This window comes from [Mycobacterium] fortunisiensis (assembly GCF_019050325.1).
GTDB classification, from domain to species: Bacteria; Actinomycetota; Actinomycetes; order Mycobacteriales; family Mycobacteriaceae; genus Mycobacterium; species Mycobacterium fortunisiensis.
This window is the reverse complement of record NZ_VOMB01000020.1, coordinates 173,015-402,842: the sequence shown is the minus strand read 5'-3', so window position 1 is coordinate 402,842 and position 229,828 is coordinate 173,015. Positions and strand designations below refer to the sequence as shown.

215 protein-coding genes, 3 tRNA genes, 1 other RNA gene and 3 pseudogenes (2 of these 222 cut by a window edge) are annotated in these 229,828 nt (G+C 68.3%); 120 read left to right on the top strand and 102 right to left on the bottom strand.

The genetic code is table 11. The features are described from left to right. The 4 genes in view from FR943_RS17925 to FR943_RS17910 are tightly spaced (each overlapping or abutting the next) and all read left to right on the top strand, a layout consistent with a single transcriptional unit that may run on beyond the window. On the top strand, positions 1-2,040 hold the end of the coding sequence (locus FR943_RS17925) for a non-ribosomal peptide synthetase (RefSeq protein ID WP_218045908.1). It extends 3,432 nt beyond the left edge of the window; only the last 2,040 of its 5,472 coding nucleotides appear in the window; its start codon lies off the left edge, out of view; it ends in the stop codon at positions 2,038-2,040. Further along, positions 2,037-6,485: a non-ribosomal peptide synthetase gene (locus FR943_RS17920; RefSeq protein ID WP_217159573.1), complete on the top strand. Its 4,449-nt coding sequence runs from the start codon at positions 2,037-2,039 to the stop codon at positions 6,483-6,485. Before FR943_RS17925 ends, FR943_RS17920 begins: the two co-directional genes overlap by 4 nt. Next, the gene (gene mbtG / locus FR943_RS17915) at positions 6,482-7,783 is read left to right on the top strand and encodes a SidA/IucD/PvdA family monooxygenase (protein WP_217159572.1); all 1,302 of its coding nucleotides are present in this window, start codon (positions 6,482-6,484) and stop codon (positions 7,781-7,783) included. The genes FR943_RS17920 and mbtG overlap by 4 nt, the downstream gene beginning before the upstream one ends. Beyond that, on the top strand, positions 7,761-7,973 hold the full coding sequence (locus FR943_RS17910) for an MbtH family protein (protein WP_217159571.1): 213 nt from the start codon (positions 7,761-7,763) through the stop codon (positions 7,971-7,973). The genes mbtG and FR943_RS17910 overlap by 23 nt, the downstream gene beginning before the upstream one ends. A gap of 31 nt (positions 7,974-8,004) precedes the next feature. Here the strand turns inward: FR943_RS17910 and FR943_RS17905 are convergent, their stop codons facing one another. Next, positions 8,005-8,319 carry a type II toxin-antitoxin system VapB family antitoxin gene (locus FR943_RS17905; RefSeq protein WP_217159570.1) on the bottom strand — a complete coding sequence of 105 codons (315 nt, stop codon included), beginning with the start codon at positions 8,317-8,319 and terminating at the stop codon, positions 8,005-8,007. 206 nt (positions 8,320-8,525) lie between these two features. Here FR943_RS17905 and hrcA point away from each other — a divergent pair, with 206 nt between their 5' ends. The 3 genes from hrcA (at position 8,526) to FR943_RS17890 (ending at position 11,535) form a co-directional block, all read left to right on the top strand. Then, a complete protein-coding gene (gene hrcA, locus FR943_RS17900; protein WP_217159569.1) occupies positions 8,526-9,557 on the top strand; it encodes a heat-inducible transcriptional repressor HrcA in 1,032 nt (343 codons plus the stop codon). A 65-nt stretch (positions 9,558-9,622) separates the two neighbouring features. Then, entirely contained in the window at positions 9,623-10,768 is a 1,146-nt protein-coding gene (gene dnaJ, locus FR943_RS17895) for a molecular chaperone DnaJ (RefSeq protein WP_217159568.1), read from the top strand. Between the two features lie 17 nt (positions 10,769-10,785). Continuing rightward, positions 10,786-11,535: a 16S rRNA (uracil(1498)-N(3))-methyltransferase gene (locus FR943_RS17890; RefSeq protein ID WP_217159567.1), complete on the top strand. Its 750-nt coding sequence runs from the start codon at positions 10,786-10,788 to the stop codon at positions 11,533-11,535. Positions 11,536-11,553: 18 nt separating this feature from the next. Here FR943_RS17890 and FR943_RS17885 read toward each other — a convergent pair whose 3' ends face one another. The 3 genes from FR943_RS17885 to FR943_RS17875 are packed head-to-tail and all read right to left on the bottom strand — an operon-like array spanning position 11,554 to position 14,002. After that, positions 11,554-12,150: a hypothetical protein gene (locus tag FR943_RS17885; RefSeq protein ID WP_217159566.1), complete on the bottom strand. Its 597-nt coding sequence runs from the start codon at positions 12,148-12,150 to the stop codon at positions 11,554-11,556. Beyond that, complete coding sequence (locus FR943_RS17880) at positions 12,150-12,473, bottom strand: ESX-1 secretion-associated protein (protein WP_217159565.1); 324 nt, start codon at positions 12,471-12,473, stop codon at positions 12,150-12,152. The genes FR943_RS17885 and FR943_RS17880 overlap by 1 nt, the downstream gene beginning before the upstream one ends. Before the next feature lie 20 nt (positions 12,474-12,493). Continuing rightward, entirely contained in the window at positions 12,494-14,002 is a 1,509-nt protein-coding gene (locus FR943_RS17875) for an EspA/EspE family type VII secretion system effector (RefSeq protein WP_217159564.1), read from the bottom strand. 286 nt (positions 14,003-14,288) lie between these two features. Between FR943_RS17875 and FR943_RS17870 the strand changes: the two genes are divergently transcribed. Genes FR943_RS17870 through era form a run of 5 tightly spaced genes read left to right on the top strand, consistent with a single transcriptional unit; the run spans position 14,289 to position 19,461 of the window. Beyond that, the gene (locus FR943_RS17870) at positions 14,289-16,415 is read left to right on the top strand and encodes a PhoH family protein (RefSeq protein ID WP_217159563.1); all 2,127 of its coding nucleotides are present in this window, start codon (positions 14,289-14,291) and stop codon (positions 16,413-16,415) included. After that, complete coding sequence (gene ybeY / locus FR943_RS17865; RefSeq protein WP_217159562.1) at positions 16,412-16,948, top strand: rRNA maturation RNase YbeY; 537 nt, start codon at positions 16,412-16,414, stop codon at positions 16,946-16,948. Before FR943_RS17870 ends, ybeY begins: the two co-directional genes overlap by 4 nt. Continuing rightward, positions 16,945-18,246 (top strand): hemolysin family protein, encoded by a 1,302-nt coding sequence (locus tag FR943_RS17860; RefSeq protein ID WP_217159561.1) that lies wholly within the window; start codon positions 16,945-16,947, stop codon positions 18,244-18,246. Before ybeY ends, FR943_RS17860 begins: the two co-directional genes overlap by 4 nt. Beyond that, the gene (locus FR943_RS17855; RefSeq protein ID WP_217159560.1) at positions 18,239-18,556 is read left to right on the top strand and encodes a cytidine deaminase-like protein; all 318 of its coding nucleotides are present in this window, start codon (positions 18,239-18,241) and stop codon (positions 18,554-18,556) included. The genes FR943_RS17860 and FR943_RS17855 overlap by 8 nt, the downstream gene beginning before the upstream one ends. Next, positions 18,553-19,461 (top strand): GTPase Era, encoded by a 909-nt coding sequence (gene era / locus FR943_RS17850; RefSeq protein WP_217159559.1) that lies wholly within the window; start codon positions 18,553-18,555, stop codon positions 19,459-19,461. The genes FR943_RS17855 and era overlap by 4 nt, the downstream gene beginning before the upstream one ends. An 18-nt stretch (positions 19,462-19,479) precedes the next feature. Here era and FR943_RS17845 read toward each other — a convergent pair whose 3' ends face one another. Further along, positions 19,480-19,872, bottom strand: a complete 393-nt coding sequence (locus tag FR943_RS17845) for a hypothetical protein (protein ID WP_217159558.1) — start codon at positions 19,870-19,872, stop codon at positions 19,480-19,482. Between the two features lie 86 nt (positions 19,873-19,958). Next, on the bottom strand, positions 19,959-21,467 hold the full coding sequence (locus FR943_RS17840; protein ID WP_217159557.1) for an amidase: 1,509 nt from the start codon (positions 21,465-21,467) through the stop codon (positions 19,959-19,961). A 63-nt stretch (positions 21,468-21,530) separates the two neighbouring features. Here FR943_RS17840 and recO point away from each other — a divergent pair, with 63 nt between their 5' ends. The 4 genes from recO to FR943_RS17820 are packed head-to-tail and all read left to right on the top strand — an operon-like array spanning position 21,531 to position 24,072. Next, positions 21,531-22,385, top strand: coding sequence for a DNA repair protein RecO (gene recO, locus FR943_RS17835; RefSeq protein WP_217159556.1), 855 nt, complete (start codon positions 21,531-21,533; stop codon positions 22,383-22,385). Beyond that, on the top strand, positions 22,321-23,214 hold the full coding sequence (locus FR943_RS17830; RefSeq protein WP_217159555.1) for a decaprenyl diphosphate synthase: 894 nt from the start codon (positions 22,321-22,323) through the stop codon (positions 23,212-23,214). The genes recO and FR943_RS17830 overlap by 65 nt, the downstream gene beginning before the upstream one ends. Position 23,215: 1 nt before the next feature. Further along, a complete protein-coding gene (locus tag FR943_RS17825) occupies positions 23,216-23,665 on the top strand; it encodes a hypothetical protein (RefSeq protein ID WP_217159554.1) in 450 nt (149 codons plus the stop codon). After that, on the top strand, positions 23,662-24,072 hold the full coding sequence (locus FR943_RS17820) for an NUDIX hydrolase (RefSeq protein WP_217159552.1): 411 nt from the start codon (positions 23,662-23,664) through the stop codon (positions 24,070-24,072). Before FR943_RS17825 ends, FR943_RS17820 begins: the two co-directional genes overlap by 4 nt. A 60-nt stretch (positions 24,073-24,132) precedes the next feature. Here the strand turns inward: FR943_RS17820 and FR943_RS17815 are convergent, their stop codons facing one another. Then, positions 24,133-24,531, bottom strand: a complete 399-nt coding sequence (locus FR943_RS17815; RefSeq protein WP_217159550.1) for a Fur family transcriptional regulator — start codon at positions 24,529-24,531, stop codon at positions 24,133-24,135. Next, positions 24,528-24,896, bottom strand: coding sequence for an ArsR/SmtB family transcription factor (locus tag FR943_RS17810; protein ID WP_217159548.1), 369 nt, complete (start codon positions 24,894-24,896; stop codon positions 24,528-24,530). The genes FR943_RS17815 and FR943_RS17810 overlap by 4 nt, the downstream gene beginning before the upstream one ends. A gap of 96 nt (positions 24,897-24,992) precedes the next feature. Here FR943_RS17810 and FR943_RS17805 point away from each other — a divergent pair, with 96 nt between their 5' ends. Continuing rightward, entirely contained in the window at positions 24,993-26,384 is a 1,392-nt protein-coding gene (locus FR943_RS17805) for a glycine--tRNA ligase (RefSeq protein WP_217159546.1), read from the top strand. Between the two features lie 82 nt (positions 26,385-26,466). On the opposite strand, the gene FR943_RS17800 is transcribed toward FR943_RS17805, so the two are convergent. Continuing rightward, a complete protein-coding gene (locus FR943_RS17800) occupies positions 26,467-28,497 on the bottom strand; it encodes a TPM domain-containing protein (RefSeq protein WP_217159545.1) in 2,031 nt (676 codons plus the stop codon). Positions 28,498-28,556: 59 nt separating this feature from the next. Here FR943_RS17800 and FR943_RS17795 point away from each other — a divergent pair, with 59 nt between their 5' ends. Genes FR943_RS17795 through FR943_RS17785 form a run of 3 tightly spaced genes read left to right on the top strand, consistent with a single transcriptional unit; the run spans position 28,557 to position 32,058 of the window. Then, complete coding sequence (locus FR943_RS17795) at positions 28,557-29,837, top strand: deoxyguanosinetriphosphate triphosphohydrolase (RefSeq protein ID WP_217159543.1); 1,281 nt, start codon at positions 28,557-28,559, stop codon at positions 29,835-29,837. 4 nt (positions 29,838-29,841) lie between these two features. Continuing rightward, the gene (dnaG, locus tag FR943_RS17790; RefSeq protein ID WP_217159541.1) at positions 29,842-31,734 is read left to right on the top strand and encodes a DNA primase; all 1,893 of its coding nucleotides are present in this window, start codon (positions 29,842-29,844) and stop codon (positions 31,732-31,734) included. Positions 31,735-31,761: 27 nt separating this feature from the next. Further along, positions 31,762-32,058 (top strand): DUF7155 family protein, encoded by a 297-nt coding sequence (locus tag FR943_RS17785; protein WP_217159539.1) that lies wholly within the window; start codon positions 31,762-31,764, stop codon positions 32,056-32,058. A 19-nt stretch (positions 32,059-32,077) separates the two neighbouring features. On the opposite strand, the gene FR943_RS17780 is transcribed toward FR943_RS17785, so the two are convergent. Next, a complete protein-coding gene (locus tag FR943_RS17780) occupies positions 32,078-32,341 on the bottom strand; it encodes a hypothetical protein (RefSeq protein ID WP_217159537.1) in 264 nt (87 codons plus the stop codon). 154 nt (positions 32,342-32,495) lie between these two features. Here FR943_RS17780 and FR943_RS17775 point away from each other — a divergent pair. Further along, a tRNA-Asn gene (locus FR943_RS17775) sits at positions 32,496-32,568 on the top strand. A gap of 21 nt (positions 32,569-32,589) precedes the next feature. On the opposite strand, the gene FR943_RS17770 is transcribed toward FR943_RS17775, so the two are convergent. Next, the gene (locus FR943_RS17770) at positions 32,590-32,904 is read right to left on the bottom strand and encodes a hypothetical protein (RefSeq protein WP_217159535.1); all 315 of its coding nucleotides are present in this window, start codon (positions 32,902-32,904) and stop codon (positions 32,590-32,592) included. 119 nt (positions 32,905-33,023) lie between these two features. Here FR943_RS17770 and FR943_RS17765 point away from each other — a divergent pair, with 119 nt between their 5' ends. Next, entirely contained in the window at positions 33,024-33,515 is a 492-nt protein-coding gene (locus FR943_RS17765) for an LppP/LprE family lipoprotein (protein WP_217159533.1), read from the top strand. Positions 33,516-33,519: 4 nt separating this feature from the next. Here FR943_RS17765 and FR943_RS17760 read toward each other — a convergent pair whose 3' ends face one another. Beyond that, positions 33,520-35,442, bottom strand: a complete 1,923-nt coding sequence (locus FR943_RS17760; protein WP_217159531.1) for an acyl-CoA dehydrogenase family protein — start codon at positions 35,440-35,442, stop codon at positions 33,520-33,522. 96 nt (positions 35,443-35,538) lie between these two features. Between FR943_RS17760 and FR943_RS17755 the strand changes: the two genes are divergently transcribed. Both FR943_RS17755 and FR943_RS17750 read left to right on the top strand, forming a co-directional pair. Continuing rightward, complete coding sequence (locus tag FR943_RS17755) at positions 35,539-36,273, top strand: VIT1/CCC1 transporter family protein (protein ID WP_217159529.1); 735 nt, start codon at positions 35,539-35,541, stop codon at positions 36,271-36,273. Further along, positions 36,273-37,331, top strand: coding sequence for an esterase-like activity of phytase family protein (locus tag FR943_RS17750; RefSeq protein WP_217159527.1), 1,059 nt, complete (start codon positions 36,273-36,275; stop codon positions 37,329-37,331). Before FR943_RS17755 ends, FR943_RS17750 begins: the two co-directional genes overlap by 1 nt. Before the next feature lie 19 nt (positions 37,332-37,350). Here FR943_RS17750 and FR943_RS17745 read toward each other — a convergent pair whose 3' ends face one another. The 3 genes from FR943_RS17745 to FR943_RS17735 are packed head-to-tail and all read right to left on the bottom strand — an operon-like array spanning position 37,351 to position 39,798. After that, a complete protein-coding gene (locus FR943_RS17745; RefSeq protein ID WP_217159525.1) occupies positions 37,351-38,028 on the bottom strand; it encodes a YoaK family protein in 678 nt (225 codons plus the stop codon). A 56-nt stretch (positions 38,029-38,084) separates the two neighbouring features. Then, positions 38,085-39,305 carry an MFS transporter gene (locus FR943_RS17740; RefSeq protein ID WP_217159523.1) on the bottom strand — a complete coding sequence of 407 codons (1,221 nt, stop codon included), beginning with the start codon at positions 39,303-39,305 and terminating at the stop codon, positions 38,085-38,087. A gap of 13 nt (positions 39,306-39,318) precedes the next feature. Further along, positions 39,319-39,798: a MarR family winged helix-turn-helix transcriptional regulator gene (locus tag FR943_RS17735; protein WP_217159521.1), complete on the bottom strand. Its 480-nt coding sequence runs from the start codon at positions 39,796-39,798 to the stop codon at positions 39,319-39,321. A 105-nt stretch (positions 39,799-39,903) separates the two neighbouring features. On the opposite strand from FR943_RS17735, the gene FR943_RS17730 reads away from it, so the two are divergent. Beyond that, positions 39,904-41,943, top strand: a complete 2,040-nt coding sequence (locus FR943_RS17730) for an ABC transporter ATP-binding protein (protein WP_217159520.1) — start codon at positions 39,904-39,906, stop codon at positions 41,941-41,943. Next, positions 41,940-42,782 (top strand): CbiQ family ECF transporter T component, encoded by an 843-nt coding sequence (locus FR943_RS17725; protein WP_217159518.1) that lies wholly within the window; start codon positions 41,940-41,942, stop codon positions 42,780-42,782. Before FR943_RS17730 ends, FR943_RS17725 begins: the two co-directional genes overlap by 4 nt. On the opposite strand, the gene FR943_RS17720 is transcribed toward FR943_RS17725, so the two are convergent. From FR943_RS17720 to FR943_RS17705, 4 genes are all read right to left on the bottom strand, one after another. Then, entirely contained in the window at positions 42,672-43,670 is a 999-nt protein-coding gene (locus FR943_RS17720; RefSeq protein ID WP_217159516.1) for a DUF4349 domain-containing protein, read from the bottom strand. The two genes, FR943_RS17725 and FR943_RS17720, sit on opposite strands and share 111 nt — an antisense overlap. 22 nt (positions 43,671-43,692) lie before the next feature. Next, positions 43,693-45,018: an ABC transporter substrate-binding protein gene (locus FR943_RS17715; protein WP_217159514.1), complete on the bottom strand. Its 1,326-nt coding sequence runs from the start codon at positions 45,016-45,018 to the stop codon at positions 43,693-43,695. A 76-nt stretch (positions 45,019-45,094) separates the two neighbouring features. Continuing rightward, positions 45,095-45,907, bottom strand: coding sequence for a carbohydrate ABC transporter permease (locus FR943_RS17710; RefSeq protein ID WP_217159512.1), 813 nt, complete (start codon positions 45,905-45,907; stop codon positions 45,095-45,097). Then, positions 45,894-46,766 carry a carbohydrate ABC transporter permease gene (locus FR943_RS17705; protein ID WP_217159510.1) on the bottom strand — a complete coding sequence of 291 codons (873 nt, stop codon included), beginning with the start codon at positions 46,764-46,766 and terminating at the stop codon, positions 45,894-45,896. The genes FR943_RS17710 and FR943_RS17705 overlap by 14 nt, the downstream gene beginning before the upstream one ends. 235 nt (positions 46,767-47,001) lie before the next feature. Between FR943_RS17705 and FR943_RS17700 the strand changes: the two genes are divergently transcribed. Further along, entirely contained in the window at positions 47,002-47,736 is a 735-nt protein-coding gene (locus tag FR943_RS17700) for a cutinase family protein (protein WP_246585079.1), read from the top strand. A gap of 81 nt (positions 47,737-47,817) precedes the next feature. Here the strand turns inward: FR943_RS17700 and FR943_RS17695 are convergent, their stop codons facing one another. Then, the gene (locus FR943_RS17695) at positions 47,818-49,485 is read right to left on the bottom strand and encodes a sulfatase-like hydrolase/transferase (protein WP_217159506.1); all 1,668 of its coding nucleotides are present in this window, start codon (positions 49,483-49,485) and stop codon (positions 47,818-47,820) included. Between the two features lie 71 nt (positions 49,486-49,556). Here FR943_RS17695 and FR943_RS17690 point away from each other — a divergent pair, with 71 nt between their 5' ends. The 5 genes from FR943_RS17690 to FR943_RS17670 are packed head-to-tail and all read left to right on the top strand — an operon-like array spanning position 49,557 to position 54,245. Next, complete coding sequence (locus tag FR943_RS17690; RefSeq protein ID WP_217159504.1) at positions 49,557-51,074, top strand: TldD/PmbA family protein; 1,518 nt, start codon at positions 49,557-49,559, stop codon at positions 51,072-51,074. Beyond that, entirely contained in the window at positions 51,071-52,432 is a 1,362-nt protein-coding gene (locus tag FR943_RS17685) for a metallopeptidase TldD-related protein (protein WP_217159503.1), read from the top strand. Before FR943_RS17690 ends, FR943_RS17685 begins: the two co-directional genes overlap by 4 nt. A 16-nt stretch (positions 52,433-52,448) precedes the next feature. Further along, positions 52,449-53,153: a YwaF family protein gene (locus tag FR943_RS17680; RefSeq protein ID WP_217159502.1), complete on the top strand. Its 705-nt coding sequence runs from the start codon at positions 52,449-52,451 to the stop codon at positions 53,151-53,153. A gap of 24 nt (positions 53,154-53,177) precedes the next feature. Continuing rightward, entirely contained in the window at positions 53,178-54,005 is an 828-nt protein-coding gene (locus FR943_RS17675) for a carboxymuconolactone decarboxylase family protein (protein ID WP_372448171.1), read from the top strand. Between the two features lie 30 nt (positions 54,006-54,035). Beyond that, on the top strand, positions 54,036-54,245 hold the full coding sequence (locus FR943_RS17670) for a hypothetical protein (RefSeq protein ID WP_217159500.1): 210 nt from the start codon (positions 54,036-54,038) through the stop codon (positions 54,243-54,245). 2 nt (positions 54,246-54,247) lie between these two features. On the opposite strand, the gene FR943_RS17665 is transcribed toward FR943_RS17670, so the two are convergent. Continuing rightward, positions 54,248-55,276 carry a threonine aldolase family protein gene (locus FR943_RS17665; RefSeq protein ID WP_217159499.1) on the bottom strand — a complete coding sequence of 343 codons (1,029 nt, stop codon included), beginning with the start codon at positions 55,274-55,276 and terminating at the stop codon, positions 54,248-54,250. A gap of 26 nt (positions 55,277-55,302) precedes the next feature. Then, entirely contained in the window at positions 55,303-55,683 is a 381-nt protein-coding gene (locus FR943_RS17660) for a phage holin family protein (RefSeq protein ID WP_217159498.1), read from the bottom strand. Positions 55,684-55,775: 92 nt separating this feature from the next. Here FR943_RS17660 and FR943_RS17655 point away from each other — a divergent pair. Next, positions 55,776-55,849: transfer RNA gene (locus tag FR943_RS17655), tRNA-Ile, on the top strand. A 136-nt stretch (positions 55,850-55,985) separates the two neighbouring features. Then, positions 55,986-56,690, top strand: a complete 705-nt coding sequence (locus FR943_RS17650; protein WP_217159497.1) for a sensor domain-containing protein — start codon at positions 55,986-55,988, stop codon at positions 56,688-56,690. 61 nt (positions 56,691-56,751) lie between these two features. On the opposite strand, the gene FR943_RS17645 is transcribed toward FR943_RS17650, so the two are convergent. From FR943_RS17645 to FR943_RS17635, 3 genes are all read right to left on the bottom strand, one after another. After that, positions 56,752-56,955: a DUF6131 family protein gene (locus FR943_RS17645; RefSeq protein ID WP_217159735.1), complete on the bottom strand. Its 204-nt coding sequence runs from the start codon at positions 56,953-56,955 to the stop codon at positions 56,752-56,754. Positions 56,956-56,993: 38 nt separating this feature from the next. Beyond that, positions 56,994-59,474 carry a penicillin-binding protein gene (gene ponA2 / locus FR943_RS17640; RefSeq protein WP_217159495.1) on the bottom strand — a complete coding sequence of 827 codons (2,481 nt, stop codon included), beginning with the start codon at positions 59,472-59,474 and terminating at the stop codon, positions 56,994-56,996. Positions 59,475-59,683: 209 nt separating this feature from the next. After that, positions 59,684-60,160, bottom strand: a complete 477-nt coding sequence (locus tag FR943_RS17635) for a hypothetical protein (RefSeq protein WP_217159493.1) — start codon at positions 60,158-60,160, stop codon at positions 59,684-59,686. A gap of 217 nt (positions 60,161-60,377) precedes the next feature. On the opposite strand from FR943_RS17635, the gene phoA reads away from it, so the two are divergent. After that, a complete protein-coding gene (phoA, locus tag FR943_RS17630; protein ID WP_217159491.1) occupies positions 60,378-61,883 on the top strand; it encodes an alkaline phosphatase in 1,506 nt (501 codons plus the stop codon). A gap of 47 nt (positions 61,884-61,930) precedes the next feature. Here phoA and FR943_RS17625 read toward each other — a convergent pair whose 3' ends face one another. Beyond that, positions 61,931-62,521 carry a hypothetical protein gene (locus FR943_RS17625; RefSeq protein ID WP_217159489.1) on the bottom strand — a complete coding sequence of 197 codons (591 nt, stop codon included), beginning with the start codon at positions 62,519-62,521 and terminating at the stop codon, positions 61,931-61,933. 23 nt (positions 62,522-62,544) lie between these two features. Continuing rightward, complete coding sequence (locus FR943_RS17620; RefSeq protein ID WP_217159486.1) at positions 62,545-63,756, bottom strand: FAD-dependent monooxygenase; 1,212 nt, start codon at positions 63,754-63,756, stop codon at positions 62,545-62,547. A gap of 79 nt (positions 63,757-63,835) precedes the next feature. Between FR943_RS17620 and FR943_RS17615 the strand changes: the two genes are divergently transcribed. Further along, positions 63,836-64,396, top strand: a complete 561-nt coding sequence (locus tag FR943_RS17615) for a TetR/AcrR family transcriptional regulator (protein WP_217159484.1) — start codon at positions 63,836-63,838, stop codon at positions 64,394-64,396. A gap of 25 nt (positions 64,397-64,421) precedes the next feature. Here the strand turns inward: FR943_RS17615 and FR943_RS17610 are convergent, their stop codons facing one another. Together FR943_RS17610 and FR943_RS17605 are read right to left on the bottom strand one after the other, a co-directional pair. Continuing rightward, on the bottom strand, positions 64,422-67,268 hold the full coding sequence (locus FR943_RS17610) for an MMPL/RND family transporter (RefSeq protein WP_217159483.1): 2,847 nt from the start codon (positions 67,266-67,268) through the stop codon (positions 64,422-64,424). A 164-nt stretch (positions 67,269-67,432) separates the two neighbouring features. Next, positions 67,433-69,382, bottom strand: a complete 1,950-nt coding sequence (locus FR943_RS17605) for an ABC transporter ATP-binding protein/permease (RefSeq protein ID WP_217159480.1) — start codon at positions 69,380-69,382, stop codon at positions 67,433-67,435. A gap of 181 nt (positions 69,383-69,563) precedes the next feature. Here FR943_RS17605 and FR943_RS17600 point away from each other — a divergent pair, with 181 nt between their 5' ends. After that, positions 69,564-71,099, top strand: a complete 1,536-nt coding sequence (locus FR943_RS17600) for a serine/threonine-protein kinase (RefSeq protein WP_217159478.1) — start codon at positions 69,564-69,566, stop codon at positions 71,097-71,099. Positions 71,100-71,106: 7 nt separating this feature from the next. Here the strand turns inward: FR943_RS17600 and FR943_RS17595 are convergent, their stop codons facing one another. Then, positions 71,107-72,684: an adenylate/guanylate cyclase domain-containing protein gene (locus tag FR943_RS17595; protein WP_217159476.1), complete on the bottom strand. Its 1,578-nt coding sequence runs from the start codon at positions 72,682-72,684 to the stop codon at positions 71,107-71,109. 146 nt (positions 72,685-72,830) lie between these two features. On the opposite strand from FR943_RS17595, the gene FR943_RS17590 reads away from it, so the two are divergent. Beyond that, a complete protein-coding gene (locus FR943_RS17590; protein WP_217159474.1) occupies positions 72,831-73,649 on the top strand; it encodes a universal stress protein in 819 nt (272 codons plus the stop codon). Between the two features lie 28 nt (positions 73,650-73,677). On the opposite strand, the gene FR943_RS17585 is transcribed toward FR943_RS17590, so the two are convergent. The 6 genes from FR943_RS17585 to FR943_RS17560 are packed head-to-tail and all read right to left on the bottom strand — an operon-like array spanning position 73,678 to position 79,700. Then, on the bottom strand, positions 73,678-74,022 hold the full coding sequence (locus FR943_RS17585) for a hypothetical protein (protein WP_217159472.1): 345 nt from the start codon (positions 74,020-74,022) through the stop codon (positions 73,678-73,680). After that, the gene (locus tag FR943_RS17580; protein WP_217159471.1) at positions 74,019-74,759 is read right to left on the bottom strand and encodes an SDR family NAD(P)-dependent oxidoreductase; all 741 of its coding nucleotides are present in this window, start codon (positions 74,757-74,759) and stop codon (positions 74,019-74,021) included. Before FR943_RS17580 ends, FR943_RS17585 begins: the two co-directional genes overlap by 4 nt. Before the next feature lie 3 nt (positions 74,760-74,762). Continuing rightward, the gene (locus tag FR943_RS17575) at positions 74,763-76,328 is read right to left on the bottom strand and encodes a dipeptide ABC transporter ATP-binding protein (RefSeq protein WP_217159469.1); all 1,566 of its coding nucleotides are present in this window, start codon (positions 76,326-76,328) and stop codon (positions 74,763-74,765) included. Next, positions 76,325-77,206, bottom strand: coding sequence for an ABC transporter permease (locus FR943_RS17570; RefSeq protein ID WP_217159467.1), 882 nt, complete (start codon positions 77,204-77,206; stop codon positions 76,325-76,327). The genes FR943_RS17575 and FR943_RS17570 overlap by 4 nt, the downstream gene beginning before the upstream one ends. After that, on the bottom strand, positions 77,203-78,180 hold the full coding sequence (locus tag FR943_RS17565; RefSeq protein ID WP_217159466.1) for an ABC transporter permease: 978 nt from the start codon (positions 78,178-78,180) through the stop codon (positions 77,203-77,205). The genes FR943_RS17570 and FR943_RS17565 overlap by 4 nt, the downstream gene beginning before the upstream one ends. Next, the gene (locus FR943_RS17560; protein ID WP_217159715.1) at positions 78,177-79,700 is read right to left on the bottom strand and encodes an ABC transporter substrate-binding protein; all 1,524 of its coding nucleotides are present in this window, start codon (positions 79,698-79,700) and stop codon (positions 78,177-78,179) included. Before FR943_RS17560 ends, FR943_RS17565 begins: the two co-directional genes overlap by 4 nt. A 159-nt stretch (positions 79,701-79,859) precedes the next feature. Here FR943_RS17560 and FR943_RS17555 point away from each other — a divergent pair, with 159 nt between their 5' ends. Both FR943_RS17555 and FR943_RS17550 read left to right on the top strand, forming a co-directional pair. Beyond that, entirely contained in the window at positions 79,860-80,378 is a 519-nt protein-coding gene (locus FR943_RS17555; protein ID WP_217159465.1) for a hypothetical protein, read from the top strand. Between the two features lie 20 nt (positions 80,379-80,398). After that, the gene (locus FR943_RS17550) at positions 80,399-81,469 is read left to right on the top strand and encodes a glycoside hydrolase family 183 protein (RefSeq protein WP_217159464.1); all 1,071 of its coding nucleotides are present in this window, start codon (positions 80,399-80,401) and stop codon (positions 81,467-81,469) included. A gap of 3 nt (positions 81,470-81,472) precedes the next feature. Here FR943_RS17550 and FR943_RS17545 read toward each other — a convergent pair whose 3' ends face one another. Next, a complete protein-coding gene (locus FR943_RS17545; RefSeq protein WP_217159463.1) occupies positions 81,473-82,219 on the bottom strand; it encodes a 3-oxoacyl-ACP reductase family protein in 747 nt (248 codons plus the stop codon). Positions 82,220-82,341: 122 nt separating this feature from the next. On the opposite strand from FR943_RS17545, the gene FR943_RS17540 reads away from it, so the two are divergent. Both FR943_RS17540 and FR943_RS17535 read left to right on the top strand, forming a co-directional pair. Then, positions 82,342-83,415 carry an NAD(P)H-dependent amine dehydrogenase family protein gene (locus tag FR943_RS17540; protein WP_217159462.1) on the top strand — a complete coding sequence of 358 codons (1,074 nt, stop codon included), beginning with the start codon at positions 82,342-82,344 and terminating at the stop codon, positions 83,413-83,415. Positions 83,416-83,479: 64 nt separating this feature from the next. Beyond that, positions 83,480-85,300 carry an Hsp70 family protein gene (locus tag FR943_RS17535; RefSeq protein ID WP_217159461.1) on the top strand — a complete coding sequence of 607 codons (1,821 nt, stop codon included), beginning with the start codon at positions 83,480-83,482 and terminating at the stop codon, positions 85,298-85,300. Here FR943_RS17535 and FR943_RS17530 read toward each other — a convergent pair. After that, the gene (locus tag FR943_RS17530) at positions 85,285-85,608 is read right to left on the bottom strand and encodes a hypothetical protein (protein WP_217159460.1); all 324 of its coding nucleotides are present in this window, start codon (positions 85,606-85,608) and stop codon (positions 85,285-85,287) included. The two genes, FR943_RS17535 and FR943_RS17530, sit on opposite strands and share 16 nt — an antisense overlap. Beyond that, positions 85,608-86,261 (bottom strand): DJ-1/PfpI family protein, encoded by a 654-nt coding sequence (locus FR943_RS17525; protein WP_217159458.1) that lies wholly within the window; start codon positions 86,259-86,261, stop codon positions 85,608-85,610. The genes FR943_RS17530 and FR943_RS17525 overlap by 1 nt, the downstream gene beginning before the upstream one ends. Positions 86,262-86,364: 103 nt before the next feature. Between FR943_RS17525 and FR943_RS17520 the strand changes: the two genes are divergently transcribed. Together FR943_RS17520 and FR943_RS17515 are read left to right on the top strand one after the other, a co-directional pair. Beyond that, on the top strand, positions 86,365-87,945 hold the full coding sequence (locus tag FR943_RS17520; RefSeq protein WP_443732535.1) for an acetolactate synthase large subunit: 1,581 nt from the start codon (positions 86,365-86,367) through the stop codon (positions 87,943-87,945). Then, positions 87,942-88,919 carry a GlxA family transcriptional regulator gene (locus FR943_RS17515; protein WP_217159454.1) on the top strand — a complete coding sequence of 326 codons (978 nt, stop codon included), beginning with the start codon at positions 87,942-87,944 and terminating at the stop codon, positions 88,917-88,919. The genes FR943_RS17520 and FR943_RS17515 overlap by 4 nt, the downstream gene beginning before the upstream one ends. Positions 88,920-88,947: 28 nt before the next feature. Here the strand turns inward: FR943_RS17515 and FR943_RS17510 are convergent, their stop codons facing one another. From FR943_RS17510 to FR943_RS17490, 5 genes are all read right to left on the bottom strand, one after another. Further along, on the bottom strand, positions 88,948-89,943 hold the full coding sequence (locus FR943_RS17510; protein WP_217159452.1) for a class I SAM-dependent methyltransferase: 996 nt from the start codon (positions 89,941-89,943) through the stop codon (positions 88,948-88,950). A 47-nt stretch (positions 89,944-89,990) separates the two neighbouring features. Further along, entirely contained in the window at positions 89,991-90,236 is a 246-nt protein-coding gene (locus FR943_RS17505; protein WP_217159450.1) for a lipopolysaccharide assembly protein LapA domain-containing protein, read from the bottom strand. 58 nt (positions 90,237-90,294) lie between these two features. Continuing rightward, positions 90,295-91,428: a beta-mannosidase gene (locus tag FR943_RS17500; protein WP_217159448.1), complete on the bottom strand. Its 1,134-nt coding sequence runs from the start codon at positions 91,426-91,428 to the stop codon at positions 90,295-90,297. Between the two features lie 128 nt (positions 91,429-91,556). Continuing rightward, positions 91,557-92,189: an MBL fold metallo-hydrolase gene (locus FR943_RS17495; RefSeq protein ID WP_217159446.1), complete on the bottom strand. Its 633-nt coding sequence runs from the start codon at positions 92,187-92,189 to the stop codon at positions 91,557-91,559. Further along, positions 92,186-93,274, bottom strand: coding sequence for an S-(hydroxymethyl)mycothiol dehydrogenase (locus tag FR943_RS17490; protein WP_217159444.1), 1,089 nt, complete (start codon positions 93,272-93,274; stop codon positions 92,186-92,188). The genes FR943_RS17495 and FR943_RS17490 overlap by 4 nt, the downstream gene beginning before the upstream one ends. Before the next feature lie 102 nt (positions 93,275-93,376). Between FR943_RS17490 and FR943_RS17485 the strand changes: the two genes are divergently transcribed. The 3 genes from FR943_RS17485 to FR943_RS17475 all read left to right on the top strand — a co-directional run bounded on the left by FR943_RS17485 (position 93,377) and on the right by FR943_RS17475 (position 95,722). Further along, positions 93,377-94,261: a chemotaxis protein CheY gene (locus FR943_RS17485; RefSeq protein ID WP_217159443.1), complete on the top strand. Its 885-nt coding sequence runs from the start codon at positions 93,377-93,379 to the stop codon at positions 94,259-94,261. A gap of 10 nt (positions 94,262-94,271) precedes the next feature. Next, positions 94,272-95,096: a serine hydrolase domain-containing protein gene (locus tag FR943_RS17480; protein ID WP_217159442.1), complete on the top strand. Its 825-nt coding sequence runs from the start codon at positions 94,272-94,274 to the stop codon at positions 95,094-95,096. A gap of 113 nt (positions 95,097-95,209) precedes the next feature. Beyond that, positions 95,210-95,722: a DUF3145 domain-containing protein gene (locus FR943_RS17475; RefSeq protein WP_217159441.1), complete on the top strand. Its 513-nt coding sequence runs from the start codon at positions 95,210-95,212 to the stop codon at positions 95,720-95,722. 4 nt (positions 95,723-95,726) lie between these two features. Here the strand turns inward: FR943_RS17475 and FR943_RS17470 are convergent, their stop codons facing one another. The 4 genes from FR943_RS17470 to FR943_RS17455 form a co-directional block, all read right to left on the bottom strand. Beyond that, positions 95,727-96,254 (bottom strand): hypothetical protein, encoded by a 528-nt coding sequence (locus FR943_RS17470; RefSeq protein WP_217159440.1) that lies wholly within the window; start codon positions 96,252-96,254, stop codon positions 95,727-95,729. A 3-nt stretch (positions 96,255-96,257) separates the two neighbouring features. Then, entirely contained in the window at positions 96,258-98,510 is a 2,253-nt protein-coding gene (locus tag FR943_RS17465; RefSeq protein WP_246585078.1) for a glycoside hydrolase family 183 protein, read from the bottom strand. Between the two features lie 134 nt (positions 98,511-98,644). Further along, a complete protein-coding gene (locus tag FR943_RS17460; protein ID WP_217159712.1) occupies positions 98,645-99,541 on the bottom strand; it encodes a diacylglycerol kinase in 897 nt (298 codons plus the stop codon). Positions 99,542-99,543: 2 nt separating this feature from the next. Then, complete coding sequence (locus FR943_RS17455) at positions 99,544-101,124, bottom strand: FAD-binding oxidoreductase (protein WP_217159713.1); 1,581 nt, start codon at positions 101,122-101,124, stop codon at positions 99,544-99,546. Between the two features lie 50 nt (positions 101,125-101,174). Here FR943_RS17455 and FR943_RS17450 point away from each other — a divergent pair, with 50 nt between their 5' ends. The 3 genes from FR943_RS17450 to FR943_RS17440 are packed head-to-tail and all read left to right on the top strand — an operon-like array spanning position 101,175 to position 104,504. Next, positions 101,175-101,771: a TetR/AcrR family transcriptional regulator gene (locus FR943_RS17450; RefSeq protein WP_217159439.1), complete on the top strand. Its 597-nt coding sequence runs from the start codon at positions 101,175-101,177 to the stop codon at positions 101,769-101,771. After that, entirely contained in the window at positions 101,768-103,333 is a 1,566-nt protein-coding gene (locus FR943_RS17445) for a glycerol-3-phosphate dehydrogenase/oxidase (protein ID WP_217159438.1), read from the top strand. Before FR943_RS17450 ends, FR943_RS17445 begins: the two co-directional genes overlap by 4 nt. A gap of 46 nt (positions 103,334-103,379) precedes the next feature. Continuing rightward, positions 103,380-104,504 (top strand): T6SS phospholipase effector Tle1-like catalytic domain-containing protein, encoded by a 1,125-nt coding sequence (locus FR943_RS17440; protein WP_217159436.1) that lies wholly within the window; start codon positions 103,380-103,382, stop codon positions 104,502-104,504. Positions 104,505-104,529: 25 nt separating this feature from the next. Here the strand turns inward: FR943_RS17440 and FR943_RS17435 are convergent, their stop codons facing one another. From FR943_RS17435 to aceE, 7 genes are all read right to left on the bottom strand, one after another. After that, positions 104,530-105,954 carry an acyl-CoA carboxylase subunit beta gene (locus tag FR943_RS17435; protein ID WP_217159434.1) on the bottom strand — a complete coding sequence of 475 codons (1,425 nt, stop codon included), beginning with the start codon at positions 105,952-105,954 and terminating at the stop codon, positions 104,530-104,532. Positions 105,955-105,986: 32 nt separating this feature from the next. Next, entirely contained in the window at positions 105,987-107,240 is a 1,254-nt protein-coding gene (gene kasB / locus FR943_RS17430) for a 3-oxoacyl-ACP synthase KasB (protein ID WP_217159432.1), read from the bottom strand. A 63-nt stretch (positions 107,241-107,303) separates the two neighbouring features. Further along, the gene (gene kasA, locus FR943_RS17425; RefSeq protein WP_217159430.1) at positions 107,304-108,554 is read right to left on the bottom strand and encodes a 3-oxoacyl-ACP synthase KasA; all 1,251 of its coding nucleotides are present in this window, start codon (positions 108,552-108,554) and stop codon (positions 107,304-107,306) included. Next, a complete protein-coding gene (gene acpM, locus FR943_RS17420) occupies positions 108,551-108,847 on the bottom strand; it encodes a meromycolate extension acyl carrier protein AcpM (RefSeq protein ID WP_003884427.1) in 297 nt (98 codons plus the stop codon). The genes kasA and acpM overlap by 4 nt, the downstream gene beginning before the upstream one ends. 105 nt (positions 108,848-108,952) lie before the next feature. Then, positions 108,953-109,873, bottom strand: a complete 921-nt coding sequence (locus FR943_RS17415; protein WP_217159711.1) for an ACP S-malonyltransferase — start codon at positions 109,871-109,873, stop codon at positions 108,953-108,955. 140 nt (positions 109,874-110,013) lie between these two features. Next, positions 110,014-111,324 (bottom strand): PucR family transcriptional regulator, encoded by a 1,311-nt coding sequence (locus FR943_RS17410; RefSeq protein WP_217159428.1) that lies wholly within the window; start codon positions 111,322-111,324, stop codon positions 110,014-110,016. 83 nt (positions 111,325-111,407) lie between these two features. Beyond that, positions 111,408-114,197, bottom strand: coding sequence for a pyruvate dehydrogenase (acetyl-transferring), homodimeric type (gene aceE, locus FR943_RS17405; RefSeq protein WP_217159427.1), 2,790 nt, complete (start codon positions 114,195-114,197; stop codon positions 111,408-111,410). A 219-nt stretch (positions 114,198-114,416) separates the two neighbouring features. On the opposite strand from aceE, the gene FR943_RS17400 reads away from it, so the two are divergent. From FR943_RS17400 to FR943_RS17385, 4 genes are all read left to right on the top strand, one after another. Continuing rightward, positions 114,417-114,914, top strand: a complete 498-nt coding sequence (locus FR943_RS17400; RefSeq protein WP_217159710.1) for an Rv2240c family protein — start codon at positions 114,417-114,419, stop codon at positions 114,912-114,914. A 128-nt stretch (positions 114,915-115,042) separates the two neighbouring features. Then, positions 115,043-115,480 carry a DUF3052 domain-containing protein gene (locus tag FR943_RS17395; RefSeq protein ID WP_217159425.1) on the top strand — a complete coding sequence of 146 codons (438 nt, stop codon included), beginning with the start codon at positions 115,043-115,045 and terminating at the stop codon, positions 115,478-115,480. After that, positions 115,480-115,941 carry a peroxiredoxin gene (locus FR943_RS17390; RefSeq protein ID WP_217159423.1) on the top strand — a complete coding sequence of 154 codons (462 nt, stop codon included), beginning with the start codon at positions 115,480-115,482 and terminating at the stop codon, positions 115,939-115,941. The genes FR943_RS17395 and FR943_RS17390 overlap by 1 nt, the downstream gene beginning before the upstream one ends. Before the next feature lie 52 nt (positions 115,942-115,993). Next, a tRNA-Val gene (locus FR943_RS17385) sits at positions 115,994-116,068 on the top strand. Between the two features lie 24 nt (positions 116,069-116,092). On the opposite strand, the gene FR943_RS17380 is transcribed toward FR943_RS17385, so the two are convergent. Beyond that, positions 116,093-116,392, bottom strand: coding sequence for a hypothetical protein (locus FR943_RS17380; RefSeq protein WP_246585077.1), 300 nt, complete (start codon positions 116,390-116,392; stop codon positions 116,093-116,095). 259 nt (positions 116,393-116,651) lie between these two features. Beyond that, complete coding sequence (locus tag FR943_RS17375; RefSeq protein ID WP_217159421.1) at positions 116,652-117,383, bottom strand: response regulator transcription factor; 732 nt, start codon at positions 117,381-117,383, stop codon at positions 116,652-116,654. A 323-nt stretch (positions 117,384-117,706) separates the two neighbouring features. Here FR943_RS17375 and FR943_RS17370 point away from each other — a divergent pair, with 323 nt between their 5' ends. Beyond that, on the top strand, positions 117,707-119,872 hold the full coding sequence (locus tag FR943_RS17370; RefSeq protein ID WP_308170587.1) for a SulP family inorganic anion transporter: 2,166 nt from the start codon (positions 117,707-117,709) through the stop codon (positions 119,870-119,872). Positions 119,873-119,898: 26 nt separating this feature from the next. On the opposite strand, the gene FR943_RS17365 is transcribed toward FR943_RS17370, so the two are convergent. Next, a complete protein-coding gene (locus FR943_RS17365) occupies positions 119,899-120,399 on the bottom strand; it encodes a hypothetical protein (protein ID WP_217159419.1) in 501 nt (166 codons plus the stop codon). A 66-nt stretch (positions 120,400-120,465) separates the two neighbouring features. Beyond that, positions 120,466-121,293, bottom strand: a complete 828-nt coding sequence (locus FR943_RS17360; RefSeq protein WP_217159417.1) for an oxygenase MpaB family protein — start codon at positions 121,291-121,293, stop codon at positions 120,466-120,468. Between the two features lie 36 nt (positions 121,294-121,329). On the opposite strand from FR943_RS17360, the gene FR943_RS17355 reads away from it, so the two are divergent. Beyond that, positions 121,330-122,289, top strand: coding sequence for a cobalamin biosynthesis protein (locus FR943_RS17355; RefSeq protein WP_308170586.1), 960 nt, complete (start codon positions 121,330-121,332; stop codon positions 122,287-122,289). Here FR943_RS17355 and FR943_RS17350 read toward each other — a convergent pair. The 3 genes from FR943_RS17350 to FR943_RS17340 are packed head-to-tail and all read right to left on the bottom strand — an operon-like array spanning position 122,243 to position 124,255. Then, the gene (locus FR943_RS17350) at positions 122,243-123,073 is read right to left on the bottom strand and encodes an SURF1 family cytochrome oxidase biogenesis protein (RefSeq protein ID WP_217159414.1); all 831 of its coding nucleotides are present in this window, start codon (positions 123,071-123,073) and stop codon (positions 122,243-122,245) included. The two genes, FR943_RS17355 and FR943_RS17350, sit on opposite strands and share 47 nt — an antisense overlap. After that, positions 123,073-123,585 carry a low molecular weight protein-tyrosine-phosphatase gene (locus tag FR943_RS17345; protein ID WP_308170585.1) on the bottom strand — a complete coding sequence of 171 codons (513 nt, stop codon included), beginning with the start codon at positions 123,583-123,585 and terminating at the stop codon, positions 123,073-123,075. Before FR943_RS17345 ends, FR943_RS17350 begins: the two co-directional genes overlap by 1 nt. Continuing rightward, positions 123,578-124,255: an HAD-IA family hydrolase gene (locus tag FR943_RS17340; protein ID WP_217159411.1), complete on the bottom strand. Its 678-nt coding sequence runs from the start codon at positions 124,253-124,255 to the stop codon at positions 123,578-123,580. The genes FR943_RS17345 and FR943_RS17340 overlap by 8 nt, the downstream gene beginning before the upstream one ends. A gap of 74 nt (positions 124,256-124,329) precedes the next feature. Here FR943_RS17340 and cobC point away from each other — a divergent pair, with 74 nt between their 5' ends. The 4 genes from cobC to FR943_RS17320 are packed head-to-tail and all read left to right on the top strand — an operon-like array spanning position 124,330 to position 128,360. Next, on the top strand, positions 124,330-125,388 hold the full coding sequence (cobC, locus tag FR943_RS17335; RefSeq protein ID WP_217159409.1) for an Rv2231c family histidinol phosphate aminotransferase CobC: 1,059 nt from the start codon (positions 124,330-124,332) through the stop codon (positions 125,386-125,388). Continuing rightward, a complete protein-coding gene (locus FR943_RS17330; RefSeq protein WP_217159407.1) occupies positions 125,385-126,518 on the top strand; it encodes a Nif3-like dinuclear metal center hexameric protein in 1,134 nt (377 codons plus the stop codon). Before cobC ends, FR943_RS17330 begins: the two co-directional genes overlap by 4 nt. A gap of 13 nt (positions 126,519-126,531) precedes the next feature. Further along, on the top strand, positions 126,532-127,260 hold the full coding sequence (locus FR943_RS17325; RefSeq protein ID WP_217159405.1) for a zinc ribbon domain-containing protein: 729 nt from the start codon (positions 126,532-126,534) through the stop codon (positions 127,258-127,260). Then, a complete protein-coding gene (locus FR943_RS17320; protein ID WP_217159403.1) occupies positions 127,257-128,360 on the top strand; it encodes a bifunctional RNase H/acid phosphatase in 1,104 nt (367 codons plus the stop codon). Before FR943_RS17325 ends, FR943_RS17320 begins: the two co-directional genes overlap by 4 nt. Here FR943_RS17320 and FR943_RS17315 read toward each other — a convergent pair whose 3' ends face one another. Then, the gene (locus tag FR943_RS17315) at positions 128,361-128,951 is read right to left on the bottom strand and encodes a type II toxin-antitoxin system RelB family anti-toxin (protein WP_217159706.1); all 591 of its coding nucleotides are present in this window, start codon (positions 128,949-128,951) and stop codon (positions 128,361-128,363) included. Between the two features lie 46 nt (positions 128,952-128,997). Here FR943_RS17315 and FR943_RS26780 point away from each other — a divergent pair, with 46 nt between their 5' ends. Together FR943_RS26780 and FR943_RS17305 are read left to right on the top strand one after the other, a co-directional pair. Then, a complete protein-coding gene (locus tag FR943_RS26780; RefSeq protein ID WP_217159401.1) occupies positions 128,998-130,551 on the top strand; it encodes a bifunctional NAD(P)/FAD-dependent oxidoreductase/class I SAM-dependent methyltransferase in 1,554 nt (517 codons plus the stop codon). A 37-nt stretch (positions 130,552-130,588) separates the two neighbouring features. After that, positions 130,589-131,878: a DUF222 domain-containing protein gene (locus FR943_RS17305; RefSeq protein WP_217159399.1), complete on the top strand. Its 1,290-nt coding sequence runs from the start codon at positions 130,589-130,591 to the stop codon at positions 131,876-131,878. A 98-nt stretch (positions 131,879-131,976) separates the two neighbouring features. Here the strand turns inward: FR943_RS17305 and FR943_RS17300 are convergent, their stop codons facing one another. Both FR943_RS17300 and FR943_RS26450 read right to left on the bottom strand, forming a co-directional pair. Then, entirely contained in the window at positions 131,977-132,300 is a 324-nt protein-coding gene (locus FR943_RS17300) for an SDR family NAD(P)-dependent oxidoreductase (protein ID WP_217159397.1), read from the bottom strand. Positions 132,301-132,392: 92 nt separating this feature from the next. Continuing rightward, positions 132,393-132,470 (bottom strand): annotated as a pseudogene (locus FR943_RS26450) (AraC family transcriptional regulator); the annotation flags it as partial. A gap of 29 nt (positions 132,471-132,499) precedes the next feature. Here FR943_RS26450 and rnpB point away from each other — a divergent pair. Next, an RNA gene (gene rnpB, locus FR943_RS17295) (RNase P RNA component class A) lies at positions 132,500-132,896 on the top strand. A gap of 9 nt (positions 132,897-132,905) precedes the next feature. On the opposite strand, the gene FR943_RS17290 is transcribed toward rnpB, so the two are convergent. Further along, entirely contained in the window at positions 132,906-134,402 is a 1,497-nt protein-coding gene (locus tag FR943_RS17290; RefSeq protein ID WP_217159395.1) for a CYTH and CHAD domain-containing protein, read from the bottom strand. A gap of 111 nt (positions 134,403-134,513) precedes the next feature. Here FR943_RS17290 and FR943_RS17285 point away from each other — a divergent pair, with 111 nt between their 5' ends. Both FR943_RS17285 and FR943_RS17280 read left to right on the top strand, forming a co-directional pair. Further along, positions 134,514-135,218, top strand: coding sequence for a TetR/AcrR family transcriptional regulator (locus FR943_RS17285; RefSeq protein ID WP_217159393.1), 705 nt, complete (start codon positions 134,514-134,516; stop codon positions 135,216-135,218). Further along, positions 135,215-136,000 carry an enoyl-CoA hydratase/isomerase family protein gene (locus FR943_RS17280; protein ID WP_217159391.1) on the top strand — a complete coding sequence of 262 codons (786 nt, stop codon included), beginning with the start codon at positions 135,215-135,217 and terminating at the stop codon, positions 135,998-136,000. The genes FR943_RS17285 and FR943_RS17280 overlap by 4 nt, the downstream gene beginning before the upstream one ends. Position 136,001: 1 nt before the next feature. Here FR943_RS17280 and FR943_RS17275 read toward each other — a convergent pair whose 3' ends face one another. From FR943_RS17275 to panB, 4 genes and pseudogenes are all read right to left on the bottom strand, one after another. Next, positions 136,002-136,415, bottom strand: coding sequence for a hypothetical protein (locus tag FR943_RS17275; RefSeq protein WP_246585076.1), 414 nt, complete (start codon positions 136,413-136,415; stop codon positions 136,002-136,004). A gap of 122 nt (positions 136,416-136,537) precedes the next feature. After that, the gene (locus tag FR943_RS17270; protein WP_443732536.1) at positions 136,538-137,311 is read right to left on the bottom strand and encodes an alpha/beta hydrolase; all 774 of its coding nucleotides are present in this window, start codon (positions 137,309-137,311) and stop codon (positions 136,538-136,540) included. After that, a pseudogene (locus FR943_RS26915) lies at positions 137,288-137,437 on the bottom strand (IS1380 family transposase); the annotation flags it as partial. The gene FR943_RS17270 and the pseudogene FR943_RS26915, both read right to left, overlap by 24 nt. 170 nt (positions 137,438-137,607) lie before the next feature. Further along, positions 137,608-138,456, bottom strand: coding sequence for a 3-methyl-2-oxobutanoate hydroxymethyltransferase (gene panB, locus FR943_RS17265; RefSeq protein WP_217159385.1), 849 nt, complete (start codon positions 138,454-138,456; stop codon positions 137,608-137,610). 158 nt (positions 138,457-138,614) lie between these two features. Here panB and FR943_RS17260 point away from each other — a divergent pair, with 158 nt between their 5' ends. The 7 genes from FR943_RS17260 to FR943_RS17230 all read left to right on the top strand — a co-directional run bounded on the left by FR943_RS17260 (position 138,615) and on the right by FR943_RS17230 (position 149,221). Beyond that, positions 138,615-140,006, top strand: a complete 1,392-nt coding sequence (locus tag FR943_RS17260; protein WP_217159383.1) for a WS/DGAT/MGAT family O-acyltransferase — start codon at positions 138,615-138,617, stop codon at positions 140,004-140,006. Between the two features lie 65 nt (positions 140,007-140,071). Beyond that, entirely contained in the window at positions 140,072-141,586 is a 1,515-nt protein-coding gene (locus tag FR943_RS17255; protein WP_246585075.1) for an alpha/beta hydrolase, read from the top strand. Positions 141,587-141,675: 89 nt separating this feature from the next. Further along, a complete protein-coding gene (locus FR943_RS17250; protein ID WP_217159378.1) occupies positions 141,676-143,241 on the top strand; it encodes an alpha/beta hydrolase in 1,566 nt (521 codons plus the stop codon). 52 nt (positions 143,242-143,293) lie between these two features. Then, positions 143,294-144,634 carry a glutamine synthetase family protein gene (locus tag FR943_RS17245; RefSeq protein ID WP_217159377.1) on the top strand — a complete coding sequence of 447 codons (1,341 nt, stop codon included), beginning with the start codon at positions 143,294-143,296 and terminating at the stop codon, positions 144,632-144,634. Between the two features lie 49 nt (positions 144,635-144,683). Next, positions 144,684-147,701: a bifunctional [glutamine synthetase] adenylyltransferase/[glutamine synthetase]-adenylyl-L-tyrosine phosphorylase gene (locus tag FR943_RS17240; protein WP_217159375.1), complete on the top strand. Its 3,018-nt coding sequence runs from the start codon at positions 144,684-144,686 to the stop codon at positions 147,699-147,701. A gap of 36 nt (positions 147,702-147,737) precedes the next feature. Continuing rightward, on the top strand, positions 147,738-148,367 hold the full coding sequence (locus FR943_RS17235; protein ID WP_217159373.1) for a PaaI family thioesterase: 630 nt from the start codon (positions 147,738-147,740) through the stop codon (positions 148,365-148,367). After that, positions 148,364-149,221 carry a TIGR03619 family F420-dependent LLM class oxidoreductase gene (locus FR943_RS17230; protein WP_217159371.1) on the top strand — a complete coding sequence of 286 codons (858 nt, stop codon included), beginning with the start codon at positions 148,364-148,366 and terminating at the stop codon, positions 149,219-149,221. The genes FR943_RS17235 and FR943_RS17230 overlap by 4 nt, the downstream gene beginning before the upstream one ends. Here FR943_RS17230 and FR943_RS17225 read toward each other — a convergent pair. From FR943_RS17225 to glnA, 4 genes are all read right to left on the bottom strand, one after another. Further along, complete coding sequence (locus FR943_RS17225; RefSeq protein ID WP_217159370.1) at positions 149,218-149,700, bottom strand: DoxX family protein; 483 nt, start codon at positions 149,698-149,700, stop codon at positions 149,218-149,220. The two genes, FR943_RS17230 and FR943_RS17225, sit on opposite strands and share 4 nt — an antisense overlap. A gap of 32 nt (positions 149,701-149,732) precedes the next feature. Next, positions 149,733-150,164 carry a D-aminoacyl-tRNA deacylase gene (gene dtd, locus FR943_RS17220; RefSeq protein WP_217159368.1) on the bottom strand — a complete coding sequence of 144 codons (432 nt, stop codon included), beginning with the start codon at positions 150,162-150,164 and terminating at the stop codon, positions 149,733-149,735. 45 nt (positions 150,165-150,209) lie between these two features. Further along, positions 150,210-150,536, bottom strand: coding sequence for a darcynin family protein (locus FR943_RS17215; RefSeq protein WP_217159366.1), 327 nt, complete (start codon positions 150,534-150,536; stop codon positions 150,210-150,212). A gap of 198 nt (positions 150,537-150,734) precedes the next feature. Then, positions 150,735-152,171 carry a type I glutamate--ammonia ligase gene (gene glnA, locus FR943_RS17210; protein ID WP_217159364.1) on the bottom strand — a complete coding sequence of 479 codons (1,437 nt, stop codon included), beginning with the start codon at positions 152,169-152,171 and terminating at the stop codon, positions 150,735-150,737. Between the two features lie 156 nt (positions 152,172-152,327). Here glnA and FR943_RS17205 point away from each other — a divergent pair, with 156 nt between their 5' ends. After that, positions 152,328-152,813, top strand: coding sequence for an RDD family protein (locus tag FR943_RS17205; protein WP_217159362.1), 486 nt, complete (start codon positions 152,328-152,330; stop codon positions 152,811-152,813). On the opposite strand, the gene FR943_RS17200 is transcribed toward FR943_RS17205, so the two are convergent. Genes FR943_RS17200 through sucB form a run of 5 tightly spaced genes read right to left on the bottom strand, consistent with a single transcriptional unit; the run spans position 152,810 to position 157,883 of the window. Further along, positions 152,810-153,562: a DUF4191 domain-containing protein gene (locus FR943_RS17200; RefSeq protein WP_217159361.1), complete on the bottom strand. Its 753-nt coding sequence runs from the start codon at positions 153,560-153,562 to the stop codon at positions 152,810-152,812. The genes FR943_RS17205 and FR943_RS17200 overlap by 4 nt on opposite strands. Before the next feature lie 4 nt (positions 153,563-153,566). Beyond that, entirely contained in the window at positions 153,567-154,511 is a 945-nt protein-coding gene (gene lipA, locus FR943_RS17195) for a lipoyl synthase (protein ID WP_217159360.1), read from the bottom strand. A gap of 4 nt (positions 154,512-154,515) precedes the next feature. Beyond that, positions 154,516-155,190 carry a lipoyl(octanoyl) transferase LipB gene (lipB, locus tag FR943_RS17190; RefSeq protein WP_217159358.1) on the bottom strand — a complete coding sequence of 225 codons (675 nt, stop codon included), beginning with the start codon at positions 155,188-155,190 and terminating at the stop codon, positions 154,516-154,518. 16 nt (positions 155,191-155,206) lie between these two features. Beyond that, positions 155,207-156,115 (bottom strand): TIGR01777 family oxidoreductase, encoded by a 909-nt coding sequence (locus tag FR943_RS17185; protein ID WP_217159356.1) that lies wholly within the window; start codon positions 156,113-156,115, stop codon positions 155,207-155,209. A gap of 25 nt (positions 156,116-156,140) precedes the next feature. Next, a complete protein-coding gene (gene sucB / locus FR943_RS17180) occupies positions 156,141-157,883 on the bottom strand; it encodes a 2-oxoglutarate dehydrogenase, E2 component, dihydrolipoamide succinyltransferase (RefSeq protein ID WP_217159354.1) in 1,743 nt (580 codons plus the stop codon). A 216-nt stretch (positions 157,884-158,099) separates the two neighbouring features. On the opposite strand from sucB, the gene FR943_RS17175 reads away from it, so the two are divergent. Together FR943_RS17175 and FR943_RS17170 are read left to right on the top strand one after the other, a co-directional pair. After that, positions 158,100-158,453: an oxidoreductase gene (locus FR943_RS17175; RefSeq protein WP_217159352.1), complete on the top strand. Its 354-nt coding sequence runs from the start codon at positions 158,100-158,102 to the stop codon at positions 158,451-158,453. Positions 158,454-158,522: 69 nt separating this feature from the next. Next, positions 158,523-160,259, top strand: a complete 1,737-nt coding sequence (locus FR943_RS17170) for an SDR family oxidoreductase (RefSeq protein WP_217159350.1) — start codon at positions 158,523-158,525, stop codon at positions 160,257-160,259. 21 nt (positions 160,260-160,280) lie between these two features. Here FR943_RS17170 and FR943_RS17165 read toward each other — a convergent pair whose 3' ends face one another. From FR943_RS17165 to FR943_RS17155, 3 genes are read right to left on the bottom strand one after another with little or no spacing between them, the layout of a single operon-like run. Further along, positions 160,281-161,210 (bottom strand): lytic transglycosylase domain-containing protein, encoded by a 930-nt coding sequence (locus tag FR943_RS17165; RefSeq protein WP_217159348.1) that lies wholly within the window; start codon positions 161,208-161,210, stop codon positions 160,281-160,283. 18 nt (positions 161,211-161,228) lie between these two features. Next, positions 161,229-162,743, bottom strand: a complete 1,515-nt coding sequence (locus FR943_RS17160; protein ID WP_217159346.1) for a leucyl aminopeptidase — start codon at positions 162,741-162,743, stop codon at positions 161,229-161,231. Positions 162,744-162,753: 10 nt separating this feature from the next. Further along, positions 162,754-163,836: an adenylate/guanylate cyclase domain-containing protein gene (locus FR943_RS17155; protein WP_217159344.1), complete on the bottom strand. Its 1,083-nt coding sequence runs from the start codon at positions 163,834-163,836 to the stop codon at positions 162,754-162,756. 66 nt (positions 163,837-163,902) lie between these two features. Here FR943_RS17155 and gcvT point away from each other — a divergent pair, with 66 nt between their 5' ends. Both gcvT and FR943_RS17145 read left to right on the top strand, forming a co-directional pair. Beyond that, on the top strand, positions 163,903-165,000 hold the full coding sequence (gene gcvT / locus FR943_RS17150; protein ID WP_217159342.1) for a glycine cleavage system aminomethyltransferase GcvT: 1,098 nt from the start codon (positions 163,903-163,905) through the stop codon (positions 164,998-165,000). Between the two features lie 54 nt (positions 165,001-165,054). After that, on the top strand, positions 165,055-166,161 hold the full coding sequence (locus FR943_RS17145) for a branched-chain amino acid aminotransferase (protein WP_217159341.1): 1,107 nt from the start codon (positions 165,055-165,057) through the stop codon (positions 166,159-166,161). Positions 166,162-166,482: 321 nt separating this feature from the next. Here FR943_RS17145 and FR943_RS17140 read toward each other — a convergent pair whose 3' ends face one another. The 4 genes from FR943_RS17140 to FR943_RS17125 are packed head-to-tail and all read right to left on the bottom strand — an operon-like array spanning position 166,483 to position 169,530. Beyond that, complete coding sequence (locus tag FR943_RS17140; protein WP_217159339.1) at positions 166,483-167,205, bottom strand: adenosylcobinamide-GDP ribazoletransferase; 723 nt, start codon at positions 167,203-167,205, stop codon at positions 166,483-166,485. Between the two features lie 17 nt (positions 167,206-167,222). Next, positions 167,223-168,293, bottom strand: coding sequence for a nicotinate-nucleotide--dimethylbenzimidazole phosphoribosyltransferase (gene cobT, locus FR943_RS17135; RefSeq protein WP_217159336.1), 1,071 nt, complete (start codon positions 168,291-168,293; stop codon positions 167,223-167,225). Continuing rightward, a complete protein-coding gene (locus FR943_RS17130; RefSeq protein WP_217159334.1) occupies positions 168,290-168,823 on the bottom strand; it encodes a bifunctional adenosylcobinamide kinase/adenosylcobinamide-phosphate guanylyltransferase in 534 nt (177 codons plus the stop codon). The genes cobT and FR943_RS17130 overlap by 4 nt, the downstream gene beginning before the upstream one ends. Before the next feature lie 23 nt (positions 168,824-168,846). Beyond that, the gene (locus FR943_RS17125; RefSeq protein WP_217159332.1) at positions 168,847-169,530 is read right to left on the bottom strand and encodes a DUF3043 domain-containing protein; all 684 of its coding nucleotides are present in this window, start codon (positions 169,528-169,530) and stop codon (positions 168,847-168,849) included. A 179-nt stretch (positions 169,531-169,709) separates the two neighbouring features. Between FR943_RS17125 and FR943_RS17120 the strand changes: the two genes are divergently transcribed. Then, positions 169,710-170,066, top strand: coding sequence for a HesB/IscA family protein (locus FR943_RS17120; RefSeq protein WP_217159329.1), 357 nt, complete (start codon positions 169,710-169,712; stop codon positions 170,064-170,066). A gap of 23 nt (positions 170,067-170,089) precedes the next feature. On the opposite strand, the gene FR943_RS17115 is transcribed toward FR943_RS17120, so the two are convergent. Further along, positions 170,090-170,707, bottom strand: coding sequence for an Rv0361 family membrane protein (locus FR943_RS17115; protein WP_217159326.1), 618 nt, complete (start codon positions 170,705-170,707; stop codon positions 170,090-170,092). Positions 170,708-170,882: 175 nt separating this feature from the next. On the opposite strand from FR943_RS17115, the gene FR943_RS17110 reads away from it, so the two are divergent. Further along, positions 170,883-171,860, top strand: a complete 978-nt coding sequence (locus FR943_RS17110; RefSeq protein ID WP_217159324.1) for a carbohydrate kinase family protein — start codon at positions 170,883-170,885, stop codon at positions 171,858-171,860. 11 nt (positions 171,861-171,871) lie between these two features. Here the strand turns inward: FR943_RS17110 and asnB are convergent, their stop codons facing one another. Then, positions 171,872-173,851 carry an asparagine synthase (glutamine-hydrolyzing) gene (asnB, locus tag FR943_RS17105; RefSeq protein ID WP_217159321.1) on the bottom strand — a complete coding sequence of 660 codons (1,980 nt, stop codon included), beginning with the start codon at positions 173,849-173,851 and terminating at the stop codon, positions 171,872-171,874. A gap of 157 nt (positions 173,852-174,008) precedes the next feature. Here asnB and ctaC point away from each other — a divergent pair, with 157 nt between their 5' ends. The 6 genes from ctaC to FR943_RS17075 all read left to right on the top strand — a co-directional run bounded on the left by ctaC (position 174,009) and on the right by FR943_RS17075 (position 178,299). Next, positions 174,009-175,046, top strand: a complete 1,038-nt coding sequence (ctaC, locus tag FR943_RS17100) for an aa3-type cytochrome oxidase subunit II (protein ID WP_217159319.1) — start codon at positions 174,009-174,011, stop codon at positions 175,044-175,046. Between the two features lie 12 nt (positions 175,047-175,058). After that, a complete protein-coding gene (locus tag FR943_RS17095; RefSeq protein WP_217159316.1) occupies positions 175,059-175,478 on the top strand; it encodes a cytochrome c oxidase subunit 4 in 420 nt (139 codons plus the stop codon). Between the two features lie 184 nt (positions 175,479-175,662). After that, positions 175,663-176,562, top strand: a complete 900-nt coding sequence (locus FR943_RS17090) for an MmpS family transport accessory protein (protein WP_217159313.1) — start codon at positions 175,663-175,665, stop codon at positions 176,560-176,562. Further along, positions 176,562-177,137 carry a DUF2561 family protein gene (locus FR943_RS17085; protein ID WP_217159311.1) on the top strand — a complete coding sequence of 192 codons (576 nt, stop codon included), beginning with the start codon at positions 176,562-176,564 and terminating at the stop codon, positions 177,135-177,137. The genes FR943_RS17090 and FR943_RS17085 overlap by 1 nt, the downstream gene beginning before the upstream one ends. Positions 177,138-177,265: 128 nt before the next feature. Next, on the top strand, positions 177,266-177,949 hold the full coding sequence (gene lpqN / locus FR943_RS17080) for an envelope biogenesis lipoprotein LpqN (protein ID WP_217159308.1): 684 nt from the start codon (positions 177,266-177,268) through the stop codon (positions 177,947-177,949). 23 nt (positions 177,950-177,972) lie between these two features. Then, positions 177,973-178,299 (top strand): hypothetical protein, encoded by a 327-nt coding sequence (locus FR943_RS17075; protein WP_217159305.1) that lies wholly within the window; start codon positions 177,973-177,975, stop codon positions 178,297-178,299. Positions 178,300-178,385: 86 nt separating this feature from the next. On the opposite strand, the gene qcrB is transcribed toward FR943_RS17075, so the two are convergent. From qcrB to ctaE, 4 genes are read right to left on the bottom strand one after another with little or no spacing between them, the layout of a single operon-like run. Next, positions 178,386-180,023 (bottom strand): cytochrome bc1 complex cytochrome b subunit, encoded by a 1,638-nt coding sequence (gene qcrB, locus FR943_RS17070; protein ID WP_217159303.1) that lies wholly within the window; start codon positions 180,021-180,023, stop codon positions 178,386-178,388. Beyond that, complete coding sequence (gene qcrA, locus FR943_RS17065) at positions 180,020-181,186, bottom strand: cytochrome bc1 complex Rieske iron-sulfur subunit (protein WP_217159301.1); 1,167 nt, start codon at positions 181,184-181,186, stop codon at positions 180,020-180,022. The genes qcrB and qcrA overlap by 4 nt, the downstream gene beginning before the upstream one ends. Next, positions 181,183-181,989 (bottom strand): cytochrome bc1 complex diheme cytochrome c subunit, encoded by an 807-nt coding sequence (gene qcrC, locus FR943_RS17060; protein WP_218045818.1) that lies wholly within the window; start codon positions 181,987-181,989, stop codon positions 181,183-181,185. Before qcrC ends, qcrA begins: the two co-directional genes overlap by 4 nt. A gap of 38 nt (positions 181,990-182,027) precedes the next feature. After that, the gene (ctaE, locus tag FR943_RS17055; protein WP_003885537.1) at positions 182,028-182,639 is read right to left on the bottom strand and encodes an aa3-type cytochrome oxidase subunit III; all 612 of its coding nucleotides are present in this window, start codon (positions 182,637-182,639) and stop codon (positions 182,028-182,030) included. Positions 182,640-182,842: 203 nt separating this feature from the next. On the opposite strand from ctaE, the gene trpD reads away from it, so the two are divergent. After that, positions 182,843-183,868: an anthranilate phosphoribosyltransferase gene (gene trpD / locus FR943_RS17050; protein ID WP_308170597.1), complete on the top strand. Its 1,026-nt coding sequence runs from the start codon at positions 182,843-182,845 to the stop codon at positions 183,866-183,868. On the opposite strand, the pseudogene FR943_RS17045 reads toward trpD, so the two are convergent. Beyond that, positions 183,806-185,623: pseudogene (locus FR943_RS17045) on the bottom strand (DEDD exonuclease domain-containing protein); the annotation flags it as partial. The gene trpD and the pseudogene FR943_RS17045 sit on opposite strands and share 63 nt — an antisense overlap. A gap of 123 nt (positions 185,624-185,746) precedes the next feature. Between FR943_RS17045 and FR943_RS17040 the strand changes: the two are divergent. The 4 genes from FR943_RS17040 (at position 185,747) to pimB (ending at position 189,325) form a co-directional block, all read left to right on the top strand. Continuing rightward, a complete protein-coding gene (locus FR943_RS17040; protein ID WP_372448179.1) occupies positions 185,747-186,004 on the top strand; it encodes a hypothetical protein in 258 nt (85 codons plus the stop codon). Positions 186,005-186,156: 152 nt separating this feature from the next. Next, a complete protein-coding gene (ripC, locus tag FR943_RS17035; protein WP_217159294.1) occupies positions 186,157-187,293 on the top strand; it encodes a peptidoglycan hydrolase RipC in 1,137 nt (378 codons plus the stop codon). Continuing rightward, complete coding sequence (locus tag FR943_RS17030; protein ID WP_217159293.1) at positions 187,262-188,173, top strand: peptidase; 912 nt, start codon at positions 187,262-187,264, stop codon at positions 188,171-188,173. The genes ripC and FR943_RS17030 overlap by 32 nt, the downstream gene beginning before the upstream one ends. 9 nt (positions 188,174-188,182) lie before the next feature. Further along, complete coding sequence (gene pimB / locus FR943_RS17025) at positions 188,183-189,325, top strand: glycosyltransferase family 4 protein (RefSeq protein WP_217159291.1); 1,143 nt, start codon at positions 188,183-188,185, stop codon at positions 189,323-189,325. 7 nt (positions 189,326-189,332) lie between these two features. On the opposite strand, the gene FR943_RS17020 is transcribed toward pimB, so the two are convergent. Beyond that, positions 189,333-191,132 (bottom strand): AMP-dependent synthetase/ligase, encoded by a 1,800-nt coding sequence (locus FR943_RS17020; RefSeq protein WP_217159290.1) that lies wholly within the window; start codon positions 191,130-191,132, stop codon positions 189,333-189,335. Between the two features lie 95 nt (positions 191,133-191,227). On the opposite strand from FR943_RS17020, the gene FR943_RS17015 reads away from it, so the two are divergent. The 5 genes from FR943_RS17015 to FR943_RS16995 all read left to right on the top strand — a co-directional run bounded on the left by FR943_RS17015 (position 191,228) and on the right by FR943_RS16995 (position 194,665). Beyond that, a complete protein-coding gene (locus tag FR943_RS17015; RefSeq protein ID WP_217159288.1) occupies positions 191,228-191,617 on the top strand; it encodes a polyketide cyclase / dehydrase and lipid transport in 390 nt (129 codons plus the stop codon). Between the two features lie 89 nt (positions 191,618-191,706). Continuing rightward, the gene (locus FR943_RS17010; protein ID WP_217159286.1) at positions 191,707-192,144 is read left to right on the top strand and encodes an SRPBCC family protein; all 438 of its coding nucleotides are present in this window, start codon (positions 191,707-191,709) and stop codon (positions 192,142-192,144) included. After that, entirely contained in the window at positions 192,141-193,415 is a 1,275-nt protein-coding gene (locus FR943_RS17005) for an ArsA family ATPase (RefSeq protein ID WP_217159285.1), read from the top strand. The genes FR943_RS17010 and FR943_RS17005 overlap by 4 nt, the downstream gene beginning before the upstream one ends. After that, positions 193,412-193,804 (top strand): hypothetical protein, encoded by a 393-nt coding sequence (locus FR943_RS17000; RefSeq protein ID WP_217159283.1) that lies wholly within the window; start codon positions 193,412-193,414, stop codon positions 193,802-193,804. The genes FR943_RS17005 and FR943_RS17000 overlap by 4 nt, the downstream gene beginning before the upstream one ends. Positions 193,805-193,921: 117 nt before the next feature. Beyond that, positions 193,922-194,665 (top strand): lysophospholipid acyltransferase family protein, encoded by a 744-nt coding sequence (locus tag FR943_RS16995; protein WP_217159281.1) that lies wholly within the window; start codon positions 193,922-193,924, stop codon positions 194,663-194,665. On the opposite strand, the gene FR943_RS16990 is transcribed toward FR943_RS16995, so the two are convergent. Then, a complete protein-coding gene (locus FR943_RS16990; RefSeq protein ID WP_217159279.1) occupies positions 194,662-195,969 on the bottom strand; it encodes a glycosyltransferase 87 family protein in 1,308 nt (435 codons plus the stop codon). The genes FR943_RS16995 and FR943_RS16990 overlap by 4 nt on opposite strands. 81 nt (positions 195,970-196,050) lie before the next feature. Here FR943_RS16990 and FR943_RS16985 point away from each other — a divergent pair, with 81 nt between their 5' ends. The 3 genes from FR943_RS16985 to FR943_RS16975 are packed head-to-tail and all read left to right on the top strand — an operon-like array spanning position 196,051 to position 198,867. After that, the gene (locus FR943_RS16985; protein WP_217159276.1) at positions 196,051-196,917 is read left to right on the top strand and encodes a hypothetical protein; all 867 of its coding nucleotides are present in this window, start codon (positions 196,051-196,053) and stop codon (positions 196,915-196,917) included. Continuing rightward, entirely contained in the window at positions 196,917-197,435 is a 519-nt protein-coding gene (locus FR943_RS16980; protein WP_217159273.1) for a polyadenylate-specific 3'-exoribonuclease AS, read from the top strand. Before FR943_RS16985 ends, FR943_RS16980 begins: the two co-directional genes overlap by 1 nt. 34 nt (positions 197,436-197,469) lie before the next feature. Then, a complete protein-coding gene (locus FR943_RS16975; RefSeq protein ID WP_217159271.1) occupies positions 197,470-198,867 on the top strand; it encodes a class II 3-deoxy-7-phosphoheptulonate synthase in 1,398 nt (465 codons plus the stop codon). A 10-nt stretch (positions 198,868-198,877) separates the two neighbouring features. Here FR943_RS16975 and FR943_RS16970 read toward each other — a convergent pair whose 3' ends face one another. Next, positions 198,878-200,143: a protein kinase domain-containing protein gene (locus tag FR943_RS16970; RefSeq protein ID WP_217159268.1), complete on the bottom strand. Its 1,266-nt coding sequence runs from the start codon at positions 200,141-200,143 to the stop codon at positions 198,878-198,880. Between the two features lie 36 nt (positions 200,144-200,179). Between FR943_RS16970 and FR943_RS16965 the strand changes: the two genes are divergently transcribed. Then, entirely contained in the window at positions 200,180-200,584 is a 405-nt protein-coding gene (locus FR943_RS16965; RefSeq protein WP_217159266.1) for an Rv2175c family DNA-binding protein, read from the top strand. On the opposite strand, the gene FR943_RS16960 is transcribed toward FR943_RS16965, so the two are convergent. The 4 genes from FR943_RS16960 to FR943_RS16945 all read right to left on the bottom strand — a co-directional run bounded on the left by FR943_RS16960 (position 200,573) and on the right by FR943_RS16945 (position 204,604). Then, a complete protein-coding gene (locus tag FR943_RS16960; protein WP_217159264.1) occupies positions 200,573-202,087 on the bottom strand; it encodes an alpha-(1->6)-mannopyranosyltransferase A in 1,515 nt (504 codons plus the stop codon). The two genes, FR943_RS16965 and FR943_RS16960, sit on opposite strands and share 12 nt — an antisense overlap. Positions 202,088-202,092: 5 nt before the next feature. After that, positions 202,093-203,181, bottom strand: a complete 1,089-nt coding sequence (gene idsA2 / locus FR943_RS16955; protein ID WP_217159262.1) for a bifunctional (2E,6E)-farnesyl/geranyl diphosphate synthase — start codon at positions 203,179-203,181, stop codon at positions 202,093-202,095. A gap of 86 nt (positions 203,182-203,267) precedes the next feature. Next, on the bottom strand, positions 203,268-203,984 hold the full coding sequence (locus FR943_RS16950) for an LppM family (lipo)protein (protein WP_217159261.1): 717 nt from the start codon (positions 203,982-203,984) through the stop codon (positions 203,268-203,270). A gap of 11 nt (positions 203,985-203,995) precedes the next feature. After that, positions 203,996-204,604 (bottom strand): GNAT family N-acetyltransferase, encoded by a 609-nt coding sequence (locus FR943_RS16945; RefSeq protein WP_217159259.1) that lies wholly within the window; start codon positions 204,602-204,604, stop codon positions 203,996-203,998. Between the two features lie 244 nt (positions 204,605-204,848). Here FR943_RS16945 and FR943_RS16940 point away from each other — a divergent pair, with 244 nt between their 5' ends. The 20 genes from FR943_RS16940 (at position 204,849) to FR943_RS16845 (ending at position 226,700) form a co-directional block, all read left to right on the top strand. After that, on the top strand, positions 204,849-205,256 hold the full coding sequence (locus tag FR943_RS16940; protein ID WP_217159256.1) for an SCO2097 family morphological protein: 408 nt from the start codon (positions 204,849-204,851) through the stop codon (positions 205,254-205,256). A gap of 424 nt (positions 205,257-205,680) precedes the next feature. Further along, on the top strand, positions 205,681-206,112 hold the full coding sequence (gene mraZ / locus FR943_RS16935; protein ID WP_217159254.1) for a division/cell wall cluster transcriptional repressor MraZ: 432 nt from the start codon (positions 205,681-205,683) through the stop codon (positions 206,110-206,112). Continuing rightward, the gene (rsmH, locus tag FR943_RS16930; protein ID WP_246585074.1) at positions 206,087-207,277 is read left to right on the top strand and encodes a 16S rRNA (cytosine(1402)-N(4))-methyltransferase RsmH; all 1,191 of its coding nucleotides are present in this window, start codon (positions 206,087-206,089) and stop codon (positions 207,275-207,277) included. Before mraZ ends, rsmH begins: the two co-directional genes overlap by 26 nt. Continuing rightward, positions 207,274-208,428, top strand: a complete 1,155-nt coding sequence (ftsL, locus tag FR943_RS16925; RefSeq protein ID WP_217159250.1) for a cell division protein FtsL — start codon at positions 207,274-207,276, stop codon at positions 208,426-208,428. The genes rsmH and ftsL overlap by 4 nt, the downstream gene beginning before the upstream one ends. A gap of 92 nt (positions 208,429-208,520) precedes the next feature. Continuing rightward, positions 208,521-210,356 carry a peptidoglycan D,D-transpeptidase FtsI family protein gene (locus FR943_RS16920; RefSeq protein ID WP_372448178.1) on the top strand — a complete coding sequence of 612 codons (1,836 nt, stop codon included), beginning with the start codon at positions 208,521-208,523 and terminating at the stop codon, positions 210,354-210,356. 20 nt (positions 210,357-210,376) lie between these two features. Continuing rightward, positions 210,377-211,918 (top strand): UDP-N-acetylmuramoyl-L-alanyl-D-glutamate--2,6-diaminopimelate ligase, encoded by a 1,542-nt coding sequence (locus tag FR943_RS16915; RefSeq protein ID WP_217159245.1) that lies wholly within the window; start codon positions 210,377-210,379, stop codon positions 211,916-211,918. After that, a complete protein-coding gene (locus tag FR943_RS16910; protein ID WP_217159242.1) occupies positions 211,915-213,459 on the top strand; it encodes a UDP-N-acetylmuramoyl-tripeptide--D-alanyl-D-alanine ligase in 1,545 nt (514 codons plus the stop codon). The genes FR943_RS16915 and FR943_RS16910 overlap by 4 nt, the downstream gene beginning before the upstream one ends. Then, the gene (gene mraY, locus FR943_RS16905; protein ID WP_217159240.1) at positions 213,456-214,535 is read left to right on the top strand and encodes a phospho-N-acetylmuramoyl-pentapeptide-transferase; all 1,080 of its coding nucleotides are present in this window, start codon (positions 213,456-213,458) and stop codon (positions 214,533-214,535) included. Before FR943_RS16910 ends, mraY begins: the two co-directional genes overlap by 4 nt. 1 nt (position 214,536) lies before the next feature. Further along, positions 214,537-216,018: a UDP-N-acetylmuramoyl-L-alanine--D-glutamate ligase gene (gene murD, locus FR943_RS16900; RefSeq protein ID WP_217159238.1), complete on the top strand. Its 1,482-nt coding sequence runs from the start codon at positions 214,537-214,539 to the stop codon at positions 216,016-216,018. 5 nt (positions 216,019-216,023) lie between these two features. Continuing rightward, positions 216,024-217,640: a putative lipid II flippase FtsW gene (gene ftsW / locus FR943_RS16895; protein WP_217159235.1), complete on the top strand. Its 1,617-nt coding sequence runs from the start codon at positions 216,024-216,026 to the stop codon at positions 217,638-217,640. Next, positions 217,637-218,818, top strand: a complete 1,182-nt coding sequence (murG, locus tag FR943_RS16890; RefSeq protein WP_217159232.1) for an undecaprenyldiphospho-muramoylpentapeptide beta-N-acetylglucosaminyltransferase — start codon at positions 217,637-217,639, stop codon at positions 218,816-218,818. The genes ftsW and murG overlap by 4 nt, the downstream gene beginning before the upstream one ends. Then, the gene (gene murC, locus FR943_RS16885; RefSeq protein ID WP_217159230.1) at positions 218,815-220,275 is read left to right on the top strand and encodes a UDP-N-acetylmuramate--L-alanine ligase; all 1,461 of its coding nucleotides are present in this window, start codon (positions 218,815-218,817) and stop codon (positions 220,273-220,275) included. Before murG ends, murC begins: the two co-directional genes overlap by 4 nt. Next, positions 220,272-221,189, top strand: a complete 918-nt coding sequence (locus FR943_RS16880) for a cell division protein FtsQ/DivIB (protein WP_372448168.1) — start codon at positions 220,272-220,274, stop codon at positions 221,187-221,189. The genes murC and FR943_RS16880 overlap by 4 nt, the downstream gene beginning before the upstream one ends. Before the next feature lie 210 nt (positions 221,190-221,399). Beyond that, positions 221,400-222,557 carry a cell division protein FtsZ gene (ftsZ, locus tag FR943_RS16875; RefSeq protein ID WP_217159227.1) on the top strand — a complete coding sequence of 386 codons (1,158 nt, stop codon included), beginning with the start codon at positions 221,400-221,402 and terminating at the stop codon, positions 222,555-222,557. 34 nt (positions 222,558-222,591) lie between these two features. Further along, entirely contained in the window at positions 222,592-223,299 is a 708-nt protein-coding gene (pgeF, locus tag FR943_RS16870; protein ID WP_217159224.1) for a peptidoglycan editing factor PgeF, read from the top strand. A gap of 7 nt (positions 223,300-223,306) precedes the next feature. After that, complete coding sequence (locus FR943_RS16865; protein ID WP_217159221.1) at positions 223,307-224,140, top strand: YggS family pyridoxal phosphate-dependent enzyme; 834 nt, start codon at positions 223,307-223,309, stop codon at positions 224,138-224,140. Further along, on the top strand, positions 224,137-224,787 hold the full coding sequence (locus FR943_RS16860; RefSeq protein ID WP_217159219.1) for a cell division protein SepF: 651 nt from the start codon (positions 224,137-224,139) through the stop codon (positions 224,785-224,787). The genes FR943_RS16865 and FR943_RS16860 overlap by 4 nt, the downstream gene beginning before the upstream one ends. A 160-nt stretch (positions 224,788-224,947) precedes the next feature. Further along, positions 224,948-225,238, top strand: coding sequence for a YggT family protein (locus FR943_RS16855; protein WP_217159703.1), 291 nt, complete (start codon positions 224,948-224,950; stop codon positions 225,236-225,238). Positions 225,239-225,445: 207 nt separating this feature from the next. After that, entirely contained in the window at positions 225,446-226,264 is an 819-nt protein-coding gene (wag31, locus tag FR943_RS16850; RefSeq protein WP_217159217.1) for a DivIVA-like cell division protein Wag31, read from the top strand. Positions 226,265-226,334: 70 nt separating this feature from the next. Continuing rightward, positions 226,335-226,700, top strand: coding sequence for a hypothetical protein (locus tag FR943_RS16845; protein WP_217159214.1), 366 nt, complete (start codon positions 226,335-226,337; stop codon positions 226,698-226,700). Here FR943_RS16845 and FR943_RS16840 read toward each other — a convergent pair. Next, entirely contained in the window at positions 226,697-227,371 is a 675-nt protein-coding gene (locus FR943_RS16840) for a phosphoribosyltransferase (RefSeq protein ID WP_217159702.1), read from the bottom strand. The genes FR943_RS16845 and FR943_RS16840 overlap by 4 nt on opposite strands. An 85-nt stretch (positions 227,372-227,456) precedes the next feature. Next, positions 227,457-228,665, bottom strand: coding sequence for a cytochrome P450 (locus tag FR943_RS16835; RefSeq protein ID WP_217159212.1), 1,209 nt, complete (start codon positions 228,663-228,665; stop codon positions 227,457-227,459). A 166-nt stretch (positions 228,666-228,831) separates the two neighbouring features. Here FR943_RS16835 and FR943_RS16830 point away from each other — a divergent pair, with 166 nt between their 5' ends. Then, a protein-coding gene (locus FR943_RS16830) for a bifunctional nitrate reductase/sulfite reductase flavoprotein subunit alpha (RefSeq protein WP_217159210.1) crosses the window boundary here: on the top strand, positions 228,832-229,828 show its 5' portion. 3,104 nt of this gene lie beyond the right edge of the window; the window shows 997 of its 4,101 coding nt (coding positions 1-997); its start codon is at positions 228,832-228,834; the stop codon falls past the right edge of the window.

Below are 229,828 nucleotides of genomic sequence, written 5' to 3'. Positions count from 1 at the left end.
GTGATCCATCCCGCCGCACCGGTGCCGGTGCGGCATCTGGCCGGCGACGGTGAAAAGTGGCTCCAGGGCGAACTCGACGCCGAGCGGCGTTATTGCTTTGACCTGGAGAATGATTGGCCGATCCGGGCTGCGGTGCTGTCCACCCCGGAGGCACACGTGCTCTCGCTGTTGGTGCATCACATCGCCGCTGACCACTGGTCGGGTGCGGTGTTGTTCACCGACCTGATGACCGCGTATCACGCCCGTCGGCGCAACCAGGCGCCCGAGTGGACGCCGCTACCGGTGCAGTACGCCGATTTCGCCGATTGGCAGGCTGAGCTGTTCGCCGGCGACGACGAGACCGTGGCGGCGCAACGGGCTTACTGGACAGACCAATTGGCCGGTCTGTCCGCCGATCAGGACACCGAGAACGGGCTGCAGCCGGACTTCCCCCGGCCGCCGGTGCCCACCGGCGAGGGCAGGGCACTGGACTTCACCATCGATCCGGCCATCCGCGGCAAGCTGGTCGAGCTCACCCGCGAACTCGGGGTCACCGAGTTCATGGTGCTGCAGGCCGCCGTGGCGATCGCGCTGCACAAGGCCGGCCAGGGTACCGACATCGCGCTGGGCACGCCGGTGGCCGGTCGGACCGCGCCCGAACTCGACGCGCTCATCGGCTTTTTCATCAACATCGTGGTGCTGCGCAACGATCTGTCGCAGAACCCGAGCCTGCGCGAGGTGCTGCGCCGTTCACGCGACATGGCGCTGGCCGCCTACAAGCACCAGGACCTGCCGTTCGACCGGGTGGTGGACGCGGTGAGCCCGGTCCGTTCGTTGTCGCGCAACCCGCTGTTCGGCGTGGTGGTGCACGTGCGTGAGGATCTGCCTACCGATCAGGTCATCGATACCGGTGCCGAGGGCGAAACCCGCTTCACCGCATTGGAACCCACCTTCGACGTGGCGCACGCCGATTTGTCGGTGAACTTCTTCGCCGAATCCGGCGACAGCTCCAGCGCCGGATACCGGGGCGCGGTCATCTACCGCACCGAACTGTACGAAGCCGACACCGCGCGGCGCCTGATCGGCTGGCTGCAACGCATCCTCGAAGCCTTCGCCACCGATGCCGACCAGACGCTGCGCGACGTCGCGGTGGTCGATGCGGCCGAGCGTGACCGTCTGGTCGAGGACTGGAGCCGCAAGGCGGTACCGCCGGCCGGGCTGCCGCAGACCGAGGGTGCCACCCGGGTCTACCTGCTCGACGAGTGGCACCGTCCGGTGGGTGTCGGCGTCAGCGCCGAGGTCTTCTACGCCGGTGGCGCAGTGGACGCGACGGCCGGGACCGCCACCGGCGTTGCGGCACAGCGCTTCGTCCCGAATCCGTTCGGCGGCGGGCAGCTGTACCGCACCGGGGACCGGGCCCGGTGGACCCCTGACGGCCGGCTCGAGCCGGTGACGACCGGTGAGCCGCGGCTGCAGGCCGCGCTGGAAGCGCTCGACGGGGTGGCCGCCGCGGCCACCCGGTACTGGGAAACCCGCGGCGGCGCGACGCTGGCCGGCTACCTGGTGCTCGAGCCGCAGGTCGCCGACGCCGAAGCAGTACTGGAGGCTGCGCGGTCCGCGCTGCCCGAGGAGTTCGTCCGCGCCGTGCTCACCGTGGCCACCGACATCGATCCGGCGGCGCTGACCCGCCCGCGGGTCACGGTGACCGCCCCGGTCGAGCCGCCGGCCACACCGACCGAGCAGGCATTGGCGGCCATGCTGGTGGATCTGCTCGGAGCGACCGACGTGGGCCGCTACGACGACTTCTTCACCCTGGGTGGCGACAGCATCCTGGCTGTCCAACTTGCCGCCCGGGCCAGGGATGCCGGCGTGGCCATGACCGCGCGCATGGTGTTCGAGTACCCGGGGCTGGCCGATTTGGCCGGCGCCATCGATGCCGCGGGGGAGAAGGCGCAAGCCGCCGATGTGCACCACGCACCGATGTCGGCCTCGGGGCTCTCACCCGACGAACTGTCCGCGTTGACCGCGGGATGGGGTCAGGACCAAGGGGTTTCACCATGACCACCACTGGCGCACCGCCCGGAGTCGAGGACGTCCTGGCACTGAGCCCGCTGCAGCAGGGGCTGTATTCACTGGCCGGGCTGACCGAGGGTGACGACGGGGCCGACCCGTACGTCATCGCGATGGCCGCCGACATCGACGGGACCGTGGACGTCGAGCTGCTGCGGGCCTGTGCCGAGGCCATGCTGGTGCGTCACCCGAACCTGCGGGCCGGCTTCTTCCAGGGCAACCTGAGCCGACCGGTGGCGGTCGTCCCGTCGACAGTCGAACTGCCCTGGCGGCACGTGCACGCCGACGGACCGCAGGCCGAAACTCTGGAAGCCGAAGAACGCGCGCGGCGGTTCACCCTCGGCCGCGGTCCGCTGATCCGGTTCCTGCTCATCGAAAAGCCGGAATCCCGCTGGCGTCTGGTGATCGTGGCCCACCACATCGCCATCGACGGCTGGTCGCTGCCGGTTTTCGTGGGCGAACTCCTCGCGCTCTACGGGGCCAAGGGCGATGTGGCGGCGCTGCCGCCGGCAGTGCGGCCGTATCGCGATTACATCGGCTGGCTGGCCGGACGCGATCAGGACGCCAGCCGCGCGCGGTGGCAGGCACACCTGTACGGCATCGATGCACCCACACTGTTGTCCCCGGTGCTGGCCGGACGGGAAATCGAGCCGGGACTGCCCGCGCGCACCGAGGTCACGCTCGACGAGCAGCAATCCGCCGAGATCTTCGAGGCGGCCCGGCAGCGCGGCGTCACCGTCAACACCTTGTTCCAGATGGCCTGGGCGACAATCCTTTCGGTCTTCACCGACCGCACCGACGTGGTGTACGGCGTCACGGTGTCGGGTCGCCCCGACGAGCTGGCCGGGGTGGAGTCGATGGTCGGCCTGTTCATCAACACGGTGCCGCTGCGGGTGCGGGTCGATCCCACGTTGTCGGTGGGAAGTCAGTGCCTGGCGTTGCAGCGTGAGGCCGCCGACCTGCGCGAGCACAGCTACCTCAGCCACACCGAGCTGCGGTCACTCGGCGGGATCGGCGAGCTGTACGACACCCTGCTGGTCTACGAGAACTTCCCGCCCGGCGGGCTGGTGGGCAGCGACGAGTTCCAGTTGGGCGAGGCGGTGCTGCGACCGGCCGCCCTGGAAAGCCTGTCGCACTTTCCGGTCACCATCGCCGCGCATCCCACCCACGGTCGGCTCACGGTCCTGGTCGAGATCCTCGACGGGGCACTGGGAATGCTCGACCCCCGCGATCTGGGGCTGCGGGTGCTGAGCGTGGTGCAGCGTCTGCTGCAGCACTGGGAGCGCCCGCTGCGAGATGTCGCGGTCACCCTCGATGAGGAGCCCGGCCCCGAGGGTGCGCCCGTACCGGTGGCGTCAGATGAGCGATTCCACACCGGCTTTCACGACGCGTTCAGCGCGGCCGCCGCGGCGCGGCTGGGCTCGGTGGCGCTGAGTTGGGACGGCGGGCAGCTGAGCTACCGCGAGCTCGACGACGCCGCCGACCGGGTGGCCGCCGAGCTGATCCGCCGCGGTGTGGCCGACGAGGGCCCGGTGCCGATCCGGTTGCACCGCGGCCCCGACTACGTGGTGGCGATGCTCGCAGTGCTCAAGGCCGGCGGACTGATCGTGCCGCTGGATCCGGCCATGCCCGAGGAACGCGTCAACGAGATCCTCCGGCAGACACAGGCGACGCTCGTGCTCGACGCGGCACTCCTGGCTTCCGTCGAATCCGATCCGGACACCGACTACCGTCCCGCGCCGGTGCGGCCCGGCCAGGGTGCCTACGTCGTGTTCACCTCGGGGACCACCGGAAAACCCAAGGGCGTCATCGGGACTCAGCAGGCACTGCTGGCCTACTGCGCCGACCATGCCCGTCAGGTGTTGCAGCCCGCGGCCAAACGGCTCGGCCGTCCGTTGCGGGTCGCACATGCCTGGTCGTTCACGTTCGACGCGGCCTGGCAGCCGTTGGCGGCGCTGCTCGACGGGCACACGGTGCACATCGTCGGCGACGCGGTGCAGCGTGATGCCGAGGCCCTGGTGGAGACCATCGGCCGCTACGGGATCGACATGATCGACACCACACCGTCGATGTTTGCCTCGCTCCGGGCCGCCGGCCTGCTCACCCAGGTGCCGCTGGCCGTACTCGCGCTCGGTGGCGAGGCCATCGACACCGCCACCTGGCAGGGCATCCAGACCGAGTGTGAGCGCACCTGGATGTCGGCGCACAACTGCTACGGCCCAACTGAGACCACGGTGGAGGCCGTGGTCGCGACGATCGCCGACCACCCGCAGCCCTGCATCGGTCACCCCACCGAGTCCACCGCGGCCTATCTGCTCGACGGTTGGCTGCGCCCGGTTCCCGACGGTGTGTACGGCGAACTGTATTTGGCCGGTGGGCAATTGACCCGTGGCTACCTCGGCAGACCGGGGGAGACGGCCGCACGTTTCGTCGCCGATCCGTTCACGCCCGGGGCCCGGATGTACCGCACCGGTGACGTGGCGCGACGGAATCCGAAATCCGGTGCCATCGAATTTTTGGGCCGAACCGACAATCAGGTCAAGATCCGCGGCTTCCGGGTGGAGCCGGGCGAGGTGGCCGCGACGCTGCACACCCATCCTGGGGTGCGGCATGCCCATGTGGCGGTACGGCAGCATCGCAGCGGGCCGCGGCTGATCGCCTACGTGGTCACCGACGCCGCGGTCGGTGAACTGCGGACGATGCTGAGCGCCACCCTGCCCAGGCATCTGGTGCCGCACCACATCGTCGCCGTCGACGAGATCCCGCTGACCACCAACGGCAAGGTCGACGACGCCGCCCTGGCGGCACTGGGCACCGGTGGGCGGGCCGAGGATGCCCAACGCCCGGCCACCGAGACCGAGCGGCTACTGGCCGCAGTGCTGGCCGACGTACTGGGCACGGCCGACAGCGCCGAACTCGACGTCACCGCCGACTTCCTCGACCTCGGGCTGGACAGCATCGTGGCGTTGTCGGTGGTGCAGGCGGTGCGGCGGCGCGGTGTGGCACTGCGGGCCCGGTTGATGCTGGATTGCGCCACCGTTCGTGAACTGGCCGCCGCGATCGATTCCGATGCCGACGCCGTCGAGCGGGCCGAAGCGGCCGCCGACCAGGCGGCACCCGACACCACCCCGATTCCGTTGCTGCCCAACGGGCGTTGGCTCTACCAGTACGGCGATCCCCGCCGGCTGGCCCAGACCGAGGTGTTCCGGTTGCCCGCCGGGATCACCCGGTCACAGCTGGAAGCGCTGCTGCACAACGTGATCGAGGGACATGAGGTGCTACGCACCAAGCTGGATCCCGAGACCATGACCCTGGTCGCGCATCATGGTCGCGAGGTTCTCTCGGAAGCGACCGTGTCCGAGCCGGACGTCGACCTGCTCGACGCGGTGGCCGAACAGGCCGACCTCTCCGTCGAGCGCATGGACCCGCATACCGGATCCATGCTCGACGCGGTCTGGTTGCACCACCCGGATGTCGACGGCGGCCTGTTGATCCTGACCGCGCATGTGCTGGCGCTGGACCCGGCATCGTGGCGGATCATGGTCGGCGAGTTGGAGAACGCCTGGCATGCACTGGCCGCCGGGCGCACGCCGATGCCGGTGCGCGAACACACCCCGCTGCGGCAGTGGGCGCAGCTGCTGTCCGAGCGGGCGGCGGCACTGCAGACCGGCGACTTCTGGGAACGGCAGTTCGACGGCGGCGATCCGGACATCGGCTCCAGGCGAATCGATCCCACGGCGGACCGGATGGCCGGTGTGTCTATCAAGATGGCCTTCGCCGAGCCGGACGTGACGGCACGGTTGTTGAGCGGTCCGGTCCCGGTCACCGAGGTGCTGGCCGCGGCAACCGCTCGGGCCCTGGGGGATTGGCGTCGTCACCGCGGGCAGCCGACCCCGGCGCCGTTGCTGGCGCTGGAGACCCATGGTCGTGCCGATGCGGTGGTGTCCCAGCACGCCGAGGTGGACACCGGTGACACGGCCGGGCTGCTCAGCATGATCTACCCGTTGCGGTTGACCGCCGACGACGCCCGCGGTGTCGCCGCACAGGTGGCCGCCATTCCGGGCGACGCCATCGACTACGGCCTGCTGCGCTACCTGCGGGCGGATACCGCCGAGCGGCTCGGCGCCCATCGCGATCCCCAGGTGTTGCTCAACTACCTGGGCCGCATCGAGCTCGACGCGGCCGATCATGCCCTGCTGCAGGACCGCTCGTTGCAGAGCAAGGTGTCTCCGATCCCGGAGCCGAATGTCGCTGTGCGCCACGAGTTGACGATCATGGCCGCGGTGATCGACCGCGACGGGTCCGCGGTGCTCGGCACCCAGTGGCGGACCCTGCCCGACATTCTGTCCGTCGAGGACATCGCCACGTTGCAGACGATGTGGTTGGACGCACTGCGAGAGGTGTTGCACGAGGTGCTGCAGGAGGAGACCGCATGACCGCCCCATCCACCCCGGCGCTGGCCGTCATCGGTGCCGGGCCCAAGGCCATTGCGGTGGCCGCCAAAGCCGCCGAGTTGCGGGCCATGGGCCTGCCCGCGCCCGAGGTCGTCGCCGTCGAACGCGCCGGGGTCGCCGCCAACTGGCAGGCCGTCGGCGGCTGGACCGACGGTAACCATCGGCTGGGCACCGGGCCCGAGAAGGACGTCGGCTTCCCCTACCGGTCGTCGCTGGTGCCACGGCGTAACGCCGAACTCGACGAGCGGATGACCCGGCACAGCTGGCAGTCCTACCTCATCGCCACCGGTGGATTCGCCGAATGGGTGGACCGGGGCCGGCCCGCGCCCACCCACAAGCGCTGGAGCCAGTACCTGGCCTGGGTCGCCGACGACATCGGCATGAACGTGGTTTCCGGTGAGGTGGAACGCATCTCGGTCGACGGCGACACACACCGGTGGCAGCTGCACATCGCGGAGGACACGGTCGGCGCCGACGGCCTGATGATCACCGGGCCCGGGCAGGCCGAACGCTCGGTGCTGCCGGGTAATCCGCGGGTGATGTCGATCGCGCAGTTCTGGCATCAGGCCGGCAAGCACGAGGTCATCACCGCCGAGCGGGTGGCGGTGATCGGGGGCGGCGAGACGGCCGCGTCGATGCTCAACGAGTTGTTCCGGCACCGGGTTTCGACGATCACGGTGATCTCGCCGACGGTCACCCTGTTCACCCGCGGTGAGGGATTCTTCGAGAACACCCTGTTCTCGGATCCGACCGGCTGGACCGGCCTGACGCTGGCCGAGCGGCGAGACGCGCTGGCCCGCACCGATCGTGGCGTGTTCTCGGCCCGGGTGCAGGAAGCGCTGTTGGCCGATGACCGGATCCGGCACCTGCGCGGCCGGGTGGCACACGCGGTGGCCCGGGACGGCCGGATCCGGTTGACCCTGTCGACGAACACCGGCGGTGAAGCCGTCGAGACCGTGCACGGCTTCGACCTGGTGATCGACGGATCCGGCGCCGACGCGTTGTGGTTCGCCCCGCTGTTCAGCCAGGACGCCCTTGACCTGCTGGAGCTGGGCCTGGGCGGGCCGCTGAGCAGTGATTCGTTGCAGGAGAACATCGGTCACGATCTGGCCCTGACCGATGTGTTTCCCAAATTGTTCCTGCCGGGACTGGCCGGGCTCACCCAGGGCCCGGGCTTCCCGAACCTGAGTTGTCTCGGCCTGTTGTCCGACCGGGTGCTCGGTGCGGACCTGGCCCACCCTTCGATGAGGAGACTTGATGAGTTCCAATCCGTTCGATGACGAGAACGGCACGTTCTATGTCCTGGTCAACGAGGAGGACCAGCACAGCCTGTGGCCGGCGTTCGCCGATGTGCCGGCCGGCTGGCGGGTGGCCTTCGGCGCGGCGGCCCGGGCCGAGTGCCTGGACTACGTCGAGCAGAACTGGACCGACCTGCGGCCCCGCAGCCTGCGCGCGGCGATGAGCAACTGAGCCCGGCCCGGCTAGACCCGGGCGGCGAGCGTCAGGCCGGGCTGGGCGCCAGCGCGTCCATGTCGAACAGCCGGGCGTGCAGGATGGTGCGGTTGCGCAGCGCCGCGCGCACCGCCCGGTGCAGGCCGTCTTCCAGGTAGATGTCGCCGCGCCACTTCACGGCGTGCGGGAACAGGTCGCCGTAGAAGGTGGAGTCCTCGGACAACAGCCGGTCCAGCGCCAGCACCGTGGTGGTGGTGACCAGCTCGTCGAGGCGCAGCTGACGTGGCGGGATGCGGGACCAGTCCCGGTAGGACAGCCCGTGCTCGGGATACGGCTTGCCCTCCTGGACACCCTTGAAGATCATCGCCGACCCGCGTCCGTCGCAGCTCTCCGCGGTGTGGCCATCGGCATGGTTGCCTAGGCTAGTACTCTCGCGCGCGATTACCAGAGCGGGTACGCCGCCGGTGCGTTGATGCCCGACATCCCGGCGGCGTCGGTGAACCTGCTGCTGGTCAGTAAAATGGACCGGGCGAAACAGACGCGTTGCTGCTGCGAAGGGTAGGTGAACAGGTGGGGAGTGCCGACGAACGTCGTTTGGATGTGCTGCGCGCCATCGTCGCCGACTTCGTGGCCACCAAGGAGCCGATCGGCTCCAAGACCCTGGTCGAGCGGCACAACCTGGGTGTGTCGAGTGCCACGGTGCGAAATGACATGGCGGTGCTGGAGGCGGAGGGCTACATCACCCAGCCGCACACCAGCTCCGGACGGGTGCCCACGGAGAAGGGGTACCGCGAGTTCGTCGACCGGATCGACAACGTCAAGCCGCTGTCGTCGTCGGAGCGCCGGGCCATCCTGTCCTTCCTGGAATCCGGCGTGGACCTGGACGACGTGCTGCGCCGTGCGGTCCGGCTGCTGGCGCAGCTGACCCGGCAGGTCGCGATCGTGCAGTACCCGACCCTGTCCACCTCGGCGGTGCGTCACCTCGAAGTGGTGGCGCTGACCCCGGCCCGGCTGCTGTTGGTGGTCATCACCGATTCGGGCCGGGTGGACCAGCGCATCGTCGAACTCGGCGATGCGATCGACGAGCAGGAGCTGTCCAAACTGCGCGAGATGCTGGGGCAGGCGCTGGAAGGTAAACCCATCAGCGCCGCGTCGATCGCCGTGAGCGATCTGGCCAGCCATCTCAACGGGCAGGGGGCACTGGCCGATGCGGTCGGCCGGTCGGCGACGGTCCTGGTCGAAACGCTCGTCGAGCACACCGAGGAACGATTGTTGCTCGGCGGCACCGCCAACCTGACCCGCAACACCGCCGACTTCGGTGGGTCGCTGCGATCGGTGCTGGAGGCGCTGGAGGAGCAGGTCGTGGTGCTGCGGTTGTTGGCCGCCCAGCAGGAGGCGGGCAAGGTCACCGTGCGGATCGGTCACGAAACCGAGGCCGAACAGATGCTGGGAACATCGGTGGTGAGCACCGCCTACGGCAGCTCGGGCAAGGTGTACGGCGGCATGGGTGTGGTGGGTCCGACCCGAATGGACTACCCGGGGACGATCGCCAATGTGGCGGCGGTCGCGCTCTACATCGGCGAAGTCCTCGGTACTCGGTAAGGCACCCGGTAAGCATTCGTTGAGACAGCCGGGAAACCCGGCATGGAAAGGTCAGGCAGATCAGCGTGGCACGCGATTATTACGGCTTGCTCGGAGTGAGCAAAGGCGCGAGTGATTCGGAGATCAAGCGCGCCTACCGGCGGTTGGCACGTGAGCTGCACCCCGACGTCAACCCGGATGAGGAAGCACAGAGCCGGTTCACCGAGATCCAGGTCGCCTACGAGGTGCTCTCGGATCCGGAGAAGCGGCGCATCGTCGACATGGGCGGCGACCCGATGGAGTCGGTGGGCGGTGGTGGCGCCAACGGATTCAGCGGGTTCGGTGGCCTGGGGGACGTCTTCGAAGCGTTCTTCGGCGGCGGGAGTGCCTCGCGTGGGCCGATCGGCCGGGTGCGCCCCGGTTCGGATTCGCTCCTGCGGATGCGCCTGGACCTGGCCGAGTGCGCCACCGGCGTGACCAAGCAGGTGACCGTGGACACCGCCGTGCTGTGCGATCTGTGCCAGGGCAAGGGCACCAACGGCAATTCCACCCCGGTCACCTGTGACACCTGTGACGGCCGCGGCGAGATCCAGACCGTGCAGCGCTCGCTGCTGGGCCAGGTCATGACCACCCGTCCGTGCCCGGTGTGTGGCGGCATCGGCGAGGTCATCCCGGACCCGTGCAACCGGTGCGGTGGGGACGGCCGGGTGCGCGCCCGCCGTGAGATCAGCGTCAAGATCCCGGCCGGCGTCGGCGACGGGATGCGGGTGCGTCTGGCCGCTCAGGGTGAGGTCGGCCCCGGCGGCGGGCCCGCGGGCGACCTGTACGTCGAGGTGCACGAGAAACAACACGAGACGTTCGTCCGGGACGGCGACGATTTGCACTGCACCATCTCGGTGCCCATGGTCGACGCGGCACTGGGCACCACCGTCACCGTCGACGCGATCCTCGACGGGCCGACCGAGCTCACGATCCCGGCGGGCACCCAGCCCGGGGCGGTGACCACACTGCGTGGCCACGGTATGCCGCACCTGCGTTCCGGGGTGCGCGGTGACCTGCACGCCCACGTCGACGTGGTGGTGCCGTCTCGACTGGACAACACCGACGCCGATCTGCTGCGCAAGTTGAAGGAGAACCGCAGCCGCGACGTCGCCGAGGTGCGCTCGACGCAGGCCTCGGCGGGCTCCGGCGGCCTGTTCAGCCGGCTGCGCGAGACCTTCACCGGCCGTTGAGACGGTGAGCTGACACCGTGAGCGCGGCGCTTTTCTACGTCGACGCGCTGCCGGGCGAGGGAGAACTCGCTGTCGTCGACGGCGACGAGGGATTCCACGCGGCCAACGTGCGCCGGATCCGGGTCGGGGAATCTCTCGACTTGAGCGACGGTGCCGGGGCGCTGGCCCACTGTGTCGTCGAGGAGACCGCCAAGGGCCGGTTGTCGGCGCGGGTGCGGCAACGGCTCGACGTCGCACCGCCTTCACCGACGGTCACCGTGGTGCAGGCGCTACCGAAATCCGACCGCTCCGAGTTGGCCGTCGAGCTGGCCACCGAAGCCGGTGCCGACGCGTTCCTCGCGTGGCAGGCCGCGCGCTGCGTGGCCCGGTGGGACGGCCCCAAGGTGGACAAGGGGCTGCGGCGCTGGGAAGCGGTGGCACGGTCGGCGGCCCGCCAGTCGCGGCGCGCTCACGTCCCGGCGGTGCAGGGGCTGATCACCACGCCCGCGCTGAGCCGACGGGTCGCCGACGCGGTGGCGGGTGGGGCAGTGGTGCTGGTTCTGCACGAGTCGGCCACCGAACCGTTTGCCGAACTGCCGCTGGCCCAAGCTGATTCGCTGATGCTCATCGTGGGGCCCGAAGGTGGGATCGCCGACGAGGAGATCGCTGCGCTCACCGCCGCCGGCGCCGAGGCCGTCCGGCTGGGCCCGACAGTGCTGCGCACCTCGACGGCAGCGGCTGTGGCGCTGGGCGCCATCGGTGCGTTGACCGCACGCTGGGAGATTTAGCGCGCCGGTCGCCGGTGCTCAGCCGTGCGTCTCGCGCAGGTACTGCGAGACGGCCTCGGCCTCGGCGTCGGCGGCCTGCTGCGGAGTGGGCAACCCGATGTCGTGGTCGAGATACTGGGTGACGGCCGCACCGTCGATACCCTGGCTGCTCATCAACTCATAGATCAGGGCGTACTGGACTGAACGTCCTTTCAAGCTGGCCAGTTCGGCAGTCGCCTTGATGGTCTGGGCCAGTTGGCTTTCGCCCAGCGTGGCCACCTCGGGCGACAAATCGACCGTATAGATCCCGCCGCTGATGGACGCGGTCACGCTGAGCAGGTTCGACGGATGCGCGACCGTGAACAGCGCCTGCGGACCCGGCTCCTCGGCAGCCTCGGGCTGCTCCCCGAAGACGTCGAAATCGACTGGCCCCGGGTCGGTTTGGGCGGCCGGATAATCGGGGGCGGCATCCCAACCGGAGAGTTCGGAGTCGGCCTCGGCGCGGGTCTGCGGCTCGTCGAGCGCGTCCAGACCAGACCAGTCGTCATCCGACTGGGCTGGACCGTCGAAGTCCAGCCCATCCATGCCATCGTCGAAAAAGTCGTCGTCGCCGTCGTCGTCCCATCCGCCCGGCATCAGCTGCCGCCCGGATGCATCTGGGCATCGATGCTGCACTGCCCTTGGGCGTCGACCCGGTCGTACTGCGACGCCGCGGTCTCCAGGTTTTCGGCAAGATCGCTGGACACCGACTGCATCGCGGTGACCGCGGCAACTCGAGCGGAATTGACTGTCGAGAGCGCCATCGCGGTGCCCGAACACACCACCCCATGGGTGACCAGAACGGACATGCTGGCGCTGCTGGTGGCCCCGATGGTCGATGCGTATCCCTCGGCGGCCGACAGCTGCTTGCTGGACAGATCGCGAACCTCGGACGTTTGCACCTGTAATGGAGTGGACATGGGTGAGTTCCTTCTTCGGGTCAGGCTTCGCGCGTGGTGAGCGGGGTGGCAGTCGAGGTGGTGGCGCCGAGGCTAACGTGCCCGGCCCGGCTCTCGGCGTCGAAGCCGACGGCGATGTGGCTGGGTGCTCGCTCACCGCCGGCGTCACTCCCGGCTCCGCCGGCGCCCTGCTCGGCAGTGCCGCCGACCCACTCCTCGGCGGGCTCACCCTGGGTGTCGGCGTTCGGGGCCGCGTTGGGATCGAGTTGCTGGGCCTGGTCGGCCTGTTCGGCTTGCTGGGCCTGTTCAGCCTGCTGGGCTTGTTCGGCCTGGCTGACGGCTTGCGTGACGGCCTGGGTGACTTGGCCGGCCAACGTTCCCAGCGTCCCCAGCAGGCCGCCGGATCCGCCGCCCGATCCAGATCCGCCGGACAGGCCGCTGAGCAGACCGCTGGGCAAGCCGCCCGATGCGCCGCCCGACGATGCGCCGCCGCCCGACGATGCGGCTCCCGAACCGGACGTGCCGGCCATGCCGGAGCCGCCGGTCGTGGGCGAACCGCCGCCGGCGCTTCCGCCGCCTCCGCTCGAGGCGCCGCCGCCGCCGGACGTACCGCCGCCACCGCTTGAGGTGCCACCGCCGCCGCTCGGCGTGCCACCACCGGGCGAGCCGCCGGTGGGTGAACTTCCATTGGGTGACCCACCGGTGGGCGCGCCGCCGGTGGGCGGGCTCGGCGTTCCCGACATCGATCCGCCGCCGAGTTTCGCCTGGCTGCTGACCTGTTGGTACTGGGCGATCGCCTGCTGCAGCTGGCTGGAATTGCTCTGGGCGTTGGAGATCATCTGGCCCATGGTGACTCCCGCGGTGCCGCCCGCGGCGGCGACGGCGGCCGCCTGGAAGGCCAGCGACGCCGGCTCACCGCCGATGGGGATCGCCATCAGGGCCATGGCCGGGACAATCGCCGCGCCCAGGTACGCCGAGATGTTGTCCATGTTCTCGCGGGTGTTGGCGACCTGCTCTGCCTCGGTGGTCAGGATCGAGATGACCTTGTTGTCGGCGCTGATCAGCGTCGAGGTGCGGTCGATCTGCTTGGAGTTCTGCGCGCTGTAGGCGCTGGAGCTGCTGCCCTCCCACGAATTCGGGTAGGCCTGCTCCAAGCCGCGGCCGGTGGACTGCAGCGCGGTCGCGCCCTCGTTGAAGTCGTCGCCGGCGTTGGGATTGCCGAAGCCCAGCGTCTTGGAGATGACGTTCAGCGTCGTCAATCCGCCTGCGATGATCGGGGTGGCGTACGAGGCGGGCAAGAACTCCTGGGCCAACTGGGCGCCGTCGGACACGAGATTGACGGCGCCCATCGGGTCGCCCTCCAGAATCGACTTGACGTCGCCGGCGATGTCGGAGATGCCCTCGGCTTTGTCTTTGAAGTCTTTGAGCTTGCTGAACAATCCGCCGCCGGAACCGTCGTCATCGTGCCGGTTGTGCGAGTTGCCGCCGTCATGGCTGTTTCGGGAGTCGCCGCCGCGAGGGGAACTACTCTGACCGTGATGCCTCGCCATGACTGTTTGATCCCCCCGAAATGTGGTGTGAGCACTGGCCCCAAGATGTGACTTTCGGAGCTTAACAGCGGTTCGAGGGGCCTCCGTTCACCTGTTTGGTGCCGCGACACCATCACCCTGACCTGTGGCTTCACTGAAATCCGGTCGGTGCCGAAGCCCGTCGTGAACGTGACAACGCCCGCGGTCCGCACAACCAGTGGGACGTGTCGTTGACCAGCGGTAAACTGGCCACAGTACGACGGCAGCCGGCCGTTTTGAGAACACGGAAAGCAGGCACAAACTCCACGTGACGCCCCGCGACACGACCGCTGACTCGTCGGCCGCATCATCGCAATCGGTCCGCAGCAGCATCACCGTTCCGCCCGACTTCATCGTGGGCCTGCTCGGCTCGGCTGACGAGAACCTACGGGCCCTCGAAAGACTTCTGACCGCCGACATCCACGCCCGTGGCAACGAGATCACCTTCACCGGTGAGCCCGCTGACGTGGCGCTGGCCGAACGCGTGGTCGCCGAACTGATCGCCGTCGCCTCCAGCGGGCAGGCGGTGACACCGGAGGCGGTCCGGCACAGCGTCGCCATCCTCACCGGTACCGAGGACGAGTCGCCGGCCGAGGTACTGACGCTGGACATCCTCAGCCGCCGAGGTAAGACCATCCGGCCCAAGACGCTGAACCAGAAGCGTTACGTCGACGCCATCGATGCGCACACCATCGTGTTCGGCATCGGTCCGGCCGGAACCGGCAAGACGTACCTGGCGATGGCCAAGGCGGTCAGTGCTCTGCAGACCAAGCAGGTCAACCGGATCATCCTGACCCGTCCCGCGGTGGAAGCCGGTGAGCGGCTCGGCTTTCTGCCCGGCACGCTGAGCGAGAAGATCGACCCGTACCTGCGGCCGCTGTATGACGCCCTGCACGACATGATGGATCCCGAACTCATCCCAAAGCTGATGAGCGCCGGGGTAATTGAGGTCGCACCGCTGGCATATATGCGGGGTCGGGCCCAACCCTTGTTCACCAACGTGCTGACACCTACCGGCTTCCGACCGATTGGTGAACTCAAAGTCGGCGATTTCGTGATCGGTTCCGATGGGACACCGACCGAGGTGACGGGTGTCTACCCACAGGGTTTCAAGGAGATCTACCGCGTCTTCACACAAGAGGGTGCATCGACGCTCGCATCCGGCGACCACCTCTGGGCGGTGTACACGGCTTCCGATCGGCGGCGGAACAAGCCGGCTCGGATACTCGAGACCAAAGAGATGATCGGGAATCTGCGTGCCGCTCATGCTCACCGCTACGAGCTACCGGTACTGAGTGCGCCGGTGGATTTCGAGTCTCGGCCAGTGCCGATGGACCCGTACGCGCTCGGGTTGCTGTTGGGTGACGGGAGCTTCTCCTCGCGTGCGACGCCGAGTTTCACGACGAAGGATCCGGAGCTGGCGGAGGCGTTGGAACGTCTCATCCCGGGTATCGAGGTTCGACGCAAGACCGAGATCGGATATGTGCTGAACCGGATCACCACACCCGGTGAGGTCATCACGATCGAGAATCCCGTGACGGGCGTGATGCGTCGGCTGGGTCTGTCCGGCAAGAAATCGGAAGCCAAGTTCGTTCCCGAGGACTATCTGTTCAATTCGGCGGATGTGCGCTTGGCGGTGCTGCAGGGCCTCCTCGATACCGATGGCGGTCCGGTAACCCAGAAGGGCCGCACCTGCCGAATCCAGTACACGACGGTGTCTGATCGGTTGTGCGACAACGTGATCTTCCTCGTCGAGTCGTTGGGCGGTGTGGTTTATCTGCAGATGCGGGACGCTGCCGGCCGCAAACCTGGCCTGGCCCGTGGCCGAGCGGACTACCACCGGTCCGACGCGAACACTCTCGACATCCGCTTGCCCGAGGGCATGATCCCGTTCCGGCTCGCACGCAAAGCTGAGAAGTACGCCGCGACAGGCGGGAGTCGTCCGATGCGGTACGTGGACCGCATCGAACCCGTGGGCACCACAGAGGCGGTGTGCATCAGTGTCGCCGCAGCGGACTCCCTTTATGTGACCGAGGACTTCCTCCTGACGCACAACACCCTCAATGACGCATTCATCATCCTCGACGAGGCGCAGAACACCACCGCCGAGCAGATGAAGATGTTCCTGACCCGGCTCGGGTTCGGCTCGAAGGTCGTTGTGACCGGTGACATCACGCAGGTTGATCTGCCCGGTGGCGCCACCTCCGGGCTGCGGGCGGCGATGAACATCCTCGACGGCATCGAGGACATCCATTTCGCGGAGCTCACCAGCGCCGACGTGGTCCGCCACCGTCTGGTGTCCGAGATCGTCGACGCCTACGCCCGACATGAGGAGCCGGCATTGCTCAACCGTGCCCAGCGTCGTTCGTCGAACGGGCGGCCCCGCCGATCATGAGCATCGAGGTTTCCAACGAGTCGGGCGTCGACGTCTCCGAGGATGAGCTGATCAGCGTCGCGCGTTTCGTCATCGCCAAGATGGACGTCCACCCGGCCGCCGAGCTGTCGATGGTGCTGCTGGACAGCGCGGCGATGGCCGACCTGCACATGCGGTGGATGGACCTGCCCGGCCCCACCGACGTGATGAGCTTTCCGATGGACGAGTTGGAGCCCGGCGGGCGGCCCGACGCACCCGAGCCCGGTCCGGCCATGCTCGGCGACATCGTGCTGTGCCCCGAGTTCGCCGAACAACAGGCTGCGAAGGCCGGGCACTCGCTGGGTCAGGAGCTGGCGTTGCTGACCGTGCACGGCGTGCTGCACCTGCTGGGCTATGACCACGCCGAGCCGGACGAGGAAAAAGAAATGTTCGCGCTGCAGCGCCAACTGCTGGAGGAATGGGTGGCCGCTCAGGTTGAGTCGTATCACGCCGACCGGCAGAGCCAGAAAGACCAGCGGTTGCTGGACAAGTCCCGATATTTCGACGAACCGTGACCGGCCTCCTTCCACTGCTCGGCGCCGTGGTGCTGGTCGGGTTCGGTGGCCTGTTCGCGGCAATCGACGCCGCCCTGTCCACCGTCTCGATTGCCCGGATCGAAGAGCTGGTCCGCGAGGAACGTCCCGGTGCCGCCCGGCTGGCCCGGGTGGTGGCCGAGCGGCCCCGCTACACCAACCTCGTTGTGCTGCTGCGGATCACGTGCGAGATCAGCGCCACCGTGCTGCTGGTTTCCTTCCTCGACGGACATCTCGGTGTCAGCTGGGGCCTGGCGGCCTCGGCCGCCATCATGGTGGTCACCAGCTTCGTGGTCATCGGTGTCGGCCCGCGGACCGTCGGCCGGCAGAACGCCTACTCGATCGCACTTCTCTCGGCCTTGCCGCTGCAGGCGATCTCGGTGTTGCTCACCCCGATCAGCCGGCTGCTGGTCTTGATCGGCAACGCGCTCACCCCTGGCCGTGGCTTCCGCAACGGGCCGTTCGCCTCCGAGATCGAGCTGCGTGAGGTCGTCGACCTGGCCCAACAGCGCGGCGTGGTGGCCGATGAGGAACGCCGGATGATCCAGTCGGTGTTCGAGCTGGGTGACACCCCGGCCCGTGAGGTCATGGTGCCGCGTACCGAGATGGTGTGGATCGAAAGCGACAAGTCGGCGGGCCAGGCCACCTCACTGGCCGTGCGCAGCGGGCATTCCCGCATCCCGGTGATCGGTGAGAACGTCGACGACATCGTCGGCGTGGTGTATCTGAAAGACCTTGTCCAGCAAACGTATTACTCCACCAACGGTGGCCGTGACACCAACGTGGCACAGGTGATGCGCCCCGCGGTGTTCGTGCCGGATTCCAAACCGCTGGACGAACTGCTCAACGAGATGCAGCGCGACCGCAACCACATGGCGCTGCTGGTGGACGAGTACGGCGCCACAGCGGGCCTGGTCACCATCGAAGACGTGCTGGAAGAGATCGTCGGCGAGATCGTCGACGAGTACGACGCCGGCGAGGTGGTTCCGGTGGAAGACCTGGGGGAGCGGCAGTTCCGGGTGTCGGCACGGTTGCCGATCGAAGACCTCTGCGAGCGCTACGACCTGGAACCGGACGAGGATCTCGAGCCCGACACGGTCGGCGGGCTGGTGGCCTTCGAACTGGGCCGGGTCCCGCTGCCCGGCGCCGAAGTGACCTGGAACGGCCTGCGGCTGCGGGCCGAGGGCGGGTCCGACCACCGGGGGCGGGTGCGGATCGGCACCGTCCTGGTCAGTCCGGCTGAATCTGAGAATGAGGAGACCCGAGGTACCGATGACTGAGCTCGACGCCGAAGACAACAAGCTCGTGGTCCTGGCCCGGGGCGCGATGGCCCGTGCCGAGGCGCCGGCCGGTGCGGCGGTACGGGATCAGGACGGACGCACCTATGCCGGTGCCCCGGTGACACTGGCGGCGCTGCAACTGACCGCACTGCAATCCGCGGTCGCGGCCGCGGTGTCCAGTGGGGCCACCGGGATCGAAGCCGCGGTGCTGGTCGGTGGCGGCGCCGACGACGCCGGGGTGGCTGCGGTGCGGGAACTGTCCGCTGACGCCGCGGTGATCGTCACCGACCGGGCCGGAAACCCGACATGACTGAATTCCGTTCTGGTTTCGTCTGTTTCGTCGGCCGGCCCAACACCGGCAAGTCGACGCTGACCAACGCACTGGTGGGCCAGAAGGTGGCGATCACCTCGAACCGCCCGCAGACCACGCGGCACACCATCCGCGGCATCGTGCACCGCGACGACTTCCAGATCATCCTGGTCGACACGCCGGGTCTGCACCGGCCGCGCACCCTACTCGGCCAACGGCTCAACGACCTGGTCAAGGACACCTACTCCGAGGTCGACGTGATCGGGCTGTGCATCCCGGCCGACGAGCGGATTGGCCCCGGCGACCGCTGGATCTATCAGCAGATCCGCGCGGTGGCGCCTAGGACCACCCTGATCGCCGTGGTCACCAAGATCGACAAGGTGCCCAAAGACCGGGTTGCCGAACAGCTGATGGCCGTCAGTGAACTCGTCGGCCCGGACGCCGAGATCGTGCCGGTGTCGGCCACCGCGGGCGAACAACTCGACGTCCTCACCGACGTCCTCGTCTCCAAACTGCCGCCGGGGCCGGCCTATTACCCCGACGGCGAGCTCACCGATGAGCCCGAGGAAGTACTGATGGCCGAGCTCATCCGCGAGGCCGCGCTGGAAGGGGTGCGCGATGAGCTGCCGCACTCGCTGGCCGTGGTGATCGAGGAAGTTTCGGAAAGGCCAGGACGAGAAGACGACAATCCCTTGATCGACGTGCACGCGATCCTCTACGTCGAGCGTGACAGCCAGAAGGGCATCGTGATCGGCAAAGGTGGCGCCCGGCTGCGCGAGGTCGGTACCGCCGCCCGCACCCAGATCGAAAAGCTGCTCGGCACAAAGGTGTATCTCGACTTGCGGGTCAAGATCGCCAAGAACTGGCAGCGGGATCCCAAACAGCTTGGCCGGCTGGGGTTTTAACTCGCCTGGGAGAAGCCGCTACCGGCTGCTCAGCACCACGACCAGAATCACGATCGCGATCCCGAGAATCGTGACGCCGATGATTGTCAGGCCGACGATGGCGCGGTCGCGCTCGCTGTTGCCGATGCCCTTTCCCCGGTAATCGAAAACGGAGCGCATCAGCATGTTCAACAGCAGCCAGCCCCAGGAATTGCCATCGTTCTTGGCGGCCGGCGGTGAGCTGAAGGCCGGAGCCGGCGGGTACGGCGGCTGAGTCGGGGCGCCGTATTGCGGAGCGGGCGGGTAACCACCGTTGGGCGGGTAACCACCGTTGGGCGGGTAACCGTATCCATACGGCTCGGGTGGGTACGGCCCCGGCGGAGGTTGCTGCTGGGGCGGTTGCTGGGAATAGCGCGGATCCGGATAGTTCATTGCGGCCCCCCTGCCCGTAGTCGATCGCGCGCAAAACGCTACACGACTGTCGTTTTCGGCTGGCCGTGGATGTGGCGCCGATCGGGTCAACTCGCCCGTCGCTCGAGCGCGTTGATCGCCGCGGCGGCCTGGGATGCGTCGGTCTGTGACGGCACCTGCCACCACACTTCGGGCTGTTTGGCGGCCCAGCCGGTGATTGCCTCCAACTCGGCGGCCAGCGAGATCAGCAGGGGCTCACTGTTGGCCGGCCCCATCAACTGCACCCCGATCGGCAGCCCGTCGGAGGTGAACCCGGCGGGCACGTTGATCGACGGCCAGCCCAGCAGGTTCCACGGCCAGGTCAGCGGGCAGGCCGCGATCGAGGCGCGTTCGGTGGCCGACCAGCCGCGGCGGTCGAATTCGTGTGTGAGCGGCGGGGGTTGGGCCGTCGTCGGCGCCACGATGACGTCGACGAGATTGAACACCCACGACATCCGGCGTTGTGCCGCGGCTTCGTGGACACGGGCCTTGCGCAGCACGTTCTGGGACAGCACCCGGCCGATCCGCATGTTTGCCACGGTGCGTTCGTCGTAATGCAGATCGCCCAGCCGCTCGGCCCAGTCCAACAGCCCGGCGGTGGAGCGGGCCAGGAAGTCCCAGGACATCTGCAGGCGATAGTTGGGATCCTGGGCCACCACGGTGTGCCCGAGCTGCTCGAGCTGGCCTCCGACGGCCTGCAGCGCGTCGCGGATCTCGGGGTGCAGCTTGGCCCGGAAGCCGGTGAACGGCAACTTGGTGGACAGGCCCACCCGCAGTGGTCCGGGCGCGCGCCCGACATGGTCGGCGGCCTGGATGGGTGGCGGCTTGTGCAGATCACCGTCGGCGTTGCCGGATGCGGCGTCGAGTACCAGGGCGGCGTCGGTGACGGTGCGGGCGAGCACACCGTTGACGGTGATCCCGTTGAACGCCTCGGGCAGCGGCCAGGTGGAGATCCGCCCGCGCTGCGGCTTGATGCCGACCAGATGTGTCCACGCCGCCGGGATGCGGACACTGCCCGCGCCGTCGGAGCCGATCGCCGCGGTCACCAGGCCGGCGGCGACGGCCGCGGCGCTGCCACCCGAGGACCCGCCCGGGCTGTGCTTGCGTGACCACGGGTTGCGGGTGTGTCCGAAGCCGGGGCCGCCGGTGAAGGGCCACTGCCCGAGCTCACAGGTGTTGGTCTTGCCGACGATCACCGCCCCGGCCGCGCGCAGGCGGCGCACCACCTCGGCGTCGGCGTCGGCCACCCGCCCCTCGCCGGCGGTGCCGAATCGGGTGGGCACCCCCGCGACGTCGACGTCGTCTTTGACCGCGATCGGGATGCCCAGCAGGGGGAGTTGTTTGCCGGCTGCGCGCGCGGCGTCGGCCCGGGCGGCGTCGGCCAGTGCTTGCTCGGTGAGCACCACGCGGAAGGCGTTGAGGGTGGACTGGCTCGCGGCGATGGCATGCAGCGCCTGCTGTACGAGTTCGTCAGAAGTGACTGCGCCGCTGGCGAGTTGGTACAGCTGATGGGTCAGGGTGGGCAACGGTGCCGGTGGAGCAGGAAAACCAGTGCCGGAAGTCGTAGATTTGGCCATCACTTTCGAGAATATCGGCGGTGCATAACGGAACCTGTCCCGCCTTGGTGCGACACTGTCACGATGCGGCTGTACCGGGACCGGGCGGTGGTGCTGCGCCAGCACAAGCTCGGCGAAGCCGACCGGATCGTCACCTTGCTCACCCGCGACCATGGTTTGGTGCGCGCGGTGGCCAAGGGGGTCCGGCGTACCCGCAGCAAGTTCGGCGCCCGGCTGGAGCCGTTTGCCCACATCGACGTTCAGCTGCATCCGGGTCGCAATCTCGACATCGTCACCCAGGTGCAGGCCATCGACGCGTTCGCCGCCGACATCGTCAGTGACTACGGCCGCTACACCAGTGCCTGCGCCATGTTGGAGACGGCCGAGCGGCTGGCCGGGGAGGAACGGGCGCCGATGCCCGAGCTGCACCGGCTCACCGTGGCCGCGCTGCGCGCGGTGGCCGACGGGCGCCGGGCCCGTGAGCTGATCCTGGATTCCTATCTTCTGCGGGCGATGACGATCGCGGGGTGGGCGCCGGCGCTGACCGAGTGCGCCCGGTGCGCCGCCCCGGGCCCGCACCGGGCATTTCACGTGGCTGCCGGCGGCAGCGTGTGCGTGCACTGCCGTCCCAGCGGGTCCAGCACCCCACCGCAGCCGGTGCTGGAGTTGATGTCGGCGCTGCACGACGGGGACTGGGAGTACGCCGAGGCCTCCGCCTCCGGGCATCGCAGCCAGGCCAGCGGGCTGATCGCGGCACATCTGCAGTGGCACCTCGAACGCCAGCTGCGGACATTGCCTCTGGTCGAGCGGGTGTACCGGATCGATCGGACAGTCGCCGAACAGCGCGCGACGCTGGTCAGGCAGGATATGGCCCATGGCTTTGACGAAGGACGGGAAGCGGGGCAAGACGACCTACCCACAGCTGCCTCCGGCGCCTGAGGACTATCCGGTCTTTCCCGACACCTCGACCTGGCCCGTCGTCTTCCCGGACATCCCGGCCGGCACCAACGGCCGCTTCGCCCGCCCGCCCCAACACACCTCCAAGGCCGTCGCGCCCCGAATCCCGGCCGATCAGGTGCCGAATCACGTGGCCGTGGTGATGGACGGCAACGGTCGGTGGGCCACCCAGCGCGGCCTGGGCCGCACGGAGGGCCACAAGATGGGCGAGGCGGTGTTGATCGACATCACCTGCGGTGCGATCGAGCTCGGTATCAAGCATCTGAGTGTGTACGCGTTCTCCACCGAGAACTGGAAGCGCAGCACCGAAGAGGTTCGGTTCCTGATGGGCTTCAACCGCGAGGTGGTGCGCCGCCGCCGGGAGAACCTCAACGCCATGGGCGTGAACATGCGCTGGGTGGGGTCGAGGCCCAAGATGTGGCGCAGCGTCATCAAAGAGTTCGACATCGCCGAGCAGATGACGGTCGGCAATGACGTCATCACCGTCAACTACTGCGTCAACTACGGTGGGCGCACCGAGATCGTCGAGGCAGCGCAGGCGCTGGCCGCCGAAGCCGCCGAGGGCAAGATCAACCCGAACCGGATCAGCGAGGCGTCCTTCGCCAAGCACCTGCACCGGCCGGACATCCCCGATGTCGACCTGTTCATCCGGACCTCGGGTGAGCAGCGGGCCAGCAACTTCCTGTTGTGGCAGGCGGCGTACGCCGAGTTCGTGTTCCAGGACAAACTCTGGCCCGACTACGACCGGCGCGATCTGTGGGCGGCCTGCGAGGAGTACGTGAACCGCAACCGTCGATTCGGCAGGGCCTGACATGCCCGGCCTCCTGCAGCGGTTGTCCGCGGTGCTCGGCGAGGTGTCCACCGTTGTCGAGGAAGAAGACAACGCGCTGACGGTCACGGTCGACGGGTCGGTGGCCTCGGTGCGGGTGGTGGCCATCGCCGAGGACCTGGAGATGGTCTCGCTGACGCAGCCGCTGGCGTGGGATCTGCCGCTGAACAACAAGATTCGCGACCGGGTGTCCGACCATGCCGGCAAGACGATGCTGGGCACGGTGGTGTTGGTGGAGAAGGTTGTTGACGGGCCGGCGACGCCCACGAACGGCACGAAGTCGGGGGCGCGCAAGCGGCCGGCCAAGAAGGTCGCCGACGTGATGTTGCGCTACAACTTCCCGGCGGCCGGGCTGACCGACGACGCGCTCCGGACCCTGATTTTGATGGTGCTGGCCACCGGTGCCGATGTGCGCCGAGACCTGATGTCGTGACTGCCATCATCCGCATCGTCGCGGCCGTGGTGCTCGACGAGCGGGGCCGGCTGCTGGTGGTGCGTAAACGCGGGACGACGGCGTTCATGCAGCCGGGCGGAAAGATCGAGCCGGGGGAGCAGCCGATCGAGGCGTTGGCCCGCGAGGTCCGGGAGGAGCTGGGGGTCGGCGTGTCCGGGGTGCGTGCACTCGGGCACCACGACGCGGTGGCCGCCAACGAACCAGGTCATCGGGTGGCGGCGGATCTGTTTCTGGTCAACCTGGACGGCGAGCCGCATCCGGCGGCCGAGATCGCCGAGATGACTTGGATCGACCCGCACGTGCCGGGCGACATCGAGCTCGCCCCGCTGACCCGCGATACCGTGCTCCCGCTGGCCGACGATCGGACCCGGCGCCCCCACGTGTGAAGCGCCATGGCGGAAAATCGGGCTCGGCACCGCCACCACGCTTCATACGCGGAAAGTCGGTCAGTTGACCCCGTCGACGCACTCCTCGCACACCCCGAAGATCTCGATGGTGTGGCTGACGTCGGAGAAGCCGTGCTCACGGGCCACGTCGGCGGCCCACGTCTCGACCTGGCCACCGGAAATCTCCACGGTCGCACCGCAGGCCCGGCACACCAGGTGGTGATGGTGGTCTTCTGAGCAGCGCCGGTAGACCGATTCACCGGTGTCGGTGCGCAGGGTGTCGACGCTGCCGCTGGTGGCCATGGCCTGCAGGGTCCGGTAGACGGTTGTCAGACCGATGCCCTGGCCGCGGCGGCGCAGCTCGTCGTGCAGTTCCTGGGCCGAGCGGAACCCGTCGGTCTCGTTGAGCAGGTCGGCGATCGCCGCGCGCTGCCGGGTGGACCGGACGGCGCCGGTCACGGGTGCTCCTCGCCGGCGTGGGCCACGGCGTCGGCGACGATGTGGGCCAGATGGTGGTCGACGAGGCTGTAGAGCACCTCGCGGCCGGCGCGTTCATTGGTCACCACCCCGGCCTGCTTGAGAATCCGCAGGTGCTGGCTGACCAACGGCTGCGGGACGTCGAGCGCGTCGACCAATTCATGGACGCACCGCGCGGACTGCTGCAGCTGCAGCACGATCGCGATGCGCAGCGGGGCGGCCAGCGCGCGGAGCAGCTCGCCGGCGGTGTCGAGGACCTCGCGCGACGGCATTTCGGGGGCGGGCGCGGCGCTGTTCTCGCGCGCGTCGTCGTGCGAATTCTCCGCCAAATTGGAAATCGTTTTCATTACGGATCAGAATACATGCGCGGTATCGCATGTCAATCGGTCCGCGGTCGCGGCGGATTATCGCCCCGCGTGGGCCGGTCGCTACGCTGATGCACCGTGGCTCCATCTTCGATCATCGACACCGTCGCGAACCTGGCGAAACGCCGTGGCTTGGTATTCCAGTCCGGAGAGATCTACGGCGGCACCAAGTCCGCGTGGGATTACGGGCCGCTCGGGGTGGAGCTCAAGGAAAACATCAAGCGGCAGTGGTGGAAGTCGATGGTCACCGGCCGCGACGACGTCGTCGGTCTGGACTCCGCGATCATCCTGCCGCGGCAGGTCTGGGTCGCCTCCGGTCACGTCGACGTCTTCAACGACCCGCTGGTGGAGTGCCTGAACTGCCACAAGCGGCACCGGCAGGACCACATGCAGGAGGCGTACGCGGCGAAGAAGGGTCTGGACGATCCCGACGCCGTCTCGATGGACGAGATCGTCTGCCCCGATTGCGGCACCAAAGGGCAGTGGACCGAGCCGCGTGACTTCAACATGATGCTCAAGACCTACCTCGGCCCGATCGAGTCGGAGGAAGGTCTGCACTACCTGCGTCCCGAGACCGCCCAGGGCATCTTCGTCAACTTCGCCAACGTGGTGACCACCGCGCGCAAGAAGCCACCGTTCGGCATCGGCCAGATCGGCAAGAGCTTCCGCAACGAGATCACGCCGGGCAACTTCATCTTCCGTACCCGCGAGTTCGAGCAGATGGAGATGGAGTTCTTCGTCGAGCCGTCGACCGCGCCGGAATGGCACAAGTACTGGATCGAGACGCGGTTGCAGTGGTATGTGGACCTCGGTATCGACCGGGACAACCTGCGCCTCTACGACCACCCCAAGGAGAAGCTGTCGCACTACTCCGACGGCACCGTCGACATCGAGTACAAGTTCGGTTTCGCCGGCAACCCGTGGGGTGAGCTGGAAGGCATCGCCAACCGCACCAACTTCGACTTGTCCACGCACGCAAAGCATTCCGGTGTCGACCTGTCCTTCTACGATCAGGGCACCGATACCCGCTACGTGCCGTACGTGATCGAGCCGGCGGCCGGTCTGACCCGCTCGCTGATGGCGTTTTTGGTCGACTCCTACACCGAGGACGAGGCGCCCAATGCCAAGGGCGGGGTGGACAAGCGCACCGTGCTCAAGCTCGATCCGCGACTGGCGCCGGTCAAGGCCGCGGTGTTGCCGTTGAGCCGCAACGCCGACCTGTCGCCCAAGGCCCGTGACCTGGCCGCCGAGCTCCGCAAGAACTGGAACGTCGAGTTCGACGACGCCGGTGCGATCGGTCGCCGCTACCGCCGCCAGGACGAGATCGGCACGCCATACTGCGTGACCGTCGATTTCGACACCCTGGAGGACAACGCGGTCACCATCCGCGAGCGTGACGCCATGACCCAGGAGCGCATCGCCCTGGACAAGGTGTCGGACTACCTCGCGGTGCGGCTCAAGGGCTGCTGAGTCTCCCGGCGAACAGACGCAAACTCGTACTTTTTCGGCCGACAAGGCACGAGTTTGTGTCTGCTCACGCAATGAAAAGCGATCAGAACCGGCCGCCGCCACCGCTGTAGCTGCGGCCCGACGAATGTGACGACCCGCCGTAGGACGTCGGGCGGCCCATGCTGCGGCCCCCGCCCCAGCCGCCGCCGTACCCACCGCCGAAACCACCACCGAAGCCGCCGCCGCCGCGCAGGATGTTGCCGATCAGGATGCCGCCGAGCACCGCACCCATATCGGAGCCACCGCCGCCGTACTGCGAGGTGTAGGAGCGCTGCGCGGCCCGCACATCGTCGTTGGCCAGGCCTTGCGCCTGTGCTGCCAGCGTCGAGGCCCCGTTGGCGTGTGCGACGGCCTCATTCGGGTCCGATGCCCGCTTGGCCAGCGCGGCTTCGAGTTGCCGTTGCGCCTCGGCCAAGCGGGTACGTGCTTCCGGTCCGATGCTGCCGCGCCGGGTTTCGACGAAGTCCGACACCGCCTTGATCCGCGACTGGGCGGTGAACAGCGCCTGCTCCAGCGCCCGGGCCAACCGTTCGGCGGCCTCCTGTTGTTCGTGCACCCCGGCCAGTAGTTGATCGAGTTCGGCGTCGGCCTTGGTGAGTCGGGTGAACGTGCCCAGCGGGTCGGCCTTGCCGTGCGACTGCGCGTCGGCGGCGGCCCGGGCTGCCGCGTCGCGGACCGTGCTGAGCTTGTCGGCCTGCGGTGTATCTGGTTGCGTCAGCAGTGAATTCGCCTGGTCGATGCCGGCCTGGATGTCAGTCAGCGCGGCGGGCAATTCAGCCAGGGCGCGGTTGATGTCCGACGCCGCACTGTCCACCGCGTCGAGCAGGGTCCGGACCTGGTCGAGGGCGGATTCGGCCGAACGTACCGCGTCCACCAGAGCGGTTTGATCGGTCGCCGGCTTCGACACCAGGCCGCGGGCTGCGGTGATGTTGCGGTCGGCGAACGCCAGCCGCTCCTGGGCGGTGTCGACGTTGCCTTCCACCGAACTCAGTGCGGTGGCGTCGAACTGGGTGTGCAGGTTCTGCAGGGTCTGCTGCGACGGCTCGATGCGGGCGGTCAGGCCGACCATCTGCTGGGTCATCGTGTCCAGCCGGGCCGGGGCGTTGATCACCAGATCGCGCAGCTGCTCGAAAGCCTGGCTCTGGGCTTCCAGTTCACGGTCGGCACGGGCCGCCGAGATCACCACCTTGGTCAGCAGTTCACGCTGCTGCAGCGGTGTCTCAGGGGCTTCGTCATCGAGGGTCTGACGCACGTTGAACGCTTGGGCCAGAGCCTTTTTCGCATTCTCCAGAGCCGCGGCGAACGGCTCGGTGCGCTGCGCGCCGAACTCCTCGACGGCCAGTTGTAGCTCGGCGGCACTGGTGCGCACGGCATTGTCAACGTCGACCACGATCGAGCGGGACAGCTCATCGAGCGCCTCCAGGGGGACCGTGGCCAGTGCGGCGGCGTCGGTGGGGTCAACCCGCTTGGCGGCCTCGAACTCGGCGCGGCGGCGCTTGGCGCGCCGGCGCCGCGACCACCACCACAGCAGGCCGAACAGCACCACCACCACGCCCAGGGCGATGAGCATGCCCGGCCATGACACGCCGGCACCCGCAGGCGCGGCGGGCGGATCGGCTTTCAAGCCGTTCGCGGCGGCGATCGCCGCGCCGGCCCAGTCCCCGCGGCGCAGGGCCGGTTCGACGCTGTCGCGGCGGATGTCCTCGGCGCGGGCATTGCCGCCGCGAATCGTGCTGGGCACCTGGAACGAATACGCCCGCGCTTCGGTGGCCACCGCCAGCAGTGCGTCGTCGTCACCCAGGTCGCTGAGCCGAATGGTGTTCTGCGCCCAGCCGAGTTGGTTCTGGCCGGAGAAGTCCTCGACGAAAACCACCCACAGCTGAATGCGTTTGGTGTCGTAGAGCTGATCGAGCGCGCGCTGCACGCCGGCGCGCTGCGCATCCGACAGCACGCCGGCGTTGTCGGTGAGTTGACTCGCCAAACGCAGCGGCGGTTCAGCGGCGGCGCCAGGTGCCGCAAGCAGGCCGGTGATCAGGATCGCGAGCAGCATGGACAGCACACGGGCGATACGCATGACCGTCAATCTAGTGCGCTGCGGGGTCGGCGCGCCGGTTCCTGGCAGACTGTGCGTCGGTGAACGGGGATACGCAGGCCTGCTACGACGACTTCGACCGGCAACGCTTGGTGGTCGAAGCGCCCAAAGGTGCTGCCCTGCCCGGGACCGACACCGAGCACCGCACCGACTTCGCCCGCGACCGGGCCCGGGTGCTGCACAGCGCGGCGCTGCGCCGGCTGGCCGACAAGACCCAGGTGGTCGGGCCGCGGCACGGCGACACGCCCCGCACCCGGCTCACCCACTCGTTGGAGGTGGCCCAGATCGGGCGGGGGATGGCGATCGGGCTGGGTTGTGATCCCGACCTGGTCGACCTGGCCGGGCTGGCCCACGACATCGGACATCCGCCGTACGGACACAACGGGGAGCGGGCCCTCGACGAGATCGCCAAACCGTTCGGCGGGTTCGAGGGCAATGCCCAGAACTTCCGGATCCTCACCCGGCTGGAGCCCAAAGTCCTTGACGCCGATGGTCGTTCGGCCGGTCTCAACCTGACCCGGGCGGCGCTGGACGCGGTGGCGAAGTACCCGTGGCCGAGCTTCGGCACTCGACGCAAGTACGGCTTCTACGACGACGACGCCGAGGCCGCCGCCTGGGTCCGCGACGGTGCGCCGGCCGAGCGGCCGTGCCTGGAGGCCCAGGTGATGGACTGGGCCGACGACGTCGCCTATTCGGTGCACGACGTCGAGGACGGGGTGATCTCCGGGCGCATCGACCTGCGGGTGCTCGGCGACCGGGACGCCGCCGCCTCGTTGGCGGACCTGGGGGCCAGGTCGTTTCCGGCGGTCACCCGTGACGAGTTGCTGGCCGCCGCCGAGCGGCTGTCACAGGTGCCGGTGGTCGCCGCGGTGGGCCGCTACGACGGGACCCTGGCGGCCTCGGTCGCGCTCAAGACGATGACCAGTGAGTTGGTCGGACGCTTTGCCAACGCCGCGATCACCCAGACCCGGGCCGTCGCCGGGGATCGCGGAGCGGGGCTACGTCGTTTTGATGCCGACCTGACCGTGCCGCCCCTGGTGCGCGCCGAGGTGGTGCTGCTCAAGATGCTGGCCCTGCAGTTCATCATGTCCGACCACCGCCATCTGCAGATCCAGGCCGATCAGCGCACGCTCATCCACGAGGTGGCCCTGGCGCTGTGGGCGCAGGCGCCGGGCAGCCTGGACCCGCAGTTCGCGCCCGAGTTCGAGCTGGCCGCAGACGACGGTGCCCGGTTGCGCGTCGTCGTCGATCAGATTGCGTCCTATACCGAGAGCCGGTTGGAAAGAGTGCACGAAGCGCGATCGCCCCGGCCTCTAGACTAGGTCGGTGGCCGGCCGCATTCCTGATCGCGATATCGCGGCCATTCGTGACAAAATCCGCATCGAGGATGTCGTCGGCGACTACGTCCAATTGCGGCGGGCCGGCGCCGACTCGATGAAGGGCCTCTGCCCGTTCCACGACGAGAAGTCGCCGTCGTTCCATGTGCGGCCCAACCACGGGCACTTCCACTGCTTCGGTTGCGGTGAGGGTGGCGATGTCTACGCGTTCATCCAGAAGATCGAGCACGTCACGTTCGTCGAGGCGGTCGAGCTGCTGGCCGACAAGGTCGGTTACACCGTCACCTACACCGGCGGGTCGACCACCAACGTGCAGCGCGACCGTGGCAGCCGGAGCCGGTTGCTGGCCGCCAACGCCGCCGCGAGCGAGTTCTACGTCCAGGCGCTGGCCTCCGACGAGGCCGCCGAGGCGCGCAAGTACCTGACCGAACGCAACTTCGACGCCGCCGCGGCCGCCCAGTTCGGCTGCGGCTTCGCCCCGTCGGGCTGGGACACACTGACAAAGCATCTGCTGCGTAAGGGTTTTGAGTTCAAGGAGCTGGAGGCGGCCGGGCTGAGCCGGGAGGGCAAGCGCGGGCCGATGGACCGGTTCCACCGCCGGCTGCTGTGGCCGATCCGGGTGTCCTCGGGCGAGACCATCGGTTTCGGTGCCCGCCGCTTGTTCGACGATGACCAGAACCAGGCCAAATACGTCAACACCCCCGAAACCGTGCTGTACAAGAAGTCACAGGTGCTGTTCGGGCTGGACCGCGCCAAACGTGACATCGCCAAGGGCCATCAGGCCGTGGTCGTCGAGGGCTACACCGACGTGATGGCCATGCACCTGGCCGGGGTGACCACGGCGGTGGCGTCGTGCGGTACCGCGTTCGGCGAGCAGCACCTGGCGATGCTGCGCCGGCTGATGATGGACGACAACTTCTTCCGCGGCGAGCTGATCTACGTTTTCGACGGTGACGCCGCCGGGCAGGCTGCCGCGGTCAAGGCGTTCGAGGGGGAGCAGAACCTGTCCGGGCAGTCGTTCGTGGCGGTGGCCCCCGACGGTATGGATCCGTGTGATCTGCGGCTGCGCTCGGGGGACGGCGCGGTGCGGGACCTGGTGGCCCGGCGAACCCCGTTGTTCGAGTTCGTGATTCGCAGCGCGCTGGCCGAACACGACCTGGACAGCGCCGAGGGTCGGGTGACCGCGCTGCGGCGCTGCGTACCGATGGCCGCGCGGATCAAGGACCCCACCCTGCGCGACGAGTATGCCCGGCAGCTGGCCGGCTGGGTCGGCTGGGACAACGTGGCGCAGGTGATCGGCCGGGTGCGCGAGGAGGCCGGCAGTGGCCGCAAGGATTCCCGGCGCGGGCCTACAGCGCAGGCCCGTGCGGCGGCGCCCGTTCAGCGACCCAACCCGACCGACCCGACACTGTGGCCGCAGCGTGAGGCGCTCAAGGCCGGTTTGCAGTATCCCGCGATCGCCGGGCCGGTGTTCGACTCACTGACCGTCGAGAGCTTCACCCACCCCGGATACGCCGCGGTGCGCTCGGCGATCGAGAGCGCCGGGGGCACCGCGGCGGGTCTGTCCGGCGCCCAGTGGATCGAGGCGGTCCGCGAGCAGGCGTCGTCCCCGGCGGCGGCCGGCCTGGTCAACGAGTTGGGCGTGGAGGCCATCAACGTCGAGGACGACGAGCAGCTGCCGCGCTACATCAGCAGCGTGCTGGCCCGGCTGCAGGAAGTCTGGGTGGGCCGCCAGATCGCCGAGGTGAAGTCCAAGCTGCAACGCATGTCACCGGTGGAACAGGGAGACGAATATCACGCCCTGTTCGGTGACCTGGTGGCCATGGAGTCCTACCGGCGCAGCCTGCTCGAGCAGGCCAGCGGCGACGACCTCACTGCGTGAGAGCTCACATCGCGATAGGCTGAGTCCGTGACACTGTTCAGCACGCGGACGCGGCGTTTCGTCGCCGTCGGCGCATTCGCACTGGCCACCGGCGCTGCGGCGGCGGCCCCGGCGTTCTTGGCGACCCCGGCGGCCGACCCCCAGATGACGGCCGGACCGGCCTGCCTGGCCTGGTTCGGCAACAAGGAGGACGGCAAGTGCCTGTCCTACTCCAACGGCACGCCCGCCCAGGTCGGGACACCGTGGGTGGGAGCCGGCGGTAACGGCGGATTCGTCACCGGCCCGTTGCTGCCGGGGACCACGATCAACCAGGGGATCGGTTAGTCAGCCTGCACGGCTGGGCTTACCAGCGCGGTTTTGCCGAAGCGTCGGTGCTCTCCTTCGTGGAGAACACCGACGTTTCTGCGTCTATGGGCGTCAATGTGAGGAATTGCGGATCCGGTGACACCCGCTTGGCGATCTTGCGTCGTCCGGCGTCCAGAACCGCCCTGGTGGCCGGATTGGCGGTCACCGCGCGGTAGGTGCCGGCGATTTGCTCATAGCGGCGTCGGCCGGCCTTGGCGCCCAGTACGTAGCCGACGGCGATCACGGCGGCGTAGCGGATCACAGGCGTTCCTCCCAAGCGTCCCAGACAGGCGATGTGTGTAGCTCCCATCCTGCCTCACCGGCGCCCCGACGCGCCCGTCTGGGAGCGCATTGGCGGCGGCGGCGGTCCGTGCGCTAGAGTCAACGCTCGGCCGCGGAGCTTCCGCGGAAGGTAGTCCCCTGTAGCTCAATTGGCAGAGCTCCCGACTGTTAATCGGGCGGTTGATGGTTCGAGTCCATCCGGGGGAGCAAGTTCTCAAGACCCCAGCGCTACCCCTGGGGCCGGGCCTGAGCCTGACGGGCCGCCTGGGTCAGTGCCTCCACCAGTGGATTCGACGCCGATGCGAGCGTTTTCCGCTCCTCCTCGGTGAGCTGGTAGAACGTCCACACCCCCCAGGCCGCGGGCCGCACGTACACCGTCACCTGTTGCCGGTTGTTCTGCAGCACGGCCGGTACCGGAACCGGGCGGTCCAGGGTGGCCGCACTGGCCATCTCCTCGGCGAGCTGCTGAACGTTGACTGATTCCTGCAATTGGTAGAGCACGGCCTTGTTGGCGGGGCCTTCCATGGCGAGGAACCAAGCCATCATGTCTCCTTGGGGTCGGGGTGAAAGCGATCCTCGATCGGATCGCCAACAGTGTCGCCCAATTGACGCGCCGCCGTCAGTGCTCTCGTCGAGCCGGTGCGATTCGCTACCCTCGAGGTGTGTATGCACGGCTGAGCGCCATCATCGCCTTTGTCGGTCTGCTCGTGGTGGGTTGCGGCTGGAGTCCGTCGTCACCACCGCCTCCGAAGCCGGACACCTGCGCGCCGGCGGACGGTCCGAGTGCGGACACCATCGCCGATCAGATCGCCGCACTGCCCGCCCCCGAGGCCGGCCGGCAGTGGACGCAGATCGGTTCCGGGCACACCAGCAACTGCCGGCTGTACTGGGTTCAGGTGGGCCAGACCAATCCCGAGCCCAACAGCGCCGGGCAGCTGCTGTTCTTCGACCGGCAGACCCCACTGGGGCCGGCCACCCCGGAGCCGCGGCCCTATATCAACGTGGTCACCAATGCCGACGACACCGTGGTGGTGAACTACCAGTGGCAGCAGGGCCACGATTCGCCCACCTCGCCGACCGGCATCGCCACGGTGCGGTTCCGGATCGGGGAGGACGGCAAACTTGTTGCCGTCGACCCGATTCCGAAGCCGTAGAGCCTCAGCCGTTGAGCAGTTCGGCCGGGTCGAGCATGGCCGCGTAGCGCAGCTGCTCGGGGATGCCGAACCCGTCGACGAGGGTTTCGATGTGCGGGCGCAGTGAGCGGCAGCGCTCGTTGATGCCGCGCGTGACGGCCTTGGCGCGTTCGGTGGACAGGTAGCGGTGCTCGATGAACCAGGCCTTGTCGTTCTCGATCACCGAAAGTGCGTACAGATCGCAGACATCGGCTAGCAGGTCGCGGGCGGCCTCGTCCTCGCATGCGTCGATGCCGGCGACGAACGCCTCCAGGATGACCCGGTCGATGTGGGCCTGGGCGGCGTGCAGCACGTGATCCTGCACGGCGTTGAAGGCGTCGAAGGCCGACATCTCCTTGGCCTTGCCCTGCAGTCGGCGTGCCACCGAGGCCAGCATGTACTCCTCGCGGTCCTCGAACATCTTGACCTGGGTGCCGCGGTTGAACAGGCTGCCCTCCTCCTCGTTGTCCTGGCGGGTGTCGAGGATGGTCTGGATGATCGTCTCGGCCGCGGTGCGTTTGAGCACTCGTTCGCCGGCGTAGTTGGCTGCGAAGCGCACCCATTCCACCGGGCTCATCCCCTTGATGTCGTCGGCGTACGCGGTGAGCAGTTGTTTGGCCACCAGTTGCGTCAGCACATGGTTGTCGCCCTCGAAGGTGGTGAACACGTCGGTGTCCGCGCGCAGGGCGATCAGCCGGTTCTCGGCGAGATAGCCTGCGCCGCCGCAGGCTTCGCGGGCCTCCTGGATGGCGTGGCTGGCGTGCCAGGTGCCCGCGGCCTTGAGGCCGGCGGCGCGGGCTTCCAGTTCGCGCTGCTCCTCGGCGTCGGGGTTGTCCGAGGTCTGCAGATCGTGGCATTTGGCCACCAATTCGTTCTGGGCGAACTGCAGCGCATAGGATTTCGCGATCATGGGCAGCAGACGGCGTTGGTGCATCAGGTAATCCATGATCAGCACCTCGTCTTCACCGTCGGGTGCGCTGAACTGCCTGCGTTCCAACGCATATCGGGTGGCGATGTCAAGCGCCACCCGCGCCGCGGCGGTGGCACTGCCGGCCACGGTGACCCGGCCGCGGATCAGGGTGCCCAGCATGGTGAAGAACCGTCGGCTGGAGCTCTCGATGGGTGAGCTGTAGGTGCCGTCCGGCGCCACGTCGGCGTAGCGGTTCAGCAGGTTCACCCGTGGTACGCGCACCTGGTCGAAGACGATGCGGCCGTTGTCGACGCCGGGCAGACCACCCTTGTAGTGACAGTCCGACGTCGTCACGCCGGGCATGTCGTTGCCCATGTCGTCGCGGATCGGCACCACCAGGCAGTGCACCCCGTGGACCTCACCGTCGGGGGTGATCAGCTGCGCGAAAACGGCTGCCACCCTGGCTGTTTCGGCCGCCCCGCCGATGTAGTCCTTGCGTGAGTTGGGCGTCGGGGAGTGGATGACGAACTCTTCGGTTTCCGGGTCGTAGGTGGCGGTGGTCTCCAGCGATTGCACGTCACTGCCGTGGCCGGTCTCGGTCATCGCGAAACAGCCCAGCAGGTCCAGGTCGATGAGGCGGCGCACGTAGGCCTTGTGGTGGCGCTCGGTGCCCAGATTCTCGATGGCGCCACCGAACAGGCCCCACTGCACCCCGGCCTTCACCATGAGCGACAGATCGCTCATCGCCAGCATCTCGATCTGGGTGATGGCCCCGCCGACGTCGCCGTTGCCACCGTGCTCTTTGCGGAAGCCGTCCTCGGCGGCCCCGGCCGCGGCCATGATCTTGAGTTGCTCGGCGACCTTGGCGCGGGCGATGGCGGTGTTGGGGGTGTAGTGCGGCCGGAAGATCTCGTCGGACAACGTGGCCCGCATGGCGTTCTTGACGTCGCGCCAACGGCCGTCGAGTGCGTTTCGCAGATGCTCGGCTGTGGAAGTCATATCCGACGGTAACGCGTGCGGCGCTGCCGGCGGGACGGTTGACACCAAGGTTTACCTTGCTGGACACCCGTGGTCCTGCGGCGCAAGATTGGCCCCATGCCGGAGTCCGTCGGTAAGTCGCTGTCTCCCACCGGGTTGCCGCATGTGAGCTATCACCGGCACGCCGACGTCACCGGTGGCTGGCTGCGTGCGGCGACGTTCGGGGCGATGGACGGCCTGGTCAGCAATACCGCGTTGATCGCAGGCGTCGGGGCCAGTGCCTCGGCCCAGACGGTCGTGCTCAGCGGCGTGGCGGGGCTGTTGGCCGGCGCGTTCTCGATGGCGCTCGGTGAGTACACCTCGGTGACGACTGCGAACGAACAGGTCGATTCCGAGGTCAGTGTCGAACGTCGGTCATTCCGCAAGAATCCCGAGGCCGAGCGGGCCGAACTCATGGCCATGCTGCAGGAGATGGGGATGACGCCCGAGACCGCGAAGAAAGCCACCGAGGAGATCCACCGCGACGAGAAGCGGGCGCTGAACTTTCATCTCGTGCAGGAGTTGGGGGTGGACCCACAGGAGAAGCCGTCACCGCTGGTCGCCGGCGGCTCGTCGTTCGTGCTGTTCGCGATCGGTGCGATCATCCCGCTCATCCCGTATCTGCTCGGCTTCGAATCGTTGTGGGCCGGGCTGGCCTGTGGCGGGGTCGGCCTGTTGATCGCCGGTGGGGCGGCGGCGAAGTTCACCAGTAAGCCGGTGGCCATCGCGGGGGTGCGGCAGCTGGTGTTCGGCGCCATCGCGATCGCGTGCACCTATGCCGTCGGCATCCTGGTCGGCGCCGTCATCACCTGATGCGGGCTCGCATTCTGGCGGTCGGTCTGCTGGTCCTGGCCGGGTGCGCGCCGGCGCGTGCTTCGGCGGGTTTGGAGTTTCTCGGCCAGCGCCAGGTTGCCTTCGGTGCGGAGTTCGGCGGCACGGTGGTCGGCGGGCTGTCGGGCATCAGTTACGACCCGGCCGCCGACCTGTACTACCTGATCAGCGACGACCGCTCCGTGCGCAACCCGGCCCGCTTCTACACTGCCCGGATCATCTTGTCGGACAACGGGATCGATGATGTCCAGGTCGTCGGTACCCGGACCTGGCAGGACCGCGACGGGCAGCCCTTCGGCCCGTTGGATGTCGGCGCCGTCCCACCGGTGGTGCCTCCGGACCCCGAGGGCATCGCCTTCGACGCCCGCCGGCAGCGGCTGTACTGGAGCAGCGAGGGGGAGCGGTTGGTCACCGGGGCGGCGCCGGTCCTGCTGGACCCGTGGGTGCGGGCCGCCGGGCTCGACGGCGGTTTCCTCGGCGAGTTCGCCCTGCCCGACGCGCTGCGCATGTCGGCCGACGGCCAGGGCGCCCGCCGCAACAGCGCGTTGGAGGGGCTGACGTTGTCCGCCGACGGGCGGAAGCTGTGGGCGGCCATGGAAGGGCCGGGCCATGACGACGGTCCACCGCCCGAGGAACACCACGGCGCCCGCACCCGCATCATTCGGTTCGACGTGGACACCGGAGCGGTTGACGGCCAGTACAGCTATCCGCTGGACGCGGTCAGTGCCGGGCCGGGCGGCGACAACGGATTGTCGGATCTGGTGGCGCTGGACGACGGCAGCTTTCTGGTGGTCGAACGCGGCTACGGCACCCACGTGGCGGTGCGGATCTACCGCGCAAGCCTGGTCGACGGCTCCGCCGAGATGACGAAGACACTGGTGGCCGATCTCGGAGCCGTCGTGGGCCTGGCGCCGTTGGACAACATCGAGGGGATCACGTTGGGCCCCAGGCTGGCTGACGGACGGCAGTCGGTGATCGCGGTGAGCGACGACAATTTCTCACCCACCCAGGTCACGCAGTTCCTGCTGTTCGCGTTGTGAGGCCCCCGGCGCGCACCCGCTATTTCAACAACGCGTGGCCATCGAAGTAGAAGTAGGTGTATCCCGCGGTCAGTGCGCAGACGACGGTGGCGCCCAGCAGCATCTGCGACCCGCTCACCACCACGCTGATGAACCCGCCGATGACGGCGCCGGCGGCGAATCCGGCCCACAGCAGGAAATAGCCCAGCCAATCGTTCAACTGGCCGCCGCTGAGGTGGCGTTCGATGCCCTGGCCCATCTTGACCAGTGTCCCGGTCACGTAACTCAGCGGGATCGACACCTCACCGTCCTTGACGAAGGAGGTGTTCAGCGCGCCGATACCGAAGGCCACGAACACGATTGGGACGAACGGCACGTCGTGGGCCGTCCAACCCCGCATGACGAGGTCCACCACGGTCGATGCCACGAGCGCGAATGTGGTCAACACGGTGGCGCCGTGCGGATGGTTCACCCAGAGGTGGCGACGGCACAACGAGGCGATCACCACTCCGCCGACAAAGGATGCCAGCAGTATTGCCGCGCCGACCGCCAGCCAGGCCTTGTCCTGGAACAGTCCGAGGAAGGCCCGTTCGGTGTTGCCGGTCATGAACGTGACGAAGTATCCCGCCGAATGGGTGAACGCGGCGGCGCCCAGTACTCCGGCCAGACCGGCCAGCACCCACGACAATCGGGCCTCGCTGTCAATCGGTTGCGGCATGTCACCGATTGTGCGGACCGCGACGAGTCGGCAGGAGCGGATTCGTCGGCGTGGCGTCAGCTGTCGGAGCCGACGGTGACGGCGGTGGCCTCGTCGGTGAGTTCGTCGAGTTCGTCTTCGGCCGGGCCTTCCTCGTCGATCCCGGCGAGGTGCGGTCGCGTCACGAACAGCACGCCGGCACCGGCCAGCACTGCGGCCGCACCCACCCAGTACGGCAGGTGCACGTTGATCTGCTCGCCGAGTACTCCCGCCAGCCACGGCGCGACGGCCGCTCCGCCGAAGCGCAGGAAGCTGTAGGCCGCCGAGGCCACACCGCGCTCGACCGGCGCGGCTTTCATCACGGTTTCGGTGATCAGGGTGTTGTTGATACCGATGAACAGGCCGGCCACCACCACCCCGGCGGCCAACACGGCCTTGGAGTCCGTCCACACCGCCATCACGGTGAGCACCGCGGTGAAGGCCAGCAGGTTGAGGATGAGTACCCGCACCGTCCCGAAGCGGTGTTGCAGGCGCGGGGCGACCACCACCGAGGTGAACGCCAGTGCCAGACCCCAGCCGAAGAAGATCAGGCCGATCTGGTGTGCGGTCATGTCCAGCGGGAACGGGGTGAACGCGAGCAGGGTGAAGAAGCCGAAGTTGTAGAGCAGCGCGGTGATCGCGACACCGAGCAGCCCGCGGTGGCGCAGCGCGCGGAACGGGTCGGCCAGCGTGGTGGCGCGCTCGGCGCGCGGGGTGGCCGGCAGCAGGAAGGCGGTGATCACCAGGGCGACGGCCATCAGCGCCGAGACGCCGAAGAACGGGCCGCGCCAGGAGATCGAGCCGAGGACGCCGCCGACCAGCGGGCCGATCGCGATACCCAGGCCCAGCGCCGCCTCATACAGGATGATCGCCTGTGCCACAGAGCCTTTCGCGGAGTTGACGATGGTGGCCAGGGCCGTCGCGATGAACAGCGCATTGCCCAGGCCCCACAGCGCGCGCCAGCCCACGATCTGCATGACGGTCTCGCTCAGCCCGGCCAGGCCGGCGCCCGCGATGATGATGACCAGGCCGAGCAGCAGCGTGCGTTTGGGGCCGATCCGGCTGGACACCACACCGGTGATCAGCATCGCCACGCCCATCACCGCCATGTAGCTGGTGAACAGCAACGACACCTGCGAGGGGGAGGCGTCGAGACTGTCGGCGATCGGCTTGAGGATGGGATCGACCAGGCCGATGCCCATGAAGGCGACGACGGAGGCGAAAGCGACGGCCCAGACGGCCTTGGGTTGACGCCACATCAGGGCGTGACTCCTAACTGTTTTGGGGGGAGAGCGGCTGCTCGTCGACATCGGTGAGCAACCGGCGAATGAGGCCGACCGCCGCGGTGAGGGTCTGGCGTTCCTCGGCGCTGAGTCGCTCAAGTCGTGGATTGATCGCCGCGGCGCGGTTGGCCCTGGCTTGTTCGAGGGTCTGCCGGCCCTGCTCGGTGATGCGGATCAGGACTGCGCGGGCGTCGCCGGGGTCGGGGGTGCGGGTCACCAGACCGGCGTCCTCCAGGCGGCGCACCTGGGTGGTCATGGTCGGTTGCGAGCAGTGGTCGAGGCAGGCCAGATCCGAGATGCGGGCTTCGCCCTGATCCTCGATGGTGGACAACAGCCGGGCCTGGGCCCAGGGCAGCGGAAGCCGGGTGCGCTGGGTGGCCAGCCGGTTCAATCGCGCGACGACAGCCAGCAGGTCAGCGCCAAGTTCGGTGTCGTCGGCTACCGTGACATCCTCGGTCGGGGTGGACATTCCCTCATATTTACATAGATTTGCTATGCAGTCTACTCGGGCAGCGTGCTCTCGGTCACACCACGGGCCCCCGACGGTGTCGGCTTCGGCTGGCAGAATCGAGCAATGACCGCGAAATCCCCGGCGACAACGCCCCGGCGCGGCCTCACCCCCGGCGAACTCGCGCAGGCTGCGGTGATGGCGGCGTTGTGTGCGGCCACGGCGATCATTGCCGTGGTCGTGCCGTTCGCGGCCGGGTTGTCGGTGCTGGGCACGGTTCCGATGGGGCTGCTGGCCTACCGCTATCGGCTCCGCGTGCTGTTGGCGGCGACGGTGGCCGCCGGCACCATCGCCTTCCTGATCGCGGGCATGGGCGGATTGATGACCGTCCTCGACTGCGCCTACATCGGCGGGTTGACGGGCGTGGTCAAGCGCCGGGGTCGTGGTACCGCCACGGCGTTCGGTGCCGCTGTCGTGGCGGGCGCGGCGTTCGGCGCAGCGAGCATCGTGGCGCTGTCGGTGCTGTCCCGGCTCCGCAACTTGATCTTCGACTCACTGTCGGCGGCCATGGAGGGGATCGCCAAGGTCCTGGAACAGCTCCCGGTGCTGGACGGGGCCGCCGAACCGCTGCGCAGCACCTTCGCCGTGATGCTGGACTACTGGCCGGTGCTGATGCTGCTGCTCGGGATATTCAGCATCACCTCGGTCAGCATGGTCGGCTGGTGGGCGCTGTCCCGGATCCTGGCGCGCCTGCTCGGGGTCCCCGATGTGCACAAACTCGACGCCGAGGCCGAAACCGACGACGCGAACACCGTGATCGCGCCGGTGCCGGCCCGCCTGACCGATGTGCGGTTCCGCTACCCGGGTGTCGAGCACGACGCTCTGGGCCCGTTGTCGATGGAACTGAAGCCGGGTGAGCACGTCGCGGTGACCGGATCCAACGGCTCGGGCAAGACCACGCTCATGCTGATGCTGGCCGGGCGTCGCCCCACCTCGGGCACCATCGAGCGGGCCGGCGCGGTGGGGCTGGGCCACATCGGTGGCACCGCCGTGGTGATGCAGCACCCGGAAAGCCAGGTGCTCGGCACCCGGGTGGCCGACGACGTGGTGTGGGGTCTGCCCGCCGACGCGACGGCCGACGTGGCGAAGTTGCTTGCCGAGGTCGGGCTTGACGGCCTCGGCGAACGCGACACCGGCGGACTGTCCGGCGGCGAGCTGCAGCGGCTGGCCGTCGCCGGGGCCCTGGCCCGCGAGCCCTCCCTGTTGATCGCCGACGAGGTCACCAGCATGGTCGACCAGCAGGGGCGCGACGCCTTGATGAACGTGCTGTCCGGGCTGACCGACCACCACCAGATGTCCTTGGTGCACATCACGCATTACAACGACGAGGCCGATTCCGCCGACCGCACGGTGATGCTCAGCGGCAACACCGACAACACCGACATGGTCCAGACCTCTGCGGTGCCCACCCCCACCGCCCACGCCCATGGCGGGGCCCCCGTGCTGGAACTGACCGGCGTCGGGCACGAATACGCCAACGGCACCCCCTGGGCGAAAACCGCGTTGCGTGACATCACGTTCACCGTCAACGAGGGTGACGGGGTCCTGGTGCACGGCCTGAACGGGTCCGGAAAATCCACACTGGCCTGGATCATGGCCGGTCTGACAGTGCCCACCTACGGTGCCTGCCTGCTCGACGGCGCCCCGGTCTCCGGGCAGGTGGGGTCGGTGGCGATCTCGTTCCAGGCCGCCCGCCTCCAGCTCATGCGCAGCAGCGTCGGGCAGGAAATCGCTTCGGCGGCAGGCTTTTCCGCCCGCGAGTCGGACAAGGTCGCGGCTGCCCTGGAGATGGTGGGCCTGGACCCGGGTTTGGCCAAGCGCCGCATCGACCAGCTCTCGGGCGGCCAGATGCGCCGGGTGGTGTTGGCCGGCCTGCTGGCCCGGTCGCCTCGTGCCCTGATCCTCGACGAGCCGCTCGCCGGCCTCGACGCATCCAGCCAACGCGGGCTGCTGCGGCTGCTGGAAGACCTGCGGCGCAACAACGGGCTCACCGTCATCGTCATCTCGCATGACTTCACCGGCCTCGAGGGGCTGTGCCCACGCACGCTGCACCTGCATCACGGCGAACTCGCGCTCACCCCGACGGCAGCCGGAGGTGCCCGATGACCGCTCCGACCCGAGGACAACGCAAACCGGTGGTGTTGCTGCGGCCGGTGCCCGGCGACACCGTCGTCCACCGGTTGTGGGCCGGCACCAAACTCCTCGCCGTCGCGGGCATCGGCGTGCTGCTCACCTTCTATCCGGGGTGGGTGCCGATCGGCTCGGTCGCGGTGCTGGTCCTGATCACCGCGCGGCTGGCGCACATTCCGCGCGGTGCGCTGCCCTCGATCCCGTTTTTCTTGTGGATCCTGGTGGTGATCGGCGGGGTGCTGGCCGCGCTGGCCGGCGGCACCCCGGTGCTCGACATCGGCTCCGTGCAGATCGGGTTGGGCGGGCTGCTCAACTACCTGCGGGTGACGGCGTTGGCCGTGGTGCTGTTGGGGCTCGGTGCGCTGGTGTCCTGGACGACGAACGTCGCCGACATCGCCCCGGCGGTGGCCACCTTGGGCCGGCCGCTGCGGGTGCTGCGCATCCCGGTGCACGACTGGGCGGTGACGATCGCGCTGGCGCTGCGCGCATTTCCGATGTTGATCGAGGAGTTCCGGACGTTGTACGCCGCACATCGGTTGCGTCCCGTCGAACCGGCAGAGACATTCCGGGCCCGGCGCAGGCAACGCGTGGCCAACCTCATCGATCTGCTGGCCGCCGCGGTCACCGTGGCCCTGCGCCGAGGCGACGAGATGGGCGACGCCATCACCGCGCGCGGTGGTGCGGGCCAGTTCTCGGCGGCGCCGTCACGGCCCCAGACGCGGGACTGGATCACCTTCGCCGTCCTCGTTCTGGTCTGCGGCACCGCCCTGGCCTTGGAGCTGACCGTTCTGGGGACCAGCCTGCCGCGGCGCTGACGGCCGCGGCGAGCGTGACCGCGTCACCCGAACGACGAGGTAGATGATCCCGGCCACGACGGCGACGGCGACCAGCCACGGCAGGAACAGGCCGAACAACATCACCGACCCGGAGGCCACCTCCACCATGGCCTGCCATCCGCGCTCGACCTGACCCCAGAAGCCCCGATACTGCGGCGCGGGGCCGCCGATCTGCTCGGCGGTGACATCGAGATTGACCGTGCTGTAGGCGATTTGCTCGCCGAGCTGGGTGCGCTGCGCGCGCAGGCTGTCGAGGTCGGCCTGACGCTGTGACAACGCCTCCTCGGCCTTGATCAAGGCGTCGGGATCCTTGGCGTCGCGCATGATCCCCAGCAGCCGGTCCACCGAGGTCTGCAGCGCCGTGATGCGAGCGTCGAGATCGACCCGCTGGGCGGTCACGTCCTCGGCGCGAACCTCGACGGTCTGCACCGTGCCGAGCGCTTTGAACTCGTCGAGGGTGCCGTCCAGTTTGTCGGCCGGCACCCGCAGCACCAGCGCGATATGGGCCCGGCCCGAACTGGAGCCGGCGTCCTCGGAGCGGCTGTCCACCCGGCCGCCGGCGTCGGCGGCCAGCGTCACGGCTTTGTCGGCGACTGCGGCGGGGTTGCCGGCCGTGATCGACATCGAGGCGGTCTTGACAATGTCGCGGTTGATCTCGGCCGGTGCCGGCGCTTCCTTGAGCCCGGGACCGGTTGCGGGACCGGCTGCCGGCGCCGGGGCGAAACCGGCGTCGCTTTCCGGGGCCGCCGGGCCCGATGTGGTCGGGGAGTGCCCAGGCGCGCAGGCCGGTGCGGCAGTCAACAAGGTGGCGACGAACAACGCCACGGTCAGGTGACGGCGGCGGGGTGCATGGCGGTGCTGGGCCATCAGCCCAATGTAAGTGATGGTTTCAGCGGGTTGCCGCGGAATTGGCCGCCCGCTGCGCCTCGGCCAGTGCCGGCTGGACATCGCGACGGCCGAGGAACATCTCGTCGAAATACGGTTTGAGGGCCTGATATCCGGCCGGGAAGCCGGCCGCACCGGGCGCGGGGATGCGTGGTCCGTGCAGTACTCGGAAGAACGGACCGACATCGATACCTCGCCGCGTCCAATAGTCGTGGTAGACGGACTGCGCGGCCGGCACGGCCGGGATGGCCGCCCCCGCGGCACCGAGGTACTCGTTGCCCCGTGCGCTGCCCATCCAGGCCAGCACCGCACGCACCGCGGCCGGATGCCGGGTCGCTGAGTTCGCCGCTGCCGCAATCCCGTTGGTGACGCTGACCCGGCCTTTGGGTCCGTTCGGCAGCATCGCCACGCCCCACCGGAAGCGGGCCTGGTTCGCGATCGCGGCCAGGTTGTAGGTGCCGGACTGGAACAGCGCCATGCGGCCCTGCAGAAACGCGTTGCGGGAGAAGTCGCCGTTGTCGTTGGTGGCCGACGCCGGTGGCGCGACGCGGTCGTCGTTGATCAACCGCACCAGGTAGCTGAACGCCTCGACGGCCTGCGGGTTGTCGAACGCGAACCGGTCGCCGATCGTGAAGATGCCGCCGGCCGAGCCGATGTAGTTGAGGTAGATGCCCTGCAGATCATTGGCTGCGTTGTAGCCCCAGTGCCGGATGCGGCCGGCGTCGAAGCCGTCGGTACCCGCCGTGCGGCCCTGTTCATCGACGGTGAGGCGGGCCAGCAGCGGCCGCAGGGTGTCGTCGGCGCCGTTCGACCAACGCACGGTGTCGAGTTCGGCGGGGTCGACTCCGGCGGCGTTGAGAAGATCGGCGTTGTAGTAGACCGCGATCCCCGCGTCCGTCAGCTGCGGTACCGCCCAGAGGGCGTCATTGCGAGTGAACTGGTCGACCACCGAGGGCTCCCAGGCCCCGGCGGCATCGGGGCCGAGCAGTCCGCCGATGTCCAGCAACCGACCGCTGTCCGCGTAACCGGCGAGGTAGGCGTTGGACAGCCAGAAGATGTCGTCGGCGCTGCCACCGGCCACATCGGTGCGCAGGCTGTCGAAATAGGCCGAGTAGGCGACCGTGGTGACCCGTACTTCGATGTCGGGATGTTCCCTGGTGAACTCGGCGAACGATTCCCGGTACGCCGCCGCCACCTGCGGGTCCCACAGCCGCATGGTCACCACGGTGTGGCCCCCGGGTTCGTCGGGGCGTCCCAGCAGCGTGGCGGCGACGAGCAGCACGGCCATCGTCAACGCCAAGCCTGTTGCCAACATGGTCGATCGCCTCATGGCAGCTTCCTGTCGCGAGATCGACGTGAGGGTCGTTGCGGCCGCGAATGCACAGCCCTGGAGTAGATCTCGGCGGTCATTTGATGCCCGTCACCACGATCGAGCGGACGATATGGCGGGAGAACGCGACGAACAATGCGATCAGCGGGACGATCGCCACGGTGGTGGCGGCCATCACCAGGGTCCACTGCGCGTTGTACTGCGTCTGCAACCCGGCGGTGGCCACCGTGAGCACCTGCCACGTGCCGCCGCTGGTGATCACCAAGGGCCACAGGAAGTTGTTCCACTGGCTCACCACGGTGATCAGGGCCAGGGTCACCAGAATAGGGCGGCTGGCCGGTACCACCACGTGGGTGAGCACATCCAGGGTGTGGGCGCCGTCGAGGCGGGCCGCGTTGATCAAGTCGCCGGGAATAGACCGAAAGTACTCACGCAGCAGGAAGATCGCGTACGGCGAGCCGAACACGAACGGCAGCACCAGCGCCCAGAATGTGTTGCGCAGCCCTGCCTCGGCCATCATCAGGTACAGCGGCACCACGGTCACCGTGGCGGGCACCATCAGCGTGGCGAGGTACAGCCAGAACAGTGCGTCACGCCCCGGGAACTGCAGCCGGGCAAAGGCGTACGCGGCCAACACCGAGCACACCAGTTGGCCCAGCAGAATGACGGCGGTCATCAACGCGGTCACCAGGATGGCCCGGCCGAAGCCGGCATCGGCGAGCCCGAAATAGTTCTGCAGCGTCGGAGGGGCGGGCAGCGACAGCGGGGAGGTGGTGGCGAACTGCTCGGCCGAGGTGAACGACGTCAACAACCCGAGCCCGAACGGCACCAGGGTGATCAGCGCACCGAGGAGCAACCCCACGTAGGTCAGGGCGTTACGTGAGGTCATAGCTGATCCTGCGGCGGAAGTAGACGTGCTGGAGCAGCGAGATGCCGACCAGGATGACGAACAGCACGATCGCCATCACCGAGGCCCGGCCCACGGCGGCCGCACCGAACGCCTCGGCGTAGATACGGTGGGCCACCAGATCCGTACGGCCCTGCGGTCCGCCTGTGGTGAGAGCGTAGACCGTATCGAATACCTGTGCAGCGCTGACGATTCCGGTGACCAGGACGAAGAACATGGTGGGGCGCAGCATGGGCAGGGTGATGTGGCGGAACCGCTGCCAGTCCGTGGCGCCGTCGATGCGGGCGGCGTTGTGCACATCGGCGGGAATGTTGAGGATGCCGGCCAGGAAGAACAGCGTCACGTAGCCGACGTTGGTCCACACCACCACCGCCGAAACCACCGGCAGGGCCAGCCCCGGATCGGTGAGCCACTCCACCGGCCGGCCCAGCACGGTGCTCAGCGCCCCGTCGGTCGGGGCCAGGATCCACTTCCACAGCACCGCGATGGCCAGCGGAGCGCAGATCCACGGCAACACGTAGGCGGTGCGGAAGAACCCGGTGCCGGGCAGGCCGCGGGCCAACAGCGACGCCGCGACCAGCCCCAGCACGGTCTGGGTCGGCACCACCAGCGCGACGAACAGCAGCGTCACGCCCAGCGACATCGCGAAGGACGAATCGGCGAGTACCGAGGCCCAATTGTCCAGCCCCACAAAGGTGATCGGGCCGAGCAGATCCCAGCGGTGCAGGCTCAGCCAGAGCACCACCAGCATGGGCAGCAACAGGAACGTGACCACGCCGAACAAGCTGGGTGCGACAAGCGCGTACCCCAGTGCGGCGGTGCGGACACGCGAGGTGGCCATCGGTTCATTAAAGCGGTTCGCCGTATCCGATTGCGACAGTGGGCGGTGGTGCGGCGTCGAACGTGACCGGATGCAACGCCGAACTCCGCACCGGCAATCCCGTTGCGCACAGATTGCCGAGATGGCGTATATCACTCGACCGCTTCGGAATCGACGCGGGTGCGTGCCACTTGTAGCAGGTAGCAGCCAACACCACATCGAGGCGATGGCGAACGGACGAGGGTGGGACCAGACCATGAGCGCATCGCAACGAACTCGCTCCGTGTTCTTCACCGTGGCGGCCACAACGGCGCTGATCGTCGGCGCTGTGGCCGGCCCGATCGCCGCGGCGTATGCCGACGACGGGTGCGCCGATGTGGAGGTCGTCTTCGCCCGTGGCACCAACGAGGCGCCCGGTGTGGGTGCGACCGGGCAGGCGTTCGTCGACGCGCTGACCGCCGAGCTGCCGGGCAAGACCGTGGACGTGTACGGCGTGAACTATCCGGCCTCGCTGAACTTCAGCCAGGCGGTTGACGGCGTCGCCGATGCCAGCAACCGGATCCAGGCGATCGCGGCGCAGTGCCCGGCCACGAAGATCGTGCTCGGCGGCTATTCGCAGGGCGCCGCGGTGGCCGGCTACACCACCGCCGGCGCGGTGCCGGCCGGTTTCAGCCTGCCCGCCGGGATCAGTGGCCCGATGCCGGCATCGATCGCCTCCCACGTCGCAGCGGTGGCCTTGTTCGGCACGCCCGACGATTGGTTCCTGAGCCTCGTGGATCGTGACGCGCCTCCGATCACCATCGGCCAGCTGTACAGCGCCAAGGCCATCCAGCTGTGCGCAACCGGCGACCCGGTGTGCTTCCCCGGTGGGCTCACCCGCTCTGCCCACAGTTCCTACAAGGACAACGGGATGGTGGTCCAGGCAGCTGTTTTCGCGGCCCGGCAACTGGGCGGCGAGTCGGCGGCAGCGGCGATGGAGACGGCCAGCTGAGGCTCAGCCTCGATACTGAATTTGTCGGCTCAGCCTCCGTACTGAATTTGTCGGCTCAGCCTCCGTACTGAATTTGTCGGCTCAGCCTCCGCGCAGCTCCGCGAGCTCCCGCATATTCGCCAACCCCTGCTCCTGCGCCTCGTTGAGAAACTCCGGCAGGGGGGCCCGCAGCTCGGGCAGCACCTCGTGGTCGAGCAGGCCCTGCAGCTCGGCCTGCATGGCACTGCGGCCGGCCAGGTTGTCCAGTTCGTGTATGCCCGACGGGGACTCGTAGTCGTACAACTCGTGCTGGATGGGCCGCGAGGTGTCGATCTCCATGCCGCCGGGCTTCCAGTACGTGTACATGCCGAGTTTGGCGCCGGGTGTACGCACCGCGACGATGTGGCTGGGTGCCGAGGTCGGGATGTCCGTCGGCGGTCCGGCGGCGCCGAAGATCTTCTGCGCAAGCGGGGATTTCAGCAACGCCGCCATCTCTTCCACGGACATGTCGTCGGTGGCATGCGCTATCCACGGCCGCCCCGGTGCCGCAGCGTCGGCGGCGATGCGGGCGATGTCCCCGCGGCCGGCGAGGTAGGAGTAGCGAGAGTCCGACCGCCAACTTGACCCGCCGTGGGCAATGGTCAGCAGCAACGGTGCCAGGTCGGCACTGGAGGTGAGTTGCGAACGGGTCTCGCCGGCAGCCGGGGTGAGACGGCCGGAGGGATCGCGGATGTAGAGCGGTACCCGGATGCTCTCCTCGTACACCGCGGCGCCCTTGCCGCGCAGGCCGTGCGAGCCGGCGTATTCACCGTGATCGGAGGTGAACACCACGACGGTGTTGTCATCGACGTCCGGCCGCGCCGCCAAGGTGTCGAGCACCCGGCCGATCTGGGTGTCCACCTGCTGCTGCAACCACAGGTACATATCGAGACACCGTGCCCACTGCGCGGCCGCCTCGGGTCCGGTGTAGTCCATCGCGCCCGTCATCAACGGTGACATGAAGTTCAGGTAGTCGATCTGCAATTGGGGCTTGCCGCGGCGGTGCAGATCCTCGGCGGTCTCGAAGTTCACCGGTTTCGCGCTGAAGACGTGCGGAACATCCTCTGGCAGCGGGTTTTTCGGCCACCAACAGATATCGTGCGGATTGACCAGCGACACCGTGGTACACCATGGGCCGTCGGTGGCGTGGGCGTCGAACCACCCGGCGAACTGGTCGACGATCGAGGGGTCCTGCTGCAGGCCCTGATTGGGCGCGCCATTGGGGGACGGGTACGTGCCGCCGGAGAAGCCGTGCACGTCCAGGCCGTCGGGCGTGTTGTCGGCCGCACTGCCCAGGTGCCACTTGCCCCACCACCAGGTGCGGTATCCGGCGTCGCGCAGCATCGTGCCCCAGGTCGGGAAGCGGACCGCCAGCGTCGACTCGGTGGGCCCCTCGCCGGTGTACAGGCATCCGGTCTGGTGCGAGTACAGCCCGGTGGTCAGCACACCGCGTGACGGTGTGCACATGTTCGACGCGCTGTAGTGCGAGTCGAAGACGGTGCTGCGGGTCCGCAGCCGGTCGAGATTGGGCAGCATCGCCCCGAGCTGTGCAGCGTCGGGGAACCACTGCGGCGCCCGCATCTGGTCGACGATGACCACCAGGATGTTGGGCCGGCCGGCCGACTCGGTGCCGCGTCGCCCCAGCAGTTCGTAGCCGCCGAATCCCACTGCCGCCGCACCGGCGGCCACCGCGGCACCACCCAGGACCGTCCGTCTGCTGATCTCTGCCATTTAGTCAGGCTAAGGGGTCATCCTGTGCGCGGCATGAGTTTGGCGTCGAGCACCGTTTACTGTGGAAAATCGTGACGGCCCAAAGACATGTCGATGCCGATTTTCTGGAGCTGCCCCGCTCCGAGCTGGCGGACGCGGCGCTGACCGCGGCAGCCGCAGCCGGAGCCGGCTACGCCGATCTGCGGATTCACCGGATCACCACCGAGATCATCCAGTTGCGCGACGGCGAGTTGGAGACCTCCGTGGTCAACCGGGAGGTCGGCCTGGCGGTGCGGGTGATCGTGGATGGCGCCTGGGGCTTTGCCTCCCACGCCGAGCTGGCTCCCGGGGTGGCCGCGGAGACCGCGCGCCGGGCCGTGCAGGTGGCCACCGCGCTGGCGCCGCTGAACGCCGAGCGCATCGAGCTGGCGCCCGAGCCGGTCTACGCCGACGTGACCTGGGTGTCCGACTACCGCGTCGACCCATTCACGGTGCCCGCCGCCGACAAGATCGCCCTGCTCGGCGAGTATTCCGGTCGATTGCTGGCCGCCGATGGCGTCGATCATGTGTCGGCGGGCGTGCACGCGGTCAAAGAACAGACGTTCTACGCCGACACGTTCGGCTCGTCGATCACCCAGCAGCGGGTCCGGCTGATGCCGACGATGGAGGCGGTGGCCGTCGACTCCGCGGCCGGATCGTTCGAAACCATGCGCACCCTGGCGCCGCCGACGGCGCGCGGCTGGGAGGCGCTGGCCGGTGATGACGTGTGGGACTGGACCTCCGAGCTGGCCGAGTTGCCGACGCTGCTGGCCGAGAAAACGAAGGCCCCGTCGGTGCTCGCCGGTCCCACCGACCTGGTGATCGACCCGTCCAACCTGTGGCTGACCATCCACGAATCCATCGGGCACGCCACCGAATACGATCGGGCCATCGGCTATGAGGCGGCCTATGCCGGCACCTCGTTCGCCACCCCGGACAAGCTCGGCACCATGCGTTACGGCTCACCGATGCTGAACGTGACCGCCGATCGTACCGTCGAATTCGGTCTGGCCACAGTGGGTTTCGACGACGAAGGGGTGCGTGCGCAGAGCTGGGACCTGGTGCGCGACGGCATCTTCGTCGGCTATCAGCTGGACCGGGTGTTCGCGCCCCGGCTGGGTCAGGCGCGCTCCAACGGCTGCTCCTACGCCGACTCGCCGCACCACGTGCCGATCCAGCGGATGGCCAACGTGTCGCTGCAGCCCGGTCCGGAGGATCTCAGCACCGCCGATCTGATCTCGCGGGTATCCGACGGCATCTACATCGTGGGCGACAAATCCTGGTCAATTGACATGCAGCGCTACAACTTCCAGTTCACCGGCCAGCGGTTCTACCGGATCCGCGACGGCAGGCTGGACGGGCAGCTGCGGGACGTGGCCTACCAGGCCACCACCACCGACTTCTGGGGCGCTCTGGAAGCCGTTGGCGGGCCGTCGACCTGGCGCCTCGGTGGGGCGTTCAACTGCGGCAAGGCGCAGCCCGGTCAGGTGGCCCCGGTCAGCCACGGCTGCCCGAGCGCGCTGTTCCGTGGCATCAACGTACTGAACACCCGGACGGAGGGCGGCCGATGATCGGCGCACAGCAGGTCATCGACATCGCGCTCGACGCCGCCGGCCGAGACGGCGAGACAATCGTTGTGGTCACCGACCGGGCCGATGCGTCACTGCGCTGGGCCGGCAACTCGATGACCACCAACGGGGAGACCGTCAGCCGAACCACCACGGTGATCTCGATCGTGCGCCGCGGTGAGCAGGCACATGTCGGTTCGGTGCGCTCCACCGAAGTGGATCCGGCGGTGATCCCGGAGTTGGTGGCCGCTGCGCAGCGGGCCGCGGCGAGTTCGCCCGAGGCCCGCGACGCTGCGCCTCCGTTGCCGGGTGCCGACCTGCCCGCCGATTGGGACGCGCCGGTCCCGGGCACCGGGGCACAGGTCTTCAGCGGTATCGCCGGGGACCTGGCCAAGGGCTTCGCCGGGTCCGACCAGCTCTACGGGTATGCCCGGCACGTCATGGAGACCACGTTCGTGGCCACCTCGACGGGCGTGCGCCGGCGCTACACCCAGCCGACCGGGTCGGTGGAGATCAACGCCAAACGTGACGGGGCCAGCGTGTGGGCCGGGGTCAGCACCCCCGATTTCCTTGACGTTCAGGTGGATTCGCTGCTCGACGAATTGTCGATGAAGCTGGGTTGGGCACAGCGCACCGTCGAGTTGCCGGCCGGCCGCTACGAGACGCTGATGCCGCCCTCGACGGTGGCCGACATGATGATCTACCTGACCTGGACCATGGATGGCCGCGGCGCGCAGGAGGGCCGAACCGCGCTGTCAGCACCCGGCGGCACCCGGGTGGGGGAGCGGCTCACCGATCTGGGGCTGACCCTGTATTCGGACCCGGTCGCCGACGCGCTGGCCTGTCAACCGTTCGTCGCAGTAGCGAGTTCTTCGGAGCGGGTGTCGATCTTCGACAACGGCATGGACATCGACCGGGTGGACTGGGTCCGCGACGGGGTGGTCAATGCGCTGGCCTATCCGCGGGCCGTGGCCGCCGAATACGGCACACCCGTGGCGGTGCCTGCCGACAACCTGCTGATGACCGGTGGCACAACGGAGTTGGCCGACATGATCGCCGGCACCGAACGCGGTCTGCTGCTGACCACGCTGTGGTACATCCGCGAGGTCGACCCGACCGTGCTGCTGCTGACCGGGCTGACCCGGGACGGGGTCTACCTGATCGAGGACGGCGAGGTGAGTGCCGCGGTGAACAACTTCCGGTTCAACGAGAGCCCGCTGGACCTGCTGCGCCGGACCACCGAGGCCGGCGTCAGCGAGGTCACCCTGCCCCGCGAGTGGGGCGACTGGGCAACCCGCGCGTGCATGCCGACGCTGCGCATCCCGGACTTCCACATGTCCTCGGTGAGCCAGGCGCAATGAGCGCACGGGGCCGGGGATGATCACGGCGCAGCGGCAATTCACGGTCTACGGCCCGTCGCACTGGGCCGCGATCGCCGTCTTCGTCGCCGGCGCGGTGCTGCTGGTCTGGCTGGGCCGCCGGCAGAGCGCGCACCAGTCGCGGGCGTTCGGCCGCATCCTGGGCGGGCTGACCGCAGTGGTCTACGCCGCGATGCTCGTCTACATCCTCGTCCCACCGTCGCTCGAACGATCGGTGCCGTTGAGATTGACCGACCTGGCGACCGTCGTCGGCGCCTACGCGCTGTGGTCGCAGCGACAGTGGGCCTATGTGCTCACCTATTACTGGGGTCTGGTGCTCAGCACCCAGGCGCTGATCTCGCCGGTGCTGAAGAGTCCCGACTTCCCGCACTACGAGTTCCTCGCCTTCTGGTCGATCCATCTGCTGGTGGTCTGGGCGGCGATCTATCTGACCTGGGGCCGGGGGATGCGGCCCAGTTGGCGCGGCTACCGGCTCGTGGTGCTGGTGACCGCGGTGTGGGCGGTGACCACGATGGTGTTCAACCGGTGGGCGGGCACCAACTACGGCTTCCTCAACGCCAAACCGGCCACCGCCTCGCTGCTCGATCTGATGGGTCCGTGGCCGGTGTACGTGCTGGTGGCCAGTGCCGCGGTGGCGGTGGTGTGGGCGCTCATGACCTGGCCGTGGGCCCGTCGGGCCGGGCGAAACGCTGCGCCGCGGTAAACCTCCCCATCGCTGTCGATGGTGATGGATACTGCCGGTGTGCCTGCCGTTCTACTCGGGGAACTGACCCACCTGGTCGCAGTGTCACCGCCACCGCTGGCCGACATCAACGCCGCGGTGCGTGAGGTGTGTGCGTCGGCGCTTGGGTTGCCGCCGCTGCCGGCGGAGACCCGCGGCGGCGCCGTCGATCCGATGGTGACCGAGTTTGCCGAACAGTTCACCGTCGACGTCACGGCCATCAACGCCGCGCAGCGGGCCGCCTTCTCCGACCTGCTCGGGGCCGACGTGTTCACGGTGTCGACACTCATCTACATCGCCGATTTCCTGCCGCGGGTGCGTGCCGGGTTGTCGGCGCTCGGGGTGGTTTGGCCTGCCGGGCCCGTCGAGTGGGATCACCACACCAACCCGGCCGACTATGTGCTGGACTCTTTCGTCCCCGCGGTGGGACGGATGCGTGCGCTGGATCCGGTGACCTCCGAAATCGTGCGGCTGCGTGGCGCCCGGCAGCACAATTGCCGGCTGTGCAAGTCGCTGCGCGAGGCCGCGGCGTTGGAGGCCGGCGCCACCGAGTCGGTCTACGACAGCATCGACGACTTCGACAGCTCCGAGCTGTCCGAGCGGCACAAAGCCGCGCTGCGGTACGTGGATGCGCTGATCTGGACGCCGTCGCAGGTTTCCGGTGACGAACTGCGGCAACACTTCTCGCAGGACGAAGCGGTCGAATTGACCCTCGACGTGATGCGCAACGCGTGCAACAAGGTGGCCGTCGCCCTGGGTGTCGACGAGGCTCGGGTGGACGAGGGCACCGAACAGTACCGGCTCGGCGACGACGGTCAGCCGATCTACAGCTGAGGTTCTCGGGTTTCAAGCCCGGCGTGCCGCGTGCGTAACGTGGTGGCGGCGAAACTCGAGGCGGTTTCTCGCCATCACGTCACGAGCGTGAAACTGCGTTGGTTAGCGGCACTGGATATCGCGCTGACACTCACACCGCGCACGCTGGATTGCCGCGAGCACGCCCATGATGCCGGTGAAATGCGGCGTGGCGGGGCACAGACACGCACGCTCGCGCGGCTGAGTGAGGGCCAGCGCTAGGGCTAGGTCGAGGGCGCCAGCAGCGCGAGAACGGCGTCGACGTCGTCCTCGGTGGTGGCCCACGAACAGACGAACCGCACCGTGGGCAGTCGCGGGTCGGGACGGTGCAGCGCGTAGACCGCCGAGAGGGCCTGGTGGGCAGCAGGTTCGAGGTCGACGAAAACCTCGTTGGCTTCGGTGGGTGTGGCCAGCCTGAGCCCGAGGGCGGCGAATCCCGCGCTGAGCCGGGCGGCCATCCGATTGGCCTGGGCGGCGGTCTGCAACCAGAGTCCGTCGTGCAGCAGCGCCTCGAACTGGGCCGCGACGAAGCGCTGCTTGCTGGCCAGTTGCCCGAGCTGTTTCTGCACGAAGCGGATACCGTCGAACAGCTCGGGACGGCGCACCAGGATCGCGTCCCCCATCAGCATGCCGTTCTTGGTGCCGCCCACCGTGACGATGTCGGCGTCGCCGATCGCCTCGGGCGGACGGATGTCCAGGGCGGCAATCGCATTGGCGAGGCGGGAGCCGTCGACATGGACCAGCAGCTGGAGATCGTGGGCATGGTCGACGAAGTCTTTGATCGCCTGCGGAGTCCAGACGCGCCCGTTCTCGGTGGACTGCGTGACGGTGACGATCCGGGGCTGCGAATGATGCACCGGGCCGCGCCGTGCCACCGCGGTGTCGAGCACGGCCGGATCGATCAACCCGTCATTGCTGGGCAACGCGGTCAGCGGGGCGCCGGACAGCCGGACCGGCCCGCCCGCCTCGTCGATCAGTGAGTGCGCCACATCGCTGCACAGGATTTCCTGCCACGGCCGGACCGCCGAGGCCAGCGCGACGATGTTGGCGGCGGTGCCGGTGAGGGCGAACAGCACGTCGGCGCCGGGGGAGTCGAAGGCGGCCCGGATGGCCGCGGCGGCCCGCTCGGTGGCGGGGTCGTTGCCGTAGGACGCGACCGCGCCGTCGTTGGCCGCAGCGATCGCATCGATCACCCTCGGGTGTGCGGGGGCGGCGTTGTCGGAGGCGAACGCGTGAGAAGGCACGTCCGCCATGATTCCACCGGCGCGGGTCGCCCTGGCTAGGCCGCGGCGGCCTTCTTCTTGAGCAGCAGTGCCGGCAACAGCACCGTGGCGAGGGCGGTGACCAGCCAGACCACCACGGTGGCCGCGATCCAGGAACCGATCCCGTGGATGCTCAGCCCGTGGGTGAGCGTCGCGGACAGGACCAGGGCGACCAGGGTCGAGGCCAGTCCGATACCGCCCAGGAACGCCGAGGCGTAACGGCTGGCCATCTTGAGGAAGAACGGCGACAGGATCGCCTGTGCGACGGCGAAGATCACCACCGCGGTGACGAACCCCCATGCCGACACCGAGACGCCGGGGACCAGCCACGCGGCGACCAACAATCCGATGGCAGCCGAGCCCAGGAAGATCGCGATACGCAGCAGAAAGCGGACCATGCGGTGAGCGTAGCCCGGGCCGCACCGCCGGCGGCCCCTCATTGGCGTCGCAGCCAGCGGCGTGTGGGACCATATTGCCGCGCAGCTGCGCCGGGGCGGTAGCTCAGTCGGTTAGAGCCGTGGACTCATAATCCATTGGTCGCGGGTTCGAGCCCCGCCCGCCCCACTTCGGCTCGATCCGGACAGATCGTAACGATCGGGCAAAAACTTGAAGTTTTCTGCCGGATGTTCTGCGGAATGGTTGAATTCACTGTTTCTCTAGGATTAGCGACACGTGCTTCACTGCTGGACTGGGGGACCGAATGCGTCGTCTGACCACCGTAATTGCCGCTTCCGTGCTGTGCGCTGCCGCTGCCGGGTGTGGCGGCGCCGAGGAAAAGCCGGCCGCGCAGACCCCCGACAGACCGATGATCACGTCGTTCGCACCCGCCCCGCTGCTGGATCGTGCCCTGCCGAAATTGCTGCTCGCCCCGGAACAGATCGATGCCGTGATGGGCATCGCGGGCATGACCGTCACCAGCACCCGATCCGACCTGCCGGACGACAGCGCGACGATGCAGCCGCGCGAGTGCCTGGCGCTCGACGGTGCCGCCCAGGCCCTGGTGTATGCCGACAGCGGATTCACCGCGGTGCGTGACGTGTCGCTCAAGAACGGCGACGACTTCACCCACTACGCACATCAAGCGGTCGTGCTCTACCCCGATGCCGAGAAGGCCAAGGCGTTCTTCGACGCCTCGGCGCAGCAGTGGACACAGTGCCACAGCTACTCCCATACCCAATCCGGCACGCAGTGGGAAGTCGGGCCCATCGCCAACAAGGGCGGCATGCTGAGCGTGGTCAACACCCAGTTGGAGGCCCGGGCCGGTGGCTGGGCCTGCGGGCGGGCCCTGGCCGTCCGCAACAACGTGATCGTCGACGTCAACACCTGCAGTGCGAAGCCGGCGGATTCGGCGACCGCGATCGCCGATCAGATCGCCACGCGGGTGGAGTCCCCGTCAGCGAGATGACGACCGCGATGGGGCAATAACCCCATCGCGGCCGGCGGTTGACGGTATGGCGGTACCGGTCCTAAAACCAGACCTTGCGTCCCCCCACCGGGCGGCCCACCGCCCCGAGAATCCACAGGATGATGCCGATCGCCACCAGAATGCCCCCGATCGTGTAAAGGATCGAGATACCGGCGAAATAGCCGATCAACAGAAGAATGATGCCGAGCACGATCATGGTCAGTCCGATCGACGTAGGAACCCTGTCGCAGACAAGAATTGCCACGTCCGTCGAATTTCAAACCTGCCGTACCGGCGCGGGTCTCACGCCGGAGGCGGCGGTGGTGGTGGCGGCGGTTCTGGAGGCGGCGGCGGAGGCGGTGCGCCCGGGAGCGTGATCGGCGGCAGGCCCGGGATCAGGATCACATTGTCCGGGGGTGGCGGCGGCATTCCGGGTGGGGGCGGGGCCTCCGGACGGGGGGTGTAGACCGGGGGCGGAGGCACGTAGCCCGTGCTGGTGTTGATCGTGATGACCGAGCCGGGGATCGTCCTGCCGCTGGGAGTCGTGCCCACCACCGAACCCCGCGGAGCGGTGTTGTTGACCTGCGTGGGCCTGTCGGCCACCTGGAAACCCGCATCCAGCAACCGTTTACGCGCCTCATCGACCTTCATGCCCGAGACGCTGGGCACCTCCCCGCCGGGACCACCCTCGACATAGCGCGGATCGGTGGGAGGCAGTGCCACCGGATCGAACTGGCCGGCGATCGGGTCCATGGCCGCATACCAGGTCAACGCGGGTTCGGTGCCGCCGTAGAGGTCGCCCTCGCCGCATTTGCGCAACGGGTACGAGCACAGGCCGCTGGGTGTGGAGGAATCGTCGAAGATGTAGTTCGCCGCGGCGTAGCGGTTGGTGAAACCGAGGAACCCCGATGACCGGTGCGCCTCGGTGGTACCGGTTTTCCCGGACATCGGACGCTTCCAGTTGACCGAGCTCGCCGCCCCGGCAGCGGTGCCGTTCGTGTCGTCCTTGCTCAGGGCGTTGGCCAACGTGTTCGCCAGCCCCTCGGGCACCGCCTGATCGCAGGGCATCGTCTCCACCCCGACTTCGTGACCGTTGCGGTCGAAGATCTTGTCGATCGGACTCGGCGGGCACCAGGTGCCGCCCGAGGCCAGCGTCGCGCCCACGTTCGCCAGCTCCAGCGCATTGAGCTCGATCGGTCCGAGCGTGAAGGACCCCATGTTGTGGCGCTTGACGTAATCGGCGAGGCTCTCGTTGGAGTCCGGATTGTCCAGGTTGTAGTCGCGGGCACTGCCGGGTTCGGCGTAGGACCGCAGACCGAGCCGAACCGCCATGTCCACCGCCCGCGGCACCCCGATCTGCGAGATGAGTTTGGCGAACGCGGTGTTGGGCGATTGGGCCAGCGCATCGGTGACGCTCAGCGGGTTGCCGTAGTTGCCCACGTTGCGCACACACCAGGTTTCCCGTGGACACCCGGGCGTATCACTGCTGCCCAGCCCCTTGGCCTGGAAAAACCCGGGGACGGTGAGTCGGGTGTTGATGCCCATCCCCATTTCGAGGGCGGCGGCGGTGGTGAAGATCTTGAATATCGACCCGGCGCCGTCACCGACCAACGAGAACGGCTGCGGCCGCACCGTCTGGTTGGCGTCGAGGTCGAGCCCATACGTGCGACTGTCGGCCATCGCGAGCACCCGGTGGGCGTCCTTGCCGGGGGTGATCACACTCATCACGCTCGCCACGCCCTCGGTGGACGGATTGGCGAACTTGTCGACCGCCGACTTGACGCTGTCCTGCACCTTGGGATCCAGCGTGGTGCGGATCAGGTATCCGTTGCGCGCGACGTCCTTCATGGTCAGCCCCGCCCGCGCCAGGTAATGCAGCACGTATTCGCAGAAGAACGCGCGGTCGCCGGCGGCGATACAGCCCTGTGGCAGCGGTTCGGCCTGGGGCAGCACCCCCAACGGCGCGGCCTTGGCCGCGCGCAGTTCGTTCGCCCGGTCCGGCAGGTAGTCGATCAGGGTGTCCAGCACGACGTTGCGCCTGGCCAGGGCGGCATCCGGGTGGGCGTAGGGATCCAGGGCGCTGGTGGAACGCACCACGCCGGCCAGCAGCGCGGCCTGCGACCAGTTGAGGTCGGCGGCGTCGACACCGAAGTAGGTGCGGGCCGCGTCCTGGACACCGAACGAGCCGTTGCCGAACGACACGAGATTCAGGTACCGGGTCAGGATCTCCTCTTTGGAGAACGTCTTGTCCAGTGCCAGCGCAATCCGGATCTCGCGGAGCTTGCGCGCCGGGGTGATCGCGACGGCGGCCCGCCGCTCGGCGCCGGACTTCGCGTTGACCAGAAGGTTGAAGTTCTTGACGTACTGCTGTTCCAGCGTCGAGCCGCCACGCACCTCGTCGACCCCACGCAGATACCCGACAAGCCCGTTGAGGGTGCCCTGGATGTCGACGCCGTTGTGTTCGACAAAGCGTTTGTCCTCGACCGACACGATCGCCAGCTTCATGGTGTCGGCGATCCGGTCACTCGGCACCAGCCAGCGCCGTTGGTCGTACAGCCAGGCGATCGGTTGACCCGTGATGTCGACCATGGTGGTGATGATCGGCGCGTCGCCCTGCAGTACCTCGGCGGAATCCTGGGCCACCGTGTCCGAGAGCCGGGCCGTCATGATCCCCACCCCGCCGACAACCGGGAACAGCAGTGTGGCAACGAGCAATCCGGCCAGCACACAGTGGGTGGCCAGCTTGGCTACCGTAGACCTCGACCAAACGGGCGGGCCGGACATGCCCTCAAGCCTAAGGCGGCTGACCGCCACCGGTGTGCATATCGCCGGCAGCGTGTTAGCTGCGTGGCCGCCGCAGCGCCGTCGAGCACAGTTCTCCCGGGCGCCCGGTGCCGCCCGGCCCAGCTGATTTCGGCCTAATTGTCAGGTCCGGCAACCGGATTGGGGTGCCGGCGGGCAACCAACCGGCAGGGCGTGTCGCCCACCGCCGTTCAGCGCTCTCCGCGGCTGCAATTGGGGTTTGCCGGCTTGGCCGGCCAAGCGCAGACGTCGATGTAGGTGCTGTCGGCATACCCGCCGCCGTCGAACACACCGTAGGCGTCGTCGTGCGTACCGGTGTAGGTGGCGCCGCCACCACCGCCGCCGCTGGAGCTGATGATCGTGGTGAGCGCCCAGCCCTTGGCCTCGAGCGCCGACGTGTAGGCGGCCATCACGTCGTTGGGTGCGCCGTGGACCTGGTAATGCAGGTGGATCCCGCCGTCGGCGATGTCGTCGGGCCCCGTCGTCTGCCGGACGTCGCCCGGCGTCGGCAACAGCGACGTCAGCTGCTCGGCGCCGGATGCGGCCGAGGTGGCGTGCGCGGTGTCGGTGGCCGCCTGGGTGGTCGTCTCGGTCGCCGAGCTGCAGGCCGTGACGGCCAGACCGATCGTCATCGCCGCGATGAAACAGGTGGTGGTGCGCTGCGTCATGAGGCCCCCGTCCGCCTCGCCGCACGGTACCAACGCCGCCCGCGGCATCCGGACGTAATCGAGCAACGAATGTGCAGGTAGTTCCTGTCGCAACGACATCACCGGCGACCTGTTCGGTTGCCGTTACCCGGGTGTCGGTTGTCGGGCAAGCGTCGGTTCACCTGTGGCTTCAACCATGTGTGGGCTCGCTGGAGACGACGACGATACGGAGACATGGATGAGGCGCAGGCGCTACCAGGTGGCCGCAATGTTGATGTGCACGGCAGTCGCGGCTGCGGCATGTGGTGGCGACACCGACACCGGCGGCGCGACCCTCCCGCTGCTCGACCCGGCCGCCAGGGGGACGCTGTCCGAACACGGTGGCGCGACCCGCGCCGGCGACGACCGCAGCGCGCTGATCGCCGACTCCATCAAGAACAGCGGAGCCCGCAATGTCATCCTGCTGATCGGTGACGGCATGGGTGACTCCGAGATCACGGTGGCCCGCAACTACGCGCACGGCGCCGGCGGCGCCTTCGCCGGCCTGGATGCCTTCCCGCTGACCGGCCAGTACACCCACTACTCGCTGGACAAGAACGGCAAGCCGACCTACGTCACCGACTCGGCGGCCAGCGGATCGGCCTGGGCGACCGGCACCAAGACCTACAACGGCGCGATCGCCGTCGACATCCACGGCACAGATCAGAAGACCCTGCTGGAGCTTGCGAAGGAGGCCGGCAAGGCCACCGGTGACATCACCACCGCCGAAATCCAGGACGCGACGCCTGCGGTACAACTCGCTCACGTCACCGAACGTGACTGCTACGGGCCCGACGAAACCAGCGCAGACTGCCCGGCCAATGCCCTGGAGCGCGGCGGCCGCGGGTCGATCACCGAGCAGTTGCTCACGACCCGTGCCGATGTCGTGATGGGCGGCGGCGCCGAGACCTTCCAGCAGGTCGCCAAAGCCGGTGAGTACCAGGGCAAGACGCTGGAGGTCCAGGCCAAGGAGCGCGGCTTCACCATCGTGCGCACTGCCGACGAGCTCGACAAGGCTGACGCGGCCGACCAGGATGCCCCGTTGCTCGGGTTGTTCGCCGAGGGCAACATGCCGACGCGGTGGAACGGGCCGGTGGCCGGCAAGGGCGGGTACCTCGAACCGGCCGTCGAGTGCCGCGACAACCCGGACCGCAACGCCTCGGTGCCCACCCTGGCGGCCATGACGAAGAAGTCCATCGACCTGCTCAAGGGCGACGGCGACGGTTTCTTCCTGCAGGTCGAAGGCGCATCGATCGACAAGCAGGATCACGCCGCCAACCCGTGCGGACAGATCGGCGAGACCGTCGACCTCGACGAGGCCGCCACAGTGGCCCTCGACTTCGCCAAGGAGAACAAGGACACCCTGGTCATCGTCACCGCGGACCACGCCCACAGCAGCCAGATCGTGGAGACCACCACCGTCGACGACGTCCGTGCCGCGGCCGCCGAGGCCAAGCTGCCCTTCGAGGTCACCCGCGACGCCATCTACCCGGGGCTGACGCGGGTATTGCGCAGCCGGGACGGACAGGATCTGACGATCTCCTACGGCACCTCCGACAACCTCGACGCGATGGACCAGGGCCACACCGGATCCCAGCTGCGCGTCGCCGCCTACGGACCCGGTGCGGCGAACATCGTCGGCCTGACTGATCAGAGCGATCTGTTCTTCACGGTGACCCGTGCGCTGGGCCTCAAGGAGGACTGACCGGCCGGCGGTGTCACGCTCGGCCGGTGGGGATCACGGTGCCTGAGTCACTGCGCGGAGGTGAAGTGGTACAGGCGGAAATGATCCCAGGAGCCGTCCGGAGAGCCGTTGTGCGACTCTGACGAACCTGCGACGTCTGCCTCCGTGCTGCCCTTCTCCAGGCGTTCTTGCACCACCTTGTGCCCGCGCAGGACGAGCGGCCGCAGCAATCGGGGCGCCGTCCGCTCAGCGGTGTAGCGGGCCCAATCCATGTTCTTCTCGATACCGCGGGCGACCTCGGCATTGATCACCCGATGCGAAACCATCTGCAGGGGAGCGTTCGCCAAATCGTGCTCCCAGGCCGAGATCCGGTGAGATTGCCGATGGTCGGCGTAGAGAAAATCTCCGCCGGGGCGCAGTACACGGTTCACCTCCGACAGAAACCGCGGGAATCGGTAGGAGGCGCCGCCGCCGTGGCCGCAACCCACTTCCAAGACTCGTTTGCCACGGATGTCGGTCTGGGCGGCGGTGACGTGGTACAGGTTGATGAAGTACCGGTTGGCCTCGTCTTCTGCCGAGAGCGGCAGATTCAGCGGCGGTTCTTCTTCGTAGCCATAGTTGATGAAAATCAGATCATCGTCTTTGAGCTTGCGGGTCATGTACGGGAACACCCCGCCGCGCGCTACCGGTTCGACGTCACCGCCGAGGCCGGCTGACCGCAGGCGGCCAGGCCTGCCTGCTCGGCCACCCGCTCGGCGTCGTAGGTGTCGATGGCGACGCTGTCGAGGATCGCCCGCAGCTGCTCGGCCTGGGCCCGCGGGCCGAGCTCGGTCGAGCGGTAGATGCGTCCGGCGGCGCGCGCCTGCCGGCGGACCAGTCCGGTGCGCTCCATGCGCAGGTCTTCGTAGCGGCGCAGTCGCGGTCCCAGATCGCCGGCGTCGGCTTCGCGCAGGGCGACGGCCAGGGTCATCGCATCCTCGATGGCCTGGTTGGCGCCCTGCCCGAGATGCGGCGTGACGGCGTGGGCACTGTCGCCCAGCAGCGTGATGCGATCGGTCGACCAGTGGTTCAGCGGTTCCCGGTCGTAGATTCCCCAGCGGAAGGTGGAATCCATCTCGCCGATGATCGCTGAAACCTTGGGGTCCCAATCCCGATAGGCGGCGGCGAGCTCGGCGACATCACCAGGGGCGGTCCAGGATTCGGCCACCGAGAGATTCGTGGGCACGAATGCCACGATGTTGAGGAAACGGCCGGCTGACACCGGGTAGGCCAGGAAGCTCTGTGCCGGGCCCAGCCACATCGAGCTGGCATTCATGTCGGCGATACCGTGCAGCCGTTCGGCCGGAATGAGGCCGCGGTAGGCCATGATCCCTTCGCTGACGGGTTCGGCCGCGCGGGTCACCTTGCCCTGCAGGCGCGAGTGGATACCGTCGGCGCCGACCAGCAGGTCCGCGTCAACGGTTGTGCCGTCGGCGAATTCGACATGCACCCCGTCGCTGTCCTCACTCGCGCCGACGCAGGAGCGGCCGAGCTGCAGCGCTCCGGCGGGCAGGGCGTCGGCGAGTGCCTTCTGAAATTCACCGCGGTGCAGGCACCAGGTGCGCGCCGGATCGTCGAAGCCCAGGGTCGAGGGTTCGCCGGCGATCGGCGTGGCCTGCCAGGTTCGGAACTGGTAGTGGGTGACCGGTCCGGCGATCGCGGCCACCGCGTCGCCCACCCCGAGCCGGGACAGGATGCGGGAACCGTTGGTGGCGATGGCGACCCCCGCGCCGAGCGCTTTGAGTTCGTGCGCCTGTTCGTACACGGTCGCGTCGATTCCGTTGGCGCGCATGGCGATCGCCGCGGTCAATCCGCCGATACCGGCACCCACCACGGCAACTCGTAGCCCGGTCATGAGTTCCTCCTCGATCCCCGATAATTGTACCGATCGGTACGTCATTGACTATAGATGTACCGATCGGTACGGTCAAGGGGTGGCTCGCACCGCCGATCCCGGGAAACGCGAAGCGTTGCTCAACGACGTCGTGGACTACCTCGAGCAGCACGGCATCGGCGAAATGTCGCTGGCCCCGATGGCCCAGGCCCTGGGCACCAGTAAGCGCATGCTGCTGTACTACTTCGGGGACCGGGCCGAACTGTTGGCGCAAGCGCTGGAGGCCAGCCGCCCACAACTGGGGGAGATGTTCGCCGGTGTCACCAGCACAGACGAATTCGTCGCGGCCGCCCGCACGTTGTGGCGGGAGCTGACCCGCGGCGGCGAACGCCGCAATGTGCGACTGTTGCTCCAGGTCCTGAGCCTGGCGATCACCGACCCGCAGACCTATGGCGCGGCCGCCCAAACCTCTGTCGAGGTGATGATCGACCCGATCGCGGCGACCCTGACCCAGCTCGGCTACGGCGTCGACGACGCGCGTGCCCGCGCCACCCTGGTGGTCTCGGGCCTGCGGGGGCTGTTCCAGGACAGCCTCGTCACCGAGGACCGCTCACGCGTCGACGCCGCCGCCGCGTTGCTGATCGCCGCGGCCGTCGGATAGCCGAGCCCGCCGGACAGCGCGGCGGCTAGGAGTTGGCCCGCGCCATCGCCTGGGCCACCACGCCGCGCGCCGGGCGCTGGCGCACCCGCTGCGGCCACCAGAACCACGGGCCCATCAACGCCGCGATCGAGGGCGTCATGAACGACCGGATCACCAGTGTGTCGAACAACAGGCCCAGCCCGATCGTCGAGCCGACCTGGGCGACCACCGTCATCTCGCTGACCACCATCGACATCATGGTGAACGCGAACACCAACCCGGCTGCGGTCACCACCGATCCGCTGCCACCCATGGCGCGGATGATGCCGGTGTTGATGCCTGCGGGCAGCTCTTCTTTCAGCCGTGCCACCAGCAGCAGGTTGTAGTCCGCGCCGACGGCCAACAGCACGATCACCGCCATCGCCATCACCATGAAGTGCAGCTCGATCCCGATCAGGTGCTGCCACACCAGAATCGACAAACCGAACGACGTTCCCAGCGAGACCAGCACGGTACCGACGATCACCGCGGCGGCCACCAGGCTGCGGGTGATGATCAGCATGATGATGAAGATCAGGCACAGGGCCGAAATGCCGGCGATGATCAGGTCGTAGTTGTTGCCTTCCTGCATGTCCTTGAAGGCCGAGGCGGTGCCGCCCATGTAGATCTTCGAACCCTGCCACGGCGTGCCCTTGATGGCCTCCTTGGCGGCCAGCTTGATCCCGTCGATCAGCTTGATGCCCTCCGGGGTCAGCGGGTCTCCCTCGTGAGAGATGATGAACCGCACGGCTTTACCGTCAGGCGAGATGAAGCTCTTCATGCCGCGCTTGAAGTCTTTGTTGTTGAAGGTCTCCGGCGGCAGGTAGAACGTGTCGTCGTTGAGCGAGTCGTTGAAGGCCTTGCCCATGGCGGTCTGGTTGTCCTGCATCGCCGCCATCTGATCCTGCAGACCCTTCTGGGTCTGGTACATGGTCAGCATGTTGGTCTTCATCTGCTGCATGATCTCGATCTGGGGCTGCATCATCGCCGCCATCTGCGGCATCAGCTCGTCGAGTCGGTGCATGTCGGGCATCAGCTGCTGGATGCTCTCGGTCATGGTGTCGACACCGTCGAGACCGTCGAACACCGAGCGCATCGTCCAGCACACCGGGATGTCGTAGCAATGCGGTTCCCAGTACAGGTAATTGCGCAACGGGCGCAGGAAGTCGTCGAAATCGGAGATGTGGTCCCGCAATTCGGCCACGTCGAGGACCATCTGGTCCATCTTGCCGACCATGCCGTGGGTGATGCCGGACATCTCGTTCATCAGCACGATCATCCGGTCCATCGTGTCGATCGTCGTCTGCATGTCGGCGGCCTGCAGCAGCATGTCGTCGGCACGGTCGGTGAGGTACTTGCGGTTCATGGTCTGCATGACCCCGCCCATGCTCATCTGGGCCGGAATCGTGCTGAATTCCATGGGTTCGCCCTGGGGACGGGTGATGGCCTGCACACTGCCCACGCCCGACACTTCGAAGACCCGCTTGGCGATCCGGTCGATCACCAGGAAGTCCGCCGAGTTGCGCACGTCGTGATCGGTTTCGATGAGCAGCAGCTCGGGGTTCATCTTGGCCGCCGAGAAGTGCCGGTCGGCCGCGGCGTAGCCCTCCTGCGCCGGCAGATCCTGCGGCAGGTAGTTGCGGTCGTTGTAGTTGGTCCGGTAGCCGGGCAGGGTGAGCAGGCCGACCAACGACAACAGGATGGTGCCCAGCAGCACCGGTCCGGGCCAGCGCACGACGAATGCCCCGAGCCGTCGCCAGCCCCGGATACGCATGGCGCGCTTGGGTTCCAGTACCTTGCCGAACCGGCTGGCCACGGTGATGATCGCCGGCCCCAGGGTCAGCGCCGCCAGCACCGTGACCGTCATACCGACGGCCATCGGGATACCGAGGGTCTGGAAATACGGCAGCCGGGTGAAATGCAGACACAAGGTCGCGCCGGCGATCGTCATACCCGAGCCCAGCACCACGTGCGCGGTGCCGTGGAACATCGTGTAGTACGCCTGTTCTCGGTCCTCGCCGATACTGCGGGCTTCCTGATATCGCCCGATCAAGAAGATCGCGTAGTCGGTGGAGGCGGCGATGGCGAGCGTGACCAACAGCTGTGTCGCGAAGGTCGACAGCCCGATCAGTTCGTGATAACCGAGGAAGGCCACCACGGCCCGGGCCGCCGAGAGCTCGATCACCACCATCAGCAGCACCAGGATCACCGTGATGATCGATCGGTAGACGAGCATCAGCATCGTGATGATGACGACGAAGGTGGCCGCCTCGATGATCTTGACGCTGCGGTCACCGGAGATCTGCTGGTCGGCGGCCAGCGCGGTGGGCCCGGTGACATACACCTTGAGCCCGGGCGGTGGCGACAGATCGGCGATGAGGTTCTGAACGGCCTCCACCGATTCGTTGGCCAGCGCCTCACCCATGTTGCCGGCCAAATACACCTGTACGTAGGTGGCTTTACCGTCGTTGCTCTGCGCGCCGGCCTCGGTCAGCGGGTCGCCCCAGAAGTCCTGGACGTGCTCGACGTGCTTCTTGTCGGCCTCGAGCCGGTCGATCATGTCGTTGTAGAACCGGTGAGCATCAGCGTCGAGCTTGTCCTCGGCCTCCAACACGATCATCGCCGAACTGTCCGACTTGAACTCGTCGAACACCTGGCCGACGCGCTTCATCGCGATCACCGACGGTGCGTCGTCGGGACTCATCGACACCGAACGCATCTGGCCGACCACATCCAGCGGCGGGACGGTGGCGCTCAGGTACGCGAGCAGCGCGATCCAGCCGACAATCACCGGAATGGCGAATCGACGGATCCATCGAGCAACCCCCGTGTGGGGGGCTCTGGAATCGGCCATCAGGAACCCTTGGTGGTCGGTCGGGAGAGCGCGACGCAGCCGTGGGGCAGTGTGCGCAGCCTTCCCTTACTACGTCGTGTCGTGCCACCGTCTTACCAGACGGGGGATACCTGTGGGCCGTCAGCCTCGCTCAACAGGTGTTTCGGTGCGGCCCGTCACATCCGCTACACGCCGGCCGGTTCGGTGTCGTCGACTTCGGTGTCATCGACGCGGCCCAGCCGCCACTTGCCCCCGCCGAGGAGTTCCAGATGTGTGTTGTGGTGACGATAGACCGTGCTGCGGTGCGTGACGCTGACCAACACGGTGTCGGGCAGCTCTCGACGGACCAGGCTGTAGATCATGAACTCCAGCGGCTCGTCGAGGGCCGAGGTGGCCTCGTCGAGGAACACCACCTTGGGTTTGGTCAGCAGCACCCGGGCGAATCCGACCCGCTGTTGTTCGCCGGGGGAGAGCACCTTGGCCCAGTCGCCCTCCTCGTCGAGCCGGTCGACATACCGCGGCAGTGCCACCGCCAGCAACGCGTCCTTGAGTTCTTGGTCGGACAGCCGGCCGGGCTGGTGGGGGTAGGAGACCACGGTCCGCAGATCGCCCAGTGGCACGTAGGGAACCTGGGACAGATACAGCGTCTCGTTGGCGCCCTGCGGGCACTGCACCGTGCCCGAGGCGTAGGGCCACAACTGGGCGATGCTGCGCAACAGCGTGGTCTTGCCGGCCCCTGACTTGCCGGTGATGATCATCGCGTCGCCGACACCGAGCCGCAGGGACAGGTCATCGATCAGCTGCTCGCCCTCGGGGTTGCGGACCTCGACGTCGCCGAGTTCGACCAGGCTGTCGGAGCCCGCGGTCAGCCCGGTGACGTCGAGCTTGGGCAATTCGCGGCTCTGCTCATCGGCGGTGACCAAACCGTGCAATCGGATGATCGACGCGCGATACCCGGCGAACGTGTCGTAGGAATTGCGGAAGAACGACAGCGCGTCCTGGATGGCGCCGAACGCGGCCACCGACTGGTTGACCGCGCCGAGCTGGATCTGCCCGGCGAACAGCCGCGGGGCCTGCAGCATCCACGGCAGCGGAATGATGATGTGGTTCATCGACAGGTTCCAGCCGGTGAACACCATGGTGCGGTTGATGAAGTGCTTGTAGTTGGTGACGACGGCGGCGAACCGGCCCCGTAGCGCCGAGCGTTCGACCTTCTCGCCGCGGTAGAGCGCGACCGACTCAGCCGCATCGCGCAGCCGCACCAACGCATACCGGAACGCGGCGTTGAACTTCTCGTTGTTGAACGACAACCGGATCAGCGGACGGCCCAGGGCGAAGGCGATCACGGTGGCGAACGCGACGTAGACGAAGACCGACCAGAACATCGCCCGGGGGATCTGCACGCCGAAGAGACTGAGGTCGCCCGAGAGGTTCCACAGGATCGAGGTGAACGAGACCACCGAGACGATCGACGAGATGGCGCCGAACGGCAACGTGCCGTTGCTGGTCTGATGCGGGGTGTTGGGCTGCGGCCCCGACAGCGCGGTGAACACGTCGATGTCGGACTGGATGCGCTGGTCCGGGTTGTCGATGGTGTTGTCGATGAACCGGGTCCGGTAGTAGGCGCGGCCCTCGAGCCAGTCGCCGGTGAGCCGGTCGGTCAGCCAGGCGCGCCAGGCCAGCATGAAGCGCTGGGTCATGAACAGGTCGACCAGAACTCGGGTGACCAGGATGGCGGCCAGGACCGCGAACGTCAGCAGCGCCACCCAGAACCCCCGGATCCCGGAGTCGCGCACCGCGTCGTTGCCGGTGGCCAGGCCCTCGACGGCCACCTGCGCCGAGGTGAACAGGTCATTGCCCTGGTAGCTGAACAACACCGACAGCCGCACGCCGATGATCACCGACAGCAGCATCGCCGACAGGATCAGCCACGGCTTCACACTGTGGCGTCCGGTGAAGTAGGCGCCGGTGACGGCCCAGAACTGCCGGCCCCAGGTGGTGAACCGGGCGAGCAGGACCAGCACGGCCAGCGTGCAGGCGGCGGTGATCGTCCAGGCCTGGGCCAGCCACCACAGGGAATGCAGGAGCTCGGTGCCCCAGTCGATCGAGGGTGAGAACGGTTTCAGGTCGCTCACCGATGCCTCTCCAGGGGTGGAAAACCGCTGACGCGGCGGGTTGCTGCTCAATAGTGACAGCAATCCGCCGCGTTGCCGCTCATGCCGCGCGGTCGAGCCGACCGGCGGTTTCACGGGACCGGGGCGAAACATCTCTATCCTCGTCACCGATACACCGCTGGAACCCTGGAAGGATCGTTGAATGCCCACGCCCCCCGGCGCATCGCGCATCGGTACCCGGTTCGGGCCTTACGAGCTGCGATCCCTCATCGGTGTCGGTGGGATGGGCGAGGTCTACCGCGCCTACGACACGGTCAAGGAACGCATGGTGGCGGTCAAGCTGCTGCGCACCGAGATCGCCGCCGACACGAGCTTTCAGGAGCGGTTCCGCCGCGAGTCCCGGGTGGCGGCGCGACTGCAGGAACCACACGTGATCCCAGTGCACGATTTCGGTGAGATCGACGGTGTCCTGTACATCGACATGCGACTGGTCGAGGGCGCCAGCGTCAAGGAGCTGTTGCGCAGCAACGGTCCGCTGGACCCGGCGCGGGCCACTTCGATCGTCGCCCAGGTGGCCGCGGCACTGGATGCCGCCCACGCCGACGGGCTCGTCCACCGCGACATCAAGCCGGAGAACGTCCTGCTCACCCCCGACGACTTCGCCTACCTGGTGGATTTCGGCATCGCCCACGTCGGCGGTGAGGCCAGCGTCACGATGACCGGCGTGCTGATCGGATCGAGCGCCTACATGGCGCCCGAGCGGTTCTCCGGTGGGACGGTCGGACCGGCCGCCGATGTGTACGCGCTGACCTGCCTGCTCTACGAAATGCTGATCGGCAGGCCGCCGTTCGAGACCGGGGATTTGCGCCAGTTGATGAGTGCGCACATGTTCTCCCCGGCGCCGCGGCCGAGCATCATGCGCCGCGGGATCCCGCGCGGCTTCGACGACGTGGTGGCCAAGGGAATGGCCAAGGACCCCACCCAGCGCTACCGCAGTGCGGGGGAGCTGTCCCGGGCGGCCCGGGTGGCCGCCACCGGGCCGACGACGCCCGCCCCCACACCGGTGCCGCCGCCACCCCAGTCCCCGCCGGTGGGCACCCGCGAGTTCTCGACGGTCTACCCCAACCCGGAGCACACCGGTTACACCCCGTACCCACCGACACCGCCCGCCGCCGGCCCGGCTGCACCGCAACCACCCCGGGCCACGCCGCGCCGACGGCGTCTCAGCCGGGGCCAGCTCACCCTGATCCTGGTGTCGGTGGTGCTGTTCGGCGTCGCCGCGGTCCTGGCGGCCCTGCTCGCCGGCGGAGGTGATGGCGCCTCCACCCGGGAGCCGCTCACCGCACCGACCACACCGGGCTCGGACGCTGAGACGACGACCACCACCACGACCACGGCCGGGTCGGCGACCGCGGACGTCAGCGGCACCGACGAGCAGGGATTCGTCGGGCACACCGCCCGCTGTCCCGAAGGCAGCACACCGGCTGCGGTGATCCGCACCGAGTCTTCCCTGGCGGTGATCTGCCAGACCGGCCCGGACAACTTCGCCTACCGCGGCGAGCGGTTGAGCGACGGCGCCAACCTTCAGATCCCCACCGCCGAACGTTCCGGCAACGGTTTTGTCGCGGTCAATCCGGACGATGGGGCCCGCTACGAGGTCGGGCCCGACGGGCTGACGATCAGCAGCTACGGCCACGTCGACTCGTCCGAACCGCCGCTGGAGTACGGCGAACGCTGATCGGCTGTCAGGAGGCGGCTTTCACCGCGCGGTCTGTCGACACCGGGGCATAGACGGCCACCGGTGTGGTCTTGCCCCTGAGCGTCAGGCCGGGCCGGGCCTCGAAACTGATTCGTCCTCTGGTGAATTGGCCACGGCTGAGTTGGTCCAATGTGGCCGCGGTCAGCAGCACGGTGTCGCCGGTCTGGCGGGTGGCGGTCTCCACCCGGGCCGCGACGTTCACCGCATCGCCGATCACCGAGAATTCCAAACGCCCTGCGCCGCCCACGTTTCCGGCCACCACCGACCCGGAGTTCAGCCCGACTCCCACCGACAGGGTGCCGCCGAACTCCTCGCCCACAGCTTCGGCGATCCGCAGCGCGGCGCCCAGGGCCTCGTCGGCGTGCCGGTCCTGGCGCCGGGGCGCGCCGAACACCGCCATCAAGCCGTCCCCGGCGTACTTGTCGACGTGGCCGCCGTGCTCGTGCACGATCGGCACGATGAGCTCGAACAGCCGGTTGAGGGTGGTGACCACTTCGGTGGGGCGCAGGTGTTCGGCGAAACTGGTGAATCCGCGGACGTCGACGAACATCAGGGTGACATCCACCTCCTGCGCCTGCACCGAGCCGGCCGCGCACAGAATGTGTTCGGCCACATCGCGATCCACGTAGGTGCCGAAGGTATGCCGGATGCGTTCACGTTCGGCCAGGCCGGCCGTCATGGTGTTGAAACCGGCCTGCAGACGCCCGATTTCGCTGGCGTCGTCCACCTCGACCCGGGCGGTGAAGTCACCCGCCTGCACCAGGGCCAGGGCCCGGCGCAGCGCGGTCACCCGTTCGGTCACCGACCGGATGGCGATCAGGATGGCGAACAGGCCGACCACGATCGCGACCGCCACCAGGATCAGGATGGCGGCGAAAGTCCGTTGGGCCCGGAAGCCGACGTCGGCCAGATACCCCAGGGCCAGCACCGCGACACCCAACAACGGCACCCCGGTGGCCAGCAGCCAGGCCATGGTCAGCCGGCGCCCGATCGTCGGACCGAACCGCCGGTCCGGCGCGGAGCCGTCGAGGGCTCGGGCCGACACCGGACGCATGACCCGTTCGACGATCAGGTACCACACCGCGCTCGTCGAGGTGCCGCCCAGCGCCACCACACTGAAGATGTACACCGCGGTGGAGACCTGCTGGGTGAGCGCCAGGGATCCGAAGATCACCGCCCCGACACCCCACACCGCACCCGACAGCCGGACCGCTTCGCCGGCCGCGCCGAGCGTCAGCCGTTGTTCGCGTGAGGTGGGCGGGCGCCCGTGGCTGAGCCAGAGTGTGCTGGCCGCAAAACGGCGGCGCCGGACCCGCAACATCACCGGAACCGCGACGGCGAGGAACACGACGAGGGCGCTGCCGCCGCGCACCAGCAGGCTGCGGGTGTCGGCCGGGCTCAACACGATGGGAGCGGCGAACGCCAGGAAGGCGCCGACGATTCCGCCGCCCACGACACTGACGGCGGCCGCGCCCCACACCCATCGCTTGAACGTCTGATCCCGAAGTGCGTCCCCGGCGGTGGGGGCGAGGGCGCGGGAGGAGCCGGTGAGGGTGGCGTCCATGGACAAAGCCTGCGCCTGTGGCCGGGCCGCCGATAGGGTAGTGCGCTACTTGTTTCTCGTGCCGGAGTGCGCTGCGGCGCCGCTTCCACCGGCGGCCTTTAGGCTGGAATCGGACGCGTCGAAGCGAACGTGACAAGGGGACCCAGATGAAGGTAGTGCTCGGTTATGACGGATCGCTGGCGGCCAACACGGCGATCACCAGCGGCGCCGCCCTGTTCCCGGGGTCCGAGGCGGTGGTCGTCTACCTGTGCACCCCGCCGTTCGGCAGCAAGGGATTGCGGGCCCGGTTGCGGCATTCGGCGCGCAACGTCGACGAGCTGATCGACCTCGTGGACAGCGAAAGCGAGCAGGAAGCCGCCCGGCTGGTCGACATCGGAGTGGTCCTGGCCCGCGCCGCCGGGTGGCAACCCGAGGCGCTGGTCAAGCGCACCTGGGCCGGTGAGGGTCTCGGATTGGCCCAGGTGGCCGAACAGCTCGCACCCGAGGTACTGATCGTCGGCGCGCGCGGTATCGGCGCCACCGACTCGAAGCTCGGCAGCGTGTCGGATCTGGTGGTGCACCATGCGTCCCGCGCCGTGCTGGTGGTGTCCCAGCACATGGTCTCGGCCGAATACCAGGCGGTGTCCGACGGTCCGGTGGTGGTGGGGGTCGACGGCTCCGCTGGTTCCGATCGGGCGCTGACCGCCGCCCGGGCCCTGTTCGGCGACCGTGAGGTGATCTCGGTGGCGGTCGACGACGGCGACGAGGGTGGCGGCGAGGCGGATCACCGCATACCCAGGTTCCGCGGCTCCGGCGCGGGTGCCACCGCCGACGCCCTGGTGGCCTTCGCCGACGAGCAGCGGGCCGGGGTCGTGGTGGTGGGGTCCCGCGGGCGCTCCGGGCTGAAGAAGATGTTGCTGGGCAGCGTGGCGAGCGCGACGCTGCAGCGAACCTATCGACCGGTCCTGGTGGTGCCGGCCGGCTGATCGGCCGGCCGGTGGTGGCCGCCGCCGATCACCGGTGCACGTTGCGCAGGCCGACGCCTCCGCGCACGCCCGAGCAGTTGTAACAGCCCACGCATCCGACACAGTTGCGGCACCGCGCGCAACCCACACACCCCGCGCACCGCAGACACGCGAAACAGCCGATGCAGGCCAGGCAGGACAGCATTGCGAATGACATTGCGGTGAGCGCACTTCCGGCCACCGCTGCGCTGCTGGCCGTGGCGGCCGAGCCGGCCACCCCGGCGCTGGATACGGTGGCGGCCGAGCCGGCCACCGCGACGCTGGCCGCGGTGGCCGCCGATCCGGCGACCGCCACGCTGCGATGTGTGGCCGCCGATCCGGCGACGGCGCTCATCCGGCGGTCTTTCCGGCGTCGACGATGTAGACGGCGCCGTGCACGGCGGCGGCGTCGTCACTGGCCAGAAAGGCGATGGTCTTGGCGACGTCGGCCACGTCCATCATTCCGCGGGGGGCGGCGATGCGCATGATCAGATTCCAATCGGCGTTCTCCGGTGCGGCGAACTCGGTGGTCTGCGGGGTGAGCATACCGCCGGGACACACCGCATTGACCCGAACCCGTTCCGCGGTGAATTCGATCGCCAGGGCGCGGGTGAGGCCCACGAGTCCATGTTTGGCCGCACAGTAACCCGCCGAGTACACCTCGCCTTCGACGCCGGCGATAGACGCGACATTGACGATGTTGCCGCCGTTCTCCAACAGTTGTGGCAGGGCCGCCCGACACAGGAAGAAGGGCCCGTTGAGGTTGACCGCCAGATCCTTCTCCCACTCCTCGTCGGTCACCGACACGGTGTGGCGCATCTGGTGAAATCCGGCGACGTTGACCAGGATGTCGAGCTTGCCGAACTTGTCGACGCACTGCGTCACCGCCTCGCGGCAGGCCTGCGACGACGAGATGTCCACGGAGGCATATGCACCGCCGGGTACCTCCTCGAACACCGTCGCCATCCGTTCGGCGTCGCGGGCCACGCCGAACACCGCGGCACCGCGGGCGGCGAACAACTGGGCCACCGCCGCGCCGAGACCCGATGAGGCGCCGGTGACCAGCGCGACCTTTCCCTCCAGAGCAGTCATGCCCTAGACCTTCTCACGCGGGCCGGCCGGCGGAACGGCGGCCAGCAGGCTACGGGTGTAGGGGTGTTCCGGTGCGGCGAACAAGTCGGCCGCCGGCCGGTGTTCGACGACCTCACCGGCCCGCATCACCAGGACGTCATGGCACATCCGGTGCACCACCGCGAGATCGTGCGCGATGAACAGATAGGCCAACTCCAACTCGCGCTGCAGCCGCGCCAGTAGGTCCAGGACCGTCGATTGCACCGATACATCCAGCGACGCCGTCGACTCGTCCAGGATGAGCACGTCGGGTTCGGTGGCCAGGGCGCGGGCGATACTGACCCGCTGGCGTTGGCCACCGGACAGTTCGTGCGGATAGCGTGAGGCGAATTCGGTTGGCAACCCCACCATCTCGAGCAGTTGGGCCACCCGAGCGGCCCGCTGCCGGCGACCGCGGGCCAACCGGTGCACCCGCAGCGGTTCGCCGATCGAGACGTCGACCCGGGCCCGCGGATTCAGTGCCGAGAACGGGTCCTGGAACACCAGGCTGATCCGCCGGCGCAGATCCCGGCCACCGGCGAAGACATCGGCGCCATCGAGGGTTGCGGTGCCGGCTGCGGGGGAGGCCAGGCCGGCCAGGGCGGCTGCCACCGTGGACTTGCCCGAGCCCGACTCGCCGACGATGCCCAGCGTGCTCGCCCGCCGCAGCGTGAACGAGATGTCCTCGACCGCGCGCACCGCGCCGTAGTGCACCTGAAGTCCGTTTACCTGCAACATCACTGACGCATCCGCGGGTGCGGGGGCGGGGCCGGGGCCGTCGACCCGCGGCCGGGCGTCCAGCAACTCGCGGGTGTAGGCATGCCGTGAGTGGTCGAACACGTCGAGGATCGGCGCCTGCTCGACGGCTTCACCCTCGCGCAGCACGGTGACCTCGTCGGCCACCTGGCCGATCACGCCGAGGTCGTGGCTGATCCACACCACCGCGGTGCCGAATTCACGTTGCAGCTCGCCGACCAGGTCGATGATCTGTGCCTGGGTGGTGACGTCGAGGGCGGTGGTCGGTTCGTCGGCGATGAGCAGTTCCGGGTCACACGCCAGAGCGATCGCGATCATCACCCGTTGACGCTGCCCGCCGGACAGCTGATGCGGGTAGGCGTCGAGACGTTCCGCGGACAACCCGACCTCATCGAGCAGTTCGCCGGCCCGGGACCGGGCCTGGCGCCGGGTCATGTTCCGGTGTATCTCAAGGGTTTCGGTGATCTGACGCGCCAGGGTCAGCAGGGGGTTCAGCGACGTCCCCGGGTCCTGGAAGACGAAGCCGATCCGGCTGCCGTGCACGGCCCGCAGCGCGCGCGCCGACGCGCCGACCAACTCGACGTCACCGGCCAGCGTGCTGGTGCCGCTGACCACCGCACCCGGTGCGTCCAGCAGGCCGGTGGCGGCCAGCACCGTCATCGACTTACCCGAACCGGACTCGCCGACGATGCCCACGGTCTGCTCGCGCTGTGCCTCGAACGACACACCGCGCACGATCTGGCGGCGGCCGATCGCTACCCGCAGGTCGTCGACCCTCAGCACCGGTTGACTCATGGCCGTCCCGCCCTCCTGGCCTCGATCGAGGTCCGTTGCTTGGGATCGAGCACGTCGCGCAGCCCGTCGCCGAACAGGTTGAACGCCAACACCATCACGAAGATCGCCGCGCCCGGGAACACCGCCATCCACCAGGCCAGCGTGACAAACCCCTGGGCGTCGAAGATCATCCGGCCCAGCGAGGGCTGCGGCGGCTGGATGCCCAGCCCCAGAAACGACAGCGCGGCCTCGGCCAGGATCGCGAACGCCAGCGACAGCGACAGTTGAACGATCAACGGCCCGGCGATGTTCGGCAGGATGTGCCGGGCCAGAATGTAGCCGTCGCCGGTACCCATACTGCGCGACACCGCGACGAACGGTTCCACGCGTACCCCCAGCGCCGACGCCCGGGCCACCCGGGCGAAGATCGGGATGTAGACGATGCCGATGGCCAGCATCGTGGTGGTGACACCCGGCCCGAGCACTGCCACGATCGCGAGAGCGAGAAGCAGTACCGGGAAGGCGAACATCACGTCGACGACGCGCATCACGACGGTGTCGATCCAACCACCCCGGTAACCGGCGAGCACGCCGATCAGCACACCGATCACCGCGGCCAGCGCGACGGAGACCACCGCGACCCGCAGCGAGGCCGCGATCGCCACCAGCACCCGCGAAAACACGTCGCGGCCAAGCTCATCGGTGCCGAACCAGTGCGTGGTGCCGGGACCCTGCAGCGCACTCGGCACGTCGATGTCGTTGATCCCGTACGGGGCGATCCAGGAGGCGGCAAGTGTGACGATCAGTGCGGCCAGCAGCACCGCGGCGCTGACGGCGGTCACCGGATTGGACAGCAGCAGCCGCCAGGAGGAGACCCGGGAATCGTGCGGTGTGCTCATGACAGCCGGATCCGCGGGTCGACGATCGCGTACAGCACATCCACCAACAGGTTGATCAGCAGGAACAGCACCGCGATCAACAACACCGCACCTTGGATCACCGGATAGTCCCGGGCGGCAACCGAATTGAACACCAGCCGGCCCAGGCCGGGCCAGGCGAACACCACCTCCACCACGATCACCCCGCCCAGGATCGTGGCCAGCTGGATCCCGGTGATGGTCAGCACCGGCAGCAGGGCGTTGCGCACGATGTGGCGGAACGTGACCACCGGCGGCGCCAGGCCCTTCGACCGTGCGGTGCGGACATAACCCATCGCGGCGACCTCCAGCACGGCCGAGCGCACATAGCGCGTCACGATGGCGCCGGCCACCAGACCCACCGTCAGCCCGGGCAGGATGATGTGGCGCAGCCAGCCACCCGGATCACCCAGCAGCGGACGGTATCCCGATGTCGGCAACCAGCCCAGCGTCGAGGCGAACAGCCCGATCAGCAGGATGCCCAGCCAGAAGTCCGGCACCGACACCCCGAACTGGCTGGCGACCCGCACGATTCCGTCGCTGAGCCGACCCTCCCGCAGCGCCGAGAAAATACCGGCGGGCAGCGCGATCAGCAGCGCGATGAGGATGCCGACCACGCCGAGGGACAGGGTGGCGGGCAACCGGTCGAGCAGGGTGACGGTCACCGGGTCGCCGTTGCGGAAGCTGACCCCGAGGTCACCCGTCAACGCCGAACCCAGATAGGAGAAGAACTGCTCGACGACGGGGCGGTCCATGCCGCTGGCCGTGCGCAGCGCGTCGTAGGCCTGCGGGGTGTAGCGGGTGCCCAGCGCGATGCGGACCGGGTCGCCCGGCACCAGGTGCACCAGGGCGAACACCACGACGAGCACACCGATCAACACCACCGCCGAGTACAGCAGGCGCCGGACCAGGAAATCGAGCGCCGGATGGTCGGCACGAAACTCGGTCAACGTCACGAATTCTCACCTCGATCCAGGTCGGCGGTGCGGAACCGGACGGCACCGTCGCGGCGGGCCTGGTATCCCGACAGGTTGTTGGCCCAGGCCTGGATCACCGACGGGTTGTACAGGTAGAGGTAGCTCACCTGATCCGCGATGCGGGTTGCGGCCTTGGCGTAGGCCTCTTTTCGCTTGGCCTCGTCGGTCTCGGTGCGGCCGGCGTCCAGCAGACGGTCGACCTCGGCGTCGGAGAACTTCTGGGCGTTGCTCGTGCCGTTGGTGTGGTGCTGCGCGTAGTAGAAGTCATCCGGGTCGATGTTGCCCAGCCAACCCATCATCAGCATGTCGAAGTGGCCGGTGTTCTGTTCGTCGAGCCAGGTGGCGAAGTCCACAGTGCGAATGTTCACCGTGATACCAAGGGGCGCAAGGTTGTCGGCGATGATCTGGGCCGCTGTGACGGTCTCGGGATACTCACTGGTGACCAGCATGTCGAGGTTTCGTGGCGCGGCGTCGGCTTCCTTCAGGAGGCCGCGCGCGGTGTCCAGGTCGTACCGATAGCGATCGTAGGGGGTGAACCACGGGCTGCCGCGCGGGATCGCCAGTTGGTTGGTGGTGGCGGTGCGGTAGCTGGTGGCCGCGGTGATCGCGTCCCGGTCGATGCCGTAGGCGATGGCCTGGCGCACCCGCACGTCGTTCCAGGGCGGCCGGGCTTCGTTGAGTGCCAGGTACCAGTAGTCGTTGCCCGGGGTGACCGCCAGGGTCAGCGAGTCGTCGTCACGCAACTGGGCCACCCGTTGCGGCGGCACCGAATCGGTCCAGTCGACCTCGCCGGCCTGCAGCGCCGACAGTGCCGTGGACGGCTCGGAGATGAACCGGAACGTCACCCCCGACACCTTCGGTGCGCCGCCCCAGTAGTGCGGGTTGGCTTTCAGCGTGATGGTGTCGCCGCTGCGTCGGCCGGCGAAGGAGAACGGTCCGGTGCCGATCGGGTGGGTGGCGATCTGGCCGCTTTCGACGTTGGCCCGCTGCACGATCGCCATGCCCTTGAACCCGCCGAGGTTGGTCAGCAGGTTGGGGCTGGGATGTTTGACCGTGACCACCACGGTGCCCGGACCCGCCGCGCGGACGTCGCTGACGGCGGCGAACCTGTCGACGTTGGTCAACTGCGCGTCGATGATGCGGCGGTAGGAATACACCACGTCATCGGCGGTCAGCGGGCTGCCGTCATGCCAGCGCACACCGTCGCGCAGCTGGAAGGTCCAGGTGAGCTGATCGGGGCTGACCTGCCAGGACCGCGCCAGCGCCGGGCGCATCTGCAGGTCGTCGTCTGGTTCGACGAGGGTGTCGAACACGTTCTCCAGCACTTCGAAGGAGAAGTAGGCGCTGGTCCGGTGCGGGTCGAGCTGATCGGGCTCCCCGGCGATGGCGGCGATGAGATTGCCCGCCGACGCATCGCCCAGATCCACCCGGTTGCCGGTGGAACACGCCGCCGAACATGCGGCCAGCACGAACGCCAGGACTGTCGCCAACGCCGTCACGGTTGGTCGCGTGGTCACGATCTCTCCAGGGTCACCGCGGGTGAGGAGTTCGTGTGCTCACCCGCTGGGGTCGCCCCGCGGGCCCCAGGTGTCCGAACCCATACCGGTGACGACTGTAGATGAAGACTGCGATACTCACCCATTGTGACGTTCAAGCGCATGACCACCGGAGCCGCCCTGTTGTCCTCGCTCGTGATGGGCGTTGGCCTGGGACTGGCCGGCGCGGCACAGGCCGAGCCAGTGCCACAGGGCGTATACCACTACAACCAGGAGGGGCTGTCGGGAGCGACCTGGATCATCTACCCGTCGTGCGTGCCCACCGTCGGAGATCTGCGTGAGCCGCTGGAACTGGCGGTGGCATGCCGTCTGCACATCCAGGGAACCGGCGGGGTCAAGGGCGGCGATGCCGTGCTGACCGGAGGTGAATGGACCTTCACCACGTCCACAAAGGAAGGCATCCAGTGTGCCGACGGCAGCTGGGCGCCGATCACCGAGACCTACAAATTCGACGACATCGCGAAGACCGGCACCCGCAGCGTGGCCAACAACGCGGTGTGCGGCCTGGCTCCCGCGATCCACACCTTCCCGTTCACCATCGCCTACAAGGAGCCACTCAAAATTCCGGTGGACGTCTATCCGCTCGACTGTGAGCCCGGCGGCTTGCGGTGGTGCACCTAGCCAGGGCTGAGGGAGCGCGGGTGCTGCCGCTGATCGACGGCAAGGTCGTCGACATCACCGGGCCGGGACGTACCGATCGGTTCGGGGTCACCTGCACCGATCTCGGTGCCTCGGTGCTGGCCCCCAACGGCAAACTGGTATCGGTCTTCGGGGACACCTTTTCGGGGCGCCGGGTCGGGCAGGGGGACTGGCGTTCACCGGTGGTGCTGATCGGCACCGGCGACGCCAACCACGAGATCGTCTACGAATCCGCGGGTGGACCGGACCCGGACTATGCGCGCCAACTGTGGCACTACATTCACGACGACTCGGCCTCGGGCTGGCGCCGCGGCGGGATCAGCACCGTGATTCCGTCCGATCTGCTGCGGGTCGGGGACTCGCTGTATCTGCACGCGATCGTCAATCATGGCTTCGGCACCGTCATCTGGACCGAAATCTGGCGTTCGGACGACAACGGGGAGTCCTGGGCGCACCTAGGGGAGCAGGCCAAATTCCCGGCGGGCCTGCACGACGGCTATGCCCAATGCTGGTCGTGGGACTTCGATCCCGACGACGGCTGGGTCTACGTGGTGGCCACCGGTTTTCAGCGTGACAAGGGCATCATCCTGATGCGGGTGCGGCCCGAGGACATCGGCCGACGTTCGCAGTACTTCAGTTGGGGGTTCGCCGGCGGACGCTGGCGCTGGGGCCGGCAGGCCACCCCGATCACCCCGCCCGGCGAGCACTGGGGGGAGTTGACGTTCCGCCGCACCGCGCCGGGCACCTGGGTGCTGGGCGGATTTCTGGCGTCCTCCTACGCATTGGGCTACCGGGTGGTTCCCGCGCCGGTGGCCAACATGCACACCACGCCCGTGCAGACGCCGATCCGGGGATCGTCCTGGCCGGGCGAGGACCACGCGGCCAGCCAGGTCGCCCAACTCTATGGCGGCTATCTGCTGCCGGGCTCCCGCTTCGACATCACCGGCGGTGTCGGGCTGGTGGTCTCACAATGGCATACCGACCGCGGATGGCCTTATCGGGCAATGCAATTCAAGGCCAAGTTGAAGGACACCAGCCGAAAGCCGCGGCAACCGGACGAGATCAACCTGTGACGGTCACGCGGTGAAGCCGCCGTCGACGTTCCAGTTCGCGCCGGTGACGTAGCCGGATTCCGGGCCGGCCAGAAAGCTCACCACCGCCGCAATGTCAGCGGTGTGACCGTAACGGCCCAGCGCGGTGGTTTGCCTTACCGCGTCGGCGAATTCACCTTCGTCCGGGTTCAGGTCCGTGGCGATGGGTCCCGGCTGCACGTTGTTCACCGTGATCCCGCGCGGGCCGAGGTCGCGAGCCAGCCCACGGGTCAGCGCTGCGACCGCGCCCTTGGTCATGGCGTACACGGCGGTGCCGGCCGTGGGCACCCGGTCGGCGTTGATGCTGCCGATGTTGATGATCCGTGCCCCCTCACCGAGATGGCCGACCGCGCTGCGGATCGCCGAGTAGACGCCGCCGATGTTGACCGCCACCAGGTGGTCGAACTGCTCCTGGGTGAACTCGTCGATCGGCGAAATCACCGCCACCCCAGCATTGTTGACCAGGACATCGAGTCCGCCCAGGACGGTGACCGTCTCCTCGACGGCAGCGGCCACCTGAGCCGGGTCGGCACTGTCGGCCTGAATCGCCACGACTGTGCCGCCGTCGGCAGTCAGCTGGGCCACCAGCTTGTCGGCCTCTTCCGCCGAGGCCCCGTACGTGAATGCCACCGCGGCGCCGTCGGCGGCCAACCGCCGGACGATACCGGCGCCGATTCCACGCGATCCGCCGGTCACCAGTGCGCGCCGCCCGGCCAGAGTTGCAGAGGTCATTTCGGTTGCCTTCCCAAGTGTTCAAGGCTTCCGGCCGGTCGGCCGAGGGCCATGCTGGGTAAAGGACGACAATTGAGCGGAGATTCCCGGTGTGATCGGCTTCACTGTGCCAGGGTGTTCGGATGGTCAAGCGTGTGGTGGTCTGGGGTACCGGGTTTGTCGGCAGCATGGTGATCGCCGAGATCGTCAAGCATCCACTGTTCGAACTCGTCGGCGTCGGGGTGAGCAACCCGGAGAAGGTGGGTCGCGACGTCGGGGAGATCTGCGATCTGGGGGCGACGACTGGAATCACCGCGACCGATGACGTCGCGGCGCTCATCGCGCTGAAGCCCGACGCGGTGGTGCACTACGGGCCCACCGCCGCACACGCCGACGCCAACATCGAGGTGATCACCCGGTTCCTGCGGGCCGGTATCGACGTGTGCTCCACCGCCATGACGCCCTGGGTGTGGCCCACGATGCGGCTCAACCCGCCGGCCTGGATCGAGCCCATCACCGAGGCCTGTGAGGCCGGCGGGGCATCCTGCTTCACCACCGGGATCGACCCCGGTTTTGCCAACGACCTGTTTCCCATGACCCTGATGGGACTGTGCTCGGAGGTGCGCCGGGTGCGGGCCTCGGAACTGCTGGACTACTCGAACTACACCGGCGACTACGAATTCGAGATGGGCATCGGCAAACCGCCCGAGCACCGGGCCCTGCTGGAGACCCCGGATATTCTCATCTTCGCCTGGGGCGCAACGGTTCCGATGATCGCGCACGCGGCGGGCATCGAACTCGACGAGATCACCACCACGTGGGACAAGTGGGTCACCCCGGATGAACGCAAGTCGGCCAAGGGCATCATTCCGGCCGGCAACGTGGCTGCGGTGCGCTTCACCATCAACGGCGTCTACCGGGGCGAGACCCGCATCCAGCTCGAACACGTCAACCGGATCGGCCTGGATGCCGCGCCGGACTGGCCGGCCGGAAACGACAACGACGTGTACCGCGTCGACATCGAGGGCACCCCGAGTATCTCGCAGGAGACGGCCTTCCGATTCACCGACGGATCCGGCCGCGATGCTGCCGCCGCCGGATGCCTGGCCACCGGGCTGCGGGCGCTCAACGCCGTACCCGCCGTCAACGAACATTTGCCCGGATGGGTGACGGCTCTGGATCTACCACTGATTCCGGGGTTCGGCACCATTCGCTGAGTAACGCCGGCCGCGTCGCGCGAGATGGACTACCGGATAGGGTTCGTCTCGAAACGGAGGTGGCATGGCCGGCGGGATCGGGTTGTCGATTGGTTCGACCAACCTCACGGCAGTGGTGGTGGGCCGCGCCGCGGTGACGCGTTCACCAGTGTTGACGCTCTTCGGTCATCGGCCCGCCGAGGTCGGTGTGCCCAGCGAGAACCCCCACCTCACCGAACGTGGCCTGATCCTCACCGACTTCGTGGAGCGGGTCGGGGATCCGGTCGGCATGCTGGCTTCCGACGGTTCGACGCACCGAGGCGAGGACCTGCTGGCCGAGGCGCTCGGCGCACTGCTGCGCACCCTGACCCGCGGTCACCCGCCGGCCGACCCGGTCAGCGTCACCCATCCCGCCCACTGGCGGCCCAACCACGTCGAGGCGCTGCGCGGTGCGCTGTCGGCGCGGGCGGACGTCGGTGACCCCGTGCTGGTCTCCGACGCGGTGGCAGCGCTGGTGGCGCTGCAGGACGATCCGGGCGTGCCCACCCGCGGGGTGATCGCGGTGTGCGATTTCGGCGGCAGCGGCACCAGCATCACCCTTGCCGACGCGGCCAACCGGTACCAGCCGATCGCCCCGACGATCCGGCACCCCGATCTGTCCGGTGACCTGATCGATCAGGGGTTGCTCACCCATGTGGTGCGCGACCTGTCGGCCGCCGGGACGATCGACCTGGCCGGAACCTCGGCCATCGGCTCCCTGGGCCGGCTGCGTGGGGAGTGCCGTCGCGCCAAGGAACGTTTGTCCGCCGACTCCGTGACGAGCCTGGTCGCCGAACTGCCTGGGCATCGCAGCGAGGTGCGGTTGAACCGCCACGAACTCGACGAGGTGCTCGCCGAACCGACGGCCGAATTCATGTCGGTGCTGCAGGATGCCTTGGGCCGCAGCGGAGTACGCCCGGGCGAGCTGGCCGCCGCCGCCACCATCGGTGGTGGCGCACGGATTCCGGCGTTCACCACGACGCTGTCCGACCTGCTGCGGGTACCGGTGATCACAGCGGCCCAGCCGGAGCTGACCGCGGCCATCGGCGGTGGCCTGATCGCGCTGCGCAGTACCGCAGAAGACGGGGCGACGGCGCTGGCCCCGGCCGCCGCGGCCCCGCCGACACAGGCCGCTGCCTTGGCGGCGCCGGAGCCACCGGCCGCGCCGCAGGCGCTGGCCTGGTCGGATGCCGACGATGTGCCCGACATCGCGCCGGTCGACGACTACGGTGCCGACTTCGACGGCGGGTTCGACACCGGCTTCGGTACCGGATTGGAACCGGCGGCCGGGGGCACCACGGCCCGGCCGCACCTTGAGTTCGGCGAGCGTGAACTCACCGAACACGACGAGATCGCCGCCCGGCCCTGGTATCGCCGGCCGCCGGTGCTGGTGGGTGCCGGCGCCGCAGCGGTGCTGGTGGCAGTCGTGACCGCACTGGTGACGTTGACCGGGGGCGACGAGGCCACCGTCCCGGCGTCCACCTCCAAGGCGGTCACGTCGACTTCGGTGGCACCGGAGGAAGCCGCACCTGTTGCGCCGGTTGACGTTCCGGCCCCAGAGCCGGCGCCCCAGACGGTCATCGAGCAGGCCCCCGCTCCGCAGACGGTGACCCAGACCGTGGAGCCCCCCGCGCCGGAGGCCCCGCCCGTCACCGAAACCCCGCCGCCGGCGCAGACAGCCACGCCGACTGAGACACCCACGCCGACTGAGACAACCGAGGCGCCGGTGACGACGACGGAACCGCCGGTCACCACCACCCAAGCGCCGACCACCACCCGCGCGCCGTGGAGCCCCACCGCGCCGTACCCGACGATCCCCGGCCTGCCGTGGGTTCCGGCGCCGGGCGGTGGTCACACCGGAGGCTGAGGCCGCCGGACACCGGTCACGGCCGAGCGGGGCAGGCGGCCGGCTTTCGAATAGCCCACCATCCGGTCACCGTCGATCATGACGTCGAAATCGAGATTCAGCCGCATGGGTTTGGTCACCGACTGCCGCCAGGTAACCCGCTGTGCACCAGTGCCATTGGCAACCGTGATGTCGCGCAGCGGCACCGTCTCACCCTTACCCTGCGCGGTACCGGTGACCGCTCCGTCGGGCTCGTCGAAGCGGTAGACGACGTCGAGCGACCCGATCGGTGTCTTGATCCGGACGTCCCATTGCCCGGACAGCCCCATCAGAATGCCTCCGGCTGCCGGCCGGTATCGGTCCACACCGTGCCGCGGCGCTCGTAGCCGAACATGGACTCCACCGCGAGCGCGATCTTGGGGCCATAACTGCGCTGCAACAGATGTAGCGCCAGATCCAGCCCCGAGGTCACTGCGCCGGAGGTGACCAGATCACCGTCGTCGACGACGCGCGCGTCGACCACCCGGACGCCGGTCGCCTCGAGCACGTCCATCCCCAGGTGGTGCGTCACCGCATGGCGTCCTTCCAGCAGACCGGCCATCGCCAGGGCCAGGGAGCCACCGCAAACACAGCCAACGGTGACTTCTGGATTGGCCAGGGCCCGGCGCATCAGTTCGACGGCTGCGGTCTCGCCGAACCGGGCCAGCAGCACCGGGATGGTGTCCACTTCGTCGGGATCCCCGTCGATCGGTCCGACCGCCCCCGGAACCACGATGAACCCGGGCTTCTCGGGATCGAGTTGGGCCGTGGCGGTCAGGGCCAGTCCGCGGTTGCCGCTCACCACGGTTCTTGGGCCTTCGGCGGCAACAAGTTCCACGGTCAGTTCACCGCCGAGTGCGTCACTTCCGGCACACAGGACCTCGAACGGGGCGATCGCATCGAGCGGGTCGAACCCGTCGAACAACACGATTTGAGCATGCACGGCGGTTATCGTCGCGTCCGGCACCGCGGATCCGATAGTGGCCAGATGGCCAGTTTGTGACGGAATCTTGCCAGTAGGCGTCCCGGCGACCACTATGGGGCGAGTGGATGACCAGAGCGAGCAGCCCGGCCTGAGCACCGGAGCCGAAGTGGTGGTGAACCGTCTGCTCGCCGAAGGCGTCGACGTGTGCTTCGCGAACCCGGGCACCTCGGAAATGCATTTCGTCGCAGCATTGGATGCCGTGCCGGCGATGCGTCCGGTGCTGTGCCTGTTCGAGGGGGTCGCCAGTGGGGCCGCCGACGGATACGCCCGCATCGCTGGTCGCCCCGCCGCGACACTGCTGCACCTCGGCCCGGGGATGGCAAACGCGCTGGCCAACCTGCACAACGCCCGGCGGGCCTTCAGCCCGGTGGTCAACGTGGTCGGCGATCACGCCACCTACCACCAGTCACTCGACGCGCCACTGGAATCCGATATCGAGGCGCTCGGGCAGTGGACACATGGTTCGGTGCACCGTCCGGACTCGGCAGCCGACCTCGATATCCTCGTCCGCGAGGCGGTTCAGAGCGCCACCGCGCCGCCCGGACGCGTGGCCACCGTCATCCTTCCCGCCGACTATTCCTGGGAAGCCACAGCGCAGAAACCATTGCTCGACAACATCTCTGAAGTGGAACCGGAACCCGGTGACATAGACATCGACGTCGCGGCCGCCGGCGAGCTGCTGCGCACCCAGGCCGAGCACGCGGTGCTGCTGCTGGGGGGCGGCGCCACCGCAGCCGACGGACTACGCGCAGCGGCACGGATCCGCGCTGCCGCCGGTGCGCGGGTTCTGGTCGAGACTTTTCCGGCCCGGCTGGCCCGTGGCCGCGACGTGCCTGCCCTCGAGCGGCTCGGCTACCTGGCCGAGCAGGCCACGCAACAACTCTCCGGGGCAACACATCTGGTGCTGGTCGGGGCCAAGACGCCGGTGTCGTTCTTCGCCTATCCGGGAAAGCCGAGTGTGCTGGTGCCCGACGGCGCCACGGTCCACCACCTGGCGGTCGAGGATTTGTCCGGTCTCGCAGACGAATTGGGCGGTGCCGCACCCACGGTGCCACCGTCCGAACCGGGGGCGCCACCGAGCGGCCCACTCAACCCGCAGAACCTGGCGCAGGTGATCGCCGCGCTGCTGCCCGAGAACGCCATCATCTCCGACGAGGCCAACACCAGCGGGGTGTTCCTGCCGGCCGCCACCGCGTCGTCCCCGCCGCACGACGTGCTCACCCTGACCGGCGGAGCGATCGGGCAGGGTCTGCCGGTGGCAGTGGGCGCCGCCGTCGCCGCGCCGCACCGGCCGGTGATCGCCCTGCAGTCCGACGGCAGTGCCGCCTACACCATCTCCGCGCTGTGGACGATGGCCCGTGAGCAGCTCGACATCACTGTCGTGATCCTCAACAACCGCGCCTATGCGATCCTGCAGCTGGAGTTGATGCGGGTGGGCACCCGGGCGGACGGGGAGCGGTCGCGATCACTGCTCGACCTCAGCCGCCCCGACATCGACTTCGCCTCGATCGCACAGGGTTTCGGTGTCCCGGCCAGCCGTGCCGGCACCGCCGAAGAACTCGCCGACCAGTTCCGCGCCGCACTGGCCGAACCCGGGCCGCATCTGATCGACGCGGTGCTGCCGACCTGGTCGCCGGGATGAACAGCCGGCGCGCACCCACGGTAGCGGTGCTGGCGCTGCCCGGCGTCAACGCGTTCGACCTGGCGACCGCCATGGAGGTGTTCGCCAAAGCGACGCTGCCCGGCGGCGGCCCGGCCTACCGGATCCTGGTGTGCAGCCCGGCCGAGATCGTCGACGCCGGCCCGGTGCGGATCGTCACCGAGCACGCTATGGAGCGGCTCGCCGAGGCCGACACCATCGTGGTCCCGGGCTGCCAGGACATCACCGCCGAGGTTCCCGGCGACGTGTGCGCGGCGCTGCGCGCCGCGCTCCACGCCGGCACCCGCATCGCGTCGATCTGCACCGGGGCGTTCATCCTGGCCGCGGCCGGGCTGCTGGACGGCAGGAGAGCCACGACGCACTGGCTGGCCGCCGACGCCTTCCGGGCCGCCTTCCCCGCCGTGCAGCTGGACCCTGACGTGCTCTATGTCGACGAAGGCCAGCTGCTCACCTCGGCGGGTGCCTCGGCGGGCATCGACCTGTGTCTGCACATGGTTGGGCGTGACCACGGCGCGGCGGTGGCCGCCGACGCCGCCCGGATGGCGGTCGCCCCACTGCACCGCGACGGCGGCCAGGCCCAGTTCATTCCGCGAAACACCGTGGCGGCCAGGGGTATCGGGCAACACAACAAGCTCGATGACGTCTTGGCCTGGATCGAACGCGAGGCCCATCGCGACCTGGGCCTGGGTGACATCGCCGCTCGCGCGGCCGTCAGCGCACGCACCCTCAACCGGCGCTTCCAGGCCGAGACCGGCCAATCACCCATGCAATGGCTGACCGGAGTACGGATCCGCCACGCCCAGCAGTTGCTGGAGAGCGGAACCGACGGCGTCGAACACATCGGCCGTCAGGTCGGATTCGGCTCGCCGGCCAACTTCCGTGAGCAGTTCCGCCGGCTCACCGGCGTCACACCGCAGCAGTACCGCAACACCTTTCGCCGCCTCAAGGTGAGTTGATCGTCAGCTCCACTTCCCGGCCGGCTCGCTAGCTCGGGAGTCGCTTCTCCAACACCACCGCGGCGATCGGAATGCGCATCTGCTCCGGGTCGGCGGACATCCGCGCAGCGATGCCCGTGTGCAGCCGGTGGTAGAAGGTGGCCAGCCGATCCGGGGGACCGTCGATTGCCGCACCCAGATCGGCGAACGCGGTGAACTGACAGAAATCGGCCCAGCGGCTGCCGAATGCGGTTGCGTTGCGGTCACTTCGGTAGGCCTTGAAGATGCGGTCCTCGGCGTCGAAGATCTCCAGGTGCTGGATCTGTAGCCGCTCGAATCGGCCCGACGGCGCGAACGGGGCGACGAAATCCGCGGCGCGCCGCCCGGCGATGGGCAGTGACATGCGGGCCACTTCGTCGGCGCTCACCACGCCGTCGGTGATCAACTCGGTCAGGGTGCTCATGATGGACTGGAACAGCGGCTCGTAGCCGAAATCTCCGTCGTCACCCAAACCGGTTGTCAGCACCACCAGACGGCCACCCGGCGACAGTTCCCGGCCGCGGAAGGCGATGAACTCGTGCCAATCGTGGGCCGCCTGCTTGGCATAGACCGTGCGGGCGTGGTTGTCGTTGCTGTACGCCGCGACGACGTGATCGGGGACCGGCATCGACACCCGGCCCAGCCGGATGACACCCCAGGAAGACCAGCCCAGGTGGACACAGTTGGACGGCAGGATCTGACTGTAGAACGAGTGGCCGACCGCTGTGCTGAACGTGGCCGGATGCTTGCGGAGATAGGACCGCGGATCCTCCTGGAGGATCCGGAACATCGTGGAGAAGTCGTTGTCGGCGTCATCGGTGTGTGTCACCAGCACCGAATGTTCGGGCCGGGTGCGGGCGCGCAGCGCCGTGATCGCGGCGTTGATCGGCTCCATCGAATTCAGTGCCGTGCCCGCTCCGTAGTCGGCGATCACGATCGACTGTGGCGGTGCCGGAATCGGTACGGTGCGGGCCGCCTGCTCCAGAAGCTTGGTCGCCGAGCTCATTCCGGCGGTGTGCGGGTGCGGCGGCGTTCGACGCGGGGTGGGCATGGCTACGTTCGCCGTCGCCGCCGGCGCAGCAGCAAGCCGATGAGAAGACCCATGACGAAGATGATGACCAAGATGAACCACATCGGCGACTCGACGCTCACCCACAACACATGGATGCTGACCCGATCCCGGTTCTGCGCGACGAACATCGCGGCCAAGGCGGCCAGGATCAAGGCGACCCAGTAGCGCAGCGCCAATCGCCGCGCCGGTGCGGCCGATTCGGTGGCGTCGGTCTCGTCGCGAGGCATATCCCGACGGTAACCCGCCGCGCGGGGGGTTGGGAAACACTTCGGCCCCGCCACGGCCCTAGCCTCGTAGATCCTTACCGACCATCGAGAACAGTGGATCGGTGGGGCCGATGTCGAGGGTGCACTCGGCCGGTCGCGGATCCGGGACAAACGCCCAGAACATCGCCCCGGCCGCGCCATCGCCCCGCATCTGGCCGATCAATTCACCCAGGACACGTCGACGTTGCGCCAGTGAGACGCAGGATCCGGCCTTCATACCGAGCTCGGCCACCAGCAACGGCTTACCCAGGGCACGTGCCTGACCGAGACGTCGTTGCAGACCGAAGGAGCTGTCGCCGGGCAAGGTGTCGGTGCCCACGTAGTAGTGGTATTCGAGAACGTCGATACCGGGGGACGCGCCGACGGTCTCAAAATCGTCGCCTGCCGACCCGCATTGACCGCCGCCGGCGTGTCCACTGAAGATCACCGCCCCCGGATCGAGTGCGCGGATCCGGGCGCCCGTCGCATCGAAGAATGCCCGCAACACGGCCGCCGAGTCCGAATAGCACTGGCGGCTGGGCCAATCACAGTTCTCCACCCCACAGTTGGACGGCTCCGGTTCTCCCACCGCAGACCAGCCTGCCAGCGCCGGCGAGTCGGCCCACCGCGTGACGGCGGTATCCAGCCAATCGGCGTATGTCATCGGGTGCCCGTGCGACCGATCGGTGCGCCAGCCGCCGGAGAACCACGCATGGTCCTTGAAATGTTCGTTCTCACAACCGCCTTCGTTTGTGGTGAGAACAGCGATCAGCAACTGATCGTGTCTGGCCGCGGCATCGAACACCGCGTCGATGGCCGCGAAGTCCAGGGCACCCGTCGACTTGTTCACGGCCAAGGTCGAATTGACATTGACCCGAATGAGCGATCGCGGCGGCAGCAGGCTGAAGAACTGCTCCGGATCGACCTGGGCGCCGCAACCGGTGTTGATGTCCCAGTCCGTGCCCAGTTGGTAGGCATTGATGCCGATCGGCCACCACGGTTTGCCGTCGAGTGTGAGTGACGTTCCCGAGACACCGAGCTGCGGCGCCGGGGCCCGCTCGGTCGGTGCGGCAGTCGCGGTGGCCGGTGCCGGCACCGGTGGGGGTGGGGAGCACGCGGCGATCAATACCGCCACGCACAGCAGCGCCGCGGTGCGAACTGCCCGACCGCCCATTGCCCCAGGCTAGCCATTCGGTCGTCGCCGTAGGCGCCAACGGCCGGGACGAACGTGCGCAGAATGCTGCCGAAGCACGGCGTGCCGGGGAGCAGGCACGCACGCTCGCGGTGCTAGGTGAGGCGGTGTCAGTGGCCGCGGGCCACCCAGTCGTCGTAATGCACCAACTCGTCGCCGATCCGGGTGGTGTCACCGTGGCCGGTGTAGACCACGGTGTCTGGCGGCAGTTTGCCGAGTTTGTCCTTGATCGACCCGAGGATGGTCGGGAAATCGGAGAAGGACCGGCCGGTGGCGCCGGGACCGCCCTGGAACAGGGTGTCACCGGAGAACACCGCGCCCAGCGCCGGCGCGTACAAGCAGGTCGAGCCAGGGGAGTGGCCCGGGGTGGCGATGGCGTGCAGTTCGATCCCGCCGGCGGTGAACACCTGACCGTCTTCGATGTGACGGAAAGGCTTGTCGCCGTGGGTCATCTGCCACAGCATGTCGTCGGCGGGGTTCAGCAGCACCGGAGCGTCCAGATCGGCCGACAGTTGCGGGGCCACGGTGATGTGGTCGTTGTGGCCGTGGGTGCAGATGACCGCGACGACGTGTCGCCCGGCGACGGCGTCCTCGATGGCCTTGGCGTCGTGGGCGGCGTCGATCACGATGACCTCGGAATCGTCCCCGACGATCCAGATGTTGTTGTCGACGTCCCAGCTGCCGCCGTCGAGCTCGAATTTCCCACTCGTGACGAGACGTTGGATACCGGGTTGCTTGCTCACTTCAGCACCACCACGGACCGCAGCACCTCACCGGAATGCATCTTGTGGAATGCCTCTTCGATGGCATCCAGACCGATGCGCTCGGAGACGAACTTCTCCAGCGGCAACCGTCCCTGCAGGTACAGGCTGATCAACGTGGGGAAGTCGCGCTCGGGCAGGCAGTCGCCGTACCAGGAGGATTTCAAAGCACCACCGCGGGAGAAGAAGTCGACTAGCGGCATCTCGAGCGTCATGTCCGGGGTGGGGACGCCGACCAGCACCACGGTGCCGGCCAGATCGCGCGCGTAGAAGGCCTGCTTCCAGGTTTCGGGGCGGCCGACGGCGTCGATCACCACGTCGGCGCCGAACCCGTCGGTCAGGTCCTGAATGGTCTGGACGGCGTCGAGTTCGCGGGCGTTGATGGTGTGGGTGGCGCCGAAATCGCGGGCCCAGTCGAGCTTCTTGTTGTCGGTGTCCACGGCGATGATCTTCTTGGCGCCGACAAGTGCGGCCCCGGCGATCGCGGCATCACCCACACCGCCGCAGCCGATCACGGCCACCGTGTCGTCGCGGGTCACCGCGCCGGTGTTGATGGCCGCGCCGATACCGGCCATCACGCCACAGCCCAGCAGCCCGGCCACGGCCGGGTCGGCTTCGGAATCCACTTTGGTGCACTGGCCTTCGTGCACCAGGGTCTTGTCGGCGAACGCCCCGATGCCCAGCGCCGGGGTGAGTTCGGTGCCGTCGGTCAGCGTCATCTTCTGGGTGGCGTTGAAGGTGTCGAAGCACAGGTGCGGGCGGCCCCGCTTGCAGGCCCGGCATTCTCCGCACACCGCGCGCCAGTTGAGGATCACGAAATCCCCGGGCTCGACGTGGGTCACCCCGTCGCCGACCGCCTCGACCGTGCCGGCGGCCTCGTGGCCGAGCAGGAACGGGTATTCGTCGTTGATGCCGCCCTCGCGGTAGGTGAGGTCGGTGTGGCACACCCCGCAGGCGATGATGTCGACGACCACCTCACCGGGACCCGGGTCGGGAATCACAATGTCGACCAACTCCACCGGCTGGCCTTTGGACCGAGAAATCACACCGCGCACCGTCTGACTCATGCCTCTAACTTAATGCAAACCGGACAGGTGTCCAATTAGTGGGGGCAGTTGGTGTCGGCCGAATCGCGGGCCGTGTCGAGCGCGCCCGGGATACCGTGGGTTGTGGTCGACGATCGAAGCCAACTGCTGGTGGTCGCGCGCTCGGCGTACCGGCGCAATGACTGGCGTACCAGCTACGAAACCTTCAGTCGCGTCCAGGGCGTGCAACCGCTCGGTACCGACGACCTGGCCGTGTACGCAACCGCCGCGTGGCGTCAGGGCCATGGCCGCGAAGCGGTCCGGATCAATGAGCAGGTGCACGCCCGGCTGCTGCGCACCGACCCGGTCCAGGCCGCGATGAAGGCCGCCGAACTGGGGCTGGCCTGGCTGGCCCGCGGCCACATCGGGTTGGCCGGAAGTTGGGCGCAACGAGCCGGCACGCTGCTCGACGGTGTTCCGCAGGCCGCCGCGCACGGGTATCTGGCGTACCTGCTCGCCGTGACGGCGGCCGACGCCGGCGATCACGCACAATCCGCTGCGGCGACACGGCAATTGGCCGCGACCGCCCAGCGCCTCGACGATGCCGCCCTGGTCACACTGGCACGCGCGCTCGACGGTATCGCGGCCCTGGCTGCCGGCGATGCTGCCGGAACCCGGGCCCTGGATGAGGTACTGCTGCCGGTGCTCGACGAGCGGGTGCCGTTGGAGTGGGCCGCCGATGTGTACCGGCGCGCGCTGACCCTGGCGCACCGCCGCGGCGACGACGGCCGGTTGCGGGCGTGGACCCAGTCGATGTGGCAGTGGTGTGAGGACACCGAACCCGAATCGGGGCCATCGGCATACCGCGCCGTCTGCGATGTCTACCGGCTCTGGGCGGTCGCCGACAGCGAGCCCGGCGATGTGCTGCGGCAGGTCGTCGGTCTGCGTCGCCTGGTCGCCGATGTCGATGCGAGCGCGGCGAGCCTGATCGAGGATCTGCTGGCCCGGAGTCTGGGGCGGGCCCGATAGATTGCCCGCCATGGGCGCGCTCGACGTGATCGATACCTGGCCGGTGGATTCGGCCGCGGCAGCAGTGGTCGGACCGTCCGGCGTGCTGGCGAGCCACGGCGACACCGCCAAGCCTTTTGCACTGGCTTCGGTGACCAAGCCGCTCGTGGCCCGGGCCGTCCAGATCGCGATCGAGGAGGGTGCGGTCGACCTCGGTACCCCGGGCGGTCCGCCCGGTTCGACCATCCGACACCTGCTCGCACATGCGTCCGGCGTGTCGATGCAGTCGGCCGACGTGCTGGCCCGTCCGGGGCAGCGCCGCATCTATTCCAACTTCGGGTTCGAGCTGGCGGCCCGTGCCGTCGAGGAGGCCGCCGGCATCGAGTTCGGCAGCTATCTCACGCAGGCGGTGTTCGAGCCGCTGTCGATGTCGGCCTCCACGCTCTCCGGCGGGGCGCAGGTGGCCGGGTTCGGCGCGGTGTCCACTGTTGCCGATCTGGCGGCCTTTGCCGGTGAGCTGTTGCGTCCAGCGCTGGTGTCCGACCAGCTGCACACCGAGGCGGTGACAGTGCAATTTCCGGGGCTGGACGGGGTGTTGCCCGGTTTCGGGGTGCAGCGGCCCAACGACTGGGGCCTGGGCTTCGAACTCCGGGATGGCAAATCCCCGCACTGGACCGGCGCGGCAAACTCGCCCCGCACGTTCGGGCATTTCGGGCAGTCGGGCACGTTTTTGTGGGTCGATCCGGCCGCTGACCTGGCATTGGTGGTGCTCACCGACCGCGATTTCGGGGACTGGACCTACCCGCTGTGGCCGGCCATATCTGATGGAGTGCTGAGAGAAAACGGCACAGACTAGCGCAACACCAGCCTCACGGGGCACAATAGACACGCGCGGCACACACAACTGCATGCTCGATCGGAATACCAGGCCGTTGGGGAAGACGTCCCTCGTATCCGAAGGAGTAGCAGATGCGTGCGTCGAACCAGTTCGCCGACGCGGCGACAGGCGTGGTCTATGTCCACGCCTCACCCGCGGCGGTATGCCCGCATGTCGAGTGGGCGTTGTCGTCGACCCTGTCGGCGCGGGCGAACCTGAAGTGGACCCCGCAACCGGCCATGCCCGGCCAGTTGCGTGCGGTGACCAACTGGGTCGGTCCCGTCGGCACCGGGGCGCAGTTGGCCAATGCCCTGCGCTCCTGGTCGGTGCTGCGGTTCGAGGTCACCGAGGACCCTAGCGCCGGAGTGGACGGGCACCGTTGGTGCCACACCCCGCAGCTCGGTCTGTGGAGCGGCGCGATGAGCGCCAACGGCGACGTGATGGTCGGCGAGATGCGACTGCGCACGCTGATGGCCGGCGGCGCCGACATGCTGGCCGCCGAACTCGACACCGTGCTGGGCACCGCGTGGGACGAATCTCTCGAGCCCTACCGCAACGGCGGAGACGGCGGTGAAGTGTCCTGGCTGAATCGAGGAGTCGGATAGCCGATCAGCCGCGCTGCCACAGGCAGTAGCCGCTGAGCTTTGCCGTGAACATGTGGTCGCTGACCGCAAAGGTCAGCGACTGCCCCGGTGCGCCGTCGAACGTCTCGGGCTCCGACGTCTTCCCGGCGCCCAGGACGTCGACAACCTCAGCGCGACACCGTGCTTGGGTGGTCTGCGGGAGACCCGACCAGGTACCCGCCTTGGCTTCCGGATTGCGCCGCCCCTGTCCGTGCAGGATCAGCTCGGGCCCGGTGGTCAGCCAGCGGTCCGACGAGGGATAGGGGCCACCGAAGGACTGCCAGGCGCCGCCGTCGCAGCGCAGCAGGCGCCGGTCGTTGCCGAGTTCTGCGGGGTCGGCCGGACTCAGCGCCCCGGCAATACCTTCCGCACACGACGAGTCCGGCTGCGGCGCCGCGGTTTCCGGGGGTCCCGGCGGCACCGGCGGTTCGGGATCGGCGTGCGCGCACCCGCTCGAGGTGAGTGCGGCGGCCACGGCGCAGGCCGCCGCTCCCAATACGCGTATCCCGGCCATGGCTCAGACCGAGATCGTCTTCATGGATTCCAGGTCGGTCTGCATCAACCGGACGTTGTAGTCGCCCCAGTAGGACAGGTTGTAGTACAGGTACTGCGAGTTGTCGACCACGTTGCCGTCCTCGTCGACGGTGTCGAAGTAGTCGGTGCCCGACATCGGGTGCACCATCGGCGCGTACATGCCGGTGTTGGTGATCAGGTTGTTGGCCACCAGCGTCGTGGTGTCCGACCACTGGCCCTGGGGCGAATCCGACACCCGCATCACCACGTTGTTGCCGCCGTCGGTGTAGAGCACCACGTACTTGCCGAGGTATTCGTTGTACTGCACCGACATCTCGCTGACGTTGCCGTTGGTGGGCAGCCCGCCGACCCAGATGCCGTTGGCGATCTTGGTGAACAACCCGAACGTGAAGGTGTCGAGCACCTTGTAGAACTGCGGCAGGAAATCGGTGCTGCTGGAACCGAATACCGGCACCGCGGCCGACGGATCGCCGGTCACCCACTGCCCGGCGCCGGCGGCGTCCTCGCCCGCGAAGTACTGGTAGGCGTCGAGATCGGTGATCTTGTCCTTCTCGACCCGGGCCACATACGCCGAACCTTGCCGGCCCGAGGGGGTTCCGTACACGTAGACGTACGGGTCGGCGGGGTCGTCCGACATCACCAGCGCGTTCTGCTGGAAATGCTCGTCGCCGGGCACATACGACGCGCTGGCCCGCAACCAGCCCGAGGCCCGCACGGTGTCCGGGTCCACCTGCCAGGTCTTGCCGCCGTCGTCGGAGTAGGCGATGCCCGAGTAGTTGGTGGTCCAACTGCCCGGGTTGTCCCAGGTGCGCACCGACATCACGGTGGCGTACTGCCGGTAACCGCCCTCGTCGCCGGCGTGTTCAATCGCGATCGCCGAGGTCGGGATCATCGTGTAGGTGCTGCCGAACAGCCCGTCGTAACCCGGGTCGTAGATGATCTGCGCCGCCCCCGCCGCGGGCCCGCCGGTGCCGTACCACGTCGGCGTCCCGGGGATGCCGGGCTGCGCGCCGGCATGGATCAGGGCATCGCTGAATTGCAGGCCGTTGGACATGTCGGTATCGCTGGTGCGGAACAGCACGTTGTTGCGCCAGTCTCCGGTCATGTTCGGTCCGCTGTAGGTGTCGCCGAACAACGTGTAGATGATCGGCGTGCCGTTGTCGTCGGTGTACCCGCTGTTCCACATGATGCCGAGATCCGTGCCGGCGACATACCAGTGGCCGGTGGGGCCCTGGCCGGTGACCCAGTCCAGTGCGGTGGTGTGTGCGGTCAGTGACGGGGGGACGGCAGGCTTCGGGGTCAGATCGTCGGTTTGCACCGCGAACGTCGGGCTGACCGCGGCCATCGGCTGGATTTCCTGCTCGGCCACCACCGACGCGGCATCGTTGGCCGACAGCACGCGGGCGCCGAGCGGATTGACCGACCGTGCGAATTCCCTTCGGGTCCACGCCATCATGGCCCACAACGCCGGGGACTGTGCCGGTGCCACCGGGGTGGTTCCCGCGCCGAACGCCGACAACCCGGTGATACTCAACAGGGCCGACACCACCGTCGGGGCGGTGATGGCGGGCGCGGAGGTGACGGCCTCGGTGGCGGGCTCGAGGCGGTCGCGCTGCGCGACAGCCGGGGCCTCGACGGCGGTGACCCGGGGAAGCACCGGGGTGATCACGTCGTGACGGGGTTCGACACCGTCCGCGGGGGCTTGGGTGAGCTTGCCGACGACGGTGTCGGTGTGCTGCGGGTGGGTGATGGCCGGTGCGGCGCCGCCGGTTTCGTTGGTCGGCCGAGGCGACCGGTTGGCTTTGATCGCCTGGGGCGACTGGTGGGCTCCCGCGGCGCGGGTGAAGTCCGACCGTCCGGTGCGGGTGGACGGGCGCGTCCGCGTCGTCCCGGTGGCGTTGTCGCCGAGGGCGCCACGTGACGAGTCGCCTCGGCTCTGCGTCCGCTTCACGCCGCGTTCGAGGTTGTCGAGCCCGGCTTCGACATCGTCGCGCACGCGGTCGGCGATCTTCGACAGCGCGCCTTTGCGGTTCGGTGCCTTGACGCGCGTTCCGGGGTTGGCGGTGCTGCCACCCGAGGCGGTGCCGGACTTCTCGTTGCTGCTGCTCGTGGTCTTGGCGGAGTTGCCGCCGGTCTCGTCGGCCCATGCGATGCCGGTTCCGGAGGTCAACGCGGACCCGATGCCGAGCGCCACGGCCAGAGCGCCGACGCGACCGATGTACTTGGTTGACTCCATGACGCTCCGTGTGTCGATCCAACCCCGGCCCGTTGGAAACGTACCGCGCCCTGCGCGCTGTGTCGGGCAAACACGCCGAATCGTCGAAAACCGCTCTGAACTGGGCAGGGTCGACCTCGTGGTGACCTCGAGGATCAGCCTTGCGGTACCAGGATCGAGAGGGAATCCGGCACCGCCGACACCGTCACCGGCAGGGCCGCCGCGAAATCTCCGTCGGCGTAGGCGTTGATGCCCGGGCATTCGACGTGGACAGTCCTGGCACGCCGGGTCGACACCTCGTCGAGATCGACGTGGGTGCCCTTGAAAACGGTGGGGAAGAGCCGGACCAAACGGGTGCGCGATGCCGAGGTGATCATGGTGACGTCGAGCAGACCGTCCGCATGGTCGGCCCCAGGACAGATCAGCATGCCGCCGCCGTAGCTGCGGGTGTTGCCGAACGCGGCCAGGGTGAGATCCGTTTGCATTTCCGGGCTGTCGTCGAAGGTCAGCCGGAACGGGAGCAACCGCAGTTTCGAGATCTCGGCGATCATCGCGAGGTTGTAGCGCATCCGGCCGTGCGGCCAGCGCATCCGGTTGGTCCGGTCGCTGACCAGCGAATCGAACCCGGCGGCCATCACGGTGCCGAACCACTTGACGGCGCCCGCCGTGTCCTCAATGCGCCCCAGATCGACGGTCTCGGTATGGCCGGTGACCACCACATCGGCGGCGGCCTCGGGATCGCCTGTCGGCAACCGGTATTCGCGGGCATGATCGTTGCCGGTGCCGGCCGGGATGATGCCCAGCGGGACATCGCCGCGGGCCAGGGATTGCAGCGCCAGCGAGATCACCCCGTCGCCGCCGACCACCACCAGGGCATCGGTGCCGGCCTCGAGCGCGTCGTCGACGAGCCTGCGGGCATGCGCGGCGTCGGTTCCCACGAGCTCGCAGACATCCACGCCGCGGCGCTGGAACTGGGCCACGGCCCGCTCGGCCGCGTGCGGTGCATTGCCGTGTCCGGACAGCGGGTTGGTCAGGACGGTGACACGCGAGATGGTCACGGAATCAGCTTGCCTGGGTTGAGGATTCCGGCCGGGTCGAGGGTGGCCTTGACCGCGCGCAGCACCTCGACCCCCAAATCGCCGATCTCGTCGCGCATCCACGGTCGATGGTCCGCGCCGACGGCATGGTGGTGGGTGATGGTGCCACCGGTGTGCACCATGGCTTCGGATGCGGCGGCCTTGGCCGTGCGCCACTGGTCGATCGGGTTGCCACGCTGGGCCGCCACCACCGTGAAGTACAGCGAGGCGCCGGTGGGGTACACATGCGAAATGTGGCACATCACGAGGGCGGGTGTGCCCGATTCGGTCAGTGACGTGGTCAGCGCTTCGGTGACGGCCGCTTTGAGTGCCAGCAGGTTGGACCAGGTGGTCGCGGTCTCCAGGGTTTCGCAGAGGGCCCCGGCCGCCAGGAGCGCATCGCGCAGGTAGGGCGCGCCGAATCGGCCCTGCTCCCAGGCGCGGGCCGGGGCTTCACCGAGTGAGGCGCCGCCATGCTGTTCGAGCACGGCGCGGGTCTCTGCGTGCCGGCTCTCGGCGTGCGCGGGGGTGCCCTCGAACAAAGTGATGGCCAGGCAACCGCCGGTGAGGCTCTGTTCGCCGATGCTCTCTGTGGTGGCCAGGTTCACCCCGGTCTCGGCCTCGTCGGACAGCCGGATCACCGTCGGCCCGGTGCCGGTCTGGGTGACGGCGCGCAGCGCCTGCGCGCCGGTGGCGAAATCGGGGAAAGACCAGGCCTCGTAGCGGGTGGTCGCGGGAATTGGGTGTACCCGGACCCGGACCCGGGTGATGACCCCGAAAACCCCCTCCGACCCCAGCAGCAGCTGGCGCAGGTCCGGCCCGGCCGCCGAGGCCGGGGCCCGGCCGAGGTCCAGCACCCCCGCGGGCGTGACGGCGCGCAGGCCGCGGACCATGTCGTCGAACCGCCCGTACCCGGCGGAATCCTGGCCCGAGGAGCGGGTGGCGGCGAACCCGCCGATGGTGGCGAACTGGAAGCTCTGCGGGAAGTGGCCGAGCGAGAAGCCCTGCGCGCCAAGCAGTTCCTCAGCTTGCGGCCCGGTGACCCCGGCGCCGAACTCGGCCTCACCGGCCACCTCGTCGAGCATGTGCAGCGCGTCGAAACGGCGTAGATCAAGGGTGACGACGGCGGCGAAACCGTCGCGCAGCGGGTCGAGTCCGCCCACCACGCTCGTTCCACCGCCGAAGGGCACCACTGCGATCCGGCGCTCGGTGCAATAGCGCAGGATTGCGGCGACCTCGCTCTCGGACCCGGGCAACAGCACCGCGTCGGATGCGTCCTGGGGTCCGGAATCCTTGCGGCGCAACAGGTCCAAGGTGGATTTTCCGCCGGCGTGCAGCAGTCGCGACATGGTGTCGATGCCGCAGTGCTGCGGGCCGACGATGGCCGACAGTGCCTCCCGGTCCTGCGCCGACAGTGCCGATGGCCGCAGCTGAACCTGCTCCGCCGGTAGCGGCGGGGTGGGCGCGGCCTCGATGCCGAGCGCCTGCTGCAGCAGTGTCCGGATGCCGTCGGACAGCGGCTTGGCCGCCTGCGGATCACCCCAGGCATCCCACGTCATCGGAGGCAGGTACTGTTCGGCGGGCTGCATCATGCGTTACAGTATTACATATGGTGTCAATCGGTAACGATGATGAGGCCGGCGAACCGGTCGCCGACCGGATCCTGGACGCAGCCGCCAGCTGCGTGCTGGCGTTCGGCGTGGACCGGGTGACGCTGGCCGAGATCGCCCGTCGGGCCGGTGTCAGCCGTCCCACGGTGTACCGGCGCTTCCCCGACACCCCGACGATCCTCGCCGCGTTGCTCACCGCCCGGATCGTGGGCGTACTCGACACCATCGAGAGCCGCGGCACGGGCCGTGTGACGCTGGTGGACCGCATCGTCACAGCGGCCGGCCGACTGCGTCAGGACGAGGTGATCATGGCGGTGCTGCACACCGCGCCGGAACTGGCGATGGTCTACATCGCCGAGCGGCTGGGCACCAGCCAGCAGATCCTCATCGACGCACTGGCCGGCCAACTCAAGCTGGCACAGGATGTTTCAGTGGACGACCGGGTTCGGGCGGGCGACCCACGCCAGCTGGCCACCATGTGTCTGCTCATCACCCAGTCGGCGATCCAGTCCGCGCAGATGGTCGAGTCCATCCTCGATTCCGAAGCATTGGCGACCGAACTCGCCCATGCGCTCAACGGATACCTGGCCCCATGATCGGCCCCACGGCGCTCAACCGCACGCGGCGCGCGACCGAACTCGCCGAAGTCGCCGACAGCGGCGGGCTCGACGTGATCGTCATCGGCGGCGGCATCACCGGCGCCGGGATCGCGCTGGACGCCGCCAGCCGCGGCCTCAGCGTGGCGCTGGTGGAACGGCATGATCTGGCCTTCGGTACCAGCCGGTGGAGCTCGAAGCTGGTCCACGGCGGGCTGCGCTACCTGGCCACCGGCAACATCGGGATCGCCCGGCGCAGCGCCATCGAGCGTGGAATCCTGATGACCCGCAACGCACCCCATCTCGTCAACGCCATGCCGCAACTTGTGCCGTTGCTGCCCGCCATGGGGCGTGCGTCGCGGGCCCTGGTGCGGACCGGGTTCGTGGCCGGCGACGGACTGCGCCGTCTCGCCGGCACCAGCGCGTCGGTCCTGCCACGCTCACGTCGCGTCGACGCCAAGCACGCCGTCGAACTTGCGCCCACGGTGCGCACCGACGGCCTCGACGGTGCATACCTGGCCTACGACGGCCAACTCATCGACGACGCCCGGCTGGTCACCGCGGTGGCCCGCACCGCCGCGCAGCACGGAGCCCGCATCCTGACCCGGGTCTCGGCCAGCGCGGCGGCGGCCTCCTCGGTGCTGCTCACCGACGAACTCACCGGGGACTCTTTCGCCGTCACCGCGCAGGTGGTGATCAATGCCGCGGGGGTGTGGGCCGGTGAGTTGGACCCGGCGATCAGGCTGCGGCCCAGCCGCGGCACACACCTGGTGTTCGATGCCGCCGCCTTCGGCAATCCCACTGCGGCACTGACCATCCCGATACCGGGGGAGTTGAACCGCTTCGTCTTCGCCATGCCCGAACAGTTGGGCCGGGTCTACTTGGGCCTGACCGACGAGGACGCACCCGGCCCGATTCCCGATGTGCCACAACCGACTCCGGGCGAGATCAACTTCCTGCTGGATACCGTGAACACCGCCTTGGCCATCGCTCTGAGCACCGCCGACGTCCGTGGCAGTTATGCCGGGCTGCGTCCGTTGATCGAGACCGGTGCCACCGACGGCAGGGGACCTGGCAGCACCGCCGACGTATCGCGTGAGCACGCGGTCGTGGAGTCGGCCAACGGCGTCATCAGCATCATCGGCGGGAAGCTCACCGAATACCGGTACATGGCCCAGGACGTTCTGGACCGCGCGCTGGCCGGCCGTGGACTCCGTGCCACGGGGTGCCGCACCGCCAGCCTGCCGCTCGTCGGCGCCCCGGACAATCCGGTTTCCGCCCTGCGATCCGACCAGCCGCTGCCGCCCTCGCTGGTGGCCCGGTACGGCGCCGAGGCGCCCAACGTGATCGCCCGCGCCCGGTGCGCCCGCCCGACCGCGCCCGTCGCCGAGGGCATCGACGTCATTCGGGCCGAATTCGAGCATGCCGTCACCCACGAGGGGGCGCTGTGCGCCGAGGACATTCTCGACCGGCGCACCCGCATCGGGCTGGTGGCCGCCGATCGTGACCGCGCCGCGCAGACCGCCGAGGAGATGATCGCCGAGTTCGGGGAAGTCGAGTAGTCGACTACGCATGGCCCGGCGGACCGGGCCGCGCACACTGACCAGCATGGCGAAGCGACTGGTGGTGTGCTGCGACGGCACCTGGAACACCCCTGACCAGAGAACCGACGGCAAGCCGACGCCGACGAACGTCGCCAAGCTGGCGCTGGGGTTGGCCCCGACCGGCGACGACGGCATGCCGCAGCGGTTGTTCTATCACCGTGGCGTGGGCACCGGCCGGTCCGGCCGGTTGCGCGGCGGGGCGTTCGGCGCCGGGCTGTTCCTGGATGTGCGCGACACCTACCGGTTTGTCGTACACAACTACCAACCCGGCGACGAACTGTTCTTCTTCGGGTTCAGTCGCGGGGCCTTCACCGCGCGCAGCACGGCGGGGTTGATCCGCAACTCGGGCGTGCTGCGCCAAGAGAATGCCGCTCAGATCGAACAGGCCTACGCGCTCTATCGCGACCACCACCCCGACACCGACCCGCGCAGCGTGGAGGCGGCGCTGTTCCGCAAGATGTACTCCCACGAACCCCGGATCCGGTTCATCGGCGTCTGGGACACCGTCGGCGCTTTGGGAATTCCACGGTTCGGCGGTCGGCTGGCCACCTGGTTCAACCGCCGCTACGAGTTTCACAACACCGCGCTGAGTTCCAAGGTCGACGAGGCGTATCAGGCACTGGCGATCGACGAACGGCGCGGACCGTTCGTCCCGGCGATCTGGTCCCAGTCGAAGCCGCGTCCGGCGGGGCAGCGACTCGAACAGGTCTGGTTCACCGGGTCGCACTGCGACATCGGTGGGGGCAACCCCGACCGCGGGCTCAGCGACATCACGTTGTGCTGGATGCTGGAGAAGGCCCGCAACGCCGGCCTGGCGTTTGTCGACGGCGCATTCGGGCTCGGGGAATACCGCGGGCCCGAGCCGGTGTCGACCGACGAGATCATCGAGGCCTATACCCGCATCAGGGTGAATCCGGCTGAGGCGCCCCGGGATTCACGCAAAGGCATCTACCGCTACCTGCGGACGTTCGATCGGGTGGGCGGCGCGGCCGAGCGCAGCAACGAATACATCGCCTCGACCGTGGACCCGTCGCGGCGCTCCCAGGAATGGTGGCGGGGGCCTGCCGACCGGGTTGAGAACGTCGAATGGCCAGTTATTGCACAGCATTTCGTTGAAAGCGTGCGATAACTGGCCATTCGAGCCGGCTGAGAACCTACAGCGGAATGTTCTTGTGGCGGCCGCGCCGGTGCGGAGCCTCGGCCAGCGCCTGAGTCAGCTTGCTGCGGGTGTGCGCCGGATCGATCTTCTCGTCGACCACGCCGATCTCGATCGCCGCATCCACCCCGCCGGCGATGCGCTCGTGCTCCAGCGCGAGTTCCTCGTGCAGAGCGTCACGCTCTGCGGGATCGTCGACGGCGGCCAGCTTGCGCTTGTGCAGGATGCCCACGGCGGCCTTGGCGCCCATCACGGCGACCTCGGCGTCCGGCCAGGCGAACACCTTGGTGGCGTTGAGCGACCGCGAGTTCATCGCGATGTAGGCGCCGCCGTAGATCTTGCGGGTCACCAGTGTGACGCGGGGGACCGAGGACTCACCGAAGGCGTGCAGCAGCTTGGCGCCGCGGCGCACCACGCCGCCCCACTCCTGATCCACGCCGGGCAGGTATCCCGGCACATCGACGACGACCACCAGCGGGATGCCGAACGCGTCGCACAGCCGCACGAAACGCGCCGACTTCTCGGCGCTTTCGGAGTTCAGGCAGCCGCCGAGGCGCAGCGGGTTGTTGGCGATCACGCCGACGGTGCGGCCGGCCAGCCGGCCCAGGCCCACGACGATCGACGGCGCCCATTTGGCCTGGAACTCCTCGAACGGCACGCCCTCGTCGAGCAGTGCCTCCACGATCGGGTGCACGTCGTAGGCGCGGCGGGCCGATTCGGGCATCAGGGCGGCCAGGTCGGTATCGCCGGCTTCGGCCTTGCTGCGGTCGAAATGTCCCTGCTGGCTGAACAGTCCGACCAGGCGACGGCCGCGCTCGTAGGCGTCGAGCTCGTCGTCGGCGACGATGTGGCACACGCCGGACTTCTTGTGGTGGGCGTCGGGGCCGCCGAGCGACACCATGTCGACGTCCTCACCGGTCACGCTGCGCACCACGTCGGGACCGGTGACGAAGACCTTGCTGTCCGGGGCCATGATGATCACGTCGGTCAGCGCCGGTCCGTAGGCCGCACCGCCGGCCGCGAAGCCGACGACCACCGAGATCTGCGGAATGTAGCCCGATGCCCGGATCATCGCCTCGAAGACCAGACCGACCGCGTGCAGCGCCTTGACGCCCTCGGCCAGCCGGGCACCGCCGGAGTGCCAGATCCCCACGATGGGGCTCTGCTCCTCGATGGCGGTGTCATACGCATTGACGATGTGCGCACAGCCCTCGATGCCCATGGCGCCACCCATCACGGTGCCGTCGGTGCAGAACGCCACCGTCCGGACACCGTTGACGGTGCCCGCCGCGGCCAGCACGCCGGACCGGTCCCGCTCGTGGAGCAGTTCGACGCTGCCGTCGTCGAAGAAGGTCTGCAGACGCAGCAGCGGGTCGCGCGGATCGAGCGATTCGGCGGCAGCCTCGGGGGCCATGATCGTCATGTAGGTCTCCTTTAGTGGAAAGTTCTGGAGTCTCAGTACTTTCCGAAGGCGAGCGCGACGTTGTGCCCACCGAATCCGAACGAATTGTTGATGGCGTACTTGAAATCACCCTGCCGCGGCTCGCCGGCCACCACGTCCAGATCGATCTCCGGATCGAGGTTCTGCAGGTTGCGTGTGGCGGGGATGATGCCGTCACGCAATGCCAGCACGGTGAGGATGGACTCCACCGCCCCGACCGCTCCCACCGAATGGCCGAGCGCCGCCTTGGGCGCATAGACCGCGGGCTTGTGGCCCACCATCGCGTTGTTGATCGCCTTGCCCTCGGCCACATCGCCGACGCTGGTGCCGGTGGCGTGTGCGTTGACGTGGTCGATGTCGCTGGGCTGCAGACCGGCCAGCTGGATGGCGCGGGTCATGGCGTAACCGGCCTGCTCGCCGTTGGGGTCCGGGGCCACGATGTGGTAGCCGTCCGAGGTCACGCTGGCGCCCATGAGCCGGCCCAAGATGTTGGCGCCGCGGGCCTTGGCGTGCTCTTCGGTCTCGATCACCATGAGGGCGCCGGCCTCGCCGAACACGAATCCGTTGCGATCCTTGTCGAAGGGCCTGCAGGCACCTTCGGGATCGTCGTTGGAGTTGGACAGCACGATGCGCATCTGCGCGAAGCCGGCAATTGGCACCGCTTCGATCTTGGTCTCGACCCCGCCGCAGATCGCCATGTCGGCCTCGCCGAGCACGATCTGACGCCAGGCGTTGGCGATGGCTTCCGAACCCGACGCGCAGGCCGAGATCGAGGTGCACACCCCGGCCTTGGCCTGGCGCTCGAGTCCGACGGCGGCCGCCGCACCGTTGGGCATGTACATCTGCACCACCAGCGGCGACACCGCCCGCAGGCCCTTGGACCGCATGCCGTCGTAGGCGAACACGAGCTCTTCGGTAGAGCCCAGACCGGTGCCCATCGACACCATCAGCCGACGGGCGTCGACCTCCGGGGAGCCGGCGTTGGCCCAAACCCGGCGGCCGAGCACCGTCGCCATCTTCTGCAAATATGACAGCCGACGCAGTTCGACTCGGGTCAGCTCGGAATCGAACTCCTCCAGGAGATGTCCACCGATACGAACCGGCAGGTCGTACTCCTCGACGAACGGATCCGTGAGTTTGCGGATGCCGCTCTGACCGTCGAGCAGCTTCTTCCAGGTGCTTTCAGCATCGGTTGCCAGCGCCGTTGACATGGCTACGCCGGTGACAACCACATTGGGAAGACCATTCCCAGTGGACAATCCCGCCATATTTACGGAGTTCTTCCTTCCGTGCTTTCCCTCGCCGTTACCTGTCGGACAAATTTGCCAGGCTCAGTACCGCCCAAAGGCCAGAGCCACATTGTGGCCACCGAATCCGAACGAGTTGTTGATGGCGTACTTGTAGTCGCCATAACGAGGCTCGCCTGCAACCACATCGAGATCGATCTCTGGATCCGGTGTCTCGTAGTTGAGTGTCGGGGGGATGACGCCGTCGCGCAGCGCGAGCACCGTCAGCACCGACTCCAGCGCACCGACCGCACCGATCGAGTGGCCGAGCGCCGACTTCGGTGCGTAGACCGCGGCGCTCTGACATCCGGCAACCCGGATGGCGTTGGCCTCGGCGGTGTCACCGATCGGGGTGGCCGTGCCGTGGGCATTGACATGGTCGATGTCCTTGGCGTCCAACCCGGCCGTCTCCAGCGCCCGCTTCATCGCGGCACCGGCGCGGACACCGTTGTCCGCCGGGGCCACCATGTGGAACGCGTCCGAGGTGATACCGGCACCCAACAGCCGAGCCAGCGGCTTGGCGCCACGGGCCAGGGCGTGCTCCTCGGTCTCGATGATCATCATCGCGCCGGCCTCGCCGAACACGAAGCCGTCACGATCCTTGTCGAACGGCCGAGACGCCGCCGCGGGATCGTCGTTGCGGGTCGACATGGCGCGCATCATCGAGAACGCCGCGATCGGCAGGGCCTCGATACCGCCTTCCACGCCGCCGACAACGGCGAAGTCCGCGTCACCCATGACGATCTGCCGCCAGCCGTGGGCAATGGCCTCAGATCCCGACGAACACGCCGACACCGGGGTGATGACCCCGGCGCGGGCGCCGAGTTCAAGACCGGCGACCGCGGCCGCGCCGTTGGGCATGATCATCTGAACGGCGAGCGGGCTGACCTTACGGATCCCGCCTTCGTTCATCGCGTCGTAGGTCTCGACGATCTTCTCGCCGCCGCCGAGACCGGTGCCGATCACGACCGCGAAACGATCCGGATCGACCTCGGGCGCACCCGCGTTCTTCCACAGCCGGCGAGCCAGCACCAACGACATGCGCTGCACGTAGGAGTTACGGCGCAGCTCGATGCGGGTGAGGTGACTGTCGATGTCGTCGACCAGGTGACCACCGATCCGCACCGGAAGGTCCCACTTGGTGACGAAGTCGTCGGTCAACTCATGGATGCCGCTTTCTCCGGCCAGCAGGCCCTTCCACGTGCTCTCGATGTCAGCAGCGAGCGCCGTGGTGGCCTCCACGGCGGTCACCACGACGTTCGGGAAGCCTCCGTTAGCAGTGGAAGGTTTGCTCATTCCGAGCCAAACTTCTCGCGCAGGGCAGCGGCGGCCTCGGGGTTCTCTTCCTCGAGCTTCTGGATGTAGGAGACGACGTCACCGACGGTGCGCAGGCCGGCCAGATCCTCGTCGGGGATCTTGACGCCGTACTTGTCCTCGGTCTGCACCGCGATCTCGACCATCGACAGCGAGTCGATGTCCAGGTCGTCGACGAACGACTTCTCCGGGGTCACCTCGGACGGCTCGATGCCGGTGACCTCTTCGATGATCTCGGCGAGACCGGCGATGATTTCTTCCTGACTGGCGGCCACAATGGCTCCTTCTTGTTGTTGATGCCGTCCTCCGGGTGCGGAAGACGATTCGGGACGACCGGATGTTGTGCGGTATTCGGTTGTCGTTCTCGGTTGGCGTCGGGCCTACAGCTCGCCCAAGCCGTCCAGGTCTGCGGGGGCTTTAATAGCCCTGGCCGGCGTGCCCCTCAATTCGCGTTTGGCGATACCGACCAGGGTGCCCGCCGGTGGGAACTCGACGATCCCGGCGCGCTCGGCGGCGGAGAAACGGTCCCGCATGGTGGCGGTGCACAGATCCCAGCGCACCGGCTTGGTCAGCTGGGAGACGAGCTTGTCCATCGCATCGGCGGCCGACGCGACCGGCCGGCCGTCCGCGTTCGACAGAAGTGTCGCGGTGGGCTCGCAGGTCGTTACAGCCGCGGCGGCTGCGGCGTACCCGTCCAGCGCGGAAGCCATGTAGTGAGTGTGGAACGCGCCCGCGGTGGCCAGCTGACGGACCCGGGCCTTGGCCGGCGGATCCTCGGCGAGCTTCTCCAGCGCCGCGATCGCGCCGGCGGCCACGATCTGGCCGGCGGCGTTGCGGTTGGCCGGGACCAGGTCCAGAGACTCCAACCGGGCCAAAACCTCGGCCTCGTCGCCGCCCAGCACCGCCGACATGCCGGTCGGCTCGACCGCGCAGGCCTTGGCCATCTCGGCACCGCGGGTGGCGGCCAGCTTGACCGCATCGTCGGCGGAGATGACACCGGCGATGGCGTAGGCAGCGATCTCGCCCACGGAGTGGCCGGCGACCAGCGTCTCGGCCGTCTCGGGCAGGCCACGCTTGGCCAGTTCCTCATAGGCCAGCAGCGTGGCGGCCACCACCAGGGGCTGGGTCACCGCGGTGTCGGTGATCTCCTCGGCGGTGGCAGTGGTTCCGAGCCGGGCCAGGTCCAGGCCGCTGATCTGCGACCACGTGGCAAGGCGATCGGCGGCGCCGGGCAGCTCCAGCCAGGGGGCGAGCATGCCGGGCGTCTGCGACCCCTGTCCAGGGGCGAGCAATGCGAGCACGGGTTGAGGCACGTCATTAAGAGAACACTGTGAAGATGGTTTTGTGGGGTGTAAGAGATTATGAACCTTGTCTTATGTTTTTGTAGGTTCCCCACAAAAGCGCATGTGATGCGACGTTCCCTATATCTCAGCGAAACCTGTCACAGCGGCTCCGAGCCCGGCCTCAAGGCCGTCGGTCGGCCGATATGTGCCGGGCGAATCGCCGGGCTGGCCTGGGTTACCCCATTTGGCGTCTTCGCCTGGTATGGCTGCTTCCCGAGCCTGCCCACCGTCGACGCCACCCGCAATACATAGGCGTCCCGCGGCAGCGCCGGATCGCGACCGGTGAAGTCGGCGATCCGTTTTAGCCGGTAGCGAACCGTGTTTGGATGAACGAACAATTTGCGGGCGCACGCTTCGATGGCGCCACCGGAATCCAGGAACGCGTCGAGGGTCTCGGTCAGGGCCGGGCCCGCGTCGGCCAGCGGTCGCATGACCTCGCTCTCCAGGGCCGCGACCGCCGTCGCATCACCCAGCAGCGCCCGTTCGGGCAGCAGCTCGCGCGCCGATACCGGCCGCGGCGCCCCGGGCCACCCGGCCACCGCGTTCATCCCCGAGATCGCCTCGGTGGCGCTGCGGTGCGCAGCGGTCAGGGTCGGCGACGTCGGCCCGATCACCACCGGCCCCTCGGCGAAGACCGACAACAGGTCCACCAGGAACCGGTCGGTCGCCGAGAGCGGACCCGACACGATCGCGACCAGCCACGTACCGTGCACATCCGACAACGCCGCCCGGTCGTGGCGCTTCACCACGTCGTGGATGTCCTCGCGGGCCAGGTCCAGCCGATCGGGGCGGGGCAGGCCCACGATCACCGTGGCCGGCGCGGTGGCAACCCAGTTCAATGCCGCGGCCTGGGACTGCAATTCGGGCCCGGTGTCGCCGCGGACCACCGCGTCCACGACATTGGCCTCCATCCGCAGATCCCACGCCCCGCGGGCCTCGGCCTGGTCGGCATAGGCGCTGGCCGCCGCGAACGCCAGGTCCCGGCTGTAGCGCAAGATGCCCGCGGTCAGGGCGTTGAGCTGCTCCTCGGAGCGGGCCAGCAGCGGCACCACCTCCTCGAAGAACTCCATCGAGGTACGCACCATCTCGACCGACTGCCGCAGCGCGATGCGCCGCCGTAGGTCCTGCGGCACCACCTCGAAGGCCTGCGCGGTATAGCTGACGTCGCTGGCCGGGTCCCGCATCCACTCGACGAAGTTGACCACGGCGGTCTGCACCACCAACTGGACGCTGGCCCGCTGTGACGCGTCGAGGTCGGAGAAGAAATCCAGGCGCTCGGCCATGGCGTGCACCGCCTCGGTGGCCAGCCGGCCGGAATACTGCTTCAACCGGCGCAACACGGAGTCCGGCACGCTTTCGAGGACCTCGACGGTCGACTTGGGCGGCACGAACCGGTTGTTGTCGGGCATCCCTAAAAGCTACGCCTACTTTCTGGTGGATTCCTCCAACCGAGCGGCCGCCTGGGTGCCCAAGCGGCCGCTCGCCGGAGAACCTAGGCGCTGCCGGTGTCGACGTAGGACACCGCGGCGGCGTACACGTCGTCGATCTTGTACTGCTGGGCCGCCGCGATGGCCACCGACGGATCGATCTCGCCGTCCCGCGCCAGCCCCTCCAGCACCGCCACCACGACCGACTCGGCATCGGTGTTGAAGAAGCGCCGAGCGGCGGGTCGGGTGTCGGAGAAACCGAAACCGTCGGTGCCGAGCGTGATGTAGGTGCCCGGGACCCACTGCCGGATCTGTTCGGGGACCGCACGCATCCAGTCCGACACCGCCACCACCGGCCCGGCCGCGTCGGCCAGGGCGGCGGTCACGTGCGGGGTGCGGGGCGCCTGATCGGGGTGACGCAGCCGGTGCTTCTCGATCTCGACACCTTCGCGGTTGAGCTCGCCCCAGCTGGTCACCGACCAGACATCGGCGGCCACATCCCACTGGGTTGCCAGCATGTCCGCCGCCCGCAGCGCCTCGGGCATCGACACCCCCGACGCCAGGATCTGGGCGGTGTTCGTCCGCGCCTCGGGCGCCCGGCGATACCGGTACATGCCGCGCAACAGCGCCTCGACGTTCAGATCGGCCGGCTCGGCCGGCTGCACGTAGGGCTCGTTGTAGATCGTCATGTAGAAGAACACGTTCTCCGGGTGCTCGCCGTACATCCGCTGCAGACCGCTCTCGATGATGTGGGCGATCTCGTAGGCGAATGCCGGGTCATAGGTCACCGCAGCCGGATTGGTCGAGGCCAGCAGCAGGGAATGACCGTCGGCGTGCTGCAGCCCCTCACCGGTCAGCGTGGTGCGCCCGGCGGTGGCGCCCAGCACGAAGCCCCGCGCCATCTGGTCGGCGGCGGCCCACAGGCCGTCGCCGGTGCGCTGGAACCCGAACATCGAATAGAAGATGTAGATCGGGATCATCGGCTCGTTGTGCGTCGAGTAGGACGTGCCGACCGAGGTGAACGACGCGGTCGACCCGGCCTCGTTGATGCCCTCGTGCAGGATCTGCCCGACTTCGGATTCCTTGTAGGCCAACATCAATTCGGAGTCCACCGATGTGTACAGCTGCCCGTTGCGGTTGTAGATCTTCAGGCTCGGGAACCACGAGTCCATCCCGAAGGTGCGCGCCTCGTCCGGGATGATCGGCACCAGACGCGGACCGATGTTCTTGTCCCGCAACAGTTCCTTGAACGTGCGTACCGTGGCCATGGTGGTCGCCACGGACTGCTGGCCGGACCCCTTCTTCAGGGCCTGGTAGGTGTCGGAGCCGGGCAGCGGCAACGGGGTGCTCTTGGTGCGTCGCGACGGGACGAAACCGCCCAGCGCGCGGCGCCGGTCCAACAGGTACCGGATCTCGGGCGTCTCCGGGCCCGGGTGGTAGTACGGCGGCAGGTAGGGGTCCTCTTCCAGCTGGGCGTCGGAGATGGGCACCCGGGTGACGTCGCGGAAATCCTTGAGGTCTTGCAGCGCAAGCTTTTTCATCTGGTGGGTGGCGTTGCGGCCCTCGAAGTGGCTGCCCAGCGTGTAGCCCTTGATGGTCTTGGCCAGGATGATGGTCGGCTGGCCCTTGTGCTCCATCGCGGCGCGGTAGGCGGCGTACACCTTGCGGTAGTCGTGACCGCCGCGCTTGAGGTTCCAGATCTCCTGATCGGTCATCGGCTCGACCAGCGCCTTGGTGCGCGGGTCGCGGCCGAAGAAGTGGTCGCGCACGTAGGCGCCGTCGTTGGCCTTGTAGGTCTGGTAATCACCGTCGGGCGTGGTGTTCATCAAGTTGACCAGGGCGCCGTCGCGGTCGGCGTGCAGCAGGGCGTCCCACTCGCGGCCCCACACCACCTTGATCACGTTCCAGCCCGCGCCGCGGAAGAACGACTCCAGCTCCTGGATGATCTTGCCGTTGCCGCGCACCGGGCCGTCCAGGCGCTGCAGGTTGCAGTTGACGACGAAGGTCAGGTTGTCCAAGGCCTCGTTGGCGGCCACCTGGATCAGGCCGCGGCTCTCGGGCTCGTCCATCTCGCCGTCGCCGAGGAACGCCCACACGTGCTGATCGGAGGTGTCTTTGATGCCGCGGTCGTGCAGGTAGTGGTTGAACCGGGCCTGGTAGATCGCGTTCATCGGGCCCAGGCCCATCGACACCGTGGGGAACTCCCAGAAGTCGGGCATCAGGCGCGGGTGCGGGTAGGACGGCAGGCCGCCGCCGGGGTGGCTGTGCTCCTGGCGGAAACCATCCAGTTGGTCGGTCGTCAGCCGGCCTTCGAGGAAGGCGCGGGCGTAGATGCCGGGGGAGGCGTGGCCCTGGATGAAGACCTGGTCGCCGCCGCCCGGATGGGACTTGCCGCGGAAGAAGTGGTTGAACCCGACCTCGTAGAGCGACGCCGACGAGGCGTAGGTCGAAATATGCCCACCCACACCGACTCCCGGCCGCTGCGCACGGTGCACCATGATGGCCGCGTTCCAGCGGATCCAGGCCCGGTAGCGGCGCTCGGTGTCCTCGTCACCCGGGAACCAGGGTTCGAGTTCGGTCGGGATGGTATTGACGTAATCGGTTGAGGTCAGCGCCGGGATCGCTACCCGCTTCTCGCGGGAGCGCTCCAACAGGCGCAGCATCAGATAGCGGGCCCGGGCCGGGCCGGACCGTTCGAGCAGTTCATCGAACGATTCGAGCCACTCACTGGTCTCGTCGGTGTCGATGTCGGGCAGATACGAGGCGACCCCCTCGCGAATCACCCTGACCCGGTCGGGTTCTGCTGCGGGGGAGGAGTTTTGAGCCAGATCCTGGCGCACGAACTCGGTAGTCAACTTCCGCTCCTTGTTAGGCGGTAACAACTGATAGTGCTTGTGGCACTCCTATCGTCCACCTATCCTGCCGTCCCCGGCGCGCTGGGGGGTGGCGTGCGCAAGTTACCCATCAGTCGCTTTGTGAACCGGTAACGTCTGCAGATCGTGCCGGTTGATGGGCAGTTTGGGGCAAAGGCGCGGATCGCCGCACGTGTTGTGGGGGGCGCCGCGGTGATCGCCATGGTCGTGGTCGGGTGTTCGTCTGTTACCGGGGGTACCGCCGAGGTGGATCCCACTGCGGCTCCCGTGTATCGGGCCTCGGTGTCGGCCTCGATCGCGGAGTCCTCGGCCAGCTCGGTGACCCGGGAATCCGAACGCCAGGCTTCGCTGACCACCCGGGCCGTGCACACGGTGTGCGAGGACCTCAGCACCTCGGCCGTCGACGCGGTGGACGCGGTCAACGGTTACGTCGACGCGGTGAACAAGGGTGGGGACACCGCCGCCAAGGCCGGCCCGGCGATCGACGGCCTCAACCGCAGTGCCGACCTGGTCAGCGCCGGTCTGTCCGACGCGCTGTCACCGGACCTGCGGTCCGCGCTGACCGAATGGATCGACTCGGCCCGGGCGCTGGTGGCAGCCATCTCCAGCCATGCCGGCCCGGACGCCTTCAACGCGGCCTCGCAGCGTTCGAACACCGCCCGAGAGAATGCGCTGAATCGGTGCGATGCCGCGTACTGACCGGGCCACTGAGCGGCGACTCGACGAACACCGACCCGCCGGGCGCCCGCGCAGGTGCACCGGCGTGCGACGATAGGGAAATACGCAGTCTTGAGACAGGCTCTGAGGAAGGTTAAGGAGGACCGACGGTGGTCGCGGCGGCGGGGACGGACTCTAGCCCGAACTACGCCCACATACTGGGCATCCAGAAAGATCAAATAGTCCAGGAATTGGGCTGGGACGAGGACAGCGACGACGACATCCGGGCCGACATCGAGGAAGCCTGCGGCTCCGAGCTGATCGACGAGGATTCGGACGAGGTTGTCGACGTGGTTCTGCTCTGGTGGCGGAACGACGACGGAGATCTCGTCGACCGGCTGATGGACGCCATCACCCCACTCGCCGAGGACGGCGTGATCTGGGTGGTGACCCCCAAGACGGGCAAGCCCGGGCACGTGCTGCCCGCCGAGATCGCCGAATCGGCGCCGACGGCCGGGCTGATGCAGACCTCGTCGGCGAAATTGGGGGACTGGACGGCGAGCCGGTTGGTGCAGCCGAAATCCAAAGCTGCGGGCAAGCGTGGATAGTGCTCGCCGTAGGTAGCCCGGCACCCGATTTCACCCTGCGGAACCAGAACGGCAGGCCGGTCACCCTCAGCGGGTATCGCGGCGCCAAGGACGTGCTGCTGGTGTTCTTCCCGCTGGCGTTCACCGGCGTGTGTGAGGGCGAGCTGGGCGAGATCCGCGATCAGCTGCCGCGCTACGAGAACGACGACACCGCCGTCCTGGCGATCTCCGTCGGCCCGCCGCCGACGCACCGGATCTGGTCCATCGAAAGCGGATTCACGTTCCCGGTGCTGTCGGACTTCTGGCCGCACGGCGCCGTCACCCAGGCCTACGGGGTGTTCAACTTCGACCTCGGATACCCCAACCGGGGGACCTTCGTGGTCGACCGGGCCGGGCAGATCCGGTTCGCCGAGATGACCGACCCGGGTATGCCACGGGATCAGGCGGTGTGGCAGGCGGCATTGGCGGCACTGAAAGCCTGAGCGGGCCTGGATTTCCGGTCACGCCGCCTCGGCGTGTACCGTGCCTGCGACGGGGCGCGTAGCTCAGTGGTAGAGCTCTGGTTTTACACACCAGCGGTCGGCGGTTCGATACCGTCCGCGCCCACCAAAGTCATTGCAGGTGACCTCGACATCATCCGTGACAGTGCAGGTCGACATAGACCGTGGTGTACCGGGTCTGGTTGCCCACCTGGCCCTGCGGGCCACGGATCACCCAATTGTTTTTGACGTCGTGACCCTGGCGCACATTGGTGACGTTGCACTTGTCCAGCGACCCGTTGCCGACCTTGCTGAGGATGACGTTGTTGCCGTCGGCCTGCAGCCTGTCGATGGTTTCCTGTGCGGACGGGCCCGACGGTGCAGCGAAGGCTGGAGCGGCGAGCATCAGCCCGACGGCGGCCGCCCCGCCGGCGATCGCCACAGCGCATTTCATTCCCTTATACGGTGACCCCTTCATCGGTGGTGACACCACCTTTCGGTATATCGGAGATTTCTGTCAGTCTATGCTTGCGCGGCGCCGATATCGACAATCTGATATGAAAATATGCGAATTCACAGATTGTCATGCATTGCAAATTCCCAGAAATTTGAAGTTCAATTCATAGGAGCCGCAGAGAAAACAATTACTTCGGACATGTGCGCGCTTGATGAGGCCTTGATGAGGCTCTGACAATGCGGATCGGCGAGCCGCGTCATTCTCCCGGACGCAGGACGTACCCGACCCCGCGGACGGTGTGGATCATAGGGGCGCGGCCCGTGTCGATCTTCTTCCGTAGGTAGGAGATGTAGAGGTCGACGACGCTGGCCCGGCCGCCGTACGCGTAGTTCCACACCCGGTCCAGGATCTCGGCGCGGCTGAGCACCCGGCGCGGGTTGCGCATCAGATAGCGCAACAGCTCGAATTCGGTGGCGGTCAACATCACCGGCACGCCGTCGCGCACCACCTCCCGGCTGACGCCGTCGAGCACCAGCCCACCCACCTGCAGCGTCTCGAATTCCGGCGCGGCCACGTCACCGGAACGTCGCAGCAGGCTGCGCAGCCGCGCGACCAGCTCCTCGAGGCTGAATGGCTTGGCCATGTAGTCGTCGGCACCCACCGTCAGCCCCGGCGTGCGGTCCAGGACCGAATCGCGCCCGGTGAGGAACAAGGTGGGCGTATAGCCGTCGGATTCCCGGACCCGCTGCAGGATTTCCAGACCGTCGACATCGGGCAGCATGACATCGAGCACGACGACGTCCGGGGCGGTCTCATCGAAACTCGCGACCGCCTCGCGCCCGGTGTGAGCGACCTCGATGTCCCAGCCCTCGTAGTGCACGGCCATCTTCACCAGGTTGGTCAGCGCCGGCTCGTCGTCCACCAGCAGCACCCGGATGGGTGAGCCGTCGGTGCGCTGAATTCGCGGCTGAAGGTGCGCCGTGGTCATAATTCCATTTTCCGGTGCCCGGCTGCCGCTGTCACGGGAATCATATCGATTACAAATCTCCGCACGTCACGAGCGCGCATGACGACGTCACGGCTTTCGAAGCCGCAAAGATTTGGGTTCGCTATGCGTCGGTGGACTTTGGTTGACGCCACTTTCTGACGCTCAATAGTCTGGAGGCATTGGGTATTCGGTGATCGATTCCCAATGCATGAATTTGTCCGCACAAAGCGTGCACACCGCAGGAGCGCGTCATTCAGCAACGACCGCAACCGACTGCCCCGCCGCATGCCGACGCACCAGTCGGCCCGTCGGAGCCCTCCCGTGTGCACGCGCTGTTGCGCTACGACCTGCCGGCGTCGCTCGTCGTCTTCCTCGTCGCGCTGCCGTTGTCCCTGGGTATCGCCGTCGCCTCCGACGCGCCGGTCCTCGCCGGCATCATCGCCGCGATAGTCGGCGGCATCGTGGTCGGCTTCATGGGCGGCTCACCCCTGCAGGTGAGTGGTCCGGCTGCCGGGCTGACTGTGATCGTCGCCGGGCTGGTCGCCGAATTCGGCTGGGCCGTCACCTGCGCGATCACCATCTGTGCGGGAGTCCTCCAGATCCTGCTGGGGCTCAGTCGAATTGCCCGGGCCGCGCTGGCGATCTCGCCCGTCGTCGTGCATGCGATGCTCGCCGGTATCGGCGTCACGATCGCCCTGCAGCAGACGCACGTGCTGCTGGGCGGTGACTCCAAGAGCACGGCGTGGCAGAACGTGACCGGCCTGCCCGGCCAGGTGCTCGACGCCCACGGGCCGGGTCTGATCCTCGGTCTGCTCGTCATCGGCATCCTCGTCACGTGGCGCTGGATGCCCGCACGGGTCAAAGTGGTACCGGGCCCGCTGGTGGCGATCCTGGGCGTGACGGTGCTGTCGGTCGTCGGCCCGTTCGATGTCTCCCGGATCAGCATCGACGGCTCTCTCATCGACGCCCTGCAAACCCCGAACCTGCCCGAGGGGAACTGGGGGGCCTTTGCCACCGGCGTACTGACCGTGGCACTGATCGCCAGCGTGGAAAGCCTGCTGTCGGCCGTGTCGGTGGATCGGATGCAAAGTCGCGCGCCCCGCACCAATTTCGACCGTGAGCTGATCGGTCAGGGGACGGCCAACATCGCGTCGGGTGCCATCGGCGGACTGCCCGTCACCGGTGTGATCGTGCGCAGCTCCACCAATGTGGCCGCCGGAGCCCGGACCCGTGCCTCAGCGATCATGCACGGCGTGTGGGTGCTGGCGTTCGCGGTACCGTTCGCCGGTCTGGCCAAGATGATTCCGACATCGGCACTGGCCGGTTTGCTCATCGTGATCGGCATCCAGCTGGTCAAGTGGGCACATATCAAGATGGCTTGGCGCACAGGCGATCTCGCGGTCTATCTGGTCACGATCGTGTGCGTGGTGTTCCTCAACCTGCTCGAGGGCGTGCTGATCGGACTGGTGCTGGCCATCGCCCTTACCGTGTGGCGGGTGGTGCGGGTCAAGATCACCGCGGAGCCGACCGGCGAAGGCCAATGGCGCGTCGTCGTCGACGGGTCGGTGACCTTCCTCTCGCTGCCCAGGCTCAACAGCGTGCTGTCTTCGGTGCCGGAGGGTACTCACGTCACCGTCGAGCTGTCGGTCGACTTCATCGACCATGCGGCGTACGAGACGATCGACTCCTGGCAGCGCCAGCACGTCGCGTCGGGCGGCAGCGTCGACATCCACGACGTCGGCGCGGTCGAGATGGGAAGCGCCATCGCGGGTCCGCCGATGCGCGGTTTCACCCCCATCGACAAGCGCACCGGCGTGGTGCCCTGGAGTTCGTGGCATCCGCAACTGCGGCCATCGGTGTTGCACGGGCTGGCGGTCTACCACCGCCGCACCGCGCCCTATATCCGGCCGCATATGAAGGAACTGGTGCACACGCAGCGCCCCGAGACGCTGTTCATCACGTGCGCCGACTCGCAGATCGTGCCCAACGTGATCACCAGCAGCGGACCGGGCGACCTGTTCACCGTCCGCAACGTCGGCAACTTCATCCCCACCGGGCGCCAGGACGCGTCGGTGGAGGCCGCCATCGCGTTCGCGGTGAGCATTCTCGACGTGTCCTCGATCGTTGTCTGCGGGCACTCCAGCTGCGGTGCCATGAACGCCGTACTGCACGGCGGGCCAGGGTGTTCCACCGGTGACGACGTGCTCGACGCCTGGCTGCAGCTGGGGCGGCCGGCGCTGTCGGCCTTCGACGGCGGCCGCCACCCGATCGCGAAAGCCGCAGGCGCAGAAGGGTTCGCCACCGTCGATCAGCTGAGCATGGTGAACGTGGCGTTGCAGGTGCAGACGCTGATCGACCATCCGTTGGTGCGTGAGCGCCACCAGCAGGGCCGGCTCGACGTCTTCGGGCTGTTCTACGACATCCCGAGCGCCGGGGTACTACGGGTGACGGCGGCCGACGTCGGGGCGTTCGAGGTGGTTTCCAAGTAGCACCGCCGACGCCACGATCGTCGGTCTCAGGACCACAGGGACTTCGCCCGCTGCAGGGTGAACTGGCGGCCGCGCATCTCGGTCTCACCCCGGCACGACGGGTTCTCCCGGGAGAACTTCATGTTGACGAACCCGGTGAGGTCGGCCCGGATGACGTACTTCAAGGGGACCGGGCCCCGCTGATATTCGTCCGGGGCGCCGGCCCAGCAGCGCGTCCCGGGGTCGATCCGTTCACCTACCCAGGCGCCGCGATGCCGATCGGCGGTGGGGTTCCACGACAGATCCATCTGCCAGGTGCCGGCTGCCGCCCGCGCACGCAGGCATCGTGGACCGCACGCCGACAGGATCCAGTCGCCGGGCTCGGCTGTGTCCGGGCCGGACTTCTCGGCCACCAGATAGACGCCGGGGCGGGGGAGCGGCGGCGCTGCGGGCTCGGGAGCCGCCGCCGGCGGGGCAGACGCCTTGAGGCCGCCGAGCGCGAAGCCGATGGCCACCGAAACGGCAACCAGGACAATGAGGTCTTTCAAGGGTTCCTCCGCGCCGGATCATAACCGTGCCACGGCGAAATCCGGCCGTGCCCCGCTACGACACCCTCAGACCACGCGCTTACCGAGGCGATCGCGGATCCGCATGTCCCACAGGTACACCTGATAGCCCAGCACCCACACCTCCCGGGGAATCACCCGGTCGGCGATCCGCAGCCCGCTCACCAGCCTCGCGAAGCGCCGCTGCTGATCAGCCGTCCAGCTCAGCTGCATGTGGTCACGAAACTCCCGGGGCAGGAACCCGGTGGTGGCGAACAGGTTGAAGCGCCCGGCCAGCAGCCGCAGCGGCGCAGGCAGGAAAGCCATCGCAGCCACGCCGTGCAGGTGCTCGCGCACCGGCGGGTCGATCTGCAGGTCTTGCAGCGACTGCTTCCAGTACGCGTCGAACGCGTTGCGGTCCTTCGGCCACATCTCGTCGCGCACCTGCAGGGTGGTGCCCAGCGTGCGGGCATCGGCATAGATCGCGTCGGCGGAATCCTCGTCGAGCGGGCCGTAGAGGAATTCGTGCATGTCGACGTAGTAGCGGTACAGGCAGGCCGCCACCCACAGTTGCAGCGTGGGATCGAAGGCGTTGTAGGAGACCGGGCTTGAGGCCCGGGAGCGGACCTGGGCATGCACCCGGTCGATCTGGGTGCGCAGCAGCGCGCGGTCGGCGTCGGAGCCCATGGTGGCCGCGGCCAGATAGGTTCCGGTGGTGCGGGCCCGTTTGAACGGATGCTTGTAGACGTTGCCGCTGTCCACCGGGCTCTCCAGGACGCCGTAGCCGACGCCGGGGCGGGACAGCTGCATGATGACGTTGGCCGCGGGCAGCAGCGCTGCCGCGGGATTGAGCAGATCGGTGACGCGTCGCGGCCGACGCGGGGGACCCAGCCTCATATCTTCGAGTAGACCACCTTGTGAGACGCTGCCGGGGTGTTTGCGCGCAGAAGGTCCCAGATCCGGCACCGTCGGGCGGTCGGCATCGCCGTGGGGTACCTGGCCGACGCGCTGCTGGGCGATCCACGCCGCGGCCATCCGGTGGCCGGGTTCGGAACTGGCGCAGCACGGTTGGAAAACCTGACCTACGCCGACAATCGGGTGGCCGGGGTGCTGCACACCGGCCTGCTGCTGGGCGGGCTGGCCGTATTGGGCTGGGCGGCCGGCGGCTCGGTCTTGGTGACCGCGGCGGCCACCTACGTCGCCCTCGGCGGCACCTCGCTCAACCGGGTCGGAGGCCAGATGGCCACCCGGCTGCGGGCTGGCGATCTCGACGGTGCCCGGGCGCTGCTGCCGTCATTGTGCGGGCGGGATCCCGCCGCGCTGGACACCTCCGGGCTGACCCGGGCCACGGTGGAATCGTTGGCCGAGAACACCTCGGATGCGCAGGTGGCGCCGCTGCTGTGGGCGGCGATCGGCGGGGTGCCCGGGGTGCTGGTGTACCGGGGTGCCAACACGCTCGACGCCATGATCGGGCACCGCTCTCCGCGATACTCTCGGTTCGGCTGGGCCGCAGCCAGATTCGATGATGTCCTGAACTATCTGCCGGCCCGGCTCACCGGTCTGCTGGCCGCCGTGTGCGCGCCGGTGGTCGGGGGCTCACCGCGGGCGGCGCTGCGCGCGTGGCGACGGGATGCCGCCCGCCACCCCAGCCCCAACGCCGGGGTGGCCGAAGCCGCGTTCGCCGGCGCCCTGGGGGTGCGACTGGGTGGGCCCACCCAGTACGCCCATCAGCTGGAGATCCGGCCCACCCTGGGGGACGGGCGCATCCCGGAGGTGGCCGATGTGGCGCGGACAGTGCGGCTTTCGCGTGCCGTGCAGGTCGGGGCGGTTCTCGTGGCGGTGGCCCTCAGCGGCGCTTGCCGTACCGGTCGGCGATCTTCTCCTCGACGGTGAGCTCCCGCGGCGGCTCGTCCGCCGCGGCCGCCGCGGCGGCCCGCTCCCGCCGGCGCTGCTGGAGCTCGGCGTAGATGAAGTACCCCAGCCCGAGTGGGGCGACGATGCCGAACGCGATCCATTGGATGCCATAGGACAAGAACGGCCCGGCATCGAGGTGCGGCAGCGGGATTTCCCCGAGCCCGCCGGGCTGATCGGCCACCAGCTGCAAATAGGACCCGGCCAGCGCCACACCGGTGACCGAGGCGATCTGCTCGGTGTTGATCGAATACACCTGCCGGGCACCATCGTCGCTGCGGAACGGCTCCTTGCCGGCAGCCAGCGCCTCCGAATCGCGAAGGCGCGCGGTGATCGTCACCGAGGAGGCCGGCGGCGCCGCGAACTCCGGCACCTTGTTCCCGTCGACGGGACGGATGTAGCCGCGATCCACGAGCACCACCGGCCCGCCGTCCACCGCGAACGGCGTGAGCACCTCGAAGGCCGGCTCGCCGTCCACCACCCGCAGCCGGACCAGCACCTCGGCCTCGGGCAGGTAGTGCCCGGTGGCGGTGACCCGCTGCCACTGGGCCTCCGGTGCAACCGAATCCTGGTGCGGCAGCAGGGTGTTCACCGGAACCGGATCGGCCTGCAGGGAATGGGAAATCTGGCTGTTCTCCCGAGAGGTCTTGCTGTTCTTGCCCAACTGCCAGGGCGCCAGCACGGTGAAGCACAGGTAGGCGAACGCCGCCACCACGACGAACAACGCCAGCCACTGAGGCCGCAGCAGGAAGGACAGGCGCCGCATCAGGCCACCACGATTCCCCGGCCGGCCAGCGCCTCATCGACCCAGGCGTGCAGCCCCGGCAGAGACGCGTCGATCACGGTGAACACGTCCTCGAAATCGGTCTTGGCGCCGTAGTAGGGATCCTCCACGTCCAGCGCGTGGGCACCCGAGCGGGGGTCGAACGACCGCAACATCCGCAGCCGGTCGCCGGTAACCCCCAGATCGGTGAGGATGCGCAGGTGGTTACGCCCCAGTGCGACAACCAGATCTGCGCCCAGGTGATCGTCGGACACCTGCGCGGCGATGTGCTCGGTGGGATAACCGCGCTCACGCAACACCAGACAGGCACGTTCGTCGGCGCCGTCGCCGGCGTGCCAGCCACCGGTGCCGCCGCTGCTCACCCGCACCCACTCGGACAGGCCACGGCGGCTGATCTGATGGGCGAACATCTTCTCGGCAATCGGGGACCGGCAGATGTTGCCCGAGCACACGAACGTCACATGAAGTGCGGACCCACTGGCGAAATCAGACACCCAGCACCTCGCGAAGCGCCTCGACGGTGTCGACATGGGCGTGGGCGGTGACGGCACCCGGACCGGTGAAATCGGTGGCGCCGTAGCCCCAACCGACCACCACCGTGTCGATACCGTGCTCGGCCGCGCCCTCGACGTCGTGCATCCGGTCACCGACCATCAACACCCGCTGCGGCAGCGGCTGCAGCTGTGCCAGCGCGTAGGCGACCACGTCGGCCTTGGCCGCCCGGGCGCCGTCGGGACTGGCGCCGGCGATCACCTCGAAATAGCCGTCCACACCGAAATGCGCCAGGATGCGCCGGGCCGTGGGCTCGGCCTTCGAGGTGGCCACCGCCAGCCGCACCCCGCCGGCAGCCAGATCGGCCAGCAGCGGCTGCACTCCGTCGAACAGGCTGTTCATCGACCAGCCGCGGTCGGTGTAATCGGCCCGGTAGGCCGCGATCGCGGCGTCGGCGTCGAAGCGTTGCGCACCCAGACTCAACGCCCGCAACGTCTCGTGCATCGGGGGGCCGACGATACGGCCGGCCAGGTCACCCTCGGGAACACCGGCACCCACGTGGGCCAGGGCATGACGGAAACTCGACACGATCCCGGCCGCCGAATCGGTCAGGGTGCCGTCCAGGTCGAACAGCACGAGCTGCGGTCGGGTGAGTTCCAGCGTGTCAGTCACGTGCCCATTGTCCCGTATGCCGCCGGCAGTCCTCCCGATGCCCAGGTGGGCGCCCCGACCATTAGGGTCGTGCTGTGTCACGTCCAACCCGCGCAGGGGCCCGCTACCACGGTGACCAGGCTGCGGGGCCCGGCATGCTGGACTTCGCGGTCAACGTCCGGCCCGGTGGTCCGCCGCCCTGGCTGACCGAACGGCTGGCCGCCCGCCTGCCCGACCTGGGCAGCTACCCGAGCCGGTCCGATCACGACCGCGCCGTGGCGGCGGTCGCGGCCCGGCACGGCCGCCGCGCCGACGAAGTGGCCCTGTTGGCGGGTGGGGCTGAGGGATTTGCCCTGCTGGCCGGGCTGCGGCCGGTTCATGCGCGACCCGCCTCCGCTGCTGCCGGCTGGCACCTGGCCGCCCTGATCGCCCCGTCGTTCACCGAACCCGAAGCGGTTCTCACCGCCGCCGGGGTGCCGATCCAGCACGTGGTGCTGCCCGCGCCGTTCACCCTGGCGGCCGCCCAGGTTCCCGACGAGGCCGACCTGGTGGTCATCGGCAACCCGACCAACCCCACCGGGGTGCTGCACCGTCGGGAAGAGCTGTTGGCGCTGCGCCGGCCGGGCCGGCTGCTCGTCGTCGACGAGGCATTCGCCGACGCGATCCCCGGTGAGGCCGAGACGCTGGCCGGCGAATCGTTGCCGGACGTATTGGTGCTGCGCAGCCTGACCAAGACCTGGGCGCTGGCCGGGCTGCGGGTGGGATATGCCCTCGGCGCCCCCGAGGTGCTGGCCCGGCTCACCGCGCCGCGTCCGCACTGGCCGCTGGGCACCCTGCAGCTGGAGGCGATCGCGGCGGCCAACGCACCCGAGGCGGTGGCCGAGGCCGAGGCCGGGGCCCGCCGGCTCGCCGAACTGCGCGACGCGATGACCGCCGGCCTGAACGCGCTCGGACTGTCCGTGGTGGCCGGTGCTGCACCGTTTGTGCTGTTCACCGTGCCCGACGCCGAGCTGATGCGAAAACATCTGGAAAGCAAGGGCATTGCGGTCCGCCGCTGCGATACTTTCGTGGGCCTGCCGGAAAACTACCTGCGTGCCGCGGTGCGGCCGGAGTGGCCCGCACTCATCGACGCCATGACGGAGGTGCTGCCATGAACGCGCGATCGGCCGGCGTCGTCCTGCGGGACGTGATCGCCGCACTGGACGAGGCCTACCCGCCGCAGCTGGCCCACGACTGGGACTCGGTGGGGCTGGTGTGCGGCGATCCCGACGAGCCGATCGAATCGGTGACGGTCGCGGTCGACGCGACCGAGGCGGTGATCGCGCAGGTACCGGAGCGGGGTCTGCTGCTGGCTCACCATCCGCTGCTGTTGCGCGGGGTGGACACCGTGGCTGCCGACACCGCCAAAGGCAACCTGATCCACCGGCTGATCCGCACCGGGCGGGCCCTGTTCACCGCCCACACCAACGCCGACGCCGCTTCGCCCGGGGTGTCCGATGCGCTGGCAGCGGCCCTCGGCGTGACCGTCGAGGCAGTGTTGTCCCCGGCCGCGGGCGGGGCGGATCTGGACAAATGGGTGGTGTTCGTACCGACCTCGGACGCCACGCAAGTGCGAGAGGCATTGTTCGCCGCCGGCGCCGGCCGCATCGGTGACTACTCGCACTGCAGCTGGAGCGTGGCCGGCACCGGACAGTTCCTGCCGCATGACGGCGCCGCGCCGGCCATCGGTGCGGTGGGCACCGTCGAACAGGTGGCCGAGGACCGGGTCGAGGTGATCGCACCGTCGCGGCTGCGGGCCACCGTCCTGGCCGCCCTGCGCGCGGCACACCCCTACGAGGAACCGGCCTTCGACATTTTCGCGCTGGCGCCGATCCCCGGCGATGTCGGAATCGGCCGAATCGGGGTGCTCGATCGACCAGAGCCGTTGTCGGCCTTTACGTCCCGAGTCCGCGCCGCCCTGCCGGCCACCTCCTGGGGAGTGCGGGCCGCGGGAGACCCCGACGCCGTGGTGTCGCGGGTGGCCGTATGCGGGGGAGCCGGTGACTCGCTGCTGGGCGCGGTGTCCCGCGCCGGCGTCCAGGCTTACGTCACCTCGGATCTGCGGCACCACCCCGCCGACGAACACCGCCGCGCCTCACCGGTTGCGCTGGTCGACGTGGCGCACTGGGCCAGCGAGTTCCCGTGGTGCGCCCAGGCGGCCAATGTGCTGCGCGGGAAATTCGGTGATGTGTTGGATGTGCGGGTCTGTTCGGTACGCACCGATCCGTGGAACGTCGAGAGCTGAGCATAGGAAGTACATGAAAGCCGAAGTAAAACAACAACGTTCGCTTCTCGCACTGACCGAGGTCGATGCTGAGCTCGGGCGCATCGAACACCGCGCCAAAAACCTGGTCGAGCAGAAGCAGGTGGACGAGGCGCAGGCCGCGCACGCCGAGGCCAACGACGGGGTGGCCGTCCTGGGCATCGGGCTGGAGGATCTGGACGGTCAGGTGGCCAAGCTGGAGAGCGAGATCGACTCGGTACGCCAGCGTGAGGACCGTGACCGTGCCCTCATCGACGGTGGCACGGTCGGCGCCAAGCAGGTCGCCGAGATCCAACATGAGCTGGAAACCTTGCAGCGCAGGCAATCCAGCCTGGAGGACTCCCTGCTCGAGCTCATGGAGCGTCGCGAGGAATTGGCCGGCCGGCAGGCCGAGGCGTTGCAGCGCATCGATGATCTGCAGGCGGCGCTGTCGGCCGCCCACCAGGCGCGTGATGCCGCACTGGCCGAGATCGACCAATCCCGGGCCCAGGCCAAGACCCGCCGTGAGGGTCTGGTGAGCATCATCGACGCCGAACTCGTCGATCTGTACGAACGCCAGCGGGCCCGCGGCGGCCCCGGCGCCGGGCTGTTGCAGGGCCGTCGGTGTGGGGCTTGCCGGATCGAGATCGACCGTGGCGAGAGTGCCCGGATCGCCGCGGCCGCCGAGGACGACGTGCTGCGCTGCCCCGAGTGCGGCGCAATCCTGTTGCGGGTCAAGCCGTGAAGGTTCTCATCGAGGCCGACGGAGGGTCCCGGGGCAATCCCGGTCCGGCGGGCTACGGGGCGGTGGTGTTCGACGCCGGCCACGACGCGGTGCTGGCCGAACGCAAAGAGTCCATTGGCCGGGCCACCAACAACGTCGCCGAATACCGCGGCCTGATCGCCGGTTTGGCGGCCGCCACCGAGCTGGGCGCGACCGAGGTCGCGGTGTCGATGGATTCCAAGCTGGTGATCGAGCAGATGTCGGGGCGTTGGCGGGTCAAGCACGCCGACCTCATTCCGCTGCAGCGCCAGGCGGCCGAGCTGGCCGCGGGTTTCGACCAGGTGAGCTACACCTGGATTCCGCGGGCCCGCAACAGCCACGCCGACCGGCTGGCCAACGAGGCCATGGATGCCGCGGCAGGCATCGCGACGGCGGAGGCGGAAAAGCCGGTTGCGCCGGCGAAGCCCGCTGCAGCGCCACCGACCGCGCCGGGCTGGACGGGTGCCACCGGGACGCCCACCCGGCTGTTGCTGCTGCGCCACGGGCAGACCGAATTGTCGGTCGCCCGGCGCTATTCGGGCCGGGGCAATCCGGAGCTCACCGATGAGGGGCGCCGGCAGGCCGACGCCGCGGCACGGTATCTGGCCGCCCGCGGCGGTGTCGCGGCGGTTCTCACCTCACCGCTGGACCGGGCCTACGAGACCGCGACGGTGGCGGCCAAGGCACTCGGTGTCGACGTTCGCGTCGACGACGACCTGATCGAGACCGACTTCGGCGCCTGGGAGGGGTTGACGTTCGCCGAGGCCGCACAACGGGATCCGGACATCCACCGGCGCTGGCTACGGGACACCAGTGTCGAGCCGCCCGGCGGGGAGAGCTTCGACGCGGTGGCCGAGCGGGTCCGCCGGGCCCGCAACCGGATCATCGCCGAATACGGTGCGGCAACGGTTTTGGTGGTTTCGCATGTGACGCCGATCAAGACGGTCCTGCGGCTGGCCCTCGATGCCGGTGAAGGCATCCTGTACCGGCTGCATCTGGACCTGGCGTCGCTGTCGATCGCCGAGTTCTACGGCGACGGCGGCTCATCGGTGCGGTTGGTGAACCAGACCGACTACCTGTGATCAGGCGTGCAGGTGCAGCTGCTCGCCGTGCGGTCCGAAGATCGTGATCGCCTCGACAGGACCGTCGACGACCCCGAACCAGTGCGGTGTCCACGTCGAGAACTCCACGGCCTCACCGGGATTGACGAGGAAATCCTGCTCGCCCAGGATGAGCCGCAGCTGCCCGGACAACACGTACATCCAGTCACGCCCTTCGTGCACCGGGAACTCGGCCGGTGGTTTGCGGCGCTTCGGGCTGATCCGGATCTTATAGGCATGCAAACCTGCGGCCGGCCCCTGGCGGGTCAGCGGCCAGTAGGTGATGTCGTGATGGGTGTGGGAGCTGCCGGTGACCCGGGGATCCTCGGCGTGCGGCGCGCGCAGTAGCTCGTCGGTGGTCACCGACAGCGCGTTGGCCAGCCGGGGCAGGTGATCCAACGCGAGGCGGCGCTTACCCGATTCCAGCCGGCTCAGCGTCGAGACGTCGATCTGTGCTCGCCGCGCCACGTCCTCCAGGGTGAGTCCGCGTTCGGCCCGCAGCTCGCGCAGACGCCGTCTGACCAGGGCGTCGATATCGGCTGACCCGGCCGAGTCCGTGGAGTTTGCCTCCATGGCAAAATAGCTTGGCACTTTGCCATGGTTTCGGCAAGCTTGAGGCATGGACAACATGTGGGATTGCGTCATCGTCGGCGGCGGAGCAGCCGGGCTGAGTGCAGCGCTGGTGCTGGGCCGGGCCCGGCGGCGGGTTCTGCTCGTGGACGCCGAGCAGCAGAGCAACCTGGCAGCCCACGGAATCGGCGGACTGCTCGGCAGCGACGGCCGGCCACCGGCCGAGCTCTATGCTGCCGGGCGCTCCGAACTGGCCGGCTACCCGTCGGTCGAGCTGCGCAGCGGCGAGATCGTCCGCGGAGAACCGGGTTTCGAGCTCGAGCTGGCCGACGGCACCCGTGAGCACACCCGAACCGTGTTGCTGGCCACCGGCATGCAGTACCGGGGACCGGACATCACCGGGATCGAAACACTATGGGGCACCTCGGTTTTCCACTGCCCGTTCTGCCACGGGTGGGAGATGCGCGACGCCCCGGTCGCCGTGGTCGCGCAGGGTGACCGCGCCGTGCACTCGGCGTTGATGATGCGCGGCTGGACCGACGACGTCGTGGTGCTCACCAACGGGGACAGCGGACTGGACGATGCGCAGGCCGCACAGCTCGCAGGTGCCGGAATCGGCGTCGACGAACGGACGATCGCCCAGTTCGTCGCGCAGGACGGCGAATTGGCGGCCGTGGAGTTCACCGACGGCACCCGGTTGCCGCGACGCGGTGCGCTCGTCGCGGCCACCCTGCATCAGCCGTCCCCGCTGGCGGGACAGTTGGGTGCGGTCTGGGCACCCGGGCCGATCGCCGCGGACGCCCTCGTCGTCGACGCCTTCGCCCGCACCTCGGTGCCCGGCCTGTTCGCCGCCGGGGATATCGCCGCCCAGATGCCTCAGGTGGCGACCGCCGTCGCGTCGGGCAGTCAGGCCGGCGCCGCCGTGGTCCAGCATCTGCTCGGCGAGGACGTCGGCCTGCCGGTGCCGCCGTGGCCGGCGCCGTCCACCGTCACGGCGCAGTACTGGGAGCGGCACTACGGGCAGCGGGGCCGGATCTGGAGCGGACGGGTCAACGCCCAGCTGGCCAAGATCGCCGCCGACCTGCCTGCGGGCACGGCGCTGGATCTGGGCTGCGGAGAGGGCGGCGACGCCGTCTGGCTGGCCGAGCACGGCTGGCAGGTGACCGCCGTCGACGTGTCGCAGACCGCACTCGGACGCGCGGCCGCCGAAGCGCAGGCCCGCGGTATCGCCGACCGGATCACGTTCGAACGCCACGACCTGTCCGAGAGCATCCCCGACGGCGGGTTCGATCTGGTCTCGGCCCAGTTCCTGCAGTCACCGATCGCGATGGACCGGGCCGGGGTGCTACGGCGGGCGGCCGGCGCGGTGGCGCCCGGAGGTCTGCTCGTCATCGTCGACCACGGGGCCGCCCCGCCCTGGGCTCCCGAACATGTCCGGAAGTTCGAATTCCCCAGCGCCGACGACGTCGTTGACTCGCTGAATCTCGATGAGGCGCAATGGGAACGGGTCCGGGTAGGCACCGATGAGCGGGCAGCGACCGGGCCAGACGGGCAGCCGGGTGTCCTGATCGACAATGTGATGGTGCTGCGGCGTCGCAGCTGAAAACAACGTGTCGTACCGGTGTGGCATACTCGCAAGTATGTTCGAAACAATGGGATTGGCGCAGGTCAACCCGGATGCTGATGAGGCCGAGTTGCATCGGCGCATCGAGGAACTCGAACGGGCGAAGTCAGCCGCCGCGGCCGGGCAGGCCCGGTGCGCAGCCCTGTTGGACGAGAAGCGCCGGGCCGCCGAGGCGGCGGCGGGAGTACGTCGCGCGAAGCGGGGTCGTGGAGTGACCTCGGAGATCGCCCTGGCGCGCCATGATTCGCCGACGTGCGGGAGCCGGCATCTCGGATTTGCCAAGGCCCTGGTGTACGAAATGCCGCATACGTTGGCCGCGCTGGAGACCGGGGTGTTGTCGGAATGGCGGGCAACGTTGATCGTGCGGGAGTCGGCATGCCTGACGGTCGAGGACCGGCGCGCACTGGATGCAGAGATGTGCGGTGACGTCACGAAGCTCGACGGCATGGGCAACAGGCGGATCGAGGCGGAAGCCAAGAGGATTGCCTACCGGCTGGATCCGCAAGCAATCGTCGACCGGGCGGCCAAGGCGCCGGAGGATCGAGATGTTTGGATCCGGCCGGCGCCCGACTGCATGGCCCGGCTCACGGTGTTGTTGCCGATGCAGAAGGGCGTCGGTGTGTATGCGGCGCTCAAGCGGACTGCTGATACGACGTTCGACGGCCGGACCCGCGGCCAGGTGATGGCTGACACCGTGGCGGAGCGGGTGACAGGTCGCCCCGCCGACATACCGGAACCGGTGGCGGTCAGCGTCGTGCTGTCCGACCAGACCCTGTTGACAGACGACGAGAATCCGGCGGTGGTCGAGGGATACGGGCCGGTGCCCGCAGCGGTGGCCCGTTCCCTCGTGAGCGACGCGGTTGCCGACGAGCGGTCGCGGGCGACATTGCGGCGGCTCTACCGGCATCCGACGTCGGGGGCGTTGGTGGCGATGGAGTCGCGTTCGCGGCTGTTCCCCAAGACGCTGGCTCGTTTCATCGGATTGCGGGACCAGACCTGCCGGACTCCGTATTGCGATGCGCCGATCCGGCACCACGACCATGCGCAGCCCCACGCCGGTGGCGGCCCGACCAGCGCCCTCAACGGTCTCGGTGAGTGCGAACGCTGCAACTACGTCAAGGAGTCACCAGGGTGGAGGGTGCGCACATTCGACGAGAATGGGGTGCACACAGCCGAATTCGTGACTCCGACCGGAGCGGGCTACCGCTCGACCGCGCCCCCGCCACCCGGGTCGATCGAATGCTACGAGAGCGTGACCGAGTTGCAGGTCGCGATCGAGTTCGCGCGGTGCGCCGCTGCGGCCTAGTTGTCGTGTGCGGGCCGGACGTCGGTGACCGCTCTACCTCCTCGTTGTGCTCGATGGCCCGTGCTGCTGTCGTATTTGGACATCGCGTGTGGCCTGGGTCATTCGGTGGCACTGCGGTTGATGTTGACTCCGGTGATATGGGCCGACACCTGCCACAGACGCTCGGCGTTGTGGTGGTTGATGGCGTAGTCGCGAACACCGCCGCCCTCCATGGATCCCTCCGGGCTGGCGAGCGGTGCGATGGCTGCCCCTTGGCTCGGCGTCTTGAAACCCGGCCCGATGACGTTCCCATCTGCGTCAATCCACCCCCGCTCGATCTGTTCGGCGGCTGTCATGTCGCGCTGCAGGTCGGGCCGGGGAACGAGGAAGACCGACTCAAACTCCTTGACGAACACCGTCGACGCATCGAGGCTCAGATCCACGCCCTCGAAGAATGCCGTTCCCTCATCGAATGGAAGGTCGACGTCTACGCCGAACACCTCCGCTCCGGAACCGCGACTGGGCTATGGGACCCCGTTACCGGATCGGCATAGCGCGCGTCGGCCAAGTCCTTCGCCCGGAGCAGATATCGGGCCGGTGGCACCTGCGCCATGAAAATAAGGGTACGGTGATCTGCGCGAACGAGTTGGCTGGGCGGCCGCGGCACCCCTGAGGTGTCGAGGAAAGTCCGGACTTCACAGAGCAGGGTGATTGCTAACGGCAATCCGAGGTGACTCGCGGGAAAGTGCCACAGAAAACAGACCGCCACCTGGTCCTTGTGGCCGGGGGGTAAGGGTGAAACGGTGCGGTAAGAGCGCACCAGCACCCCGGGTGACCGGGGTGGCTAGGCAAACCCCACCCGAAGCAAGGCCAAGAAGGCCGCAACCTGGTTGCGGTCGCGCAGACGCCCGAGGGCTGCTCGCCCGAGTCTGCGGGTAGGCCGCTTGAGGCACCCGGCGACGGTGTGCCCAGATGGATGGTCGCCGCCTCGCCCCCTCGGGGTGAGGGACAGAATCCGGCTTACAAGCCAACTCGTTCGCCCCTGGCCCTACCGGGCCTTGCGCACCGCCTTGTCGAGCTTCTTGAGCGCATGCTGCAGCTGCGCCCGGGACTGCTGGGCCAGCTCGTCCTCGAGCTGATAGAGCAGGCCGTAGGTGAAGGTGTCCTCGCCGGCGGCGTGGGCGGCATCGGCCTGGGTGACCAGGTGGGTCTTGCTGACCACACTGTCCTGATGATCGCCGAGCAGCGACTGGATGTCCTTGGCCCGGTCGGACACCTTGTCGGCTCCGGTGGCCGCCGCCGTGTAGCGAAGTCGCTTGGCGCCCTTACGGATTCGGTGCAGAGCCTCGTCCTTTTCGGCGGCCGTGGACTCTTCGGCCGCGACTGCGGCGGCGGACTTGGCCGCCTTGCGCACCCGCTTGTACGCCGTGTCGATGCCCGCCGACGGCGACGCACCGTCCGCGCCGCCGGGCGGTGCGGCGGCGAGCAGCTCATCGAGCGCGTCCAGCAACCGGAAGTAGCGCGACGAGCGCATCGCCAGCAGCGACCGCCGCCAACCCGCGGTGTAGCGGCGGTTGGCCCCCTCGACCAGACGCTCGCGCACCGGCCCGCGGACCAGCTCGGCAGGCAACTCGTCGAGCGCGCGCTCGTAGCGCTCGGCCAGTACCTCGGCGTCGCGCGCCACACCCAGAACCGCGGCCAGCGCCCGCAACTCGTCGAGCACCCACCCGTCGTCATCGAGACCGAAGGAACCCTTCGACCCCTGCAACAGGCTGCGGATCTTGCGGGTGGTCACCCGCATCTGATGCACCGCGTCGTCCCCGTCGGCCCGCACCGCACGGTCCCACACCAGCAGCGCCTCGATCTGCTCGGCGATGGCCCGGTGTACCGGATCGGCCGGGGGAGCAGGCTCGGGGGCGGTGTCGGTGCCCAACACCCGGGCCAGCTTCGAGCCGTGTGCGGCCGGTGTCGCCCCGGCATCGGCGAGCCGATTGGCCAGTCGATCCATCAGATCGCCCGGAACGTCGGCGGGCAGCAGTTCCAGCTCCCACTCCCGCCAGCTCACTTCGTCGCCGTCCGGGTCAGTGGCCGATGCGGTGACCCGGTCGTCGCAGAATTCTGCCAACGCGGTCCCGTCGGAGCGGTGCAGCACCTCGACACTGCGCTGGGTGCTGATCCGGGCGACCGGGGACAGCGGACGGTCCCGGACGATCGCGAGCACGACGTCACGCAACTCCTCGGGCACGGCGTCGGTCGCCGTGCCCAACGGAGCCCGCACCTCGGTGCGGGTATCGGTACCGGCCGGCAGCTTCAGGTGCCAGCCGGCGTCACTGCCGCCGGTACGACGCCGAAGTGTGATGCGGTGCGCCGCCAGATCGCGATCGGGCGTGTCGAAGTACACCGCGTCGAGCCGCTGCGTCCCCGACCGCACCACCTCGGCAACTGCGGACAACCCCTCGAACGACGGCGAGACGGTGTTCTCGGTGACCGCGAACTTCCGCTCGATTTCGGTGTACCGGGCAGTCTTGGTCTTACCGGGGGCCATAGTCACCTTCGCTGTGCACCGGAGGCGGATTCGGATGGCACCAGCGTGCCACATCCGCGCGAGGGCAGTGACCGCTGCCAGTTCAGCCCGCCATCTCCTAGGGTTGCCCCCATGGGGCCCGGGACGAATCCGAGCGCCGGCCGCGGCCGGCCGCGGTTGGAACAGCCACGCCGGCCGGGCCGCACCGCCCGCGAAGAGATCCTCGACGCGGCCGCCGAACTGTTCACCAACCACGGCTACGCCAGCACCTCCACCCGGCGCATCGCCGACGAGGTCGGGGTGCGGCAGGCGTCGCTGTACCACCATTTCGCCACCAAGGACGACATTCTCGACGCGCTGCTGGCCGGCACCGTCGACGCGGCGCTGCAGTTGGGCACCGAGTTGCTCGGCAGTGCCGGACCGGCCGGTGGCCGTCTGCACACACTCGTCGTCGGTGACGCGCACCAGTTGTGCACCGGCCGGTGGAATCTCGGTGCGCTCTACCTGCTGCCCGAACTGCGGATGGATCGGTTCGAACCGTTTCGGCTGCGCCGGGCCCAGCTGCGCGAGGTGTACCGCAGCTTGTCAGAATCGGTGATCGCCGAATGCCGCGGCCCGCGCGCGGCCGCCGACCTGCCGTTCCGGTTGGTGGAGACGGTGGTCAACAGCCGATCCGACGATGTCGAGCCCACCCCGGCGCAGCCCTGGGTGATCGGCGAAGGGGCGCTGCGGATCCTCGGATTCGTCGGTGATTTCGCACCGTTGGTCCAGGCGACGGCGGTGCGGCTGGGGGTGCGGCCACCGTCGAAACCGGCCCCGCTAGAGTCCCGACCGTGACCGAGCCCACGTATGAAGCCATCTCGTTCGAGCAGTCCGGTGCCGTCGCGCGCATCACGCTGAACCGCCCGGACGCCGCAAATGGCATGAACGACACCATGACTCGCGAGCTGGCCGACGCCGCGCGGCGCTGCGACACCCCCGCCACGAAGGCCGTAGTGCTGACCGGTGCCGGCCGGTTCTTCTGTGCGGGCGGTGACCTGAAGGCCTTCTCCACCGCGCCGGACCGCGGCGTGTTCATCAAAGGGGTCGCCGACGACCTGCACCAGGCCATCTCGTCGTTCGCCCGGATGAACGCGGTGCTGATCACCGCCGTCAACGGCACCGCCGCCGGTGCCGGGTTCAGCCTGGCGGTGGCCGGCGACCTGGTGCTGGCCGCCGAATCGGCCACCTTCACCATGGCCTACACGAAGGTCGGCCTGAGCCCCGACGGCAGCGCCTCCTACCACCTGCCGCGGCTGGTGGGCCTGCGCCGGGCCCAGGAACTCATCCTGACCAACCGCGTGCTCTCGGCCACCGAGGCCCGGGAGTGGGGGCTGCTCACCGAAGTGGTCTCCGGCGACGAACTCGCCGACCGGGCCACCACGCTGGCCGAGCAGGTGGCCGCCGGGTCGGGCGGATCCAACGGCGCGGTCAAGTCACTGCTGGTGTCCTCGTTCAAGAACAGCCTCGAAGAGCAGATGGCGGCCGAGGCCCGGTTCATCGCCGAGCGAGCCAACTCGGCCGACGGCCGCGAGGGCGTCGACGCGTTCCTGGCCAAGCGCCGGGCCGAGTTCGCTTAGTCTAACTGTCCGATGCGATCTGTATCGGGAAGGCGATGTCATCGCGGGCGATGGTCCCGGGGTAGCAGGGCGAGATTGCATTGACGGTGGGCGGGAAACTTCTCGGTGACGCAGAAACGATCTGTAGGCGATAGCCATCAGGGCCATATCCGAACTGGTTGGGCTTCCGGAACTCGTCGCGCTCGATTACCTTCCATCCCCAGCTGCTCCAGATCTCACCAACCTTCCTCACGGTGGCATCGTTGTCGGTTCCCGAGGGTGAGTGCAGTTCACCGATAGTGCTGAAATTCCTCGGGGCGGTGGGTGTGCTGTCGTTGTCGTCGCAGTACCCGGTTGAGCCAGCTGAACCGTATCGACTGGCGTCTATCACGGTGCCTGTCGGCAGCCCGTCCAGGGTGCGCTTCAGGTAGTTCATGAGGGTGTCCTGGGCCTGTTGTTGCGATTGGGGTACAACAGTATTCACGGATGAACCTCCGGTGGTGCAGGCGGTGGGGGTCAGGCAGAGCCCGGTCATGATGGCTATGAGAATTCTAGTTTTCATCGGCGTGCCTCCGGGGGTGCTAGGTCAGTTGGCGGGAGCCCAGCGATGATGGCGCCCATGTTTTCCAGCGCCGGGTTTCCAGGATCCCAGTAGCTGCTGTGTGCCGGGACGGAGGGCAAGCCAGGCCCCCACGGGGGTCCTGGGGATGCGTCGAGGCGCGTAGCGCCAAAGTCAGTTCCGAATGGGTCGGCGCCCAGGGTCATGTCAGTCGCTGCGTGGATGATGTCGTTCTTTGCGGTAATAGAGTAGACATTTGCGTTGGCTTCGAGGTTGAGGTCACCGGCATGCTGGGTCAACATGCCAGGGCTGCCGACTGCGATTACGTTTTCTGCTGCGAGATGACCGCCGCTGGTTGCTGCCCCTCCGACCAGCGTGGACCCATAGCTATGGCCTATGACGGTGTCGAGCGCCGGCGGACCGTTGTGCGAAGCGTGCATGCCATCCAGGAATGTATCGAGTGCCGAACCTCCGTTGGCGGCGTATTCCGGATCGGCGGCTTCAATCAGATCCATTGGCCGGTCATAGCCCATCCAGGTGGTGACGGAGACGTCTTGCGGACTGAGAGTGGGATCGGCGGCCAGCGCTGCTTGGTACATCTTGAGCGACTTGTTATCGCTGCCGTCGGAGGTGGCCATGCCCTGGCCAGTGCCGGGTACGAAAATGGCTGACCGTGATGCGTTGTCAGGATCACCGATCGACACTGAAGCATGCCCTTGGTCGTCTAGGTATCCGAGGTAGCGCTGAACTATCGCAACGACCAGATTCAGCACCGTCTTGCCAGGATCATGGATCGAGCGCGCCGCCCGCCACGGCCGCAGCTGACGCGACAGACCCGACACCAAGCCGCTGACCTGCGCAGTCTGCAACAGCAGCGACGCCCCTGCCGAGGAAATCAGCGACTCGCGACCCGATTCGACCTGAAACCCACCACAACCGCTACGCTTGACCTACGGAGTGCCTTCCCGCTTGTGAACATGGACCCTAGACAAGTCACATTTTCTCAAGCAGGACAGGCACTTCCGTGCATTACACGCCCGTCACACCCAGTCTTCACGAAATATCGAGGCTAGTAGCTGTGTTCCTCGGCCGGGAACACCCCGGCCGCCACGTCCTCGGCGTACTGCGTTGCCGCACGGTGCAGTTCGCCGCCGACGTCACCGAAGCGCCTGACGAACTTGGCGGTCTTGCCGCTGGTGAGCCCGGCCATGTCCTGCCAGACCAGCACCTGGGCATCGCAGTTGGGGCCGGCGCCGATACCGACCGTGGGAATGGTCAGCTTGCCGGTGATCTGGGTGGCCAACTCGGCGGGCACCATCTCCAGTACCACCGCGATGGCGCCGGCCTCCTGCACGGCGATCGCGTCGTGGATCGTCTGCTCGGCGGCGTCGCCACGGCCCTGCACCCGGAAGCCGCCCAACCCGTTGACACTCTGCGGGGTGAAGCCGATGTGGGCCACCACCGGGATGCCGGCGGCCGACAGCGTGGCGATCTGCTCGGCCATCCGCTCACCGCCCTCGAGCTTGATCGCCTGCGCGCCGGTCTCCTTCATGAACCGGGTGGCCGTCGCGAGGGCCTGCGCCGGGCCGTCTTCATAGCTGCCGAACGGCAGATCGGCGACCACCAGCGCATGGGGCGCGCCCTTGACCACGGCGCGCGCCAACGGAATCAGCTCGTCGATGGTGATCGGCACGGTGGTGTCATAGCCGTAGACCACGTTTGCCGCCGAATCGCCCACCAGCAGCACCGGAATGCCGGCGTCGTCGAAAATCCGTGCGCTGGAGTAGTCGTAGCAGGTCAGCATGGCCCACCTGTGACCTTCGGACTTCCACTTCGCGAGCGTGAGGGTGCGCACCTTGGTGCGGGGCTTGGCATCCGCGGCAGAATCGGAAGCGCCATAAACAGACTGTTCAGACATCATCGTCCCTTGTGATGGTCGGTTCGAATCCTCGAGGCCGGCTGACGGTCCCCGGGTTCGGCTGACAAGGTCAAGTCTGCCACCGTGGCAAAGAAGGTAAAAGCGACGTTCGAGTGGATTTCCTCACAGTCGCAGAACCTGGCCCTAACATCAGCGGCATGCAACGGCTCAGCGGACTCGACGCCAGCTTCCTGTACCTGGAAACCCCCGCGCAACCGATGCACGTGTGCTCGGTGCTGGAGCTGGACACCTCGACCATGCCGGGCGGTTACACCTTCGACCGGTTGCGCGACGCATTGTCGTTGTCCATCAAGGCGATGCCGCAGTTCCGCGAAAAACTGGCCGACACCCGATTCAACGTCGACCACCCGGTGTGGGTGGAAGACAAGGACTTTGACGTCAACCGGCATCTGCACCGAATCGGTCTGCCCGGTCCGGGCGGGCGCACCGAGCTGTCCGAGATCTGCGGCCACATCGCCTCACTGTCCCTGGACCGGTCCAGGCCGCTGTGGGAGATGTGGGTGATCGAGAACGTGGCGGGCACCAACGCCCACTCCGGCGGCCGGCTGGCGCTGCTGACCAAGGTGCACCACTCCGGCGTGGACGGGGTGACCGGCGCCAACCTGATGTCGCAGCTGTGCACCACCGTGGCCGACGCGCCGCCGCCCGACCCGGTCGACGGGGTGGGCGGGGCGTCGGCCGCCGAGATCGCGCTCAGCGGCGCGGTGCGGTTCGCCGCGCGCCCGCTCAAGCTGGCCAAGGTGCTGCCCACCACGGCGACCACGGTGATCGACACCGTCCGCCGGGCCGTCAGCGGGCAGGCGATGGCCGCACCGTTCAACGCGCCGAAAACTGCGTTCAACACCAACATCACCGGTGGTCGCAACGTGGCGTTCGCGCAACTGGACCTCGAGGACATCAAGACCGTCAAAAATCACTTCGACGTGAAGGTCAACGACGTGGTGATGGCGCTGGTGTCGGGGGTGCTGCGGACTTTTCTGGAGGACCGCGGGGAACTGCCGGAGAGCTCACTGGTGGCGATGGTGCCGGTGTCGGTGCACGACCGGTCCGACCGGCCCGGCCGCAATCAGGTGTCGGGGATGTTCACCAAGCTGGAAACCCAGATCACCGATCCGGCCGAGCGGCTGCGTGCCATCGCCGCCTCGAATTCGGTTGCCAAACAACACAGTTCCGCGATCGGCGCCACCCTGCTGCAGGACTGGACCCAGTTCGCCGCCCCGGCGGTGTTCGGTACCGCGATGCGGGTGTACGCGGCAAGTCGGCTGTCCGGCGCCAAACCTGTGCACAACCTGGTCATCTCCAACGTGCCCGGCCCGCAGGTGCCGCTGTACCTGCTCGGCTGCGAGGTCAAGGCGATGTACCCGCTCGGCCCGATCTTCCACGGATCGGGGCTCAACATCACTGTGATGTCGCTGACCGGCATGCTCGACGTCGGCATCGTGTCCTGCCCGGAATTGCTGCCTGACCTGTGGGATATGGCCGACGATTTCCACGTCGCACTCGAGGAACTGCTGGCCGCTACCCGATAGCGTCGGCGCGTCGCATGACCGGCCGCAGCCTGCGACGATGTCGTGTCATGGCAGCATGGTCAGCCATGAAGTTCAGGATCAGGTTCGGCGTGCTGCTGGCCGTGACGGCACTGGCGGCAGCGGGCTGTACCCAGGTGGTCGACGGGCAGGCCCAAATCGCGGTGCCGCGGCCCGGCACCCCGGTGCAATGGCTGCCGTGCAAAGCCGGCTCGGGTGACCACGCGCAGATCCCCGAGGGTGCCGAGTGCGGTTTGCTGTCGGTGCCGGTGGACTACGACAAGCCCGACGGCGACGTGGCGCGTCTGGCGATGATCCGCTTCCCGGCCGCGGGCCAGAAGATCGGCTCGCTGGTGATCAACCCCGGCGGCCCCGGCGAATCCGGCGTGGAATCCGCCGTCTCGCTGCTGTCGAGCCTGCCGCAGACGGTCAAGGACCGATTCGACATCGTCGGCTTCGACCCGCGCGGCGTCGGCTCCTCGGCCCCGGCGGTGTGGTGCAACTCCGACGACGACAACGACCGGCTGCGTGCCGACCCCACCGTCGAATACACCCCGGAAGGCGTCGAGCACCTGGAGAACGAGACCAAGAAGTTCGTCCAGCGCTGCGTCGACAAGATGGGCACCGAGTTCCTGGAGAACGTCGGCACCGAAAACGTCGCCAAGGACCTCGACGCGATCCGGGCCGCCCTCGGTGACGACAAGCTGACCTACCTCGGTTACTCCTACGGCACCCGCATCGGTGCGACCTACGCCGAGAAGTTCCCGCAGAAGGTGCGGGCGATGATCCTCGACGGCGCCGTCGATCCCAATGCCGATCCGGTGGAGGAGAACATCCGCCAGGCCGCGGCGTTCCAGAAGGCGTTCGACGACTATGCCGCCGACTGCGCCACGAATCCGGACTGCCCGCTGGGTACCGACCCGGCCAAGGCCGTCGAGGTCTACAAGAGCCTGATCGACCCGCTGGTGGAGCACCCGGCCAAAACCCGGGACGGCCGCGGGCTGAGCTACAGCGACGCCACCGTGGGCACCATTCTGCCGCTGTACTCGCCGAACCTGTGGCGGCACCTGACCGAGGGGCTCAACGGCCTCAAGAAGGGCAACGGCGAGGTCATGCTGGCGCTGGCCGATCTCTACATGGGCCGAGATGCCCAGGGCCACTACAACAATTCCACCGACGCGCGGGTGGCGGTCAACTGTGTGGACAAGCCGGCCATCACCGACCGGGCCACCGTGGTCGAAGAGGATCGGCGCAGCCGTGAAGTGGCCCCGTTCCTGAGCTATGGCGAGTTCACCGGCAACGCGCCGCTGGGAACCTGCGCGTTCTGGCCGGTGCCGCCGACCAGCAAGCCGCACGAGATCTCGGTGCAGGGGCTGCCCCCGACCCTGATCGTCTCGACCACCAACGACCCCGCCACCCCCTACCAGGCCGGCGTGGACCTGGCCCGGCAGCTCGGCGGCACCCTGGTCACCTTCGAAGGCACCCAGCACACCGTGGTGTTCCAGGGCAACAAGTGCATCGACGACATCGCCGCGACGTACCTCCTCGACGTGACCGTGCCGCCGGCAGGCACCCGCTGCTGACCGACGCCACCGGAGGAGGTCACCGGATGGTCTCCGGCCCATTTCTGCTCGGACTCGGGCGCAGACCCAGCACCGCCTGCCGTGCGAACATGGCAGCCGTGCGGTGGGCGGGCGGTGTTGCGTGGACGCGAGCAGTGACTCGGGTTCTGGCGGCCGCACTGCTGGGCATCACTGCCGCGGCGGGTCCGGTTCCCGGACCGGTCGCCCACGCCGCGCCGCAACAGGGGCCGGAATCGTCGTTGGAATGGGGAAGTTGCGCCTCCTGGGTGCAAGATCCGGCGGCGATCCCGACCGCGCAGTGTGGCACCGTCGCGGTGCCCGTCGAGTGGGACGCAGCGGGGGATCCGGCCAACCCGCAAGGCGCACAAGCACAATTGGCCGTCATCCGGATACCGGCCACCGGTGACCGGATCGGTGCGCTGTTCGTCAACCCCGGCGGTCCCGGAGCCTCGGCGGTCAACACCGTGGCCGGGATGGGCGCGGCGCTGGCCGGCTCACCACTGACCGATCACTTCGATCTCGTCGGCTTCGACCCGCGCGGCGTCGGGCATTCCACCCCGCAGTTGCGCTGCCGCACCGACGCCGAGATCGATGCCTACCGGCGCGAATCGCTGACGGATTACAGCCCGGCCGGGGTGGCCCACATCGAGGACGTGTACCGCCAGTTCGCGCAGCAGTGCCTCGATCGCATGGGCGCGCCGTTCCTGGCCAACATCGGCACCGCCTCGGCGGCGCGGGACATGGATGCGGTGCGGGCCGCGTTGGGGGAGAACCAGATCAACTATCTGGGCTTCTCCTACGGCACCCAATTGGGTGCCGCCTACGCCGAGCAGTTCGGCGACCGGGTGCGCACCATGGTGCTCGACGGCGCGGTGAACCCGAGCCTGGATCCGATCACCAAGAACGCCCGCCAGCTGGCCGGATTTCAGAAGGCGTTCGACGCGTACGCCGCCGACTGCGCGGAATCGGCGGACTGCCCGCTCGGGGCGGACCCCACCCAATTCGTCAGCCGCTACCACCAATTGATCGACCCGTTGGTGAGCGCGCCGGCCGTCACGTCGGACCCGCGCGGGCTGAGCTACGCCGACGCCATCACCGGTACCGGCAACGCGCTGTACTCGGCCCGGTACTGGCCCTACCTGACCAGCGGCCTGCTCGGGCTGGCCCGCGGCACCGACGCCGGTGACCTGCTGCTGCTCGCCGACGACTATTGGCACCGCGACGATTCCGGGCAGTACCAGCCCCTGCAGGACGCGTTCAACGCCATCCGCTGCGTCGACGCACCGTTTCCCACCGACCCGGCGGTGTGGGCCGAGGCCGATCGACGCAACCGCGCCGCGGCACCCTTCCTGGCCTACGGCGAGTTCACCGGCTACGCACCCCGCGACCTGTGCGCGCTGTGGCCGGTGCCGGCGACCTCGGCACCGCACCCGGTGACCGGACCGGGCCCGGGCAAGGTCGTGGTGGTGTCCACCACCGGGGACCCGGCGACCCCGTATCAGGCCGGCGTGGAACTGGCCCGGCAAATGGGTGCGGCGCTGATCTCGTTCGAGGGCACGCAACACACCGTGGTGTTCAACGGAGACGCCTGCGTCGACACCGCGGTGCTCAATTTCTTCCTGACCCAGACCTCGCCGGGCGACCTTTCCTGCTAACTCTTGTCAGCGCTGTAACACAGATTTAACAGCCGATGCCTACGCTGCGGGCATGGACCGCCAGAAGGAATTCGTGCTGCGCACCCTCGAGGAACGCGATATCCGGTTCGTTCGGTTGTGGTTCACCGACGTGCTCGGATACCTCAAATCGGTGGCCATCGCCCCGGCCGAACTAGAAGGCGCCTTCGAGGAGGGCATCGGGTTCGACGGATCCTCCATCGAGGGTTTCGCCCGCGTCTCGGAATCGGACACCGTGGCCCGGCCCGACCCGTCCACCTTCCAGGTGCTGCCCTGGACCACCGGCGCCGGAAAGCACTACTCCGCGCGGATGTTCTGCGACATCACCATGCCCGACGGCTCGCCGTCGTGGGCTGATTCGCGGCACGTGCTGCGTCGCCAACTGGCCAAGGCCAGCGACCTCGGTTTCTCCTGCTACGTCCACCCCGAGATCGAGTTCTTCCTGCTCAAGCCCGGTGCCGACGATGGCACCCCGCCGATCCCGGCCGACAACGGCGGCTACTTCGACCAAGCCGTGCACGACGCCGCCCCCAACTTCCGCCGCCACGCCATCGACGCCCTGGAGCAGATGGGCATCTCGGTGGAGTTCAGCCACCACGAGGGTGCCCCCGGCCAGCAGGAGATCGACCTGCGCTACGCCGACGCCCTGTCGATGGCCGACAACGTGATGACCTTCCGCTACCTGGTCAAGGAAGTCGCCCTGGCCGACGGGGTGCGGGCCTCGTTCATGCCCAAGCCGTTCGCCGAGCACCCCGGCTCGGCCATGCACACCCACATGAGCCTGTTCGAGGGCGACACCAACGCCTTCCACAGCCCCGACGACCCACTGCAGCTGTCCGATGTGGCCAAGTCCTTCATCGCCGGAATCCTGGAACACGCCAGCGAGATCAGCGCGGTCACCAACCAGTGGGTGAACTCCTACAAGCGTCTCGTGCACGGCGGCGAAGCGCCCACCGCGGCCTCGTGGGGCGCGGCCAACCGTTCGGCGCTGGTGCGGGTGCCGATGTACACCCCGCGCAAGGCGTCGTCGCGGCGCGTAGAGGTCCGCAGCCCCGACTCGGCCTGCAACCCTTACCTGACCTTCGCGGTGCTGCTGGCCGCCGGGCTGCGTGGCGTCGAGAAGGGCTACGTGCTGGGGCCGCAGGCCGAGGACAACGTCTGGAGCCTGACGTCGGAGGAACGCCGCGCCATGGGCTACCGCGAGCTGCCGTCCAGCCTGGGCAACGCGCTGGAATCCATGGAGAACTCCGAGCTCGTCGCGGAAGCGTTGGGGGAGCACGTATTCGACTACTTCCTGCGCAACAAACGCGCGGAGTGGGAGAACTACCGCAGCCACGTCACGCCGTACGAGTTGAAGAACTACCTGTCGCTCTGAGTCACCGGCGCCGGGCGCCGATCGTTTCCCGCGGGAGTGCGCTACCGTCGTGAACGTGCCCAGGCCTGCGACCGATCGCCCGAAACTGCCCAGCGTCGGTCGGCTCGGTCTGGTCGGACCGCAGGCCGCCGCCGAACTCGACCGGCTCGGCTGGAACACCGAGGCACACGTCGAGCTGCTTTGGTCGCTGTCGCGCGCACCGGACGCCGACATCGCGCTGTTGGCGATGGTGCGGTTGGCCGACGAACTCGGGGCCGGATGGGATGAGCTCAACCGGGCGCTGCTGACCGACCGCGCGCTGCGGGGCCGCCTGTTCGCCGTCCTGGGCTCCTCACTGGCCCTGGGCGACCACCTGATCGCCCACCCCCAGTCATGGCGGCTGCTGGCCGGCGCGGTGGAACTGCCCGACGCCGCCCAGCTGCATGACATCTTCACCGCGGCTGCCCGTGACGCCGAGATCGACCGCGGCATAAGCAGTGCGGTGCCCGTGCTGCGAGATCTCTACCGTGACCGGTTGTTGGTGCTGGCCGCCCTCGACGTGGCGTCCACCGTCGAGAACGAGCCGGTGCTGCCGTTCGTCGAGGTGGCCGCCCACCTGTCCGACCTGGCCGACGCCGCACTCGGCGCGGCGCTGACCGTGGCCACCCGGGTGGTGTGTGAAGACGGCCCCGAGCCCCGGCTGGCCGTCATCGCCATGGGCAAATGCGGTGCGCGCGAACTGAATTACGTCAGCGACGTCGACGTCATCTTCGTCGGCGAGCCGCTGGTGGACACCGGGGACGGCGACGGCGGGGACGACAACCTGGCCACCGCCACCCGGGTGGCCGGCGAGATGATGCAGCTCGCCGCCGACGCGTTCTTCGAAGTCGACGCCGCGCTGCGGCCCGAAGGCAAGCGCGGACAGTTGGTCCGCACCTTGGAATCCCACATCGCCTACTACGAGCGCTGGGCCAAAACCTGGGAGTTCCAAGCGCTGCTCAAGGCGAGGCCGGCCGCCGGGGACCCCGAGCTGGGCCGGGCCTACATCGACGCCCTGATGCCCATGGTGTGGACCGCTTGCGAGCGTGAGGATTTCGTTCCCGAGGTGCAGGCCATGCGCCGTCGCGTCGAGGAGCTCGTCCCGGCCGGGGTGCGGGCCCGCGAGCTCAAACTGGGCACCGGCGGGTTGCGCGATGTCGAATTCGCGGTCCAACTCCTGCAATTGGTGCACGGCCGCAACGACGATTCGCTGCACGTGGCCTCCACCGTCGATGCGCTGTCCGCCCTCGGGAAAGGCGGCTACGTCGGACGCGACGACACCGCCAACCTGACCGCCTCCTACGAATTCCTGCGCCTGCTCGAACACCGGCTGCAACTGCAGCGGCTCAAGCGCACCCACATGCTGCCCGACGAGAACGACGACGAGGCCTACCGCTGGCTGGCCCGGGCCGCGCACGTCCGTCCCGATGGTCGCCACGACGCGCTGGGTGTGCTGCGCGAAGAGCTCAAACGGCAGAGCATGCGGGTATCGCGGTTGCACGCCAAACTCTTCTACCAGCCGCTGCTGGAGTCGGTGGGCCAGCCCGCGGTGGGCATCGGCGCCGGGATGAGCACCGAGGCCGCCGAACGTCAGTTGGCCGCACTGGGTTACGAGGGCCCACAGAGCGCGCTGACCCACTTGGCCGCGCTCACCGGGCAGAGCGGCCGCCGCGGCCGGGTTCAACAGGTGCTGTTGCCCACGCTGCTGGACTGGCTGTCGGACACCCCCGATCCGGATGCCGGGCTACTGGCCTATCGCCGGATCAGCGACGAACTCGCCGAGCAGCGCTGGTACCTGTCGACCCTGCGCGACGAAGGCGCGGTGGCCAAGCGGCTGATGCGGATCTTGGGCACCTCCGCCTACATCCCCGAACTGCTGATGCGCGCCCCCGAGGTGATCCAGCTCTACGCCGACGGACCGAACGGACCGAAGCTGCTCGACGGCGATCCCGACAGCGTGGCGCGTTCCCTGGTGGCCTCGGCCGGTCGGCACGCCGACCCGGTCCGGGGTATCGCGGCCGCTCGCACGCTGCGCCGTCGGGAACTGGCCCGCATCGCCTCGGCCGACGTACTCGGCCTGCTCGAGGTGACCGACGTATGCAAGGCATTGACCTCGGTGTGGGTCGCGGTGCTGCAGGCCGCACTGAATGCGGTCATCCGGGCCAACACTCCCGAATCCGGGGCGCCGGCCCGCATCGCGGTGATCGGCATGGGCCGGCTCGGTGGCGGAGAGCTGGGCTACGGCTCCGACGCCGACGTGATGTTCGTCTGCGAGCCGGCGTCCGGCGTCGAGGACGCCGCGGCCGTGCGCTGGTCGGTGAGCATCGCCGAACAGATCCGGGCCCTGCTGGGCACCCCGAGCGCGGACCCGCCGCTGGAAGTGGACACCGGGTTACGCCCCGAGGGGCGTAACGGGCCGCTGGTGCGCACGCTGGCCTCCTACGCGACGTACTACGGGCAGTGGGCACAACCGTGGGAGATCCAGGCGCTGCTGCGCGCGCACCGGGTCGCCGGAGATCCGGAACTCGGTGAACGCTTCCTGCTCATGATCGACAAGACCCGGTATCCCGCCGGCGGGGTGTCCGCCGAGGCGGTCCAGGAGATCCGCCGGATCAAGGCCCGCGTGGATGCCGAGCGCCTGCCCCGCGGCGCCGACCCGAACACCCACACCAAGTTGGGCCGCGGCGGGCTGGCCGACATCGAATGGACCGTGCAGCTGCTGCAGCTGCGCTACGCACACACCGTGCCCGCGCTGCACAACACGTCGACGTTGCAGACCTTGGACGCGATCGGCGCGGCCGAACTGGTCGCCGAAGGCGACGTGGCGCTGCTGCGGGAGGCCTGGCTGACCGCGACGCGGGCGCGCAATGCCCTGGTGTTGGTGCGCGGCAAGCCCACCGACCAGCTGCCCGGGCCGGGTCGGCAGCTCAACGCGGTCGCGCTGGCGGCCGGGTGGGGCAGTGACGACGGCGGGGAGTTCCTGGACAACTATCTGCGGGTGACCCGGCGCGCCAAGGGTGTGGTCCGCAAGATTTTCGGCGGTGAGTAGCTGCGGCGGGCCAAGCACCTGATAGTAAGTACGTCTATGGACTACCGGTTCGACGTCATCTCCGCCGCTGAGCATGACCGGCTCGAAGCTCTCTATGAACCGTTCGCCCAGGCGATGCGCGAACTGGTGGACGCCGGCGTGCGGACCGAGGTGGATCCGCAGACCATTGCCGAGGCGACCGCGGCGGTCGAGGCGATCACCGCATCGCTGCGCCGCGAACAGCGCGACGGACCGCACGCCATGGTGCACGCCGACACCCGGCGGCCGGTGGTGTGGGCCAATCCCGTCGTCGGGCTGCGCAACGCGCTGGCCCCGCCCCTGGTGATCGAGCACACCGACGACGGTCGCTGCTTCAGCGAATTCACCCTCGGCGCCGCCTATGAGGGCCCGCTGGGCTGGGTGCACGGCGGGATCTGCGCGCTGGTGCTCGACCACATTCTGGGCGAGGTGGCCAGCGGCGCATTGCACGAGCCGCGCTACACCGGCACCATCACCTGCCGGTACCGGCGCGGCACACCGCTGGGAGCGTTGCGCGCCGAGGCCTACGTCGACCGGACCGAGGGCATCAAAACCTTTGCGCGGGGCCATATCAGCGATGGCGAAGGGATCACCGTCGAGGCCGAAGGGGTATTCATCACCCCGGCGTGGGCGCGTGACGCCGGATGAGGTTCTACGTCAGCACGGCCTTCATGGACACCCGCGATGCGGTCGAAATAGCCCGCGCGGCAGATGATCTCGGCTACGACGGGATGGGCATCCCGGATCATGTGGTGAACCTGGAGACATTGTCCACGCCGTATCCGTACACCAAGGACGGCAGCCGACGCTGGGAAGCGTTCACCGACTGGCCGGACCCGTGGGTGATGATCGGCGCGCTGGCGCTGGTCACCACCCGGCTGAAGTTCGTCACCACCGTGTACCTTCCCGCGATGCGCGACCCGTACTCGGCGGCGAAAGCCATTGGTACCGCGGCGTATCTGGCCGGTGGCCGGCTGGAGCTCGGCATCGGTGTCGGCTGGTGCGAGGAGGAATTCGAGCTGCTCGGGCAGTCGTTCGCCCGACGCGGCAGGCGAACCGACGAGATGCTCGAACTGATGAAGCAGCTGTGGGCGCCGGGCTGGACCGAGTTTTCCGGCGAGTTCTATTCCACCCCGCGTTTGGAAATGGAGCCCAGCCCACCGCCGATCCCGATCTACGTCGGCGGGCTGTCGGACATCGCGCTGCGTCGCGCGGCGCGACACGACGGCTGGATCGGCGACCTGATCTCCACCGAGGCCGCCGTGGCGCGCGTCGAGCGGCTACGTCAGCTGCGCACCGAAACAGGTTTGACGATGGACGATTTCACCGTCATCACGCCGCTGACGGACGCGTTCACCCCCGAGCACTATGCCCGTGCGCAAGCCAGCGGTATCACCGGCGTCATCACCATGCCGTGGATGTTCTACTCCGGTCCGGACGCCCCACTCGCCGAGAAGATCGACGGGATGAAGCGGTTCCGCAAAGACCTGGCGCTGGATTAGCGCCCGAGCCGGCCGAACCGCCGCCGCGGCTCTGCCGTCGCGCGTGCTGTCGGCCGTCGACGCGCATCCACCGACAGCGCCCCGGCACCGGTCGTCGCCAGCAGCAGGAACGCGAAGCAGTACATGATCGTCAACTCACCGCCGTTGCCGCCCAACTGTTGGTCGAACGGCCAGAAGCCGGCGGCCGGCCCCTCCAGCGGTGGCCAGTGCATCCAGAAGTAGGCGACGGCCATCTCGCCCGCGGCGATGAAGGCTGCCGGACGGGTGAACAATCCGACGAGGACCAGCAGGCCGGCGACGAATTCGATGAGCCCTGCCCACCACCCCGGCCAGGTTCCCACCGGGATGGCAGCCCCCAGCGGCCAGCCGAACAGTTTCATGCTGCCGTGCAGCGTGAACAACAGACCGAAAATGATGCGGAACGCGCTCAGGACCGGTGACGAGTAGCTCGCAAGTCGGGCATCCAGGTTGGTCGTCATGGGCCGAGAATACGCCGGGGCTCCCAGGAATCTCACAGCTCCAGCAGGACCGTTACAGGGCCGTCATTCACCAGTTCCACCTGCATGTCCGCCCCGAAAACTCCGGTTTGCACCACTGCGCCCAACTGTTTGAGGGCGTCGGCGAATTCGGTCACCAGCGGTTCGGCGACGACGCCGGGTGCCGCGGCGTTCCACGACGGCCGCCTGCCCTTGTCGGTGTTGGCGTACAACGTGAACTGGCTGATCACCAGGATGGGTGCGCCAACGTCCGCCGCGGACTTCTCACCGTCGAGAATCCGCAACTGCCAGAGCTTTTCGGCCATCCGCCGGGCCTTGGCGGCGTCATCGTCATGGGTCGCCCCGACCAGGGCGACCAGCCCCTGCGGGTTCGGCTCGATCGCGCCCACGATTTCGCCGTCGACCGCAACATTGGCCGATGTCACCCGCTGCACCAGAACCCGCATCGGTCCATTGTGCTTTCGGCGCTGGGCGGGCCGCCGGTCGGGTGCCTACCCGAGGGCGGATCTGCCGTAGTTGTTCGCGTACGCGTTCGCCACGCCAGGGAGGATCTCGACGATGGTGAAATAGCGGTCCCACAGTGGTGTTTCGCGGAGTTCCTCGACCGCAAGCTCGTACTCGTGCGGATCGGTGGTCTCCCAGAGCAGGAGGTCGGTGACCCTGGCGGTGTAGAACTCCGTGTCGTACCAACGGAAATTCACTGCTGGGTGTCGATCGAGTATCGGTTGCAGGTGCCGGGCCAGTTCATCGAAGCGTTTGGCCACCGGGAATCCGAGCCATTCCGCATTGGTCTTGACCAACATGAAAACCGTGAACATTGTGAACCTCGTTCTCTCATCTGTGAATACGACCGGAGAGAAACGAAAAGGCCAACGAATCTCTCCGTTGACCTGTGAGGTTGTCAGCACCGCAAGCGATTGCGCTCGCGTTGGTTAGGTTAGCCTAAAACTGTGGCCCCCGGCAAGAACCGGGGGCCACAGTCTGAGCGACTTGGACGTCGCGTCGGCGGTGCCGACTTACACGTCGTAGTAGAGCGAGAACTCGTACGGGTGAGGCCGGATCTGGATCGGCATGATCTCGTTCTCCCGCTTGTAGGAGATCCAGGTCTCGATCAGGTCCTCGGTGAACACGCCGCCCTCGGTGAGGTACTCGTGATCCTCTTCGAGCTTGTCGATCACGGCGGCCAGCGAGGTCGGGGCCTGCGGGATGTTGGCGGCCTCGTCCGGCGGCAGCTCGTAGAGGTCCTTGTCGACCGGGGCGAGCGGCTCGATCTTCTTCTTGATGCCGTCGATGCCGGCCATCAACATGGCCGCGAACGCCAGGTACGGGTTACCCGAGCTGTCCGGGCAGCGGAACTCCAGGCGCTTGGCCTTGGGGTTGTTGCCGGTGATCGGGATGCGCACGCAGGCCGAGCGGTTGCGCTGGCTGTACACCAGGTTGATCGGGGCCTCGTAGCCGGGAACCAGACGCTTGTAGGAGTTCACCGTCGGGTTGGTGAAGGCCAGCAGCGATGGGGCGTGGTGCAGGATGCCGCCGATGTAGTGCCGTGCGATGTCGGACAGGCCTGCGTAGCCGGCCTCGTCGTGGAACAGCGGCTTGCCGTCCTTCCACAGCGACTGGTGGGCGTGCATACCCGAGCCGTTGTCACCGAACAGCGGCTTGGGCATGAAGGTGACGGTCTTGCCGTTCTGCCACGCGGTGTTCTTGATGATGTACTTGAACAGCAGCACATCGTCGGCCGCATGCAGCAGGGTGTTGAACTTGTAGTTGATCTCGGCCTGGCCGGCGGTGCCCACCTCGTGGTGGCCGCGCTCCAGCGTGAACCCGGCGTTTTGCAGGTTGGTCGACATCTCGTCACGTAGGTCGACGTAGTGGTCGTACGGTGCGACGGGGAAGTAGCCCCCCTTGGGGCGGACCTTGTAACCGCGGTTGGCGCTGCCGTCGGCCTCGAAGGGCTCACCGGTGTTCCACCAGCCCGACTCCGAATCCACCTCGTAGAAGGTGCCGTTGATCTTCGAGTCGAAGCTCACCGAGTCGAAGATGTAGAACTCGGCCTCGGCGCCGAAGAAACACGTGTCGGCGATTCCGGTGCTGGCCAGGTAGTTCTCCGCCTTGCGGGCCACGTTGCGCGGGTCGCGGGAGTAGGCCTCACGGGTGAACGGGTCGTGCACGAAGAAGTTCAGGTTCAGCGTCTTGGCGGCGCGGAACGGGTCGATGCGCGCGGTGTCGGGATCCGGCAGCAGCATCATGTCCGATTCGTGGATCGACTGGAAGCCGCGCACCGACGAGCCGTCGAACGCGAGACCGTCTTCGAAGACGCTCTCGTCGAACGCCGACGCCGGGATCGAGAAGTGCTGGACGACGCCGGGCAGATCGCAGAAGCGAATGTCGACGTACTCGACGTTTTCGTCCTTGATCAGCTTGAAGATGTCGTCGGACGTCTTTTCTGCCACTGAAGTGTTCTCCTTTACTGGTAACCCGCGGGTTGACGCTAAGGACACGATGTTGCGCAGTCATCAACCGTATGTTGCGCGGAAGTTACGCAATGGCGTTTCCCTGTGACCTGAGCTACCGACGGCCACCTGGCGGGTCCCGCCTATTCTGGCCCTATGGCGCGCACGATGGGAACTTGGCTGTCCGGACCGGGACCGTTCGACGCCGGTGACGGCGATGGTGCGCCCGACGACCGGGGGAAATACCCCGGCGAGCGCCTCGGCCTGCCCGAATCCGGCCCCGGTTCGCTGGCCCGGATGGGCCGCCGGCTCGGAGCGTTGTGCATCGACTGGCTGGTGGCCTACGGACTGGCCGGGCTGGCGATGGCTCTGGGCCTGGTGACGATGCCGTTGCTGTCCACGGCGGTGCTGGTGATCTGGATGGTGCTGGGTACGGTCGCGGTGCGGCTGTTCTCGTTCACTCCCGGACAGCTCGCCGTGGGTCTGGTGGTGGTTCCCGCCGACGGCCGCAACAGCATCGGCATCGTGCGGGCCTTCCTGCGGGTGCTGCTGATCGCACTGGTGATCCCGCCGCTGGTTTCCGACAGTGACCTGCGCGGCCTGCACGACCGGCTGACCTTCACCGCCGTGTTGCGACGCTAGCGCCGCCGGGCGGTGCGCTGCATGCCCCGCATCTTCGCGCCCGCCGGCATCGGCCCCTTCGGCAGGCCGGCCGCACCGGTCTTGGTACCCAGCGCGGCGAGCCGGGACTCGATCGAGTCCATCTGCTTGACCGTGATGTTGGCCGGCAGCTTGTTGAGGTGGCGTTCCAGCTTGGACAGTGGCACCTCGCCCTCGCCGTTGCCGACCACGATGTCGTAGATCGGGATTTCGCCGACCAGCCGCGCGGTGCGCTTCTTCTCCTGGGCGAGCAGCGGCTTGACCCGGTTGGGTGCACCCTCGCCGACGAAGATCACCCCGGGCCGGCCGATCACCCGGTGCACGGCGTCGAAATGGCCGGTCGCCGCGACGCCGGGGGTGACGCGCCACTTGCCGCGCAAGTTGTCCAGCGCCCAGGCCGCCGCCCCGGTCTGGCCTTCGGCCTTGAGATACACCGACTTCTGGGCCCGGCGGCCGAAGATGATGAACGCAACCAAGGCGCCGAGCACCACGCCGAGCGGGATCAGCGTGTACATGGTGAACCCGCCGATCAGCACACCGGCGACCACCGCGGCAGCCACGATCAGCACGAACGCGCCGATCATGTACGGCAGCAGCCGCTTGTCCTCTTTGCGCTGGATCTGGAACGCCTGCCACAACTGACTGCGCCGCTGTTTGGCCGCCGCCTTACGGGCAGCCTTCGCCTCGGCCTTTGCCGCCTTCGTTTCCGCGGCATTGCGGGATTTCGCCATTACTTCAGGATACGGGGGGCTGATCGGCGAACCGAACCCGCGCGGCCTGCGCATAGAGCCGGCCCGCACGGTAGGACGACCGCACCAGCGGACCGGCCAGCACCCCGGCGAATCCCAGGCCCTCGGCGTAGCTCGACAGCTCGACGAATTCGTCGGGATGGACCCAGCGTTCGACCGGGTGATGACGCGGCGAAGGCCGCAGGTACTGGGTGATCGTGACGATGTCGCAACCGGCGTCGTGCAGATCGCACAGCGCGGTCCGCACCTCGTCGATCGTCTCACCCATGCCCAGGATCAGGTTCGATTTGGTGACCAGCCCGAAGTTGCGGGCCGCGGTGAGCACCGCCAGGCTGCGGTCGTACCGGAACGCCGGGCGGATCCGCTTGAAGATGCGCGGCACCGTTTCGACGTTGTGCGCGAACACTTCTGGGCGCGACTCGAACACTTCCTCCAGCTGGGCCGAGATACCGTTGAAGTCCGGTGCCAACAGCTCCACGCCGGTGTTCGGGTTGAGCCGCTTGATGTAGCGAACGGTTTCGGCATACAACCAGGCGCCGCCGTCGGGCAGATCGTCGCGGGCCACGCCGGTCACCGTCGAGTAGCGCAGACCCATCGCCTGCACGCTCTCGGCGACCCGCCGTGGTTCGTCGCGGTCGAGCTCGGCCGGCTTGCCGGTGTCGATCTGACAGAAGTCGCAGCGCCGGGTGCACTGCTCACCGCCGATCAGGAACGTGGCCTCCCGGTCCTCCCAGCATTCGAAGATGTTGGGGCAGCCGGCCTCCTCGCACACCGTGTGCAGGCCCTCGCGCCGCACCAGGCCCTTGAGCTCGGTGTACTCCGGGCCCATCTTGGCCCGGGTCTTGATCCACGGTGGCTTGCGTTCGATAGGCGTCTGCGCGTTGCGCACTTCCAAACGCAGCAGCTTCCGGCCTTCTGGAACAACAGTCACGAGTTCATCCTACGTTCAGCGCTACCTCGAGACGTCCGTCCAGCGCGTCACACACCGCGGCGGCGACCCGGTCGGTGACGTCTTCGACGGTGATGCGGTGACCGAGTTCGGCCGTCAGCGACGTGACACCCGCATCCGCGATCCCGCACGGCACGATCGACGAGAAAGCCGACAGATCGCAGTCACAGTTCAGTGCGAAGCCGTGCAGTGTCGTCGCCCTCGCCACCCGGATGCCGATCGCACCGACCTTGCGGGCGGGCCGGAGCTCATCGGCGCCGACCCACACTCCGGAGCGTCCCTCGACCCGGCCGGTCGGCAGACCCAGGCCCGCGCACACCGTGATGAGTGCTTCCTCAAGGCGCCGAACGAAATTCACCACATCCAACGGCTCGGTGAGCCCGACGATGGGATACCCCACGAGCTGACCGGGACCGTGCCAGGTGATCTTGCCGCCCCGGTCAGTGTCGACGACGGGGGTGCCGTCCACCGGGCGCTCGTGTGGCTCGGTGCGCTTGCCCGCGGTGTAGACCGCCGGATGCTGCTGCAGCAGCAGGGTGTCGGGCCCACCGGCCACCCGGGCGTCGGCGATCTCGCGCTGGAGTTCCCAGGCGGCTGCGTAATCGATCGTGCCCAGGCGCCGGATCTCCACGGGTGCGGCGGCTGAGCGGATGGATGTCACAGTTCGACAGTACTGGTCACAGGTCTTTGGGGGCGGTGGCGTAGGCCAGGGCCTCACCGACGGTGTTGTGGTGGAAGGCGAAACCGGCGCGTTCCAGCGCGGCGGGGATCGCCCGCTGGCCCACCAGCAGACCTTCGTCGGCGATCTCGCCGAGCAGTGCCCGCAGCGCGAAACCCGGCACGATCACCGGGGTGGGCCGGTTGACGGCCCGGCCCAGCGCCGCGGTGAACTCGGCATTGGTCACCGGGGCCGGGCCGGTGAAGTTGACCGGCCCGGACAGGCCTTCGGTCGACATCGCGAACCGCACGGCGCGGACCTCGTCCTCCAGGCTGATCCACGGCAGGTACTGCCGGCCGTTGCCCAACCGGGCACCCAGACCGAGGGAGAACAACGGCTTGAGCCGGTTCACCATCCCGCCGGACGGCGCCATCACCAGGCCGGTGCGCATCAGCACCACCCGGGATCCGGCCGCGACGGCGGTGGCCGTGGCCGCCTCCCAGTCCGCGCACAAACCGGCCAGGAACCCTCGCCCCTCGGGCGCGGTCTCGTCGGTCACCCGGTCCCGGGTGTCGCCGTAGTAGCCGACCGCGCTGGCGTTGACCAGCACGGGCACCCCGGCCTCGGCCACCGCACCGGCCAGCACCTCGGTGGGACCGATCCGGCTGTCGCGCAGACCCTGTTTGAACGCTCCCGACCAGCGCTTGTCGCTGAGCCCGACACCGCACAGGTTCACCACCGCGTCCACGTCGCGCAGCGCACCGGCGTCGAATTCCCCGGTGTCGGGGTTCCAGAACAGCTCGTCGCCGTTCGATGGTGCCCTGCGCACGATCCGGATGACCCGGTGATCGGCCGCGCGCAGCGCCGTTACCAGCGCCGAGCCGATCAGACCGGATGATCCCGCTATCGCGATGACGGCATCCGCCACGGTGGGGAACCCCTCCTAACGGCCCTTACAGCCCGAGGTCAGCCTCGAATGCACCTTCTTCGAGCCTGCGCTTGATGGTGGTCACGAACCGGCCGGCGTCGGCGCCGTCGATCAGCCGATGGTCGTAGGTGAGTGGCAGGTAGCACACCGAGCGCACGCCGATCGACTCGTTGCCGTAGTCGTCGGAAATGACCCGCGGCCGCTTGACGATCGCCCCGGTGCCCAGCATCGCCGCCTGCGGCGGCACCAGGATCGGGGTGTCGAACAGCGCGCCCTGGCTGCCGATGTTGGTGATGGTGAACGTGCCGCCGGACAACTCGTCGGGCTTGAGGTTGCCCGAACGGGCCCGGGCCGCGATGTCGGAGATCGCCCGCGCCAACCCGCCCAGGGACAGGTCGCCGGCGTTGTGCACCACCGGGGACAGCAGACCCTGGTCGGTGTCGACCGCGAAGCCCAGGTGCTCGGCGTCGTAGTACGTGATCTCCTTGGTGTCCTCGTTGTAGCTGGCGTTGACGTTCGGGTGGATCTTGAGCGCGTCGATGACGGCGCGGGCGATGAACGGCAGATAGGTGAGGTTGACGCCCTCGCGCTCGGCGAAGTCCGCCTTCGCCCGGGCGCGCAACGCCACGATCTTGGTCATGTCGACCTCGTGGGTCTGGGTCAGCTGCGCCGTCGCCTGCAGGGATTCGCGCGTTTTCTTCGCCGTGATCTGGCGAATCCGGTTGGCCTTCTGCGTGGTTCCCCGCAGATGCGCCAGCGCGGGGGCCGGCGCGGCCGGAGCTGCGGCGGCGGGCGCGGGGGCCGCTGGTGCCGCGGCGGGAGCGGCAGGAGGAGCCTGCTGTGCCTTTGCCGCCTCGGCCGCGGCGAGCACATCCTGCTTGCGGATGCGTCCGCCGACCCCGGTGCCCTTCACGGTCGCCAGGTCAACACCGTTCTCCGCAGCCAACTTTCGCACCAGCGGGGTGACGTACGGGGAGCCGTCGGAGGCTGCCGGTGCGGCCTCAGCCGCGGGTGCAGGTGCGGGTGCCGGCTTGGCGGCAGGTGCGGGTGCGGGCTTGGCCGCGGCGGGCTCGGGCTTTGGCTCGGGCTTGGGCTCCGGCTTCGGTTCGGGAGCCGGGGTGGGGGCCGCAGGCGCCGGGGCAGCGGCGGCGTCGCCGATCTTGGCCAGCTCGCCGCCGACCTCCACGGTGTCGTCTTCCTGCGCGGTGATCGACAGCAGGGTGCCGGCCACCGGGGAGGGGATCTCGGTGTCGACCTTGTCGGTGGACACCTCGACGAGCGGCTCGTCCACGCCGACGGAGTCGCCGACGTTCTTGAGCCAGCGGGTCACGGTGCCCTCGGTGACCGACTCACCCAACTCGGGCATCACGACCGAGGTGGCCGAGCCCGACGATGCGGCCGCGGGAGGCTCGGCTGCCGGAGCCGGAGCTGGTGCCGCGGCGGCGGGCTCGGGCGCCGACTCGGCCGGAGCCGGCTCGGGTTCGGGCTCGGGGGCGGACTGAGGGGCCGGTGCGGCCGCGGCTTGTTCGCCGGCCTCGCCGATGACCGCGAGCTCGCCGCCGATTTCGACCGTGTCGTCCTCTTGCGCGACGATCTTCGTCAACACACCGGCTGCCGGCGACGGGATTTCGGTGTCGACCTTGTCGGTGGACACCTCCAGCAACGGCTCGTCGACTTCGACGGTGTCGCCCTCCTGTTTAAGCCAGCGAGTGACGGTCCCCTCGGTGACACTCTCACCTAGTGCGGGCATCTGGACGGAGATGGCCATGTGTATTGACTCCTCGGACGGTCACTTGTGACGACTCGAACTCTGGCTTACCACAGCTGGGTGCACCGGGTACGGCACCTAGGTGGATTGTCGGAACCATCCTGTCACTGCAGCACCACTCGCACACACTCAGGGTTGCCGCTCGCTCTGGCACTATCGGGTGAGGGGTTTGATTCCAGTGCATCACCGTTGCCGAGAGCGAAGGAGAGCGTTCCGTTGGGGCTGTTCGATTCGTTTCGCCGGGGCAGGTCGATGCGCCGATCCGGCGGCGACGCGGCCGCCGATCTGCAGTATCTGCAGCGCTGGGTGGCCGACCACGCCGGTGTCGAAGCGTTCGTCGAACCCCGGACCACGGTGACCGACGTGACCGTCGTCCTCGTTGCCGCCGATGGGGAATGGACCCGGCGTCGCGCCGGCGGGGAGGCGGGCGCCCGTCGCCTCAGCGATCGGTTACAGGTGCCGGTGTACGACGTGCAGAAGGTCGGCTACCCGCAACGGATGCGCGACTACGACGCGCGGCGACGCATCGAACGCCAACGCGCGATGCGCGCCGAGCTCGACGACCGTTAGAGTCACAGCATCCGATACCCCCGGTATTGGATACTCTTCGTTACACGTACTCGGTGGAGGGTGTGGACTATGCAGAGTTTCGTCGTCAGCGCGGACGGAACCCGGATCGCGGTATACGAACAAGGGGACCGGCAGCGTCCCACCCTCGTGATGGCGCACGGCTGGCCGGACTCGCACGTGTTGTGGAACGGGGTGACGGGCGAACTGGGGGAGCGCTTCCACATCGTGCGCTACGACAACCGCGGCGCCGGCGCCTCGGATGTGCCCAAGCGCGTCGCCGCGTACCGGATGGACCAGTTCGCCGACGACCTCTCGGCGGTGATCGAGGCGGTGAGCCCCGGGGCTCCCGTGCACGTGCTGGCCCACGACTGGGGCTCGGTGGGGGTGTGGGAGTACCTGAGTCGGCCCGAAGCCGCCGACCGCGTGGCGTCGTTCACCTCGGTGTCGGGACCCAGCACCGACCACTACGGATCCTTCATCCGCGGCCGGCTGGCCCGACCGTACCGGCCCATCCGCTTCGCCAAGGCGGTGAACCTGGCCTCGCGATTCAGCTACTGGATCCCGTTCTCGGTGCCGGTGATCGCGCCGGCGCTGATGCGGGCCGGCGCGGCCCGCCGGCTGCAGGCCATCGACACCCGCGGCCCCAAGTTTCAGTCGGACACCCTCGACACGGACGCGGCGAACGGACTGAAGATCTACCGCGCCAACGCGATTCGATCGCTGACCCGGGTACGCGGCGATCACTATGTGACCGTCCCGGTGCAGTTGATCTGCAACGACCACGATCCGGTGGTGCGAGGACACGGCTACGAGGACGAGGCCAGGTGGGTGCCGCTGCTGTGGCGCCGCGACCTCAAGGCCGGGCATTGGGCCCCGTTCTCGCACTGGCGCGCCATCGCCACCGCCACTGCCGAGCTGATCGACCACATCGAAGGGGCACCGGCGGCCCGCGGGCTGCGCCGCGCACAGGTCGGACGTCAGCGCGAACCCTTCAGTGACACACTGGTTTCGGTGACCGGTGCGGGCAGCGGCATCGGCCGGGCCACCGCGCTGGAGTTTGCCGCGCAGGGGGCCGAACTCGTGGTGAGCGACCTGGACGAGGCCGCGGCCAAGGCCACTGCCGACGAGATCGCCGCCCGCGGCGGCATCGCGCATTCCTATCAGCTCGACGTGGCCGACGCCGACGCGGTGGAGGCCTTCGTCGAACGGGTCTGCGACACCCACGGGGTACCCGACGTGGTGGTCAACAACGCCGGGATCGGCCACGGCGGCAAGTTTCTCGACACCCCGGCCGAGCAGTACGACCGCGTGCTCGACGTGAATTTCGGCGGAGTGGTCAACTGCTGCCGGTCATTTGCCCGCCGGCTCGTCGACCGCGGCACCGGCGGCCACATCGTGAACGTCGCCTCGATGGCCGCCTACTCGCCATCCGGATCGATGAACGCCTACTCCACCAGCAAGGCCGCCGTGTTCATGTTCTCCGATTGTCTGCGCGCCGAATTGGACTCGGCCGGAGTCGGTTTGACCACGATCTGCCCCGGGGTGATCGACACGAACATCATCGACACCACGCACTTCGACCTGCCCGTCGAGCAGCAGGACCGGGCGGAGCAGGTGCGGGCGGCGACCAAGAAGGCCTTCGCGGCGCGACGCTACGGGCCCGACAAGGTGGCCAAGGCCATCGTGGCCGCCGTCGTGAAGAACAAGGCGATCCGCCCGGTCACCCCGGAAGCCTATGCCGCCTACGGGATTTCACGTCTGGTGCCCTCAGCGCTGCGTCGGGTGGCGCGCTCGGGCTCGCTGTAGTACCGCCACCAGCGGTGGCCCCTACTGCGGATGTGCCGCGAGGTAGTCGGCCACCGGTATCGGCGCCTCGGCGGCGTATCCGACCGGCAACAGCACGTCACCGGCCGTCGACACGTAGTAGACGTCCCAGCGGTAGAACACACCGAACGCCGCCGGATCGTCTGCCAGTGCGGCAGCGTAGGCGTTGACCGCACGCACGTACGCGTCGGCGTTGTTGTACCGGAACAGGGCGTGATCGCGATCGTCGGCAAATCCGTTGGCGGCCAGATGACGACCGGCCGCCATGATGCTGTCCCGAGGTGAGTTGATATCGCCGCCCGCTCCATAGGCGGCGAAGGTCGAGGGCATGAACTGCATCGGCCCCTGCGCACCGGCCGAGCTGGCACCGGTCACGCTGCCGAAGTGGGTCTCGATCAGGTTGATCGCGGCGAGGTAGTTCCAGCCCACACCCGAAGCCGCTTCGGCGTCACGGTAGGCCTCGAGTAACACCTCCATCGGAGGTGGCGGGTTGATGCGCCACGCCGGCAGCACGTCGCGAGGCTCGGCCAGCGCGGCCAGCTCACGCCGGGCCTCGATATTGCGGTCGTAGAACGCCACCAGTTCGACAGGGATACGCGGCCGGACGATGCCGTCCCACTCGGGATGACGGCCGATCGCGCGGTAGGCCACCTGCTGACGACGCGCGGCCCGCGCCAACGCCTCCTGGGGGGTGGCCGGGTCACGCAGGGTCCGCTCGTCGGCAACCAGCTCATCGGCCAGCGTGACCGGATCCGCGGCCAGGCGTGGCTGCGCGCCGGCCGGGGTGCTCGGCGGGCCGGCCGCCGGCGGCGGCGCCGTCGTCGAGGCCGGGCCCGGGGCCGCGGCCGGCGGCGCTTCCGACGATCCCGAACAGCCACCGAGGCCCAACGCGAACGAGACTGCGAGAGCCGAGATTCTCGTCGTCCTGTTCACGTTGGCCCGGCGCACTTTTCAGCCGTTCGCGGCGATATCTTCCAGCACCGCGAACATCGTCCGCGTCGGCACACCGGTGCCGCCCTTGGGCGTGTAACCCCATGGCCCACTGGTGTTGTACGCGGGGGCGGCAATATCGATGTGCGTCCACTCGACCCCGTCCGCGACGAACTCGCGCAGATACGTGCCCGCCACCAGCATCCCGGCGTAGCGCGACCCGCTGACGTTGGCCAGATCGGCCACCGTGGACTTGAGATCGTCCTTCAGCTCCTCGGGCAGCGGCATGGCCCAACCGTTTTCGCCGACCGCCTGCGACAGCGTGGCGACCCGATCACGAAACTCGTCGCTGCCCATCACGCCCGGCGTGCGTGACCCCAACGCCACCGTCTGCGCTCCGGTCAGCGTCGAGGTCTCGATCAGATAATCGGGCTCGTCCTCGCAGGCCCGCACGATGGCGTCGGCCAGGATCAGCCGACCCTCGGCATCGGTGTTGAGCACCTCCACGGTGATACCGCCGTACTGGGTCAGCACATCCCCGGGGCGCTGGGCGGTCGCCGACGGCATGTTCTCGGCCATCGGCACGGTGGCGATCACCTCGATGGGCAGCTTCTGTTTGGCGGCCAGTACCACGGTGGCGATGACGGCCGCCGCCCCGCCCATGTCCGAGGTCATGTGGTGCATGTTGGCGGCCGGCTTGATCGAGATGCCCCCGGTGTCGAACGTGATGCCCTTCCCGACGAGCGCGACGCGTTTGGGCTTCTTGCCTGAACCCCGGTGGATCAACCGGACCAGTCGCGGCGGGCGCGAGGATCCCTTGCCGACACCCACGATGCCGCCGTAGCCGCCCTCGGCCAGGGCCTTGTCGTCGAACACCTCGACCTCAAGCCCGGCGGCCGCACCCAAAGCCTTTGCCCGCTCGGCGAATTCGTCGGGGAACAGGTGGCTGGGCGGGGTGTTGACGAAATCGCGGGCGGTGGCGACCGCCGTCGCGATGTCCACCGCGCGACCAGCCTGCCCCTTGGTGGCCGCGGTGGTGCCGGCGGTCAGCGCGGTGATCGCGGTCAGCCCGGTGTCGGTGGGCGCGGTCTTGGCGCTGCGGAAGTCGTTGAACCGGTAGGCACCCAGGATCAGCCCCTCGACGGCGGCTTCCAGATCGATCGCCGACAAGGTGGTCACCACCGTGCCCACCTTGTCCAGGGCCCGCGCGGCGCTACCCGCGGCCCGCCGGATCACGTCGGCGGGCCACTCCTCGCGCGGCTTGCCCAGGCCGACGGTCAGCACGCTGGCCACCGGGAGAGAGGAGACAACCAGCCGATGCGTCTGGCCCTCGCCGCCGGTGGCGCCCAGCGCCTGCAGGTGAGATTCGACGGCGGCGATCGCCTCCTCGTCGAGGTAAGGCTGGACGGCCGCCACCTTGGGGCCGGCGTCGTCACTGACGACGCCGATGACCAGGACGGCCTCGTCGACCCCCTTGCGGGGCAACGACGAGCTGACGGTGACGGTGGGGGCCTGGTAGCCGGGTTCGCTGCTCACCCGTTTCACCTTAAAGTCCGGACAGCGGGTATGCCGTGACAGGTGCGGTGAAACCCTTCAGGGTGAGAGAGCGAGGTGCGCTGAACGCCCGTCCGTCGAGCAGCTCACGCAGCGGCTCGGAAACCAGGATCTGGCTGGGTTCGGCGGCGCCGACGAGGCGCGCCGCCCGATTCACCGGATTGCCGAAATAATCGCCGCCGATGGCCAGCACCTCGCCGAAATCGAGACCGGCCCGCACCTGCAGGCTGGTCTCGGCGGCCCGGGGATGGGTCACCAGATCGACGGCCACCTGCACCAGCTCGGCGGGTTCGGAGCCGACCCACATGATGGCGTCCCCGATGAACTTCACCACGCGGCACCCGGCGGCGTGCACGATCCCGGTGCTGGTGGCGCTGAACTCGTTGAGCAAGGCCGACAATTCGTCGGTGGTCAACATCTGGGTCAGCGCCGTGAACCCCGAGAGATCAGCAAAACCGATGCCGCACAACGTATCCGACGAACCCTCTGGGAGCACGTGCTCGAAGTAACGGCGCGCACTCATCACATGGTGGCGGTGAACGGCATCGATCATCGAGCCGATCCGCGGGATGAACCCCGCGGCCGCCCGGTAGGCCTTGGCGGTGGTGAGCTCGTCATGGGTGAGGTCGAGACGGAGGTCGGGCGTGCTGGCGCGGCTCATCGTGAACAACGCTTCGGCCAACCGAGCCATACCCGAACCGATCACGCGCAGCAGACCGGTAGCCTCGGCCTCGCCGACCAGAAGCCGCAGCTCGGCCCAGGTCCGCAAGGTCTCCAGGTCGGCGTGGCTCAGGGTTTTCACCTCGCAGTCGGCCACGGTCAGGCCCAGTGCGGCCCAGGCGCGCTGCACGTCGGCCAGCGGCACATCGAGCTCGGCGGCCACATCGGCCAGGCAGTACTCCGGTGGCCCGGACCACTGCAGGACATCGCCGGCCAGCCCGAACAACCGGCCGCGGGACTCTGCCTCGACCATCTGCTCGGTGGTGAACCCGAGCGAGTCCAGGTACTCGATGAGCGGAGCCCGCTCCCGTGCGTCGGGGATGCCGGCGGCCGCCAGCGCATCGAAATCGACCACCAGACAAGTGTGGCTTCGCCGCCCCGATCAGGGGAGCAGTTCAGGCTTGCAGATTAGGGTGGGGTCGTGAGTGACGACCTGCTGCACGGACCGTTGGAAGACCGCCATCGCGAGCTGGGAGCCAGTTTCGCCGAGTTCGGTGGATGGCTGATGCCGGTGTCCTACGCCGGGACCGTCGCCGAGCACAACGCCACCCGCGCGGCCGTCGGCCTTTTCGACGTCAGCCACCTCGGAAAGGCACTGGTCAAAGGCCCCGGCGCGGCGGCCTACGTCAACTCCGCACTCACCAACGACCTGAACCGGATCGGACCCGGAAAGGCGCAGTACACCCTGTGCTGCACGGAGTCGGGCGGCGTGATTGACGACCTGATCGCCTACTACGTCTCCGACGACGAGATCTTCCTGGTGCCCAACGCCGTCAACACCGCGGCGGTGGTCGCCGAGCTGCAGAAGCACGCCCCCGACGGGCTGACCATCACCGACGAGCACCGCTCCTACGCGGTGCTGGCGGTGCAGGGGCCCAAGTCCGCCGAGGTGCTCGGCGCACTAGGGCTGCCCACCGACATGGACTACATGGGTTACGCGGACGCCGAGTACCAAGGCGTCCCGGTCCGGGTGTGCCGCACCGGCTACACCGGCGAGCACGGCTACGAGCTTCTGCCGGCCTGGGACCGCGCGGGCCAGGTGTTCGACGCGCTGGTGAGCGCCGTGCGCGCGGCGGGGGGCGAGCCCGCGGGGCTGGGCGCCCGCGACACCCTGCGCACCGAGATGGGCTACCCGCTGCACGGTCACGAGCTGGCGCTGGACATCTCGCCGCTGCAGGCCCGCTGCGGTTGGGCGATCGGGTGGCGCAAGGACGCGTTCTGGGGGCGCGAGGCGTTGCTGGCCGAGAAAGACGCCGGGCCGAACCGGTTGCTGCGCGGGCTCAAAGCCATCGGCCGCGGCGTGCTGCGTGCCGATCTCGCGGTGCTCGACGGGGACACCCGGATCGGCACCACGACGTCGGGGACCTTCTCACCCACGCTGAAAGCCGGTGTCGCGTTGGCGCTCATCGACACCGCGCACGACGTCGCCGACGGTCAGCGGGTGAGCGTCGACGTGCGTGGCCGTGCCGTCGAATGCGAAGTGGTCAAGCCGCCGTTCGTGGCCGCGCACACCCGCTGAGGCCCCCGCTCCCGCGGGGGGAAATCGCTGGCACCCGGGCGATACAATCGCTGCATGACTAGCGGCCATCTCGAGTTCACGGTTTCAGGCAATACGAATCCGGCGACCGATGCGGTACGCGAATCCATTCTGGCCAACCCGGGTTTCGGCAAGTTCCACACCGACCACATGGTGGCCATCGACTACACCGACGGCCAGGGTTGGCACGACCCGCGGGTGATCCCGTACGGGCCGCTGGAGCTCGACCCCTCGGCCATCGTGCTGCACTACGCGCAGGAAGTGTTCGAAGGGCTCAAGGCCTACCGCTGGGCAGACGGTTCGATCGTGTCGTTCCGGCCCGAGGCCAACGCGGCGCGGCTGCGGGCCTCCTGCCGTCGGCTGGCGATGCCCGAACTGCCCGAGGACGCGTTCATTGAATCGCTGCGCCAACTCATCGCGGTCGACGAGTCATGGGTGCCGGCGGCCGGCGGCGAGGAATCGCTGTACCTGCGGCCGTTCATGATCGCCACCGAACCCGGGCTTGGGGTGCGGCCGGCCAACGAATACCGCTACCTGGTGATCGGTTCACCGGCCGGCGCGTACTTCAAGGGCGGCATCAAGCCGGTCAGCGTGTGGCTGTCGCACGAGTATGTGCGGGCCTCACCCGGCGGTACCGGCGCGGCCAAGTTCGGCGGCAACTATGCGGCCTCGCTGCTGGCACAGGCGCAAGCCGCCGACAACGGCTGCGATCAGGTCGTCTGGCTCGACGCGATCGAGCGTCGCTACGTCGAAGAGATGGGCGGGATGAACCTGTTCTTCGTGTTCGGCAGCGGCGGTTCGGCCCGGCTCGTGACGCCCGAGCTGTCGGGCTCGCTGTTGCCGGGTATCACGCGAGACTCCTTGCTGCAGTTGGCCACCGACGCCGGCTTCGCGGTCGAGGAACGCAAGATCGACGTCGATGAATGGCAGAAGAAGGCCGCGGCCGGCGAGATCACCGAGGTGTTTGCCTGCGGTACCGCCGCGGTCATCACCCCGGTGTCCCACGTGAAATATGCAGACGGCGAGTTCACCATCGCCGACGGGAAGCCGGGCGAGATCACCATGGCCCTGCGCGACACCCTGACCGGTATTCAGCGGGGCACCTTCGCCGATACCCACGGCTGGATGGCGCGGCTCAACTAGCCGATCGCCAGGGCCTGCCCGCTGCGCGTGACGGGTCCGTCGCCGGGTTGTCTGGTCTGTCGCCGGGTTGTCGCGTTGTCACGCCAGAGTGGCTCTCGACCGCGAGCGTCACGCTGGAGCGGCAGCGGAGTGTGGTGTCGCGATTGCCGACGACGCTCTGTCACGCCAGAGTGGCTGTCGGTGCCGAGCGCCACTCTGGCGTGACAAACTGGCAGCTGGGCAACCTCAGCAACTGGCAACTGGCAGTTGGGCAACCTGAGCAACCGGCGTCCGTGAGCAACCGGCGCCCGGCCAAATATGCCAAGCCGGGCACCCGGAGCGTCAGCCGATCGCCAGGCCCAGCGCCGTCAGCGTCGTCGTCACCTCGATCGCGGCGCCGAGCACGTCGCCGGTGATGCCGCCGAACCGGCGCACGCAGTGGGCCACCAGCACAACTGAGCAACCCACCGCGACCAGGACCACCACCGGGCCCTGCCACATCCGGGGCCCGGCCCAGGCGGCCAGCGCGGCGACGGCGACCACCCAGGCCGCCACCACGGTGAGCGGCTGGGTCCCCGCCACCGCGGCCCCCAGTGAACTACCCGCGGCCGCGGGCACCGAACGTCGGCACGCGGTCACCGCCGCCACCCGGCCTGCGGTGACGGCGACAACGATCGCCACCGCGTCGAGTCGTGCGAAAGTCATTGCCTGACAACCGATCACCACGATCACCGCGGCGACGCCGAACGGTCCGGCCGATCCGTCACGCATGACCGCCAGCGCCCGCTCCGGCGGGCCGTAACACCCCAACCCGTCGACGGTGTCGCAGAACCCGTCGATGTGCAGTCCGCGGGTGGCCAGCAGAAGTACGGCCACCGCCAGCAGACCGGGCAGCGCGTTGTCGTCACCGAACGCCCACTGGCCACCGGCCACCACAGCGGCGGCCAGCGCCGAAAGCGCCAGTCCCACCAGCGGCAGGGCCGTGAGCGCGCCTCGTCCGATGCCGACGGAGGACCGCACCGGCAGCACGGTGCCGAAGGCGAAAGCCCCTCCGAGTGCAGACATTCCACGCCGTGGGGCGATCATGTCTGCGCCGAGATTCCGGCCTCGTCGAAGGTGGCCATCGAGGCCAACGTGGCGATCGCGGCGCGCACGATCGGCAGCGCCAACGCGGCACCGGTGCCTTCACCCAACCGCATGCCGAGATCGACGATCGGCTCCAATCCCAGCTGCGCCAGCGCCAGGCTGTGCGCCGGTTCGGTCGATCGGTGTCCGGCCTGCCACCAGGCTCGGGCACCCGGGGCCAACTGTTCGGCCACCAGCGCCGCGGCCGTCACCACCAGTCCGTCGAGCAGTACAGGAGTGCGCCGCTGGGCGGCCTGCGCGCAGAATCCGGCCAGCGCAGCCAGGTCGGCGCCGCCGCACACCCGCAGTAGGCCCACCGGGTCACCGGTGACGGCGCGAGCCCGGTACAACGCATCACGTACCGCAGCGGCCTTGCGCATCCAGCCGAAATCGTCGATGCCGGTGCCGCGGCCGACCACCACCACCGGCTCGGCTCCGGTCAGGGCGGCCACCAATGTTGTTGCGGCCGTGGTGTTTCCAATCCCCATGTCGCCGGCGATGAGGAGGTCGGCGCCCGCGTCGACTTCTTCGTCGGCGATCCGGCGCCCCGCCGTGACCGCAGTCACGGCTTCCGCTTCGGTGAGGGCATCCTCGACGGCGATGTTGCCGGAGCCCCGGCGGACCTTGTGGGCGCCGATCGCGGCGGACAGCGGCTCGGCGCAGTCGACGGCGATGTCGGCCACCCGTACGGTGGCCCCGGCCACCTCGGCCAGCACGTTGATCGCCGCCCCGCCGGCCTCGAAATTGGTCACCATCTGGCCGGTCACGGCCGACGGGAACGCCGACACCCCCGCGGCGGTGACCCCGTGGTCGGCGGCGAAGACCACGACCCGCGGCCGGGTGAGCATCCGCGGCGGGCATGCGCCCTGGCACGAGGCCGCCCAGATCGACAGCTCCTCGAGCCGGCCCAGCGACCCGGGTGGCTTGGTCAGCTGGGCCTGCCGCGCCCGTGCGGCCGCGGCCGCGTCGGCATCGGGCGCGGTGACCGGGGCAAAGGCCGCACCGGACTCGGTATCTGGTTCGGTCACGTCAGCTCCTTCACCGTGACCGGTTGGCCGGCCACCACCAGCACCACCCGCTCGCACACCGCGGCCAGGCGCTGGTTGACCGTGCCCAGCTCGTCGGCGAACCGGCGTCCCGCCTCGGTGGCCGGCACCACGGTCAGCCCGACCTCGGGGCTGATCAGGGCCAGGGGAGCGGCGAAGCCGGCCACGGCCTGCACGAGAGTGTCGACCTCGCCACCCACCTCGGCGCCGGCCCAGGCGCCGAGGTGGTCCATGGTTGCGGTCAGCCAGCCACCGATGTCGTCGACGAGGGCTGCGGTACCCGGATCGTCACGCAGCGCGGCAGCCACATCCCGGGTCTCCACGGTGCGCCAATGCGCCGGCCGCCGGGTCCGATGCGCATCGACCCGCCGGGCCCAGGCGGCATCGCCGTCGGCTGCGGGACCGGTGGCCAGGTAACGCACCGGCGCGGTGGCGCCGGCCACTCGTGCGATCGTGGTTTCGGCCCACTGGGATTTGCCCGATCGGATACCGCCGAGCACCAGGGTGCGCACTGCTCAGGCCCCCCGAGACGCCATCAAGCGATCTTGTCGCCGCGGTTGACAGCCGGCCGCGGCGCCCGCATGCGACGCAACTGCGATGCCCGGCTGGCAGCGTAAAGCCCGAGCTTGAAACCACTTTCGGTGTTGCCCGGGAATTTCTCGTCCACCATGTGATTTACCTTGCGGCCCACGATGAACCCGTCGATCGCCATGATCACCACCAGGACCAGCATCGCGTAGGACAGAATCTGCTGGAACTGCAACGAGGGCAGCGCCAGCATGAAGAAGATCATCGCCAGCGCGGCTGGCATGAACAAACCCAGCACATTGCGCCGTGCGTCCACGATGTCGCGGACGTACCGCCGGACCGGCCCTTTGTCGCGCGGCAGCAGGTAGGACTCCTCGCCGGCCATCATCTTCTCGCGCCGGTCGGCCATATCGGCGCGCCGGGTGATCCGCTCGATCTTGCGCTCTTCCTTGGAGAGCTTGGGGCCGCGGAGCTCCTTGCGACGCTGGCGGGCCTCGGCGGCGGTCAGCGGCGCCGGGGCCACCGGCCCGCGCCGCTTGGCGGCCTCGTTGCGTTTGGGCGTCGGCCGGCCCTTGGGCGCGGTGGTGGGCGCTGATCCTGCCGGAGTCGACCCGGATCCGTCGACCGCCGCACCCTGATCGGTCGCGGCGGGTTCGCCCTCGTTGTCCTTCTTACGGCCCAGCAGCTTCACGCCAGCCAGGTTACTGCCCGACGCTGCGGGCCTGGCCACATGCCCCGGCCTGTGGATAAGTCGGGAATATCCGCGGAACAATGTACCGTTGAGGGGGTAGACGCGCGGTACGTCCACGCGTTTCCTACGACTTCAGCTGTACCGGCATCAGAGATGCCCAGGGATGCTTAGGGAGAGCCATGACTGTTCAGGACGCCACCTCCACCGAGACCCACGGTGTGATCCTGTCCGACGCTGCGGCGACGAAGGCGAAGGCGCTGCTGGACCAGGAAGGCCGCGACGATCTCGCGCTGCGCATCGCAGTGCAACCGGGCGGCTGCGCCGGCCTGCGCTACAACCTGTTCTTCGACGACCGCACCCTCGACGGTGATCTCACCGCCGAGTTCGGCGGGGTCAAGCTGACGGTGGACCGGATGAGCGCGCCCTACGTGCAGGGCGCCACGATCGACTTCGTCGACTCGATCGAGAAGCAGGGCTTCACGATCGACAATCCGAACGCCACCGGCTCCTGCGCCTGCGGCGACTCCTTCAACTGACGTTGAGTGCAGACCACCAGCGGTCAGTACAGGCCGCTGGTGCGCAGCACGTATGAGCAGACCAGAACCTGTTCGTTCTTCCCGTCTCGCTGCACCAGCAGCTGGGCCACGCCCTGCTGCTCCTGATCGGCGGGGCTCTTCCCGCGTGCCGACGCCCGTGCCGGTGCCACCTTCATGGTGAACAGCACCTGAGCCTGTGTGGTGGACCACGGCACGTTCTTGTCGATGCTCAGCACCTCGACGTGGCTGAATTGCTTGCGGAACGCGTCGCCGGCCAGCCCGGCCACCGCGAGATCGGCTTTGCGGTCCTTGACCCCGTCGTACAGCCCGCACAGGGTGTGCCGTGCGACCGTTTCGTCATCACCGTCGAGCAGCGCGTTCAGATATTCCTGGATCGCGGCCTGGGCCTTGGCGTCGGAGACGGCGGCCGGGGTGGTGGGGCCGCGGCGGCCGGCGAACACGACCGCGCTCAGCACCCCCGCCACGGCGGCAACCGCCAGGACCGCCGCCAGGATCTTGGGCCAGCGCCGTCGCTTGGGGTAGGGCACCGGCGGCGGCAGCGTGCCTGGATACGCCGAAGGCATCTGCTCGGGCTGTGGCTGGGGCGGAAGGTGCTCGGGGTACTGGTATGAACCAGTCATTAATTGGCGCTCCCGCGTGATGTGTCGGTGGGTCAGCCGTCTACGGTGACCGGGATTACGGTTATACGCAGGTTAGCGCAACCCGCGAAGTGCGGCCCGGGCTCAAACGACCACCGTCACCGGCCGCGTGGGTAGGGTTTACGTAGCCAACTTAACGAAATGAGGGGTGCACTACGTGACCATCGCAGTTACCGGATCCATCGCAACCGACCATTTGATGCGCTTCCCGGGCAAGTTCTCCGAGCAACTCTTGGCCGACCACCTGCAAAAGGTGTCGCTGAGCTTTCTGGTCGACGATCTGGTGATCCACCGCGGTGGCGTGGCAGGCAACATGGCGTTCGCGATCGGCACTCTCGGCGGTGACGTCACACTGGTCGGCGCCGCGGGCCAGGATTTCGGCGAATACCGGGCCTGGCTGGAGGGCGCCAACGTCGACTGCGGCAGCGTACTGATCTCCGAGGACGCCTACACCGCCCGCTTCGTCTGCACCACCGATGAGGACATGGCCCAGATCGCCTCGTTCTATCCCGGTGCGATGTCGGAGGCACGCAACATCGCCCTGGCCGATCTGGTGGAGCGGGTCGGCAAGCCGGAGTTGGTGATCGTCGGGGCGAACGACCCCGAGGCGATGTTCCTGCACACCGAAGAGTGCCGCAAGCTCGGCCTGGCCTTCGCCGCCGACCCGTCCCAGCAGCTGGCCCGGCTCTCCGGTGAGGAGATCCGCAAGCTCATCAACGGTGCCACCTACCTGTTCACCAACGACTACGAGTGGGACCTGCTGCTGCAGAAGTCGGGCTGGAGCGAGGCTCAGGTGATGGGCCAGATCGGCATGCGTGTCACCACGCTGGGCGCCAAAGGCGTCGACCTGGTCAGCTCCGACGGCACGTTCGTGCACGTCGGCGTCGTCCCGGAGAAGTGCCAGACCGACCCCACCGGCATCGGCGACGCATTCCGCGCGGGTTTCCTGACCGGACGCAGCGCCGGGCTGGGGCTGGAACGCTCCGCCCAGCTGGCTTCGTTGGTCGCCGTGCTGGTCCTGGAGGCGCCCGGCCCGCAGGAGTGGACCTGGGACGCCGCCGAGGCGGTGCAGCGGCTGTCTGACGCCTACGGTGCCGACGCCGGCGCCGAGATCGGCAAAGCGCTCGGCAATTAGCCTGCTCGAGCCTAGAGCTGTACCGGGTAGTGCGGTTCGGAGATCTGCGGCGTCACACTGTGCTCGACGAAGATGGCGTGCCACAGCATGAAGATCAGCACGGTCCACAGCCGGCGGCTGTGATCGCTGACGCCATTGCGGTGCTCGTCGAGCATGGTGCGCACGGCACCCAGATCGACATGCTCGCCGGCCTGTGACGACGACGTCGTCGCGTATGCCCACTCCATCAGCTCGCCGGCCCGCAGCCAATGCCGGATCGGCACCGGGAAGCCCAGCTTGGGCCGGTTCAGCACATGCGCGGGCACGATGGGTTCCAAGGCGCGACGCAGGGCGTACTTCGTGGTGGCCCGGGTGATCTTCTGATCGACCGGCAACCGGGAGGCCACCGCGAACACCTCGGGATCCAGGAACGGCACCCGCAGCTCCAGCGAGTTGGCCATGGTCATCTTGTCGGCCTTGACCAGGATGTCGCCGCGCAGCCAGGTGAACAGGTCGATGTGCTGCATGCGGGCCACCGGATCCCAGCCCTGCGACGTGGCGTACAGCGGGCCGGTGACGTCGGTGTGGGTCCAGTCCGGCCGGAAGCCCGGCAGCACCGCCCGCAACTGCTCATCGGAGAAGCTGCGGGCATTGCCGTAGTAGCGCTCTTCCAGGGTCAGCGAGCCGCGGTGCAGCAGGCTCTTGCCGCGCATGCCCTCCGGCAGTGGTTTGGACGCCTTACCCAGGGATTTGCGTACCGGTCGCGGTAGGTAGTCGAAGGGCTTCAGCGACAACGGTTCCCGGTAGATGGTGTAGCCGCCGAACAGTTCGTCGGCGCCCTCACCGCTCAACACCACCTTGACGTGCTTACGGGCCTCGCGGGCGATGAAGAACAACGGCACCAGGGCCGGGTCGGCCACCGGTTCGTCCAGGTACCAGACGATCTGGGGGAGCGCGTCGACGAACTCGGCGGCGCTGACCACCTTGGTGACATGCCGGGCGCCGATGGCCTCGGCCGAGGCCGCCGCCACGTCCACCTCCGAGAAGCCCTCGCGCTCGAAGCCGGTGGTGAAGGTGATCAGCCGCGGGTTGTGCCGCATCGCCAGCGCGGCGATCGCCGTCGAATCGATGCCACCGGAGAGGAACGCGCCGACGGTCACATCGGCCCGCATGTGCTTGGCGACGGAATCCTCCAGGGCCGCGGTGATCTCGTCGTAGCGTGATTGCTCGGCGCCCTTGATGAAGGGCACCGCGGCGAACTTCGGCTCGAAGTACCGCGTCACCTCGGGACGGCCCCCGGGCTTCAGCCGTGCATAGCTGCCCGACTCCAGCCGGCGGATGCCACGGTGCAGGGTCTCGGGTTCGGGCACGTATTGCAGCACGGTGTAGTGCTGCACGGCGCGCTGGTCGATGCCCAGGTCGATGCCCAGTCCCAGCTCGGGATCCTGGGCCAGATCCAGCAGGCACTTCTTCTCGCTGCCCACTGCGGTGCCGCCCGGCCCGGTCGCCATGAACAGTGGCTTGATGCCGAACGGGTCCCTGGCGCAGAACAATTCCCGCTCCGCGGTGTCCCAGATCGCGAACGCGAACATGCCCCGCAGCCGGTTCAGCGCGTCGGCGCCCCAGTGGTGGTAGGCCGCGACGATGGCCTCGCCGTCGCCGTCGGTGTGAAACTCCGCCCCGTGTTCGGAACGCAACACTTCCCGTAGCTCGACGTAGTTGTAGATCTCGCCGTTGAACACCAGCACGTAACGGTCGGGGGTCTCGGCCGGGCCCCAGCGCAACGGCTGGTGGCTGTGCGCGATGTCGATGATCGACAGGCGGTTGAAGCCGAGGACCACGCTGCCGTCGCCGGTCTGGTCGGCCCAGGTGCCAGGCTCGTCGGGGCCACGATGACGCATCAGGTGCGATGCGGTCGCCACCGCCTCGACCAGCGGCGATCTGGTGTCGGGGGAGGCGTCACCCTGGACGGATCGGGATGGGTCAGTTACCAAGGCGAGCAGTCCGCACACCGCGTCAGTATGTCTGATCCGGCGGGTCCACGCGTCCACCACCCACGCTGTTGCGCCAGTCGCTTCGCTCCCGTGGGCGGGCGTGGTCTACGCTGCGTAGTATTCGCAAAACAACGACCGGTCGCGGTCGCGAAATACCGATCTAGGAGGCGCCAAGGTGACACCTCGCGGGCTTAAGGCGGTGGCCCGAGCGGCGTTGTTGACCATTGTCCTGGGTGGCTCGGCATTCTTGCTGAGCGGCTGCAGCTGGCAGGACGCACTCGCGCTCGGCTGGCCGACCGGGATCACCCCGGAGGGCAAACTCAACCGGGAGCTGTGGATCGGCTCCGTGATTGCGTCCTTCGTGGTGGGCGCCATCGTGTGGGCGCTGATCTTCTGGTCGAGTGCGTTCCACCGGAAGAAGAAGGGCGACACCGAGCTTCCGCGCCAGTTCGGCTACAACATGCCGCTGGAGCTGGTGCTGACGGTCATCCCGTTCCTCATCATCTCGGTGCTGTTCTACTTCACCGTGGTGGTCCAGGAGCGCATGCTGCACAAGGACCCCAACCCTGAGGTCGTCATCGACGTGACCGCCTTCCAGTGGAACTGGAAGTTCGGTTACCAGAAGATCGACTTCGCCGACGGCTCTTTCGATTACGACGGTGTCGATGCCGAGCGCAAGACCGCGATGACCTCCAAGCCGGAGGGCACCGACGCGCACGGCGAGGAGCGGGTCGGCGCGGTGCGCGGCCTCAACCCCGAGGATCGCACTTACCTGAACTTCGACAAGATCGAGACGCTGGGCAGCTCCACGGAGATCCCGGTTCTGGTGTTGCCGGTCGGCAAGCGCGTCGAATTCCAGCTCAACTCCGCGGACGTGATCCACGGTTTCTGGGTGCCCGAATTCCTCTTCAAGCGTGACGTGATGCCCAACCCCGAGGCCAACCACTCGGACCACATCTTCCAGGTCAGCAAAATCGAGCAGACCGGCGCGTTCGTCGGGCGCTGCACCGAGATGTGCGGCACTTACCACTCGATGATGAACTTCGAGGTCCGGGTCGTCGAACCCAACGACTTCAAGGCCTACATCGATCAGCGCAGCGCCGGCAAGACCAACGCCGAGGCGTTGGCTGCGATCAATCAGCCGCCGCTGGCCGTCACCACTCACCCGTTCGACACCCGACGCGGTGAGCAGGCACCGCAGGCGAGCAAGTAGGGGCTAGACGCAATGCATATTGAAGCTCGACTGTTCGAGATCCTCACGGCCTTCTTCGCGCTGTCGGCGGTGGTGTACGGCGTGCTGACGGCGATGTTCGCCACCGGTGGCGTCGAGTGGGCCGGTACCACCGCGCTCGTGCTCACCACCGGGCTGACCCTGCTGACCGGAACGTTCTTCCGGTTCGTGGCACGTCGCCTGGATACCCGCCCCGAAGACTACGAGGACGCCGAGATCAGCGACGGCGCAGGCGAACTGGGTTTCTATTCGCCGCACAGCTGGTGGCCCATCCTGATCGCGCTGTCCTTCTCGGTGGCCGCGGTGGGTACCGCCCTGTGGCTGCCGTGGTTGCTGGTCGCCGGGATCTGCTTCGTGCTGATGGCCGTCGGCGGCCTGGTCTTCGAGTACTACTGGGGTCCTGAGAAGCACTGACCCGTCCGACGACGTGCCGGTTGTGGCCAGACCAGGTCACAATCGGGCCGTCACTTCATCCGCCACCGGCAGCGCCGGACTCACCCGCATCGTCTCGTTGGGTAATGTTGCCGGGGCACTGTCACCAGTGAACGGCACCGTTCGATCCGCGTGGCAGTGAAGTAGTCGAGAAGGATAGGCGTAGATGAGCGGGCCGAATCCCCCGGAACCGGGTGCCTCCGGTTCTGATTTGCCGGATCAACCCGGAAAGCACTCCGCACCCGAGGACGCAACACAGGCCACGGGCGGCCAGGATGTCGGTGAGACTCAGGATGCCGGACAGACGGAGTTCTACTCGCAGGCGTACTCCGCACCCGAGTCCGAACAGTTCACCAGCGGGCCCTATGTGCCCGCTGATGTGGCGTTGTACGACTACGACGATTACGACCCGGCGACCGAACTCGTCGACACGGGCCCACCGCCGCGCTGGCCGTGGGTGGTCGGAATCACCGCCATCGTCGCCGCGATCGCCCTGGTGGCCTCGGTGGCCACCCTGGTCGCCCGCGACGACGACAGCACCAACCTGGCCACCCCCAAACCGAGCACCACCACTGCGGCGCCGCCGGTGCAGGACGAGATCACCACGACCACACCGCCGCCCCCGCCGCCGCCCACATCGGAGGAACTGCCCCCGCCGCCTCCACCGGAGACCGTGACGGTGACCGAGCCGCCACCGCCGCCACCCGCGCCCGCACCGGCGCCGGCGCCGGCCCCGACCAGTGAGGCGCCGCCGCCGGCCACGACGGCACCGCCGACCACCACCACCCACGCCGGACCGCGTCAGGTCACCTATTCGGTGACCGGCACCAAGGCGCCCGGCGACATCATCACGATCACGTATGTGGACGGCAACGGGAACCGCCGGACGCTGCGCAACGTCTACATCCCGTGGACGTTCACGATGACGCCGATCTCCAACTCGGATGTGGGCTCCGTCGAGGCATCCAGCCTGTTTTTGGTCAGCCGACTGAACTGCTCCATAACCGCCAGTGACGGGACCGTGCTGTCCTCCAACGCCAACAACTCGGCACAGACGGCCTGCTGATGACCGGGCCGATCAGCGAACTCGACAGCACCGACCGGGTGCTGCTGGGTGCCTGCGCAGCGGTCTGGCTCGCCGCGCTGGGTGCCGGGGTGGCCGCCGTGGTGGCCCTGGTCGATCTGGGGCGCAGTCACCCGCAGGGTGCCGAAAGTGCCGACACCCCGTGGGTGCTCTACACCGTCATCGGCCTGTCCGTGCTGGTGATCGCTGGTGCGGTGCCGTTGCTGCTGCGGGCGCGGGCGCAGACCGACAGCCGCCAGCCGGCCCGACGGCCCCAACCGCCGGCACGCTCGCCGCGCCCCATCGGGGGCAGCTACCGGGCGGCACCGGTCACGATGAGTCGCTACAGCGCGGGCAGCGGGACGGCCCTCGCCGAGGCGATCTGGTTGCGGTTCACCCTGGCGGTCACCTGCGCCATCGGTATCGGGACGGCGGCAATCGGGCTGGCCACCTATCTGATGGCCACCGGCAGCGATGTCGCCGCCTGGTGTCTCTACGGCCTGGCCGGGCTGGTCACCGCGGGTATCATCGCGCTTCCGATCGTGGCGCTGCGCCAGCTCGACGCACTGCCCTCCTGAGCCCTTCCGTCTTCCCGGCCAGGCGGCCCACGCGCGGCGTTTCGGCCCGAAACCCACCGACGGCTGCGTAATCTCGATATCCACAAGTGCGGGCCAGGGGCCGACGACGGGGAAGGACGAGGCCGCCCATGAACATGGTTTTGGCGGGCGCGGTGGTTGTCAGCGTGAGTGCGTTGCTTGTTGGTTGTGGATCTGGAACCGAGGGCGGCGAAAGTACGGCCGAGCCGACGTCATCGGCAACCAGCGAGGCCGCGCCGGCGCCGCCGACGGAGCGCCCCACTGTGGCCGGGCCGAACAAGACGATCAGCGACTACGTCGCCGAGAACAAGATCGCCGAAACGCCGATCAAACCCGACGAGCCGGGTACGCCGGACTTCGACTTCCCGTTCCCGCCGGACTGGAGCCCAGCCGGGGACAAGACGCCCGACTGGGCGTACGGCGCCATCGTGTACGACAAACCGTCAGATCCGGCTGACCCACCGGCGATCATCGCCATCGCCTCCAAGCTGACCGGCAACGTCGACCCGGCCAAGATCCTCGAATACGCGCCGGGACAGTTGCTGAACCTGCCGGAGTTCACGTCGATCGACGAGCCAGAGAAATCCACCCTCGGCGGGTTCGAGGCAGTGCAGTCGGCCGGCACCTACAGCCTTGACGGCAAAGCTCGGGTCGTCGCCCAGAAAACCGTGGTCATCCCCGGCGCCGATGCACTATTCGTGCTGCAGCTCAATGCCAATGCGCCCGAAGAGCAGAAGGACGTGGTGATCGACGCGGCCGAGCTCATCGACGAGCAGACGAAGATCACCCGGTAGCGGAAACCAGCGGAGACCATGACATGTTGATCCGAACCAGGGCACCGGAGCTCCTGCTGGCGACCCTATGCAGCGCGGTGCTGGCCTCGGCTGTCGTGACGGCGGCGCCGTCGGCACACTCGGCCCCTTGCCCGGGCGGCGCCGTCCTCGATCCGATCACCGGCGTCTGCTGGTCGCAGAACGACCCGACCAACACCCTGGGCCGTTCCGGCAACAACTCGTGTATGCCGGGACGTTTGGGCCTGTGTCTCGGAGCGCTGCAGAACACCCCGACTCCGGGCTCGGCGCTCAAGACCCAGCCGCCGGCCGGGCCGGCTCCGCGATCCGGGCCGAAAGGCACCTGGCCCTGAGCCGGTCAACCGGTTACCTCGGCGCCTAAAACAATCGCCGCCCTCCCCGAAGGGAGAGCGGCGATTTGTTCGGGGTAGGGGAGTGGTCAGTGGTGACCGTTGGTCTCCCCGTTGCCATTTTGCTCCTGGTGCTCGCGCAGCGCGGTCAGCGCCTTGTGCTCAGAGGCATGCGCGGCTTCGGTGAGCGCCTCGTGTTCGACAGACGGATCGGCGAACAGGAAGCTGCCGGTGCCCGGTGCACCACCGGAGCCGAGCTTGTTCATCCGCTTCGGCAGGGCGGCGCCCTGGTACTCCAATGGGATCGGGTGACCGTGGTCGTCGACCGGCCCCAGCGGCTGGTGCAGTTCGACGTAGGCACCGTGCGGCAGGCGCTTGATGATGCCGGTCTCGATGCCGTGCTCCAGGACCTCGCGGTCGCTGCGCTGCAACGAGATGGCCCACCGGTAGGCGATGTAGTACACGATGCCCGGCAGCACCACCATGCCGATACGACCGATCCAGGTGGTCGCATTCAGCGAGATGTGGAACTTCAGGGCGATGATGTCGTTCATCGCGGCCAGGGTCAGCACCATGTAGAACGCGATCGCCATGGCGCCGATCGCGGTACGCACCGGCACGTCGCGCGGACGCTGCAGCAGGTTGTGGTGCGCGTCGTCGCCGGTGACCTTCCGCTCGATGAAGGGGTAGGCGATCAGCAGGCCGAAGACACCGCCCATGATCAACGCGACCCAGACCACCGCGGGGATGGTGTGGCCGAACGGGTAGAACTCCCAGGCCGGCCAGATACGCGCCAGACCCTCGGTCCACATCATGTAGAAGTCCGGCTGGCTACCCGCCGAAATCTGAGACGGCTTGTAGGGACCCAGGTTCCAGATCGGGTTGATCGTCAGCAGGCCGCCCATCAGGCCGAGCACACCGGTGATCATCGCGAAGAACGCACCGGACTTCACCGCGAACACCGGCATGACGCGCACGCCGACGACGTTGTGCTCGGTGCGGCCGGGGCCGGGGAACTGAGTGTGCTTCTGGAACCACACCAGCGCCATGTGCGCACCGATCAGCGCCAGGATGATGGCCGGGATCAGCAGGATGTGCAGGGCGTACAGCCGCGGGATCAGGATCTCGCCGGGGAAGTCCCCGCCGAACAGCGCCCAGTGCAGCCAGGTGCCGATGATCGGCATGCCCAGCGTGATCGAGGAGAGCGCGGCGCGCAGGCCGATACCGGACAGCAGGTCGTCGGGCAGCGAGTAGCCGAAGTAACCCTCGAACATCGCCAGGATCAGCAGCAGCGAGCCGATCACCCAGTTGGCCTCACGGGGCCGACGGAACGCACCGGTGAAGAAGATGCGCGCCATGTGCACCATGATCGACGCGGCGAACATCAGGGCGGCCCAGTGGTGGATCTGGCGGACGAACAACCCGCCGCGCACCTCGAAGCTGATGTCGAGTGCGGACTCATAGGCCCGCGACATCTGAACGCCCCGAAGCGGTTGGTACACACCGTCATAGGTGACGTGTGCCATCGACGGATCGAAGAACAGCGTCAGCCAGACACCGGTGATCAGCAGCACGATGAAGCTGTACAGCGCGATCTCACCCAGCAGGAATGACCAGTGGGTGGGGAACACCTTGTTCAGCTGCCGGCGCACCGCCGCCGACGGGTGATAACGGGAATCGATCGCATCCCCTTGTGCGGCGGCGATCTTGGCAAGGTCAGGGCTCATGATTTGCGCTCCCAGAATGCCGGTCCGACGGGCTCGACGAAGTCACCGTTGGCGACCAGGTAGCCGTCTTTGTCGATGGTGATGGGCAGCTGCGCCAACGCGCGCGCAGCCGGACCGAATATGGGCTTTGCGAAGTGCAACGCGTCGAACTGCGACTGGTGGCACGGGCAAAGGATGCGGTAGGTCTGCTGCTCGTACAGCGACGACGGGCAACCCAGGTGCGAGCAGACCTTCGTGTAGGCGAAGAGCTCACCGAAGTTGAAGCTCTCCTGGCCCTTCCGCTTGACCACGCGGGACATGTCGGCCGGCTTGATGCGGATCAGCATCACCGGGTTACGCACACCCATGGCGATCTCGGTGAGGTGATGCGAGGACTCGACGGTGGTGCCGTCGCCGTCGGACTCGCGCCACGGGAACACGGTCTCCATGCCACCGGCGTCGAGGTCCTCGGGCCGCATCTTGACGAACGGTGACTCACCGGGAAGGCCGGTGGCCCGCGCCAGATAGATGGTCTCGCCGTGGAAACGCGGCGTCCATCCCGACGTCCACAGCACGGCCTTCTTGCCTTCGGCGGTGGGCACCACGGGCTTCCACGGGTTCTTGATCAACCCGCCGATGAACGCCACCAGGGTGCCGACTCCGAAGGCGCCCAGGCCGATGCCCAGCGACAGGCCGATCAGCTTGCGCCGCTTGACGGTCGAGCCCTCGAGAGCGTCGGTGAGGTTGGCCCCGATCGTCTTGCGGTGCAGCTCGGGGGAGCGGCCGTCGTGGCGATCCTGGACCGAGATCTCCTCGGGGATGAACTTCTTCTGGAACAGCACCGCGCCCACGCCGATCGCCAGGATCGACAGGCCGAAGGTCAGGCCGTACAGCGGCGTGGCCAACGAGTAGAGGAACTCGCCTTCGGAACCGAAAGGCTGGTACTCCCACGGCCAGAAGAGGAACACCAGCAGCAGCGCCAGGCCGGAAAGTCCGCCGAGCAGAAGCCAGTACGCGACCAGCCGCTCGGTGCGCTTCTCGGCCTTCGTGCCGGGAACCGGCCAGCGCGGCTCCTTGAAGATCGTCTCGACACCGTCGATCTTGCCGCCGAGCTCGACGAGCTCTTCACGCGACATCGAGGCCAGCTCGGCCTCGCTGGGAAGCTTCGGGCTGTTGTCGGTCATGCTCGTGCCCCGATCCACATCGCCACGCCGATGGCGGCCACCATTCCGATAATCCACATCGCCATGCCTTCGGGCGCGGGGCCGAAGCCACCGAGTCCGTAGCCGCCGTAGCTGGGAGTCTCAGCGGACTCGCGGACGTAGGCGACGATGTCGCGCTTCTCTTCCGGCGACAGCTGGCGGTCGGAGAACTTGGGCATGTTCTGCGGTCCGGTCAGCATCGCGGTGTAGATCTGGGCCGGCTCGGTGTCGCCGAGGTCGGGTGCGAACTTTCCGGAGGACAGTGCGCCGCCCTTGCCGGTGAAGTTGTGGCAGGACGCGCAGTTCAGCCGGAACAGGTCGCCACCGCGCGCCACGTTCGAGCCCATCAGCGATTCCTGGGCGATGGCACCGTTCTCGTCACGGACCACGGTGGGGCCGCCACCGTTGGCCTGTACGTAGGCGCCGAGGGCATCGATCTGATGCTCGTCGAAATGCTCGGGCTTCGCCGGCACCTGGGCCTCGCCGCGCATCGCGGGCATCCGACCGGTCGACACCTGGAAGTACACCGCAGCCTCGCCGGTGCCGATCAGGCTGGGGCCGCGATCGGGCACACCCTGCAGGTTGGCGCCGTGGCAGGACACGCACGACGTATCGAACAGTTGCTTACCGGTGCGCAGCAGAGCCGACTGAGATTCGTCGGCGACTGCGACCTGCGGTGTGGGTGTCAGCGTGGCCGCAACACCACCTGCGACCGACAGGCCGACCAACAGCAGGAGACCTGCTGACAGTCGTCGGCGCAGTCGTCGGCGCGACTTGCTGGTCATCGAACCCCTTCTCATCGAATCGAACATCGGCCGGCCGATCAGCGGACGAAGTAGATGGTGGCGAACAGCGCAATCCAGACGATGTCGACGAAGTGCCAGTAGTACGAGACGACGATCGCCGCGGTGGCCTGCGCGGGCGTGAATTTACTCATCTTGGTGCGGGCCAGCAGCAAGATGAACGCAACAAGTCCGCCGATGACGTGCAGGCCGTGGAAACCGGTCGCGAGATAGAAGACCGATCCATAGGCACTGCCCGGGATGGTGGTGCCGTGCTCGACCAGGTGGATGTACTCGTATCCCTGGCCCAGTACGAAGAACAGGCCCATCAGGAACGTGATCACATACCACCGGCGCAGCCCGAACACGTCGCCGCGCTCGGCGGCGAACACGCCCATCTGGCAGGTGAAGGATGACGCGATCAGAACCAGCGTCACCGGAACAGCAAGGGCCAAATTGAGTTCGGTCGGCTCGGGCGGCCAGTCGCCACCAGCTTGCGCGCGCGCCGTGAAATACATCGCAAACAGTCCAGCAAAGAACATGAGTTCACTGGAAAGCCACACGATGGTGCCAACACTGACCATGTTCGGTCTGTTCAGCGAATGAACGCGCGACGTGATTGCCGTTCCCGAGGTACCTACAGCGCTCGTCACATCCGCAAGTATGACGCTTTGTAGTTGTCGAACTCCACCCGGGTCGAGCAATTCGTCCAAACGTGTCGCCAACGGGTGCCCGCGACCCGGGGCGCCGACGGCTGCAGCGATAGCATTCGGCCGTGGCTTTTGGATCTTCACCGCAGTCCCCGGCGTCGTCCGGTTCCTCGTCCCGATCGGGCGGGGGGCCGTCGTGGCCGGCCATCCTCGGTCGGCTGACCACCGAGCAGAGCCTGCCCAGCGGTTACGCGGGCTGGGCGATGGACCAGATCATGACCGGGGTGGCGACCCCGGCGCAGATCGCCGGGTTCGCGGTGGCGATGAAGATGAAGCGGCCCACCTCGGCCGAGGTCGGGGAATTGGCCGACATCATGCTGTCGCACGCCCGCCGGGTGCCCACCGACAAGATCGGCACGGCGACCGTGGACATCGTCGGTACCGGTGGTGACGGGGCCAACACCGTCAACCTGTCCACCATGGCCGCGATCGTGGTGGCGGCATGTGGGGTTCCGGTGATCAAGCACGGCAACCGGGCGGCCTCCTCGCTGTCGGGCGGCGCCGACACCCTCGAAGCCCTGGGGGTGCGCATCGATCTGGGGCCCGAAGAGGTGGCCCGCAGCGTCGCCGAGGTCGGCATCGGGTTCGCCTTCGCGCCGCAGTTCCATCCCTCCTACCGGCACGCCTCGGTGGTGCGCCGGGAGATCGGGGTCCCGACGGTCTTCAATCTGCTTGGACCACTGACCAATCCGGCCTCGCCGCGGGCCGGGCTGATCGGCTGTGCGTTCGACGACCTGGCCGAGGTGATGGCCGGGGTGTATGCCGCTCGCGGTTCCAGTGTGTTGGTGGTGCACGGCGACGACGGGCTCGATGAGCTGACCACCACGACCACGAGCACCATCTGGCGGGTGCAGGCCGGCACCGTGGAGCGGTTGAAGTTCGATCCGGCGGCCTTCGGCTTCAAACGCGCCGACATCAGCGAGCTGGTCGGCGGCGATGCCACCGCCAACGCCGCCGAGGCGCGGGCCGTGCTGGGCGGGGCCAAGGGGCCGGTGCGTGATGCGGTGGTGCTCAACGCCGCCGGAGCGATGGTCGCCCATGCCGGGCTAGCCAGCGACGCTCAGTGGGCGCCGGCCTGGGAAACCGGTCTGGCGCGGGCCACCGAGGCCATCGACTCGGGCGCGGCCGAACAACTGCTCGCGCGTTGGGTGCGGTTCAGCCTGCAGTTCTGAGTTCTGCAGCTGGGCCGCGGCCAACTGGGCCGAGCGGGCGGTCGCTGCCCATTCCGCGTAGCGGCCCGCCGACCCGATCGGTGTCGCGTAACCCGTCTCGGTGCGCACGATGCGCACTCCGGGTGTGGCCAGCCAGCGGGCGATGAGCGCGGTTTCCTCCACCAGCGCGCCGCCCAATGGTGCTGCGCTGGGCAGGATCACCTGCGCGGCCGCGCAGATCGCGTCGACCACCGGCATCGGCGGCACCCCGCGTGCGGCCGCGCCCGCGCCGGCCAGCTGGCCGTGACGGACCACCGCGAAATGCCAGCCGCCGCTGCCGTCGGGCCGCGCGGCCACGAGTTCGGGCAGCTCGGCCAGGGCGTGCAGCCGCTGACAACGCCACAGCGCCTCGATCGCCACCGCGGCGTGATCACGCAGCCGGGCGGCGGTCTCGTACCGGCCGGCCGCGGCCACCTCGCCGATGTGGTTCAGTGCGGCCTGCAGTGCCGCGCTGTCGGTGCCGTCGATCAACGCGGTGAGGCGCCGGACGGCGGTGGCGTACTCCTGCGGGCCGATGTGCTGGGTGGCCGGGCAAGGGGACAGTTCGGCCTCGGGACAGCGGTGTACTGCGGACGCGCCCAATCGGGCCGCACAGGTGCGTACCCCGGTGAACCGGGCCAGCAGGGCGGCCGACTGCACGGCGTCGGAGCGGGCCGAGAACGGTCCGAAAGCTGTGCGATGTCCCGGGTTTCGCACTGTGGAAAGACGCGGAAAGGCCTCGTCGGTGAGCACCACCCACCAGCCACGTTTGGGAGCTTTGGAACGCCGGTTGTACGGCGGGGCGTGGGCGGCGAGCAGCCGCAACTCCCGGACCCCGGCCTCCAGATCGTGGGCGCATTCCACGTGGTCGACGGCGCGGGCCAGCGTGGCCATCTCCTTCATCCGGGCCCGCGGGTCGGCACCGGTGAAGTACTGCCGCACCCGCCGCCGCAGATCGACCGCGGTACCGACGTAGAGCACCTCGTCCGACGGTCCGCGGAACAGGTAGACGCCGGGGCGGTTGGGCAGCTTGTCGGCCAGCGTCCGGTTGCGGCGCTGGGCCGGGGTGACGTCGGGCAGGTACGACTTCAGGTCGGCGTACGTGTGGATTCCCTGGTTGCCGACCCGCTCGATCAGCCCGTGCAACACGTCGACGGTGGCCCGGGCGTCGTCGAGGGCGCGGTGGGTGGGTGTGGTGGCGGCGCCGAACAGCCGGGCCAGCGCCGACAGTTTCACGCTGGGTGCCTCCTCCCGGGTGAGTACCCGACGGGCGAGCTTGACCGTGCACAGCACCGGCGGACGCGGCCAGCCCAGCTGTGCGCGCTGGGCCGCGGCCCGGAGAAACCCGACGTCGAATCCCGCGTTGTGGGCGACGAGTACCGCCCCGCGGGAGAACTCGAGGAAAGCGGGTAGGACGGCGTCGATCTTCGGTGCGTCGTGCACCATCGCCGTGGTGATCCCGGTGAGCTCGACGATCTGCGGAGGGATCGCCCGGCCCGGATCGATCAGGGTGGCCAGCTCACCGAGTACCTCGCCGCCGCGCACCTTGACCGCACCGATCTCGGTGATGGCGTCGTGATACTCACCCGGTGACCTCGCGGCGGCGCGACCGCCGGTGGTCTCCAGGTCCACCACCACAAAGGTGGTGTCGGCCAGGGAGACACAGTCCAGGGCGGTCTCGCCGCCATCGAGATCCAGCGTCAGCTGCGCGCTGATGGCGGTCGTGCGCTGGCCCATGCCAGTGACGGTATGCACCGCCACCGACAAGTGCGTGCTGCGCTCCTTGTCGGTACCCGCTTGTCGGTACCCGCCGATACCGTGCCCGCAACACCGATCGAAAGGACGGTCAAGATGAGCGGAATGCGGCAGGACCGGTGGTCCTATGCCGATGATCCCAACGCCGGCCGGTCCGGCCCCGGCTGCGTGACCATCGACTGCGATGATTGCGCGGTTCGCGGCCCTGGATGTCAGGACTGTGTTGTCAGTGTGTTGCTCGGAGTCCCGGAAACTTTGCTGGATGACGAGCGTCGTGCCCTGGAAGTGCTCGCTGACGTGGGTTTGGCACCGCGACTGCGGCTGGTGCCGATTCACCGGGACGGCAGATCCGGCGTCGCCTGACGACACGCATCCGTCCGTGCACAGGAAAATATCCAGAAAGGGCTGTTAGATTTGCAGCTTCCGTTGGACAAGCCCGATGCCGTTTCGTAACCTATCTGAGACCTAAGAGCAGTTCGAGGCGGCTCGCCATCGCCAGTTGTGAGGACGAAAACTTGAGGCACGACCGCGCGCACCGGCCCACAAGTCGTTTCAAGCGACCCATCGCAGGTGCCATAGCCGGTTTGGTCTTGATGTCGGGATTCCTCGTCGCCACTTCGCATGCCGACCCCGCCGATGATGCGCTGGCAAAGCTCAACGAGCTGTCCCGCCAGGCCGAGCAGACCACCGAGGCGATGCACTCTGCGCAGCTCGACCTCAACAACAAGCTTGCCGCACAAGAGGCTGCGGAAAAGAAGCACGCTGACGACGTCGCCGCCGTGGACAACGCCAAGTCGCAGCTGGCAACTTTTCAGGTCTCGGTCAACAACATTGCTGCCGCCCAGTACATGGGTGGGCGCACCTCCGGCGTGGACGCCATCCTGACGGCCGGCTCACCGCAGCAGTTGATCGAACAACTGGCCGTGCAACGGGTGATGGCCACGGAGATGTCCACGCAGATGCAGAACTTCCGTTCGGTCGGCGAGAAGGCCGCCGTCGCCGAACGGGAGTCGGCGAAATCGGCCGCCGACGCCAAGACCGCCGCCGAGCAGGCGGCCGCGGTGCGCGCCGACCTGCAATCCAAGCAAAGCCAACTGCAGGTGCAGATCGCGATCGTCAAGTCGCGGTACCAGGCGCTGACGCCGGGTCAGCGTGAAGCGATGGCGGCCCTGCCGCCGACGCCGCCGGTACCCGCACCCGAGGCGTTGCCACCTGCGCAGGATCCCAACGTGTTGGCTGACCCGCCCAACGGCATTCCGCCGGGTGACGTCGCTCCGCCGGAGGCCGGGCTGCCGGATGCCGGCAGTGGCCACTCGGGCACTGTCATCCAGGCCGCGCTCAGCCGGATCGGGTCGCCCTACTCCTGGGGTGCGGCCGGCCCCAGCTCCTTCGACTGCTCGGGCCTGGTGATGTGGTCGTTCCAGCACGCCGGGATCTCGCTGCCGCATTCCAGCCAGGCCATGGCCCGCGGCGGGCAGCCGGTGTCGACAGATTCGATGCAGCCCGGTGACGTGGTGACCTACTACTCGGATGCGTCTCACGTCGGCATCTACATCGGTGACGGGATGATGGTGCACGCCTCGACCTACGGCACCCCGGTGCGGGTCGCTCCGGTCAACAATGCGCCGATCTACAACGTTCGCCGGTACTGAGAACTCCGTCGGTACCGAGAAGTCCGTCGACAGCACTTCTCCGCTGAACGGCCGCCGCGCGCTGCTGGTCGCGGTGTTCCTGATGGAAATGGTCGCGGCGACGGTGTTGTTGTGGAAAGCCGCGCCGCCCCCGGTTTCCCCCCGGGTCCCGCCGCCGACTCCGCCGTCCGCCGCGTCGCCGGGCCCCGTCGCGCCACCCGACCCGGTGACCTCGATTCCGCTGCCCGACGGGCGCTCCGCCGCTCTGCTCGCGTTGGGAGGGCCACACGCCCCCGCCCTGCTGCAGCGTCTGGGTGCCGAACTTCCTGACGCGGTCGCCGCGGTCGACGCGTTCTGGGGTCCGGACTGGCCGCAGCACATCGAGATCGCCGTCGCCGGGTCGGATCAGCAGTTCCGGGTGCTGGCCGGCGGGGCCGCCGACATCGCCGCGACCACCACCGCGCAGCGGATCATGTTCGCCCCCGGGGCGGCCCAGATGAGCCCGGCGGCGCTGCGAATTGTGCTGCGTCACGAGCTTTTTCACTACGCCGCCCGGGCCCAGACCGCCCCCGATGCACCCCGCTGGCTCACCGAGGGCGTCGCCGACTTCGTCGGCCGGCCGGCGGCGGCGCGACCCGGTCCGGCCTCGGCTGCGACGCTGGCGCAGTTGCCGGCCGATGCCGACCTGGACACGCCCGGGGCGGCCCGGTCGCTGGCCTACGACCGGGCCTGGTGGTTCACCCGCTACGTCGCCGACACCCATGGGACATCGACACTGCGTGAGCTGTATCAGCGGGCTTGCGGCCCCGACCATTCCGACGTCGCCACCGCGGTGCGCCAGACTCTGGGTGCGGACCTCGACGCGGTACTGGTCGGATGGCAGCACTGGCTGACCGGATAGCCTGTCGCCATGACGCGGGTTTTGTTGGTCACCAACGATTTTCCACCGCGCCGTGGCGGCATCCAGTCATATCTGGAAGCGTTCGTCGGTGAATTGATGCGAGACGGTTCGCACGAGCTCACCGTGTACGCACCGAAATGGAAGGGCGCCCCGGAGTTCGATGACCGGGCCGCCGCAGCCGGATACCGTGTGGTGCGGCACCCCACCACACTGATGCTGCCCGAGCCGACCGTGGCGAACCGTATGCAGCGGTTGATTGCCGAGCACGACATCGAGACGGTGTGGTTCGGAGCCGCCGCGCCGCTGGCTCTGCTGGGTCCGCTGGCCCGGCGGGCCGGAGCCAGGCGCATCGTCGCGAGCACCCACGGGCATGAGGTCGGCTGGTCGATGCTGCCGGTGGCTCGTGGCGCGTTGCGCCGGATCGGCGACGACGCCGACGTCGTGACGTTCGTCAGTCGTTACACCCGCGGCAGGTTCGCCTCGGCGTTCGGCCCGCGTGCCGCACTGGAGCGACTGTCGCCCGGGGTGGACACCGACCGTTTCGTGCCGGACCCGGTGGCCCGGGCCGAGCTGCGGGCCCGCTACGGCCTGGGGCAGCGACCGGTGGTGGTCTGCCTGTCGAGATTGGTGCCGCGCAAGGGCCAGGACATGCTGATCCGCGCCTGGCCGAGCATCCGGCGGCGTGTGCCCGAGGCGGTGCTGGCCATCGTCGGTGGCGGACCGTACCTGCAGACCTTGCAGCACCTCGCGCACACCCATGGTGTGGCCGCTGACGTCGTCTTCACCGGCGCGGTGCCCGGCGACGAACTTCCCGCGCACCACGCCATGGCCGACGTGTTCGCCATGCCGTGCCGCACCCGGGGAGCGGGCCTGGACGTCGAGGGGCTGGGCATCGTCTACCTGGAGGCTTCGGCCTGCGGGGTACCGGTCGTCGCCGGAACCTCCGGCGGGGCGCCCGAAACGGTGCGGGACGGCCAGACCGGCACGATCGTCGACGGCACTGATGTCGGAGCCGTCGCGTCCGCCGTTTCCGATCTGCTCGCCGACCCGGCCCGGGGCGCCGCCATGGGGGCGGCGGGACGGCACTGGGCGGTGGACAACTGGCAGTGGCGGTCGCAGGGCGCCCGGCTGTCCGGGCTGTTGACGGGCTGACCCGGGCTCAGCCGTACAGCGCCGCGATGTCGGTGGCGAACTTCTCGGCCACCACCTTGCGCTTGACCTTCAGGGTCGGGGTGAGCTCGCCGGTGTCCTCGGTGAAATCGACCGGCAGGATGCGGACCTTGCGGATCGACTCGGCATGTGACACCGCCTGATTGGCGTCCTTGACCGCCAGCTCGACCTCGGCCAGCAGGTCCGGATCCTCGGCGAGGTCGCCGACCGAGGCGCCGCTGTCCTTGCCGTTGCGCTGCTTCCATCCCGGGAAGGCTTCCGGATCGATGGTGATCAGCGCGGCGATGAACGGCTTCTGGTCGCCGACCACCATTGCCTGGCTGATCAGGGCGTGTGCCCGGAGCCGGTCCTCCAGCAGGGCGGGTGCCACGTTCTTACCGCCGGCGGTCACGATGATTTCCTTCTTGCGGCCGACGATCGTCAGGAAGCCGTCGTCATCGATGGCCCCCAGGTCGCCGGTGTGGAACCAGCCGTCGCTGAACACCGCCTCGGTGTCGGCCTCGTTGTTCCAGTAGCCGCCGAACACCACGCCGCCGGAGACCAGCAGCTCGCTGTCGTCGGCCAGCCGCATGCTGTTGCCGGGCAGCAGCTTGCCGACCGAGCCGACCCGCAGCTCGCCCACCCGGTTCACGGTGATCGCCGCGCTGGTCTCGGTGAGCCCGTAGCCCTCGTAGATGCTCAGCCCGACACCGCGGTAGAAATGGCCCAGCCGCGCACCCAGCGGTGCACCGCCGGAGATCGCCGCGCGGCATTCCCCGCCCAGGGCCGCCCGCAGCTTGCCGTAGACCAGCTTGTCGAACACCGCGTGCTTGGCCCGCAGCAGCAGCCCGGCGCCGCCCGGGGTGTCCTGGGCCTTGCTCCACTCGATCGCCGTGTCGGCGGCGATCGCGAAGATCTTGCCCTTGCCGTCGTTGCGGGCGTTCTGCTCGGCGGTGTTGTAGACCTTCTCGAACACGCGCGGCACCGAGACCACCAGGGTCGGCTTGAACACCGCGAAGGTCGGGACCAGGTTCTTGATGTCGCTGGTGAAACCCAAGGTGACCTTGTTGGTGAAGGCCGCGATGGTGATGGCCCGGGCCAGCACGTGGGCCAGCGGCAGGAACACCAGCATCCGTTCCCCGGCGGCCAGCTCGGAGGGGAAGCACGCCTTGGCCCCCCGCACCTCGTAGAGCAGGTTCGAATGGGTCAGCTGGCAGCCCTTGGGCTGGCCGGTGGTCCCGGAGGTGTAGATCAGGGTGGCCGGATCGGCCGACCGGATTCCGGCCAACCGCTTGTCGAGCTCGGCGGGGTCGACCGCGGCGCCGGCCTCGGCCATCGCTTGCAGGGCCGGGGTGCCGGCTCCGGCGATCGGCAGCACCTGGCGCAGCTCGGGCAGCTTGCCGCGGAGTTGTTCGACGGTCTCGGTGTGGGCGTCGGTCTCGGTGAAGATGATCTGCGCTCCGGAGTTCTCCAGCACGAACCGCACCTGTTCGGCCGAGGAGGTCTCGTAGATCGGCACGGTCACCGCTCCGATCGACAGGATTGCGAAGTCGATGATCGGCCACTCGTAGCGGGTGGCCGACAGGATCGCCACCCGATCGCCGGGCTGGATTCCCTCGGCGATCAGGCCCAGCGCCACGGCTCGGATCTGTTCGGCAGCCTCGGCGCAGGTCACATCGACCCAGGCGCCGTCGACCAGACGGCGGAAGATGACGTGGTCAGGGGTTTCCGCGGCGTGCGCAGACACCGGGTTGACGATGTTGTCGTGCTCGTCGACGGTGAACGATGCGGGCACGCTGAACTCACGCACGATCTTGCCCTCCAGGCTTGGTGATACCGGTTTTGCGGGTCAGCCTAGTCGGCCGCGGTAGGCAGGTGAGCAGGCATATGTGAAGCTAGTCCGCGATGAACAGCATTCAGATCGCCGACGAGACGTTCGTCTGCGCAGATCCGGTCGCCGTGGGCGCCGCGGTCGCCGATGCCGCCAGTTGGCGCCGGTGGTGGCCCGACCTGGTGCTCAAGCTCGTCGAGGACCGCGCCGACAAGGGTCAGCGCTGGACCGTGACCGGCGCGTTGACCGGGACGATGGAAGTGTGGCTCGAAGCGGTGATGGACGGTGTGGTGCTGCATTACTTCCTGCACGCCGAACCGTCCGGCGCCACGGCCAGACAACTGGCCGACATGGACCTGGCCGCGATGAACCACCGGCGCCGGGTAGCCGGGAAGGCGATGGCATTCGAGATCAAGCAGCGGTTGGAGGCCGACCGCCCGGTCGGCGTGTCCCGGCTGGCCTGACCGGTCTCACCGGGCAGGCCCGCGGGGAGGGTAGATTTCTCGGCGAGAGCCAGAAGGGCACCCCACAGAGCGGGGAGAAGGGGGTGGCGGTGGCCGACAAGACGACGCAGACCATCTACATCGATGCCGACCCGGCGACGGTGATGGATGTCATCGCCGATATCGCCGCGTATCCCGAGTGGGTCAACGAGTACAAGGAAGCCGAGGTCCTGGAGGCCGACGAGCAGGGCTATCCCAAGACCGCCCGGCTGGTACTCGACGCGGCGGTGCTCAAGGACACCATGGTGCTGGCCTACGTGTGGCCGGCCGATCGCAGATCGGTGACCTGGTCGCTGGTGTCGAGTTCGCTGTTGCGTTCACTGGAGGGCGCATACCGTTTGGCGCCCAAGGGATCCGGTACCGAGGTGACGTACGAGTTGTCGGTCGATCTCATCATCCCGATGATCGGGTTGCTCAAGCGCAAGGCCGAGCGGCGGCTTACCGACACCGCGCTCAAGGACCTCAAGAAACGGGCCGAGGCTGAGTGACTTCGCCCGGACGGGAGAGCGCCTCCCCCGCGAGGATCAGCCTGTTCGTCGGCAAAGGCGGGGTGGGCAAGTCCACGCTGGCGACCGCCACCGCCGTTCGTGACGCCGCGGCCGGGCAACGGGTACTCATCGTGTCCACGGATCAGGCGCACTCCACCGGTGATGTCTTGGGGATCAACCTGACGCCCACCGGGCAGCGGACTCCGACCCGGGTGCTGGCCGACCTGGCGCCCGGCCAGGCCGACGCCGGCGGCACCCTGGATGCGCTGGCGTTGGACACCCTGGCCCTGTTGGGGATGCGCTGGGCGGTGACTGCCGGTCCGCTGGCTGCGCGGTTTCCCGACTCTGAACTGGGAGATGTTGCTCCAGAAGAACTTTCAGCGCTGCCCGGAATTCAGGAAGTGCTGGGCCTGCACGAGGTCGGTGAGCTCGCGGATTCCGGCTGTTGGGATCACGTGGTGGTGGACTGTGCCTCGACCGCCGACGCGTTGCGGATGCTGACGCTGCCCGAGACCTTCGGGCTGTACCTGGAGCGGGCCTGGCCGCGGCACCGCCGGCTGTCGAGCTCGCCCGATGCGGCCACGACCGCCATCGTGGCCCTGATCGAACGGATGGATGCCGGTATCCGCGGCCTCGCCGGTCTGCTCACCGACGGGTCGCGGGTGAGCGCCCATCTGGTGCTCACCCCCGAGCGGGTGGTGGCGGCCGAAACTGCGCGGACCCTGGGATCATTGGCTCTGATGGGTGTCGAGGTCGCCGAGATCATCGTGAATCAGATTCTGGTTCAAGATGATTCGTTTGAATATCAGAACCTTCCGGCGCATCCGGCCTTCGATTGGTACACCGAGCGGATTGCCGAACAGGACAGTGTGCTGGCCGAACTGGATGCTGCGATCGGTGACGTGCAGCTGGTTCTGGTGCCGCACGTGCCGGGGGAGCCGATCGGCCCCAAGGCGTTGGGGGAGTTGATCGACAGTGCGCGACGACGCGACGGTTCACCGCCGCCGGGTCCGTTGCGCCCGATCGTCGACCGCGAGTCCGGGTCTGGACTCGAAGCGGTGTACCGATTGCGGCTAGAGTTGCCGCAGATCGATTCGGCCGGCCTGACGCTGGGCCGCGTCGACGACGATTTGATCATCGGTGCGGCAGGCCTGCGGCGCCGGGTGCGGTTGGCCTCCGTGCTGCGTCGGTGCATCGTGATGGATGCGCAATTGCGGGGTAGCGAGCTGACGGTACGTTTTCGTCCGAATCCGGAGGTGTGGCCGGCATGACGGGGTCCCATCCCGAGTTGGGTTCGGAGCTGCGGCAATTGGCGCAGGACATCCTGGACCGATTGGATCCGGCGGTGCGGTTGGCGGCGGCCAACTTCGCAGCATCGGCCGACGGCGGCACCGGTAAATGTCAGCAGGTGTGGTGTCCGGTGTGCGCGCTGGCCGCGCTGGTCAACGGCGAACAGCATCCGCTGCTGGGGGTGATCGCCGAGCACAGTGTTGCGCTGCTGACGGTGATCCGCGCCCTGCTGGACGATGGAGCCGATGGCGGCTCCGGCGGAGATAGCCCGACGCCCGACGGTGGGCCGGACGAGCCGCCGCCCGACGATTTCCCGCCGCCGCCAGGTCCGGGTCGCTACCAGCACATCCCGGTCTCCGTAGAAGAGTGAGCAAGCTGAGACGGCGCTGAGACACAGCGGGCATCCAGGACTTGCTGTGGTAGCCACAACATGGCCTGGGTACAGTTGTCGCAGAGCATTGCGCGGTGCGCCCAAGGTGGAGGGTCCATGTGGTATTGGCTGTTCAAGTACATCCTGTTGGGCCCGTTGCTGGCCGTTCTCGGTCGGCCCAAAATCACTGGGCTGGAACATGTTCCGACCAACGGCCCGGCGATTTTGGCCAGTAACCACCTGGCGGTGATGGACAGCTTCTACCTGCCGTTGGTGGTCCGCCGCCGGATCACTTTCCTGGCCAAGCAGGAGTACTTCACCGGCACCGGCATCAAGGGCCGGTTCCTGGCGTGGTTCTACACCGTGGTCGGTCAGGTGCCGATCGACCGCACCGATGCCGATTCGGCGCAGGCCGCGCTGACCACCGCGACCCGGATCCTGGGTGAGGGCAAGCTGCTCGGCATGTATCCCGAGGGCACCCGCTCGCCCGACGGTCGGCTGTACAAGGGCAAGACCGGCCTGGCCCGGCTGGCCCTGCAGACCGGCGTGCCGGTGATCCCGGTGGCCATGGTCGGCACCGACGTGGTCAATCCGCCCGGGTCGAAGGGACTGCGCTTCGGCCGGGTCGAGGTGCGGTTCGGCAAGCCGATGGACTTCAGCCGGTTCGACGGCCTGGCCGGCAACCGCTTCATCGAGCGTGCTGTGATCGACGAGGTGATGTACGAGCTGATGGATCTGTCGGGGCAGGAGTACGTCGACATCTACGCCGCGGCGATCAAGGAGAGCACGTCCACGGACACCGGACAGCCGATCGAGGCGGGCAAGCCGGCGTCGCGGCTGCCGCACGCGGCAGCCGGTTAGGACGCCTCGCTGCCGCGCAGCCCGACCAGCGGTGTGGCCGGCGCGGCGGCGGCCACGGCAGTTCTCGACAACGCTGTCGCACCCGTGACGATGATGACCGCGAGCGCCCACCACACATAGGAATCGGCGGCCAACTGGCGCAGCGCCGATGCGGCGGTTTCGTGGTGCGGGGTCAGCAGCGCGATGGGGGTCCAGACCATCAGCGCGAAGCCGGCCGCGGTCAGCACGGCCAGGTACACGTTGCGCAGCCGGTACGCGAGCACGCCGGTGACCAGCAGGGTGGGCAGGGACCACACCCAGTGGTGCGACCACGACACCGGCGACACCACGAGGCCGAACATGGCCACGCAGATCAGGGCGAGCACCGGGGCCTCGTCGGCCCCGCTGCGCAGGGTGCGGCGCACCGCCCACACCGTCAGCGCCAGCACCACGAAGGACACCGCGACCCACAGCGCGAACCGCGGCCCCTCGGCCAGGCCGAGCCGGGCCAGCGCCCCGGCGATGTTCTGGTTGGTGTTCAGGGTGGCGGTACCGATCCGGTCGGTGTTGCGCACCGTCTCGGTCCAGTACTCGACGGAGTCGGTCCAGGCCAGCACGAATCCGGCCAGGGTCGCCACCACGGTGGCCGCGGCGGTCTGCAGCAGCGCGCGCATGTCGCGGCGCAACAGGAAGTAGAGCACGAACACCGCGGGTGTCAGCTTGAGCGCGATGGCCAGCCCCAGCAGCACGCCGCGGGGCCACGGCGTCCGGCGCGGCACGCAGTCGGCCACCACCAGCGTCATCAACACGACGTTGATCTGGCCGAACTCGAAGTTCGATCGGATCGGCTCCAGCCAGATGACCGCGGGAGCCACCAGCGCGACCGCCAGCCAGCAGCGGCGCAGCCAGGCCGGTTCGGAGGTGATCGTGGTCTGCGGCCAGACGTTGAGCCGGGTCAGCACGATGTGCATCGAGACGATGAGCAGCAGCAGCGTGGTGGCGGTGATCGCGACGCTGGCCGCGGGCAACGAGAGCCAGGCGAACGGGGCGAACATGATCGCCGCGAGCGGGGGATAGGTGAACGGCAGGTCCAGACCGCCCTGGGTGTGGAAAATGGCGCCGTCTGCGTACAGCGGTTGGTCGTTCAGCCAGGCCCGGCCGCCCATCCGGTACACGTCGATGTCGATGCGATAGGGCACGTGGCCGAGCAGTCGCCAGCCGACCCAGATCAATCCGGCCGCTGTGAGCAACTGAAAAAGGCGCCACCCGATCGTCGGTGCCCAACCAGCCAAACCAACCCAGCCGGGCGACTGCCGCTTACTCATGTTCACAACAGACTATCGGTGGCAGCCCCTCGAGCCCGCATCCACGCTCGCGACGCGCGCCCTCCGGCGTAAGTTCTGTGCGTGCATGCGAGCGTCCACCTCGATTTCCTCACCCGCGATCGCCTGCCCCTGGTGTGTTGTCTGGTGGCGTTCATCCTGACGTTTTTCGTCACCCGCACCGTGGTGCGCTACATCCGTCGCAACGCCGAGCGCTCGCGGCCGCCCAGGTGGTGGCAGCCCCGGAACCTGGGCCGCGGCTCGCTGCACATCCATCACATGGTGATCGGCGTGGTGCTGGTGATGGTGTCGGGAGTGACGATGGTGACGCTCGCCGTCAACGGCGGTGTGCCCGAGTTCACCGTGGCGGCGGTGTTCTTCGGCATCGGAGCGGCGCTGGTTCTCGACGAGTTCGCGCTGATCCTGCACCTGTCGGATGTGTACTGGGCCGAGGACGGCCGCACCTCGGTGGATGCGGTGTTCGCCGCGGTGGCGGTGGCGGGGTTGTTGGTCCTGGGTTTCAATCCGCTGTCATTCTTTGATATCGGTATCTGGCGCGAGGACCAGTCGGTGGCGATGCGGGCGGTGGTGGTCGTGGCCGCGGTGCTGACCCTGCTGCTGGCGGTGGTGGTCCTGCTCAAAGGCAAGGTGTGGACCGGATTGGTAGGGATGTTCATAACCCCGTTGTTGTTCGTCGGGGCGGTTCGGCTGTCGCGGCCGCATGCGCCGTGGGCGCGCTGGCGCTATACCGCCCACCCCCGCAAGATGCACCGCGCGCTGGAGCGGGAGCGCTGGCTGCGCCGGCCCGTGGTGCAGGCCAAGTTGTGGTTGCAGGATGCGATCACCGGGATGCCGAAGTTTCCCGATGACGCCACCGTGGACGCGCAGTTGGAGCGGGAGATCCACGCGGCCCCGGCACCCTCGGCCGACCGGCCAGAACGGATTGCGTGATGCGCTACTTCTACGACACCGAGTTCATCGACGACGGGCGCACCATCGACCTGATTTCGATCGGTGTGGTCGCCGAGGACGGCCGCGAGTACTACGCCATCTCGACCGAGTTCAACCCGGACCGGGCCGGCCGGTGGGTGCGCAAGCACGTGCTGCCCAAGCTGCCGTCACCGTCGTCGCAGCTGTGGCGCTCACGGCGGCAGATCCGCTCGGAGCTGGAGGATTTCTTCGACGTCGACGGCGACGAGCCGATCGAATTGTGGGCCTGGGTGGGCGCTTACGACCATGTGGTGCTGTGCCAGTTGTGGGGGCCGATGACCGATCTGCCACCGGCGATGCCGCGCTTCACCCGCGAGCTGCGCCAGTTCTGGGAGGACCGCGGATCACCGCGGATGCCGGCCCGCCCCACCGATGCGCACGACGCCCTGGTCGACGCGCGACACAATATGGAGCGGTTTGCGCTGATGACCGGCATGGGACTCGCCCCGGGGCGGGACACCGGCCCGACGCAGCCGTAGAAAACGGCAGTTCACGGGCGGTTACCATGAACGGGTGAACTGGACTGTCGACATCCCCATCGATCAGCTGCCGCCACTGCCTCCGCTGACCGACGAGCTGCGTCAGCGGCTCGATGCGGCCCTGGCCAAGCCGGCCGTCCAGCAGCCCAGCTGGGATGCCGACGCGGCCAAGGCCATGCGCACGGTGTTGGAGAGCGTGCCACCGATCACCGTTCCGTCGGAGATCGAGAAGCTCAAGGGTCTGCTGGCCGATGTGGCGCAGGGCAAGGCGTTCCTGCTGCAGGGTGGGGACTGCGCCGAGACGTTCGTCGACAACACCGAGCCGCACATCCGGGCCAACATCCGGACGCTGCTGCAGATGGCGGTGGTGCTGACCTACGGCGCCAGCCTGCCGGTGGTCAAGGTGGCCCGGATCGCCGGCCAGTACGCGAAGCCGCGGTCGGCCGATGTCGACGCGCTGGGTTTGAAGTCCTACCGGGGCGACATGGTGAACGGCTTCGCCCCGGACGCCGCGGTGCGCGAGCACGACCCGTCGCGGCTGGTCCGGGCCTACGCCAATGCCAGCGCCGCGATGAACCTGGTCCGCGCGCTGACCTCGTCGGGCCTGGCCTCGCTGGACCTGGTGCACAACTGGAACCGTGAATTCGTCCGGACGTCGCCGGCCGGGGCCCGCTACGAGGCGCTGGCCGGGGAGATCGACCGGGGCCTGAAGTTCATGTCCGCCTGCGGGGTGGCCGACCGTAATCTGCAGACCGCCGAGATCTTCGCCAGCCACGAGGCGCTGGTGATCGACTACGAGCGGGCCATGCTGCGGCTGGCAGATCCGGCCGAGAATCCGGACGGGCCTCGGCAGTTGTACGACCAGTCCGCCCACTACCTGTGGATCGGGGAACGCACGCGTCAGCTCGACGGGGCGCACGTGGCGCTCGCCGAGGTGATCGCCAACCCGATCGGGGTCAAGCTCGGCCCGACGACGACGCCGGAGCTGGCGGTCGAATACGTCGAGCGGCTCGATCCGAAGAACGAGCCCGGACGCCTGACCCTGGTGACCCGGATGGGCAACAACAAGGTGCGCGATCTCTTGCCGCCGATCATCGAGAAGGTCCAGGCGACCGGTCACCAGGTGATCTGGCAGTGCGACCCGATGCACGGCAACACCCACGAGGCCTCGACCGGCTACAAGACCCGCCACTTCGACCGCATCGTCGACGAGGTGCAGGGCTTCTTCGAGGTGCACCGCGCGTTGGGGACGTACCCGGGTGGGATCCACGTCGAGATCACCGGTGAGAACGTCACCGAGTGTCTCGGTGGCGCGCAGGACATCTCGGATTCGGATCTGGCCGGTCGCTACGAGACCGCGTGCGATCCGCGGCTCAACACCCAGCAGAGCCTGGAGTTGGCGTTCCTGGTCGCCGAGATGCTGCGCGGCTGACGGTCGCCGGTCACCACAGCGCGGCGACGTTGCTGCCCAGCGTCCATGCCGCGGCGGCCACCAGGCCGGTCAGGGTCAGCACGGCGATCACCCAGAACGCCAGTGCCCGTTGCGCGCGCTGGCGGGCCCAGTAGAACTCGCTCATCTCGATGCCGGCGAATTGTCGTGCGCCGTAAGAGTATTCATCGGCTCCAGCCGGGATCGGCGCCCAGTCGTGCTGGTCGCGGGTGATCTCGCGGGTCGGCTGCCGCGGTGCCGGCGGCCCTGTCGGCGGTGCCGGCGGCGGGGCCGGCACGACCGTGGTGGACCCCGGCCCGGGCGCTTCGGATCCGTCGAGTTCGTGGACCCGGGTGGCGGCCAGATGCTGGGCGGACAGCTGCGGTGCGGGCACTCGGAACGCGGGCAGGCCGAGATCGTCGACGATCTGTTCCAGGGCGGTCCGCATGTCCTCGGCGTCGACGAAGCGCTTGCCGGGATCACGTGCGGTGGCCCGCCGGACGAACTGGTCGAATTGCGTTGGCACCCCGGCGATCACCGCGCTCGGCGCCGGAACGTCGTGATCCATGCGCTGGTAGGCGACCGTGAGCGCGGAATCCCCGGTGAACGGCGTCGCCCCGGTGAGCAGTTCGTAGGTGAGGATGCCGACGGCGTACACGTCGCTGCGCGGGTCGGCGTCGCCGGTGCTGACCTGCTCGGGGGACAGGTAGGCGGCGGTGCCCAGGATCACGCTGGTCGAGGTGATCTTGGCTTCGGCGACGGCGCGCACCAGGCCGAAGTCGGCGATCTTCACCTCGCCGTCGTCGGAGATCAGCACGTTCTCGGGCTTGATGTCGCGGTGGACCAACCCGGCGCGGTGGGCCACCGCGAGGCCGCCGAGCACCGGCGCCAGCACCGCGGCGGCCGCATGCGGGGGCATCGGACCGCGTTCGGTCAGCAGTTCGCGCAGCGTGCCACCCTCGATCAGCTCCATGACCAGAAACGGCGGCTGGGCGGGGTTTGGCCCGGAGCCGCCGCCGCCCTGGTCGTAGACCGCCACCAATCCCGGGTCCTTCAACCGGGCCACCGCTTTGGCCTCGCGGCCGAAGCGGGTCAGGAAGTGGTGGTCACCGCTGTAGCGGGAGTCCATCACCTTCAGCGCGACGGGCCGGTCCAGGCGGACGTCGAGTCCCCGATAGACCGTGGACATGCCACCGGTGGCGATGGGCATGTCCACGCGGTAGCGCCCGTCGAGCATCGTGCCGACGAGTGGATCCGATTGCTGCTCCACCGCACACATGTTACGAGTTTGGCGCGTGGGCCTAGAATCGATGCGGTGAGCAGCATTCCGGCGGCCGAGGACGTACTGGATCCCGACGAGGCCGTCTATGACCTACCGGCGGTGTCGGACTTGCTCGGCATCCCGGTGACCAAGGTGCACCAACAGTTGCGCGACGGGCATCTGATCGCCGTGCGCCGCAACCGGGTGCTGGTGGTGCCGAAGATCTTTTTCGACGACGCCGGCCACGTGGTCAAGCCACTGCCCGGCCTGCTGGTCGTGTTGCGGGACGGCGGCTATCGCGACACCGACATCGTGCGGTGGTTGTTCACCCCGGACGAGTCGCTGACGATCACCACCGACGGCAGCACCGAGCGCAAGTCCAACGCCCGCCCGGTGGATGCATTGCATTCGCATCAGGCCCGTGAGGTGCTGCGCCGTGCGCAGGCGCTAGCTTACTGACGGCTGCTCTTGCGGCGCCGGTTCGGCCGCCCGGTACAGCGAGTACCAGGCCACCACCGCGCAGGCCGTGGTCAGCAGGACATGCGTCCACGAGTACATGCCGTGTGCCCCATCGGGTTTCCACATCACCATGATCCAGGTGCAGGCCCCGGCCACCGCGGCGATGGCCGGCCGGGTCTGGATCAGGGCGGCCGCCACCGCCAGTGGCCAGGTGTAGTACCAGGGCAGCGCGGCCGGCACGAACAACACCACCACCATCATGGCCAGCGCGATGCCGGTCAGGATCTCGCGGTCGGTGTGGCGGAAGCGCCACCACAGCAAGGGGAGTGAGATCGCGATGATGGCCAGTCCGATGATGCGCGTCACCGCGAGCACCGCATAGAAGTTGACCGGCAGGACGAGGCCGCCGAGCGCGTTGATCAGGTTGGCCGCGGCCGTCGGGACGGTCAGCCAGTTGATGATCTTCACGTTGCCGGCCGCCAGGGCGGACAGCCAGCCCAGCCCGACCCCGGCCAGCCAGGACATCACCGCGAACACCGCGGCGAAAATCGCCACGGAGGCCGCGCTCGCCGACAGGAACGCCCGTACCGGGGGGTAATCGTGGCGGTCGCGCAGTTGGCGCATCCATACCCACACCATGAACGGAAGAGCAAGGCCCGCGGTGGCTTTCACGGCCACCGCCATGGCGATCAGGCCGACGCCCCAGATGGGGCGTCGCTGCAAGGTCAGCGCGATACCGGCCATCATCAGCCCGACCATCAACATCTCGTTGTGCACGCCGCCCATCAGGTGGATGATCACCAGCGGGTTGAGCACGCAGACCCACAGCGCGGTGGCCCCGTTGGCGCCGATGTGCTGTGCCACGCGGCGCGTCGCCCAGATCAGCAGCACCAGCCCCGGCAGCATGCACAGCCGCAGCAGCATGGTGCCGGCCACCACGTCGTCACCCACCAGCATCGTGACGAACTTGGCCACCATGATGAATGCCGGACCGTAGGGCGCGGTGGTCGTCGTCCAGATCGGACTCACGTTGTCCAGCAGGATGTTCGGATTCTCGACCGGCCCCACCACGTAAGGGTCGAAGCCGTCGCGCAGCAGTGCCCCCTGGGCCAGGTACGAGTAGGTGTCGCGACTGAACAGTGGAACGCTGAGCAGCAGGGGCGCCAGCCAGAACCCGGTGGTGGCCACCATGGTGTATTCGGTGGCGGTACCGTCGATCACCCGCCGGCCCAGCCACAGCCAGGCGATGAGCATGGCCGCGATCCCGCCCCACAGCAGGATCGAGGACAGCACCAGTCCGTGCCCGAATCGCAACCAGGACAGGTGCAACGACTCCAGGACCGGATCGTGCAGCCTGGTGCTGCCCGCGCCGAGCCCGCCGATCGTGAGCAGCGCTGCGCCCAGGCAGCCCAGACGTGCCGGACGGGCCTCGGCCGACACCGCGAACGCGGCCAGTCGTGAGATGTGTTGGGCCACCCCGGTGCCCGGGGCTTCGGTCGGCATGGTCGTCACGCTGACCGGTTCGCCGCGAAATGGGCGATCTCGGCCAGGCCGGTCTTGGCTTGCTGGTGAATCGGTGCCGCTGCGACGGTGTCCAGGGCACGGTGGGTCAGCAACTCGATGTGTTCCTCGACCGCGGCCAGCGCTCCGACCGACTCGATGGCCGCGCACAGCTGGCTCACCTGGGCATCGGAGAGCTCGGTGCCCACCGACGTGCGCAGCAGCTCGGCCGCCGCCGGGTCGGACTTGTCGGCCAGCTCCAGCGCCTCGGCCAGCAGCACCGTGCGTTTGCCGGAACGGAGGTCATCGCCGGAGGGCTTGCCGGTCACCGCCGGGTCGCCGAACACGCCGAGCACGTCGTCGCGAAGTTGGAAGGCCACCCCCAGGTCGTTGCCGACCTGGTGGAAGATCTGCTGGACATCGGGGCGGTCGGCGGCTGCGGCGGCGCCCAGCTGCAGCGGCCGGGCCACGGTGTAAGACGCCGTCTTGTAGGTGTTGACGTTCATCGCCGAGGCCACCGATTCGGCGCCGCTGGATTCGGCCACGATGTCGAGGTACTGGCCGCCGAGCACTTCGGTGCGGATGTGCCGCCAGACCTGCTGGACCCGCTGCTGCGCGTCCGCCGGGATGTCGGCCGCCGCCACGATGTCGTCGGCCCAGGCCAGCGCCAGGTCGCCGGCCAGGATCGCGGCCGACAGGCCGAACTGCTCCGAGGAGCCGTGCCAGTTGCGCTCGCGGTGCCGCTGCGCGAAGAGTCGGTGCACGGTGGGCAGGCCACGGCGGGTGGCCGAATCGTCGATGACGTCGTCGTGCACCAGCGCACAGGCCTGCAGCAACTCCAGGGCGGCGAACAACCGCAGCACTGCGGGGTCGGCGGGCCGGTCGGCCGGATCGATCACCGCGCGCCAGCCCCAGTAGGCGAAGGCCGGGCGCATACGTTTGCCACCGCGCATCACGAACTCTTCGAGGGCCTCGGTCATCTCGGCGTAGTCGGTGCCGATGTACTCCGAATCACGGCGCCGCTCACGCAGGTAGTCGCGCAATTGATCGGTGACGGCCCGGGCCAGCTCGACGGTTGACGGAGCCGATGTTTGCACGCTCAGCGCCCGCCCCTTTCTGTGGTCAACGGTGTCCGGTGGGTGCATTCAGCGTAGAGCGTGCGATGCGGTTTGTACCGCGCGGATCATTCGCCGCCGGCGACCGGCTCACCGGGCTTGGGTGTGGTGTCGCGGCTCATCCAGGCCAGTGCCCCGATCACACCGGCGACCAGGAAAGCGCCGACGATCAGCCAGATGCTCGCGGTGGTGAAGGAGCGGGCGCTGGGATCGGTGTAGCGGGCCTGGGCGTTCATCGTGGTGACGATGCCCGGCCGGAGTTTCCATTCCACGATCGACGAGCTCACCTGGGAGCCGTTCGTCGAGGTGACCTCGCCGGGGAAGGACACGGTGAACAGCACATCGGCCTGCGGATCGTTCAGCGAGGTGAGATCGACCCGGCCCTCCAGGATCACCAGGTCACCCGCGCGCCGCAGCGAGATGTCGACGCCGGCGGCGTCTCGGCTCATGCTGGCGAGCTGGGGTACCTCGGCGAAGGACAGGTCGGAGAACACCGCCTGGGAGCCGACGTAGTCGTCGCGGCTGTACTCCGAGACCGCCACCTTGGTGGCGAACGGGAGGTTGTTGAGCAGCTGCGGGCCTCTGTCGTCGGCGTCGCGTGGCTTTGCCGCGGCGATGATCTGGCCGGACACCCGGTCGTCGGGTGACACCGTGATCGAGGTGCGGACCCGGACGCACCCCACCGCCATGGGCAGGATCAACAGCAACATCACCAGCGTGAGCAGTCGGGTCCGGCTACTGCGTTTGGGAAGGCGGCTGGGTACTCGGACGTGCACGCTGGTCATCGTGCCAGATCTCACAACGGCAGGGGGCGACCGAGGATGGCGAACGGCCGGGGGTCGCCGGCGAAGTGGTAGTCGCGGATCACGTCGCCGAAGCCGAGCCGCCGGTACAGCCGCCAGGCCCGGTTGGCCTCTCCGTTGATCTCCGGGGTGGACAACAGCACGTGGGATTCGTCGCGGCCGGCCAACAGCCGCCTGGTCAGGGCCTCGCCGAGGCCGTGCCCCTGGGCGCGGGGAGCGATGTGGAGTTCGGTGAGCTCGAAGTAGCTGACCATCAACTCGGCGATGCGGCCGGGGTCGGTGCCGTTGCGCTGCAGACCTGAGATGACCTGTTGTTGCCACCATTGATCGGGCGCGCCGCGGTAGCCGTAGGCGATTCCGCGCAGCTCGGCGTCGAGCAGATCGGTTGTGGCCGGGACGCCGCCGTCGGGATCCTCGTCGAGGTCGAGCGCGACGGCGGCCACGCATTTCCAGCCGGCTCGGCGGGTGTGCTCCAGCCACAGTGCGGCCCGCTGTTCCTCGGTTCCGCGCGGGTAGCGCATGGCGTCGACGTAGACGCGCAACGCGTCGGGCAGCCGGCGCTTCATGTCGTCCGGCGACAGATCGATGAGATACGTCGCCAATGCCGTCGCCTTTCGCCCCGCCCGCTGTCTGTCGAGCTCGAGTCTGTCGAGCCCATTATCTTCGGCCATTATCCGGTGGCGGGACCCTCGGTCCCGTAGGCCGCGGACTTCGACAACGACCTACAATCGACTGCGAACAAGGTGGTACGGCTCGGATCGACCTCGTATCATTAGGCTTAGGTGCCCGTGATTGCGGGCATGTCAAATTTTGAATCGCGACGGCGGCGTCGGCAAGGAGGGACGAATGCCACTCTCCGATCATGAGCAGCGCATGCTCGATCAGATCGAGAGCGCGCTCTATGCCGAGGATCCCAAGTTCGCCTCGAGCGTTCGTGGTGGGACGTTACGCGCGCCTTCGGCTCGGCGCAGACTTCAGGGCGCGTTGCTCTTCGTGGTGGGCTTGGCGCTGTTGGTCATCGGTGTGGCGGTGAAGGCCACGATGGTCGGTGGGTTCCCGATCCTGTCGGTGGCGGGTTTCGTGGTGATGTTCGGTGGTGTGGTGTTCGCCGTCACCGGCCCGCGGATCACCGGCGTTCGCGATCGCGGGGCGCAGGGTTCCGGTGGCGCGCCACGTCAACGCCGGCAGCGTGGTGGCGGTGGGTCGTTCACCACCCGCATGGAAGATCGGTTCCGGCGCCGGTTCGACGACTGAGCCGGTCCACGGTTCCAAGGGGCAGCCCGTAAGGGTTGCCCCTTTTTTGTGTGCCGGCGGAATGGTCCAGCGACACGCCGGACTGGCTTGCGCGGCGAGGCAGGTGGGGCCGGGTGGGGGAAAGCCGGCGTTGTTGTGAAATCGTTGCCCCACAACGCCCCACCTTCGAACCGTAGGTATCTACCTGCGGTTTTTCTGCTTCTTGCCGCGCGATGGCCGACTGGGACCGCGGCGGTCGAGGGTATTTCGGGGGTGCTGGTGGGGAGCTGGCCCAAACTCGCCTCACTAAATGGAGCAAAGTGGGGGATTGTGGGGTAAAGTGGCGGCCAACGGGGAAAACGGAGCCCCGTTGAAGGGCAAGAAGGCCGGGCCTGGATCTCGGAAGCGACACGGGATCCGAACTCCGGTGGCGGGAGGTGTCCAGATGTTTCTGGGTACCTACACGCCCAAGCTCGACGACAAGGGGCGGCTCACGCTGCCCGCCAAGTTCCGCGACGCACTGGCAGGAGGGTTGATGGTCACCAAGGGCCAAGATCACAGCCTGGCCGTGTACCCGCGGGACGAGTTCGAGGACCGCGCACGTAAGGCGGTCGAAGACGCCAAGGCGAATCCGGAACGTCGCGCGCAGTTGCGGGTGTTCGCTGCGGCGGCCGATGAACAGCGTCCGGACAGCCAGGGCCGGATCACCCTGTCTGCGGATCACCGTCGCTACGCGAGCCTGTCCAAGGAATGTGTGGTGATCGGATCGGTCGATTACCTGGAGATCTGGGACGCCGAAGCATGGCAGGCCTACCAGCAGACCCACGAAGAGCACTTCTCCGCGGCCACCGATGACACTGCGCGCGACATTCTCTGATGGAGCCGCTGACACGGCCGGCGAACCGGCGGCCGGCCTGGACTTAGCCCGTGCAACGCGGCCTCTGCCCGAATTGGCCCTGGCGTACTTCCCCAACGCCAGGTCCGTGAATTCGGACAGAGACCCCGGTGCAGGGGCCAATCCGAGCGGAGGTGTTTCAGCGGTGCCCGACTCCCCAGACCACACAGATCCCCAAGAGCACGGGCACATCCCGGTTCTGCTCGACCGCTGCGTCGAGTTGCTGGCCCCGGCGCTCACCCGGGTGCACGCCGACGGGTCCGGCGCGGTGCTGGTCGACGCCACGCTCGGAGCGGGCGGCCATACCGAACGCTTTCTGACCGAGTTCGGTGGCCTGCAGGTGATCGGACTGGACCGCGACCCGAATGCGCTCGGCACCGCCAGTGCCCGGCTGGCCCCGTTCGGAGACCGGTTCCGGCCGGTGCGGACCCGCTATGACGGGATCACCGCGGCGATCGCGGAATGCGGCTTCCGCCGGATCGACGGCGCGCTGTTCGACCTCGGGGTCTCCTCGATGCAGCTCGACCAGACCGAGCGCGGATTCTCCTATTCGGCCGATGCGCCGCTGGACATGCGGATGGACCCAGACGCCCCGCTGACGGCCGCCGAGATACTCAACACGTACGACGCCAAGTCGATCGCCCGGATCCTGCGCGATTTCGGTGAGGAGCGGTTCGCCGGCCGGATCGCCGACAAAGTACTCAAACGACGTGCGCAGCAACCGTTTTCCAGCACCGCCGAACTGGTCGAGCTGCTGTACGAGGCGATTCCGGCGCCCGCCCGCCGAACCGGAGGTCATCCGGCCAAACGGACGTTCCAGGCGCTGCGGGTGGCCGTCAACGGGGAACTGGACTCGTTGCGGGCCGCGTTGCCGGCGGCGTTGGCTGCGTTGAACGACGGCGGACGCATCGTGGTGATGTCCTACCAGTCGCTGGAGGACCGGATCGTCAAGCAGGCGTTCGCCGCGGCCACCGCGTCGCGCACCCCGCCCGGGCTGCCCATCGAGCTGCCCGGCCACGAACCCGAATTCGTCACGCTGACCCGCGGTGCCGAAAAGGCCCGCCAAGCTGAGATCGATCGCAATCCACGTAGCGCCCCGGTGCGGCTGCGGGCACTGGAAAAGGTTGGGGAAGGGGGCAACTCGTGAAGGTGAAGCGACCTGAGCAGCCGCGTGAGGTAGACCGCAGGCGGGGGGCGCGCCAGCCGGCGCGGCCCACCCGGGGCAGCGGGCGGCGCACCGAGCAGGCACCACCGCGCAAGCGTCGGCCGGCCCCCGAACAGCGACCGGCCCGCACCGCGCCGGGTACCGGCCCGATTCAGCGGCCCGGCACCCGTCCGGTCCGGCCCAAGAGCGCCAGCCAGGCCAAGGCCCGGGCGAAGGCGCGAAAGGCAAAGGCCCCCAAAGTTGTCCGCCCCCCGCTGCGGGTCCGGCTGCGGGAACGTCTGCTGGTCCGGCTGGCCTCGGTCGAGCTCAATCCGCGGGTCCTGATCTCGCGGGTCCCGTTCGTGGTGCTCGTCATCGCGGCGTTGGGCATCGGACTGGCGGTCACGCTCTGGCTCTCGACCGGCTCAGCCGAGCGGTCCTACCAGTTGGGCCACGCCCGCCAGGTCAATGAGGGCCTGCTGCAACAGAAAGAGGCGCTCGAGCGCGATGTCCTCGAGGCGCAGGCGGCCCCCGCGCTGGCGGAGTCGGCGCGCAATCTGGGCATGATCCCGTCGCGTGACACCGCGCACCTGGTGCAGGACCCGGCAGGCCACTGGACGGTGGTCGGTACCCCGAAGCCGGCCGAGGGTGTGCCGCCACCGCCGCTGAACACGCCGCTGCCCGAGGAGGCCCCACCGGCCCCGCCCGCGCGGCCGGCCCCCCGCGTCGTCGACCCGCGCGAGCTGACGGTGCGGACGCCGTCGGCGGCCACTCCGGCATCCCCGGGTATTCCCGGACTTCCGGGACTCCCGGGGATGGTTGTGCCACAGGCCGTCCCGCCGGCGGCACCGAATGCCGTCCCACCGGCAGCTCCGCAGCCAGATGTCGCCCACGGGGGTGCTGCAGCTCTGCCGTCGGCGCCCGGCCCGGTTGCGCAGGTGCCGTTGGACGCTCCGGCGCAGCTGCCCGTGCCCGGGGTGCCGATCGCGCCGGGTCCGGCCCTGCCGGTACCGGCCGCACCGGTGCCGCTCGCGGTGGCGCCGCCGGTCACCCCGGTGGAGCAGTTCAGCCCACCGGTGGCGCCGGCCGTGCACGTCCCGGCCGGCGTGGGCGGTGTGCCCACGGCCGCCGGCGTTCCGGGACCGGCCGAGTGAACCGCGGTCCGGGTCACCCACGCCGGCCGGCCAAGCCGCAGCGGGCCGAGAAGGCGTCGCCGGGTCCGGGGCACGAGGCCCGGAATCGCCGTATCCGTATCGCCACGTCCACCGAAACCGGTTTGCGCAGCTCCTCTTTCGTGTTCCGGCACCGCGCGGGCAACGTCGTCATGTTCGCGGTGCTACTGATCGCCGCGGTACAGCTGTTCGTGCTCCAGGTGCCCCGGGCCGCGGGGCTGCGCGCCGAGGCCGCCAGTCAGCTCAAGGTCACCGACGTGAACCCGGCCATCCGGGGCAGCATCGTCGACCGCAACAACGACAAGCTGGCGTTCACCATCGAGGCCAAGGCGCTGACGTTCCAGCCGGTCCGGGTTCGCAAGCAACTGGCCGAGGCCAAGGCCAAATCCGACGAGGCGCCGGATCCGGATCGTCGGCTGATGGATATCGCCAAGGAGATCTCCACCCGGCTGGACAACCGGCCCGACTACAAGACCGTGCTGAAAAAGCTCAGGAGCAACGAGACTTTCGTGTATCTGGCCCGTGCGGTCGACCCGGCGATCGCCAGCGCGATCACCACGGAGTTCCCCGAAGTCGGTGCCGAACGGCAGGATTTGCGCCAATACCCGGGCGGATCGCTGGCGGCCAACATCGTCGGTGGGATCGACTGGGACGGCCACGGGCTGCTGGGGCTGGAGGATTCGCTCGACGCGGTGCTGGCCGGCTCCGACGGCTCGGTCACCTACGACCGGGGTTCGGACGGTGTGGTGATCCCCGGCAGTTACCGCAACCGACACAATGCGGTCGACGGTTCCACGGTGCAGTTGACCCTGGACGACGACATCCAGTACCACGTCCAGCAGCAGGTCCAGCTGGCCAGGAACGCCTCCGGCGCCAAGAACGTGTCGGCCGTCGTCCTCGATGCGAAAACCGGTGAGGTACTGGCGATGTCGAACGACAACACGTTCGATCCAAGCCAGGACATCGGCCGTCAGGAGAACCGGCAGATGGGCAACCTGCCGGTGTCCTCGCCGTTCGAGCCGGGCTCGGTGAACAAGATCATCACCGCCGCGACGGCCATCGAACTCGGCTTGACCACCCCCGACGAGGTGTTGCAGGTGCCGGGCTCCATCGACATGGGTGGGGTCACCGTGAGTGACGCCTGGAACCACGGCGTGATGCCGTACACCACCACGGGGGTGTTCGGGAAGTCGTCGAACGTGGGCACGCTGATGCTGGCCCAACGCATCGGCCCGGAGCGGTTCTACGACATGGTTCGCAAGTTCGGGTTGGGCCAGCGCACGGACGTCGGACTGCCCGGTGAGAGCTCGGGTCTGGTGCCGCCCATAGACCAGTGGTCAGGCAGCTCGTTCTCGAACCTGCCGATCGGGCAGGGCCTTTCGATGACGCTGCTGCAGATGACCAGCATGTACCAGTCGATCGCCAACGACGGGGTGCGCGTCCCGCCGCGGATCATCAAGTCGACCATCGAGCCGGACGGCACCCGCACCGACGAGCCCCGCCCGGACGGGGTCCGGGTGGTCTCGGCCGAGACCGCGCGCACGGTGCGCAACATGTTCCGTGCCGTCGTGCAGCATGACCCGATGGGCTATCAGCAGGGCACGGGTCCGCAGGCGGCGGTGGAGGGCTATCAGATCGCCGGCAAGACCGGCACCGCCCAGCAGATCAACCCGGCCTGCGGCTGCTACTACGACGATGTCTACTGGATCACCTTCGCCGGCATGGCGCCCGCGGACGATCCGCGCTACGTCGTCGGCATCATGATGGACGCCCCGCACCGCGCGGCCGACGGTTCCCCGGGGTCGTCGGCGGCACCGTTGTTCCACGACATCGCCTCGTGGCTGCTGCAGCGTCACAACGTCCCGCTGTCACCCGATCCCGGTCCACGGTTGACCTTGCAGGCGACCTGACCGTCGATGGGTACTGTGGCATGGCCATGAAGCTGCGTCCCAGTCGTCCCGCCGGCCACCACCTTGCGCCGCTCGCCGAACAGATTCAGGCGGTCCCTGCCGCCGGACCCGACCTGCCGGATCTCCGGATCACCGGCGTGATCCTGCGGGGGCAGGACGCCCAGCCGGGAGACCTGTTCGCCGCACTCCCGGGCGCGGCGGTGCACGGAGCGCGTTATGCGGCCGACGCGGTCGCCGCCGGGGCGGTCGCGGTGCTCACCGATGCCGCCGGTGCCGCCGAACTGGGCGGCCTGACGGTGCCGGTGCTGATCCATCCCGACCCGCGCTCGGTGCTGGGCCAGGTGGCGGCGCAGGTGTACGGCCGGCCGTCCGAGCGGTTGACGGTCATCGGGGTCACCGGGACTTCGGGCAAGACCACCACGACCTATCTGGTGGAGGCCGGCCTGCGGGCCGCGGGCCGGGTGGCCGGTCTGATCGGCACGGTGGGTGTGCGTATTGCCGGGCGCGATCTGCCGAGTGCCCTGACCACGCCGGAGGCCCCGGATCTGCAGGCGCTGCTGGCGCTGATGGTCGAGAGCGGCGTCGACACCGTGGTGATGGAGGTGTCGAGCCACGCGCTGGTGCAGGGGCGCGTCGACGGGATCGACTTCGCCCTGGGCGGCTTCACCAACCTGTCGCGCGATCACCTGGATTTCCACCCCACGATGGCCGATTACTTCGAGGCCAAGGCCCGGCTCTTCGACCCCGGGTCTCCCGATCACGCCGCGACGGCGGTGATCTGTGTCGACGACGAGTGGGGCGCGGCGATGGCCCGTCGGGCCGAGAAGGTCACGACCGTCAGCGCCACGGGTGCCCCGGCGGACTGGCAGGCCACGGACATCACGGCGGTCGGCGTCGGATCACAGCAGTTCACCCTCGTGGATCCGGCCGGTGTGCACCACGATCTGCGGATCGGGCTGACCGGCGGATACAACGTCGCCAACGCGGCCCTGGCGATCGCGCTGCTCGACGGGGCCGGCGTGGCGCCCGAGCAGGCGGCCCCGGGGCTGCGGGCAGCGACCGTCCCCGGCCGGCTGCAGCCGATCGACCGTGGGCAGCCGTTTCTGGCCCTGGTCGATTACGCGCACAAGCCGGGTGCGCTGCAGGCGGTGCTGGAGACCCTCCGTGCCTCCGGCCCGCGGCGCATCGCGGTGGTGTTCGGCGCCGGCGGCAACCGGGACGCGGGCAAGCGCGAGCCGATGGGGCAGGTCGCCGCGGAACTGGCCGATCTCGTCGTCGTCACCGATGACAATCCCCGCGACGAGGACCCCGCGGCGATCCGGGCGGCGATCGTGGCCGGGGCGGCGGGCGCCGCGACCGGGGGCGGGGTGACCGAAATCGGCGACCGGCGCGCGGCGATCGAGTACGCGGTGCGTTGGGCCGGCCCCGGCGACATCGTTCTGGTTGCCGGCAAGGGCCACGAGAGCGGGCAGACCAGTGGCGGCCACACCCGGCCGTTCGATGATCGCGAGGAGTTGGCGGCAGCGTTGGACGCAGTCAAGGCAGGGGAGTCGGGCACGTGATCGAGATGAGCATCGCCAGGATCGCCGAGATTGTCGGCGGTGAGCTGGCCGACATCACGGCGGACGAAGCGGCTGCCACCCGCGTCACCGGCACGGTGGAATTCGATTCCCGCGCGATCGGGCCGGGCGGGCTGTTCCTGGCGCTGCCGGGCGCCCGGTCGGACGGCCACGACTTCGCCCCGGCGGCGGTGGCCGCGGGCGCGGCCGCGGTGCTGGCCGCGCGCCCGGTGGGGGTGCCGGCCATCATCGTGAAGCAGCCCGGTGAGTCCGGTCGGGGTGTCGACGTGTCTTCGGGCGCTTTGGAATTCGACACCGATGGTTCGGGGGCTGCGGTGTTGGCGGCGTTGGCGAAGCTTGCGGCCGCGGTGGCTGAAGAGCTGGTCGCCGGCGGGCTGACGATCATCGGGGTGACGGGATCGTCGGGTAAGACCTCGACCAAGGACCTGCTGGCCGCCGTGCTGGCGCCGCTCGGGGAGGTGGTTGCGCCGCCGGGCTCGTTCAACAACGAGCTGGGACACCCGTGGACCGTGCTGCGTGCGACACCACAGACCGATTACCTGATCCTGGAGATGTCGGCCCGGCATCTGGGCAACATCGCCGCGCTGGCCGCCATCGCCCCGCCGCAGATCGCGGTGGTACTCAATGTGGGGACCGCCCATCTCGGCGAGTTCGGCTCGCGGGAGGTGATCGCGAGCACCAAAGCCGAGTTGCCCCAAGCTGTTCCGGCCTCCGGCGTGGTCGTGCTCAACGTCGACGATTCCGCCGTGGCAGCCATGGCCGGTCAGACCGCGGCGCGGGTGGTGCGGGTTTCGCGCGAGCCCGGTTCGCAGGTCGACGTCTGGGCCGGCCCGGTCACCCTCGACGAGCTGGCCCGGCCGCGGTTCACCCTGCACGCCGGCGGCGGGGAAACCGAGGTGGCGCTGGCGGTGCACGGCGATCACCAGGTGGGCAATGCGCTGTGTGCGGCCGCGGTTGCGGTGGCGTGCGGCGCCGATCTGGATCAGGTGGCCTCGTCGCTCGCCGGGGCGGGCCCGGTGTCGCGGAACCGGATGCAGGTGCTCACCCGGGCCGACGGGGTGACGGTGATCAACGACGCCTACAACGCCAATCCGGATTCCATGCGGGCCGGCCTCAAGGCACTGGCGTGGATGGCCCGGCAGCACCCCGGTGAGCCGGGCGGGAAGCGGCGCAGCTGGGCGGTGCTGGGGGAGATGGGCGAACTCGGAGACGAGGCGATAACCGAGCACGACGCCATCGGACGGTTCGCGGTGCGCTTAGATGTGTCTCGGTTAATCGTCGTCGGAACCGGGAGGACTATGAACGCCATGCACCACGGCGCGGTGATGGAGGGTTCCTGGGGATCTGAGTCCACGATGGTTGACGATGTCGACGCCGCGCTGGAGCTGTTGCAGGCCGAACTGGCCCCCGGGGACGTGGTGCTGGTGAAGGCCTCCAACTCGGTGGGGTTGGGTGCGCTGGCCGATGCGCTGGTTGACGTCGACGGCGCAGCTGACGCCGTGGATCGGAATGCCGCCCGATGAAGCTCATCCTGATCGCCGTCGGTATCGCACTGACGGTCTCGATATTGCTCACCCCGGCGCTGATCCGGCTGTTCACCAAGCGTGGGCTGGGACACGAGATCCGCGAGGACGGCCCGGCCAGCCATGCCAAGAAGCGCGGCACCCCGTCGATGGGCGGGGTGGCGATCGTGGCCGGCATCTGGGCGGCCTACCTCGGCACCCATCTGGTCGGGGTGGCGCTGGGCGGTGACGGCCCGTCGGCCTCGGGCCTGCTGGTGTTGGCGCTGGCCACGATGCTTGGACTGGTCGGCTTCGTCGACGACCTCATCAAGCTGCGGCGCTCGCGCAACCTGGGGTTGAACAAGACCGCCAAGACCGTCGGCCAGCTGACGGCGGCGGTGTTGTTCGGCGTGCTGGTGCTGCAGTTCCGCAACGGCGACGGCCTGACCCCGGGCAGCGCCGAGCTGTCCTACGTCCGTGAGATCGCCACCGTGACCCTGGCGTCGTGGGTGTTCGTGCTGTTCTGCGTGGTGCTGGTGAGTGCCTGGTCCAATGCGGTGAACTTCACCGACGGGCTGGACGGGCTGGCCGCCGGCGCGATGGCGATGGTGTGTGCGGCCTACGTGCTGATCACCTTCTGGCAGTACCGCAACGCCTGCGCCACGGCGCCGGGCCTGGGCTGCTACAACGTGCGCGACCCGCTGGACCTGGCCATCATCGCCGCCGCAACCGCGGGTGCCTGCATCGGATTCCTGTGGTGGAATGCCGCGCCGGCCAAGATCTTCATGGGCGACACCGGATCGCTGGCCCTGGGCGGCATCATCGCCGGGCTGTCGGTGACCAGCCGCACCGAGATTCTCGCGGTGGTGCTGGGCGCCCTGTTCGTGGCCGAGGTGACCTCGGTGGTGGTGCAGATCCTGGCGTTCCGCACCACGGGTCGGCGGGTGTTCCGGATGGCGCCGTTCCATCATCATTTCGAGCTGGTGGGTTGGGCCGAAACCACGGTGATCATCCGGTTCTGGCTGCTGACGGCGATTGCCTGTGGCCTCGGGGTGGCGCTGTTCTACAGCGAGTGGCTCACCGCAGTCGGGGCCTGACATGGCCGGCCCATCCGGCGGTCACGAGGTGTTGTCGCTGCTGACCCCGGGTGCCCGGGTGTTGGTGACCGGTGCGGGGGTGACCGGACGTGCCGTGCTGGCGGCGCTGGCACCGCTGGACGTGGCTGCGACGCTGTGCGACGACCGGGACGACGCCCTGCGGGCCTATCGCGAGCAGGGCACCGACGTCGTCGATCCGGCTGCAGCCATTGCCGGCATCGCCGACTACGCGCTGGTGGTCACCAGCCCGGGGTTTCCGCCCACGGCTCCTGTGCTGACGGCCGCGGCCGCGGCCGGGGTACCGATCTGGGGCGACGTGGAGCTGGCCTGGCGGCTGGATACCGCGGGCCGTTACGGTGCGCCCCGGCGCTGGCTGGTGGTCACCGGAACCAACGGCAAGACCACCACCACCTCGATGTTGCACGACATGCTGCTGGCCGACGGACGGCGAAGTCTGTTGTGCGGCAACATCGGTGATCCGGTGCTGGCCGTGCTGGCGCAGCCCGCGGAGTTGCTGGCGGTGGAGCTTTCCAGTTTTCAGCTGCACTGGGCACCGTCGCTGCGCCCGGAGGCCGGGGTGGTGCTCAACGTGGCCGAGGACCATCTGGACTGGCACGGTTCGATGGCCGCCTATGCCGCCGACAAGGCCAGGGCGTTGTCCGGCCGGGTGGCGGTGGTGGGCTTGGACGATCCGGTGGCGGCCGGGTTGCTGGAGTCTGCGGCGGCACCGGTGCGGGTCGGGTTCCGGCTCGGGGAACCGGCGGTCGGTGAACTCGGGGTGCGCGCGGGCAAGCTCGTCGATCGCGCCTTCGACGCCGATGTCGAGTTGGCTGAGACCGCGACGATCTCGGTGGCGGGGCCGGTCGGGGTGCTCGACGCGCTGGCAGCCGCGGCGCTGGCCCGTGCCGTGGGGGTGGCTCCGGAATCGATTGCGGCTGCGCTGGCGTCCTTCCAGGTCGGGCGGCACCGCGCGGAACTGGTCGGGGCAGCCGGCGGGGTGCGCTACGTCGACGATTCCAAGGCCACCAACCCGCATGCCGCGCAGGCCTCGATCACCGCGTTCGACCGGGTGGTCTGGGTGGCCGGGGGCTTGCTGAAGGGTGCTTCGGTCGATGAGCTGGTCCGACAGGTGGCGAATCGCCTGGTCGGGGTGGTGTTGATCGGTCGGGACCGGCAGATGGTTGCCGATGCGTTATCGCGACACGCCCCGGATGTCCCCGTCGTCGAGGTTGTGGCGGGGGAGGATTCTGGGGTGCTTGAGACAAATGAGTCTATTGGTGATCATGTGACTCGTGTGATCGACGTGGGCGACCGTCCGGTCTCCGACGCGGTCATGGCGGCGGTCGTGGATGCCGCCCGCGGGCTGGCCGCACCGGGTGACACCGTGTTGCTGGCCCCGGCAGGCGCATCCTTCGACCAGTTCAGCGGCTACGGCCAGCGCGGCGATGCGTTCGCCGGCGCCGTCCGCGCCGCGATCGGGTAGGGAACGTGGCCAGCATCCTGGCCCGGTTGCGCCACGGCGGTGCCGACGCGACCGGCGATACCGGCGATACCGCCACCGGCTCCACCGGGAAGGTGACCGCCGCGCCGCGCACCCGGTTCGGCGTCTGGCTGGGCCGCCCGATGACCTCGTTCCACCTGATCATCGCGGTCACCGCGCTGCTCACCACACTGGGCCTGATCATGGTGCTCTCCGCGTCGGGGGTGTACTCCTACGACTTCGACGGGTCGCCCTGGGCAGTGTTCGGCCGCCAGGTGCTGTGGACGGTCATCGGACTGATCGCGTTCTACCTGGCGTTGCGGATCTCGGTGCGCACCCTGCGCCGGCTGGCCTTCCCCGGGTTCGCCTTCACGATCCTGCTGTTGGTGCTGGTGCTCATCCCAGGAATCGGCAAGGTGGCCAACGGTTCCCGCGGGTGGTTCGTCGTCGCCGGGTTCTCCATGCAGCCTTCGGAGCTGGCCAAGATCGCCTTCGCCATCTGGGGGGCACACCTGCTGGCGGCCCGACGGATGGAGCGGGCCTCACTGCGCGAGATGCTGATCCCGCTGGTGCCGGCCGCGGTGATCGCCCTGGCGTTGATCGTGGCCCAGCCCGACCTCGGGCAGACCGTCTCGCTCAGCATCATCCTGCTCGGCCTGCTGTGGTACGCGGGGCTTCCGCTGCGGGTGTTCCTGTCCTCCCTGGCGGCCGCGGTGCTGGCAGCCGGCGCACTGGCGCTGTCGGCGGGCTACCGGTCCGACCGGGTGCAGTCCTGGCTCGACCCGGCGGCGGATTCACAGGGCATCGGGTACCAATCCCGCCAGGCCCGGTTCGCTCTGGCCAACGGCGGCATCTTTGGCGACGGGCTGGGCCAGGGCACCGCGAAGTGGAACTACCTGCCCAACGCGCACAACGACTTCATCTTCGCGATCATCGGTGAGGAACTGGGATTCGTCGGCGCGGTGGGATTGCTGGCCCTGTTCGGCCTCTTCGCCTACACCGGCACCCGGATCGCCCGGCGCTCGGCCGATCCGTTCCTGCGCCTGCTGGCCGCCACCACCACGCTGTGGGTGGTCGGTCAGATGTTCATCAACGTCGGTTACGTGGTGGGGTTGCTGCCGGTCACCGGGCTGCAGCTGCCGCTGATCTCGGCTGGCGGATCGTCGCAGGCCACAACGCTTCTGATGATGGGGCTGATCACCAATGCGGCCCGGCACGAACCCGAGGCCGTGGCGGCGCTGCGGGCCGGGCGCGACGATCGGGTGAACCGGCTGTTGCGGCTGCCGCTGCCCGAGCCCTATGTCCCCACCAAGCTCGAGGTGGCCCGCAACCGCCTGCACGACCGGCGGAAGGCACCCTCGCGCAGCGCGGGAAAGCCCAACGGCAAGCCCGGTGCGAAGCCGGCCGGTAAACAGGCGGGCAGGCAGGCCAGGGCCAATAAGGCCGGGGCCGGGCAGCCCGCAGCACGCCGCTCGCCGCGCAGCGGTGACCGTCCCGTCCGCCGGTCGGGGCGGGCCAGCGGCCAACAGCCGGCCTCCGGTGCCAGGTCCGCGGTCCGATATGGTGCAGGCCAGCGGAAACAGGGCCATCGGGGCCGAACTCTGGAAGGTCAGCGTTACGGGTGAGAGCGGGCACGAGCGACCGGGGGACATCGCGTCCTCGGGGGCAGGAGCGGGGGATATCCGTCGTCCTGGCCGGTGGCGGTACGGCCGGTCATGTCGAGCCGGCGATGGCGGTGGCCGATGCGCTGCGGGAACTCGATCCGCGGGTGCGGATCACCGCGCTCGGTACTGCCCGTGGGCTGGAGACCCGACTGGTGCCACAGCGCGGCTATGACCTCGAGCTGATCACCCCGGTGCCGATGCCGCGCAAGCCATCGGGCGATCTGTTGCGGCTGCCGCTGCGGGTGCGCACCGCGATCCGCCAGGCCCGCTCGGTGCTGAACCGGGTCGAGGCCGATGTGGTGATCGGGTTCGGTGGCTATGTGGCGTTGCCGGCCTACCTTGCCGCCCGTGGCGGCCTCGGCCTGCGCGGTCGCCGGCGCGGTGTCCCGGTGGTGGTGCACGAGGCGAACGCCAGTGCCGGCCTGGCCAATCGGGTCGGTGCGATGTCGGCGCGCCGGGTGCTCGCGGCGGTACCCGAGCCGGGCCTGCGCAAGGTCGAGGTGGTCGGGGTGCCGGTGCGCGCCGCGATCACCTCGCTGGACCGGGCGGTGCTGCGCGCCGAGGCCAGGTCCTACTTCGGCTTTCCCCCGGATGCCAAGGTGCTGTTGGTGTTCGGCGGCTCGCAGGGAGCACAGTCGATCAATCGCACGGTCTGTTCGGCGGCCCCGGCGCTGGCCGCTGCCGGGGTCTCGGTCCTGCATGCACACGGCCCGAAGAACACCCTGGACCTGCCGCCGGTGCCGGAGGGGGCACCGCCCTATGTGGCGGTGCCGTACCTGGACCGGATGGATTTGGCCTATGCCGCAGCCGATCTGGCGATCTGCCGGTCCGGGGCGATGACGGTCGCCGAGGTGACGGCGGTCGGGCTACCCGCGGTGTATGTGCCGCTGCCGATCGGCAACGGGGAGCAGCGGCTCAACGCCCTGCCGGTGGTGTCGGCGGGTGGCGGCCTCGTCGTCGACGACGCCGCGCTCAGTCCGGAGTTCGTCGCCGACACCGTCGCACCGCTGCTCACCGATGACGCGCGGCTGGCGGAGATGACGGCCGCCGCATCGTTGTCGGGTCATCCCGACGCCGCCACGAAGGTGGCGCAGGCCGCGCTGGATCTCGCCCATGCTCAACGAAAGAAGCTGCAGTGAACGGCAATTCCCTCCCGGCTGAACTGCAGCGGGTGCACATGGTGGGGATCGGCGGGGCCGGGATGTCGGGTGTGGCCCGGATCCTGCTGGACCGCGGCGGCCTGGTGTCGGGCTCCGATGCCAAAGAGTCGCGCGGGGTGGTGGCACTGCGGGCGCGCGGCGCCGAGATCCGGATCGGTCACGACGCGTCGGCCCTCGACCTGTTGCCGGGCGGGCCGACCGCGGTGGTCACCACGCACGCTGCCATTCCCAAGACCAACCCGGAGTTGGTGGAGGCGCGGCGCCGGGGGGTCCCGGTCATCCTGCGGCCGGTCGTGCTCGCCAAGCTCATGGCCGGGTACACCACGTTGATGGTGACCGGCACCCACGGCAAGACCACCACCACCTCGATGCTCATCGTGGCGTTGCAGCACAGCGGTTTCGACCCGTCGTTCGCCGTGGGCGGCGAGCTGGGCGAGGCCGGGACCAACGCCCATCACGGCAGCGGCACCTGCTTTGTCGCCGAGGCCGACGAGAGCGACGGCTCGCTGCTGGAGTACGCACCGAATGTCGCGGTGGTCACCAACATCGAGGCCGACCACCTGGATTTCTTCGGCAGCGAACAGGCCTACACCGAGGTGTTCTCGGCCTTCGTCGATCGCATCGCGCCGGGCGGGGCCCTGGTGGTGTGTTCCGACGATCCGGGGGCAGCCGCGCTGGCCGCGCACACCGAAGCCCTCGGGATCCGGGTGCTGCGCTATGGCAGTGCGCCGGCCGAGGGGCTCGCCGGCACCATGGTGAGTTGGGAGCAGCAGGGGACCGGCGCAGTGGCCCAGATCCAGCTGGCCGGTGAGCCGCATCCGCGGGCGATCCGGCTGGCGGTGCCCGGCCGGCACATGGCGCTCAATGCGCTGGGCGCGCTGTTGGCGGCCATCGAGGTGGGTGCACCGGCCGAGACGGTGCTCGACGGCCTGGCCGGATTCGAGGGTGTGCGAAGGCGTTTCGAGCTGGTGGGAGCCCTCGGCGGGGTGCGGGTCTTTGACGACTATGCGCACCATCCCACCGAGGTGCGCGCCACGCTTGCGGCGGCCCGCACCCTGGTGGACCAGACCGGCGGCCGGGTCATCGTGGCATTCCAACCGCACTTGTACTCGCGCACAGCGACTTTCGCTGTCGAGTTCGGTGCGGCCCTGAGCGCGGCCGACGAGGTTTTCGTGCTGGATGTCTATGGTGCGCGAGAGCAGCCGCTGCCCGGCGTGAGCGGCGCGACGGTCGCCGAACACGTCAGCTCGGCGGTCACCTATGTCCCGGATTTCTCGGCGGTGGCCGCCGTGGTGGCTGCCGCGGCCCGATCCGGTGATGTGGTGCTGACCATGGGCGCCGGTGACGTGACCATGCTCGGCAAGGAGATCCTGACCGAGCTGCAGATCAAGGCGAACCGCAGCGCGCCGGGCCGTTCGTCGACGGACTCACCGTGACCGAGACGGGTCCCGACGGTCCCGAAGAGGTGACCGAGGTTCCCGGAGCGGCTGCCGAGCCCCAGCGGCCGGACATGCCGCCGGCCGCCGCCGAGGATTACGAAGGCCCCCGGCGCCGCGCCCGGCGAGAACGTGCGGAGCGACGTGCGGCGCGGGATCGGGCAGTGGCGATCGAGCACGCCCGGCGTGAGGCCAAGCGCCGCGCTGCCGGCCAGCCGGCTGATACCCCGAATGCTGTGGCGCGCAGCACGATTCGTGGTCTGAAGGTGTTGTTGTGGTCGGCGTTGGCCGCGGTGGTGGCGGTGGCACTTGGCCTGGTCCTGTATTTCACGCCGCTGATGTCGGCGCGCGCTGTGGTGGTCGACGGCGTGGCGGCGGTGCCCGTCGAGCAGGTGCTGGCGACGGCCGGGGTGGTGCCGGGGACGCCGCTGTTGCAGATCGACACCGATTCGGTGGCCGAGCGGGTGGCCACCATCCGGCGGGTCGCCACGGCGCGGGTTCAGCGCGAGTATCCGTCGACGTTGCGGATCACCGTGGTCGAGCGGGTGCCGGTGGTGGTCAAGGACTATCCGGACGGTCCGCATCTGTTCGACCGCGACGGTGTCGATTTCGCCACCGAGCCGCCGCCGCCCACGCTGCCCTACCTGGACACCGACCATCCCGGCCCGAAGGACCCGGCCACCAAGGCCGCCCTCGAGGTGATGCTGGCGCTGCCGCCGGACGTGGTGGCCCAGGTCGGCCGGATCGCCGCCCCGTCGGTGGCCTCGATCGCGTTGACGCTGACCGACGGCCGCGTGGTGGTCTGGGGGACCAACGAGCGGACCGACGAGAAGGCGCTCAAGCTGGCGGCCCTGCTCACCCAGCCGGGGCACACCTACGACGTCTCCAGCCCGGATCTGCCCACGGTGAAGTAGGCGCCGCACAGGCCCGCGGGGATCTGCCCGAAATTGCCACACTGCACGTCGGCGCGCCTGCCGCGATCGGTGGCGTTGTCCCCCTACCGTTCTGTTTGCGCGGAACTACTTGACATAACTCTAAGCCTATGGTTGAGGTTGAGGGTTTGCCCCGGGGAGATTCGGCGTCAGGAACACTTGTGAACACTCGACCTGGGAGGAAGACGATCCATGACCCCCCCGCATAACTACCTCGCGGTGATCAAGGTGGTTGGTATCGGCGGCGGCGGCGTCAACGCCGTCAACCGGATGATCGAACAGGGCCTCAAGGGCGTCGAGTTCATCGCGATCAACACCGACGCGCAGGCACTGCTGATGAGCGACGCCGATGTCAAGCTCGACGTGGGCCGTGACTCCACCCGCGGGCTCGGCGCCGGCGCCGATCCCGAGGTGGGCCGCAAGGCGGCCGAGGATGCCAAGGACGACATCGAGGAACTGCTGCGCGGTGCCGACATGGTGTTCGTCACCGCCGGTGAGGGCGGCGGCACCGGCACCGGTGGCGCCCCCGTCGTCGCCTCGATCGCGCGAAAGCTCGGAGCTCTCACCGTCGGCGTCGTCACCCGGCCGTTCTCGTTCGAGGGCAAGCGCCGAAGCAACCAGGCCGAGAACGGCATTCAGACCCTGCGCGAGAGCTGCGACACCCTCATCGTGATCCCCAACGATCGGCTGCTGCAGATGGGTGATGCCGCGGTGTCGCTGATGGACGCGTTCCGCAGCGCCGATGAGGTGCTGCTCAACGGTGTCCAGGGGATCACCGATCTGATCACCACCCCCGGTCTGATCAACGTCGACTTCGCCGATGTCAAGGGTGTGATGAGCGGCGCGGGCACCGCGCTGATGGGCATCGGTTCGGCGCGCGGCGACGGCCGGGCGCTCAAGGCCGCCGAGATCGCGATCAACTCGCCGCTGCTGGAGGCCTCGATGGAAGGCGCGCAGGGCGTGCTGCTCTCGGTGGCCGGTGGCAGTGACCTGGGCCTGTTCGAGATCAACGAGGCCGCCTCGCTGGTCCAGGATGCCGCACATCCCGAGGCCAACATCATCTTCGGCACCGTGATCGACGACTCGCTCGGTGACGAGGTGCGGGTCACCGTCATCGCGGCCGGCTTCGACAGCGCCGGGCCGAGCCGAAAGCCGGTGGTCAGTCCGAGCGCGGCGCAGACCCAGCCGATCGCCTCGGGCCGGGCCGGCAAGGTGACCACGTCGCTGTTCGAGCCCACGGACGCCGCGAGTGTCCCGGCGCCCACCAACGGTGCCACGGTCAGCGTGGGCGGTGACGACGGCGGGATCGCCGACGACGATGTCGACGTGCCGCCGTTCATGCGGCACTGATCCGGGTCTCGCGGGTGGCTCGGATACTGGGATCGTGAGTGTGCGTATTCGGCGGGTCACCACGACCCGCGCCGGCGGTGTCTCGGCACCGCCGTTCGATTCGTTCAACCTCGGCGACCACGTCGGCGACGACGCGCAGGCGGTGTCCGCCAACCGGGCGCGGTTGGCCGCCGCGGTCGGCGCCGATGCGCTGGTCTGGATGAATCAGGTGCACAGCGATCACGTCGCCACGGTGGACGGCCCGCGCGAGGACGCGGTGGAAAATACCGACGCTTTGGTGACCTCGATCCCGCGTTTGGCTTTGGTTGTGGTGACGGCCGATTGTGTGCCGGTATTAATGGGCGACGCCCGGGTCGGTGTCGTCGCCGCTGTTCATGCCGGACGGGTGGGCGCACAAAAAGGTATCGTCGCGCGCACGCTGGAGGCGATGGTGGCTGCCGGCGCAGACGTCGGGGATATCTCGGTGTTGCTCGGTCCGGCCGTCAGTGGGGCCAACTACGAGGTGCCCGAGGCGATGGCCGCCGATGTGGAGGCGGCGCTGCCGGGGTCCCGTACGACCACCGCCCGGGGCACGGCCGGCCTGGATCTGCGGGCCGGAATCGCCCGGCAGTTAAAGGCTTTGGGTGTCACCGCGATCGATGTGGACCCGCGCTGTACGGTCGCCGACCGCGCGCTGTTCAGCCATCGCCGCGACGCGCAGACGGGTCGGCTGGCCAGTGTGGTGTGGATGGAGCCGGAGTGAGTTCGAGATGAGCACCGGACAGCGCGGGCGTGATGCCGATCGGACGGCCGAATTGACCGCCGCGCTGGGTGCGACGCGGGCGCGTCTGGCGCGGGCGGCAGAATTGTGCGGGCGAAATGTAAATGACATTGAATTGCTGCCGATTACGAAATACTTTCCCGCTTCTGATGTCATTATTCTCAACCAATTGGGTTGCCTGGCATTTGGTGAATCCCGCGAACAAGAAGCGGCCAATAAAGTCGATGCGGTTCGCGCGGAATTGCCGGATGCGCCGATTCGCTGGCACATGGTGGGACGCATCCAGCGGAACAAGGCGCGCGCGGTTGCCGGGTGGGCGCACACCGCGCACTCGGTGGACAGCCTGCGCCTGCTGCGGGCCCTGGACCGGGCGGCGACCGAGGCGCTGTCGGCCGGCGCCCGGTCACATCCGCTGCGCATCTACATCCAGATCAGTCTCGACGGCGATGCCGGCCGGGGCGGTGTGGACGTGAACGACCAGGATCTCGTCGACGAAATCTGTGGCTCAGCGAACACCGCTGCGGGGCTCGAGTTCGCCGGGTTGATGGGGATTCCGCCGCTGCAGTCCGATCCTGACGAGGCTTTCTCCCGGTTGGCCGCCGAGCGGGACCGGGTGCAACGCGACTACCAGCACCGACTCGAACTGTCTGCCGGCATGTCCGGTGACCTCGAAAGTGCGGTCAAACACGGATCGACCTGTGTGCGTGTCGGTACCGCGCTCATGGGGCAACGCCCGCTAACGTCACCGGCAGTAGTCACACCAGTCACATCTTCATCACAGACATCACCACTCCCACGGTCTGCAGAAGGGTCGCCGAGATGAGCACACTGCACAAGGTCAAGGCCTACTTCGGCATGGCGCCGATGGAGGACTACGACGACGAGTACTACGAGGACGATGATCGTGGGGCAGATCGTGGTGGCGCTCGCAGCTACGCCCGTCGGCCACGTGACGAGCGCTTCGAGGAAGACGGCTACGGCTACGAGGGCCCCGAGTACGACGAGGGTCCGGCCTACCGCGGTGGTTACGCCGGTGGTTTCGCCGACGAGCCACGGTTCGATGCCCGGATGCGCGCTCCCCGCGAATTCGACCGGCCGGCACCGCGTCTGGGCTCCCTGGCCGGATCGACCCGGGGTGCGCTGGCGATGGATCCCCGCCGGATGGCCGAGCTGTTCGAAGCCGGCAGCCCACTGGCGAAGATCACCACGCTGCGGCCCAAGGACTACAGCGAAGCCCGCACCATCGGCGAGCGGTTTCGCGACGGCACCCCGGTGATCATGGATCTGGTCTCGATGGACAACGCCGACGCCAAGCGTCTGGTCGATTTCGCCGCGGGCCTGGCATTCGCCCTGCGCGGCTCGTTCGACAAGGTGGCCACGAAGGTGTTCCTGCTGTCGCCGGCTGACGTCGACGTCAGTGCTGAGCAGCGGCGTCGGATCGCCGAGGCGGGCTTCTACGCCTATCAGTAGGCCGGCGCGACGGCGCCGCGCACCCGATCGACCGGCAACGGCCCGGGTAGGCTGGCGGCGTCGCACTACCGGTTGACCACATCGTCTGTGTGAGATGTGTCCGACCCACGGCGACCTGTATCCAATGTCACACATCCTGCTGTAGGTGAGGTCGGCTCAGTTGTCGCTGTTCTTCGAAATTCTCGGTTTCGCGCTGTTCATCTTCTGGCTGCTGCTCATCGCGCGTGTGGTCGTCGAGTTCATCCGGTCGTTCAGCCGCGACTGGCATCCCAAGGGGCTGACCGTGGTCGTGCTGGAGGCCATCATGACCGTGACCGACCCCCCGGTGAAACTGTTGCGGCGGCTCATTCCGCAGCTCACGGTGGGCGCGGTGCGCTTCGATCTGTCGATCATGGTGCTGCTGCTGGCGGCCTTCATCGGCATGCAGTTGGCATTCAACGCCGCGATGTAGCACCGCGGATGAACCGGTGCTGCCGGCCGGGATCTCGGGGTTTGCCGGGCGCTCCACAAATGCGTAAGAAGATTGAAATTCGTTCTTAAAAATAGGCCTCTACTGCAACCGCCGGGTCTGGTGTGACAGGATGGACGCCAGTTGCGTTCAAACAAGGCTTTACACTTTGAGATCGGTTGACGGTCCAAGACTTCAAGGGGGCAGACAATGCCGCTCACACCAGCGGACGTCCATAACGTCGCGTTCAGCAAGCCGCCCATCGGCAAACGTGGCTACAACGAGGACGAGGTCGATGCCTTTCTCGATCTGGTTGAGAACGAGCTGACTCGGCTCATCGAGGAGAACGCCGATCTGCGGCAGCGGGTGTCCGAGCTCGATCAGGAGCTGGCCACGGCACGCGCCGGCGGCGGTGCGTCGTCTTCGTCGTCGATCCCGCTCTACGAACCCGAGCCCGAGCCCACCCCGGCACCCCAACCGGTGTACGAGGCCCCGCCGGCGCCGGCCGCCCCTGCCGCGCCGCCCAGCGAGGACACCGCCGTGCGTGCCGCCCGGGTGCTGAGCCTGGCCCAGGACACCGCCGACCGCCTGACGTCCACGGCCAAGGCCGAGTCGGAGAAGCTGCTCTCGGATGCCCGCGCCCAGGCCGACGCCATGGTCAGCGATGCCCGCAAGACCGCTGAGACCACTGTGTCGGAGGCCCGCACCCGCGCCGACGCCATGCTGGCCGATGCGCAGACCCGGTCGGAGACCCAGCTGCGGCAGGCCCAGGAGAAGGCCGACGCCCTGCAGGCCGACGCCGAGCGGAAGCACTCCGAGATCATGGGCACGATCAACCAGCAGCGCACGGTCCTGGAGGGCCGCCTGGAGCAGCTGCGTACGTTCGAGCGTGAATACCGGACCCGTCTGAAGACCTACCTGGAATCTCAGCTGGAAGAGCTGGGCCAGCGCGGCTCGGCCGCACCGGTGGATTCCAGCGCCAACAACGACTCGGCAGGTTTCGGCCAGTTCAACCGCGGCAACAACTAACCAGCCAAGAGCGTTCCCGGCACTGTTGCGAACCGGTCCCACCCGGGACCACCACACGTAGGGTTGAACGATGTTGATCATTGCGCTCGTGCTTGCCGTCATCGGCCTGGCTGCGCTGGTGACCGCGGTGGTCACCAGCAATGAGTTGATCGCCTGGGTCTGTATCGGTGCCAGCGTGATCGGTGTGCTTCTGCTGATCGTGGATGCGCTGCGGGAGCGGTCCCGGGGGACGAAATCCGGCGCGGAAGGCGTGCCGTCGGAATCCTCGGAGGCCGCCGGGACAGCCGATGCCACCGAGGTCATCGATGCGGTGGACGAGCCGGTGGACTATCCCGATGAGCTGGTGGCCGAACCGGAGTCGGACGTCGCTGTCGAGCCCGACGCCACCGAAGAGGATGTCGTCCCCGACGAATCGGCGGACAAGTACCAGAACTAACCGGTACTGGTGGCCGCCGCGGCCAGGAGGCGGCGAACCTCGTCATCACTGACCTGGTGGAAATCGGCGAACGCCTGGCCCACCGCTTCGAACTGGGGCGGGCGGCTGGCACACACCACCTCGTCGGCCTCGTCGCTCAGTTCACTGCCGAGGGTCGGCGGTCCCACCGGGACGGCCACCACCACGCGTCTGGCCGGTCGCACGGCCCGCACCGCGGCCAGCATGCTGGCGCCGGTGGCGATACCGTCATCGACCAGGATGACCGTCCGGCCGGTCAGTTCGGGCGCCGCCCGCCCACCCCGATAGGCCTGCTCGCGTCGTTCCACCTCGGCCGTCTCGCGCCGGATCGCCGCGACGATGGCGTCGTCGTCGATGCCCAGTCGGTCCACCAGCGCACGGTTGAGCACCAGACCGCCGCCGGAGGCCACCGCGCCCATCGCCAGTTCGGGCCACTGCGGCACCCCCAGCTTGCGGACCACGAAGACATCCAGCGGGGCATGCAGGTAGGACGCGACCTCGGCGGCGACGGGAACCCCGCCCCGGGCCAGTCCCAGCACGAGCAGGTCTGGCCGGCCCCGATAGGACGCCAGCTGTCCGGCCAGGACCCGGCCCGCCTCGCGGCGGTCCTGGTATCGACGTTCGGTGCTCTGCCGCAGGTTCCACGCGTTCATTGCCACGGTGGCCGGCGTCGGAGGTGATGTCCCGGCCGTTTTTCAGCCTACGTCGACGGCTCGGCCCGGACCAGGTCCCAGCTGTTCAGGCGGCGTCGAAGGTGACCGGCAGCGTGGCCGGGCCGGTGATACCGGTCATCGGCTTCCACGGTGGCCGGCCGTCGCATCGCGGGTTGTGCAGCTTGCCGGTCAGCACGCGCAGGGCCTCGGTGAGTTCGACCCGGGCCAGGTGCACCCCGAGGCAGTAGTGCAGCCCGCCGCCGAACGTCATCATCGCCGGCGGCCCGACCCGGTTGACGTCGAAGCGTTCGGGGTCGTCGTACACCTGCGGATCACGGTTGGCCGCGGCGATGTTCAGCGCCACCTGGGTGCCCGCGGCGATGGTGAGCCCGCCCAGGTCGACGTCGTCGCGGGTGATACGGACCGTGCTCATCGCGATCGGGGTGTGGCGCAGCAGCTCATCGACGAAAAGCGGCGCCATGTCCGGTTTTTCGGCCAGCAGCAGCCATTGGTCGGGGTAGTCGCACAGCACCTGAACGGCGGCGGCGAGTTGGTTGCGGGTGGTGTCGGTTCCGGCCAGCAGGACCCCGCCGGCCAGCATCTGCAACTCGGCGTGGTTGAGCCGGTCGCCGTCGACCTCGGCCCGGATCAGATCCGAGAGCAGGTCGTCGGTCAGCGTGCAGCTGCGCCGGGCCACCATGTCGTCGACGTAGTCGTCGAGTTGCCGCCAAGCCGCCTCGACCGACTCGGCATGCTCACCGAGGTCCCAGCTGAACATCTTGAAGATGTCGTCGGCCCAGCGGGAGAACAGCGGCCAGTCGCCGCGCGGGGCACCCAGCAGCGCGCAGATGACCGGAATCGGATACTGCACCGCGATGTCGGCGACCACGTCGCAGTGCCCGGCGGCCAGGTGTGGGTCGGTGAGCTCGGTGACGATGGCGATGCAGGTGTCGCGCAGCCTCTCGGCGTTGCGCGGGGCGAACGCCTTGGCGACCAGCCGCCGCAGCCGGGTGTGCGACTCGCCGTCCAGGCCGAGCAGGCTGTTGTTCGCCCGTTCCCACAGCGGACCCGACGTGATGCCCTGCGCGGCCAGGAACATGCCCCGGGGCACCTCGAACCGGTTGTCGCGCAGCGCCGCGCGGACCAGGTCGTAGCTGAGCAGTTCGGGTCCGTGCGGCCCGATGGCGATGGGCGCCTGCGCCCGGGCCTGCGCGATCAGCCGGTGCACGTCGGCGGGATCGTTGCAGTGTTCGTAGTCGAGCCTGGGCAGGTCGGCATCGGAAACCAGCGTCATGATCTGATGATGGCCCGGTCCGCACGCCCGGTCGTGAGTAGTGCGCTACGCCAGTGAACTGCGGCGATCATCCTCACCGCGGCTGTCGCCGCGCGGTGAGGATCAGTTTTCGCCGCGATAACGTCGCCGGAAAGATCCGACAACACCGTCCCCACACGATGGGGGCATGGATACGACCCACCGGACCGCGTGTTCGTACTGTGGTGTCGGGTGCGGCATCGAGGTCACCACCAGAGTTGACGGTGGCCGCCCGGTGATCGCCCGGGTCAGCGGCGACAAGCTGCACCCCACCAATTTCGGCCGGTTGTGCACCAAGGGCGCGATGCATGCCGAAATGATGGCGGCCGACGATGATCGGCTCACCACGGCGTTGTTGCGGTCCACCCGGTCCGACGAGCTGACGCCGCTGCCCGTCGACGACGCGGTGGCCGAGGCCGGCCGCCGGCTGCGGGCCGTCGTCGAGGAGCACGGCCCGGATTCGGTGGCGCTCTACGTGTCCGGGCAGATGTCGCTGGAGGCCCAGTACCTGGCCACCAAGCTGGCCAAGGGATTTCTGCGGACCGTGCACATCGAGTCGAACTCGCGGCTGTGCATGGCCAGCGCCGGGACCGGGTTCAAGCAGTCCCTCGGGGCCGACGGTCCACCCGGGTCCTACACCGATTTCGATCGGGCCGACGTGTTCTTCGTGATCGGTGCGAACATGGCCGATTGTCATCCGATCCTGTTCCTGCGCATGGCCGATCGGCTCAAGGCCGGCGCCAAGCTGATCGTGGTGGACCCACGCCGCACCGCGACCGCCGAGCGGGCCGATCTCTTCCTGCAGATCAAGCCGGGCACCGATCTGGCGCTGCTCAACGGTGTGCTGCACCTGCTGGTCGAAAGCAGCGCGATCGACCACCAGTTCATCGCCGAACACACCACCGGGTGGGAGGGGATGCCCGAGTTCCTGGCCGATTACCCGCCGGCCCGGGTGGCCGAGATCACCGGCCTGCCCGAAGCCGACATCCGCACTGCCGCAACGATGATCGGGGAGGCCGGCGAGTGGATGAGCTGCTGGACCATGGGGCTCAACCAGAGCACACACGGCACCTGGAACACCAACGCCATCTGTAACCTGCACCTGGCCACCGGCGCCATCTGCCGTCCGGGCAGCGGGCCGATGT

Coding starts and splice junctions, on each gene's coding strand:
- FR943_RS17260 (WP_217159383.1), top strand. CDS start 138,615: ATGCAACGGCTCAGCGGACTCGACGCCAGCTTCCTGTACCTGGAAACC.
- FR943_RS17325 (WP_217159405.1), top strand. CDS start 126,532: ATGAAAGCCGAAGTAAAACAACAACGTTCGCTTCTCGCACTGACCGAG.
- FR943_RS17585 (WP_217159472.1), bottom strand. CDS start 74,022: ATGAGCGCCGTCGCCGGATCGGCGGCCACACATCGCAGCGTGGCGGTC.
- FR943_RS17360 (WP_217159417.1), bottom strand. CDS start 121,293: ATGAGGCTGGGTCCCCCGCGTCGGCCGCGACGCGTCACCGATCTGCTC.
- FR943_RS17885 (WP_217159566.1), bottom strand. CDS start 12,150: ATGCCGGGCGGATGGGACGACGACGGCGACGACGACTTTTTCGACGAT.
- ybeY (WP_217159562.1), top strand. CDS start 16,412: ATGAGCATCGAGGTTTCCAACGAGTCGGGCGTCGACGTCTCCGAGGAT.
- FR943_RS17810 (WP_217159548.1), bottom strand. CDS start 24,896: ATGAAAACGATTTCCAATTTGGCGGAGAATTCGCACGACGACGCGCGC.
- FR943_RS17830 (WP_217159555.1), top strand. CDS start 22,321: ATGGCTTTGACGAAGGACGGGAAGCGGGGCAAGACGACCTACCCACAG.
- FR943_RS17695 (WP_217159506.1), bottom strand. CDS start 49,485: ATGGCAGAGATCAGCAGACGGACGGTCCTGGGTGGTGCCGCGGTGGCC.
- FR943_RS17745 (WP_217159525.1), bottom strand. CDS start 38,028: ATGCCGCAACCGATTGACAGCGAGGCCCGATTGTCGTGGGTGCTGGCC.
- FR943_RS17665 (WP_217159499.1), bottom strand. CDS start 55,276: ATGGCGGACGTGCCTTCTCACGCGTTCGCCTCCGACAACGCCGCCCCC.
- FR943_RS17710 (WP_217159512.1), bottom strand. CDS start 45,907: ATGACCTCACGTAACGCCCTGACCTACGTGGGGTTGCTCCTCGGTGCG.
- FR943_RS17530 (WP_217159460.1), bottom strand. CDS start 85,608: ATGGGGCTGTCCGGGCAATGGGACGTCCGGATCAAGACACCGATCGGG.
- FR943_RS17455 (WP_217159713.1), bottom strand. CDS start 101,124: ATGACGTGGGATGCCTGGGGTGATCCGCAGGCGGCCAAGCCGCTGTCC.
- FR943_RS16865 (WP_217159221.1), top strand. CDS start 223,307: ATGAGCACCGGACAGCGCGGGCGTGATGCCGATCGGACGGCCGAATTG.
- ftsZ (WP_217159227.1), top strand. CDS start 221,400: ATGACCCCCCCGCATAACTACCTCGCGGTGATCAAGGTGGTTGGTATC.
- era (WP_217159559.1), top strand. CDS start 18,553: ATGACTGAATTCCGTTCTGGTTTCGTCTGTTTCGTCGGCCGGCCCAAC.
- FR943_RS17600 (WP_217159478.1), top strand. CDS start 69,564: ATGCCCACGCCCCCCGGCGCATCGCGCATCGGTACCCGGTTCGGGCCT.
- FR943_RS16950 (WP_217159261.1), bottom strand. CDS start 203,984: ATGACCAGCGTGCACGTCCGAGTACCCAGCCGCCTTCCCAAACGCAGT.
- FR943_RS17435 (WP_217159434.1), bottom strand. CDS start 105,954: ATGACGATCATGGCCCCCGAGGCTGCCGCCGAATCGCTCGATCCGCGC.
- FR943_RS16860 (WP_217159219.1), top strand. CDS start 224,137: ATGAGCACACTGCACAAGGTCAAGGCCTACTTCGGCATGGCGCCGATG.
- FR943_RS17555 (WP_217159465.1), top strand. CDS start 79,860: ATGACCACCGGAGCCGCCCTGTTGTCCTCGCTCGTGATGGGCGTTGGC.
- murD (WP_217159238.1), top strand. CDS start 214,537: ATGGCCGGCCCATCCGGCGGTCACGAGGTGTTGTCGCTGCTGACCCCG.
- FR943_RS17620 (WP_217159486.1), bottom strand. CDS start 63,756: ATGACCGGGCTACGAGTTGCCGTGGTGGGTGCCGGTATCGGCGGATTG.
- FR943_RS17245 (WP_217159377.1), top strand. CDS start 143,294: ATGGACCGCCAGAAGGAATTCGTGCTGCGCACCCTCGAGGAACGCGAT.
- wag31 (WP_217159217.1), top strand. CDS start 225,446: ATGCCGCTCACACCAGCGGACGTCCATAACGTCGCGTTCAGCAAGCCG.
- FR943_RS17120 (WP_217159329.1), top strand. CDS start 169,710: ATGACTGTTCAGGACGCCACCTCCACCGAGACCCACGGTGTGATCCTG.
- pimB (WP_217159291.1), top strand. CDS start 188,183: ATGACGCGGGTTTTGTTGGTCACCAACGATTTTCCACCGCGCCGTGGC.
- FR943_RS17905 (WP_217159570.1), bottom strand. CDS start 8,319: ATGATCTTCAAGGGTGTCCAGGAGGGCAAGCCGTATCCCGAGCACGGG.
- FR943_RS17500 (WP_217159448.1), bottom strand. CDS start 91,428: ATGGGCGGTCGGGCAGTTCGCACCGCGGCGCTGCTGTGCGTGGCGGTA.
- FR943_RS17445 (WP_217159438.1), top strand. CDS start 101,768: ATGATCGGCCCCACGGCGCTCAACCGCACGCGGCGCGCGACCGAACTC.
- FR943_RS17845 (WP_217159558.1), bottom strand. CDS start 19,872: ATGAACTATCCGGATCCGCGCTATTCCCAGCAACCGCCCCAGCAGCAA.
- FR943_RS17680 (WP_217159502.1), top strand. CDS start 52,449: ATGATCACGGCGCAGCGGCAATTCACGGTCTACGGCCCGTCGCACTGG.
- FR943_RS16960 (WP_217159264.1), bottom strand. CDS start 202,087: ATGCCGACCGAAGCCCCGGGCACCGGGGTGGCCCAACACATCTCACGA.
- FR943_RS16915 (WP_217159245.1), top strand. CDS start 210,377: ATGGCCATGAAGCTGCGTCCCAGTCGTCCCGCCGGCCACCACCTTGCG.
- FR943_RS17095 (WP_217159316.1), top strand. CDS start 175,059: ATGCATATTGAAGCTCGACTGTTCGAGATCCTCACGGCCTTCTTCGCG.
- FR943_RS17350 (WP_217159414.1), bottom strand. CDS start 123,073: ATGCGGCGCCTGTCCTTCCTGCTGCGGCCTCAGTGGCTGGCGTTGTTC.
- panB (WP_217159385.1), bottom strand. CDS start 138,456: ATGTCTGAACAGTCTGTTTATGGCGCTTCCGATTCTGCCGCGGATGCC.
- FR943_RS17400 (WP_217159710.1), top strand. CDS start 114,417: ATGGTCGTGGTCGGGTGTTCGTCTGTTACCGGGGGTACCGCCGAGGTG.
- FR943_RS17660 (WP_217159498.1), bottom strand. CDS start 55,683: ATGGTCCGCTTTCTGCTGCGTATCGCGATCTTCCTGGGCTCGGCTGCC.
- FR943_RS17375 (WP_217159421.1), bottom strand. CDS start 117,383: ATGACCACGGCGCACCTTCAGCCGCGAATTCAGCGCACCGACGGCTCA.
- sucB (WP_217159354.1), bottom strand. CDS start 157,883: ATGGCCATCTCCGTCCAGATGCCCGCACTAGGTGAGAGTGTCACCGAG.
- FR943_RS17800 (WP_217159545.1), bottom strand. CDS start 28,497: ATGCGTATCGCCCGTGTGCTGTCCATGCTGCTCGCGATCCTGATCACC.
- FR943_RS16840 (WP_217159702.1), bottom strand. CDS start 227,371: ATGAACGCGTGGAACCTGCGGCAGAGCACCGAACGTCGATACCAGGAC.
- FR943_RS17685 (WP_217159503.1), top strand. CDS start 51,071: ATGATCGGCGCACAGCAGGTCATCGACATCGCGCTCGACGCCGCCGGC.
- FR943_RS17725 (WP_217159518.1), top strand. CDS start 41,940: ATGACCGCTCCGACCCGAGGACAACGCAAACCGGTGGTGTTGCTGCGG.
- FR943_RS17705 (WP_217159510.1), bottom strand. CDS start 46,766: ATGGCCACCTCGCGTGTCCGCACCGCCGCACTGGGGTACGCGCTTGTC.
- FR943_RS17470 (WP_217159440.1), bottom strand. CDS start 96,254: ATGGCCGGGATACGCGTATTGGGAGCGGCGGCCTGCGCCGTGGCCGCC.
- FR943_RS17770 (WP_217159535.1), bottom strand. CDS start 32,904: ATGGCTTGGTTCCTCGCCATGGAAGGCCCCGCCAACAAGGCCGTGCTC.
- FR943_RS16995 (WP_217159281.1), top strand. CDS start 193,922: ATGTGGTATTGGCTGTTCAAGTACATCCTGTTGGGCCCGTTGCTGGCC.
- FR943_RS16845 (WP_217159214.1), top strand. CDS start 226,335: ATGTTGATCATTGCGCTCGTGCTTGCCGTCATCGGCCTGGCTGCGCTG.
- FR943_RS17625 (WP_217159489.1), bottom strand. CDS start 62,521: ATGACCCGCAAGCTCAAAGACGATGATCTGATTTTCATCAACTATGGC.
- FR943_RS16970 (WP_217159268.1), bottom strand. CDS start 200,143: ATGTGTGCGGTGGAGCAGCAATCGGATCCACTCGTCGGCACGATGCTC.
- FR943_RS17275 (WP_246585076.1), bottom strand. CDS start 136,415: ATGAACTACCTGAAGCGCACCCTGGACGGGCTGCCGACAGGCACCGTG.
- FR943_RS17490 (WP_217159444.1), bottom strand. CDS start 93,274: ATGAGTCAGACGGTGCGCGGTGTGATTTCTCGGTCCAAAGGCCAGCCG.
- FR943_RS17440 (WP_217159436.1), top strand. CDS start 103,380: ATGGCGAAGCGACTGGTGGTGTGCTGCGACGGCACCTGGAACACCCCT.
- FR943_RS17015 (WP_217159288.1), top strand. CDS start 191,228: ATGAACAGCATTCAGATCGCCGACGAGACGTTCGTCTGCGCAGATCCG.
- FR943_RS17040 (WP_372448179.1), top strand. CDS start 185,747: ATGCGGCAGGACCGGTGGTCCTATGCCGATGATCCCAACGCCGGCCGG.
- FR943_RS17575 (WP_217159469.1), bottom strand. CDS start 76,328: ATGAGTCAACCGGTGCTGAGGGTCGACGACCTGCGGGTAGCGATCGGC.
- FR943_RS17475 (WP_217159441.1), top strand. CDS start 95,210: ATGCGTGCGTCGAACCAGTTCGCCGACGCGGCGACAGGCGTGGTCTAT.
- FR943_RS17205 (WP_217159362.1), top strand. CDS start 152,328: ATGGCGCGCACGATGGGAACTTGGCTGTCCGGACCGGGACCGTTCGAC.
- FR943_RS17720 (WP_217159516.1), bottom strand. CDS start 43,670: ATGGCCCAGCACCGCCATGCACCCCGCCGCCGTCACCTGACCGTGGCG.
- FR943_RS17715 (WP_217159514.1), bottom strand. CDS start 45,018: ATGAGGCGATCGACCATGTTGGCAACAGGCTTGGCGTTGACGATGGCC.
- FR943_RS17735 (WP_217159521.1), bottom strand. CDS start 39,798: ATGTCCACCCCGACCGAGGATGTCACGGTAGCCGACGACACCGAACTT.
- FR943_RS17450 (WP_217159439.1), top strand. CDS start 101,175: ATGGTGTCAATCGGTAACGATGATGAGGCCGGCGAACCGGTCGCCGAC.
- FR943_RS17650 (WP_217159497.1), top strand. CDS start 55,986: ATGCGTCGTCTGACCACCGTAATTGCCGCTTCCGTGCTGTGCGCTGCC.
- FR943_RS17515 (WP_217159454.1), top strand. CDS start 87,942: ATGAACAGCCGGCGCGCACCCACGGTAGCGGTGCTGGCGCTGCCCGGC.
- FR943_RS17085 (WP_217159311.1), top strand. CDS start 176,562: ATGACCGGGCCGATCAGCGAACTCGACAGCACCGACCGGGTGCTGCTG.
- FR943_RS17075 (WP_217159305.1), top strand. CDS start 177,973: ATGTTGATCCGAACCAGGGCACCGGAGCTCCTGCTGGCGACCCTATGC.
- kasB (WP_217159432.1), bottom strand. CDS start 107,240: ATGGCGGGATTGTCCACTGGGAATGGTCTTCCCAATGTGGTTGTCACC.
- FR943_RS17535 (WP_217159461.1), top strand. CDS start 83,480: ATGGCCGGCGGGATCGGGTTGTCGATTGGTTCGACCAACCTCACGGCA.
- FR943_RS17115 (WP_217159326.1), bottom strand. CDS start 170,707: ATGACTGGTTCATACCAGTACCCCGAGCACCTTCCGCCCCAGCCACAG.
- FR943_RS17255 (WP_246585075.1), top strand. CDS start 140,072: ATGAAGTTCAGGATCAGGTTCGGCGTGCTGCTGGCCGTGACGGCACTG.
- mbtG (WP_217159572.1), top strand. CDS start 6,482: ATGACCGCCCCATCCACCCCGGCGCTGGCCGTCATCGGTGCCGGGCCC.
- FR943_RS17755 (WP_217159529.1), top strand. CDS start 35,539: ATGCCGGAGTCCGTCGGTAAGTCGCTGTCTCCCACCGGGTTGCCGCAT.
- FR943_RS17230 (WP_217159371.1), top strand. CDS start 148,364: ATGAGGTTCTACGTCAGCACGGCCTTCATGGACACCCGCGATGCGGTC.
- FR943_RS17920 (WP_217159573.1), top strand. CDS start 2,037: ATGACCACCACTGGCGCACCGCCCGGAGTCGAGGACGTCCTGGCACTG.
- FR943_RS17635 (WP_217159493.1), bottom strand. CDS start 60,160: ATGACGCAGCGCACCACCACCTGTTTCATCGCGGCGATGACGATCGGT.
- FR943_RS17610 (WP_217159483.1), bottom strand. CDS start 67,268: ATGGCCGATTCCAGAGCCCCCCACACGGGGGTTGCTCGATGGATCCGT.
- qcrC (WP_218045818.1), bottom strand. CDS start 181,989: ATGACCAGCAAGTCGCGCCGACGACTGCGCCGACGACTGTCAGCAGGT.
- FR943_RS17140 (WP_217159339.1), bottom strand. CDS start 167,205: ATGTCTGCACTCGGAGGGGCTTTCGCCTTCGGCACCGTGCTGCCGGTG.
- FR943_RS17215 (WP_217159366.1), bottom strand. CDS start 150,536: ATGTTCACGGTTTTCATGTTGGTCAAGACCAATGCGGAATGGCTCGGA.
- kasA (WP_217159430.1), bottom strand. CDS start 108,554: ATGAGCAAACCTTCCACTGCTAACGGAGGCTTCCCGAACGTCGTGGTG.
- mraZ (WP_217159254.1), top strand. CDS start 205,681: ATGTTTCTGGGTACCTACACGCCCAAGCTCGACGACAAGGGGCGGCTC.
- FR943_RS17825 (WP_217159554.1), top strand. CDS start 23,216: ATGCCCGGCCTCCTGCAGCGGTTGTCCGCGGTGCTCGGCGAGGTGTCC.
- FR943_RS17030 (WP_217159293.1), top strand. CDS start 187,262: ATGCGCCGATCTACAACGTTCGCCGGTACTGAGAACTCCGTCGGTACC.
- FR943_RS17510 (WP_217159452.1), bottom strand. CDS start 89,943: ATGAGCTCGGCGACCAAGCTTCTGGAGCAGGCGGCCCGCACCGTACCG.
- FR943_RS16980 (WP_217159273.1), top strand. CDS start 196,917: ATGCGCTACTTCTACGACACCGAGTTCATCGACGACGGGCGCACCATC.
- FR943_RS17315 (WP_217159706.1), bottom strand. CDS start 128,951: ATGGAGGCAAACTCCACGGACTCGGCCGGGTCAGCCGATATCGACGCC.
- FR943_RS17700 (WP_246585079.1), top strand. CDS start 47,002: ATGAGCGCATCGCAACGAACTCGCTCCGTGTTCTTCACCGTGGCGGCC.
- FR943_RS17285 (WP_217159393.1), top strand. CDS start 134,514: ATGGGGCCCGGGACGAATCCGAGCGCCGGCCGCGGCCGGCCGCGGTTG.
- FR943_RS17200 (WP_217159361.1), bottom strand. CDS start 153,562: ATGGCGAAATCCCGCAATGCCGCGGAAACGAAGGCGGCAAAGGCCGAG.
- FR943_RS17740 (WP_217159523.1), bottom strand. CDS start 39,305: ATGTGGCGTCAACCCAAGGCCGTCTGGGCCGTCGCTTTCGCCTCCGTC.
- FR943_RS17145 (WP_217159341.1), top strand. CDS start 165,055: ATGACTAGCGGCCATCTCGAGTTCACGGTTTCAGGCAATACGAATCCG.
- FR943_RS26780 (WP_217159401.1), top strand. CDS start 128,998: ATGGACAACATGTGGGATTGCGTCATCGTCGGCGGCGGAGCAGCCGGG.
- FR943_RS17595 (WP_217159476.1), bottom strand. CDS start 72,684: ATGGACGCCACCCTCACCGGCTCCTCCCGCGCCCTCGCCCCCACCGCC.
- FR943_RS17290 (WP_217159395.1), bottom strand. CDS start 134,402: ATGGCCCCCGGTAAGACCAAGACTGCCCGGTACACCGAAATCGAGCGG.
- FR943_RS17235 (WP_217159373.1), top strand. CDS start 147,738: ATGGACTACCGGTTCGACGTCATCTCCGCCGCTGAGCATGACCGGCTC.
- FR943_RS16990 (WP_217159279.1), bottom strand. CDS start 195,969: ATGAGTAAGCGGCAGTCGCCCGGCTGGGTTGGTTTGGCTGGTTGGGCA.
- ponA2 (WP_217159495.1), bottom strand. CDS start 59,474: ATGTCCGGCCCGCCCGTTTGGTCGAGGTCTACGGTAGCCAAGCTGGCC.
- FR943_RS17465 (WP_246585078.1), bottom strand. CDS start 98,510: ATGGAGTCAACCAAGTACATCGGTCGCGTCGGCGCTCTGGCCGTGGCG.
- FR943_RS17410 (WP_217159428.1), bottom strand. CDS start 111,324: ATGCCCGACAACAACCGGTTCGTGCCGCCCAAGTCGACCGTCGAGGTC.
- FR943_RS17480 (WP_217159442.1), top strand. CDS start 94,272: ATGGGCGCGCTCGACGTGATCGATACCTGGCCGGTGGATTCGGCCGCG.
- FR943_RS16835 (WP_217159212.1), bottom strand. CDS start 228,665: ATGACGCTGGTTTCCGATGCCGACCTGCCCAGGCTCGACTACGAACAC.
- mraY (WP_217159240.1), top strand. CDS start 213,456: ATGAAGCTCATCCTGATCGCCGTCGGTATCGCACTGACGGTCTCGATA.
- FR943_RS17590 (WP_217159474.1), top strand. CDS start 72,831: ATGAAGGTAGTGCTCGGTTATGACGGATCGCTGGCGGCCAACACGGCG.
- qcrA (WP_217159301.1), bottom strand. CDS start 181,186: ATGACCGACAACAGCCCGAAGCTTCCCAGCGAGGCCGAGCTGGCCTCG.
- FR943_RS17570 (WP_217159467.1), bottom strand. CDS start 77,206: ATGAGCACACCGCACGATTCCCGGGTCTCCTCCTGGCGGCTGCTGCTG.
- FR943_RS17875 (WP_217159564.1), bottom strand. CDS start 14,002: ATGGCGAGGCATCACGGTCAGAGTAGTTCCCCTCGCGGCGGCGACTCC.
- FR943_RS17910 (WP_217159571.1), top strand. CDS start 7,761: ATGAGTTCCAATCCGTTCGATGACGAGAACGGCACGTTCTATGTCCTG.
- phoA (WP_217159491.1), top strand. CDS start 60,378: ATGAGGCGCAGGCGCTACCAGGTGGCCGCAATGTTGATGTGCACGGCA.
- FR943_RS17580 (WP_217159471.1), bottom strand. CDS start 74,759: ATGACTGCTCTGGAGGGAAAGGTCGCGCTGGTCACCGGCGCCTCATCG.
- FR943_RS17380 (WP_246585077.1), bottom strand. CDS start 116,392: ATGAAATGCGCTGTGGCGATCGCCGGCGGGGCGGCCGCCGTCGGGCTG.
- FR943_RS17250 (WP_217159378.1), top strand. CDS start 141,676: ATGGCAGCCGTGCGGTGGGCGGGCGGTGTTGCGTGGACGCGAGCAGTG.
- FR943_RS17540 (WP_217159462.1), top strand. CDS start 82,342: ATGGTCAAGCGTGTGGTGGTCTGGGGTACCGGGTTTGTCGGCAGCATG.
- FR943_RS17855 (WP_217159560.1), top strand. CDS start 18,239: ATGACTGAGCTCGACGCCGAAGACAACAAGCTCGTGGTCCTGGCCCGG.
- lpqN (WP_217159308.1), top strand. CDS start 177,266: ATGAACATGGTTTTGGCGGGCGCGGTGGTTGTCAGCGTGAGTGCGTTG.
- FR943_RS17090 (WP_217159313.1), top strand. CDS start 175,663: ATGAGCGGGCCGAATCCCCCGGAACCGGGTGCCTCCGGTTCTGATTTG.
- FR943_RS17225 (WP_217159370.1), bottom strand. CDS start 149,700: ATGACGACCAACCTGGATGCCCGACTTGCGAGCTACTCGTCACCGGTC.
- recO (WP_217159556.1), top strand. CDS start 21,531: ATGCGGCTGTACCGGGACCGGGCGGTGGTGCTGCGCCAGCACAAGCTC.
- FR943_RS17675 (WP_372448171.1), top strand. CDS start 53,178: ATGGATACTGCCGGTGTGCCTGCCGTTCTACTCGGGGAACTGACCCAC.
- FR943_RS17545 (WP_217159463.1), bottom strand. CDS start 82,219: ATGACCTCTGCAACTCTGGCCGGGCGGCGCGCACTGGTGACCGGCGGA.
- dtd (WP_217159368.1), bottom strand. CDS start 150,164: ATGCGGGTTCTGGTGCAGCGGGTGACATCGGCCAATGTTGCGGTCGAC.
- FR943_RS17000 (WP_217159283.1), top strand. CDS start 193,412: ATGACGGGGTCCCATCCCGAGTTGGGTTCGGAGCTGCGGCAATTGGCG.
- FR943_RS17840 (WP_217159557.1), bottom strand. CDS start 21,467: ATGGCCAAATCTACGACTTCCGGCACTGGTTTTCCTGCTCCACCGGCA.
- FR943_RS17760 (WP_217159531.1), bottom strand. CDS start 35,442: ATGACTTCCACAGCCGAGCATCTGCGAAACGCACTCGACGGCCGTTGG.
- FR943_RS17330 (WP_217159407.1), top strand. CDS start 125,385: ATGAACGCGCGATCGGCCGGCGTCGTCCTGCGGGACGTGATCGCCGCA.
- qcrB (WP_217159303.1), bottom strand. CDS start 180,023: ATGAGCCCTGACCTTGCCAAGATCGCCGCCGCACAAGGGGATGCGATC.
- FR943_RS17305 (WP_217159399.1), top strand. CDS start 130,589: ATGTTCGAAACAATGGGATTGGCGCAGGTCAACCCGGATGCTGATGAG.
- FR943_RS17170 (WP_217159350.1), top strand. CDS start 158,523: ATGCAGAGTTTCGTCGTCAGCGCGGACGGAACCCGGATCGCGGTATAC.
- FR943_RS16940 (WP_217159256.1), top strand. CDS start 204,849: ATGCCACTCTCCGATCATGAGCAGCGCATGCTCGATCAGATCGAGAGC.
- rsmH (WP_246585074.1), top strand. CDS start 206,087: ATGACACTGCGCGCGACATTCTCTGATGGAGCCGCTGACACGGCCGGC.
- FR943_RS17730 (WP_217159520.1), top strand. CDS start 39,904: ATGACCGCGAAATCCCCGGCGACAACGCCCCGGCGCGGCCTCACCCCC.
- FR943_RS17750 (WP_217159527.1), top strand. CDS start 36,273: ATGCGGGCTCGCATTCTGGCGGTCGGTCTGCTGGTCCTGGCCGGGTGC.
- FR943_RS17505 (WP_217159450.1), bottom strand. CDS start 90,236: ATGCCTCGCGACGAGACCGACGCCACCGAATCGGCCGCACCGGCGCGG.
- FR943_RS17880 (WP_217159565.1), bottom strand. CDS start 12,473: ATGTCCACTCCATTACAGGTGCAAACGTCCGAGGTTCGCGATCTGTCC.